This window comes from Enterococcus sp. ZQ21 (assembly GCF_030053755.1).
GTDB classification, from domain to species: Bacteria; Bacillota; Bacilli; order Lactobacillales; family Enterococcaceae; genus Enterococcus_B; species Enterococcus_B lactis.
In genome coordinates, this window is the sequence record NZ_CP125658.1 from 1,837,672 (window position 1) to 2,042,500 (window position 204,829).

Consider the following 204,829-nt stretch of genomic DNA (forward strand, 5'->3'; position numbering starts at 1 on the left):
AAAAAGCAGCTTATTATCGCGATCAGATCAATAAACTTCAAAAAATGAAAGAACGTCAGCTCACTGAAGAGGAAACACCTGTGATTACCGAAAAAGATATGGAAAAAATCGTTGAACAACGGACAGGTATTCCAGTGGGTGAATTAAAAGAAAAAGAACAGACACAACTGAAAAACTTAGCAGATGACTTGAAAGCTCATGTCATCGGACAAGATAACGCTGTAGATCGAGTAGCGAAAGCGATTCGCCGAAACCGTGTTGGATTAAACAAACAGAATCGTCCAATCGGCTCCTTCTTATTTGTTGGTCCAACTGGTGTAGGTAAAACAGAGCTTGCGAAACAACTTGCCTACGAACTATTCGGTTCACAAGATTCAATGATTCGTTTCGATATGTCTGAATATATGGAAAAACATAGTGTCTCTAAATTGATTGGTTCTCCTCCAGGTTATGTCGGATACGAAGAAGCTGGTCAATTAACAGAAAAAGTACGGAGAAATCCTTACAGTCTTGTCTTGTTAGATGAAGTAGAAAAAGCTCATCCAGATGTTTTGCATATGTTCTTGCAAATCTTAGATGATGGTCGATTGACAGATGCACAAGGAAGAACGGTCAGCTTTAAAGATACGATCATCATTATGACAAGTAATGCCGGAACTGGTAAAGTAGAAGCAAACGTTGGTTTTGGTGCGGCACGCGAAGGTGTTACTCGTTCTGTATTGAACCAATTAAACAACTACTTTACACCAGAATTTCTGAACCGTTTTGACGGGATCATCGAATTCAGTGCATTATCAAAAGAAAACTTGATGACAATCGTCACACTAATGCTAGACGATGTCAACCAAATGCTGGCAGCACAGCAACTTCACATCGAAGTTCCTACGAATGTCAAAGAAAAATTAGTTGACTTAGGCTATGATCCATCTATGGGTGCTCGTCCTCTTCGACGCACGATCCAAGAACAAATCGAAGATGGTATCGCTGAATTTTATCTTGATCACCCTTCTATCCATGAGTTGAAAGCAAAACTGGATAAAGATGGAAAAATCATCGTTACTTCTAAACCAGAACGTTTGGCAAAAGAATCAGCCGAAGAAACGGCTGAATAAATCCAGTTTTATAGCGTGAGACGGTATTTCTTTGAGAAATGCCGTCTCATTCTTTTTTCAGAAAAGTCAAAATACTGTTCATTTTATAAAAAAGAAATTATAATAAGAGAAACAAGCAATTAAAAATACATAAAAGAGGTGAGCGCCATGAAATTGGTAAATGTAACAAACAGCCATTCCCGTCTTGTATTAAACCAGCTTGAAAACACTGATGCCCATCTAGTCAAGGTCTACACAGCCGGAAATACCACTATTGTCTACACTGAAGCCCCTGAACATAATGAAATTCTGCTGATCAATGACAAACGTAAAATCCAGCCGAAAGAAATCGAAGATGCTAAAAATTATTTCTTAGATAAAATCAAAGACGCCGTTTACCACGAGGATGAAATCAAAGTAATCGAATTGGCAGGCCTTGTTGAGATCTCGATTCCAAAACATGAATTAGGCGCTACATTAGCCGTGTAAACAAATTTTGAACATAATAATTAAAGAGCGTGGGACAAAAGTAAAGAACACTTTTGTCTCACGCTCTAAACACGTATAAACGGCGGAAGCAGAAGCAACTCCTTCGGAAATAAGCTGAAATTCACGAAAATTGCTTTTCAAATTTTTGTGAATTTCAGCTTATTTCCGAAGGAGTTAAACGCTTCTGTCCCAGCCTCTTTTTCTTTCTAGCTTTTTGATTTTTCTCTTTTCTTTTGTACTTTTCTCTTTTCATTTTCAGTTCTACGCGTGTCTTTATTTTTAACTTTTTCCTCTTTATGGATGATTGATCGTACTTTTTGTGCAATCTGCTCGTTTTTGTCCCAGTCTTTTACATCTAATAATTGACATAATTGTAACATCTCTTCTTTTTTCTGTTTTTTTCTTTCACGTCTTTGCCATTCTGTTTCCATGTGTCACACTCTCCTTTCTTTAATCATATGTACGCAAAATAATTTTTATATTTTTTTGATTAGACATTTCTATGATTTTAAATAGTAAAAAGAGCCGTCACGGCTCTAAACAAAATATGAGAAGCTGTTTTTGTTTGGCTATTCTTATTACTTGATGCAGGGCAGCTTGTCAAGACTTCTTTACATCAAACTTTTTAATTTTACATTAGGATATTTATCCGCAAACCAGCGTTCTGCAAATTGGTTCTCGAATAAGAACAATGGTTGGTCGAAACGGTCACGAGCCAAGATATTGCGGCTTGAACTCATCTTCTCATCCAAATCTTCTGGATCGATCCAGCGAGCGATTTTGTGTCCCATTGGAGACATGATTACTTCGGCGTTATACTCATTTAACATACGATATTGGAATACTTCGAATTGTAGCTGACCAACAGCTCCAATGATATATTCTTCCGTTAGATATGTTTTATAAAGCTGAATCGCTCCTTCTTGAACTAATTGATAGATTCCTTTGTGGAAGGATTTTTGCTTCATGACATTTTTTGCAGTCACTTTCATAAATAGCTCTGGAGTAAATGAAGGGAGTTCTTCATAAGCAACTTTTAGTTTTCCTTCGAACAATGTATCCCCAATCTGATAATTACCTGTATCATATACACCGATGATATCGCCTGCTACTGCTTTTTCGACGTTTTCTCTCGAATCTGCCATAAATTGTGTGACATTGCTTAATTTCAGTTTTTTATTTGTACGTTCCAAACAGACATCCATTCCTCGTTCGAATGTTCCAGAACAGATTCGGACAAAAGCGATTCGGTCACGATGGGCTGGATTCATATTTGCTTGGATCTTGAATACGAAACCTGAAAATTCTTCCTCATAAGGACTTACCATCTGATCATCTTGTGTTTTGTGTCCATAAGGAGCTGGTGCCAATTCAACGAAAGTCTCTAAAAAAGTCTGTACACCGAAGTTAGTCAATGCAGAACCAAAAAATACTGGTGTCTGATCGCCACGAGCAATTTTTTCTTGATTAAATGCATCTCCAGCCTCTTTGATTAGTTCTACTTCTTCTAAGACTTGTTCATATAAGGAATTTTCAGTTAGAGGATGATTTTCGGGAAGCAGTCCATCTTCATCCAATTCTACTAATCGTTCATCCTGATAATTTTCCGGACGATAAAACTCTACACGATTATGGTAGATATCATAAAGACCTTCTAGCCCTTTACCCATACCGATTGGCCAATTCATCGGATAAGATTCGATATCTAATAGCTCTTCTAATTCTTCTAACAATTCCAATGGTTCACGACCATCACGATCTAGTTTGTTGATAAAAGTAAATATCGGGATGCCACGTTTTTTTACAACTTGGAATAATTTCTTTGTCTGTGCTTCGATCCCTTTTGCACTATCGATTACCATAACCGCACTATCCACGGCCATCAAAGTACGATAAGTATCTTCAGAAAAATCTTCATGTCCTGGTGTATCCAAGATATTTACTCGTTTCCCTTGATAATCAAACTGCATAACAGAACTAGTAACAGAAATCCCACGTTGTTTCTCGATTTCCATCCAGTCTGATTTGGCAAAATTACCTGTTTTTTTGCCTTTTACGGTCCCGGCTTGACGGATAGCCCCACCAAACAATAGTAATTGTTCTGTAATCGTTGTTTTCCCAGCATCCGGATGGGAAATGATCGCAAAAGTTCTGCGATTGTCCACTTGTTGCTTTAATTCTGGATTATTCATAACCTAACTCCATTTCTTCCATTCAATTATTTATATTTTCTCTAGGCACAGATTGTCCGATCTCTTAAAGAAAGACAATTTCATATAGGGCTGTGACAAAAGCCGTGTAGCAGTCTCTTTTTCCGAGTAAACGGCGTTCTAGAGACAGCCTATCAGCAATAAGCCCACCCAAGCCAAAAACACGAGAAGCTGTTTTTGCTTGGCTGCTCTTATTACTTAATGCAGGATAGCTTTTTCACAACCTTTGTCAACTACTACAACTGAATCAGTATAGCATGGATTCAGCGAATGAAAAAGCCACCAAACCATAAGAGTCAAATATTTTTTTGTCAGCTGACTAAAAGAAAAGACGTGTTGCTTGTTTATTCAAGCAACACGTCTTTCATAACCAAGTTTCCAATTATCTTCTTGGCTCGTCATCTTCGAATTCTTTTCTGAAGTATCTTCGTTCTTCTTCAGGTTCCGCTTCTGTTTCTTCCGGATCATGAAAAATGACACGGATTTTAAGGATTCGAGAACCTTCCATTTCTTCAGAAACCAGCGTAATATTATCGACATCAAACGATAACTTTTCGCCTTCATCCGGAATCATGCCTAATGCTGTAATCAAATAACCAGCCATCGTATCTACATCACTCATATGCAGATCGCTGTCAAAAGCTTCATTGAACTCATCAATCAGCATACGTCCTTGGATGATATATTCGTGTTCATCGATTTTTTCATAAAGATTCTCAACTTCATCTGATTCATCATCGATTTCTCCGACGATTTCTTCTAAAAGGTCTTCTAGTGTTGCTAACCCAACGACGCCGCCATATTCATCTAATAAAATAGCCATCTGATTCTGCGTCTTTTTCATTTCATATAACAGATCATCAATAAAGACCGTTTCAGGAACGAATAAAGGCTCCTGCATGATTTTCTTGATATCTAAATTATCAAAGCCGAATTTATGGGCAGCTTTTAGTAAATTCTTTGTATGAAGGATTCCGACTACTTTATCTTTGTCTTCGTTATAAACAGGGATTCTTGAATAGTTTTCGGATAAAACTTTATTCACATTTTCTTCCACAGTGTCGTTGATATCAATCATAAATGCATCCGTTCGTGGGACCATGACTTCTCGGGCAACTTTCGTATCAAGAGAAAAAACCCCTTGGAGCATTTCTAATTCTTCATTATTCAATACGCCTTCGTTTTCAAGCATATAACGCATTTCATCTCTGGTCATTTTTGAATCTTCATCATCAAAAGTCATCGGCGTGATACGCGCCAATAAACTTGTGGAAGCAGAAAGCAGCCAGACGAAGGGCTTAGCTACTACACCAATCAAGCGTATCAGCCCTGAAGTGAACTTTGCGACTTCTTCTGATTTATTTAAAGCAATACGTTTAGGGTACAATTCTCCAAAAACAATCGATACATAGGTCAAAATAGCCAGCACAATGATATTTGCAATATTTTTTGCCGCTGTGCCGCCACCTAATACCGGAGCTAACCGTTCCGATAAAGTATTAGCTAGTGAAGCACCAGACAAAATGTTGACCAAAGTGATTCCTACTTGGATTGTCGATAGGAAATTATTTGGATTCTGCAATATTTTTAAAAGCTTTTGAGATTTCACATCTCCTTCATCAGCTTTTTGCTCGATTCGATTCTTATTGATCGAAACAACAGCAATTTCGGAAGCTGCTAAAAAAGCATTGATCAATGTCAAAACGATCAATAATAAAATCTGCGCTAACAGCGACTGACTCTCAGGGTCAGCATTCATAATCGCATTCTCTCCTTATAAAATTAATTTTTAGTTTACGATAGAAAAAAACGTGGCACTATAGCCACGTTAAAATGGTATCACAAAGCAATTTTCTTTGCAATAAAAACAAGTGTACTAAAACTACCTACGAGGTCGTAGCAATTTTCTTCTTGTTTTCATTTTGCTTGTCTTCTTTGACGATTTTGATTATATAGGAAATGATCGTCTTGCAGATTGCGTAAAAAGGAACACCTAAGAAGATACCAAGCAATCCGGCAATATTTCCAGCTACTAGAAGAACGATAATGATCGTTAATGGATGGATTTTCAGTGATTTCCCAATTACATTAGGATAAATGATATTCCCATCCAACTGTTGGACGATTAGCACAACCACACAACAAAGTAATGCTTTTACCGGATCATTGAAGACTGTTACTAGAAATGCAGGTGCTAGTCCTAGATAAGGTCCTAAATATGGGATTAGGTTTGTCAATCCCGCAATGACCCCAAATAAGAAAGCATAATCCACACCAATTACCATATATCCTAAAAATGTGAAGGTACCAACGAATAAACATTCGATTGCTTGTCCGCTAATGTAATTAGCCAATGTTTTATTCAGTTGCCCCAATAACTCCACAATTTGGTTTCTTCTTTTTTCTGGGAAAAACTGTTGGATGTTTGGCACTAGTTTTTCTCCGTCTTTCAACATATAGAACAAGATGAATGGTGCTGTAATGATTACTACGGTTGCCGAAGCGATCGTTCCAACGATCGAACCTAAACTATTGGATACTCCACTAAGGAATTGCTGAATGATTGTCCCGTAAGAAATGTCTAATTGCTCAAAATATTTATTAATATCTACTTCCTTGAACAAAGGCAATTCGGCTACCTCTTTCAACCAGCTTTCTACCTGTTTGATGAAATCAGGCATATTAGATGCCAATGAGGAAATTTGCTGTACTAGACTTGGGATGACACTAAGTAAAATCCAAATAATTGCTGCAACTAAAAGGAGCAGCACAATTGCGACAGCCCATATTCTTTTGATTTTTGCTTTCATCAACAGCTTGACAATAGGATTCAATAAATAGTAAAGAAAGCCTGCAATCAGTACAGGTGCAAATAACGTGGAAAAAAATGTCCCGATCGGTTCGAAAATAAAGTTTATTTCTGATGAAATCATGATCAATGCAGCTATGATTAATAATTCAAGCGACCAAAACATTAGTTTAGACTGTCTAAGTTTTTCAAACAATAGATTTCCTCCTTTCTTTCTTACTAGTATATATTATATTCGTTAAAAATTCTTTTATTCTTTTTTTATTTTTGAAAACTTGCCATACTTTTTATTTGTTTTATTTTCCAGTATACTATACGAAAGGAAGGTGGCTAGACCATGAAAGTTGTACAAACAAAAGATACAATGAGCAATATTTACTTAGATGCTGTACGGATCAGGCATCAAGTTTTTGTAGTCGAACAGGGTGTGCCTTTGTCTCGAGAAATAGACAAAGATGAAGCCCATTGTATCCACTTCGTCCTGTACTCAGATAAAAAAGAACCGCAAGGAACTGTACGTCTTTTGCCTTTAGAAAACGGAAAAATGAAATTACAGCGGATGGCGATTCTTTCTGAATACAGACACCAAGGGTTAGGAAAAATACTGATTGAAGAAGCAGAAAACTTTGCTAAGAATCAAGGCTATAATACGATTTTATTAGGGGCACAGTCCACAGCTGAAACTTTTTACGAAAAACTAGGATATACAGCTTACGGCGATCCTTTTGAAGATGCTGGCATGCCTCATATTTATATGAAAAAGACTTTATAAAAATTTATTTCGAAAAAAGCAAAAAACAGCAAGCTTTTGAGAAAAATCTCTCACTGGCTTACTGTTCTTTTTTGTGTTTACTTACGCGACAATTGCTTGTAACGGTTATACCAAATATCAATATAGCCTTCCGAGAACGGGCCATCTCCATTATTGATCCAGTCAACCAGAATCTTCACATTTTCTTTTAGGATGAAGTCAATATCGTTAGGATAATTCATCATTTTGCTGTGCATCTCATATTCATCGACATCCAATAGTCGTTTCTCGCCGTCAGGAAATACCTTGATATCCAAGTCATAGTCGATATATTTCAAGGCCTCATCGTCCAGCAAAAAAGGTGAAGCTAGATTACAATAATAGGAAACCCCCTTTTCTCTGATCATTGCTATTACATTGAACCAGTATTTTTTATGAAAATAAACAATCGCTGGTTCGCGCGTTACCCATCGGCGTCCATCAGATTCAGTGACTAATGTGTGATCATTCACGCCGATCATAGAGTGTTCGCTTGTTTTTAATACCATGGTATCTCGCCACGTTCGATGCAATTTGCCGTCGTGCTTGTAACTTTGGATCGTCACAAACTCTCCTTCTTTTGGAACTCCCATAGCAACCCTTCCTTAAGCAGCATTTTGTGCTTTGTGTTTGGGTGTTCATTACACCGACATCATAATTATTATATCAATAAAAATGAGCTTTGCCTAGAAAGGATTCCTTTTGTTTCGATTTTTCTCTAACTGATCTACCAGTTTCATTTGGACCTTAGGAAAAACGACCGAATCAAATGCATCAGGCTTCAACCACTTCGAAGTTTTGTTCTCGGTAAATTCTTGTTCTGCTCCCTCGGTTGCCCGTCCGTAAAAAAGGAGAACATGCCATTTCAGATGACTAAAAATATGAGTAACTTCTCCTAAATGTCGTGTCTGCCAAACAAAGAGTTCCTGCTTTTCAAATGGGAGATTTTGCTCTTCTTCTGCTACTAGGTCATCAAACAGATCGATTTCTGGCTTTGTTTCCCATTCTTTTTTCAATCGCTCATACTCCTCTTGTGTCACTTCCATCATTGGAAATGTCCACATATTCGCCAGCAATTTTTGGCTATCTCTTTCTTCAAAATAATACGCTCCAGAATGATTTTGAAGAGCCGCACTGATATAATAAACGTCTTTTGGCTTTGCTTTTTTTGTTTTTACAGGAAAACTCGTTTGGATTCCTCGTTTGTTAGCTAAACAAAAGGCTTGGATCGGACAAGTCTCACACTTTGGAGAAGTTGGTGTACAGATAGCTGAACCTAGATCCATCATTGCTTGGTTGAATTCGCCTGGATGCTTTTCATCAATGATTTTCCGCATCGCTTCATCAAAGATTTTCCTGCTAGAAGCTTTTGCGATGTCTGCTTCAATGCAAAACAATCTGCTGACTACTCGCATCACGTTGCCGTCAACTGCGGGTTCTGGAAGTCCAAATGCGATACTTGCAATCGCTCCTGTCGTATAGGGGCCTATTCCTTTCAATGAGCTGATTTCTTCAGGCGTTTGCGGCATTTTTCCGTCAAATTCAGACATGATCTGTTTAGCAGCAGCTTGGATGTTTCGGGCTCTTGAGTAATAACCAAGGCCCTCCCATGCTTTTAAAAGCTTTTCTTCTGGAGCATTTGCTAACTCTTCAATTGTAGGAAACCATTCCATGAAACGATAAAAATAATCGATCACTGTGTCTACTCTGGTTTGCTGAAGCATGATCTCAGAGATCCAGATACGATAAGGATCACGATTATAGCGCCAAGGCAGGTTTCTTTTTTCTTGTTCATACCATTGAATGAACTGATCTTGAAATTCTTTTGTTTCTTTATCTGTCCATTTTTCCCATTCTTTATTCACTTTCCTCTTCCTTTTCCGTAATGAATCGCTGGATCATATCCAAATCAAATCCTTTTTGATATAAGCTTTGCTTTACTTTTAGATTTCTTTTTTTAGGTTCAAATCTTAAATTTCTTCGCCATAGTTTATCTCCTTGTTTGACTAAATAATCATATTCTATTTCTTGATCTGCTTCTTGCGGAAGATCAGCCATCGCTTGTTGGATCACTTCTTGAGAAAAGCCTTTCGTCATCAATGTTTGTTGGATTTTTCTCAATAATTCTTTTTGGCTTTTTCCGTGATTTTTTCCAAACGCTTTTTCGGCTGTCTGATGTGCATTTTGAACTTGGTCTTCAAATGTATATTGGCTGAGCGCTTGTTCAATGATTTCAGGTTTCAAACCTTTTTGCTGCATCTGCTGCGCTAATTTCTTTGGTCCTTTGTCACTTAAGCGTATATTCGTGCGCACATAACTTTCCCCATAGACCAAATCATCGACAAGGTCCAATTCTTTTAAGCGGGCTACGATTTTATTTCGATCTTCTTGAAGGATTTCCTTTTCTTTTAAGTATGTTCGGATTTCTTTTTCCGATCGCAACTGATAACTTAAGTAATTCATTGCTAGGTGAAAACCGAAATCAGCTCCGCTACTCTTCTTGATCTCTTGGATAGTTTCTTCGTCTAATTCCCGTCCTTTTAATAATCGATAGCGTACTAATACATCTTCAGATACTTGTAAAGCTTCTCCTTCAGATAAATCTACGCGATAGAAAGGGCCTTTGCCTTTACTGATTCTCGTAACGGTTAACATAAACATCCTCCTCGAACATATATTCTCTATCATACCACAGAAAATCCCCGTAATCAGGTATTATATGTTAGAATAAACCACAGAAAAAAGAAAAAAGGGAGATACTTATGGCAGAAACAATTGTCAAAACTGGACAAACGGTTCCTTTGAAAATCAAGCGTTTAGGCATAAATGGTGAAGGAATCGGTTATTTCAAACGGTTGATCATATTTGTTCCATATGCACTACCAAAAGAAGAAGTACTAGTGAAAATCACGAAAGCAACCCCTCGCTATGCAGAAGGAGAATTAATAAAAGTCAAAAAAACAAGCAAAGATCGCGTAGTGGCACCATGTCCTGTTTACTATGAATGCGGTGGCTGTCAATTACAACACTTAGCTTATCAAGCCCAATTGGATTTTAAAAAGGATCTGCTTTTGCAAGCATTGGAAAAATTCAAACCAGCAGGCTTTCGATCTTATCAACTTTTGCCGACGATCGGGATGGATGAGCCTTGGCATTATAGAAACAAAGCACAATTTCAGTTACGAAAAAATAAGCAGACTCAAAAAATTGAAGCTGGTTTATACGAAGCAAACTCTCATCAGTTAGTCCCTATAACAGACTGCTTGGTTCAAGAACCTCGAACACAAAAAGTAATGAATACTGTTGTTCAACTATTGAATAAATTTGATGCACCCATCTATGATGAACGGACAAACAGTGGAATCTTCCGCACAATCATGGTTAGAATCGGTGTCAAAACTGGGGAGTTACAAGTTGTTTTTATTACTCGCAGTAAAAAATTCCCGCAAAAAAACGCAATGATCCGTGAGATCAATGAACGACTGCCCGCAGTTGTTTCAATCATGCAAAATGTCCAGGCACAAAAAACGTCTCTCGTGATGGGGGATGAAACGATCCACTTATGGGGAAAAGAAGCCATTGAAGAACAAATCAATGAAGTGACTTTCGATCTTTCTCCTCGTGCCTTCTTTCAACTCAATCCTCAGCAGACCGAATTGCTTTATGGCGAAGGAATTAAAGCATTAGATGTCCAGCCTAATGAAACGATCGTGGATGCTTATTGCGGAGTTGGGACGATCGGCTTAAGTGTAGCAAAACAAGCCAAAGAAGTACGGGGAATGGATACCGTTCCTCAAGCAATCGCTGATGCAAAAAAAAATGCGGAAAGATTAGGATATCACAACACTCGATATGAAGTCGGGACAGCAGAGCAAGTTCTGCCTAAATGGTTGAATGAAGGTTTTCAGCCTGATGGTATCATCGTAGATCCACCACGTACGGGTTTGGATAACGCATTGATCCAATCATTATTGAAATACCCTCCAAAAAAACTTGTTTATATTTCCTGTAATGTTTCTACACTTGCCAGAGATCTGGTTGATTTAAGTAAAAAGTTCAAGATTGAATATTTACAGTCTGTCGACATGTTTCCTCAGACTGCACGTTGTGAAGTTGTCGTGAAGATGACGAGACTCGCTGACTAAATGAAAGAGGTTGTGAAAAAGTCTGCCCTGTATCAAGTAATAAGAACAGCCAAACAAAAATAGCTCTTCATGTTTTATGAATACTGTACTTGTGACCGAAGAGTTAACAGGAGGACACTATTTATTTAAAAAAAGGGTTGTGACATAGTTTTTGTCACAGCCCTTTTTGATTATTATTGGATATTCACGTCTATCACTTGATAAAATGCATTTGTCGTATCGCTGATATTCCATACTGCTAAAATCACATTATATCCTTTTCGATCCTGCGGAAGTGTGATCGTTTGGTTGACTGTTTTTGGTGGAACAGTTGCTTTGTCGTCTATTTTTGTGATCAATTCAAAATCACTAAATTTCAAAGGTTGATTAGGATTCCAAGTTGGTTTGGTAATGTAGTAATCCCAAGTACTTGTCCGATGTTGTGCTGTTAAATTCCAAGTAATATTTAATGTTCCTGGATTAACCATGTTTTTATGCCATCTGTTAGATGTCTGTTCATCTAAAGGCTCAAAGCCGCTGACTCCTGCACTAGCAATTTTTCCATCAATGAATGTATTTTTGGTAGCTTCGATACTTTGCGGTTCCCATTGTGCTCTTCCGACATTTTGATTTAAGTTTCCTGCTGCTGATGTTCCTAGGTATGCACGGCTTCCTGGAGAAGTAATATAACCATGCGCAAAACCTGGAATGCTAAAACCGAACAACCCTAAACTAACTAACCCAATAAACAATAACGTACTAATCTTTTTCATGTAGAAACCTCCTTCATTTGATAACCACATTGTAAACGCTTTATTGCATTAACACAAACATTATGATTTTATAATTTTATGTTGAAGTAAAAAAGGTGAAAAAAGTAAGATGCAGATTATAACAGAAGTAGACGAGAAAAGTACAAATAGAAAACATGAGAATCAAATCATATGATCTTTTTCAAAAACATCATTCATATAAACAAATGTTCAACTTTTTAATAACAACAATTATCAATTTTTTTCTTACTTCACAAACTAAATACAGGTCTTGCTGTGAGCCTTCATGGTAAACTACTATTATAGAAAGGAGTTAGTAAAATGAAGATGATAAAAGATATTCGTTTTTGGGTTTGTGTTATAGGAATTGTCATATTAGGCTTTTTATCAGGGTTGCTTAGCGGAAATCCCGGAGAATATTACTATTCTTTGCAACTTCCACCATTTGCACCACCTAGCTGGATATTTGGGCCGATGTGGACCTTACTGTATATATTGATGGGTATTTCTCTTTATTTGTTACTTAATCACAACAACAAAAAACAGCGAAACAATCTTGTCGGTCTTTTTGTGATTCAGTTCATTTTTAATTTTATATGGTCTGCTCTATTTTTTAATTTAAGAAATATTTTCATTGCAGCAATCGATATTACACTTTTAGTTATTTTCTTGTCAGTGCTTATGTATCAGTTGTGGCTGCATCATCGCCTGGCAATGTGGCTCATGATTCCTTATTATTTATGGGTACTATTCGCAACTCTATTGAATTATTCAATTTATTTTTTAAACTAAGCGCTAAAAAGAGACGTCCTGTAATTTAACACATAGAAAAAGTGCCACCTAAGTTAGATTTTTTGTCTAATTTAGGTGGCACTCTTTATTAACCAAACTATTTTTTTCTAGTACCCACTTGTTGTTCCATACTCATTATTCTGGTCATAACCATAACCATTTTGTTCCTGTCCAGCGTAAGGATCATAACTTTGAGTATCTTGACTTGGTGTATAGTACTGACTTGTATCTTCTGTTTGCTGATAATAGGTATTCGGATCTTGGTACTGATCATATGTGTTTTCTGAATAGGAAGAATAATCGGTGTACCCTTCACTATTCGATCCATCACCGTTTGTCGAATCGCCATCTTCCGAATCATCAAAGAACATCATTGAAGCATTCTCATTTTTCAAATTAGGTAATGTATCGCTTGTTTTTATATTTAATTGTTTCTTCAGTTCATTTTGGATCGAAAGAAGATCATTTTTTCCTAAAATTTGATAGTAGATATCATTGATCATTTGTCCTTCGCCTTGCAACTGGTCTTGTTTGATTGTTTCAAACGCCGGGGTGTAGTTCGTCGCTACATCAAGCATGTCATCCCAATCTAAGTCCGTCGTCACATTGTTCTCAACTGCTTTTAAAATTTTTCTATAATTGCTTACGCCATCTAAACTTAAAACTTTATTGACGATTTTCGTCACTACTTCCCGCTGACGACGTTGTCGACCGATATCGCCTTCTGGATCTTCGTGTCGCATTCGAGAATAGGCTAAACCTTTTTCTCCATTCAATGTTTGTTCACCTACTGGTACATGGACACCATCCAAAGTAAAGTCAATTTTATTATTCACTTTGATGCCACCGACCGCATTGATCAAATCTTCCATGCCATCCAAATTGATCGTTACATAATGATCAATAGGAATATCGAGCAGTTGCTCAATTGAATCCATGGCCATTTCGACACCACCAAATGCATAGGCATGATTTAATTTATCTACCGTTCCATAACCTACGATATTCGTATAAATATCTCGGTCCAAACTGATGATCGTTGATTTTTTTTGTTTCGGATTAACTGTTACTACCATCATCGTATCAGAACGTCCTTGTTCCGTTCTTCCTAATCCACCGGTATCTAAACCTAATAGCAAAACCGAAAAAGGTTCTTTGTCATCAATGCTTACTCTCTCAGAACGTTTGGAGGATATTCGATTAGAGTTTTTAGAAATTTTGTTTACTGTTTGGCTCGCTTCTCCCATAAATCTGATTCCGTATGCTGATAATCCGGCAATCAGCAAAACGAATACCCCTAACAAGGTTAATAGAACTTTTTGCCATCGCTTCATAATACACCTCTGTTTCACATTTTCTAAAATATTGTCTCATATAACTGTTCAATCAGCAAATTCACTTTTTAATCATAAGAAAACTTTAAAAAACATTTTTGTGTAACGATTATTATTTTTTAAAATTTCTCAAAATTCTTAACTATCATACCATACCGTGAAAAAGATCGAAAGACCGAATACACGCAGTTCGCAATCGTTTTATCTTTTTTTATGTATTTTTTCCAGAAAAAGCGAACAACAAGGTATTTTCCAAATAATCGTGCAGTAAAATGATCGCACATACCTTTCTCATCTTTTTAACAGTCTTTGCCTACCGTTCAGATTATCATTCGATTTCACGAAAATTTCTTCCTATGACTGTTCCTTTTGTTAAACCCATCTTCTATTCGTTTTATTTCCAGCTCACTGCATGGCTATTAAAATGACTCGAACTAGTGATTGCATTACCATCATCTTTTAATGGATAGATATGCTCCTCTTCAAAGTAAAACGATTTTCTTTTAAAGTAATAGAATTGACATGAGAATGAGTATGTATACTAGTGGTTTCACAAATGGTCTTTTATTCAACATCCAAAAAACTGAAATTTCTTTAAAATCCATTACTAACGAAGAAAATGTTCCTTGCTTGATAATTAGTTAGGACATGTCAAGTGAACAAATGCATTTACTTAGCCAAAAAATCTAAAAACTTCATAAATAGACAAAAAGACACGACTCTCTAAGAAGTCGTGTCTTTATTCAACAAATTATTATAATTTAGTCACTTCAGCAGCTTGAGGTCCGCGTGCACCTTCAACAATCGTGAATTCTACTTCTTGACCTTCTTCTAGGCTCTTGAAGCCGTCTCCTTGAATTGCTGAGAAATGAACAAATACGTCATCTCCGCCGTCTACTGTAATAAACCCAAATCCTTTTTCATTGTTGAACCATTTAACCGTTCCGTGTTCCATAAATGTATAGCCTCCAAAAAAGTTCTTGCAAGTAACCTTGCAAGAACATTATACCCAATTTAGAAAACGCTAGCAAGCTTTCGCTCTTTTATTTTCCAAATTATTTTTAAGACTGATATGACGGAGGAAATGGTTATTTTGCTGCTTCGAAACGTTTGTTTACTTCATCCCAATTAATAACATTCCAGAATGCTGCAATATAATCTGGTCGGACATTTTTATATTTCAAATAATAAGCATGTTCCCAAACGTCCAAACCTAGAATTGGTGTCTTTCCTTCCATCAATGGAGAATCTTGATTTGCAGTAGAGGTAATAGCTAATTTTCCATTTTCCATTACAAGCCAAGCCCATCCAGAACCAAATCGTCCAACGGCTGCTTTTTTGAATTCTTCTTTAAAAGAAGAAAAATCACCAAAAGCTTCATTAATCGCTTCTTTTATTTCTCCTGTAGGTTCGCCACCAGCATTTGGTGCCATGATTTCCCAGAAAAATGAATGGTTAGCATGTCCGCCACCATTGTTACGTACAGCTGTCTTGATATCTGTTGGAATAGCGTCCATATCAGATAATAATTCTTCTATTGTTTTTTCGCCTAATTCTGGGTATTTCTCAATTGCTGCATTTAAATTCGTCACATAAGTATTGTGATGCTTATCATGATGCAGATGCATCGTTTCTTCGTCAATATAAGGTTCCAATGCGTCATATGCATAAGGTAGATCTGGTAATGTGTAAGTCATAAAAAAATTCCTCCTCAATGTTTTCTTAATAATGTCTACATTACAAAGAGTAACAAAGAGAAGGAAATTCTTCAATTGTTATGCCTAGTCGTCTTTTTCACTTTGACCTACTTCTTCTTCAAAAACCTCAGTTTCTTTAAAAATAAACAACTTGCTGAAAATATAGTTCGCTAGGATAACAATAATTTGAGTGATGATTTTCGCCACATACTCATTGCTGTTCATAACATTGATCAACAATACCATTGCCCCCATGTCCAATCCGTAAGAAAGGATACGGTAGAAGAAGAACTTACCGCATTCAATAAGTGCATGTGTAAAATTCGGTGATTTTGAATGGAATACCCAAAGTTTGTTCGTTACAAAAGCAAACAATACAGAACAAAACCACGAAATAGAATTGGATAAGGCCATACTTAAATCAAAATATTGGCGTGCGAGAGCAAAACTAACAAAATTTACAATCGTAGCCAAACCACCAAAAAAGAGATAGACTAGTATCTCCCAATATCCTTTTGCTTCTAAATATCCTTTTAACTGTCGATACTGCTTCATGAGCCAACCTACCTTATTAAAAATTCTTATTTATCATACTCTATATTTCAATAACTTTCATCTTTATTTAAAAAAATTAATTTTTTTTGATCCTTTGCCTTTGTCTCTGCTTGGATCGTCACATGTGTAATACCATATTTTAATTTTAATAAAGAAATTATACGAGGATATATCTTTTCAATCTCGCTTAGTAGCTGATCTTCAAAATCAATATGTCCGTCGAAAATAATTATCTTTTCGCTATACTGCCAAATATGGACATGATGAACATCCTTTACCCCATCGATTGCTTCAATTTCTTGTTCCATTTTTTCATAGTCGATAGCAGGTGCACTTTGTATCAAAATAGCGGCAGCTTTTTTGATCACCATTATCGCTTCTATCAATATATATATCGAAATGATCAGTGTAATAACTGGATCGATCCAGTAGATATCGAAAAAACGGATCAAAATTGCTCCGATAATCACACTTACCGAAGACAGTGTATCACTTAACAAATGCAAATAACTAGATTTTATATTCAAACTTTCATCTGCTTCTTGTCGTAATAATAATACTGAGAACAAATTCGCGAGCAATCCAATAACTGCTACTGTTAGCATCAAATGACTATTTATCTTTTCTGGTGAAGTGAACCGCTTGAATGCTTCAACGGTTAAAAACAAGGATAATATGATCAATATGAATGAGTTGATGAAAGCACTCAATATTTCTAAACGCTGGTAGCCATACGTACGTTTTTTATTTGCTTCTTTTCGGGCCATTTTTTGTGCCCCGTAAGAAAAAATAATTGCCAGTGTATCACTAAGGTTATGGAAAGCATCTGAAACAAGAGACAAACTCCCTGACATAATCCCTCCAATAAATTCTGATAAAGTGATCACCGCATTCAAAACCACTACTCCAAATAGTTTTTTTGATGATCTCTGTGGCTGTGTAGGCACTATTCCTTCCTCCATTTTATTTATATTGGATAGTCTTTAGACAAGAATAACATTTTTTTGATATTTCACCAATCATTCAGCTGTTTCCCTAAAGCACTTGTATTTCACTTGATACTTCGCTAGAATTGCAAGTGATGACACTACTAGATGAGGAGTACTTATGACAACAAAACAATTAATTATCAGTTCCTTTATACGATTCAAAGACCTAAAGGAGGCGAGAAATGTCCCATTTTGGAAAGCCATTGTCTATCTTTTAGTTTTGAGTATAATTATGGCTTTGCCAATCTCTTTTCAAGTTTTTCAAGTCTTAAACAACATTCAATTGGATGGGCAAAAGATTGCTACTCGCATTCCTGATTTTACAATCCAAAACGGGCAGCTTCAAACCGAAGAAAAAGAAGGATTCATTTACCAAACAAACTCCATTATCTTCACATTTGATCCAGAGGGAAAACGAACAGAACAGGACATCTCTACTGATTTGATGGGGAATTTTGTTAGTGTCGGGATGTTAAAAGACAAACTTATCATTGCTCTTCCCAATACAGGCACTACCTCTGCTTTATTGAATAATAATCAGTTAGAACTTCCCTACACCAATGAATCTTTAAAAAATTTAACAGGTAAGCAGCTTCGATCCTTCTTAAGTGAAGCATCTATACCGATTTGGGTAAAAGCCCTGACCTTTCTATTTTCGATTTATCCTAGTTTCTTGAATCTGCTGATCACTTTACTATTTGCCAATGTCGCTGCTTTTCTCTATGCACGCTTTCGACTAACAAAAGCTACTTTCCTTGATTGCTTGAAGACATTGATTTATTCAATCTCGTTACCGACTATCATTGCAACACTCTTGATGATCTTTCTCCCTTCTTTTGACACTAGTGCATTTATTGCTTTTGCAGGTATCTTTATTTTTGCTCAAGCTGTCAAAGGATGGTCAAAAATATCGATCAGTTAGAAATACAGACAACTTATTATTTCAACTTCAATAAACTCTTTTAGAGGTTGTGGCAGAAGCTACTTCTGGAACACCGTTTATTCGGAAAAAGAGTTGTGACACATCTTTTGTCACAACTCTTTTTTATTTATACAATATTAATTTCTAAAAAAGCATGGCACTTCAAAGTTCTTCTTATATGCGCTACACTTAAAGTAAAGAAAGGCGGGTAATTAACTATGTCAGAAAGAATCATTTACGCAGATCGTCCATTTCGTGACGAATTTATCGAAGAAATCCATACTATAGCGCCTGGTTATGTCTTCAAGACAGAATTACAACCAGAAGATCTACCAAATGTAGAAATCAGTTTGGGTTGGAACTCAAACTATCAAGAAAAACTATTAGCCTCTTCTAACTTGAAATGGGTACAGTCTATCTCAGCGGGAGTTGATCAACTCCCCCTTGAAGCATTTTCAAAAAAACATATCTTACTTTCAAATGGAAGTGGTATCCACAGTGAATCGATCACCGAGCACGTATTAGGAATCATTCTAGGTTATTCTCGCGGTCTTTTCCAAGCACAAAGGGCACAGAGTGAAATGAAATGGTTAGGTTCCTCAATCCGTTACCAACCTATCCAAGGGAAAAAAATATTAATCATTGGAACTGGCCATATTGGAAAAATGATTGCAAAGAAAGTCAAAGCATTGGATATGATTTGCTATGGAATCAATACATCCGGTCATCCAGCAGAAGGAATGGAAAAAACTTTTTCTTTAAAGCAACTTCAGGAAGTTCTTCCTGAAGTAGATTTCGTCGTCAATATCTTACCTCTAACGGAGGAAACAACTGGACTCTTTGATCAACACATATTTGAACACTTTGATTCAAAAGCTGTATTTATCAATGTCGGTCGTGGCGCTTCTGTTAAAACGCAAGATTTGATACAAGCATTAAACAAGCAGCAACTTTCCTTTGCGGCATTAGACGTTTTTGAGGAGGAGCCTCTCCCACAAGATCACCCGCTTTGGAAAATGGACAATGTACTGATCACGTCCCATATTGCAGGTTTGACACCTGATTTTCAAAAGAAATTAATGTCTATTTTTTTAACTAATCTAAAAAGCTACCTTGCTACTCATAACCTTCAAACCAATCAAGTCAAATTGTTTGCAGGATATTGATAGCTGAATCAGCCTACTTTAAACAAGAGGGTGTGACAAGTTGTCACACCCTCTTGCTTCTATTGTTTTTTAAAGTGATAGGTTGGTTCTTCTAATTTTGGATCATAATCTACAAGTAAATCATATCCTTTAAAAAACCATTCATCTGCATCCTCAATAAAAAACAGTGTCCCATCTATTTCCACTTTCTTGACAGAATGTTCAGGCTGTTCCACTGACATCCCAATCGAAAAACCATCATGAACTTCTGTTTTGCCGTAGACTTTTCCAAAAAAACGTATTCCGTAAGTTTCTGGCAGATCGATTTCTGATTCAAACCATTTTTGTGCTTTTGGTGTTACTGTTAATTCCATCCTAACAACCTGCTTTCTATTGATTCATCTTATCGTCTAAAATATCCACATCGCCTGTCTCACCAATCACTAGTAGATTATCGTTTTCACGAACGTATTCATCTGCTGCAGGTGAAGCGATCACCGTTTGATCTACTCTGCGAATTGCAACTACTGTTAGGTCAAAACGTTGTCTGAAATTTAATTCAGATAATGTTTTATTGAAAAATTTAGGATTGGATACTCGGATTTCTGCTAAAGAATATTTATCTGACAACTCTAGGTAATCTAAAATATTCTTTGACACTAAATTATGCGCAATCCGTATTCCCATGTCTCGTTCAGGATGGACGACGCGATCAGCTCCGATCTTTTCAAGTACTCTGGCATGATACTCATTTTGGGCTTTTGCTAAAATATTTGGTACGCCCATTTCCTTTACCATCAGAGTAACTAAGATACTGGCTTGAATATCTTCTCCAATAGCGACAATTACATGATCGAAATTTCTTATGCCTAATGATCGAAGTGTCATTTCATCCTGTGCATTTGCCACAACAGCATGAGTGGCTATATTCATATATTCATTGACCCGATCTTCATTACTATCAATAGCCAGTACTTCTTGACCAGCTTCGATCAGTGTTCGGCAGATACTTCCGCCAAATCGTCCAAGACCTACAATTGCAAAATTTTGTTTCACCGTTTTCCTCCTTTAGTATCTTCTTTTCTCAGTATAACAAAGCCTTTACAAAAACAAAAGCAAGCATCATTATTGTAAAAAAGCCAAGAAAAATAATAGTTATTTTCTCAGCTTTTGATTATCCTCTTTATCATCGTTTTTATTTCACCAAACCATGTTTGAATGCATAGATAGCGGCTTGTGTACGGTCTTCCACTTCTAGCTTAGCCAATATATTGGAAACATGTGTTTTTACTGTTTTCAGTGTAATAAACAATTCGTCCGCTATTTCCTGATTACTTTTTCCTTCAGAAATCAGCATTAAAATTTCATTTTCCCGATTCGTTAGTTCTTCATGTAATACAGGCTCATTTCGCCGACTCATTTTTTCCATCATTTTTGTTGTCACTTCTGGTTCTAATACTCGCTCGCCACGTTGCGTTGCCCTTATAGCATCAGCAATTTCATGTGCGGTAGAGGTCTTCAACAAATACCCTGCTGCACCTGCTTCAATGGCAGGATAAACTTTTTCGTCATCAATAAAACTGGTTACGATAATGATTTTAGCTTCTGGCCAATCTTTTAAGATTGCTTTTGTTGATTCGATACCATCCATTTCTTCCATGACTAAGTCCATTAAAATGACGTCCGGTCGAAGTGTCATCGCCTTCTCATAGCCTTGTCGTCCATTTTCAGCTTCTCCAATTACTTCAATGTCTTCTTGAATAGATAAATAAGAAGAGACGCCTAAGCGCACCATTTCATGGTCATCTACTAATAAAACTTTTATCATCCTTATCTATGCCTCCTTCATCAAAGGGACCTTGATTTCTACACTTGTACCTTGCCCTTTAAAACTAATGATTTTTACTGTTCCACCAATACCAACTACTCGTTCTTTGATATTGTTCAATCCATAACTTCCCGTTTTCGTTTCATTCATATTAAACCCTGTTCCGTCGTCAATAATACGTAACAAAAGATTATTGTCTATTTTGTGCAAATATACCTCTAATTCATTGGCTTTGGCATGTCTTAATGTATTTGATAACAATTCTTGAACGATTCGGAACAAGTGATCCTCAATGGAACTAGATAGTTTTACATCTTCTACATCCCATTTCAGCGAAATCTGGATTTTATTTTGCAATTCCTTCAATAACTGCTCGATACCTTGCTTTAAACTTTTCTCTTCTAAATTGACTGGACGTAGATGAAGAAGCAGCGCACGCATCTCAGACTGGGAAGCGTTGATGATCTCTGCTACCATTTTCAACTGCTTGCGGAACATTTCTGGTGTCTCGCTTTTTTCTGCTTGCTCCCTCAATGCCGACATCATCATCATTGCTGCAAACAATTGTTGCGAAACTGAATCATGCAGCTCACGGGCTAATCGATGTCTTTCTAATTCTAAAATTTCTTCTTTGGTTTGTCCATCTACATATTGGGGACGGCTCGTTACAATTTGTAATTCACTAGATACTTCAATCATTTTTTCTTTTATCTTAGTGATTTCCTTATCAATATCTTTGATGTATAAATCGTCCGATGCACTTGGGATCGGAAGAAGCAACAATTTGGATTCATAATTGCCAGAAGAAAGTGCACGCAGCTTTTCTTCGATTTTCCCGTATTTTGTCTTTTGAATAAGTGATAATAATAGAAAGACAATTAATCCTACACCTAAGGAAATGGCTAACAAATGGAAGATAAGCGGAACATATAATAAACGTGCACGCAGTAATTCTCCCCACCAATGACTTTGATTGCTGGCATAAAAATAAGTGAAAAGTGAAAATAGAATAATAAGGAAAACCGCAATCCCCGAATAAACAGCTAGCATCGCTCTGGATATTTTTCCCATCATATTCGTATCACCTCGACATCTCCAATCAAGGTATTAGTAATAATCTTCAATCTACGAGGGTTTTCATCATAATCACTGCTGTAGATTTTGATTTGTTCATTTTTCAAAGAAAATTGCTCTTCTTCAAACAAGACATTTCCTACTAATGTCGCATGCTCTAATCGGATGGCTACGCCCAAAGGTACTAAGATCCGTGTTCTGCCTATCCCTTTTCTTACAATCACAATATTATCATCTTTTGGCAAAAGCGTATTGCCCAAATCTATGATAGTATCACCAGAAATGACGGCGATGTTGATATCGTCCCATTCATAGACGTCGTTTCCAATACGTTGGTTACCGAATAATTGCTGTCTTTTCCGCTCATTATTATGTGTTTTTAATTGCTCTGTTTGGATCATCATGATCTGTTTCTTTCGCCAAAAAGCATTTTTGGTTAAATCTATCCCTGAAATCTCTACACCTTTCAGACCAATAAATAAAACGGCAAATACAGCCATCATCCATAAAGCAGGACTGTTGACTAAGCTAAAAAAAATGACCAAACTTCCTAATATCAATTGAAAATTTTGAAATTTAGTACGAGGATGTTTGCGCATAGCTAGATATATATTGAAAATACCGAATATCACTAAAAGCAAAAGTCCAGTATTGTTTACGATTTGCCAAACAGCAAATAACAGCAGTAGTGCTTCAACTACCACAAAAAAACGCCAAGAACTATTCATCGCTCTTTCTCCCTCCTGACACATTCTCATTTCATCATACCTATTTTTTTAACTGTTGGCTATAGGACTTTAGATGTAAGATCGTTTGTTGAAATCTAAAATACACAAAGAGAAAAAGATCTAGAGTGTATCATCAGTAAGATGAACTCTCTAGATCTTTCAGTCAGACTACGCTTGTTCTACTTTGACGATTTTAACTAACATATCGCCACCTGGAGTAACAATAGTTACTTCATCATTTTTACGTTTGCCAATCAATGCTTGCGCAATAGGAGAATCATTGGAAATTTTGCCAGAAAACGGATCTGCTTCAGCGCTTCCGACAATCGTGTACTCTTCTTCTTCTCCATCTGGTAGTTCGATGAATGTAACTGTTTTACCAATTGATACCTCATCTGCATCTACACCGTCGTTATCGATGATTTGAGCAAAACGAATCATATTTTCAATTGTTGTGATTCTTCCTTCAACAAATGCTTGTTCATCTTTCGCTGATTCATATTCAGAGTTTTCGGAAAGATCTCCGAAACCGCGGGCAATTTTGATTCGTTCAATGATTTCCCCGCGTTTGACTGTTTTTAGTTCTTCTAATTCTTTTTCTAATTTTTCTTTACCTTCTAGAGTCATTGGATAAACTTTCTCTACCATGTGTAACGTCTCCTTTTTTCGATAAAATACCGCAAAAGGTAATCTTTTGAGGAATATAGTCCAAAAAAGATTACCACGCTTTTCTTCAAATGTAAATGTTTTTCTAAAAATGATCAATGTCTAGAGCCTGTTTTTCTAAGAATTATTTACATATTTTTCCACTAATTCCATATGTTCTTCATAAGTTTTAGCGAAATAAACATTTCCAGTGCTCGTATCTGCTACGAAATAATAATAGTCATTTTCTGCTGGTTCTAATACTGCCTTGATTGCCTCTTCGCTTGGATTGTCAAAAGGTCCAGGTCCATAGCCGGTATTGGTATACAAATTATATGGTGAATCTACAGCTGTATCTTCATACGTCACTAATTCTTTGTGTTCACCTAATGCGTATAAAACAGAGATATCTGACTGAAGTGGCATATTTGCTTTGATTCGGTTAAAGAAGACTTGTGCAATGTTTTTACGATCATTTTCTTTTACGCCTTCTTTTTCAACTAGAGAAGCTAGAGTTAAAACTTCTTGTACAGTCAAATTTTTCTGCTTGATAGCTGAATAATAGTTTTGCATGACCGTATTCGTCTTGTTCACCATTTCAATCACTAGATCCTTAAGCGAAGTACTCGTGTAATAATCATATGTGGCTGGGAATAAGTAACCTTCCAAACGGTATTTTGTGTTCTCAGCTTTAGATGCACTTTCCAACAGTTCTGGGAATTTTTGGTGCAACTCGTTAAAGAAAGTCTCATCATTCACTAAATCTAAAAATTCTTTCTTGTCTTTACCAGTTACCTTCGCTACCCGTTCAGCAATCTGATCGATATCGTACCCTTCTGGAATGGCAATTTTCCCATCTGCAACTTTTGTTGGCTCAGAAGTACCGCCTTCTTGCAACTGTTTGCCAATCTCGTCAAGAGTCATATTAGGCGCTAACTGATAATAGCCAGCTTGAAAGCCAGTTAAATTTTTAAATTTTGTATAATAATTGAAAACAATCCCGCTTTTAATAATATTGTCCTTCTCCAAAATCTCACCAATCTGCTTGTTAGAAGAGCCACTCGGGATCTCGACTTGGACTAATTGGTCATCTGATTTATCTAAAGGCTTCAACCCGCTATCTACATAACGATACACGGTAAATCCAAGAAATCCGCCAATAATCAATAATGTAAGAGCAATCACTAAAATGATCTTCCTCACAATCTTATCTTCTTTTTTACGCAGATTTCTCCGCTTGTCGATTATATCTGCTGTAGCTGCCTTACTGGCTTCTTTTTTATCTTTACTTGGGTGTTGTTTGTTTCCTGACAAAACAACTCCTCCTTACTATCAAGTTCGTAACTTTATTCATTATACATGATATTTGAATTGGCGTGAATGATTTTATTTAAATATTCTATCAAAAATGTAAGTAGTAAATCCATTACTATAAGATTAAAATAAATGTTATCAAGATACAAGCTATTTTAGCTTTATTCTTTCTGTAAAAAAGAAAGGAGACTAAATAAACTATTATGAAAAAAGGAAAACATGCTAAAAAAAGAAAATATTCATTTTTAATGATCGTTGTCGTGTTGTTTAGCCTTAGTGCGTTCTCTACAGGAACTATTCTTGGATGGCAATTTTACAATAATGAACACTCTCAGATAGTTGCCCATGCTCAATCAGCTCAAAAAAAGTTGATACTGACTACCAATGAACAACAGCTCGTTGAAAAAATCGATCAACTATTAAGAAAAAATGATTATATTGGCTCAATTTACGTAAAGAAAAATAATCGCATCATCATGGAAAAAGGCTATGGCTATGCGAATAAACTCACGCAACAACCAAATGATCCTTCTCTTTATTATCAGATTGGTTCGGTTCAAAAAGCATTGACTACTCTTTTGATTTTAAAACAAGTCGAGCGTGGGCACCTTTCTTTAGATACTAAGCTGGCTCAATTCTATCCACAAATTGCTGGCAGCCAGCAAATTACTATCCGTGACTTGCTGTATATGCGCTCAGGCTTGCACCGAACTGCTTCTCCAACCATACCGATGACTGATGAAGAAGTCGTTCAATTTGCGATTCAGCACTTAAAATTTACAGATTATCAGACCTCTCATTATGATTCATTGAACTTTACCATATTGACTGGAATTTTGATCAAATTAACAAATCAACCGTATGAAAAATTATTGACCGATGATATCATCGAACCTTTAGGATTACAGCATACAAAATTTTATGACCAAGTCAAAAATTCATCCAATCATGCACTATCCTATCAAATGTCTAAAGAGGATGATTACTTTAAACCACTGACAGAATCTGAAACAGAGATCCATAACGAATTAGGGACTGGTAATATCAGTATGTCCGTCTATGATTTAAATACGCTGTTTACACAAGTTTTATCTGGAAAACTAGTTTCCAAAGACTTACTCTTCTCATTATGGCGTGAAAATGCGAATGGACATCCATATAGTGGTGGGGTATATAGCGGAGATAATTATATCCTGTCGCAAGGAAATATCGACTCTTTTGATACATCTGCTATATTTAGCAAAGATTCACAGGATGCTATCATCATGGAAAGCAATATAAAAGCTGACAAAACTATCAAACTGCCTACTGCTGATCTAAGAAACCAAATCTATGACCTGATGGAAGGAACTACTAAGTTGGCAAATAGCTGATATGATGAAAAGATAGCAAATACTACTTCTTTGAATAGCATTTGCTTAAAAAAAGTACTCGACTAAACGTAGGAAAGAGTGTGGGACAAATCTAAAAATCAATTTTTGCTACAGACTTTAATTCCAAATAAACAGAACAGAAAGAGGTGTTCTTCTTTCTGTTCTGTCCAAATTATTCTAAGATTTCTCTTTACCAACATTATTTGACAAAGGGCCTATTAAATCTAAAATAGTATCTTTAGATTGCTAAAATATGTGCTAGCAAATCATTCATGGCTTGTTCTTATTTTTAATTTTATGCAATAAAAAAGAAGAACAATTAGCGTGATTATAGAAATAAATAATGAGATTTTAGAAAAAAATGTGTATGAATACCTGATTGTTACTTTATTTATTCCACTTTCACTTTTTACTGTAACAAAAGGACCTCCTTGTTTTAGTACTGTAGCATTTTTTGAATTAACAGTAACCGTTAATCCTTTATACCGGAATACAGGTAAAACTATTGTTTTGCCTTTTGAAGATTTAAACGTAAATGTAATTTCATCTTTATTTGGAGAAAAGCTACTATAAATAACTTGACCATCTTCTGTAACTTGATGGTTTTTCAAAAGCAATTGATCTTTTTTATAGCCTATAGGTACATAATCAAAATTCTCAAATTCTTCAAGTTTATTTTCCATTTGTTCATTAGAATAAGTTCCTTGAAAATTCATTTCTTTCACCATGTTAACTACTGATGAATAATTTAAAATTGAAATAGCTAATATTAATAATAGTATAAAATTTCTTCTCCTTGTATAAGAAAATTTTTCCAACTGTGGAGAAATAAATAGAGATACTGAAAAAGATATGAACAATGTTGAAAATATCATAAAACGCCAAGGAGCTTGAATAATATTTAAAGGAGTATTTTGTAAGGCAAACCATGGAAATATTTTTGTACAAAGTAGAATAGATATTATACCCATTATATAAGTGATTTTAGATAAGATTCCTAATTTTTTAAAGTTAAATGTTAGTATAATTAAACAAATAAGCAAAGTTAAGCCAATACCAAATGATAGTAATTCTGAATCTATACTTCCAATCAAAAACTCTTTACCCAGATAAATTGCTCTTTTTTGTAATATATCCACATAAGGTCTATTCAGATCTTGATACAATGTCTGCTCAATCATAGGACCTATAAACGCTAGTGAAAGAAGTAAAGTAACTATAGCAGCTTTTATTAATTTAATAATTAAGAAGATTTCTATTTTCTTTTTCCGATAAAATTGAATAATTAAAGCAATTATAATCATTACCATAGTCATAGCTACAGAAAGAACATGAGTGTAAATTAATAAAGTCATGCTAATCGCCAACATAACCCAAGATTCTTTTTTTGAGTCGTAAAGCTTTATAAACCCGAGTAAAATAAGAGGAAGTATTGACATTGCGAGTAATTCCCCCATTGCCCCTCGAAGAAATATTTCTACACTCCTAAAAGAAGATGTTGTATATATAATAGCGAAAAAGGAGCTAGTAACATGTTTTTTGGTAATTTCATACATTACATAATGACATATAAATAGAGTAATGAGCGTAACAATATAAAGAAAAAGGTTATAGCCTATTGCTAAATTAGTAAACTTGATCAATAAAAATAAAGGATATAGAGTTAACCATGGGTAAAAATTATTTACTTGCATGCCATATGATCTAAACGTTTCAAAATTAATAGGGGAGCTAAAAATAGATTCTAAACTTAACGCACGATTAATGTGAAATGCCGTATCATAAAAGCCAAATATTTCCATGTTTTTAAATGCTGGAAATAAATATAATAAACTAACAAATGCATAAACTATAAATATTTTTACAGAAAAAATTTTTTTCAAATTCATATACCACCTCATGTTTTTTTATATTACATATAGTATCATTTATTTTTTTAAAACACTAGATTAGTCACTATATAAAATGTGATTAATTTTATTATTAATAAAATATTTTTTATATTACAAAAGTAGTGTTTCAAAGTTAGTAGAGAAAATGTAGTTATATATTTAAATTTTTACCAGAAAGAAATGAACACCTTCAATTATCTAAATCTCGAAAATGGTTAGATGTAATCATCAGGAAAAACAATCTTAAACGAATTACTATTCATGGTCTTAGACACACACATGCTAGCTTGCTTTTAGCAAGCTAGTGCAAATATTAAAGATGTGCAAGAGCGTTTAGGCCACTCTTCTATTCAAATCATTATGGATCTATATATTCATATTACAGACAAAAGAAAAGAAGAAACCGTAGCGCAATTCGCAAAATATAGGCTCTATAATTTATGGGACTGATGAATCAAAATTGATTCTTCAGTCCCATTGTTATTTTAGGTATATGATTCGTACATTGAAAGAGTTGAAAAACTATCTTCCGAAGCCGTCAAAAAGGACCCTGCCAAAAGTATTGATGGTGGATGAATTTCGTTCGCACGCTTCAATTGTGGATAAAATGAGCTTTATTTGTGCGGATGGCGAGACTGGAAAACTCATTGATATTTTGCCTACACGAAAATTGTCTCGATTAACACACTATTTTAGTCGCTGTGCAAATCCTGAAGCGGTGGAATATTTAGTGACAGATATGAACGCCGCCTACTTCCAACTGACAAAACGTGTCTTACCAAATGCGAAAGTCGTCATTGATTGTTTTCATATCATCAAACATTTGAATCAGGCGTTCAATGATTTTCGTGTACAAGAAATGAAAAGATTACACCAGTTAGGGCAACGACGGGAAGCCGAGAAAGTGAAAAAGAACTGGCGCTTTCTTCTAAAAAACCGTCAAAAAATCAATCACTATGATTACAAAACATGGCGCAGTTTTCGTGCACCTAAATACCCGCTACTCACTGAAGCAATGATGATTGATCGATTGCTGGCATTTTCAACGCCTTTAAAGGACGCCTATACTTTTTTCCATGAGCTGACCGAAGCCTTTAGAGACAAGGAATCAGACTTATTTTTTACCTTATTAAAAAATCTTCCTGAAACACTTGATGCACAACTTCGCACGAAACTTCAAAACCTTTTAACGTATGAAGAAGGTATTTACAATGCTATGATTTACCCGTATTCTAATGGCAAAATAGAGGCCAAGATTCCCCATATCAAGACACTGAAACGATTATCTTATGGATTTAAATCATTTGAGAACATGAAAATCAGGATTTTTTTGATCAATCAATTGATTCAAGTGAAATAACAAAAAAATCTGAGACAGAAGGTCAGTCCTTCTATCCCAGATTTGATTTTACAAAACTCATCAGTCCTTATTGACAAAGAGCCTGAATTTACCCTCTAATCTTATCTTAGTATGTTTTAATTGATTTCAGTTTTCAAATAATTAGTCATTCCACTTAAAATACCATATTTCGGTTGATAGCCAATTGACTGGATCTTAGTAATATCTGCTAGAGAGTCATGGATATCACCCGAACGCTCTTCTTTGTATTCAAGTGTCAATTCTACACCGAGAATTTCATTGATTGCATGAATCAATTCCAAAAGTGTGGTTGCTTTACCCGTTCCAACATTGAATTGTTTCCCCAGTGCAGCTTCCTCATTCGCAACTAAAAGTAATGCTTGGATTACATCATCTATATAAACAAAGTCTCTAGACTGGCTTCCATCACCAAATAATGTAAATGAAGTTGCTTCTCCTACGATTTGTTTCTTATAGCGATCTACGAGAATAGAAATCACACCACTGTATGGAGAATTCGGATTTTGATTTGGACCATAGACATTGAAAAAACGAACTGCGCTACCGGGTACATCATATAAATGACAATAATCTAGCACATATTGTTCTGCAGCGAATTTATCAACCGCATAAGGCGTCAATGGGCGAATCACGGACTCTTCTTTTTTTGGTAAAGTCGGTTCATCCCCATAAACAGCCGCTGAAGAACTAAACACGATCCGTTTTAAATCAGGTTGATACTTGCGGATCAATTCTAAAATCATTAATACACTTTCAAAATTCACACGATGTGTTTCTACTGGTCGGGCAACTGAATCTGCCACACTAGCAACTGCTGCTAAATGAAAGATATAATCAAATTTATTAGCTTTCATGATCTCTTCCATCAAGGATTTCTCAGCGACATCTCCCTCAATAAAAGTGATATTTTTCGTCATATCAAGATTTTCTACTTTTCCCATTGATAAGTCATCGACGACGATTACCACATGTTCTTCTCCTAAATGATTGGCTAAGGTAGAACCAATGAAGCCAGCCCCACCGGTGATAAGATAACAGCTCATCCTTTTACCTCCGATATAAATAATTATAGATATCTTGAAGCTCCGAAGAATCTTCTAAAAATTTAGGAAACAAAAATTCTAACCATTTAAAATCTTCTTCACTATCAATATCTAAAATTAGATAATCTCTCATTTTTATTATCCCACATTGCCCATCAAAAATATAATTACTTTTTTTTAGAAATTCAGGTTTAAAAGAATACATTGAGGCATTCATTTCAAAAACTTCAGGTGTCTGTTGCCTAGATGTGTATCTTGATTTATTAACTATAGTAACTTCATTTTCAATTCTTTTTACCATATTAAAATAGGGATTACGTCTTGCAGAAACAACTGAAAAGTAGACGTCTTTATCTAAATTTTTTAGATGTTCATCTATTAATTCTTCAAGATTAGAAACTTCACGTAAAGGTGAAGTCAAATCTAAATCTATAATTAAATCAAATATATTATCTTCTCTTTCTAGTTGTAAGAATGAATCACGTATCACTTCAATTTTCCCTACAGTATCTGTAGCTAATTCAGGTTTACGTTCTACAATTTTCACAGACGGATTTAACTTAGTCGTCAATTCTACTAACTCATTACTGTCCGTATTCAAACAAGTCGTGCAATTATGTTCAGGATGTTTTTGTTGATAGATATCTATCATTGCTAAAGCGAAATGGACTAGGGGCTTTCCTGCCAAATATTTCAAATTTTTATTTTTAAACCCCTTAGACCCAGCTCTACCACAAATAGTAAATAAAATTTCCATTTATTTCTCCTCAGCTATTTTCAATACTTCGTTTGCATGATATAAATCATTCCAGTTTTCTTTGCCTGTTACTACGTTTTCAAAGAAATATTTCAACTCCTTCTCATACATATCATTAGCAGATTCAGGCATTTCTTTAACAATGTTTTCTTCAAAACTTATTTTATTATTTAATAAGTCAACATTGATACATTCATCTAAAGTAAACAATTGAAATTTTCTTGTAGGAACTCTTCCAAAATAATCTAAATGAATTTCTATAATTTTATCATCGTATCTCAATATATATGTTGCTAAATCATTACTGTTAATTTCAAGATTCGAATATTTACCAAACTGTTTTTTTACTGATTTAGGGAAACCAAATAGGTTTATAATATAATCCAATTCATGTATACAGTCTAATTCTACTCCTCCCCCCATAGATTTAAAGGCAGAATAATTATTTCTATAATCAGTACCTTTTCTCCAATCAGGAAGATAAGTAGAACAAATAGCTCTTACAGAATATACTTTTTTACTTTGAATACTATTACGAACAACTTCCATGATATTTTTATACCTCAGTGGAGCAGCAACATAAATATTTTTGTAATCATAATTATATTGAGTAAGATCAATACTCTCAGAAAAAGCAGGTTTTTCTAAAAATATGTAATCAACTTTTTCAACAATTACATTTAGTGTTTCCAGATGCTTAAAAGTCGGATTTGTAATAAAAGCTATATCATAATGTGTATCCAAATCGTCTCTATTTTGAATATACGTTATTTCTTCAAACTCTTTTTTTCCACTGCTACTATAAGCTGTTATATCAAAATTAATAGAATTCTTTTTTCCATAGCTTATTAGATTTTTTAGATGTCTCTTTCCAATTGACCCTAACCCAAAAAAAATTACTTTCATCATTAATTTACCTCAATGTCGTTAATTAAGTTAATAATATACTTATCTTTTTCAAAAGTATATTGGGGTTCCATTTTCTTTTCCAAAAGCGTGAAAAATTCTTTAATCTCCTCTAAATATGCATCTTCAATAATAGTATGTGAATAATTATTATCATGCATAACCTCATCGTACAATTGAATATCTGTCATACTAGAAGTTTCTTCATTCCATGAAAATAGAGAATCCGGGTTACCTTCCCATTCTATTAAAATCTTTTCACCAATTATAGTTAAATTTCTTTTAGCTACTCTTGAAACAACATCTACACTTAAAGTTCCAACTATACCAGTTTCATGCTCAATAATAAGAGTGAAACTGTCCGAATAATCAATATCAAGATTGGATAATTTCTGGGTCATTACAGTAAACGATTTAACTTTCCCAAATGTATCTATAATCCAAGGTAATTCAATAGCGAATATTTCTCTACACCCATTAGTTTTTTTGTTTGAAACAAAAAAATTGCGATAATCTTCCCAAGGATGCCAGTCGGGTAAATACTGTCCTACATGGTATTGATAAGAAATTTTTTTATTATGCGTCACTTTAGACTTAATGTATTGAATTTCTTTTCTCTTCAAAAATGTAGAAGATAGATAAAGTAATCTATCTTTCTTTTTAGCTACTTCGATTATTTCATCATAATATTCATTTAATAAATTGATTTCCGTAAAGATATTACAATCTAAATTTAAAGCCTCTTTTATAATAAATTCATGGGTTATAGGGGATGTACAAACAAAAACTGAATTTATTTCAAACAAATTTTTTGCCTCTGTTAGACTATTATAAGTTGGTATTCCAAATTCCTTTTCAACTTCCTTTCGTCTCGCCTCATTAGTATCAACACCACATAGTAAAATATCATTAAAGTGTTCTTGAATGAGTCTAAGTCTTCTTTTCCCCATGGAACCTAAACCAATAATTCCTATGTTCATAAAATATCACACCTACTTGAATATTTTTTTAAACTCATCAATAACAAATTCTTGTTCACTATCTGTCATATTACTTCCAGAAGGTAAGCATAAGCCGCTATTAAATAACTTTTCTGACACACTAAGATTATTATCATGGTAATACATTTTTACCCCTTGAAATACTGGTTGCAAATGTAGTGGTTTCCACAAAGCTCTTGTTTCAATGTTTTTTTCATTTAGTTTATTTATTACGTTAACTACTTGATCAATAGAATTATAATCATTGATCGTTAAAGTAGACAACCAACGATTTGGCACCATGCCATCCACTTCTGGCATCATTTCAATTCTATCAATTCCAGAAAAAGCTTCCTTATATCGATTGAAAATTTCTCTTCGTTTAGCTACTCTATCATTCAATACTTCCATTTGTCCACGTCCGATACCGGCAGAAATATTGCTTAGACGGTAATTATAACCTATTTCGCTATGTTGATAATACGGTGCTTGATCTCTTGCTTGTGTTGCTAAAAATCTTGAATGCTCAACATATTTTTTATCACTAGACACTAGAGCTCCTCCACCTGAGGTTGTGATGATCTTATTACCGTTAAATGAATAGATCCCAATTGTCCCAAATAAGCCTGACGAAATTCCCTTATAAGTAGAACCTAACGATTCCGCTGCATCTTCTATCACTGGAACATTAAATTGGTTTGCAATAGCTAAAATTCGTTCATAATCAGCCATTTGACCATATAAATTCACTACGATGATTGCCTTAGGTAATTGGTTGTTTCTTTCAGCTTCTTCTAATGCGCTCTCTAGTGCAACAGGGCTCATATTCCATGTATTAGGTTCTGAGTCAATGAACACTGGTACAGCCCCTTGATATAAAATAGGATTTACTGTAGCTATAAAAGTAAATGAAGGAGCAAAGACAATATCGTTTTTTCCAACATTAAGCAGTCTTAAGGCAAGATGTATGGCAGCTGTACCTGAACTTAACGCAGAAGCTCCGCCCTTAGAACCAGTATATTTTGTAATACTTTCTTCAAATTTATCCACATTTTCACCTAATGGCGCTATCCAATTATCTTTAAAAGCCTTAGCAACATATTTTTCTTCTGTTCCTCCCATATGAGGACTTGATAATAAAATTCTAGAATTCAAAATTAATTCCTTCTTTCTTAATTTTAGCTGGATTGCCATAAGCTAAGGAATGTGAGGGAATATCCTTAACAATAGTGCTCCCTGCGCCTATCATACACCAAGATCCAATTTTCTTCATCTGGATACATTGAGAACCAATTCCTATTTGAGTTCCTACACCTACATGTACTCCACCCGCTAAGCATACACCTGGAGATAAATGAACATAGTTATTAATTCTACAATCATGCTCAACAATGCTACCTGTGTTTATTATAGCATGCTCTCCAATTACAGCATCTGGGTTAATTACAGCATTCGCAAAAATAACAGTTCCATAACCAATTGAAATTTCTTTTGCCACTATAGCACTTGGATGAACAGCTATTCCATATTGCTCACTTGGCATATTCAATTTTTTTATAATCTTTTTTCTTACTACACAGTCACCAATAGCTACAATAAATTTATAGATTTTTTTTTTGCTATCCGCCCAGCTATTCAATTCGTTTATTTTCCCAAGATATTTCAGATCTTGCATTTTATTTTGCTTATCATCAAAAAATCCATATATTAACTTATTTTCTAATCTTAAGGTTTCAATAATGACTTTTGCGTGTCCGCCAGCCCCAATAATAATGTATGGATCACTAGTATATTTTAATAAGCTATTTGTTTTTGAATCCACTTAATATCTTCCCCATCATTCAATATTTGATTCAATGTTTTTGTTATTCTTCTAGAACTGTTGCCGTCACCGTAGATGTTCTTAACATTTTTCAAGCTTTTTATAAACTGAGGATCTTGTATTTTATTCAAAGCAGTTTCAATTTCATTTTCATTTAGATTTGCATTTATAATATTTTTAGATTGTTCTCGTCCATTTTGTCTGGTTCCTAAATTTATTACTGGTATTTTGAATGATGCAGCTTCAATTATCCCAGAAGAAGAATTTCCGATCATAAATTTGCACTCTTTTAATATAGTCAGGTATTCCTCCGGCTCTAAATTCGTAATATAAATAATATCCGTTTTTAAATATTTCTGGTACATTTTTCTGATAATTTCGCTACCAGCATCACTATTAGGTAAAATGCAAATAATTGGTTGAGATTGTTGTTCCATTGAATTGATCAAAGCTAAAATTTGTTTTTCTATATTTTCTAGTTCGGTTACAACTGGATGAAATACTTGCAAAACGTATTTTTTCTTTTCAAATTTTAGATGATATTTTTCTTTTATATCTCTAAAACTAGGTAATCTATTATTTAAAATAGTATCTATTCTAGGAGCTCCGACGGGAAAAACTCTCCAAGAATCTTCCCCCATTTTTATTAAACGCTCTTTGCTTTTTTCCGTAGCAGCAAAATGAACAGATGCTATTTTCGTTATGGCATGTCTTATTGATTCATCTACAGTACCAGACACTTCGCCTCCGTGAATATGTGCTGTTTTGATTCCAAGATACAAACAAGCTATCGCAGCTGCCAACATTTCTCCTCTATCCCCTAGTAATAATACAAAATCAGGGCTAGTTTGTTCAAATATATTTGTGAAACCATTTATCTCTAATGCCACAGACCGAGCCATGTTTCCCTTATTGTTCTCTAAAAACAAACTTTGAACTTCTCCACTAATTCTAAATCCGTCAGCTAAGATCAATTCTTTAGTAAATCCATATTTATGGGATAAATGCATTCCAGAAACAACAAATGATACATCCCAATTATCTTGTAGTAAATTCTCAGCAACAGGTTTATATATTCCATAATCAGCTCGTGTTCCACTTACTATAAGTATTTTTTTCATTCAACATCTTCCTCAAGCAGAACACTATCTGCACTTATTGGTCTTTTAACTTTTTTGCCAATATATTGATATAAAAACTTAGGAGCTATTCCATTTCCAGGACGTTTTATTGTAAGAGATTTCTCTGTAAGAATATCTCCCACATTTAAATTCTCAGTGACCACTAGGCTTTTTCTTGATACTTCTTTTGTACTAAGTTCAGAAGGCATTGCTCGCTTAACACCATCACCTAAAAATATTTCAGTGTTTCTAATATGCTTTACAAAATCTGCAAATTCCTGAGGATCTAAAGAAGCTTTATGATCTGGACCAGGTAGTTCCTTATCCAAGGTAAAATGTTTCTCAATTACCTTAGCACCCATCGCAACAGCACAAATACCAACATCATATCCCAATGAATGATCGGAGTACCCAACGGGTATCCCGAACATTTCTTTTAATGTGTTAATCGCCAATAAATTAATATCTTCAGAACTAGCCGGATAATTTGAAGTACAATGTAAAATAGTAACTGGACTATCTATGAAACAATCTACAGCCTCACTGACCTCATGAATATCAGCCATACCTGTAGATAATAAAACTGGCAACCCATACATATCTATTTTTCTAAGAAAAGGTAAATTTGTTAAATCTCCTGAGCCAATTTTAAATCCTTGTACACCAATTTGTTTTAGAAAGTCTGCACTTTCTTCATCAAAAGGAGTAGACAAAAAATCAATTTTATTTTGTATACAATAATCTTTTATTCTAATAAAATCAGATTGAGATAATTCTAATTTTTTTAGCATTTCAAATTGAGAACTGTCCTCTTTAAGATTATCCTTCTGATATTTTGCCATTGGAGCCTTTTTGGAAACTAGCTTATTCGTTTTAAATGTTTGAAATTTAACCGCGTTAGCTCCACATTCTTTAGCTTTATCAATACTTTCTAAAGCTAAATCTAGACTTCCATTATGGTTTACACCAATTTCTGCAATTACATATACTTCTGATTTCATCATAAAACTCCTTACCAAGTCACGACATTATTCTCTTTTGCGATTCTAATAAATTCCTGTCCACTCATTAATTCTGTTGCATCTGAAGAGTATGCAGTGATTTTAATTTTTTCATAATCTTTGTACAGTTCGTCAGTAGCATGATAGTGTGGTGGAATGATATACATTTTATCATTTTCATATGAGCGTTCAATTTCGTCTGTAGTCATTAGCTCTTCATATAATTTTTCTCCTGGCCTGATACCTACAACTTTTATTTCACCTCTATATTTTTCATCATGTGTATCATTATATATTTTTATTAATGATTGAGCTAAAGTTAAAATATTGATTGCCGGCATTTTTAAGACATATGTTTCTCCAAATTTTGAATTCATAGCAGCAGACAGAACTAATCTTGCAGCATCCGGTATTGACATCATAAATCGTGTCATATCAACATCTGTCAAAGTAATATCTTTATTGTTTTTTATTTGTTTACTAAAAAGAGGAATAACAGATCCACTTGACCCCATGACATTTCCAAACCTTACACAAGAAAATATTGTTTCTGTTTTTCCTTTATACTGATTGGCAGCTATTATTAATTTTTCACTCAATAACTTTGTCGCACCCATGGTGTTAGTAGGACTCACTACTTTATCTGTACTGATACCTACAAAATGTTTTACATTATTTTTGATCGCTGCATCTATTACATTTTGAGTTCCCATCACATTTGTTTTTACAGCTTCCATAGGATTATATTCACTTGCTGGAACGTGTTTCATTGCGGCAGCATGAAAAATAATATCCACATCACGACATGCATAATCAATCCTTTGAGAGTCTCTGATATCACCAATTAAAAATCTCAAATTAGTGTGATTTGAGAGCTCTTGTTGCATATAAAATTGTTTTTCTTCACCTCTACTATAAATTCTGATAGCTTTTGGTTCATATTTTAAAAGCTGACGAACAATTTCACTTCCAATGGAACCAGTTCCGCCAGTTACTAATATTGTTTTTCCTTTAAACACTTATATCTCCTCCTATGAATTATAGTCATCTATAATTCGATTCTTAATCTTTAAAAAATATATAACTAAACTAATTATCAATAATGATGTCAAAACGTAACGAATCAACATTTGATTGATTAAAATATGAAGTATCAAAGAAAAAATTGATACAAAAATTATTATGATACATATTTTTTTTGTGTCAAATAATTGTTTATTCGTAATTTTTTTAGCGATATTATAATGAAAAATAAAAAGTAAAAAATACGTAAATACGGTTGTGTATCCAGCAGCAATTATTCCTAACCTAGGTATGAAAATCATGTTTAATAGTATATTAACTATAGCACTTGCTACTGTACCAATCGCAATAAACGATGTTTTTTTCTCATAAAATTCAGCATTAACTGGTAAACTATATAAAAACTGAAAGAAATAGCCTAAGGTTATCGGAACCACTAAAGATAACCCAGAATAATAGTCTTTCGGAGCCATAAATTTTGCTAAATCAATCGAAACTACCATTACAATCATCGTAATCAAAGTAAAGACTACTAAATAATAGTTACTAACTTTCTTCACTTTTTTTTCATTATTTTTACTCATCTCACCATAGAACCATGGAACCCAGGCGTTATTAGTAGACATCCATATTACGCTTAGAATAATACCTATGTTACTAATGTAGGAATATATTCCACCCGCAGCAGGACCTAAATAAGAATTAATCATAATTCTATCGAATTGTGCTAAAACTATATTTGCTAAGGAATGTGGGATTAGCGGCAAAGAGATTTTTAAAGCGTATCTCCACTGTTTTTTATCAAAAAAATGAGCACCCTTTATCATTATTCTTAAATAAATTACTAAACCTATCAACACAAATGACAGTGTTCCGCCGACTACTCTGCCAACATATTTATCATCAAAATATAATGTCTGCATCAAAGCTACAGAGATTGCAATATTCAAAAAAGTAGATATAAAAGATAAAATCAAATATTTAAAATGGTTAAAGTTAATCGTAAAATAAGACTGGATATAACTAATTACAAAACTAGCAAAACTTTGTAATAACATCAAATTAAATACAAGTTGGTTCATATCAAAAAAAGCATTTGAAAACAAAAAATATATGTTCCCTATTAATAAGAACACAATTAACGAAAGTGTAGCTAGAGAAAGTACCGATGACATAAATTCATTTATGTCATCTTTATAGTCAAAACTTGCATTATTAATTGCCGAATTTAGGCTTAGCCCAACAAGAATCGAAAAAATTGATACAAATGAAGTGAAATTATTAATCAAACCATATTCTGCTTGAGTAGTAATATTTACAAAAATAGGAATAGTTATGAATGAAATTCCCTTAATAAAAAAATTCCCTATAGTATACCAGAAACTGGACTTAACTAATTTTGACTTGGAAAGTGTGTTAAATAATCCCATACTCTACCAACTTTCTTAATTCTGCCCAGTTTTCTGGGAGTAAAATTTTTTCTTCTGATAGACGGTTATATTGTTCACAGAAAAGAACAATATTTGTCAATGTTTCTTTTTTATCTTCAGATAATGCTGTATATTCATTTAAAATTAATTTAGCCAACATAATAGAGTTGATCGTCTTTTCAAACATCATAGATGGTGAAAAAGAAATTGTAGATATAGGACTAATCAAAAGTGTTGAAGAGAAGTCATTTTCAAGTAGCAAGACTTCAAACGGTAAACTGGAATTCAATATGTTTTTTTCACCATAACGATTTGTCCTTGCTCTAGGATGAAGCTTAATTAAAGTTTCTTTTTTTCCAGAAAATATACTATTTACTTTAGCGAAAATATCTGTTTCATCTATGCCATAACCATCAGATAATAAAGGTTGATCAAAAAAGATACATTTATCTCCGACAAAAACTTCTTCTATCCCAAAGATTGATTGTATGTTTTTCATCAATTTACTGTTTTCATCTATTTTGGGAATTTTTTTTATATTTTTTACATCATAAAGTAACAATTCCGGACAATAGACAAAATAATCGTCAATTTTTTTTTTGAAGATGCTATTTTTATTTAATATTTTAAAAACTCTTTGAACGTTTTTACTTGTTGAAAATATACTCTTCTTCAAATAAGTACCCAAACCATCTTCTATATAATTTAGTTTTACATCTGGATTTTTTTTGTAAACATTGGAGAAAAGTATTTTTGTGAAATAATTTTCCCCCTGTATAAAAATTTCATCATAAACGGATAAATCATCCGAGAAAAATTGATTATGGTTAGTTAACAAGTTAATTTTACGTTTAAAGGAAGAACCGATTTTCCGGTGATTCACAAAAACAACATCATTAAATAGCCCTAATTCTTTTATACGCTCACTATATCTTCTAGCGTTTTCAAATTCAGAATAAATAAATAAATCTCCTTTTGATTCTCGGTAAAAATTTTGATAAACATTTAATATATTAATCAAATGTAAAGGAGTCCAAGCAATGAAAGCTGTCTTCATATTAATTCTCCTTTTTTAAATACAAGTAAGAAATGCTTCCCAAATAATACCAGAAAACAATTGAAATGACATCGCGCTTATTGAAAAGTACATGAGCCTCCACCATTTCATCTATAAAAATAGATAGTATAAAAATTAAAACAATACCAAGAAACGCATAATTCACTTTACTTCTAAAAAATGTTTTGAGTAAACTAAAGATATTTAACACATAGAAAGCATAGATACATATAAAAGCAATTATACCACTTGATACAAGTACTTGAAGAAATCCATTATGCATGTTTCCATGTGCTCTTTTTAGTTCATTCACATCTGTAGTATCAAGATCTACTTTTTTCAAAAATTTTGCATCGCTATTCCCATAGAAATCGGTCTCTCCATAACCAAATAACAAAGTTGGTCTTATAACTTTAAGCGCAGCTTTCCAAATCGTAAAACGACCAGCTGAAATTTCGGAGTTATCACTAGAATGCTGTAATATTACTTCTTTTTCTGGAAGTGGAGTTTTATCTGATTCATTTGACTCTATAACTTCTACTTTTCTATCAATCGATACAGGAATTGTTGCTAAAAAATCCTTAGCATAATTAGTACCAAAAGAAAAATATACCAATAGAACTAATAATATGCTTACCATCCATTTGATTTTTACAGGTAGTACTTCTCTAATGCTCTTTCTAAATTTTGAATTGGCAAACAACAAAAGAAATAATACTAAAAAAGAACAAATTACTACCTGGGCACCTCTAGACGAAGAAAGTGTAATATAAAATATTTGTACGATAAAATTCATCATATAAAAAACACGAATCGTTTTTGTTATTTTTGAAATTAATACACTAATTAAACTTAAAATAATAGAAGTATATCCAAACATAGCTCCAACATTTGGACTTGTATAGACACCAAATAACCGATGTTCAATAAAACCTTGTCTTGCAAGTAATCCTGGCGTTCCTGTTGGGACATGATAAGAAATCAAAAAAATAAATTGATAGATAGATATTAGCGCAGCTAAAAAAATTATGATAATGAAAACATTATTAAAATACACCATTTTTTTCTTTTTTTCCTCTTCACTTTGTGAAAAGTCTGCAGGAAAAATTACTATCAAAGTAATCAGCAAATATCCAAAATTATAAATAGATGGAATTAAAAAATTTTCTCTGTTAATGATTATAGTTAAGATAAAACTAATCATTGCTCCAATCAGTAGCCAAGAAAAACGCATTTTAAAAAAATTTTTCTTTATAAAAACCTCATACAAAACTATAATTCCACCCCAAGCAAAAGCTATTTTCATCGGGATATTAGTTACATTAAAAGTACTAGGCATAAAATAAAGCAGACAAATGATTAAATTTATTACTCGAAACGCATCTCGACTTAATAAACTCTTCTCTAAAACAGGTACTATTCTATTCATCTATATTTCCAACTTTCAAAATTTCTTTATCAATTCTATTTAATAGTTTATCAGAGTAATCCGATTTAACTTTTCTTACAAATAATTTTTCACTTTCTTTTATTTGATCTATATCCCTTTCATCAAACCATTTGTTCATGGAAGGATCAATAATATGAATATTTGCTAATTTCGAAGTTTGTAAAGTAGTTTCTTCAATATTTTTCAATTCAAGTGGTAAATCTGGTCCTCCAATAACATTTTTATTTTTGAACGAGGAATTAAAAAAAAGTGTATGAAAAAATTTTTCATCTGGGGCAAACATACCTATTTTAAAATTCAGGTAGTCTTGTTGATTTTGTTCATACATTTGTATTAATTCTGTTAGGCATTCTTTCGACAAAGCCCACCATTGAGAACCATGATACAAATCAAATTTATGGTGTCTAATTTTTGGGGGAAGTTTAATCATCCTCAGACAACGATTAATTATAGCTCTAAAAATTTTAAATGCAGTTGTGTTATTCCTATTAATTCTAGGATAATCATGTTTTTGATATACATCTATATGTTTATAATAAAATTCTTTATGTTTAATTTGATCTAGATCTATTCCACGAATAAATTCCACTGAACTATTCTTTTTAAAATAATTATAAATATACTCATTATCTTTGATTGGATAATCAGCACCAGATAATAATACATATTTTAAATATTTCTCATTTTGTAATGCTCTCTTTACTAAATTGATTTCTGCTTGTACAATGGAAAAACCACCCCAATAAATTTTAACACGGTTTTTATTACATAAAAATTCAACATTATCATATGATTTAAATGCTTCAATAAATGGTTCTATATCAGTTTTTTTATCTATATGAATAATAAAAACTGCATTTTCGTTCAATCGATTGACCAATCTCTTTAAGTTGCCAATATCATTGTATGCCAATATCAAATAACATATTTTCAAAAATAATCACTCCTAAAATATCTTGAACATTTTTAATGATCTCTACTATATATACTCTCCATTTGTTCAGTAGTGTACGAAACATCATAACTCTTTAGTTCTTGTGTTATTTTATTAGCATACGGCTCTTTTATTACTTTTTTTGCCCATTCTTGTGGTGTTTCATCTAATGATACAAAATCCACATTATTTGTTAACTTTGTATCTTTGGAAATAGTATCTGCTAAGACTAATTTTAATTTTGCTGCTTGTGCTTCTAATCCAACCATTGGCAGACCTTCATAAAGAGAAGGCATTACAAAAACATCCATCACAGATAATAACTCGGGAATATCGTTTCTTTCTCCTAAAAATTTTACTCTTTTCTCTATATCCAATTCTACTGCTTTGGCTTTCAGTTTATTTCTAAGTGACCCTTCACCTACTAAAATCAAGTAAGAATCAGAATTCATTTTTAGTATTTCTAAAAAAATCTCTAACAAATAAGATTGATTTTTTTGTTTCTCTAATCGTCCAATGTTTCCCACAACAAAAGTACTCATTGAGATATCCAATTCTTTTCTCTTATTAACCTTAGCTTCTGAATTTTTACTATAAAGCTCTAAATCAATACCATTATGAACTATCTCAAAGGGATGGTTTTGAAACAGACTTTCACCAGCTTCTTGACTAACGGCAAGGTAGTCTGTTGCATTTTGTAACAACAATTTGGTTAAAAATTTACGCAATACATTCATTACAATATTTTGAGATTTTCCATCTTCAGTTGCATGGCTATGAGCAATTCTCTGTCTGATTCCATTCTTTTTGGCTAACCATAAATTAATTCCCCCGCCAAAATAAACCTGATTGTGAACTATAGAAAAAGATTCTTTTTTTAGTAACTTATTCACTTCTATTAAATATTTAAAAATATTTTTCTTAGGATTAGGTACAACAAAAATACGGCCTCCTAATCTTTCAATCTCTGAATGATAGTCTTGAACATCTGCATAATCTTCATAAATCAAAAAATCAAATTGATAGTTTGTACGATCAATTTTACGATATAAATTCATCATGAAAGACTCTGCTCCACCTAAACCCATTCGTCCCTGAAAGTGCAAAATTCTTTTCATTATATTTTCCTCCATTAACTAATATACTCGCTTCAAAGCAGCCATTAACCCTGGCATTTTCACTTCAACGAAGCTTCCAACTTTTACAGCAGATAAAAATAGTGGAGCTGGCATATTGTAAAGCAACTTTGTTATTTTTTTTGCTGAAGAATCCGTCTTAGCAATTTGCTTGGCTTCTCGGATCACTGGATCACTCAATATCTGCTTTGCTTCGTCTTTCTTCTCTTTTGAAGTTCTTGCAGAGGTACTATAAATAGAAAAAATAACTGAAGTTGTCCCTTTTAAAAGAAGCGCCGCCATACCGTCTTTATTAATATCGTCTGTTACAGTATTTGCTAATGAATAGAATTCTTTAAATGTTTCGAACTTGTTAGGTCGGTATTGATTAGTGATCCCCTTCCCACCTTCAAATTCATAAATATATTCTACTTTTGGGTTCATGATCACTTGATGACAGTATTCATAATAATGTAAGTTAAATATTCGATCCTCACAACTATTATAAGTTTTAAATAGAATTTGGTTATTTTTCAGAATATCGCTACGATAGCATTTGTTCCATACAACATACATCAACTGTTCATTCATTAACTGATACATGTCTTTTATAAACTCTTCGTGAGTTAGATAGTGACATTCTGTAACTAAGTTTTCTTTTTCGGAAACGATTCTTCCCTCGTCCATTGTACGAAAAACAAACGAACTAACAACAAGATCCGCTTTTGGACTCTTTTCTAGCAAATGATCATAATCTGACAAGATCGTTTTTACTGGCGTGTCATCTGCATCGAAGAATAAGAGATATTCTCCTTTTGACTGTCTTATTCCTTCGTTTCTTGCTAATCCGGGCCCTTGATTGGTCGTAGTAATCAATTCAAAACGTTCATCATTTTCAATCAGTTCTTGAATGATTTCCTGTGTTTGATCTGTTGATCCATCATTTACTAAAACGACTTCGTACTCTTCATAATCCAATTCTTTTAGAATATCAATCGTTCGACCAATAGTTGCTTCTGCATTGTATACTGGTACGATTATGCTGAATTTCGGATTGTTCATTTTTACGCCTCCCAACTAGCGAAAGATTTTTTCATTCGGAAAAGCAATTTCTGCCAATGAGATCACATTTTCGTCTTCTTCAAGTCCTTGAGAGGACATTTTATCAAATAGGATCTTGATGGTTTGCAGCAAGATCTTTAAATCAAGCATCAATGAATATTTTTTGATATAAAGTAAATCAAAACGTAATTTACTGTTGTAATCAGAGACATATTTTCCATAGACTTGTGCATACCCAGTGATACCAGCACGAACATTATGCCGTAAGTAGTAATAAGGGTTTTCTGCATTGAACTGATCGACGAAGAAAGGACGTTCAGGACGTGGTCCTACGATCGACATATCGCCTTTCAGCACATTGAAGATTTGTGGTAATTCATCAAAGCGGACAGCTCGAATAAATTTACCTACAGGCGTTACTCGTGCATCATTGCTCTTAGCTAAAACTGGTCCAGATTTTGCTTCGGCTGTGGCGGTCATCGAGCGGAATTTATAGATTGAAAATTCCTTTTGATTTTTTGTGATCCGCACTTGTTTATAGATGATTGGTCCCGGTGATGTCACTTTGACTAAAATTGCTGTGAATAACATAAATGGTGAAGCAATAACTAATAAAACAAGTGAAACGATGATATCAAACAAACGTTTGAATAGTTCATATTCAGGTTGGATTCTAAATCCAGATGCTTCAATAATACTTTCATCTTCGAAATTCATAATATTTGGATTGATCAATGTCAAGTTTTCAAATGTTGTATTCAAAAACAATTTTTTTTCATTTTTAGTAACTAATTGATAGATTTTGATTTTTTCAGTTTCTTCGATATGAGAAGCAAGATAGACAATATCGATGTCTTTAATCATATTTTTGATGTTTGCATAATAGTTATCAAGAATGACTGCTTCGACTTTATGTTTGTTGTTTTTCTTTGAACCAAAATTTTGGATTGCTGGTGCGACATCCTTTTCTAACCCAATAATGACGACCTTTTTATCTCGACTTACGCGTAAATAAAGTTTATATACGAGAATACGATAGATACTTAAGAAAAGCGTACCGAGAACAAATGAAAGTAAGATAACAAGACGTGGAAAAGCAAACCAGCGGCCCGCAAAAGTCACTACCATGATCCCTAGTGTCATCAATACCTGACCGATGACTGTGACAAACACGATGTCACTGATCATTCGATTATAAAAAACATATGCACCCAACAAAATGTTCAACGCAATAAAAATCACTGAAATAATAATTGCTGAGTGTTGGAAAGTTTCTAAATTTCGTAATGGGATCTCTCCACGAAACTTCAGTAAGAAACTACTATATATTGCTGCATTGTATACAATAACATCCATTAATATAATGAATATCCGTCGTGCAGCACTCCATTCTCCATTTTTATTCATATATACACTCCTAATCACAAAATAATACCTCTATTATCTTACCATAGTCACCTTTAAAAACCTAGTTTATAAGCAAATTGTAATGGAATTTAAAAATGTCTAATAAAAAGCTTTATACACCTCTAATCAAGACAAGGACTCTAAATTACAAATCTCCAGATGAATCGATTTTCACTAATGTTGGTAAATTAAAGAAGTCGAAGTATTTGCTGCTTTTTTTATCCACTCATAAAGTGAACCTTTATATTTTTCAGAGAATCCATCTTCCCAAAGCGCTGTCTAGTCCATAAGAATACCTGTATTACGTGAAGAATCGAAAAAATTGAAATAGATTTTTAATGACATTATGCTTATAGAAGAAAGTGAGGTAATATCTTATGAATAAACAAGAGTTGCATGATTTTATTGGTTTTCGACAACCAAATATATGTCAAATTGTCGCATATAAGGATGGGGTAGAAGTTTATACAGATGAATGGAATGGTTATAAAAAAGACGATACTTGTCATATCATGTCAGCAACGAAAAGTATTGTATCTTTGCTGATTGGCATTGCTTTAGAGCAAGGATTAATCAAAAGTATCGATGATAAAGTATTAGATTATTTTCCAGAGTATAAAGTGAAACGCGGGGAGAAAACTATTTACGCTATTACAATCAAGCACTTGCTAACAATGAAAGCACCCTACAAATGTAAAGGCGATCCATGGACAAAAGTCTGTTCAAGTGAAGATTGGACAAAGACATCACTAGATTTATTGGGAGGAAGAAAAGGTATAACCGGCGAATTCAACTATCAAACTGTCTGTTTACACATATTAACTGGCTTGTTGTATCAGACAAGTAAGCTAACAACTGTTGATTTTGCCAATAAGTATCTATTTGATCCTATAGGGATACCAAACCATGTCAATTATTATGCTGAAACAGCTGAAGAACATAAGCAGTTTACAATGGATAAGTCTCCTAAAACCAATGTCTGGTTTTGTGATCCACTAAATATCGGGACGGCAGGATATGGTTTGTGTTTATCGGCAAGTGATCTGGCAAAAATTGGTGTATTATGCCTAAATAAAGGGATGTATAAAGGAAAACAAATCGTACCACCCATGTGGATAAACGAGATGTTCAAACCTAGAACCAGTGCTTTAGAAGACTTACAAAATATGAGATATGGCTATTTATGGTGGGTATTAGATTCTGAGAACGAAATATATTCAGCAATTGGTAATAGTGGAAATGTTCTTTATATTGACGCTAAGAACAATCTGGTTATCTCCATCACTTCTTATTTTAAACCCATGATAATTGATAGAGTGGCTTTTGTAGAGGAATACCTTAAACCATTTATTTTAAAATAGCCTATATTAAAATAAAATATCGATTCTTTGACAGCTAGGGTTCGTGAAACTTTGGCTATGATTTTGTATCTATTGGCGCTCTGAGCATGAATAAGAGCGTGGGACAAAAGTAAGAAACACTTTTGTCTCATTCTTTAAAAACGAATAAACGGTGGGAGCAGAAGCAACTTCTTCTTAAATAAGCCGAAATTCACAAAAATTTGAAAAAGCAATTTTCGTGAATTTCTTCTTATTTCTCGGAGTTAAACACTTCTGTCCCAACCTCGACTTATTTTTTTGAGTCGGCACCTTCTGCCTTTTTTTGACAAAAAACTATAAAAAGCCGTTATGTGCGAGCGAATCACAACATAACAGCTTTTTATTATAGTTTAATCTGGTCTCAACGAAAAGTCGCCGATTCCTTCTTTTGTTAAATTATCATTGTAAAATGGATCATGCGCAATATATGCTGGCCATTTATCTTGCATTTTTTTGATTTCACCAGCAAAACGTCTTTGTTTTTCTGGAGTATCTTCATAACCTCTTGATTTAGATTCGAAATGGTACAATTCTGCTTGATGTGCATAGACATTGTAACGACCCAGTTCATAAACTTTCAAGCACAAGTCAACATCGTTGAATGCTACTTCTAATGTTTCATCAAACCCGTTAACAGCATTGAAGTCAGCTGCCTTGACCATCATACAAGCTGCAGTGACTGCTAAGTAATTGACGTCAATGACCAATCGGCCGAAATAACCACAATGTGTTCGATCATAGTTATTCAATGCATGCCCTGCAACACCACCGATTCCTAATAATACTCCTGCATGCTGCGTTGTATCATCTGGATAAAACAGTTTTGCTCCTACACAGCCGATTCGATCAAACTGTGCATAAGAAACCATCACCGTCATCCAATCTGGCTCAATCACTTCTGTATCGTTATTCAAGAATAAAAAGTATTTGCCGTTTGCTTTTTCTGCTGCTAAATTGTTAATTCGAGAATAATTGAATGGAATGTCAATCAATTCTACGATAAAGCGGTCTTTCAGCTGATGCTTGTATTCTGCAAATAATTCTTGCATTTTTGGATCTGTACTTCCGTTATCCGCAATAATGATTTCATAATTTGAATAAGACGTTTTTTCGATGATCGAATCCACACAAGTTTTTAGATCTTCATAGCCATTCTTCGTTGGAATGATCACACTGACCAAATCCTCTTGCAAGACGTCATAAGCAATCTCATAAAATCCAGAAATTCTGCCAGGACGTACGCTTCCTTTGATGTTTCTTCTAGACAGGGCATCTGTCAATGCTTTCACTCCGGAATCATAGATATAACTTTTGGCTTCGCCATTACTTGCAGTTGATCCTGGGATCGTCCGCCAATGATACAAGACTCGGTCAATGTGGTAAATATGATCTGCAGGGATTTGTTCTGTCACACGAAGGACCAAATCATAATCTTGAGAACCTTCATAGCCTTTACGGAAACCGCCAAGTTCTTTAACAATGCTTGTTCGATATACGCCTAAGTGAGAGATATAATTATTTCCCATCAATGTATCAGGCGACCAGTCTGCTTTGAAATGCGGATCAAAGCGATTGCCATCTGCATCGATTTTATCTTCGTCACTGTAGATCACATCCAGTTCTGGATGTACGTTTAGCACTTTTGCCACTTCATATAATGCAAATGGCGGTAATTCATCATCATTATCTAAGAGTGCTATAAATTCTCCTTCTGCTATTTCCAATGCAGAATTAGTTGCCAGACTGATGTGTCCATTTTCTTTTCGGAAAACGACTTTGATTCTATCATCTTTTGCTTGATAGGATTCCAGACACTTTCGGATAGCTGGATCAGTAGAAGCATCATCACTGATACATAGTTCCCAATGATCATACGTTTGATCCAGTACCGAATCAATGCATTTTTCGAGCCATTTGATTTCAACGTTATAGACAGGCATAAGTATGGAAATCAATGGACGGTACGCAAATCCTTGTGCTTCTTTCCTTTGCTCTTTCAAATCTGGTTTCTCATGACGACTGATCCACTCTGCATAGTCGATCGATCCTGGCTTCAATTCCAATTTGACCCGACGGATCGCTTTTTTTACGCCATGAGTCCTTGCATAATTTATCCCTTTTTTCAGTAATCTTTTTTTTCTTTCCCATGAAGATTCAATGCCGTCATCATAAGGGTATTTACCGTTTAATTTCACAGCTATGCCATTTTGATGTCTCGCTGTTTGGAAGTCTAAGATGGCTTTTCCTCTCATTTTCCCTGATAAACGTACCTTAAAACCGCTTTGGGTCTTAACATCAAGATTATATAAATGATTGATATCCAATCTTACGACATGTGTTGCTTCAGCAATCACATTTTCTTTTTCTACCTTTATCGTAGGGATTTCTTTGGTCACTTCATCAATTGCCCAGCCCACAATAAGCAAATCGCCAGTGGCCCGTTCACGAGTGATTTGATCGATAAATACGGCAATTTCTTTTTTTTGCACGATTCGTTTACTCCTTATCTTTATAAGTTAATCATTATTTACATTTCAATGATCCATGATTGGCCATTTTGAGCTACTGCTTCCACTAAGAATGAACGTTCTTGCTCGCAAAGGATTCGTAACTCAAATCCCGCTTCTGTTCCTTTTGCGAGCTGTTCTGCTTGATTGACTTCTTCTCGTGAAACAGGAATTGCTTCGAAAAATGGCGATTGGTCAGCTGATAACTTATAGGACAAGGGCTGGCGATCCGAATTAGCGATTCCCCATCCGATGATTTTTAATATTTTTGTTTCTGCATCCCAGATTTTCTCGTCAATACATATAGAAAGTTCTTTTTCTTGGATTTTTTTCGAAGTTTCTTTCTTACGTCGTCCTAGTCTATGTTTTATTGTCCATTCATCACTTTCCAACAATGTGCAATAGCGATTTGTGGTTGTTTTTAACGTATGGTCTAGTCTTGTATTTTCCTCAAGAAGATGATGATTTTCTCTTTCTAATTCGTCATTTTTCTCAGAAAGCTGCTTTGTGACTTCAGCCATGGGACGAATCGTTTCCAACAATTCTTTCATTGTTGGTGTCAATTCCCCGATAAAGCGATAGTGACAATGGATAGTCACTTCTTTCCCAGAAATATCCGTTAGAACGAACTCTGGTAATTCTTTCCCATCAAACAAATAACAATCATTTACTGTTTTGACTACAGCATTCGAATCGATAAATGTTAGTTTTTCTCCGGCAGCTTCTGCGCTGAATTCGATAAAGCTAGGTTGTTGCGCGAAGCGAAACACCATTCTTTCTGTTGTTTCTGATACGGGGAAACTTAGTGTCTCATTTTCCCCTGTGAAATTATTGAATGGTATTTGTTGGATTGTTTCATCTTGTTTCGTTTGCTGGGTTACTTCTAACACTTTTACATAATTAGAATTTTGTGGCTCTGCAATGGAACTTTGTGCTACTGGATGTTTCATCAATGAGAAAAAGTATTGGTAGACTTCACCAAATGGTCGCATTTTGAAATCATAGCGTACAGCTTCCGGCAATTCTTCATAAGTTGATTTTAATTCTGTATCACCTACAGCTAAGTACAAATAATCTTCAATATTAATGAATAATCCCGCTTTTTCAAAAACTTTTTGGAAGCCATCATGAGTATAAAAAGAATTATGGGTTTCATCTAGGAGACCATAAGAAGCCCACGGCAACTGGTTATTGAACAAATCGATCATGACAGAATTATGCGCCAAGTTAGGGAATGTAATCAGGATCTCTCCTTCTTCATTCAAAAATTCTCTGACTTTCTTCAATGTTTTTCCAGGATCTACCAAATGTTCTAAAACATCCGCAAACAAGACGTAATCAAATGTCTGTCCAGCATAATAGTTTGCCCACTCAAAACTTTCGATATCACCATAAAATCCATCTTGAGCAAATTCGCTGACAAAATCGAACAATTCCTTATCTAACTCAACAATGCTCACTTCACATTGTTTTGCTCCGATTAAATGTTTCGTTAATCGGCCGTTTCCGGGACCAAACTCTAAAACTTTACTTCCTGGTTTGATCTGTGCGGCAATTTTTCCCACACTGCTTTGTTCATCTAGGTCCATTTCAAAATCATATTTCATTGCTATGAGTCCCTTCTTCCCATTTATGGTCTAAGACCACGATGCCTTCTCCGATATAAGAACCGCTGACAAACAAGTTCATGTACTTTGTCTTATATACCAAAGGAACCGTTGCATTTTCTTCAAAGACCGCAACGTCAAAATAATATTCACCAGCTAACAAACCTAACTTTTCATACTCCAGATAAAAGATATTCTCTCCTTTTTTCCAAGGAATCTTGATACCATCTAGTAGAGTATTAAGTCCGCATACATAAAAATTGTCGACTGTTCGTAGCGCAATTCCTAAAACCGGATTTTTGATTGTATCATCTTTTACTTCATAAGTTACTTTAACGTATAGTTTTTCTCCTTGTTCCAGCATATCCACCGGATTTTTGTCTTTATCCAACAATTCCGCTTTCGTCACGTCGACGATATCTGGAGCGGCGAACCGTTCTACTTGGTTTTTATTCCGATCCACTGTTTTAACTGATTTTTTCTTTAAAAAGTTTTCATAATTCGTCGTTACTTCCATCGTATCGCCATATTCGACGACTTCTCCGTTTTTCAACCAATAGGAACGATCACAAAAACGACGAATCGAACTGATATCATGAGAAACGAATAAAATCGTCTTTCCCGAGTTCTTGATTTCTGTAAATTTTTCCATACATTTTAGTTGAAATTCAAGATCGCCTACTGCCAATGCTTCATCCACAATCAAAATATCGGGATTCACATTGATTGCTACAGCAAAAGCTAGACGAACGAACATCCCGCTTGAATAAGTTTTTACAGGTTGATAAATATGGTCTCCGATGTCAGCAAATTCAATGATATCATCGACCATTTCATCGACTTCTTCTCTTGAAAAGCCTAGTACCATTCCATTTAAATAGATATTTTCATAGCCAGAATACTCAGGATTGAATCCTGAACCTAGTTCTAGCAAAGCAGAGATTTTCCCTTCGATTTCCATCGTACCGGATGTTGGTGTCAGTACCCCTGTAATGATTTTCAACATCGTAGATTTTCCGGATCCGTTTTCTCCAACGAAACCGATCATCTCACCTTTTTTTATTTCTACATTCACGTTTTTCAACGCATAAAACACATCATGATAGGATTTCTTAAAAGGATTAAGAGCTTCACGAAATCGATCCGACGGTTTTGCGTACATATTATAAGATTTTGTGATATCTTTTAGTCTAATTGCATATTCTGTCATAGCTATTCTCCTTACAGCACATCTGAAAAATGTGGTTTCAATCTACGGAACACTGCAGAGCCGATTACGAACATTACTAACGTGAACACCCAGAAATACAAAGTATATGTTCCATGCTCCCAGAACCAAGCTTCACTTAAAAACGACTCACGATAGCCTTGAACAACATAGTACAGCGGATTTAATTTCAATATGCTTACAAGACCTGAGTCAAACTGGTTCGGGCTCCATAATATCGGCAATGTCCACATAATCAACTGCAGGACGATCGTAATCAATTGCATGATGTCTGGTAAAAATGGTTGGATGGATGCTGTCAGCCAAGTCAATCCTGTCAAGAAAGCACACATGCAAAATAGATAGTAAATCAGCTGTAAAGACATGGCTGAAGGATATATACCATTTATAAGCGCAACAGCTATGCCAATCAGAATGAAGAATAAATGGGTGTACAGATTAGATAGGATTTTCGTCGTGGGCAAGATACGAATATTGAATACGACTTTCTTTACTAAATAAGTATATTCCCGAAAAACAACCGTAGTTGATGCAAAGGCATCAGAGAAGAAGAACCAAGGAATCATCCCTGTAACTAAATATACGATAAATGGGTATTTTGCATCGATCATTTGTGCTTTCAATCCAACGCCAAATACCAGCCAATAAATCAATACAGTAAATAATGGATTGATAAACGCCCATAAGATTCCTAAAAACGATCCTGCATATCTTGATTTGAAGTCATTGATCGAAAACTGTAGCAGTAATTTTCTGTTCTGATAAATGTCCTTCATAAATAAATACAAATCTTTAAACATTTGTGTTCCTCCAAGCGATTTCAGTGAATTACAGTCAAGTGCCATTTTACCATATTTTTGGTACCGAGCTGCGTTCTTATTTATTTCTTAATTTTCTATGATACAAGATTTTCTCTAACGTTTCTATTTTACAGAAGATGCTAGACAATTGCAATAAACCAAAAAAGGCTGCGACGGTTGTCACAGCCTCTCTCGTATTTTGCGCCTATCAATGATAGCGTTGGATCCTGGAAGAATGAGCGCTATCTGGTTGTTCCTCATAACTTGGATCTCCAGCATTCATGTCGTCATATGGCTCTTCTATGTCATAGTATTCTTCCATAACTTTCGTTTCGTCATAGCGATGAACGGCCATAGCCAACAGGATATAAATAATCGGAACCCACGGGTATGAAGTCAATGTATCCTCCATAAATGACTGCATCATCACCGCAAAAAAGGCCCAGATAAAAGTCATCTGCCCGTTGGATAAATCTGCTTTCAACGTTAAGCGACCAATAAAAAGGATAAGCAGCAAAGCAGCAATTCCAAACCCTATTAACCCATAGATATTCAAAATAGAATTATAACTATTGTGGTTTCCTAAAAATTGGTTTCCTCGTTGGAAGATGAATGTTTTCATCCCAAGTAAAACTTGCTCAGATTTTTCTCCTAGCGTCTGATAGAATTTATGCCAAATATCTTCTCGACCGGTAAACAAATTGACTTTTTCGGAAACAGCGGCTAGATAAGAAATCGGTAAAGCTAAAAGAATCGTAGCCGTATAGGCAATAAACGGCGCACGAATGACACGCATCAATGATTTAGGGAAAAGATCCAATATCGCAAAAACAATCAATGCAACTAATGCGCCTCTTGATTGACAGACCCAAATGCCTAAAAAGGCTGCAACGACTGCTATCGCACCGATGATACGAACATACCACCGTTCAAAAGAACTGGCAAATCCGCTGATCAATAAAGCAAGAGTCATCAAAGAACTTCCGATTGTATTCGTATTGATCCAAATATCAGAAAGCGAATTGCCTGGAGTCCAGATGCTTTGTCCTTCTGGTACTTGGATCTCTGTAAATACACGATATAATGTGATTCCGAGGAAGACCGTAAAGACAAGCAGATAAATACCGCGATCCCATTTTGTCCACTCAATCCATTTAATTACTAAACAAAATAAAATAATCAAAGGAAACAGTAAATCTCCAAATAAAGACTCATTTCTTAATTCCCGAAAGTAAGAAAAGAAAATGAAAAGTGCAAGCGCAACACCTAGATAAAGAAAATCGACGCCTTTTGCTTTATAAACATTTAAAATGAGCAAAATAGCCACACTAAAAGTGATAAGTAGCGAACTGTTGTTATATATAAACAAAGTGGTTGGGAAGCTTAATCCTGCTGTCCAAACAGAAAAGACCAGCGTCAGCAACAAAAGCAAGAAACCAGCACTCATTTTGTTGACAAATTTTTGTACGATTGCTTGAATTATCTCCACTCTCCTTTCTAATAATACTTCAGGGTTATTCTCAGCTAGCCCATTACTGTAAGACTAGCTGATTTTCCTGAGTTTGTGTTTGTGGTACATCTGGATAATCCGGATATTCTACTTTAAAAATCATATAACCGTCTTTGTCCGGTCCATATAGTTGTGTGAATTGAGCTTCATATAACTGATTGTAATCAGTTAACGGTCGCTTACTGATTACATAGTTGATCCCTAATTTTTCTGCGTCTTCAAAATTCAACGTGACCGAGAACATATCTGGACGATCTAAAATGAACTTTGTATCTTCCTTAGCGATAAAAGCTCTTGTGTGAGCATACCGATTATAATACTTCTCATGTTCTTCTTTTGGATCGATTTTCTTCCATGCAGCCATATCTGGATAAAAGCGGACTGTATTGAAAGATTTCACACCCAAAGTTGGGGTGAAATTATACAGTTCATCTTCAGTCAACCAGACTTTGCCAGGATCTTGTTGATCGATTTTTCGGATTTCTTTTGCCAGTGTTTTTTCAAAAATCGCTCCAGTACCTTCTACGACTGGATTGACAAAGAAACCAGATGCGATGATCACGGCGGTAAAAGCAAGATAAAACGAGCGTCTCCAGCCAAATAATGCAAAAGCTAGAATCACTGTTCCCAACACAGCAACTGCGATGGTTTCGAAATCTGAAAAATAATTATCCATCTTCGAATGAGTAATTGCATAGAAATAAGACCATGCGTTTACTGCCAGTAAAATGAATTTATACCAAATAGGAATAACATCTTCTCTCCAAATATAAGCGATGAACCAAATTGATAATAGGCAAGCCGCAAAACTAAAAGTAAGGATGGCTCTTAAAGGAGGAACATAAGACAGCAGAGTAATTTCTGCTAGCCATTTTGGCAATCCAACGGTAATCCAAAAGATAGAAAACAGACAAAAAATCATCAAAATACGTCCCAATAACTTTTGTTCACTATCTTTTTTGCCAAATAACACAAATGGACTGGCTAGGAATACAGTCGGAAAGAAGTGATAGAACAAAGCCACTTCAGAGTTATTCGAATAGTTGATGTCTTCAAAAGGGATTTTCCAGTTTGTCAGGAAAGAAAAAAATTCGCCAATCGTCCACTTTCCACCGGTGCTGACTCGTTTTCCTGGATATAAGGTATCCAAAGAAGCTAACAATGCGTCTTTTGACGTCAACCAGAAATGAACCATGACTCCGCCAATAAATAAAACTGCCCCTCCAATCAACACTACATCCAACAGATCCCAAGAAATTTTCTTGCTGTAGTAAATAAGCAGGCCAACAAAATAAAAAATCAGCAAGTACGCTAGCATCACTTGATGGGCTGGGTAAATCACTAAAATAAACCCAATACCGAAAATAACTACCAAAAGCATCATCAACGTTCGTAGCCATTTTTTATCATGATTGTAGAAATAATGATAAAAAGCAGTCATCAATCCCAAAGTAAAGAAAATCAAATCGCCCACATGCTGCATGAACCACCACTGGACTGCGGGAGAAAATGTCAGCGCAAATGCACCGATCAGCGATAGAGCTTTTTTTCTCTTCGTTAATATCATCAGTACTTCGAATCCAAGCAAGACCATGACGACTAATTTCATCGCCCAATAAAAGGAAAGGCCTCGATCTCTTCCGAGGAAAAAGAATCCCCAGTTGAATGGTTTTCCGATAACCGTAATATCCTTTACAGGAGAATTATACGCAATGATCATGTTTTGTCCGTTCAGTGAATAATCTTCGTTCACCAACGGAAAGTCCTCTTCAGCTTGTGAGAGGTAAAAAGGTGTCTGCACCAGCCATTCATCTGACCGTACTTCCCGATTCTGTCCAAAAATCACATCAGTTTTTTTCCCATCGTCTCTTTGCGACACATATTTATCCCAAACACCAAGTGAACTTCCGTTTAAATTAAAAGTAACAATGACCACGATGACTAAAACGCCAATAAGGTATCGGAGTTTTAGAAACAGGTCAAGCACCAAATTCGAATCTGCCTGATTCGCTTTTGGTTTTTCTTTTCGTCGTGCACTTCTTGTTTGTTTTTCCATATCATGCTCCAAATTCTATTTGATAAAAAGGAAATTACTTATTCATTTTTTTGGCAGCTTCCAGCATTTGCGCAAGTGCTTCTTGCCAAGTTGGTATGACAAATCCTAACGCTTCTGTCTTTTTCAGGCTCATGACTGAATACTGCGGACGCGTTGCTTTTTGTGGAAATTCTTCCGATGTAACAGGCGCTACTTCCACATCTGTATCTTTCAATATTTCTTTGGCAAATTCATACCAAGAACAGCTATTTTCGTTCGACAAATGATAAATACCGAATGGTGCTTTTTCTTCGATGACATATACCATAAATTCTGCCAAAGTACGTGTCCAAGTTGGCCGCCCGAACTGGTCATTTACTACAGTCAGTTTGTCGCGGGTTTCCGCTAGGCGTTGCATCGTGAAGACGAAATTGTGTCCATAAATCCCGAAAACCCAAGAAGTTCGTATGATATAATAGTCTTCTAAAATCTCTTCTACTGCTTTTTCACCTAATAATTTCGTACGACCATATTCATTTAGTGGATTCGTTTGGTCATCTACTTCGTACTCTACATTTTTGTTTTTTCCATCGAAGACATAGTCTGTACTGATATAGACGAATTGAGCATTCACAGCTTTTGCTGCAAGTGCTACATTTCTTGTGCCATCGACATTGATTTTCTCATCTAATTCTTTTGCTTCATCTTCTGCTTTATCTACTGCTGTGTAAGCTGCGCAATGGAAAATAACATCCGGTTTTAATTCTGTAATATAAGCCATTGTTTTCTCGGCATCTGTGATATCCAAGTCTTTTGCATCTGTTGAAACATATGGCAGATTTTTTTCATCTAATAAATGACGCAATTCTGTACCTAATTGTCCATTTCCTCCAGTTAATAAAAACATATGGTTATCCGCTCCTTGATTTTTATTTTAAAAAAGAGACAGGCGAGCGCCTGCCTCACATGTGTTTTTCCATTAATACAGTGAAATTTCCTCTGTATTATTGTCCATTTTTGGCATATGCTGCTTCAACGGCCTCTTTTTCTTTTTTCCACCAGTCTTCATGTTCTTCGTACCATTTGATCGTGTCAGCCAACCCATCACGGAAGTTCGTAAACTCAGGCTGCCAACCTAGCTCTTCTCGCAATTTTGTCGAATCGATTGCATAACGCAAATCGTGCCCTGCACGGTCGTTTACATGGTCGTATGCGTCTTTTGGTTGACCCATCATTTCTAAGATCAATTCCATCACGGTCTTATTATCTTCTTCGCCGTCCGCACCGATCAGATAGGTTTCGCCAATTCTGCCTTTTGTCAAGATCAACCACACTGCTGAAGAATGATCATTTGTATGGATCCAGTCACGAACATTTTTCCCTTCACCGTATAGTTTTGGACGAATACCGCTTAAAATGTTCGTTACTTGGCGAGGTATAAATTTTTCAATATGCTGGTAAGGACCATAGTTGTTTGAACAATTTGAAATAGTTGCACGTAAGCCAAAAGAACGTACCCACGCTTTTACTAACAGATCTGAACCAGCTTTTGTAGAAGAATATGGGCTTGAAGGATTATATGGTGTTTCGGCAGTGAATTTTTCTCCTTCGCCTTCTCCATGTCCCGGTAGGTCTTCACGTAATGGAAGATCTCCGTAAACCTCGTCAGTAGATACGTGATGGTAGCGTACATCATACTTGCGGCAAGCTTCTAAAAGTGTATACGTACCAATGATATTCGTTTGTACAAATGGGAAAGGATCTTTTAATGAATTATCGTTATGGGATTCTGCCGCGTAATGAACAACTGCATCCGCTTCTTTTACTAGACGGTCCACTAATTCTGCATCTGCAACATCTCCTACGACTAATTCTACGCGATCGCTAGGAAGTCCAGCCAAGTTCTCTTTGTTTCCTGCATAAGTCAGTTTATCCAAAACAGTGACATGCACTTCTGGATGATTGTTTACCACGTAATGAACGAAATTAGAGCCGATGAATCCGGCACCTCCGGTAACAATGATGTTTTTCATAAGAAAATTTCTCCTTAATTCTTAGATTTCTCCGTAAACAAATGGATTTTCTGCTTCAAATTCTTTTAATGTCGGATGACGGTGATCTTTTTCCGACATAATCGCTCTTGATGGATCAATTGGCCAATCAATCGCTAAATCTGGATCATCAAATGCGATGCCTCCATCTGCTTCTGCATTATAGTAATTATCACACTTGTAAAGGAAGTTCACGTTTGGTGTCAAAGTAACGAATCCATGTGCATATCCTTTAGGTACAAGCAACTGACGATGATTATGTTCAGATAAGATAAATCCGTCCCATTGACCATAAGTCGGGCTGCCTTTGCGGATGTCCACTACTACGTCTAAAACTGCTCCAGTAACCACACGAATCAATTTTGTCTGTGCAGCTTCTCCTTTTTGGAAATGGAGCCCCCGAAGAACACCAGCTTCAGCAGATAACGAATGATTGTCTTGAACAAAGTCATAATCTAATCCATGTTCTGCAAATTTTGCTTTTGAATAGCTTTCTGTAAAAAAACCGCGATGGTCGCCAAAGACATCCATTTCCACGATTTTTACATCTGTTAATTTTGTATCTGTTACTTTCATCTGTAGGAACTCCTTATTCAGCGGCCAAATTCAATAAATATTGACCGTATTGATTTTTTTTCAAAGGCTGTGCAAGGGCTAGCAGTTGTTCTTTATCAATGTAGCCCATACGGTAAGCAATTTCTTCCAAACAAGCCACTTTTAAATTCTGACGTTTTTCAATCGTTTCGATAAAGGTAGATGCTTCAAGCAATGATTCATGTGTTCCTGTATCAAGCCAAGCAAATCCGCGTCCCATAAGTTCTACAGATAATTTTCCTTTATCCAAATATGCTTTATTGACATCTGTGATTTCTAATTCTCCACGTTCTGACGGTTTGATTCCTTTAGCAATAGAAATCACCTCATTGTCATAAAAATAAAGGCCAGTTACTGCGTAATTTGATTTTGGCTGAGCAGGCTTTTCTGCAATCGACAAAGCTTGCATATTCTCATCAAATTCTACTACACCAAAGCGTTCTGGATCATTGACATGATAGCCAAATACTGTCGCGCCTGCATCTTTTGAAGCTGCTCGTTGCAACATTTTAGACAGACCGCCACCGTAGTAAATATTGTCTCCTAATACCAAGCAGACACTATCATCTCCAATAAATTCTTCTCCAATGATAAATGCTTGTGCCAATCCATCTGGACTTTCTTGTACTGCATATTCGATCTGCAGTCCTAAATCATTTCCGTTTCCAAACAATTCCTTGAAACGTGGTGTATCTTGTGGCGTTGAAATAATCAGAATTTCTTTGATTCCCGCCAACATCAGAGTAGACATTGGATAATAAATCATTGGTTTGTCATAAATCGGCATCAATTGTTTCGATGTTGCCTTTGTTAAAGGGTACAGACGTGTTCCGCTGCCCCCAGCAAGAATGATTCCCTTCATGGATATATGCTCTCCTTTTTGATTTCAAATTTCACTTTGCTATTATCTCATCAATCGTTATATTTGTCATGGAAATATTAAGGATTTAAACATCTTTTATCAACGTTTAAACCATTTTCGTTTGATCAACGCCGTAATCAGATGAACACGCCAGGAAATTTTTTGGCGTAATTTAGAATGCGTTTCAATCTCACTCGCATTTAAATCATGTCTTCGATACAGTGTCAAAGGTTCTCTCAGAAACCCAGTCTTCCTTCCTCCCAACAAACCGATCCACATGTCATGCATAGGCACTTCTGAGGGAATCGGCAAAATATCGGATTTCAACGAAGAGCGAAAAGCCATACCTGCACCAATATAATGACTTCGTATCACATTATTGACCCATCCTTCTTTGGAATTTCGGAATGAAAAATAGGAAGCATGGATCTCTTGCAGCTTACTGTTCACAATGATCAAATCTGAAACGACTACTAACTGATCCGGATGCTGTTCAAAATAGTCAGTGATTTTTTTCACTTTTGTCTCTAACCAAACATCATCTTGATCTGCCAAAAAGATTAGCTCTCCTTTTGTCTGCTGGATCGCATAGCCAAAATTAGCGATCAACCCTTGACGAGGTCCTGAAAAAAGCTTTATCCGTCTATCTTTTTCTGCGTATTCAGTCAATATATCCCATGTATCATCTACTGACCCATCATCAGAAATAATCACTTCATCTTCTGCTGAAAGCTGAGATAAAATACTATCCAACTGCTCTCTTAAATATCTGCCCCCATTAAAGGTAGCTATACAAACCGAACGCACGAATTCACACCTTCCAATTCTTAACATATGAGCGCAAAGTCATCCGCCAGATATGCCGGTTTTTGACGGTCAAAAACTGTTTAACTGTTCTTAACAATAATTGTTGTCGGTGACTGGATAAATGTCTTTGATCATATTCATGATAAAATCGATTTTCTGCTTGTAAAATAGAACGGTATCTATTGCTTGTAACTTTTTCATAGTCTAATACCGAAAGATCATGTTCCAGTCGTACTGGTAATATCTCCACCATTTTTTCCAACTGATTCACTTTCCAAAACAGCCAATGGTCCAAAAAATCTAAAGAAAAAGCAGGATTAAACCCGCCAATCTTTTTTAGAAATTTGACAGACCATGCCACACCTGAATTGATTGCCATGATTCTTTCAGCTGTCGTACCGTCTACTTCTACTGCTTGTGCTGTACGATTGATATAATGATTTGAATAGACGGGAGAAACTTGCCGTCCCCCAGAAAAAATCATCGGAACTGCAGCAACACATTCATCTGTAAAAGCTACCTTACGCAAGATTTCAAAATAGTCGTCGACTAGCCTCGTATCCTGATCCAATGTAACGATACAACGTGTTCTTTCATTTGCTTGAGACAACGCATAATTATAAGCCGCCGCTAATCCAGGGTTTTGCGGATCATGATAGTAAATGGTGTTTTCTTTTTCAAACAGCTCATTTTGCTGTCTTTGAGGACTATTATCGTAAATAACAAGCTGAATATGCTTTTCGCTAAGTGCTTTGCTTAATGGTTCATAAGTTGGAGATTGGCTGAATAGTTGCTGATATAGCACGACTACTACTACTATTTCTGGTTTCATCAGAAAAAACGCCACCCCCACTTATTGAAAAATTTCATCATAGAAGTCAAAAACACACGAAAAAGTTTTGCATTTCGATGTGCACCCTTTCCATAAAAATGGACGACTGCATAAAAGGGTGTGTACAATAATTTGTAACCTGCTTTTTCAAAACTCAAGCACAAGTCATTATCTTCAAAGTACATGAAGAAACGCTCATCAAATCCCCTTATCTCTTTAAATTTATCAATATCAGCTACCATAAAACTGCCCGAGATCATTCGCACATAACTATCAACATCAGTGGGCAAGCCACGGCATTCAAAGACAGCTAGCCGTTTATCAAACCTTTTTTTGACCCATTTGAAAGGCACAAAGCGCAAAACATAATCAAAAACAGCCAGCCGCTCACGAATGAGGTGCTGAGTGGTCCCATCTTCATTAAGAATCTTAGGTGCTAACATCGCGCATTCGGGATGTTCTTTCAGTAACAACACCAATGCTGTAACTGTTTCTTCATCCACTAAAATATCTGGATTACAAATAATGCCATAGTGGCAATCGCTCTTCAGCAGATTGTGATTATGTCCATAACCGAATCCGGAATTTTCATCATGAAAATAGATTTCGATATACGGATATGTCACATATTCTTTTAGTCTGCTTTTATATTCCGGAAGGGAGTTGTTGTCAAAAATCCGAATTTTTATCGCTGTTTCATCTTTTACAGTGGAAATAAAATTATCTAGTGTCCGAAAAATCTTATCACTGTTCGCCGTTACAATACTAATAAGAATTGGCTGGTTTAATTTGTTATTCATCTATATGACGGTTCCATTTCTTCAAATATTTCTGTTTTACTTGCGTACGATACTCTTTATTCCCTAAAAATCGCAATGTTTTTAAAATAAACTGATGTTTCTCGTTAATCAGACCAATCAATTCAAATAATAAAATTGCAGCAAATAGCATAGCAATAATCAATACAATCGTTCCGATTCTTCCAGTATAATTCATGACCATAGCTGTGAAAGAAAACATCAAAGCCATCGCATAAATCGTCAGGACGGCACCTTTATGAGTAAATCCTAAACTGATTAGTCGGTGATGAAGATGTTTTTTATCTGCTGTAGAAAAAGAAACACGGTTTGCTTTTCTTCTAATGATAGCAAAAAACGTATCTGTTACCGGAACGCCCATGACGATCAGTAGAGAAATTGACGAAACAAAAGTTACGTTCTTCAGCCCTTGTAGTGAAAGGACGGCCATCATGAACCCTAAGAATAACGCTCCTGTATCGCCTAAATAAATCTTTGCCGGATAAAAATTGTACGGGAAAAATCCGATAATACTTGCTACAAGACAGAAAATAACGACCGGGATGTACACTGTGGAAGCATGAAGGAAAAAATACCCAATGATGCCTATCGTGATTAAACCAATCAATGAAATCCCTGCCGCTAACCCGTCTAAACCGTCAATCAGATTGACTGCGTTCGTGATACCGAAGATCCAAAAAATCGTTACAGGGAAACTAAGCCATCCTAATTGAACATAGCCAATAAAAGGAAGCGTAAAGGAATCAATACGTATATCTGCTACAAAATAAATAATAAGAGAGGCAAGCAAGATCCCTACACTCTTTTGTTTAGGCGTCAACTCAAATTTATCATCGAGTACTCCTGTGACGATGATCACCAAAGAAGCGAGCAAGATCGGCACAATATACGATTGTGGAATGATTTTACGGAATAAGAATAAAGTCGATATAACAAATGAAATAAAAATGGGCAGTCCGCCTGCGGAAGGCATTGGAACTTTGTTTATCCTTCTTTCATTTGGTTTGTCGACCATACCCGTTTGTACTGAAATGATTTTAAATACAGGTGTTAATATCAGTGATAATAAAATTGTCAGAAAAAATCTTATAACCATACTAAAAGAAACAAGCATATGGGCACCTACTTTAATTAAGAGTCATAATTATTATAAATTACTGATATAAATTTACAATAAGAACTCTTGTTTCTACTTTTTTTTATGAGAAAATTTAGCTTTCAATTTATTGAACCATTTTCGGCTTGGATCTCGACGTTTTTTGATTTGATGTCCCGTCACGTATTCTTGAACAACTGCATTAATGATTCCGCCCAAAATGATGATCGTAGCAGCAAAATTAAGCCAAAGCATGAGGACAATAAAACTTCCTATGATCTGATAACCGCTGATCCTCGTTGCAAAATATCTGGCATAGATACTAAACACTTGTGATAACAGCATCCAGCCGACGGTAGCGAAGATCGTACCTGGAATAATCGTCTTCAACTTCAACTGAGCATTAGGGACAATTAAATAAATCAAGAACATGATGACAAATAAAGCCACCAATGTGATTGGCCATTTCAAGGTTTGGAACTGATCAATAAAGTTCACAGGTATTTGTACAATCGGTTGGATAGCATCTAAAATCAGCTGTCCTAAACCAAGAACGATAGTTACTCCACTAATGGCAATCATGAACAAGACGATTACGATCAGCGAGAAGAAGCGAACGATCAAAAAATTTTTTCTATTTTCTACGCCATACGCTTTATTCATCGCAATTTGTAAAGCGTTAATACTTTGACTGGCAGACCACAAGGCCGCTAAAGCAGAAACGGATAGCAAACCGCCTGAACTTTGTGTCAAAAGGTCCTTGATTGCAGGACCAATAAACTGGTAAACGGTCTCAGGAATCACTTCTCGTAAATAGGTCAGCACAGTCTCTTGATCGATATGGAGAAACGGCAAAATATTACCAAAAGCAATAATCAATGGAAATAAAGACAAGAGTAAATAATAAGCAACGACAACCGAGGTCGTACTCATTTCTGAATCAGTGATGCGCTTTTGAGTCGTCTCAATAAAGCGCATCAGATTTTCATTTTGTTTTATTTTGTTCCAAACTTTCATGTACCTCTCCCGTACCTATTAATTGGCTGAATCAATAGGTACCTTCTTCTCCTTGTGATGTCAAGATTCTAGGGCCATCTTTAGTAATAGCCAATGTATGTTCATATTGGCAAGATAGTCCGCCGTCTCTTGTATAAGCAGTCCAACCATTAGGATCCATTTTCATTTTCCAAGTTCCGGTATTGACCATAGGCTCGATCGTGATGACCATACCTTCTTTCAATCGCAAACCTTTTCCAGCTTCTCCGTAATGAGGAACGGCTGGTTCTTCATGGATCGTCGGACCAACGCCATGACCAATAAAATCACGGACGATCGCTAGATTTTCACCTTCTACATATGTCTGGATAGCATGACCGATGTCGCCGATCCGATTTCCTACTTGTGCTTGCTCAATACCGATGTACAATGCTTTCTTCGTTACTTCCATCAATCGGTCGATCTCAGGTGTAGATTCTCCTACTACATAAGCCCAACAAGAATCGGAAATGCCGCCTTTCAAATCGATACACATGTCGACTTTTACCAAATCGCCGCTTTTCAAAGGTTTTTTACGAGGAAATCCATGACAAATTTCATCATTGATACTGATACAAGTCGCATATTCATACCCTTCGAAGCCAATTTGCGCAGCGATTCCTCCATGACTCTCGATATAGTTTCTGACAAATACCTCAATATCCCAACTTGTTATGCCTGGTTTGATAAAATCACGCAGATTTTTATGTACATCTGCCAATAAAGCGCCAGATTCTGCCATCATTTCAATTTCACGTGCTGATTTTAAAGTAATCATATTTTCGTCTCCTTTTTACAAATCTCTCTCATTTTAACATAGCGGCATACATTTAGCCAAATGACATTTCCCATGTGTCTCTAGGTTTTATTTTCTTTTCAACGATGTTTTGGTATAATTCATAATTGTTAAATAATTTTAAACAAGGAGGCACATCATGGCTTTAGCAAAAATCGTATATGCTAGCATGACAGGAAATACTGAAGAAATCGCCGATATTGTTGCAGAAGCATTTGAAAATATGGATATCGAAGTCGAAATCAACGAATGTACCCAAGTAGATGCAGATGAATTCGAGGAGGCAGATATTTGCGTCGTAGCTACTTATACATACGATGATGGCGATCTTCCTGATGAGATTGTAGATTTTTATGAAGACTTGCAAGAGTTGGATCTATCAGGGAAAATCTACGGCGTCTGCGGATCTGGAGATACTTTTTACGATGAATTCTGTAAATCAGTGGATGACTTCGATGCTGCTTTTGGAAAAACAGGCGCATCAAAAGGCGCAGAAAATGTAAAAGTAGACTTAAATGCTGAGGAAGAAGATATCGAAAATCTAGAAGCTTTCGCTAAAGAATTAGTCGCAAAACTTTAATATGCTTGAGATATAAAAGAGCCGTCCAGATTGAATCAATCTAGACGGCTCTTTTATTGTATTCATGGAAGAGTTCTTCGGGAGTTAAAAATGTATACGCTGTAAGAAAAACGAAATTTTCCTTATGTTGACACATCTCTTGTTATCTACTGATTGGCGAAACTCTTGAGTATATTCAATCGATTTCGATTGGTTCTTTGAGATTCAAGATTGCATCAATGCTGTCTTGGATCATTTTTTCAATCTGCTCATCAGTTGGATGGATAATGCTTGAAGACATCAAAGCTGCAATCCCGGTAGCTATGATCCATGTACCGTTATGCAAGGATTCGATCTGTTCTTCTGAAAGATCCGCGTAGGCTGGGTCCCGTTTCACTGTATTCACAAAGTAAGTATAAGAGAAATTTTGCATCTCTTTTCCTCCACCATATTCTTCTAAGTACAGTGAACGATACAACTTCTTCTCTCTTCTTGCAAAATGGATATAATTAAAAGCAAGATCGATAATCGTATTCCCTGTATGCTCAACTGGAAACACTTCGTATTGCAAATAATCATAGATTTGCTCAAAAAGTGCTTGTCTCAAGTCATCCATATTTTTGAACTCAAGATAGATCGGCTGCGTGGAACAATTCATTTTGTTCGCAATGTTTCTCGCAGTAAATCGTGTAAATCCCTCGGTGGCAGCTACTTCATAAGCAGCTGCCAAAATCTGTTCTTTAGTAATCGTCTTTTTTCTTGCCATATTTTTTTAATCTCCTCAATTTTTTTATAACGCTTCCACCATTGATTAATTTCATTGTAACATGTTTTTTTTGATATGCAAAATTAGTTTTCGATTTTCTTCACAAGCTAAAATAGCAAGTCGTGTCATAGAACGTGAAACGCAACCAGAAAAAAATAACCTCCTTTTTTTATTTAAAGCTACATTGTTTGAATCATGATTAAATGGTATCATGCTAATAGTTACCAGAAAAAATGGTGAGGAGGAATTTTTATTATGTTATCGAATTTTAATGAACTTCTAAAAAAATATGCACGCTTAATTGCAGAAACTGGCGTGGCCACAGAAAAAGGTCACACAGTCGTTTTACAGATCAGTGTAGACCAAGCACCCCTTGCTCGCTTGATCACACAAGAAGCTTACAAATTAGGAGCTGCTGAAGTCATCGTTCAGTGGACAGATGATCAGATTCAAAGAGAATTTCTTTTACATGCAGCAACAGATCGTATTGAGGATGTACCACAATCTAAAATCGTTCAAGCGGATGAATGGCTTGAAAAAGGAGCAAGCAGGATTAGTGTCGTTTCTGCCGATCCTGATGCGTTTGCCGGTGTAGACAGCCACCGAGTAGCAACTTATCAAGCAGCTGCCGGTAAAGCACTAATGAATTTGCGCAAGGCAACTCAGGCAAATAAAGTCAGTTGGACTGTTGTAGCTGCTGCTGGTAAACAATGGGCAGCAAAAGTTTTTCCAGATCTGCCAGAAGAAGAACAAGTTGATGCATTATGGGATCAAATTTTTAAAACAACTCGTGTCTACGAAGAAGACCCTGTTTTAGCATGGAAAAAACACGATGAGAAATTAGCAAAAAAAGCAGAAGAATTGAATCAAGAACAATTTTCTGCCCTGCACTACACTGCTCCTGGTACGGATATCATCATTGGATTGCCTAAAAACCATCTTTGGGAAGGTGCTGGAAGCTACAATGCTCGAGGGGAAAAATTCATGGCAAATATGCCAACAGAAGAAGTGTTCACCGCTCCTGACAGTCATCGTGTAGATGGGTATATTTCAAGTACAAAACCACTGAGTTATGCTGGTACGATCATCTCTGGTATGAAATTTACTTTCAAAGATGGAAAAGTAGTTGACTTTTCTGCCGAACAAGGCGAAGATGTCTTAGAAAAATTGCTTGATACCGATGAAGGTGCGCGTCGTCTAGGAGAAGTGGCACTTGTTCCTGACCCTTCACCTATTTCTCAATCTGGTATCATTTTCTTCAATACACTATTTGATGAAAACGCATCGAACCATTTAGCCTTAGGATCTGCTTATGCCTTCAGTGTGAAAGGCGGTACAGAAATGTCCGATGAAGAATTAGCAGAAGCTGGTTTGAATAGAAGTCAAACCCACGTAGATTTCATGGTAGGATCTGACAAGATGGATATCGATGGTATCCGCGAAGACGGTTCTACAGTACCGATTTTCCGTAATGGAGATTGGGCTTGAGCAAAATCTTGTTAGCACAAATAAAATAACGAAAAATATATAAAAAAGAGAGTGGGACAATAGTCAGAAAAAAATCTGATTATTGCCCCACTCTCTAGATATAAGTCAAAAAGATTGAACGTATTAGTGTACTTCCATTTTTCTCTTTTAAACTTCTCCTTCAACTTGTACAATGAATCTTTGCTCCCAATTCCAATCAAATGCAGTAGACCTCAACGCCCGATCAGTATGACCTCCTCTGGTCCAACTCATATAGTTCCCGTTTGACATATTTTCTATAAAAAATATATTTCCCAACGAATTCTGTCCGGCTGAATATAACTTCCACAGAGTCCCTACCCTCTCTTTGTTACCCGAGAAGTCCAAAAAGCTTCCTCCACTATCCCAAATATATTGCGGTGTAAAATTCATACTTCCCGGAATCTGCTCCCGGATATAATAACCACCGGCATTTGCATTGTACTCCATTACCCAACGTTGGGTTGAGTCAGATTGATTATAATTTTCCATTGAAATTTCAAAATATAGAATAGGATTATGAGGTATGCGTGACACAGTAAGCGTTGTATCACTAGCAGCTCGAAGCGAAACAACTTTATTATTATATTCACTGGCATCCACCGTCCCAGTCCCTAAAAAACCACTACATAAAGATGTCAAGACGATTGTACTAAGTATCAATTTTGCTTTTTTCATTTTCTACTTCCTCCTTTTTTATCAAAGATTGAGAAACCCTTTAATTTCTCTTTTAAATGTTTTTTATATTTTTTATTAAGTGCTAAATAAGAAGATTCTTTATGTACTTATTCAAACTAACTAGGTATTTCAAATCGAACAAAAAACTTCTGACTTTCCAATTATTCTAGCTGTGAAGTGCTGTTTGTATCAACTATACTTAGTACTAATCCCACTTTCGAGATTCTCTATGTAGTGCGCCTGTACATTATGTGCCCAGATTAGCATAAAAAGTTAAACATACTTATGCCCACTAGAAAGGCTCTAGCTCCATAGCATTGGAAAAGCTACACACCTACCAGTAAAACCACTTTGTTCTATTACCCTTGCATCTGCGAAAGCCCTAAGTAAAACAATCAATGTAGCGCTAAGAATCCATTTTTTTAATTTTTCTCCTTCTTTCATTTTTATTTTTATTTTTTGCTTTCCGTTTTAATGAAAATGTTTTTTTATCACCTTCCTTCAACAACAATTATACCCTTATATCAATAAAAAATGAAGTTTTTTTAATTATAAAACATTTAATTTTTGTTGTTTTAAAATAAAAAAACCTGTACCACAAAGGATACAGGGGTTATTTATACGTTCCTGACTGGAATCGAACCAGCGACCTATCGCTTAGGAGGCGATTGCTCTATCCTACTGAGCTACAGGAACAATTTCAATAAATCAATTGTAGCTTGTTTGTTTTTTACTTGCAAGCTTATCTGCTAAAAAAATCAGCTTGTAGGTTAGGCAAAACGTTTCCACTAGCTCTTAACAGATGATAAACTAGGAGTAGAATGAAATAATACAGGGAGGTTCTTTCCAATGAATGATAAGCCAAAAGAAAAAGTATATGCCGAACGCTTAGATTCATCTAAAAAAAATCGGGAAAAGATCACGAAAGAAGCAATCCAAGACCACAAAAAAGAAAACCCTAAAACAAAAGAAAACAAAAAATTCAAATTTACGAAAAAAGAGGATTTACTTTAATATTTTCCTTCAAATGTCAAACGAAAAATAAACGGGTGGTGACAAAAATATTGTCATCCCCCGTTTTTTATCAAAAATAGTCATTAAGGATTGGCTGTTGCTGTGGCAAGATCGAACTTAACATTTCTTCATATTCTTTTGCCACCTGTATCCTCTCTTGGAATACCAGCTCTTCAACTTTACGATATCCTAATAATAGCTGTGTGATATGTTGGATACTTCCGCGAACGATCGGTAACGCCGTTTGTTCTACTTTTGAGAGATGGTTTTTTCCATTTTTAATCGTTACTTCCACGATTCCTTCATTCCATTTTGCATACTGATCTTCTTCTATCTGAAGAGCAAAGGCAGCTTGTTTCTTTCTAAATGGATATTTTTCCAAAAACAAAGAAATATCCACGATCCTCGCCATCATATAAGGTGTGATCGTTACAGAAGCAAATGGATTTGCTAATAGATAATTTTGATCATTGCCACCGTAGCCACATGAATATTCAAATGTTTCAAAAGCACCGTTATGGGAACTTACAAAGCGGACAAGGCTGCAAAAGGCATCGTGATTCAAAAATCCCCATTCCACAATAATAAAGGAAGACGCTGCAAGCTGGTAAACGACATAGCCCATTGCTTCCCCAGTATCATCAAAATACAAAGCAAACTGGTAATTACCTTTTTGCTTGAATTTATACGTATACCACCAGTCTTCGCGCTTCAGACCAGCTCGTTGATTTTCAGGCATCTGTTCATAAATTCGTTTGATAGCAGCTTTTGCATCTTCGAAATTCATACGCTTCATCTTGCCAGATTTCTTTTTGGTAAAAGGCACGTCACGACTGTTTAGTTGATAACTGATTTTATCAAACGATTGTTCATAGCCATAGCGCCGATAGAAGGGATAGGAGAAGGGCGCCAGATAAGATAAGCTTACTTTACGATAACGGCAATCTTCAAGAATCTTTTCCATGATCTGATTGATTCCGCCTTGTCCCCTTGCTTCAGGATAAGAAGCAACATAGCCAATACCGGCCATTAAATACTCTTGTCCGTAAAAATTCACTGGGAAAGGAGTCGCCATGACTTGACTTGTTAGCCGATCCTCCTCATCAAAAAAACCGTAATTCCAGGAATTCTCCGCAAGTGTACGAAAACGTTCTCTCCTTTCAGGTGTATCTGCCCCATTAAATGCATATGTGGCTAAAGCAAACATTTCCTCAATCGAAGATCCCCCTAGCTCTCTTACTTGTTTTGTCATTTTGCTGCCCCTTCCTACAAAAAAGCTAGTGAGGAATCTCAGGAAAGACTTTGCTTCCTCTGAAAAATCTCTTCTAGCTTACTTCATTTTTCAATAACTAAATAGTACCATTTTTTCAATGGTTTAATACGTTGCTTCGATCATCTCTAGCATTTTTTTGAAACGTCTCCGCTTAAAGTACATCAAGATCGTTCCTAAAAGCATATCATTCAACTTTTGAAGCATGCCGTAAGACTCCATTTTTTCTGTGTAATGAATCTCACAGGTCGAATCGTCTACTGGTTTGATTTGATAATGAACAACGAATTCATTCTTCGTTGTCGATGTACGAAACTTATAAGACTGGTTTTCAATGACTTCTTCGATTTTTATACGAGCCCGGTTATTTTGCGAGAATTGTTTGACGTACTCCAAATTTTTCAGCTGTTTTCTGGTCACTGATTTGCCGGTCGCTTTACGTACATCGAAAAGAACAGAATCCATAACTTTATCGTAAAAAAACGACGCTGGAATATTTAATTTTTTTGTGATTTCCATTAGTTATTTTTCTCCTTTGCTTCTTCTCTTTTTTTCCCCTTCATGAAGAAGTAGATTCCTAATCCTGTTAGGAAAAGACCCGTGACCATACTATACAAATCATACCTTTGCGAATGTGGATTCAAACTATACAACACGATCAAAGAACCAATACTACATAAAAATAAACCGTTTTTTATCATATCAACCATCCTATCTTTTTGAACCATTTTCTTAAACAGCTGTTGACTGAAAATAAAGGACTGTTCCCCAAGGCTGTGCTTTGATTAGTTCCTTTGCTTTTTTAGCCGCAGCTTCCGGATCTTCTGCACTTGTCTCAAAGAACATTTTGATTCCTTGTTTTTCTTTAAACGTAAATGTCATTCCTTCTTCATTGTATCCTTCTAACAATTCTTTGATTGCATCTTGTTGCATTGCACTGGCAATTGAAATCATTTTTCAGCTCCTCCTCGAAAATTCATTATGAGGAACGGAACTTAAAGCGTCCCGCTCCTCAGATTCATCTTATTGTTGTTCGCCTGCGGCAGGGTCCATTTTGTTTGCAGAAATGACAAACGGTGCCCAAATCAAGAAAGTCACGACCATACATACCAATGTTACGATTGGTGCTCGCCAATCCGCTCCTGTTGCTAAGAATGACAATAAGAACGGCGGTACTACCCATGTAACTTGTTGCGATACTGGTGCTACAAGTCCAAAGTAAGTTGCTAACCAACCGATAGCTGTCGCAACTACTGGAGCAATCAAGAATGGGATGAACATGATGGCATTCAATACGATCGGCAGACCAAACATCACTGGCTCGTTGATATTGAAAATACCGGGTCCAATGGATAATTTAGCTACTGTTAAATAATCCGCTCGTTTAGAGAAAATCAAGATAGCTATCAGTAAGACGATCGTTCCACCTGATCCGCCAAACCATGCAAAAGCATCGAACGATCCACGGACCCACATATAAGCTTTTCCATCTTCGATTGCATCTAACACGGCTGGTGTACCAGTTTTTCCGTTATAACCTTTTTGGAAAATATCAATATTGATTAGTTGTGCTTGTCCCCAGATTCCCTCTAGCACTGGTGCCAATACATTTGGTCCATGAATACCAAAGAACCAGAATACTTGAACAAACACTGTGACGATCAATACTGCTCCCAACCCTTGAGATAATCCTAGGAATGGTTCTGCAATATATTTTTGCACCAAATCAATGATTAGTTGCCCATCAGCTACACGACCTACGATATAATTGATAATAGCAATGACATATAAAGCGATCGTAGCTGGTAAAATGGCTGCAAATGCTTTAGATACTGCTGGTGGTACTGAATCAGGCATTTTGATCGTAATGTTAGCAAGCATCAATTTACAAAAAATAATGACTGAAATTGCTCCCATGATCATAACTGTAAAATAAGCGTTTCCATTCAAATGATCTAGTTTTAGCCAACCCCATAATCCAACTGACAGTGTACCATCTGCAATCGTTGCACCAATCTCAGAACTATTGATTGCATCTGCGACATTTGAAGGGACATTCACATCTAATGCTGCTGATAATGCTGGACCAAAGGAAATACCTTGAATCAAGGTAGCTAGACCAACGATTCCCCCAGCTAGATCATTTACTCCATAAGCTCGGGCAAGATTATCCCCCCAAGAAAAGGCAAAGATCAATCCGGCGATTGCTAGTGTACCGTTCCAGACAAAACCATTGATTCCGATGATGACATTCAATACGGCAAAGATTCCTTTGTCTGCTGCTAAACTGTCAGCGTAGGTACTGTTAAACTGTTGCGGTAAATCTCGAATAATTGCATTGATCATTACAGCGACTGATCCCGCCATTGTTGCGGGCAGTGTGCCGATAAAAGCATCACGCAAAGCAACTAAATGTTTTTGCGCTCCGATTTTTGCGGCAACTGGCAGGATGTATTTCTCCATCCAACTTGTTAGTCCGTTCATTTTTTACTTCCTCCTATAAGTTTTTTATATAAAGAGAGTTCTCTTTATAACAAAATAAAAAATCCGTTCAAAAATTTTTCTTCTTCCGTTCAAAAAAGAAGTTGTATTTATTCGCTGTATACGCGACGATAAAGTTCGATGATTTCTTTTGCTAAATCAGTAAACGCAATAGACGTCATTAAATGATCTTGACTATGAACAGTCAATAACGTCACTTGCATATGATTTCCTTGTGCTTCTTGTGTCAACATATCTGTTTGTGCATGATGTGCTTGTATAAGTGATTCTTCTGCATCAGCGATTTTTCTATCCGCTAACTCGAAATCACCGATTTTAGCAGCCGCAATCGCTTCCATTGCGTCGCTCTTTGCATTACCGCCAAACATGATTAGTCCCATGATGGCTTCTAGATTTTGCTGATCTTCCACGTTGTTATCCCCCAACTACATACTTGATTTATTTCATTAGATTTTCTGCCTGTGCAAGTACTTTTTCTCCATTCATCATGCCATAGTCTTGCATATTGATAACATCTAACGGAATACCTTTAGGCGCAAGTTTTTGTTCGAATTGAGCTTTCATGAAACGTACTTGAGGACCTAATAATAAAACATCGACATTCTTAGATTCTAAATTATTATCTGCATCTGAGGCAGAGACAGCAAAAATATCGGCTTCCATTCCTTTTTCTTCTGCTGCTTTTTGCATTTTTGTGACCAATAAACTCGTACTCATCCCTGCTGAACAAACTAACATAATTGTTTTTTTTGCCATTTTTAACACTCCTTTTATTTTTTTTACACTTTTATATAATGCAAGAAGCATGCCAAGAAAAAAAGAGCTAAAATAGCGTTTTCATGCTTTTTAGCTCTTTTATATAGTGCGCACACTGATATTCAGTGTGTAAACAGTATGATTAGTGTGTTTATTTTTTTATTTTGTTTTCAAGAAACATTTGTGTAAGAAACGCGATATCATCTTCTGAAATTTTTACCTGATATTTTCGTTCCAGTGCCATCAAATTTGCTCGAACGATATCCATTTCCAAACGGTAAATTTTTGAGAAAATAGATAGTTTCTCAAATTGCCGATGCGATTCTTTTTTGATCAATCCGTCTAGCATGAAGGCTAAATGGATGACAATTCCAGTATCTACTCCTGGTTCTACGATAATCGACAAATCTGTCTGGATCTGCTGAACTGTTTTTTGCAATGAGCGGATCAATTCATCAATAGAAAAGACATCACTTAATGATCCTGAAAGCGAATCAACAATTTTAGCTGTTGGGACCTCATCATCAGCTATACGCTTCAAAACATTCAATTTTTCATCATCAAAAACGTCATAGGCAGAAAAAAATGGGATATTTTGATAATCAACGTCAACCGTTCCTGCAATTGCTTTGATTTCATATTCTTCCAATAAGGCATCAATGTGTTTTTTGAATGATTCGCGTTCTAAAAACTGCATCTGGATCAGTTCTACTTTGTTTTGATTAATCACCGGCATAATCCGTTGATACAATTTGGCAGCTACTCCCTCACCAGTAAAACATGTCACGATGACGGCTTTTTTACGCTGTAAAGTTTCAGCTTTTTCCGCTTTGAACTGATCACGTACGATTGATTCAAAGGAGAGCTGAATATTTTGATAAATGTCTTCTAAGCTTCTTCCAACACTTGCCATCCGTATCGCTTCTATCACAATCATCGTACTTGTCATTGTGATTGCTTTCGTCCGAATGCCAGTCTCTTCATAAATCAAATCACTGAAGGTGTTTAATGATCCCATATCTGTTAACAAAAGCAGTCCATTCGTCAAATGCCCCTGATAATTTTTGACATATTGTAGTACCTCTTCATACATTGTTTGAACTTCCATAACCAATGGCATATTAAAAGCTTTTCCTACTTTTGTTCCTAATAGTTCTTGCGCCATCTCCAACATACTTGAAGCGGTCTGTCTGCCGTGCATCAGTACGAGAACATCTACTTTGTTTTCTTTAACAGGCTCACTTTCTCCTAAGTTGATAGAAAGAAACATACTGATAAAGCCAATTTCATCAAAAGGAATCTCGACTTGTTCTTCTTCTTCAATGATTGTCGAAAGATCGATTGCTACCTGGAATTCCTTCTTAAAATTTTTTCGTACGTTATTCAAATCTGGATGGACAATCATATGTCCTTCTCTCACACGATCCAATGTACTTTGCAAATGCAAAGCAAAAGCAAAACGAGCTTTTTCATTATAAATACGGTCTAACCGTTTTTCAGCTACATCATACAATTGATTGGTTAGCCGCCAGATCTCATCTGGTAAAAGATCTTTTGGGATTGAACTTTTAGTCAATTCTTTGACATATGTCTGAAAATAAGCATCCACATCTTTTGAAATGAGCGTCTCCAAATCGATGTTCTCCACACCGGTTTCAGAAAGAGAAGTAACTTTTTCCTCAATATCGTTGTAGACTTGCATGTTTCTTTCTGGATCTTGTGACCAGACGACATCAGCAAATCCTGGTTCAAATGTCAAATACTGGCTCTTACTGTCCATGAATCGGTCGAGGCGTTCTGGTATTTCTTTGATTTTCAGTAGTCCTTTTTGTACTTGAAGGGAAAGTTCTTCTTTTCGAATGATCAGTTTTTTCTCATGATGCGTTCGGTAATGTAAAAAAGATTTTGCACAGACTAATTTCAAGTCTCGTTTCACTTGACCGATATTCCCTTCCGCATCATAAAGCATAAAGGCAAGAATCGCTTCTTTTTCGATATCGATACGTTGATTTAAACGGTTCGCTTCTTGTTTGATGAAAAGAGAGATGATCTCATAACGCTCATCCAGTGAACGCGAAGCAAGGTTTGGCAAGGTGATAGCCATAGGGATCCGTCGGTTGAAGGTAGTCAAGAAGCTTTCTGAAGATTCAGTCGTTGCCCCAATAATCTGAACTGATGCTTCATGTACTTGTGCACTTTCTCCAAGTGGACGATAGATACCTTTATCGATGAAAGTAAACAGCATTTCCTGTCCTTCCGGTGGTAAACGGTGGATCTCATCTAAAAACAATATACCGCCGTCTGCTTTGGCGATTAGACCAGGACTATCTTGCGCTGCTCCTGTGTAAGCCCCTTTTTTGATCCCAAAGATGTGTCCAAAGAGCAGTTGGGGATTTTGAGCATAATCCGCACAATTGAAAGAAACAAATGGCGCATCGGCTGAAAGCATTTCAGATTCGATTGCAAAATGATACATACATTCCGCAAACATTGACTTCCCTGTACCAGTTTCTCCAAAAATAATGGTATGTAGCCCCCGCGGCGGATAAAGAATCGCTGCTTTTGCCTGCTGTATACTGACTTTTAAAGAATCATTTTCTCCAACGAGCGTTTCAAAAGTCACTTGCGTAGAAGAGTCGACATGTACTTCATCAGATTTTGATTTTTCCGTTGGCAAGGAGTAAACGACTGGTCGGCCAGCGGTTTTTACAATATGATGAGCCTTATACAGTTCGCTTAAATATCGGCTTGCATTGCTTCGATCAATATTCAAGCGCTCAGCTACATCACTTGCTGTCAATCCTTGTTGGTTTTCTGTCAATAGATGCAAAATCTCTTCTTGACGTTCTTTCACATAATCCCTCCTCTGGCAACCAATTTTGTTCCCGTTTTCATAATCATAGCATAAAAAGGCGCTTATTTGCGCCTTGCTCCTTTATTTCTCTCTTTTTTTGATTTATTTTTAACTTTTTTTCTTGATTTGTTTTTGTTATGCTCTGGATTTTGTTCTTTCCCAGGAAAAGATTTCTTATACTTGTTATTCGCTGCGGTAGCTACATCTTCTTTGATTGGTTGATCCGTTTGTAACTTTCCTCCGTGCAGAAAAATCTCTTCAAGTGTTATGTTTGTCGGACGTAAAAGTCGTTTCAAATCTCTTAAATTGTTATCTTGTACGAGTGTGATCACTGTTCCTTCATTGCCCATTCGTCCAGTTCTTCCAGAACGATGCAAGTAAGCTTCTTCACTTAACGGCACTTCTGCATTCACGACATAAGGAAGTCCTGTAATATCTAAACCTCTAGCCGCCACATCTGTGGTCAAAAGTGCGCTGATCTTTTTCTTTTTGAATTGTTCCAACGCCGCTTTTCGGAGCAGCTTGTTTTGATCAGAGGCCAGGCTTCCTACAGGTACCCCTCTATACAGCAATTTTTCTTCCATCACACCTAATTCAGTCAGTTGATTAAAGAAAATCAGACCTTGAAAATCTTCTATGTGAGTGAGACGTCTTAGATATTCATCTTTCTTTCGTATTGGCACTCGTAAAAAGTAATGTCTCAAGCCTTTTCGAGAATCATCTTCTGCTGTCACGTCGATCGTCTCAAACGTTTTCCCAGTGATTTTTTCAATGCTTTCAAGGGAACGATCTGCTGTTGCTGAAAAAAAGGCTAGCTGATATTCTGTCGGAGCTTGATGAAGAATCTGATCAATGATTTGGCTGTTCCCCGCATCAAATAGCTGGTCTGCTTCATCAAATACCATTGTTTTCACTTGATGTGCTTTTATTTTTTTAGCTTTCATCAATTCCAATATTCTTCCTGGTGTACCAATCAAGATTTCTGGTTTTTTCTTCAAACCTTCAATTTGTCGTTTAACGTTTGCTCCGCCCACCAAAGATTGGACTTTCAATTCTTTGTCTTTTCCCCATTCACGTGCAACATCTGCTACTTGAATAGCTAGTTCTTGAGAAGATGCAAAGATAACCAACGCACTTGCTTCACCTGGTTCCACGTTTAGTAGTAACGGCCAAAGATAAGCCAGTGTTTTACCTGAACCTGTTGGAGAGATGGCTACTATGCTTTGTTTATTGCTTAATGGCTGAAAAACTGCCTGTTGAATAAGAGAAGGTGTAATAAATCCTTTATTCTCATAATTTTTCTGCCAATTTTCGGGAAATACTTGTACAAATTCGTTCATTAAAAATCTTCCTCATTATCTGCATCGAATTTGATGCCACCATTTTTTCTTAAATCATAAATCACTTGGTTCACATTTCTAGCCAGCTCGATCCACTCTTCATACAATAATCCCCAAGCTGCATCTTTCGGATGAGTTATGACATTGGCAAAATCCTCTGCTTCATCTGCCATTGGATTTTCTGCAGCTGTTACTGCTAAGTCAATGATTTCTTCGTGTACCCGATCATGAAACTCTGCTTGTTCGATTGCATTGACGCCATTCATCACTAGCGTTCCTGAGTCAAAATAGATCTCTGATGGCAGATAAGAATCACCGATTTTACCTGGTTGGATCGATACATCGAAAGTATCATAACGCAAGATTCCCCATCCAAGACCATCCACACCAGTAGAAATCTTTCTTGGGAAATAATGGACTTCTTTTGGCATTCCAAACCAAGCGACAGTTGCATACACAAGGTAAACACCTAAATCCATCAATGCACCACCTGAGAAATGAGTCGAGAAGATATTTGGTTCTTCTCCATCTAATACTTGGTCATAACGCGAAGAATATTTCATATAGCTGAAATTTGCACCGATTATCTCGTCTTTTAATGGTAAGTAATCGGCAATCTTTTTAAAACCTGATTCATGGATATTTCTTGCTGCTTCAAAAAAATACACATTGTGTTCATTTGCCAAATGGATGATTTCATCCATTTCTTTTGGCGTCGAAAAAGCTGGCTTTTCCACTATCACATTTTTACCTGCCAAAATTGCTTGCTTAGTCTGACTAAAATGAAGACTATTTGGAGAAGCTATATAAACAGTGTCCATATGAGCAATATTGAAAAAAGTCTTCAAATCTGTTGCAAATTCGATATCCCCTTCATAATGAGAACCAAATTCCTGTGCTTTTTCCAAATGTCTAGAATATACCGCTGTCAATTCATATTTTTTTGTGCTCAAAGCTGCTTGGACAAATTGATGAGTGATCCAATTTGTTCCAATAATACCTAAGTTGATCATTTTTTTACCTTCTTTCTATTGTATAGGATCTTCAAACGGGATAGCTACATCAAACGGGATAGCCTGCTTGACACTTACCTCATCTGCCGTTACTTGACAATTATAGGCGAGGATTTGAACACCACTTTGCTGCGCATGTCGAACCATATCAGCTAGTGCTGGTTGCATTTCTTCATGGATCGTTGCGAAATGAAGATGTTCGAATTGAGCAATAAACAAGACATAAGCAGCATAACCATCTTGTGCGGCATACGCTAATTCTCCAACATGTTTCAATCCTCTGAGGGTAGGCGCATCAGGAAAAGCACCAATTGCTTTATTTTCAAGCGTCATACCTTTGACTTCAACAAATGCTTTTTGTCCGGCCGCCGTCTCCAAATAAATATCAAATTTGGAGTGAAGATAAGTTACTTCACGCTTGTATGTTGTAAATGGACCAATTAATCCTGGTAAAAGGATCGTACCGTCTAAAATACCGTCAGTTGCCAACTGATTAGGCAATTGACTATCGATATTGAACCAATCACCCTTCTTTTTTACAGCAATCAGATCATAGTCGGTTTTCCGTTTAGGTCCAGGAGCAAATACAATAGCCACTTCAGCGCCTGGTATCAGGACCTCTTTTCCCCTACCTGTATTTTTGACATGCGCGATAATTATTTCTCCGTCTTTTTTCATACAATGTGCAATAAACCGATTCGGACGGTCAATAAAAAAAGCTGTTTCAACTTGCTGATACTTCAAATTCTGTCACCTGTCTTCCTACTATGTATCCTATCATAATTTGTGGAAAAACAGTAAAAAAACCAGTCGAAAGTCTTAGAGAAATTTTAGTTTTTATTCGGTACAATGAAATAAAGAAGGAAGAATGTTTCTATACGATGATTTTCTCATAAAGGAGTGATTTGGTGATAAAAAAAATGATCTATTTTCTTGGTTCACTCGTTGCCGTTCTCTCAAGTTGGATTTACTTGAAGAAGAAAAAACAAGCGGAAAAATCTGAAAGACTCTCGAGGTATCAAGGTACATGGTTCTTCAGTGATAGCCAGCAAAAACAACAATTACAGATTACATCTGATTACACGTTTTTGATCAACGGTCAGTCACTTGGCACATCTGTAGTAGAAATAGATGAACAGCGTTTAGTCGTACGTGATCAATATGGTTTTTATCTTATCTTTTCTTATCCCGAACAAACTCTTTATGATGAATCTGCAGATGTCTCGTATAAGCTGACATCTGAAAAATAGACACCTCCCAATATATATCTATTTAAACGAAAGTATGAGTCTTCTTTCTCATCTTTCGTTTTTTGTTGTAAAAACGTCCAAAAATCCTTTGTTTTTTATTTAGAAAAATAGTCAATTAACGTTTTTTTTGTTACACTTACTAATGATGGTTTTTACCATGAAAGGATGATCGAATATGACACCAAATCGAGAAGATTATTTGAAAATCATTTTAGAACTAGGCGGAGATACAACGAAAGTCAACAATAAACAAATCGTATCTAGCCTGGATGTCTCGGCTGCATCTGTCAGTGAAATGATTTCTAAACTTGTGAAAGAAGAGCTTGTAGAACATTCCCCTTATCAAGGTGTACAATTGACTGCAAGCGGGCTGCAAAAAGCTAGCAGTTTAATTCGCAAACATCGTTTATGGGAAGTTTTTTTAGTTGAACATTTAGACTATAGCTGGAATGAAGTCCACGATGATGCTGAAGTATTGGAACATGTGACTTCGGAACATCTTGCAGATCATTTAGAAAACTATTTGAATCATCCTGAACATTGTCCTCATGGAGGATCGATTCCTAAAAAAGAGGAAGTCGTCCATGAAGAACGCCGGCAAACACTAGAATCTTATCCTGTCGGTACAAAAGTGCGTATCGCACGAGTGCTTGATGAAAAAGAATTGTTGGATTACTTAGTCACAATTGACCTGAATATCAACGAAGAGTATGAGATCGTTGATATCGCAGCTTATGAAGGACCAATCACTATCCAAAATGATAGAAAGAAAATACCCGTCAGCTTCAAGGCGGCCAGCACGATTTTTGTCGATAAAATATAAAGGAGTGTATCTACATGTCTAATGAAAAAAATGTATTGTTTACGATATTCGGCGGCACAGGTGACCTAGCCCAACGTAAATTGTACCCGTCTTTGTTCCGCCTGTACAGAAAAGGAAATTTAGGCGAGCATTTTGCCGTGATCGGGACCGCTCGCCGTCCTTGGAGCGATGAACACTACCGTGAAGTTGTCAAAGAAACGATCCGTGCATTGAATCCTTCTGATGAAGAAGCAACTACTTTTGCTAGTCATTTTTACTACCAATCCCATGATGTAAATGATTCAACACATTATCAAACATTAAAAGAATTGTCTGACCGATTAGATGGACACTATCAGTTAAACGGCAATCGCGTCTATTATTTGGCCATGGCACCTCAATTTTTCGGAACGATCGTTTCTCATTTAAAATCACAAAACATTATGACAAAAAATGGCTTCAATCGTTTGATTATAGAAAAACCGTTTGGATCGGATTACCAATCTGCTTTCGAATTGAATCAGCAAATCAGAGAAGTATTCCCTGAACAAGATATTTTCAGGATCGATCATTATTTAGGGAAAGAAATGATCCAAAACATCTCAGCTATCCGTTTTGCCAATAATATTTTTGAGGCTCAATGGAATAATCGTTACATCGATAATATCCAAATCACTTTTGGTGAAAACCTTGGTGTAGAAGATCGCGGGGGCTACTACGATCATAGTGGCGCACTGAAAGATATGGTGCAAAATCATATTTTGCAAGTTGTAGCATTACTTGCAATGGAACCACCAGTAGCATTTTCCGAAAAAGAAATCCGTACAGAAAAGATCAAAGCATTGAAAGCAATCCGCATCTACAACGAAGAAGAAGTGTTAGAAAACTTCGTTCGTGGACAATATGCTCAAGGTGAATTAGATGGCGTACAATTCAAAGGTTATCGAGAAGAAGACAAAGTGGATGCTCAATCAGAGACCGAAACCTTCGTCGCAGGAAAATTCACTATCGACAACTTCCGTTGGTCTGGTGTTCCCTTCTATGTGCGTACAGGAAAACGTTTGACTGAAAAAGGTACTCGGATCAATATCGTGTTCAAACAGGTTCCTGTTAATGTATTCAAAACATCTGTCGATGAACCATGTGACGATACGACACTCCCACCGAATGTTCTAACGATCTATATCCAGCCAACTGAAGGATTTTCTTTATCCCTGAATGGAAAAGAAGTAGGTCAAGGGTTTGAAACGGAACCAATCAAATTAGAATTTCGAAATAGTGCAGAAATGGTTGAAAATAGCCCAGAAGCTTACGAAAAATTACTGCTAGATGCGTTGAATGGTGATGGAACGAATTTCTCTCATTGGGAAGAAGTCGCTCAATCTTGGCATATCGTGGATGTCATTCGCAAAGCTTGGGACCAAACACAACCGGACTTTCCAAACTACAAGGCCGGATCAATGGGGCCTAAAGCAGCTTTCGAATTACTTGAAAAAGACGGATTCGAATGGATCTGGCAACCAGATAACTGGTATCGCGAACGTGGAAAATTAATCGATTGATAACAAAAGGGGTTGTGACAAAAAACATGTCACAACCCCTTTTCCATTTTACTTTTCTTCGAATCCTTCAGCTACAGCTTCAGGATAGAATGCTTCAACGATTTTTGCACAACGACTGCATAGATGAGGAAGTTTTTCATCTACTCCTACATCTTTACGAACTTGACGACAGCGATCGCACGTTTCTCCGTCTGCTTTTTCCACTGTAATAGCAACATCATCAAATACCACAGCATTATCTGGCACTTGTACATCTGCTTCCATTACTTCAAAGTAGTCTGGGGAAACGATCAGCAATTGTGCAATATCTGCATCCAAAGCTTTTAACATTTCACGAACTTGTTGTTTTGGATAAACAGTTAGTTTTGCTTCCAATGATTTACCAATCAATTTGCTATTTCTTGCTTCTTCCAATGCTTTTAAGACCTTGTCACGGAAATCCATGAAAGCAGCCCAAGTGTCCATCAATTCCTCTTGGTTCGCAAACTCTTCATAGCCAGGAAATTCGCTTAACTGAACGTATGCTTCTTCTTCTTTCAGGAATGACCAGATTTCTTCCGCCGTATGTGGAATGATAGGCGTCAATAGTTTCGTCAAAGCTACAGCTGTTTGATAGAAAACAGTTTGCATGCAACGACGTTGATAATCATCTTCTGCTTCGATATAAACCACATCTTTAGCAAAATCCAGGTAGAAGGACGATAGATCAACAGTCAAGAAGTTCATAACTGTACGATAAATATGCATGAAATTATATTTGTCATATCCTTCTTCTCTGATTTCTTTGATTACTTGGTTCAATCGTACGGTCATGTATTTGTCTACAGAGCGTAAATCATTGTACGAAACAGTATCTTTTTTAGGATCGAAATCTTCTGTATTCGCTAATAAGAAACGCATCGTATTTCTGATCTTACGATATACCTCTGCCACTTGACTTAAGATATCCATCGATACACGAACATCTGCTTCATAATCGACACTAGATACCCACAAGCGAAGGATATCTGCACCAAATTGTTTGATCACTTTTTCTGGTGCAATGATATTTCCTAAAGATTTACTCATCTTACGGCCTTCGCCATCTAAAGCAAATCCTTGAGAAATAACTGATTTATATGGTGCTACGCCATTGATAGCCACACTTGTCGTGATACTTGAGTTGAACCAGCCACGATATTGGTCTGATCCTTCTAAGTACATATCTGCTGGGAATGATAATTCTGGTCGTTGACGTAAAACAGCTTCATGAGAAGAACCAGAATCAAACCAGACATCCATGATATCTTTTTCTTTTGTAAATTCGCCATTAGGAGAACCTGGGTGAGTAAATCCTTCAGGAAGAAGTTCTTTTGCTTCTTTTTCAAACCAGATGATTGATCCATGTTCAGCGAATAATTTTGCTACATGTTCGATTGTTTCTGGCGTGATGATTGCTTCACCATTTTCAGCATAGAAAATCGGAAGCGGCACTCCCCATGCACGTTGACGAGAAATGACCCAGTCGCCGCGATCACGGATCATATTATATAAACGTGTTTTTCCCCATGGAATAACCCAATCTACTTTTTCTACTTCATCCAAAATATTCTGACGGAATTTATCGATAGATGCAAACCATTGTGGAGTTGCACGATAAATCACAGGTTTTTTCGTCCGCCAATCATGAGGATAACTATGGGTAAAGAAATCTAGTTTCAGCAAAGCTCCTTTTTCCTTTAATAAATCAGTAATCATAGGATTTGCTTTATCATAAAAGATTCCTTCAAATCCAGGAGCTTCTTCTGTAAACAACCCTTTTGAGTCTACAGGTGACACTACAGATAGTTTATATTTGCTACCGGCGATATAGTCATCTTCCCCGTGTCCTGGAGCAGTATGGACTAATCCAGTACCAGCGTCTAAAGTAACATGGTCACCTAAAATTACGAGCGATTCACGGTCATAGAATGGATGACTTGCAGTCATATATTCCATTTCTTGTCCAGCAAATTCTTTTAGAACCGTTACATTTTCCCAACCGATTTCTGTTTGAACTGTTTCTAGCAAATCTTTTGCTACAACAAACTTACGGCCATCAGCTTCGACCAGTACATACGTAAATTTGGGATTTACAGCAATACCTTGGTTTGCTGGCAATGTCCATGGTGTTGTCGTCCAAATGACGAAAGCTGTATCTTCATCAAGGATGCCTTTGCCGTCTTTGACATTGAAAGCTACAAAAATAGATGGAGATTTTACATCTTTATATTCAATTTCAGCTTCCGCTAAAGAAGACTCACTTGACGGAGACCAGTAAATGGGTTTCAATCCTTTGTAAATATAGCCTTTTTCAGCCATTTTACCAAATACGCGTACTTGTGCAGCTTCATACGAAGGGTCTAATGTGACATAGGGATGTTCCCAATCTCCTGCAACCCCTAGGCGTTTGAAATCTTCTCGTTGCTTATCTACTTGGGAAAGTGCATATTCACGACATTTTTCCAAATATTCTGCCATGGACATTTCTTTACGTTTCACGCCTTTATTAGCCAACACTTGTTCGATTGGCAATCCATGTGTATCCCATCCTGGAACATATGGTGCGCGGTAGCCAGACATTGATTTTGAACGAATGATAATGTCTTTACTGATTTTATTCAATGAGTGCCCTAAATGGATATTTCCATTGGCATAAGGAGGTCCATCATGAAGAACAAAGCTAGGTTTTCCTTCGTTCAATTCTTGTCTTTTTTGGTAGATTTGATTTTCTTCCCATTCTTTTTGCCATTCGCCTTCTCGGTTTGGCAAATTACCACGCATAGGGAATTTTGTTTTTCCTAATTGCAAGGTTTCTTTCATTTTCATTCAACCATTCACTCCTTCGTTTATTTTCCGGACACAAAAAGGCATGTTCAGCCGCAAGGGACGAACATGCCGTGGTACCACCCAAATTTAGTTGCATCTATCTAATGCAAACTCTCTGTGACCAATAACGAGGTCAGCCGCTGCTTCTTACTCTAGTTTCAGAAAAGCAGTCTCAAGTAGAGGATCTTTCACGATGCAGTGTCTTACCGATCTTCCACTCTCATCGGCTCGCTTTAAGAATAACAAAGTGCTTTTCTGTTCTACTCGTTTTCATGTTCACCAGGTACGATTGAGATATCGATAGCCTGTGTATCAAATGCCGTCATAGGTGCTTCTATGACTCCTGTGTCTGAGTTTACATCAGTATCATTTTCGTTGTCAAGCTGTTTTGCTAAAACTTCTTTGATCACTTCATGGCTGTCAGTCACATAGCTAGAGAATGGTTGTAAAATTTCGTCCCATTCTGGACTTTTCACTTGTTCCAATTGAGATTCAAGCATCAAGCTGATACGTTGATGGAATACTCGTGTCTTTTTCTTAAGATCTTCTGTTTCTGTCGCAAGCTGTCTTGCTTTTTCTGTTGCATCTGTCAAGATTTTTCTTGCTTTTTCTTCTGCATCAGTTGTTAATTGGTGTGCACGTTTTTCAGCATTCGCAACTAACTCATCTGCTTTGTTTTGTGCAGAAGTAACGATCACTTCAGATTCTTTACTTGCACTTGTTTTTACTTTATCCGCTGTGTCTTGAGCTACGATGATCGATTGGTTCAATGCATCTTTCAATTCATTGAAATACTCAAGTTTTTCTTCTGAATGTTTGACTGCTTTTTCTAATTCACGATTTCTTTGAGTCAATTCTTCATAGTCACGAACAACTAAATCTAAGAAATCATCTACTTCGTCTTGATTATATCCCCGCATTTTTGTTGGGAATGTCTTATTTTGGATATCTAATGGAGTTAAAGCCATGAGTAAACCACCTTTTTATTTTATTTACGTAATACACCGAACAACACCCTGTACTTTTCTTTTTTCGTCTTCCCCTCAAGTTCTTGGATCTGGACTCTGCCGTAACCCCTGACTGAAATAATATCTAATAGTTCAAGTACAAAATCAGGTCTTGTATTTTCTGTCCAATTCACTTTTACTTTACCAGCTTCGATCAGCTGCTTGGACCGCTGTCTGGAAATATTATAAATCTCAGAGATCACACTGTCCAGTCGCATAGAACTAACAGTCCCTCTTTCTTGTGTCCAGCTGTCTTTCGGCAAAATCATTTCTGTGTATTTGATTGGTTCCAAGCGTACAGCAACTTTTCCAATCTTTGTTACTTGTGCAGCAACAAAATGATCCACCTCATTTGCAATAAATACTTGCCAGCGATCGCCATCTGAGATGATATCGCCAAAGTAAGAGCGTTTGATACCTGTTCCCACTAAAGTCCCAAGGATTTTCCCATGACTTAGACTGGCAAATTTGCTAGGATAATGGATTTCATACAATGCTGTTTCAAAATCTTCCTCTACAGGTTCGTAATAATCGGGGAAAATCAAACATCTTTTTCTTTCTGCCTGTTCATATCCACCATAAAACATGAAACGCAAATCACTGCTTTGACGAATCAGTGTTTCTAAAATATAGGATTGTCTGGGGTCAAGAAATTCAGTCAGATATGGCGCATATTGTCCTTGAACTTGTTCAATCCAATCACCTACTGAGTCGATAAATGCACGTTCATCTGCCCGAAAGTGCTGGTATACATTTGCATCCAAAATTTTCCCCTCCTATCTATTCTGAGAATAAAGATTTTATTGCTTGAATCAATAAACTAAATGGATAGTTATCCATATAACGATCTGTGCTAATCCTTGTACGGCTAAGTTCAAGATTAGAATGGCCCCTAAAATCGTGAAATCCAAAGGACCGATCCTTAAAGGCAGACGATCGAATAAACTGATATACGGTTCACAGATCTTAGCTAAAAACCGTCCTAATCCTGATTGATAACCGCCTGGAAACCAAGAGAGCAAAGCATATACCATCAAGATAATGCTATAGAAATAGGCTGCCCGTTGAATTAAATGAAGTAATAGCGCAATAATATAAATCGTAGTTCCTCCTCTTACAGATCAAACAAATTCGCATCTGCAAAAGATTGAGCGGTTGAACTGTCAATCTCCATCCCTGTCGGTGTACAAAGAAAAATCTCATCTCCAACGCGTTTGATATCTCCATCTAATGCATAAACTGTTCCTGTTAGAAAATCAACAATTCTTCTCGCTTGCTTTTCTTCCACTAAATGAAAATTCACTAAGGTTGCTTCTCCAGCGATGATTCTTTTAGCAATCGCCATCGCTTCAGAATAAGCTCTTGGTTCCATCACAGTGATTTTTCCCGCAAGATTTGCTTTAGGTTGTGTAGACGTTCTTGAAGCTGTTCTTTCTTTCGCTACAGTTTTTGTAGGTGATTGATGTAGTTCAATTACTTTTTTCTTTTCAGCCGGCTGAATACTTTCATGCGTTACAGGACGTGAAGTCGCCGTTTTTTGTTTCTCATGAGTATTCGCAGCAGATACAGAATGAGTTGGTTGATTCTGTGTTATATTTTTTTTAGTTGGCTGTACAGCCTTTTTTGTTGTTTCAGGATAATCTTGGTATTCGTACTCTTCCTCATCAGCTAATCCGAAAAAATTAGCAATTGCTCCTCTGTTTAAAAGCGGCATTTTTGTTCCTCCTTTATTCGTCTTTGAATAGCGCTGTTCCTACACGGATAAATGTTGCACCTTCTTCAATCGCAATTTGAAAATCCTGACTCATCCCCATGCTTAATTCATTACATGGTGCATGGGCATAACCTTTTGCTTGAACAAGATCACGCAATTCTTTCAGCGTACCAAACACTTTATGGATTTGCTCATCAGAAGCTTCTTTAGGCGCCATAGTCATTAAACCAACAACCTTGATTTTTGTGCAGGCAGCTAAAGATTCCACAAACGGTAAAAGCTCATCTGGTGAAATTCCATGTTTTGATTCCTCACCAGAAACATTTACTTCAATAAAACAGGATAATTCTTTTTCTAACCGCTTCTGGATTTCTTCTGCTAATCTTAAACTGTCCAACGCATGAAAGTAATCAATTTCATTTACAATCAATTTTACCTTTCTGCGCTGTAAATTACCAATTAAATGCCACTTTATTTCGGGAAAATCAAATAAATCTTGTTTCTTTTGTAATAGTTTATCTACTCGGTTTTCTGCACAATTCATAACGCCAGCTCTGCCCAATTCTTCAGCTTGAGCTGATTCAACAGATTTTGTTACAGCTACTAATGTAACTTCTTTCGGATCACGATGAACAAGAGCACACGAATCCTGAATTTCTTGCTTGATTTTCTGCAAGTTGTCAGCAATCATGTGCTCTTCCTCTCCTTTATTTTTTACGACGGAAAAACGGTGGCGTATTTAATTCATCATCGCCATGAGATTTTGTTTCTTCGCGGTTGAATGTATCAAATTCTTTTTTTTCGATATTGTCAAAATTGGAATCATCAACTCTAGGACGAACATTTTGTTCACGTCTGATATCCCAATCGCCAAAACTGTTTTCTTCTTCTGCAGAAGTTGGTTTAGCTTGATCCATATCTAATACAGTCTTTTGAGCAGGTGATTGCATTTGTGCTTGTCTAGCTGGACGGCTAGACTTGCGCTCCTTTTTTGATTCATCGATACCTGTTGCGATGACCGTCACGCGGATTTCATCGCCCATTTCTTCATTGATAGATGTACCTAGAATAATATTTACATCGCCAGTTGCTGCATTTGCTACGATATCTGAAGCATCTTGTGCTTCAAACAATGTCATATCCAAACCGCCTGTGATGTTAAGAAGTACTTGTTCCGCTCCATCAATAGATGTTTCAAGCAATGGAGAGGAGATTGCTTTTTTCGTTGCTTCTACTACGCGATCTTCTCCACTAGCTACACCGATTCCCATCAATGCTGTACCTTGGTTTTCCATCACTGTTTTCACGTCAGCAAAGTCAAGGTTAACGTAACCTGGTGCCGTAATCAAGTCAGAGATACCTTGTACACCTTGACGTAAAACGTTATCTGCTTCACGGAAAGCTTCAAGCATTGGTGTCTTTTTATCTACAACTTCTAGTAAACGGTTATTTGAGATAATCAATAATGTATCGACATTTTCTTTCAAACGAGCGATACCTTCTGCAGCAAAACGGCCACGTTTAGGTCCTTCAAAAGTGAACGGACGTGTAACGACACCAACGGTCAATGCGCCCAGTTCTCTAGCGATCCCTGCAACGATTGGCGCAGCACCTGTACCAGTTCCTCCACCCATTCCTGCAGTGATGAAAATCATATCTGCACCGTCTAAAGCTTCTCGTAAGGATTGTTCACTTTCTTCTGCCGCTTTTTGTCCAACTTCTGGTTGAGAACCAGCCCCTAAACCACGAGTATATTTTGGTCCTAATTGGATAACTGTTTCAGCTTTTGAATTTTTTAATGCTTGCACGTCTGTGTTGGCCGTAATGAATTCAACACCTTTGACGTTTTCTTCAATCATTCGGTTCACAGCATTTCCACCGCCACCGCCGACTCCGATGACTTTGATTACTGCGCCGTCATTGATATTATTATCAATTGAGAATTCCATATCTTATTCCTCCCAGGATGAATTAATCAAAAATATTTGTAAAGAAACCCTTGATTTTATTTTTTACATTTTCTCCGGATTCTTTTGGTTCCGGCTCATCGTAGACTGTTTCTTCAGGTGCTTCATAGCTTTCATATGTGTTTCTTGTTTCTTGTTCAACTACCATTTGACGAGCTGCTGAGGTCTCACCTGTAACAGCAATTTTTGCCAATTGATACACTTCGCTCAAGTTTGCTGAATAATCAACGATACTTATTACATTTGTAAATACCGGGTTTCTCAGTCCCATGTGATTTGGAACATACAGTTTCACATTTACGCCGAAGATTTCTTGCGCCAAGTCCACAACACCTGGAAGACTAGCAGCTCCGCCTGTCAATACGACGCCACCTGGCAACTCTAATGCTTCGATTTGGTCCAATGCATCTTTTGCTTTGTTGAAAATCTGTTCCATACGAGCTGAAATAATTTCTGACAAATAGCGTTCATCGACTTTCACTGGTTCTGACTGGCCAATTACATCTACTGGAAACTCTTCATCTGGTGATGTCCGTTCTGGATATGCATCCCCGTAATTTATTTTCAACGCTTCTGCATTGTTAAAAGACGTATTTAATACAATAGAGATATCTTTAGTGACAAATTCGCCACCTTCTTGGTCGAGACTGGTAAACTTCAATTGCTTATCATGCATAACAGCTGTTGTCGTTTGGCCACCACCCATATCAATAACGATCGTACCAAAATCTTTTTCTCCGTCAGAAAGAATTGATTCTGTCAGCGCTAAAGGAGTAATCACCATTTCATTGACGATTAATCCGGCATTTTCCACGCATTTACGTATGTTATGGATGATCGTTTTTGGTCCGGTAAACAACAGACCGTACATTTCTAATCTTACGCCGATCATTCCACGAGGGTCTTTGATTCCCTCGAATCCATCGACAGTAAAATCTTGTGGCAAAATTGACACGATTTGACGTTCAGGAGGTATTGAACGAACAAGGGCAGCAGAAGCCACATTTCTGACATCTTCATCGGTGATTTCCTTTGAATCTCCGTTAACTGCAATCATTCCCTGGCAATTTTCTACTTCAAGCATGTTTGCTGGCAAACCGACACTTACGCCTTTGATCTGGATACCTGCTTTTTCTTCTGCTTGTCGTACTGCTCGTTGTATCGCTTGGACCGTTTTATCGATATCAACGATAATGCCTCGGTTAATCCCTTCTGATTTTGCGTTTCCTACTCCAATAATATTCATTTGGCTGTCGATATATTCAGCCACGACAACTTTAACAGATGTCGTTCCAATATCAAGGCCTACATACATTCCTGTTTTTGCCATGAATGGGATTCCCTCCTACTTACTATTCCATATACAAGCGAACAACTAGCGTCCGTTTTAAAATATACTTATTAATAGATATATTCACTGCTTTCAATTCTACCATAAATTACTGGTTTTTAGAAAGTACATTCTTACTTTTTAAAGTTGTTTTATCAATTTTCATTTAAACTTGACGGAGTTGTACTTGGATTGTCTTCTATTTGACTTGTTTCACTTGAATTATTTGAATCAGATGAGCCGTTTATATCAGACGATTCAGGTGTATCTGCTGCTTGCATTTCTGCCTCTTCACTTGACCCATTTGTTTGATCCGCGTTTTCTTCACTTCCAGTTGTTTCTTCCGTTTGGTCCGATTCTGCCGTTTCTTGAGTACTGCTGTAAGGATATGAGTAGATGCCAACTTCCATGTCGATCACACCTTTTTCATCCATGTCTTTGGCTACTTGCGAATAATATTTCATTTGGTTCGCAAGATTATTGATATTTACAATGACTTGATTGCCATCATTCATGTTCAATTGGATCAGGTTTTTATTACTTGCTCTTGGTGTATACTTGATTTCAGAGATTGCTTTTTGCAATTCTGATGATAACTGATTGTATTGCTTTGTTAATTCTTTGATTTTTGCTGAATCTTTGAACTCTTCTAAGATAGGGAGATTTTTTGTAGGATTTGCTACTTTTTCATCTAATACTGTTCCATTTTCAATTACTGGATAGTATTGATTATCTTTTGCAATCAAAGCGATTTCTTTGTATTCTGTCACATCCAAATCGAACTCATTTATCCCTTTGAAGTGTATAGCTGCTTTTTCGATTCTCGGCTGTGCTTTTTTTAGCCGTTCGATATAAGTGGATCGATCGAAATACTGCCCCCAGACATTTTCTCCCAATGACAATTTGGTATCAGAGATGATTTCCTGACTGTTGACTACCTTATTACCTGACACTGCAACTGCTTGTAGCTTGCTATAAGGAGAAACATAATAGATCAAAAAAATCAGCGGTATGCCCAATACAGTAATAATCAATGCTAACCGACGAAACAGTACTTTATGCCTTTGACTTTTTAAATTAGGGAGACGATTCAAAAAAGAACCGTTATACGGGCCACCGTTTTTCTTTTGCTTGATCTCTTCAAAAAATTCGATTTTTTTCTCGGACTGGCTTTCTGACTGGCTTGTTTCTTGCTGTTCCTCTTGAACCGTTTTTTCTTCTTCAGAATCTGAAAGGGGTGTGTCTAATGGTGTGTCTTCTTTTTTTGGCTCTTGGTTTTTCATCCCTTGTTCTGCCAGATATTTTCGGTTAGCCTTTTGCCAAGGAGTCAAATTGTTTTCATCAGAAGACGGATGAGACAATTTTTTAGGTTCTTTTTTCTTACTCACTAAGACCACCGCCTTTATTTTTTGATTATTTGATTCACTACGTCATAAAGACGTTTTGAAGCATCAGGGATGCCTTGTTCTTTAGAAGCTCGGCACATTTGCTTTTGCAATTCTTCATCATCCATGATTTCGTTAATTGTCTGACTTAGTGATTCACCCGTTAGCTCATTATCCGCAATCATTTTTGCTGCTCCTGCATGAACAAGACTCATTGCATTTTTAGTCTGATGATCATTCGTAACATATGGACTGGGAACCAACACTGCCGGAAGCCCCAAAGCTGTAAATTCTGCGATCGAAGTTGCACCAGCACGTCCCACTAGCAGATTGCTCGAAGCCATGACTTCTGCCATGTTTTTGATGTAAGGCTGGACACTAATATTTTGTATTTCAGGATTTATTTTATTTAGGATTTCTTCATAATATCTTTCTCCTGAAGCATACAAGACTTGATAAGAGGAAGGAATATATTCACTTAAAAAAACCGATACCGCTTGATTGATTTTAAGTGCTCCTTGACTGCCGCCAAAAATCAAGACTGTTTTCTTTTCTGGATCCAACCCAAATGTTTTCAAAATATCTGATTTTTTAGTATCTGCTACTTCTTGTGCTCGAGGATTACCTACAAGGACTGATTTGTTTTCAGGAAAAAAAGGAGCCGCATCTTTGAATGAAAGAGCGATCCGATCCACATATCGGCTTAAAAATTTATTGGTAACACCTGGTACACTGTTTTGTTCATGGATAATAGTTGGAATTCCCATTTTTGATGCAGCATACACTACTGCTCCGGATACATATCCTCCAGTACCGATAACGATATCTGGTTGAAAATCACTGAGGATTTTTTTTGCTTGACGGATACTCTTAAGAAACAATCGGATTGTCTTGATATTATGCATGGAAATTTTTCGTTTAAAGCCTTGAATCTCCAAAGTATGGAAAGGCATTCCTGTATCAGGGACAATTTTATTTTCCAGACCACGTTTTGCTCCCACATACATGAATTCAGCATTCGGTTCTTGAGTCTTCACATAATTGACAAAGGCAAGAGCCGGATAAATATGTCCTCCCGTTCCTCCGCCTGTAACCAAAATTTTCATTTTTTATCGCTCGCTTCTACTTTTTCTATTTTAATTGATTCACAACTTCCATAAATCGGTTTCCTCTAGTTTCAAAATTAGGGTATTGATCCCAGCTGGCATTCGCTGGTGATAATAAAATCACATCACCATCTGTACTGTTTTCTAATGCTAAAGGAACTGCTTGTTCTACAGAATCGGCTGTTACTATCGTTTCGATGCCTGCTTTTTTTCCAGCATCGATCAATTTTTCTTTTGTTTGACCAAATACGATCATTGCTTTGATACCTTTTAGTGAAGGAACCAATTCATCAAATGTATTTCCTCTATCTAATCCGCCTGCCAATAACACGACCTTAGCCGTTTCAAATCCGCTTAGAGCCATTTTAGTCGCTAAAATATTGGTTGCTTTTGAATCATTATAAAATTTTCTGCCTTGGATTTCTCCTACATATTGCGTACGATGCGGCACGCCATGGAATAAATGCAACGTTTGTCGTATAGCTTCATTTGATATACCATACAATTTTGCTACAGTAATAGCAGCTAACGCATTTTCTACATTATGCGTACCTGGTACGCCAAGTTCAGAGATTTCCATTATTTTTTCTTTTTTATAATAAATTGCGTGATCGTCAGCATACACACCATCTTCCAACACTTCTTTTGTCGAAAAAGGCAGGACGCGTGCTTTTGTTCTTTGCGCTAATTCTTGTAGTTCTGACTGATTCCAGTTAAGAACCAGATAATCTTCAGCTGTCATATTTTTTTGAAGGTTCCATTTAGCTTTGACGTATTCTTTTCTTGTCCCATGATAATCAATATGTGCTTCATAAATATTGGTGATCACCGCTATATGAGGATGGAAATCTGTGATTCCCATGAGTTGAAAACTAGATAACTCCATCACGATTTTATCTTCTGGTTTCGCTTCTTCCGCGACACCACTTGCTGGATACCCAATATTTCCTGCTAGACGTGCAACTCCTTTGTCTACGCCTGCATTCAGTAGTAGTCCAGTCATCGTTGTTGTCGTGGTTTTTCCATTCGTTCCTGTAATCCCAATAATTGGGCATTCCGCTACTTCGTAAGCTAGCTCCACTTCCGTAATTACCGGAATACCCATTTCTTGGGCTTTTGCTACTAAAGGATGGCTGTAGGGAATCCCAGGATTTTTGACCATCAACGAAAATTCTTCATCTAGTAATTCGATTGGATGACTGCCTGTTATTACTTTTATCCCTAAAGAAAGCAATTCTTGTGCTTCCGGATTTTCATCAAAAGGTTTTCCGTCATTAACGGTGACAAGTGCGCCCAATTCATGTAATAATTTGGCCGCACTTACTCCGCTTTTTGCGAGTCCTAAGACAAGCACTTTTTTATTTTCATATGTTGATATTTTTTTCATTTCCTGTCATCTCCTACCAAACGATCCATAATGTGATCAATGAAGTCACAATGCTGATCAACCAAAAAACTGTATCAATCTTCCACTCCGACCATCCGCACATTTCAAAATGATGGTGGATTGGAGACATTTTAAAAATTCGTTTTCCCGTAAGTTTAAAGGATGTAACTTGAAGCATCACACTTGCAGTTTCCATAACATAAATCAAGCCAATCAAAAGCAATGTCCACTCTTGGTTCAGCATCATAGAAATAGCCGCTAAAAGTCCGCCCAAAGCTAATGAACCAACATCTCCCATAAAAATCTTGGCAGGTTTCCGGTTATAGACGAAGAATCCAAGTAAACCACCTAAGACACTGAGACAAATGATTAATACATCATACTGATGCTGATGCCAAGCAATCAGACCGTAAGCTGCAAAAGAGATGCTGCCTAAGCCAGCAACTAATCCATCGATACCATCCGTCAGATTGACCGCATTTGAAAATCCAACAAGCCAGAAGATAGCGAAAACCCCATAAATGATTCCTAAAGGCAGATCCAGCCCAAAGAAATTCAATACACCTGGATAGCCTTCAGAACGGTAAACAAGATAAAAGATGATTCCCCCTAGAACCTGTCCAATCAGTTTCTGTTTCGAGTTCAGCCCCATGTTTCTTTTCTTGAAGATCTTTATAAAATCATCAAGAAAACCAATTACTCCATATAATGCTAATACAAAAAGCAAGATGAAAAGAGTAGGAGTCAGCTGTTTTTGCCAAGCTCCAACCCAAATCCCTGTCAAAATAGAGCCGATCAGAAACACTAAGCCGCCCATTGTAGGAGTTCCGGCTTTGATATTGTGCCACTTTGGTCCCTCCTCGCGAATCGCCTGACCTTGCTTTTTCATTTGAAAGTAACCAATAAATAGCGGCATTGCGGCAATCGTCATTGCACAACTGCTGACAATGGGAATCAATGCTTGTGTCCATTCCATGCTCTTTTCTCTCCTATTTCTCTTCTTATTCTTCTAAAGTAAAATTAAGTTTTTCTTTTGTGATTTTTTCATATGGAGCAAGTTCTTGTTTGACACAATAACCATCCCCATCAAAACTAACTTCGATACCAAGGATTTTCCCTAGCTTCATGATATCTGCTTTTGACCATCCAGTTACATCAGGCATCAGCTTGTCGCCGCCAGTATATAGAATCAGTTTTTCTCCAGAGATCAACTGATCACCGTTGGCAGTAGATTGTTTGTGTACTTTTTTCCCGTTACCGATAACGACAGGTTGCAGTCCGCTTTTTTGAGCATCCGCTGCTGCAACATCTGCTTCTAGATTACGATAATCGGCTACGGATACTTTTTCTGTTTTGGTTTCTGTATCCGTATCTTCTTCAGTTTCTTTAAAATCCATTGCCCGTTTCATCAATGGATTTGCGATTTTAGCCAAAGCCATTCGATCATATGTCTTAGGGTGTTTCATTGTTAGATACAAGACATAGTCTGGATCTTCAGAAGGAACCATCTCCACAATCGAATACAGGTAGGCTGTATCTCCTGTTTGGTATCCCCCTGTATCAGAAGCGATTTGGGCTGTTCCGGTTTTTGCCGATACATTGTATCCAGGTACACTATATACGCCATAAGCACTACCGTAGTTTTCGCTTTCGACAACATCTCTCATATATTCACGGACTTTTTCTGTTGTTTCTTTTGAAAAAGGTTGTCCTAGAACTTCTGTTTGAGTTGTTCGCTCTTCTCCAGTTTGAGGATCCACTACTTTGCTGATATATCGAGGTTGAATCATTGTACCGTTATTCGCAATAGAAGTGAAAGCTTTCATCATTTGGAAATTCGTCACACCTACCGCTTGTCCATAAGCACTCATTGCTCGGTCGACAATATTTGATGTAGGCAAAGCACCATTTACTTCGTCATCTAATCCAGAATGGGTACTTTGTCCAAATCCTAGTTTTTGTAAATAATTGTACCATCGTCCGCCTAATCGCTGTTCCAGTATGACCATCCCGACGTTACTTGACCATGAAAGAGCTTGACGCATGGTCAGCACACCTTTTTCACCAAAGTCATGGTCATTGATCGTCGCATCTTCTACTTGGATTTTTCCAGATTGGAAGGTTTCATTCTCGTTGAATTCTCCTTCTTCGATAGCGGCTGCAGTAGTGAAAACCTTCATGGTTGATCCTGGCTCATAACTATCTTGTACCAAGAAATTACGCCAGATAGCATCTTCTCCAGTCAAACCTTCCATTGTTTCGGGATTGAAAGTAGGACGCTGCCCCATCGCCAAAATCTCTCCAGTTTTTGCTTTCATCAAGACTGCTGTCAATTCTTCCGGTTGATATTCTTCATTTACTTGATCCATCAGTGTTTCCAAATAACTTTGTAGTCTACTGTCCAAAGTCGTGTAGATATCTTGTCCATCAACAGCTTTTTCTTCTTCTGCTACTGTACCTGGCAGAGGAGTTTGAAAATTATCTTTTTGATAAATAATCTTACCATCTTTACCGCTCAAAATATCATTGTAAGCAGACTCCAAACCTAGTTTACCAACTAAGCCATTCTCATCTTTGTCTGGAACTGCATATCCGATAAAATGAGAAGAAAAGACGCCATTTGGATACATCCGAGCCTGATGGTCGACAAAGTAAAGACCAGCGACACCTTCTTTTTTCATATCTGCTTCGATGTTTTGCTTGGTTTCTTGGGAGATATTTTTCCCATAGCTACCAAATTCAACTTGATACAGCTCTTTTTTTGCGCCGTCTTCTAAAATATTCAGTGCATCTTTTTTGTCTATAGAAAGATTCTTATGCAGGATTTCTGCTATTTTATCAAAATTCTTTTCTTCGACATACAGCTTTTTATCCCCAGAAGTATATGTTTTTGAGAGTATCGCTTTAATTGAATAAGAGGAGGCATCTTCTGCGAGCGCCACACCGTTACGATCATAAATCGTTCCTCTTTTTGCTTTTACTACTTCACTTCCTTGGTACAACTGTTTTGTTTTTTCAGCTAATGAGGTACCAGCAACATGACCTCCAATAACGATATACGAGAAACGGACGGCAAATAAAAAGAACAATCCAATACTCGTAGCAAATAAAATGATACCTACTTTTTTGCGATTGTTCATCGGATTTAGATTTTTCTTTTCCATAAACCGCCGAATTTTATTTTTAAGACTCATTTACTTCACTTTCCTTAAATTGTCGTCATTAATAGACAATCCTTTTTCTTCTGCGATTTGTTTAATCCGTTCAGTACGAGAAAGTTCATTTTTTTCTTGTTCTAAACTCGTTTTTTCTTGCTTTTTATCCTTGATTTCTGTTTGTATTGATGTGATTTCTTTTTCAGCTCCGCTGATATTTGTACGCAACATGACTGTTAAAACACACAAAGCAACAATAGCAATCGCCACGCTTGCCACAGCAATTTTTTCCAAAGCAGAAATCTGCTTCAATCGTTTTGCTGGTGATTGTGGAAGAATGATTTCTTGATTCGAAGAAGAATCTGGCATTTGTTGTTCTGGCTGATCCACCAATTCAGGTAAATCATATTCGTACTCTTGCATTTTCTTTAATTCTGCCATCATTCTACTCCTCTTTCATTCTTATTTTTTCTGCAATACGTAACTTTGCACTGCGTGATCGATTGTTTTCTGCTAACTCTTCCTCTGAAGGAAGGATTGGTTTACGAGTAATGACTTTCAGTTCCGGTTGAAATTCGTCAGGTATGACAGGAAGTCCCGGTGGTAAATCTTGAACCGTACTATATTCTTTAAACATACTTTTGACAATTCTGTCTTCTAATGAGTGGAATGTGATCACACTGATTCTTCCATTGACTTTCAATAACCGGATTGCCTGTTCTAAAGAGGCCTCTTCGGCACCAAGTTCGTCATTTACTGCAATCCGCACAGCTTGAAAAATTCTTTTTGCAGGATGCCCGCCTTTTCTTCTTGCGGGAGCTGGGATGACTTGTTTAATGATTTCGACAAGCTCACCAGTTGTTTGGATTGGTTTTGTTTTTCGTACTCGTTCGATTTCACGAGCAATTTGTTTGGAAAATTTCTCCTCGCCATAGCGGAAGAAAATCTTTACTAATTCATGGTAGGAATATTCATTAATTACGTGATAAGCGGTTAAAGGAGCTGACTGATCCATACGCATATCCAAGGGTGCATCTTGATGATAACTAAATCCACGTTCTGCTTCATCTAGTTGAGGAGAGGAAACCCCTAAGTCATACAAAATACCATCTACCTTATCTACATACTCACTCAAGCGTTCTTCTAATTCTCTGAAATTCGCTTTGATAAATGTGACCATCCCTTGTTCGACATAAGAAGCTAAACGCAGCTTGGCGTGATCGATTGCTTTTTGATCTTGGTCAAACGCATACAGGTGCCCTTTAGAACTTAGTTGGCTCAATAAATATTCACTATGTCCGGCACCGCCGAGTGTACAGTCTACATAAACGCCATCCGGTTTGATGTTCAATCCATCTACCGTTTCTTTCAACATGACTGTATAGTGTTGAAATGTTTCAGTCATTAGTCAGCCTCTTCCTATTCTTATAGTCCGAAATCAATCATATTTTCAGCAATTTCGTCAAAATTCTCTTCTGCTTCTGCAGAAAAATCTTCCCATCGTGTCTCATCCCAAATTTCAATTCGGTTAGATACGCCGATGATTACGCACCCTTTTGTCAAAGCTGCATAATTTCTTAACGTGCTTGGTATATTGATCCGTCCTTGTTTATCAAGTTCGCATTCAGTGGCAGCCGAATAGAAGAATCGCACAAATGTACGTGCGTCTTTTTTAGCCAACGGCATTTCGTTCAGCTTAGCTTCCAGATTTTCCCATTCGCTCATCGGATAGCCGAAAAGACAACCATCCAATCCGCGTGTCAGAACAAACTTTTCGCCAAGTTCTTCACGAAGTTTTGAGGGAACGATTAAACGTCCTTTTGCATCAATATTATGTTGGAATTCACCCATCAACATTGAAAGCCCCCCATTCCTCCACTAACTAAAATTAGTCTACCACAATCCCCCACTTTCTACCACCTTTTCTAGGAAATCCGGGAACAACTTTTTTTATTCATAAACATTTTTTTAAGAATCAAGCTGCAAAAAGCCTTTTAAAAGACTTTTTACAGCTTTTCTGCTTTTTTCATAGGTAAGAAAGTATATTCACAATGATCAAGACCGCGTACAAGACGATCGTCAGCAGAAATACCAAACGCCAAGTCATCTTGAAATAACGCGGATAAATGATTTCTTCATAATAATATGCTTGAAAAACAGCAATACAGATGCCCATTAGTAAAACAGAAATAAAGAAAAACGGCAGGATAGAAATTGTCGCTGTGTTTCTAGACAACGCATGCATACCGCCCCACAAAAAAGGAATCGCCAAATCAGGGGCTTTTATTTTAAAACGACGATTTAACGAAAATAATTTTACAAGAAATTGGCAACCAAACAAAACGATTACCGGGTAAATATACCAAAACAAGATAAGTGGTGTGAATGTGCCCATGAACGTAAACTCCTTTTTTATCGTTGCTTCAAGTATACTGTATATACTTTACACAACTGTTTCATTTTATTTAAATTTATGCAGTTATATTCTATATCTTACAAACACATTCCATGTATTCCAATCCCCTATCCGTTATAATAAAAGAAACAGGCAACAGGAGGAAAATCATGATCAAATATTTTACATTAGATAATGAGAAACTGCGTAATACCGGAAAGGAAACTGACCAAACGATCTGGTATTGTGTAGAACGTCCCAATCAAGAAGAGATTCATCAGCTGACACATCAATTTGAAATTCCGTCAGATTACATCACTTCCATATTGGACGATGCAGAAAATTCCCGTACAGAAGAATTCAATCAATCAAAGTTGACAAAACCAGCGTTATTATTGTTACAATATCCGTTTGCTAAAACAAGTCCTAGCGGTTATTTTCAAGTGGATACATACCCGCTCTCTATCATTTTGACGCCCAAAAAGAAGCTTATCACAATTACGAATCATGAACCACTATTTTTAAAGAAAGTCTTTAGTCAAACCTTTCCAAAAAGCGATGTTTCACCCAATCTCAATATCTTCTTTCAATTCATCTGGCAGGTTACACTGTCTTATAACAGTTATTTAGCTACGCTTCAATCTCAATGCGATACTTTGGAAGCCAAACTTCAAGTATCAACTGAAAACAAACAACTTTATCAAATCATGGATATCCAAAAAAGCCTTGTTTATTTCAGAGAAGCGACTTCTGCTAATTTAGATGCATTGAAAGAATTAGCGCAAAATAAACTTTTCCAAGAAAATCATGCGTTGAAAAACCATCTGCGTGATGTATTGGTAGAAACAGAGCAAGCAATGACTACTTCTCGCATTCAATTAAAACTAGTAGAACAAATGAATCAGACTTTTTCAGCAATTGTATCGAATAATTTGAATAATATTATGAAAATTTTAACTTCTTTAACGATTATATTAACTATACCAACAATCATCGGAAGTATCTATGGGATGAACATCAAGCTACCCATTGCTGAAAGAGATGATGCGTTTATCTGGCTAGTCCTATTAACATTATTTATTTGTATCGTAACTACCTATTATTTAAAAAAAGGGAAGTTTTTATAAAAAAGACCTCTTGTAGAAAAGACAAAAAGATTGTACACTTGGATTAACTAATTAATTACGAGGTTGAAAACAATGCGTGAAAAAAAACAAACAAGTACTTTTGCTAAAGTAACAAAATTTGTCATTTGGACGATGCTGATTTTAACGATTGGGTCTGTTGTATTGACTGCTGTCATGAGTGTCATGTAAAAAATAAAATATAGCTATCAGCTGCTAAAAAGGACCTGAACCACTACGAGGTGGATCAGGTCCTTCTTGCGAGTTGCAATAGTTCTTTTGCATGTTCGAGTGTCAGTTTTGTAATCTCACTTCCAGCTAGCATGCGTGCAATTTCTTCTTCTCTTTCTTTTGTTTTCAATTCTGAAACAGAAGTTTGCGTACGACCATCAATCACTGCTTTCACGATATAATATTGATAGTCGGCGACTGCGGCGACTTGCGGTAGATGAGTGATGCACAAAACTTGAGAGTATTTCGATATTTGAGAAATTTTATCCGCGATGGCTTGTGCAACTCTTCCACTTACACCTGTATCCACTTCATCAAAGATAATACTTGTCACACCTTGCTCAGAAGAAAAAATCGTTTTCAAAGCCAGTAACATCCGAGATAATTCGCCACCAGAAGCGACTTTCACTAAAGGCTTCAGCGGCTCTCCTGGATTGGTCGTAATGTAGAATTCGATTTGGTCAAACCCATCATGATTCAATTGTCTGTTTTCTTCTTTTAAGAAACGTACTTCAAACTCAGTGTTTTCCATATACAGACTTTTTAATTCATGCAGAATGGATTTTTCCAATTCTTTTGCGATTTTTTTACGCGCTTCATGAAGATCTGCGGCTTGTTGCTGAAGTAGAAGCTCTTTTTGCTCTAGTTCCTCTTTCATTTTGTCCAATTGACCTTCTGAAAAATCAGAAGAAGCTAGCTCTTCGGTGATTTCGTCATAGTAAGCCAATATCGACTCAATGGATTCGCCATATTTGCGTTTCAACTGTCGGATTAATTCTAGACGTTGAGTCACTTCTTCTAAACGGTTCTCATCTAACTCCAACAAATCGATTTGACGACTCATGTCTCCGATTGCATCTTGTAACAAATAGTAAGCACTTTGGATATTTTCATAAATTGCTTCATACTCCATATCTAGATGTGCGATCCCTTGCAATTCTGCAACGGCCAAGCCAACGCCATCTACACTGTTTTGTTCATTATTCGTCAGTGCTCCGTAGCCTGCAGCTAATCCATCAGCAATTTTTTGATAATTGCTAAGTTTTTCTCTTTCTTCTTTTAATTTCTCTTCTTCTCCGACTTGCAAATCAGCAACAGCTATTTCTTCTTGCTGGAAATGGAGCATATCTATTCTCTGAACATAGGATTTTTCATTTTGCTGCACTTTTCGTACCCTTTTTTCCAGCTCACGATAAGAGGTATATTCTTGCTGATAACTCTTTTTCTTCTGTTGGAAAGCTGCATCTCCAAAACGATCCAATAAAGCAAGATGTGATTCAGGCTGGAGCAGTTCCTGATGTTCGTTTTGCCCTTGGATATCCACTAAATAACTGCCGATTTTCCTTAGATTAGCTAGCGTGATGATGTGACCATTCACTCGGCAAACATTTTTTCCAGTCAACGACATATCTCGTCGAACGATCAGATTGTCTTCATCCGTTTCGATACCTAATTCAACCATCAATTCAGAGAATCCTTCTTGTTTCGGAAGTTCAAACAATCCTTCAAGAATGCATTTTTCTGCGCCTTGACGTATATAATCGCTTGAACCTCTTCCTCCTGCTAACAAACCTAAAGCATCGATAATGATGGATTTACCCGCACCAGTCTCTCCGGTCAGCGCGGTCATTCCTTCGTGAAAAGAAAGCCGCAATTCCGGAATAATCGCAAAGTTAGTAATACTGATTTCTTGTAGCATCACATTCGCTCCTCAACTTAAAGGTAATGCAGGAAGTCTTTCTTTAGTAAAACTGCCTGGTCTTCAGTTCGTGTAATCATCAAAACATTATCGTCATCATTGATAATCGAAAATAATTCTTTCTTGTAGCGCTTATCGATCAAATTCGCTGCTGCCGAAGCATTCCCCGGCAAAGTTTTCAAAGTAACAAATTTTTCCATTTGGTCAACTGCTACGAAAGCGTCTTTTAACAGTTTTTCCAATTTAGTATTTACATCTTCATTTGTTTCAGCTGGTATACTATAACGGTAGCCGCCATCTGAGGCCGGTACCTTAATCAGTTTTAGTTCCTTTATATCTCTGGAAATCGTAGCTTGAGTAACAGATATTCCTTTGCTTTTCAGGATTTCAACAAATTCTTCCTGCTTTCGGATATCTTGCTCACTCAACAATCGAGTAATCAAACGATGCCGATCTTTTTTTCTCATTACGTCTTCGCTCCTTAGCTTATTCTTCTTAACCAATGATAGCTTATTTCCTTGGTATAATAAAGAAGAATCCGCATACTTCTCACTTGATTTTCACAGTTACAATTTATTTATGGTCAAACTGTTCGTGTGCGTTTGAAACCACTTCTGCCATATTAATAGCTGGATTGATCGTGCCGCTTTCAGGTACCTTCCTCAAGTGAGCCAAGAACTCGATATTTCCTTCTCCCCCCGTGATTGGAGAATAACTTACTTCCAGCACATCATATCCACCTTGTGCCGCAAATGACAAAATGTCTTCTAAAATTTTTTGATGGGTCTGTGCGTCACGAACAATTCCGTTTTTCCCTACAGCTTCTCTGCCTGCTTCGAATTGGGGTTTGATTAAGGCAATCACTTCTCCCTCTTCTTTTAAAATAGCATGTAATGGAGGCAGCATCAGTTTTAGTGAAATAAAAGAAACATCGATGACAGCAACTTCTGGAATCCCTAAGGTAAAGTCTTCGGGTTTTGCATAACGAAAATTCACTCTTTCCATTACGACGACTCTAGGATCTTGTCTGATTTTCCAAGCTAGCTGATTGTAACCGACATCTAAAGCATAGCTCATTTTAGCGCCATTTTGCAAAGCTGCATCAGTAAATCCGCCAGTGGAAGCACCGATATCTAACAATGTTTTTCCTTCAACAGATAGATCAAATGCTTTGAGCGCTTTTTCTAATTTTAATCCACCCCGAGAAACATAAGGAAGTTTTTTACCTTTGACTCTTAATTCACTACTTACTGGAATTTTTTCTCCCGGTTTATCAAACCGCTCGTTTTTTTCGTTGTAAATCAAACCAGCCATAACTGAACGTTTGGCTTGTTCTCTTGTTTCAAATAATCCTTGTTTGACCGCTAATACATCTACGCGTTCTTTTTCCATTCTTTCCCTCATTTCTCCACATCAAATTGCTTGATCAGCTGGCGCATCAGCCTGCCATCAAAAGAAAAAACGTCCTCTTCTAATTTGTCTATGATCTTATTAGCGGATAACAACTCAATCTCCAACGCCTCATGTGTCTTTTCTAGTCCTAATAAACGCGGGTAAGTGTTTTTTTCCATACGTTCATCTTTGCCAGCTGTTTTCCCTAACGTTTTCGTTGTACCAATCACATCAAGTAGATCATCTCTTATCTGGAAAGCCAAACCTAAATGTTCGGCTAATCGTTGAAGTAGCAATAAGATTTCTTCAGGTTGCTTCGCTAATATACCTCCAGCTAGCAAGGCATAACGAATCAAACGTCCTGTCTTTCTTTCATGAATAAATGCTAATTCCTCTAATGAAAGCTTTTTTGATTCTCCTTCGATATCTGCAGCTTGTCCAGCCACCATACCTTGTGCCCCCGCACAAACAGCTAATTGCTGAAGCAACAGAAGCTTAGGAGAATGACCCAAGTGTGCCATACTGATCAGCTGGAATGCGCCTGTCAGTAAACCATCTCCAGCCAATATAGCTAACGCTTCGCCGAATACTTTGTGATTGGTAGGTTTTCCCCTTCGAAGATCATCATTGTCCATCGCAGGCAAATCATCGTGGATCAAGGAATACGTATGCACCATTTCTAAAGCAGCTGCTACTTGATAGACGGGAACATCGATAGGCTCATCAAAGGAAGCAACGGCCGCTAAAAGTAATAAGGGACGGATTCTTTTTCCACCTGCTTTCACTGAATAAGTCATCGCATCACAGAGCGCTCTATCCGTCGTATGTTCATCTAAAAAAGACAAGATTTCTTTTTCTACAGCAGGTAGATGAATAGCTGAAAAGTCAGTTAATCTCATCTCAGCTTTCCTCGTTTCCGTCAAAATCAACTTCTTCATTTGATTCTGTCATCATTTTCGTCAAAGTTTCTTCTGCTTTAGCTAAGGTATCTTGGCAATGTTTGCTTAATTCCATTCCTCGTTTAAACGAATCTAGAGCTGATTCTAATGGAACGTCTCCTTGTTCTAGCTGCATGACGATTTTTTCTAATTCTTGCAGTGACTCTTCAAAAGTTGGATTTTCCATATTCTTATTCTCCTTTATCTATCTCTTGTACTTGTCCTTTAACGATTCCATCTTGATAATGGATTGTCAGCAAATCCCCTTGATGAATCTCGGAGACACTTTTTACTACTTGATCATTTAACGTCGTATAGCTGTAGCCTCTTCCCATGATTTTCAATGGACTCAACAAATCAAGAGATTGAACAGCTTGAGCAAAACGCTGCTGCTGTTGTTTCATATATTGTTGGATTTTCTCTTCTAAACGTTTTTCTAGATAAGCAGTTTCTTGGCGGGCTGCTTTGACTCGATAAAGCGGAGCCACTTGTTCCAATTGGTGGCTTAACGCGATCGTTTGCTTTTCTTTTGCATGATAAATCTGCTGTGTAGCTTGATATAATCGCTGTTTCAATTGATCTAATTTGATGGTCTGACCTTCATACAATCTTTCAGGCTGCCGAAAGACATAGGAACGTCGAGCACGCTCGAACCGTTCTTGTTTGCGCTGGATCTGGCGTACAAACGCCTGCTGCAATCTAGCTTGCCGTTCTTGAATGCGCATCAACTCTTCTGACAAAACAGGAACAGCTAATTCTGCAGCTGCTGTTGGAGTAGCAGCCCGAACATCTGCTACTAAATCAGCGATCGTGGTATCTGTTTCATGTCCCACAGATGAGATCACCGGCGTATTGGCTTGATAAATCGCTCGGGCAACCCGTTCTTCATTAAACGGCCACAAATCCTCAATCGATCCGCCCCCACGACCAATGATCATTGTATCAAAATCGCCCATCTCTTCTACTCGTCGGATATTTTTGACAACATTGTCCGCTGCTTGATTCCCTTGTACAACGGTTGGGAACAAAACCAATTGGACAATTGGATACCTTCTTTTCACCGTCGTGATGATATCGCGTATAACCGCTCCGCTTGGACTGGTAAGAATCGCGATTCGCTTTGGGAAACGCGGCAACATTTTTTTAGGACCTTGAAAAAGGCCTTCCTTCATCAGCTTTTCTTTTCGTTCTTCCAATTCTTGATATAAAGCACCTATTCCATCAGGCTCCATGTGCTCTACATAGATTTGATACGAACCTCCCGCTTCATAGAGTGAAATACGCCCAACAACAAGGACTTTCATTCCTTCTTTTGGATGGAATCGTAATTTTTGGAATGCACCTTTGAACATAATAGCAGATATTTTTGCATGATCATCTTTTAAGCTGAAATATTGATGGGCATTGGCGCGTAAACGGAAATTCGATATTTCACCGGTTAAATATACCCGTTCTAAATAAGGATCGGCATCAAATTTACGTTTCAAATACCTCGTTAATGTAGTGACAGTTAAATATTCTTGTGCCATTTATTCACCTGCTCCAAAAGCTTCGGCAGATTTTACGGTTTGATACATCAGCATTGTGATAGTCATTGGCCCTACACCCTTTGGCACAGGAGTGATCCAGCCTGCAATAGGCTCCACTTCATCAAATTTCACATCACCGATCAGCTTACCGTTAGCATCACGGTTCATCCCTACATCGATCACTACAGCACCTGGTTTTACGAATTCTTTTGTGACAAAATGTCCACGTCCTATTGCTACGACTAAGATATCTGCTTCTTGTGCCAGTTCAGCCAGATTTTCGGTTTTAGAATGAGCAACAGTAACAGTTGCATCTGCCATCAAGAGCAGCTGAGCCATCGGTTTGCCGACGATATTGCTTCGTCCGATAACTACTGCTCGTTTACCCGCCGGATCGATAGAATAAGCTTCAAACATTTTCATGATGCCGTATGGCGTACAAGGAATCTTGTCCGGTTTACCCGCAAGGAGTCTGCCTAAATTCATTGGATGAAAACCGTCTACGTCTTTTTCAGGACGGATAGCTAACAGGATCTTTTCTTCATCTATATGCTTTGGCAATGGTAATTGGACCAATATACCATGAAATCTAGGATCTTGATTGTATTTTTCGATTTCTGCAAGTAGTTCGTTTTCAGAAATCGTCTCAGGATAACGCTCTACTGATGAATGGATTCCGATTTCTTTTGCTACGCGTTCTTTATTTCTTACATAGATTTGACTGGCTGGATTTTCCCCTACCAATAAAACAACTAATCCGGGATGGATACCATTATCTTTCAATTTTTGGATTTTTTCAGCAATGTCTGCCTGCATTTTTTCAGCTAATTCTTTTCCGTTAATCAATTCTGCCATCTAACCACTCCCAGATATTTTTTGTGTTTTCATTCTACCATAGAATTTTCCCGATTTATAACAGGTTTATGATGATTCACAGAAAAAAGCTAGGACTTACGCCCCAGCTTCTAATTCTTTTAATACATTGGATAAAACACCGTTGACGAATTTACGCGAACGGTCATCACTAAATGTTTTTGCCAACTCAATTGCTTCATTTAAAGCAACAGCCGCTGGTACATCTGTCACATAAGTCATTTCAAAAATCGCGATACGCAAGATCACCAAATCCATTTTTGAGATCCGATTGATATGCCAATTGTTTTTCAAATGTTTTTCGATCACTTTATCCAATTCATCTTTTTTTGCACAGACACCGCCAACTAGCGTATCAAGATAAACAGGAACAAACTCTGATTCATCTTCATTGATCATGTCGCGGTGGTCTAATTCGATTGCGTTGAAAATCGCATCTTCTTTTGTTAGGTCTGCATTGAAGTCTAACGGAAATAAAGCCTGCAATGCCATCTCCCGAATCTCGTGTCTTGATAATTCTTTATTCATTCTCTTCCTCTTCGTCTTCAAAAAGTTCTTCGATTGTTGGTTGTTCTAATTTTTCAGGAACAACAGCTACTACATGGATATTGACTTCAGCTAGATCGATATCTGTCATGAAAAGGACTTGCTGGCTAACCCGTTCTTGCATTTCCATTGCAACTTTAGGAACTGAAACACCATATTCCAGGTAGCAGTAAAGATCTACTTTCAAGCCATCTTCCTCATTTGCCAAGTAAACACCTTTTCCGTGAGCTGCTCGTCCTAATAATTCAGTGACATTGCTGGCAAAAGTTCCGCGCATTCCGTATACGCCTTCTACTTTAGAAGCAGCAATCCCGATGATTACTTCGATGACTTCAGGAGCAATCACAATCTCTCCCAAATCTTGGTTTGCGTTTAAAATCAAATTTTTTTCATCTGCCATTTATTTATTCCTCCCTTTGCCTAAGCACGAGATACATCCGAATTCTCTATGATGCGGCTATAATGATCATTTGGTAAAAAAACTGCCGCCGATCAGCTGCAAATTGCTATGAATTGGAGAAAATATCCAACTTTATTATCTCTTACAGCTTAAAAGTTCTTCTATAGTGTATCATTAAATCAAGCGATTTTCTATAACAAAGTCTGTGAACACTGATTTTTACGCTTACTTCTTTTATGGACGAGACTATAAGATGATCAATTCTTTTGGTGAACGAGTCAATACACGATTGCCATCTTCTGTGATCAGCAAATCGTCCTCAATACGTACCCCACCGATTCCTGGTAAGTAGATCCCTGGCTCGTCAGTAATTACATTTCCTGGTACAAATTGTTTTTCCGCACGAGAAGAAACATTCGGTCCTTCGTGGATCTCCAGACCGATCCCATGTCCTGTAGAATGTCCAAATGCTTCACCGTAACCATGTTTTGAAATATAATCTCTAGCAACTGCGTCTAATTGTACACCAGTCATTCCTGGTTTCGCAGCATCAATAACCGCTAATTGCGCATCTAGAACTACTTGATATATTTCTTTTAATTTTTCTCCAGGATCACCAATAGCGAATGTACGTGTCATATCAGAAACATATCCTTCGTAATAGCAGCCAAAATCCAACGTGATCAAGTCACCTTGTTCGATGAGTTTCTTGCTTGCTACACCATGCGGCATAGCCGAACGCAATCCGCTAGCAACGATCGTATCAAAAGAAACACCTGAAGCGCCAAGAGAACGCATATAAAAGTCTAGTTGATTTGCGACTTCAATCTCAGTCATGCCCGGTTGGATCATTTTCAGGATGTGATCATAAGCCATATCCGCAATATTACATGCTTTTTCGATAATGGCGATTTCTTCTTCATCTTTCACTTCTCTAAGTTCTTCAATCATCTGTGAAACAGGTACTAATTCCGCATCGATGATTTCTTCTAAAACCGAATATTCTAAAAATGAGACTGTTGTTTCCTCAAAAGCTAATGAGTGCAGTTCTTCTTTGCGTACTAAGTTTGCTACCTCATCAAAAATAGGTCCGACATTTTTAATAATTTCAAATCCTTGAGCCTGCGCTGCCGCCTGCTCGGTATAACGAAAATCAGTAATAAAAAATGCATTTTCCAAAGTAATAACAGCTAATCCTGTCGTACCTGTAAAGTTCGTTAAGTAACGAAGATTGTACGGACTGGTAACCAAAAATGAATCCAAATTTTCTTCTTGCATTTTTTTGCGCAATTTTTCTACACGTAGCATCATAATGAAACTCCCTCTTTCTTTGCACGCTTTTTTCTATTATAGCAAACTTTTCTTCGTACACGACAGTTAAATAAAAATTTCCGGAAAACTTCTTTTTCTTTTAAAGAAAGAAAGCCAAAAAGGAGTCACAGTCTCGCTGCAACTCCTTTTAGTTTACTATTTTGTAAAAAACTTATGACCGTTTTCCAAAGAAAAACGAGACAACTGCTACCAAAATCACTGCACCTAAAATAGATGGAATAAGTGCCATACCTGCAGCTTTTGGTCCCCATTCGCCGAAAATCGCTTGTCCAATACTTGAACCAACTAATCCAGCAATGATATTCGTGATACAGCCCATCGAATTTCCTTTGCTGGTGATTGCACCTGCAATCGCTCCGATCACAGCTCCAACAATCAATGTCCATAACCAACTCATAATATAACCTCCTTCTTTGCTAATCAATTTTAGCATAAGGGATTTAAAGGGGACAAATAATTGGTTTGGTCAACTTTTATTTTTTACTTGGGTTTGAAAATCCCTTTGATCCCTCGTTTGATAACATCGACTAAGCTTAATGATTTAACCATATGACTAGGTTCTACATATTCACGTATCGCTTTTAACACCATTTTGGGCTTTTTAGAAGAAAAAGAATAAGTCCCATTTCTTTTTGTTTGGATAGCAAAACGAGGAATCCATTTTCCTTTGAACATAACGGAAGCAATCACATAGTCGACTTCTTCCCATGGAATCTGAACAAATTTTCGGGCATCTCTTTCATTGTAAAATTCAAAACCTTTATCGCCAATCATGATTTTTCCATACTCAGCAATTCCCAGATAGGAAGTAGCATTAATCGTTAAATCGACTTTCGTATTGATTGATTGTACCATTTATTCTACTCCATTCTTTAAATTAACTAGTGAATCAATTATAGATGTTTTTACCTATTTAAGCAAAGAATCTTCTAATGTACTGATAAAAAAACTGTGCCAATAGGAATTGGCACAGTTTTCCAAAGTAACCGTTTTTTCAGAAACAAGTAGTTTCAACCATTACTTAACTTACATATATTTTCAAGATTACATTAACCCAATCAAGTGGAAGACAATACCAACCACAAATAATCCAAGGATAATGACAATAGGTGATACTTTTTTCTTAAGTAACCACATACAGAATAATGTTAAACATAGAGCAGCTAGACCAGGAATCAAACTATTCAAGTTATCTTGTAAAGTAGTTACTTTTTCAGATGACAGTGACAAACCAGCAGCTTGTTGTTCCAATGCAGTTTTAATTCCTTCTGCACCAGAAGGCAAGTTATTCCAGTCGATATAGGCACCTTTATCAAGTTTGACTGTTGAAACAACAGGAGTAAAGTTAATTGATACCCAGCGATTAACTAGCGATCCAAGAATAAACATCCCTAGAATCGAAGCACCTTTTGTGATATCTTGCAATAATCCACCAGATAAATCTTCTGTAATTTTAGAACCAGCTTTATAACCAAATTCTTGTGTATACCACATAAATGCCATACGGATGATGTTCCAACCTAGGAAGTAAATGATAGGTCCTAAGATGTTCCCGCTCATCGCTAGAGAAGCAGCCAACGCTCCAAGGATAGGTTTTACTGTAAACCAGAATACTGGGTCACCGATACCAGCTAAAGGCCCCATCATACCAACCTTAACCCCTTGAATTGTTACGTCATCAACAGGTGCACCATTTGCCCGTTCTTCTTCAAGTGCTAGAGTAACCCCAATAATTGGAGATGCTACATATGGATGTGTATTGAAGAACTCTAAGTGACGTTCCAATGCAGCCGCACGATCTTCTTTTGTTTTATATAATTTTTTAATTGCTGGAATCATAGAGAATGCCCAGCCACCATTTTGCATACGTTCGTAGTTCCAAGATCCTTGAAGGAAAGTCGAACGCCACCAAACAGAAACACGATCTTTTTTAGATAATTGAATTCTTTCTTCTGCCATTTTCGTGTACGCCTCCCTTAATAGTTATCGATTATATCGCCCAGTGGGTCACCAGTATTTGAGCTTCCACCATTATTACCAGAACCGCCACCTTGTTTAGAAAGTGCCAAGTAGATAAGAGCTAAAGCTACACCGATTGCCCCTAGTCCGATAAGTGTAATTTCGGAAACAGTTGCTAAAACAAAACCAATTGCAAAGAATGGCCATACTTCTTTAGTTGCCATCATGTTAATAACCATTGCATAACCTACAGCAACAACCATACCTCCACCAATAGCAAGACCGTCTGTTAACCAGACTGGCATAGATTCTAGCAAGCCTTTCACTGGACCTTCGCCGATAGCTAAGATCAATCCAGCAGGAATAGCAATACGAATACCTTGCATGCAGATAGCAATAATGTGCCATAATTCAACTTTTCTAAAGTTACCTTCTTTTGCAGCAGCATCCATTAAATGAACGAATGCAGTTGCGATTGTACGGCAGATGATTGTTAATAATAAACCAGCAACAGCAAGAGGTACAGCAATAGCGATAGCTGAAGAAACCCCAGCTCTTCCTTGTCCACCTAATACTAAAATAATTGCAGATGCAACAGATGCTAAAGCAGCATCAGGAGCCACAGCAGCGCCGATGTTTGCCCAACCAAGAGCGATCATTTGTAATGTACCACCTAAGATAAGACAAGGGATTAGGTTCCCAGTAACTAAGCCAATTAACGTACATGCGATTACTGGTTGATGGAAATGAAATTCATCAAGAATTCCTTCCATACCAGCTAAAAATGCAACGATAATGACTAATATCACTTGAATAAAGTTTAATTCCATGATGTTAATCCTCCATTTTTTCTGATAGTTTTACTATGCGTGTTTGTTTAATTCATCTTGTGCTTTCTTCAAAATTTCATCCATGTTTCCTTTTGAATCATTTGGTACTTTACGTACATCGAAATTGATTCCAGCTTCTTTTAATTTATTGAAAGTATCAATATCAGCTTGGCTAAACGCCAACACTTTATTTGGTTGTACTTTACCAGGTGAGTGTGCCATTGATCCGACATTCACTGTCTCCAACGGTACGCCGCCTTCAACTGCTCTTAAAACATCTTGAGGATTTTCGAATAACAGTAACGCGCGTTGTCCGCCAAAATGTTGATCATCTTTCGCAAGTTCGATCATTTTTTCAACTGGAACAACATGTGCTTTTACACCTGGAGGAGCAGCTTGTTGGATCAATTTCTTACGAAGATCGTCTTTTGCTACCGCATCAGAAACAACGATAATGCGTGTTGGATTCGTTGCTTTTGTCCACGCTGTTGCTACTTGTCCATGAAGCAGACGTGAATCGATACGGGCTAAAACATAACTGAATTTACCAGGAGCTCCTGCAGCTGACGTTTGTTGTACTGCTGCTTTCGGTGCTTCTGCCGGTTCTAATTCTTCCGGTTTTACTTTTACACCGTCTTTTGCTGTTTCAATGATATGTGCTGCAATTTCATGAGCAGATTCCATTGAAAAGCGTGATGCGTAGGCTTCAATCAACATTGGTAAATTCAAACCGCTTACGATTGCCCATTTATCTTTGTGCTCTTCGAATAATGTGTTTGATTGATTGAACGGTGTTCCGCCCCATAAATCAACTAAGAATAACACTTCGTCTTGATTATCAAAAGAAGCAACCGCTTCTTCCAATTTGGCTCTCAAGTCATCTGGACCTTCACTTGGTTTCAAAATCACGGCTTTGACGTTTTCTTGTTCGCCAAAGATCATTGAACCGGATTGTAAGATTCCTTCAGCAAATTGTCCATGACTTGCTAGGATAATCCCTACCATATTTATACCTCCTATTTACTTTTGTTGTAACAAATTCAAAAATATTAATAATTGCTAACCATTACAACAGAATTATTTGACCTTTTCCAACAACCATTTTTGTTACACCTTTTTGATTTTCGCTAGTAGTTCCATCAAAAGGATTTTCCTGTCAGCAGGTACTTTTCGAATCTCTAACTCCACTTCTTGACTGTTCAAGTAACGAAAGGAATCAATATCTTGTTGATTTACTGAAACAAAATTGGTAATCATTGATTTGCCTTCAGTAAAACTCATACCGCCGATATTCAACGACTTCAACTGTACACCGCAGCGGACAACCGCTTCAACATCTTGGGGATTGGTGAATAAAAGCATCACTTTTGCTCGTGATAATAGTCCACTATGATAGATTTGAATCATTTTCTGCACGGTTATTACATTTGCTGTGATTCCCGGCGGTGCAGCTTCTTTTAATAGAAACTTTCTCAATTTATCTTGAGCAACTACATCGCTAATCACAATGATACGTTCAACACCTGTTTGCTTCGACCAAACTGTTGCGACTTGCCCGTGGATTAAACGATCATCTATACGTGCCAATCGAATATCCATCTGCAAAACTCCTTCTTCCTCACTACTTCACAGAAACCCCTATCATTTCTGTGTGAACAACCACCTCCTAGCACACACTACTATAAGCAAAAAGCGTGCCAACTTTTTTGTGATACACTAATTGAATTTAAAGGATTCTTAACCAATACACAAAAACGATACACTATGAAAGTGTATCGTTTTTGTGTATTTAAGGCATAGTGTATTCTTTTTTATCTAGCTGATTATGCACTAGACGTAGCAGATAATACATTTCTTCTATTGGCACTTTTACTTTTATCTTATCTTCTAGCAGGACAACCGAGGCTGTTAATTGATTATAAAGAGGATCACTCATTGTATTCGTCAATTCGTTTTCTTCCACCGTCAACGTTTCATTTCGAATAATCCGTTCGATCATTCCTGCTGTGTGTATCACTAAGTTGATCTTAAAACCATATTCTTCATTGCCAATTCCCATCGTCTGAGAGACTTGTGTAGAAAATTGCCACATTGGATCGATTAGTTTACTACCATTGATAAAGATGAAGTTCTCAGAGATAAACTCAACACATGTTTTTTTAGCTGTCTCTTCATCTAGCGAGACGAATTCAGTTTCTTCCATTTCTGATTCCATAAGCAACTGATCCAAAATGACTTCGATATTTTGATCAATGAAGCGCTCTAAAGGAATAAATGGTGCTTGGATATTCAAATCAGTAATTCCAGTAGTTGCTATGATCTGATATTCTTTTTGGATAACCGGCAATTCTTCTTTCACTTCCACAATCGACAAAGCTAGAACTTCTAATTCTGTTTCTTGACGCTTGTTTACCGCTCGTTCGATCAATTCTTTGATTCTTTGCGCTGTACCTTCGCCAGATGCACAAATGGCCAAAACAGCTTTTTTCTTATGGATAGGTTTTGTTTCCTGGACAGGTTCTACAGAAGATATTTCTGCGTAACCTCGAAAATTCTTCAATGATTCATGCAACATATCTAAATCTGTCCCTAATACAGAGACCTTTCGCACAGTTTCCAAAACTAGAGAAGTTGTTACCATGTCAACGGTACGTACAGGTATCCCGGTGTCTCGCTGAATTTGCGAATTAAATGAGGCGAGGGACCCCATATCCACTAATAGTATGACCCCGCTTCCTTCATCTACTTCTTGTACATTGCGTTCAATTCGGTCTAAAGCTGTTTTCGGATCCATATCCAACGGCATGTCTACTGCTCGTACATTCTCTGCATCTAACAACTGTTGGACAACCTGAACCATACTGCTTGCTGTACTGTTTCCGTGAGCCGCAACGACTACACCGATTCTGCCGCTTGCTTGGTTCGCCCGTAACGAGACGAGTAGAACAGTCAAGTAGTAGTCTTCACTTTCTGGAATATCCACTTGAAAATACGTTTCTATATAACTACGCACTTCTTTCGCAACAGCATATTCATCTGGAAAATCAAATGCCATCTCACGGATATTATCATTCGTATGCCGTTCTTCTCCTAAATTGATCTTTTTCAAAAACGAACTGATATGCAAGCTCATAGCATAAATAAAGTTTTGCTGAAAGTCATATGGTAAAGATCTTTTGACCATTACATAAATCTGATTGGTCACTTCTATGATTTTTGGATCTACAAATTCTGCTAATTTGCTATCTGCATTAAAAGAAAACCCATGGTCTTTATAAAAAGACTTCAGATGGATGTTGATATCTGTAGAAATAAAGTGATTGATTGCTTCTTGGTCCAACCCATCCGACTTCAGCAAAGCTGCTTTATCTCCGATGATATCATATAGATTATAAGGTAATTCATAGGAGTCTGATTGGATTTTCATGATCGTATCGTTTGGTGCTACAGTTATCTTTGGCTCCAATATTTTAGAAAGCTCTGCCATTGCACTGCGGTTGCTTGCTAATTGAATCAATCCGCTACGAATTCCTTCTGTCAAATCATCAATCGTAATCGATATTTCGGGAGATTGCATATGATTTAGAAATCCTCGTGCGCATACTAACTGGATATTCGACTTCAATTGACCTATATTCCCATAAGTCACACTGCCAATCAGTGCTTTTGCTACATCTTCTGTCAAAGAGATCTTTCGTTGCGTGCGGTTCGCTTCGTGGGCAATCATGATTTTTACTAAATCGACTTTCTCATTTGCAGGACGTTTTTCAAAAGCCGGAAGTTTGATATTAATTGGGATACGCCGAACAAAAGTTTCCAATAGCGAAGAGCCTGGATCTTCTGTGGTCGCACCTACGATTCGTACATTTGCTTCATGAGATTTCGTTGTTTCTCCAAGACGACTGTAAGTCCCGTGATCCATAAAGTAAAAGATCATTTCTTGACCTTCTGGAGGCAATCGGTGAATTTCATCCAGAAATAGCATACCACCATCCGCTTGATCGATAATTCCCATTTTTTCTTCATCTGCACCTGTAAAGGCTCCTTTTGCATACCCAAATAAATGGCTCATCAAAAGCTCAGGGTTATTCGCGTAATCAGCACAATTGAAAACAATCAGTTCCGTTTCCTCATCTATTACATGATGTGCTTTGGCAAAATGATACATCGCGTGCGCAAAATAAGTCTTTCCTGATCCGGTAGGTCCTGTAATCAAGCAATTTAATCCTCTTGGCGGATACAAGATCGCAGCTTTTGCCTGTTCCACTGAGTTTTTCATGCTACCATTAGCTCCAATGATTTTTGCAAAGATATCCTTAGTATCTATCTGGAGCATATTTTTTTCTTCAGAGACCGGCGTTTCTTTGTAACTGACCACATGTTTTGCAGCTGGCTTTACGTGCGTAGCGAGTGTTTGATATATGTAACGTACTGGTCGTCCATCTGTCTTTATCAATTTTCCTTCGCGCACTAGCTGATTCAGATCCTTACTGCTATTCGTTCGTTGGATTCCTAACACTTCAGCAATTTCTTGTGTCGTTACTCCTTGGTCATATTCTGCCTTTGTTAAATGAGCGGTTTTTTCTTTGACATACATATAAATTCGGTCCATGCGTTTTGCCAATGGTATCGCTCCTTTTCTATAGACTGTTGTTCTTAGGCTTCAAAACATAATACTATGTATTTATTTCCGTTTCGTCAACTATTTACCTGATTTTGTTTCGTTGACAACAAGCGAAGGGACAAGCGTAATGAAGATAAAAGAACACAAAATATCAATTCCATTTTTATATTGGAAACAAGAAAAAGAACACTATTTATCCTACAATGATGCTGCTGATAGCAAACAATATCGCTTTCATTAATAAAAACAATCGTTATCAAAACATTCTGATTACAAGATGGCAAAAAAATCTTAAGCGTAAAAAGACATGGTAACCTTCGCATCCTTCATGACAACTTTTATTTTTATAAACAAAGAAGAGGCTGTGACAAAAGTCTTGTCACAACCTCTTTAATCGCAAGATTCAATTAAGCTTCTTGAGCTACTGGATAAACAGACACTTGTTTTTTGTTACGGCCTTTACGTTCGAAACGTACTACGCCATCAACTTTTGCAAATAAAGTGTCGTCTCCACCGATACCCACGTTTACACCTGGATAGATTTTTGTACCGCGTTGACGGTAAAGAATTGATCCACCTGTAACTGTTTGTCCATCAGCGCGTTTAGCACCTAGACGTTTTGATTCTGAGTCACGGCCGTTAGATGTAGAACCGCCACCTTTTTTGTGGGCAAATAATTGTAGATTCATAGATAACAACATGGTCTGCACCTCCTATTTATCATTGATTGTTTTAATTTGGATATATTCTGAGTTTTCAGCTTCTATTGATTGTAAACCTAATAAAAGATTTTCTAATAGAATCTCAGCAATATTGTTTTGTTCTTGTGTCATTCCTGAAGTGACTTCGGTATAAAGATAACCGCCTTCTTCTTCATTCATTTCAACAATCGGTTCAAAACCGGCTAATGAGGCAATCCCGTTGACAGTGCTGATCGCTAACGCAGAAACACCTGCACAAACGATATCACTTCCATAAGGACCAGCATCAGCATGCCCGGTCAAAGTGAATGAAACGATCTGACCTGCGTCATTTCGCTTAAATGTTCCTTTGATCATATATAGGCCTTCTTTCTCAAACGCTGATTAAGCGTTGATCGCGTCGATAACCACTTTTGTATATGGTTGACGATGACCTTGTTTGCGGTGTGAATGTTTTTTAGGTTTGTATTTGAAAGTAACGACTTTCTTTTGTTTGCCGTGTTTTTCAACAGTACCTTCAACAGTTGCACCTGCAACAGTTGGAGCGCCTACTTTTGTAGATTCGCCACCTACTAAGATAACTTCGTCAAAAACAACTTTTTCTCCTGCTTCAACGTCAAGTTTTTCAACATAGATTGCTTGTCCAACTTCAACTTTTACTTGTTTACCACCAGTTTTAATAATTGCGTACATGCTATAAAGCACCTCCTTCTGATATACTTAGACTCGCCATCCGAAGTGACAGCATCTGCTGTGCTTATTACTTGTTCTGAGCGGTTGTAGCTGTGGAGTCCACAATTACAACAGTACTAGCTTACCAGAACAGCCGCTGTTCGTCAACTAAATTTAAAGTCAAAAAATGAAATAAAGATTTAAACAATCGTTCTCCTGCTTTTCTTTCCTCTTCGTTTCTGCCAAATAAAATAGTCGCATTGCGTTTCTTTTCTTCTTATAATAAAAGAAAAAGGAGGAGCACAAATGGAATACCCAACAGAATTGATACAAGAGGCTTCTTTAAGGATGAACGACCGTCCTGTAGAAGGGTTTGTCGCTGGGCAAGGACCTCTTCATCCTAAATTAATGCTTGTAGGAGAAGCCCCAGGGAAAACAGAGATTGATACACACATCCCTTTTAGCGGACAAGCTGGAAAAGAATTGATGCAGGCACTTTCTTCCACTGGTTTAACACGAGAAGATGTCTATATCACCAGTGCTGTACGGAGTCGCCCGTATCGCGTGACTCATTGGATCAATAAACGGACACAACAGACAGAAACTGTTTATCCAAATCGTACACCTACGCGATCCGAAGTATTTGCACACGCACCGATACTGGATTACGAACTGATGGAAATCCAGCCAAAATTAATTGCGACACTTGGAAATATTGGCCTGCAACGATTACTTGGTAAAGAATATACTGTTACCAAAAACCATGGTCAACTCTATACAGGTCCCGTCTTACAGCTAACAAAACAAAAAGATGCCTACGAATGGTCAGAAAAAAACTATCGTATCCTTCCACTTTTTCATCCAGCAGCTATTTTTTATAATCGTTCCCTTGTACCTGTTATCCATCAAGATTGGCAAGTACTAGCTTCACTTTTACAACAAGATTAAAAAGAACAGACAAGACGGTGAAATTGTTAGTTTACAGTCTTGTCTATTCTTTTTCATTGTTTTAATGGCTCATTGCAGTATATTTCGCATGCAATGCTGTCAACGCATGAGCAACTGTTTGATGTTGATGTGTGGATGTATATTCCCATAAGTGAGAAAGTTGTTTTTCTACTTCCGGCTGCAAGGAAGTATAGATAATCGTTTGTCCTCTCTGTTCTGCTTTTTCTTGAAATTCATCAAAAACTGCGCGTGCCGTCAAATCAATACTTGGTACGCCACGCATGGAGAAGATGACACCGTCGTGATGGTTTAGTTCTTCCAATTTATTTTTTAGTTTCTCTGAAGACATGAAAAACAGCGGACCGCTGATGTACACTACTGTCCAATTATTCAGCTTTTCCGTTTCTGGCAGCCCCATTCTTTGCCAATCGATTGTTTCTAATGAAATCGTGATAGCCGCACTTTTTACAACAAAAAATACACAACCGCCGATAATCCCAATTACAATAGCAATACTTAAATCAAAGATGACTGTACAAATCATTGTAAGAACAAACAATAGAATAGCTGACCAATATTTATGAACAAATAGCTCCTTAATCGTTCTCCATTCATTCATACGCCAAGCCGTCACGATCAAAACACCTGCAAGTGCCGGCATCGGAATCTGTGACATCACTGGCGCAAAAACAAGCATGGAAAGCAACAAGACAACTGCATGGATCATGCCAGCTAATCTGGTTTGTGCGCCAGATTTGATGGCCACACTTGTACGAGCAATGGCTGCAGTAGCAGGAATCCCGCCAAAAAAAGGAAGCAATAGATTTCCCACCCCTTGTGCCACTAATTCTTGGTTACTGTCTAATGATTTATTCGCCATTCGACCAGCAGAAGCACCACATAATAAGCTCTCAATCATCCCTAACAGAGCAATGCTAATGGCCGGAACGGCTACTTGTTGCAAGGCAGAAAAGCTAAAATCTCCCAAGCCCAAGCGATTACTGCTGATCAGTGTTTGTGGGATGTTACCAACAGTGGCTACTGGTAAATGACACAGTAGCGTAACTACTGTTGCTAAAATGATGGCCAACAGCGAACTAGGCATTCGTTTCGCCCATTTTTTCGGATAGATGAACATCCCTAAAATGACTAGGCCTCCCATAATCAAAGATGCTATGTTTATTGGAAAACCTAGTGTTTGATAACTACTTAGCTTTTCAATAACATTTGTACCTTCCGAATGAACACCAAACAAATTATCGATCTGACCTAATGCAATAATAATAGCAATACCTGAAGTAAATCCTGTGATTACTGGTGCTGGGATAAAAGAAGTTAGTGTTCCTAATCGGAAAAGTCCTGCTGCAAGTAAAAATAGACCTGCCAAAAAAGTAGCAAGCAACACACCTTGCATTCCCTTTGTTGCCGCAATGGACATTAGAATAGCTGCCATTGCGCCTGTCGGACCTGATATTTGATAAAAACCGCCTGATAAACCGCCAATAACGAGACCGGCAATGATAGCCGTAATCAAACCTGCGGACGCATCGGCTCCGCTTGATACCCCAAAAGCCAAGGCTAAAGGCAATGCTACAGCAGCTACTGTGATTCCAGCCAAAAGATCTTTCTGAAATCTTGAAAGATCATAACCTAAAAATTCTTTTTTTAGTGATAAAACATAATTTTTGAACACCTATCTAACTCCTTTTCATGAAATTTTCTAAAATACCATTCATTAGAATAGCATATTTCATGAGAAAAAGTAATATTTTTCACAAAGTTTCCTGTCCAATAGATCCTTGTTTTTCCACATTTAGAAGAAAATAGAAAGCAAGGCCAACAGAGCTAACCCACCTTGTTTTAGTAAAATCCAGCGATCGCTAGTCAGACTTCCATACAATGCAACAATAAAAATTGATAGCAACAGCATACTTGTAATTTCTTTAGGTGCGGAAGAAAGGTAAGCTCCGTAAAGTAGTCCAACCCCTAATAGTCCATTGTATACTCCTTGATTCTTAAATAATGTTTGAACAGATTTTCTGCTTAATTCTTCTTTATTCATTTTAAAAACTCTGCTTGTCGTATCGGAATCAGTTCTTACTGTTTCGATGTACATGATATAAAAAAATTCGATGGCCACTAGAGTGACTAAAATTTTTGATAATATTGACATATTTGCTTCCTCTTTCTGATGGATTTTATTTTTACTTCCTATAATTGTACTAGATAAAGATGTTTTTTTCATTTTATTTGCCTTTGAAAACAAACAATATTGGCACAAAAAACAAAGAAAAACCGTTAGAAACCTCAGTTTCTAACGGTTTTTTAGCGTCACAGGAGGGATTCGAACCCCCGACCGTCCGCTTAGAAGGCGGATGCTCTATCCAGCTGAGCTACTATGACAGGAATCAGCGGAACATCAATAATTATAGATAATTATATTGCTTCTGTCAATACGAAATAGTTATTTAATTAGCAAATAGCCAATTATTTTAATTCAACTACCAAATCAATCCTTTGAAAAGAAACATTCGCTTCCATCTATTCTAAGGTTATCAGTCGAAAACAGGAGTTGCATTGTCTTCATGCTTACTCCTGTTTATTTCAATCTATTCACTATTTCCTTCAGTTGTTTTACAAATACAGTCTCTTTCACATCAAATTTAGATGGATTCTTTGATATAATCAATCACTTACTGATTGTCATAATCATGTATCACCAATCGATTTCTTCTGCTTCTTTTGTCATTAAGATTACACCATCGCCTAATGGTAAGATGGTCGATGTCAAATCAGGATGGTTCATCACGACACGAAGGAATTCATTTAATTTACGATGGATAGCTCGTTTGCCACGAGGAATCTCTTCATCAGGGAGCAAGATCGTCCCTCCTTGGAAAATATCATCTACCATCAAAACGCCACCTTTTCGTAACAAACGCAAACATTCAGGTAAAAATTCAATATATTTTGATTTTGCACTATCCATAAAAATAAAGTCATATGGACCAGACAATTCAGGCAAAATATCTGCGGCTTGCCCTTCAAGCAAGGTTACTTTATCTGTCAATCCTAGACGTTCATAGTTTTTTTTCGCTTTCTCGATCATGACATCGAAACGATCAATGGTCGTAACATGAGCATTTTCTCCGATTGTTGTCGCCATGACACTTGATGAAAAACCGATAGCTGCACCGATCTCTAAGATTCGTTCAGGCTGAATCTGTCCAAGTAAAAATTTCAAAAATACAACTGTTTCGTGGGGAATAACCGGTACTTCTGCTACATGAGCTTCTTCTTCCAATTTGCCTAGCTCACCCGGTAATTTTTTTTGCTGGGTGCGCATAAAGTCCAATAGTTCTTCTTTGACTACAGGACGATGCATCATTTCATTGCGCATACTACTCCTCCTCTTTACACATTATACGAACAACTAGCTAAATCTACAAGCTGTATGAGTATTTTCCGTATCACTCGTTCAGAAGAGTAATGGTATCTCTTGAATATATTTGTCTTTTTCAACATTCTCACAAAAATTTCTGTGTTCGTCTCCGCTTCTTCTTCAACTCTACAAAAGTATTCCAAGCTGTGATTCCTGTTAAGCAAAAAGCAATCGTAAAGAATAACCCCTGGATCCATGCAAATGCTGTTTTGGAAAGGACCAGGCCAATATATGGAATCTGGAAGATTGGACTACCGATAATATTTCTCTTTTTTACTACTCCAGGCTCGATATAAGTCCGTGTGTCAGCTTTTGTATAAAAGTCGTTGTAGTTGTTTTCAATGGCTATTACGCGACGTGTCGAGATTTTTTTACCTGAATTTTCATAATATGTAATAATATCTCCGACTAAAATCTCATCTGTATTTTTTGGTCGTACATATATCAGATTTCCTTGTGCATAATATGGGTTCATTTCTCTATCCTCAATAATATAAGGAGTCAATCCAAAAATTCGGGGAACCAAGACGACGAGAAGAATAAGTATTAAAAATATAATCAGCGTTACAGAACTAACAAAAGTTATTTCTTTGTAATCAGGCATCGTTTTCAACTCCTTTCTTTCTTCAATCCTTCTTAATCATATAATAACGATAAATTTTTTTCAAATTATAACTGTAAAAACACATTTTTATGACAACGACGTTTTTTGATTCTATTTCCTCATCTTTATCTCATTTTTCATTATAAATAATTGACGTTAGTAAAAAAAACGTTTACCCTAAAATTACAAGTTTTAGAAAGGAATACCTTTAGGCTTTTTTTAATAACATATATAATAAAAAAGAATCTTTCTATATGCGCATAAAATGGAGCATAATAATTATATTATCAGTGTTATTTTTAGCAGGGATTGCTTATTTCTTCTATTTTATCTTCTCTCCTGCTAATAGTAATCAAATGAAAGAAATAAAAGATTCATGGGTTTTCTATTCAAAAGATGATCCTGATTTTAAGTTTGACAGCAAGTACACTCGTACGATTCCTACCGTAGACAAAGATGAAACATTTATTATGGAAACGACACTTGAGAAACCGTTGAACGAAGCAAATTTACTAATCAAAGGAAATCATCAATGGATTACTGTGTATCTAAACGGAAACATTTTATACCAACGGGAAGATTACGACGCAGAAAGCAACCCTGGATTATCACTGGCTGTGATAGATTTACCATCAGATTACATCGGAAAAAAATTGATGATCTCTGTCTCATCTCCTTATCAAAACTACGCTGGGTTGCCACCGAAAGTCTATATAGGTACAACTGGTCCGTTAATCGGTTTTATCTATTCTCAATCAGTACCGCAAGTATTAACGATGATCATTGCAGTTTTCATTGCTATTGGGACGTTTATCTATACCATCTACTTGATGTACAAACAAAAACGGCTTGAATACTCGCTGATTATCTTAAGCTGCTTTGCTTTGGCATTAGGATTTGAAGCTGTTTCAGAAGATATTTTAAGTGGCATCCTTTTTGAACCATTCGTTCACTCTTTTTTATCTCATTTATTTATTATCCTAACCTCGGCTTTCATTATCTGCTATTATTGGAGCCGGATGATTTATTATAAAAAATGGTATGGGATTTTTTGTATAATCCAGCTTTCGATCTTTTCTGGTGTTCTGCTTTATGCAGCTTTTACTTCTGCAGAACTTCCTGAATTGATGCCAATTGCTAATATAGCTAGTGTTATCAGTACTCTAGTCACTTCGCTTACCTGCATTGGTGAAGCATATAAAAACAATCGTTTTTATGTAGTTTGTACACCTTGGATCGTCTTGGTTGCCATTATCCACTGCTTGATTTATATCCAAACAGCACTAGGTATTTATCAAACGACGATCAATTGGTCTACGATTTTATTCATTATTATTTTGATTGTTATTATCAGTTACAATCTGATTGACCACATTCTGAACACAGATAAAGACCGAAGACAAGTAGATTTCTTAAAAATCAAAAACGATTTGCTGGAACAGCATTATGAGCAACTTCGACAGCATATCCAAGAAGTAAATACGCTTCGTTTAGAATTTGTTCAGGAAATGGAAAATCTGCAAGACTTAATGCATACGGATCAAGTAAAAGCAAAAAAATATGTGGAAACAATCTTGGAAGAAGCAAAAAATTTTGAAATGCTGTGTTCTTTTTGCAATCATCAGATGACAAATCTGATTTTCGCGCGCTATCAACAGTTAGCTGCTAAACGGAATATCCAGATCACCTTCCAAGCAGAACTTCCTGAGGATCTTCCTATCAAAGATGATGATCTAGCCCAGCTTTTGATTCATGCCCTAGAGCATTCCTTTAGAGAAACTCATGCCATCGAAAATCCGCTGTATCGAAAAATTCATTTGTCGATACACGAACAAGAGGATCATTTCATCATTTGTTGCGAACATAGTGCACATTATGATACGAATATATTCAGTCGAGGTATCACAGAAGAATTAGATGATCAGGAACGCTTTGATTTGATGATGATGAAAGATGTGGCAGATCGTTACACTGGAACACTAACGCAGGAAAAAGATACATTGATTGATCGAATCACTGTTCAGCTTTCCCGAAATTACTCGAATTCTATATAAAAAAGCAGTGGGATCCAATACATAAGGATTCCGCTGCTTTTTGTTTTTAATAAAGTAAGGTAAGCAATTCTTCTGATTCTATCGCACCAAAATATTTTTTCACATCAATTTGGTCAACTATTTTTGATAGAGATTCTTTATCATATTTCTGTCCCACCAATTTTTTTTCGACATCAAAGATATCTCCTAGTCCGAAGAAATCACCAAAGATTTTTGCTTCTTTAATCATTCCTTCTGATACATTCAAGTGGACTTCGATCGAACCGATAGAGAAACGTTTTTGACGAGAGAAATTGAAATCTGGGGACTTTCCGTAATTCCAATCCCAATTTCGGTAATATTCTTCAGAGATTCGATTGATTTTTTTCCAATCTTCGTCGGTCAATTCGTACGTTTTTACTTCCTCTACTGATTCTACACCAAAAATTTTCAACAAGATTTCTTGACGAAATTCTTCCGTTGTCATTTTTTGTTTTTCTTCGGGAAGAAACGGTTTGATATTCGTCACACGAGAACGGATCGATTTGATTCCTTTTGATTCGATTTTGTCTTTTTTTACTTTTAATGCATTGACTACTTCATTGATATCAGAGTCGAACATGATCGTTCCATGAGCAAACATTCGGCCATTGGTAGCATACATCGCATTACCGGAAAATTTCATACCATCAATGACTAAATCATTTCGGCCTTTCAACTCAGCCCCGGCAACACCCAATTCATGAAGTGCTTGGATGATTGGTTGTGTTACTTTCGCAAAATCACGGAAGGAATCACCATCATCAGGCATAATAAAACTAAAGTTCAAATTCCCAAAATCATGGTAGACAGCTCCGCCTCCGCTTAGACGGCGGACCACATGAATACCATGTTCTTCCACATAATCTCGATTGATTTCTTCAATCGTGTTCTGATTCCTACCGATGATGATTGAAGGTTCATTGATATAAAAGAGCAAAATGGGTTCATCTAATGGCATTTCTTGCAACAAGTATTGTTCAATTGCTAAATTGATTCTTGGGTCGTGGTTTTCATTTGGTACAAAAATCATGTTCTTCCTCCTAAATGTCAAACACTTTGTCAACTGCAGCAAGTTCTACATCTATCCCTTTACCTGCTGCTTTTTGCGCTTCATTTTTCAATTGTTCTAAGTCGCCAAACTGAGGTAGATGGGTAAGTACAAGTTTCTTTACGTTAGCTGATTTCGCCAGTTCTCCAGCTTCTTTTGAAGTGAAATGTGCATGATGATGTTCATTTCCTTCAAATAGATAGGTATCTGCTAGAAACAAATCAGCCTCTTTCGCAAAATCAGCGAAACTTTCCAAATAACCTGAATCTCCTGTAAATACGAATACTTTCCCCGTTGCTTCTTCTACGATTCGCATGGCGTAACATACTACTGGATGGATTGTTTCCATAAAAGTAATCAGAAAAGGACCAATTTTTAATTCTTCGGCTTCAAAATAAGGATGTCCTTTTGAGACATTCGCCATCGTCAATTCTTCAAAGTGGACAGAATCTTTTGTGTGCCCGTAAATTGAAAGCAATGTCTCCGGATCTCTCTTGGGATGAAGTTGCCAGTAATACTGTAATACACCAAGGTCAGCAATATGATCATGATGATAATGGCTAAGGATCACAGCATCCAAATCAAGTGGATCAAGATGTTCTTGTAATTTGATCAGCGTAGCACTACCTGCATCAATCAACAAGTTGAAACCGTCAGATTGAAGTAAATAACCTGTTGTCCCTTGATTATTATAAGGATACGCCCCTAAGCAGCCTAAAACAGTTAATTTCATCATACATTCCCCCTCAAAGATTTATCCTACCACAAAAGTTATTTTTCTAATGAATGAACTGCTTACAGATTAAGCAAAATAGGCTTCTGGACCACCTTTTTCAATCCGTGCTTGTTCATAAAATTCTGCAACTGATACATTCACATAAACGATGACCCACAAAAGACCGATGAATAAAGCGATTGCCCCTAACAAATACCAGCCGATAAAAGATAGTTGCAACAAAATATACGTACCGATTCTATCTTTCAATAAGAACCAGCCATATTTTAAGCATTGTACGACCGACAAATCAGGATAGTCGAACTTCGTCCATGCAGCAAATTGGAACAATCCGCCAACGATGCTCATGATAAGTGCTGAAACAAAAATCATCCCTACCATTGATAAAACAAAGCTGATATCAAGAAAATCTCCTGGCATGACATCCGTAGGTACCGTACTTGAATTGAAAAGCAACTGCGTATAAGCACTCACTCCGCTGATTAAAAACATGGGCAGAAAGATCAAACTATTGAGCAACCAGTTGATGATTGAATTAATCAAATTGATGACAAGTATCGAACCAAAATATTTTTTTTGGAAAACTGAAAATAGAAGATTGCTTTTTGGTCTGCCACCTCGTACAACTACTAACGCAATATAAAACAATGCATAGTTGAATGCGAATAAAAGCAAATTATTGACTAGAAAACTCAATAGGTTTTGCTGCATGCTTTCTTCCGTAAAAGGACTGAAACCGTCAAAAAAATTCTGTATGACGCTTGTGAACAATATGGATAAGAAAACAAGCCAAGCATTGATTCCCCATTGATTCTCTAAAGAAGCTCGCGCTTTTTTTCGATATTCAGAAATAGGCATTTTATTATTCATTATTCATAACTCCGGATTTGTTCAACTGTTTCACTATCAAGCCGTTTCACTAACTCAGTAACTAGCTTCACTGTATTCAAATAATCATCTTCATGGATCACTGATGTGTGGGAATGCAAATAACGAACAGGAACAGTAATGGCTACAGAAGGAACACCGTCTCTTGTCAAATGCATTTGTCCTGCATCCGTTCCACCGCCAGAGATCACTGTATATTGGAATGGGATAGCCATTTCCTCTGCTACATCGATAACGAAATTCAATAATTTTTTGTGCGGAATCATCGATGCATCAAAAATCAAAATCTGTGGACCTTTTCCTAAAATCGAATCTGCTTCTTTTGGTGTCATTCCTGGAGTATCACCTGCTGTACCAGTATCTAAAGCAAAAGCAATATCCGGATTTACAAGGTGCGTGCTTGTTCGAGCGCCTCGCAAGCCCACTTCTTCTTGCACATCGCTTCCTGCAAATAAAACATTTGGATGTGCTTCTTTAGATAGATTCTCCAATACTCGCAAAGAAACAGCTGTCCCTATCCGATTATCCCATGCTTTTGCCAGTAAATATTTACTGCCATTCATTCGTTTGTATTCAATATATGGGGTGACCATATCTCCCGGACGTATGCCCCACTCTTTGGCTTCTTCTTGGTTTGATGCGCCGATATCAATAAACATATCTTTGATTTCATATGGTTTATTTCGTACCTGAGGTGTTAAAACATGCGGTGGTTTTGAACCAATTACCCCGTGAATGATTTTTCCTTCTCGTGTTTTGATTTCCACTTGTTGAGCAAGCATCACTTGTCCCCACCAGCCTCCAAGTGTTTGGAACTCCAAGAAGCCTTTTTCGGTTATTTTTGTTACCATAAAACCAACTTCGTCCATATGACCAGAAATAAAGACTTTTGGTCCTCCGCCAGCGCCATGCTTAGCAATCACACTGCCTAATCCGTCATAAAAAATATCATCAGCGAATGGTTTAGCATATTCTCTGAATACTTCTCTTACCTCTTCTTCATTCCCAGGTACTCCTTTTGCAGAAGTCAAATCAATTAGTAGCTGTTCTTCTTTTGTATCCAAATGTTTTCCCCCATTTCTATATTCATATTGTGATTATACCATTGCTTTTGTTTTTTGTTCAGGCAAACTTGGTATTTTTACTGTTTATTTCAGAATATTCTAAAATAAATAAAACAGGCAGATATCCTCCACCTGTTTTATTTATTTTAATCGTAGTTTATCTGGTACTTGCTGTTGCCAAGCTTTGCTGAAAAAAGCATCATCGAGATGGTACCTACTAGGAAGCTGGTTTTCTTCTAAAAACGGTCTAATCTGTTGATCTGCGGCCAGCCAGCCTTTCCACCCTAAATGGATCGTATCTTCCATAAAATAATTGGTACCAGCTTGATTGACAAAATCAGCTATTCGATTGAATCCTTGGCTATTTAATTGAAATTTGATTTTTTTGGCAAATCCTTGTAGCATTTCTTGAGATAGTCCGGTATAATCGCTCCATTTCTCGTTGACCGGTGGAATGATAAACAACACTTCATTATGGTTTTTTGCTAATTGATCCAAGATTAGCTGAAAATCAGAAAATTCTGGTGAAAAACGATAATCCCAATTTTTTTGTGACTGTTTGAGTTCTGGCTCGTGGGATCGGATACGATGTGTATAAAAATCGTTTTTCAAACCAAATGGATTATTTGTCGTTTCTTGTTTTCCAATCTCATCTGCCAAAATGGATAATTCTGTTTCTTGATAGTGGTCTGGTAATTGTTTTGATTCATGATCGATTTTTTGCTGACGATCTTTCAAACCGATATCACTGAATATCTCATCCTCACGCTTCAACATGTTCCATTGGCTGTGCAACTGATCCAAAGAATCAGGTAAAGGTAACTTTCCTTCTTTAATCGTTTGTAGAATTCCTGTCAGCGTATCGTTCTCTTTTACTTTTGAAAAAGTTAATAGTCTTCTAGCTAAATAGCGATCAGCTGATGTAACTTTTTTCAATGAGAACAACCAATCATAGGTCTGAAGTTCAGAATAGTAAGTGTTGAAATAATCTGTTTTTACACCATCTTTTACAAACCATTGAGGCGAGATGATAAACACCACTTTTTTGTTTTTCAAATCATCCCCTGCAGATCGCATCATCATATATTGACTTAATGATTGTGTTCCCGGCGCTCCTAGCAAGAAAGGACGATAACCTCTATCATATTTTTCAGCCAAAACAGACGGATGAAATGGACTGATCCTGCTTAATTCACTCGACCCAAAAAAGGGGATATATTGTTTTTCAGACAAAGCTTTGTTTTTTATTGCATCGCCCTTTAGTACATTTGCTGACATAGATGAAGACGCTCGCTTGATTACTTCCGGGTTATCAATATTTACTCGATAGGAAGAAGTGAAGAATAGGGCAAGCAGACCAAAAGCGAGAACAACAGGTCCAAAAATAGCAAAGAGTTTCTTTTTCATACTCAACCCTTCAATGCAGTTGCTTGTTGAATGATTTTATTCGGTGTGCGCCAATCCTCCCGCTCGAATTCAGAGACTGGGACTTGGATATCCAACTCTCCGTCTAGCTCGACTAATAATTGCACAGATGCTAAAGAATCAAGCAAACCTTCATCAAATAGATCAATATCACGATTTTTTCTTACTTCATCTGTTCCTGTTATTTCTTCTAAGATTGATAAAATTTGTTCTTCCATTTTCCTTTTCTCCTTTGTTATATAAATTAATATGTCACTATTCGTTAGCTAAAAAAAAGTTTATCTAAAAATCCTGAAAAAATCAGGAAGCTGAAACATACCGCTTGAAATGTCAAAAATACGGCTACGCCATGCGTAAATTTGTTAGAAGGCAACTGATCTTTATGCTTCTTCTTAAATCGGATCCATGCATCTGTCAGACAGATCAGACAAGCATGATACAGACCGTATACGATGTAGTACCACGTCAATCCATGCCAGACACCCATTAGAAGAAACAAAGCGAAATACCCGATATTTGACATCACGATCTTGCTTTTAAAGATTTTTTTCTTCATCATGAAGAACATCAACCGCATATACACGTAATCGCGGAACCAAAAAGACAAGGTCATATGCCATCGATTCCAGAATTCTTTGATATTCCATGATAAAAATGGTTTATTGAAATTGATTGGCGTCTGATACCCCATCATGTAGCTTGTACCGACTGCGAACAAACTGTAACCTGCAAAATCAAAAAATAAATACATGCTATACACGTACATGTAACCCACTAACGCCCATGAAATCCCACCATGCTGTAATGCGATGCGCCCTACTGCAGGGAGCAGTACTTGACCAAAATAATAACCGATAATGAACTTATATAAAAAACCGACAAAAATATTTTGGACGCCTTTTCCCAAGAGATCAACATATTTATCACGAACAGGTGGATGGAGCTGATCCTTTTCAAATCTCCTATAACGATCGATGGGTCCAGAAGATATTGTCGGGAAAAACAGCAGAAACTGGATATAACGAAATGGATTATATACTTTGATCATGCCATCTCTTATTTCCATGATCATTTGCACAGACTTAAAGGTTAAATAAGAGATTCCTAAAAAACCAAGTAGCGATGCTTTTCCATGTTCAAAAAAAGGAGTCACTTTCGTTAAAAACAGTGGAATTATTGCTAAAATAACGGCGGCGTAAAACCATCCTGTTTGATTTTTCCTTTGCCGGTGAACAAAATAGCCCCATACAAGGATTGTCTGCCAAAAAACATACCCAATCAGCGCCGCTCCCTGTTCCCAATAAGTACCTCCAAAGCTGACAAATAAAAAGAAAAGTGTCACCACTGATTGATAAATTGGTAATCTTTTTTTCCATATCAGTAAAGATAGAACGATTGGTATAAGCGCAATGGCTAAAAGAAAAAAATAAAACGGCTCTGCGTAAGGGATCATATGAGGAAACATCATTCAGGATTCACCTCAGCTGTTAATTTTTTTCGATCAATTTTTCCATTTACTGTCTGAGGCAGCAAATCGACATAATGGAACTTCTGAGGAATCATATACTCCATCACAACTTGCAGTAATTGTTCTTTGATCGATTTGGTCAGTTGAAAATCCGGTTGTTTCGTTGTGTTTTCTAATACGATGAAAGCAACAAGCTGCTGCACTTTTGTTCCTTGATATTTTGGTACGACAACGGCTTGTTTGATCCGGGAGTCTTGCAACAGATAATGTTCGATATCCCCTAACTCGATCCGGTAACCATGTAATTTGACTTGCTGATCCATACGGCCTTCATAAAATAAAAGCCCGTCTTCATCCAACCTTCCTGCATCCCCTGTATGGTAACTTGCTAAGTCATTTTGACAAAAGAACGCAGCTGCTGTTTTTTCTGGATTGTTCAGGTAACCTTTTGATACGCTTGGCCCTGCAATAATGATCTCACCTGTTTCTCCTTTTGGAACAAGTTTGTCTTCTTGGACAATAGAAACTTTGGTGTCTTTTTTTACATAGCCGATCGGTAGTCGGTCATATTTATCTAGTACGTGCTGATTAATCTGGATACTTGAAATAGCCACAGTTGCTTCTGTTGGGCCGTAAGTATTATATATCCGTGCATTTGGGAATCGATCAAGTAGTGTTTCTGCAGTTTTTTTTGTCAATTCTTCTCCGCAAAATAAAAACATGTCCAATTCTGGTACATTTTCTCCATTGAAGGTAGGCTCCATCAAGCAAATATCCATAAAAGATGGAGTAGAAACCCAAATATTCAACTTCAAGTTAGGCAATGTCGCGAATAATTGACGAAAATCTTGAATAACTGCTTTATTTAACGGCTTCAGCATTCCACCAGAAACTAATGCAGGATAAATAGAAAATACCGATAAATCAAAAGAAAATGGCGCTTGGGCTAAGAAATGCATACCAGGCTTGATCCCAAAGTCTTCCATCGTCCATTGAACAAAGCTGACTAGATTATCATGACTGATTTGTACGCCTTTTGGTTCTCCAGTAGTACCAGAAGTAAAAATAATATAAAAATTTTCTGTACCTTTTACGCTGTTTCTGGGATAAAATTCTACTGGTATCTTCTCGATTTCTTGAAATTCTTCTTTTGTTACGACAGGAACAGAAGGAATGTCTTCTATCCAATTCCCAATACTGATGACCATAGATGGTTTAGCCACCCGAAAGATCGACAGGATACGTTCTTTGGGTGTGTGTTCTTCAATTGGCAAATAGGCATGACCAGATTTGACAATTCCTAGAAATGCGACAATCATCTCAAATTCTAAATTACCAAAAACGACGATTGGTCCATCCCCTTCTACCTTTTCTTCTAAATAATAAGCAAGTGCGTCTGATGCTTGTTTCAATTCTCCAAAAGTATGCATCTCATCCGCCTGATAAGCAATTCGATCAGGTTCGCTTATTCCCCAATCATCGACTGCTTCAATAATCGTTTTGATTTCCATACTCTTCCTCCTAAAATTCGTTATAGATAAATGTTCCTCCTTGAATATTTTTATAGTGATACAGGTAGATCAGGAACAGCAGTACCGCACTATAAAAAATTGTTCGAATGATGAATTTTCCCCAATAATTCAATTTTGGATTAGACCACCATTTGTTCATTGGATTCCCTCCTCATATAACCTCACACAAAGTGTAACGAATTTTGACAAAAAGAAACATGTGTCTAGCTTACAGAAACCGTTTTTTTACTAACAGTTTTGTCACATAGCTTTTATAAAAATAGCACATCAAAACACTGCTTTTTTCTTTATAATTTCTAGTAATTTTAAAAAATATAAAAAATAAAGAGGTTGTGACAAAAAGCGTGTCACAACCTCTTCTTCCAAATAAACGGTGTGTAAAAGCTTGCATCTGCGGTAATAAGTCCAGCTAAATCAAAAACATGGGAAACTATTTTTGCTTGGCTGTTTCTTATTACTTGATGCAGGACAGCTTTTTCACAATCTCTTCTTTAAACGGTGTTTAAAATTTAGTACTTTTTATTATCTTGTCTTATTCCGCCTGTCATTCCTCGATAATCCGACAATATAACTGACTCGTAATGACATAAAGCAAAAGATAGATAAGGATCAATAAGCCACTGACAAGATAAGCCAACCAATAATCGGCAGTTTTGATATACTGAGTGAAAACATTGATTGCAAATACTGCATGAGTGATTCCTAATATCATGGGTGGAAAAAAGGTAAGTGCGTTTTGCTCGAAAATCATCCTTCTAATTCTTCTTTGTGGTATCCCCAGTTTAGTCAATAGGTGATAATTTTCTTTTTCTTCCTCTGCTTCTGCTAATTGTCGAACGGTCAGAATACTGCCAGTAGCAATAATGACGATCATTCCGACAAACAGTGTGACAAAAATATTGATACCAATCCGCCGGTTGACTGCACGCAATTTTGAATAGCTGGAGGAGAAGTTCAACCGAGAACCTTCTTGACTAAATTGCGCTTCCTTCATTTTGTCATCTGGCAGTTTCTTTGTACTAATTTCTCCTTGCAGACGCCCATTTACGATATCATAAGAATAATAAATAGCATTGAGCCACTTTATCGACATTTCACTGCTCAGTCGTTCATCTATCTTTTCATTATTCTCACCTGACACATCCACATTGACTACTTGATAATCTACACCTTTTGCTTTTTCAAAAACGTTATCATCCACGACTAGTACAGGACTTAGATATACCATCGTTTCGTCACCTAATACACTTGGAAGCATTTGTTGAATCTTCAACTCTTGATTATCTGGCAATCCAATACTAGAACCATATAATGAAATATTCCGGAAAAGAGTTTGCATTTGATCAAGCAAAACAGTATAGTTAGGAGATTTCAAAGAAACGTTTGGCAAATCCGGATTAACTTTTCTGAAGGCTTGATATTCTGTTTCTGTGATCAGATTAGCAGTTTGAAACATAGGTTCTTCGAGATCTGGTCTGTAGATACTACCTATGACTTTATAATGCAAGGTGATTTTTTTAGTTATCTTCTGTCCTTCCTCTGCCAGAATAGGCTTGATTTTTTTTTCTGTCTCGACATCAAACTGATAGTCCATCGGGGAGGATACTTTCTCCTGATACGATAAAATAGTAGAAATACTAGCCGTACCGCCAATCGTCATTAAAGAAATTCCAAGAATGACTGTAATTAGAGAATTCGTCCGCCAGCTTTTGAGCAGGTGCACTTGTGTATTACCTATTATTAAAAAATTGATCCCATAGTAATAGAGCTTCCATTTACTCAATATGATCAAAAAGAGTCGAAATGTATAGCAGAAAAACAAATAAGTACCAATCACACAAATGAAAAAGATCAGAAAAGGCAAAAAGAGAATGAATGTCTCAAGGTAATGATGACTGATCATCCATGAAGTGATTTCTCTAAAATGACTAGCCCCAAAATATCCGCTCGTTAAAAGCAATAACCCAATGACAGCGAGTAATCGATGCCTTGTTCTGAAACGCATCGTTGAACTATCTGCTTGTTCTTTTTCTCCAAAACTTCGAATCATCGGGTAGCGCCAGATTTTCCATATCGAATACACAGATACTGCTAAAAGGATGATGAAAAAAGCAAATAAAGTATCTGCGACTGATGGAATGGAGATAAAAAACGGACTATTAAGATCCATATCCATCATTCGAACCAAAATCATGGAAAAGAGTTTGGAGAAAATAATGCCGAGCAATATCCCAAAAATACAGGCAAATAACCCAATTATCATGATTTCCAATACATATATACCTGAAATTTGTAGTTTGTTCATACCAAAAAGTTGATAGATACCTATTTCTTTTTGTCTTCTATTCAAAAAAAATCGGTTGGCACTGAATACGAAAAAAAGTAAAACGACAGTAATGATCAGTCCGCCAAAACTCAATCCGCCATCTATCGAAGTATCTGGACTTGCTCTTCTAACTAAAGATTGATCATAGGTCATTGCGCTGAAAGAATAATAAATCATCACGGATAAAGTCAAACTGAAAAAATAAACAAGATACCCTCGGGACTGCCGAAAAAAGCTTTTGACGGCTAATTTATACAGCATTCATTTTTCCTCCTCCACCAATCGTCGCCTGCATGTCGATTACTTTTTCAAAGAATTCTCTTCTTGTCCCTCTTCTCACAACTTCTGAAAAAATCACGCCGTCTTTGATAAATAAAATTCTGTCACAGTAGCTCGCTGTATATGGGTCATGGGTGACTAACAAGATTGTCGCTTTTTCTTTTTGATTCATAGTCTGTAAATAATTCAACAATTCTGTGGCCGACTTCGAATCTAGAGATCCAGTTGGTTCATCTGCAAAGATTACTTGTGGCTGAACAACAAGGGCTCTAGCGGCTGCAATTCGTTGTCGCTGACCGACAGAAAGCTCATCTGGATATCGTTTTAGCAGTTCTTCTATATTCAACAATTGAGCTACGTGTCTTACTCTCTTTTCCATCTCTTCCTTAGTCATCCGTTCAACTGCTAGGGGCAATAGGATATTGTCTTTTGCATTTAAAGTATCGATCAAATTGAATTCTTGAAAAATGAATCCTAGTTTTTTTCGGCGAAAGTCACTGAGCTCACTATTTTTCATTTTTGTGATTTCTTTTCCTTGGATCAAGACACTACCCATCGTAGGCAAATTGATCGTGGATAAAATATTCATCAACGTCGTCTTGCCTGCACCGCTTGGACCCATGATCCCAACAAATTCGCCTTCTTCTACTGTGAATGAGATATTATCTAAAGCTTTGACGGGAGAAAGTTTGCTACCGTAGCTTTTACTGAGATGTTTCACTTCGATCATCTTTTCCAATTCTTCTTCTCCTCTTTCATTTCTGTTTATTTGCATAGTAGCATATCTACGAACAATTTGCTCTTATGTTTTTGTCACTTTTTCTTAGCCCAAATAAAAAAATTTTATTCAATTATTTTATTCAGCTAAATTAAATATGCAAAAAATAAATCCATCAACTACAAGTTTTCACTTTTTTTCACAATAAAATATACACTACATATAGTATAGAAATCCAATTATACAGCGGATTGAATACTATATATAGCCGATAATTAGTTGCTCCTTCCTAAATTTTGTTTTATGATAGACAAGAACAATTTAGCAGGAGTTGAAGATAATGAAAGTAAATTATGAAGAGAAAACAGTCGTTACTCAGCAACCAGAGGCACACCAGATGAAAGTTATCAAACGAGATGGCCGCCATGTTGATTTCGATGAACAAAAGATCAACGAAGCACTAATCAAAGCTGAAAAGAAAATTCACGGCTCATTATCCCCACTTACTTACGAAAAAATCCAAATGATTGCAGACTTGGTTGTCCAAGAAATCAAAAGCCGGTTTGCTGAAAATGTCAAGATCTATGAGATTCAAAACATCGTGGAACATATCTTATTAGAAAAAAACGAATATGAATTAGCAGAAGAGTATATCAATTACCGTACAAAACGGGATTTTGCTCGCAGTAAAGCGACAGATATCAACTTTTCGATTGAAAAACTAATCAACAAAGACCAGACTGTCGTGAATGAAAATGCAAATAAAGACAGTAATGTTTTCAATACACAGCGTGATCTAACAGCCGGCATCGTCGGAAAATCGATCGGACTGAAAATGTTGCCGCCACATATAGCAAATGCCCATCAAAAAGGTGATATCCATTACCATGATTTGGATTATCATCCTTACACACCGATGACAAATTGCTGCTTGATTGATTTCAAAGGTATGCTGAACAACGGTTTCAAAATTGGAAATGCGGAAGTGGAATCACCTAAATCTATCCAAACAGCGACAGCACAAATCTCACAGATCATTGCTAATGTTGCGTCAAGTCAATATGGTGGCTGTTCTGCCGACCGAACAGATGAATTGCTGGCTCCTTTTGCAGAATTGAACTATAAAAAACATCTAAAAGACGCGGAAGAATGGATCGATTCGCCAGAACGCCAAAAAGAATATGCAAAAGCAAAAACCAAAAAAGATATCTTCGATGCTATGCAAAGTTTGGAATATGAAATCAATACCTTATTTACTTCAAATGGGCAAACCCCTTTCACTTCATTAGGGTTTGGTTTGGGGGAAAATTGGTTTGAAAGAGAAATCCAAAAAGCGATTTTACAGATCCGAATCAATGGATTAGGGAGTGAAAAGCGAACAGCTATCTTCCCTAAACTGATCTTCACTTTAAAAAAAGGTGTAAACTTAAACCCTGAAGATCCTAATTACGACATCAAACAACTAGCATTGGAATGTGCAACGAAACGAATGTATCCTGATATTCTGAATTACGACAAAATCGTCGAATTAACTGGAAGTTTCAAAGTACCTATGGGCTGTCGTTCATTCTTGCAAGGATGGAAAGACGAAAATGGTCAAGAAGTAAATGTCGGACGAATGAATTTAGGTGTGGTTACATTGAATTTACCAAGAATCGCGATCGAATCAAAAGGAGATCAGAACAAATTCTGGCAGCTATTGTCTGACCGTTTAGAAATCATGAAAGATGCGCTTCTCTATCGTGTAGAACGTTGTAAAGAAGCCATTCCAGCAAATGCGCCAATCTTATACATGTATGGTGCTTTCGGAAAACGTCTTTCACGTACCGATTCTGTCAATGAATTATTCAAAAACCGCCGAGCTACTGTATCATTAGGCTACATTGGATTATATGAAGTTGCTTCAGCTTTCTTCGGTGGCGAATGGGAAACAAACCCAGAGGCAAAAGCTTTCACACTTGACATCGTCAAAGAATTAAAAGCCAATGCGGATGCATGGGGTGATGAATACGGTTATCATTTCAGCGTCTATTCAACACCAAGTGAAAGTCTGACTGATCGTTTCTGTCGTTTAGATACAGAAAAATTTGGTATCATCGAAAATATCACAGATAAAGAATATTATACAAACAGTTTCCACTATGATGTACGTAAAAACCCAACGCCATTTGAAAAATTGGAATTTGAGAAGGATTATCCAAAATATTGTTCAGGTGGATTCATCCACTACTGTGAATACCCTATGCTCCAACAAAACCCGAAAGCCTTAGAAGCTGTATGGGATTTTGCATATGATAAAATCGGGTATCTTGGTACGAATACGCCAATTGACCATTGCTATCAATGTGGTTTTGAAGGTGATTTCAAACCAACAGAACGAGGCTTCGAATGTCCAGAATGTGGAAATCATGACCCAAAAACATGTGATGTAGTCAAACGTACTTGTGGTTATTTAGGAAATCCACAAGCTCGTCCGATGGTACATGGACGCCACAAAGAAATTTCCTCACGTGTGAAACACATGAAATGAGGTTGTGAAAAAGCTGTCCTGCATCAAGTAATAAGAACAGCTAAACAAAAATAGCTCCTCATATTTTTCGTTTAGTTGGGCTTATTACCGCAGATGCAAGCTTTTGAACACCGTTTATTCAGAATAAGAGGCAGTGACAAATCTTTTTTCACCACTCTCTTTCGATGCTTTGTACCTTTGAACGCTCTCTATCAAAATAAGAACAAGCTTTTTTTGAACAATGGATTTAGGTCGGTTTGTTCTTATTTATGTGGTCGAGTAGATTTTATCTTCAATAGCTATATCTTTGAACCTTAAATGAAAGAAGTTTTTTTATGAGAAATCCAAAACCAAAAGAATGGTTAGCAAAAGACTACAGTCAAAACTATATTGCTGACTACAAACCGTTTAATTTTGTCGATGGTGAAGGTGTCCGTAACAGTCTTTACGTTAGTGGCTGCTTATTCGCCTGCGAAGGTTGCTTCAACAAAGCGGCGCAAAATTTTCGATATGGCAAACCATTCACACCTGAATTAGAAGAACAAATCATCGCTGACTTGCGCAACGATTACGTACAAGGACTGACTTTATTGGGCGGCGAGCCTTTTTTGAATACAGATGTTTGTTTGCAAGTCGTACGACGTATCCGAAAAGAGTTCGGTACGACAAAAGATATCTGGTCATGGACAGGCTATACCTTTGATGAATTGTTACAAGATTCAGAAGATAAATTAGAACTCCTTTCGCAAATCGATATCCTTGTTGACGGACGCTTTGAATTGAGCAAACGTGACCTAAAACTACAATTTCGCGGAAGCAGCAACCAGCGAATCATTGATGTCCAAAAATCTTTAGAATCCAACCAAGTTATGATTTGGGAAAAATGTACGGATGCAACAGAAACCTATGAACAAATCAAAAAACAAGACTTGATATAAAAACAGCTTTGAGAGAGAAAACGGATTTCCATTTTCAACTCTCAAAGCTGTTTTTATATTTCTTGATTTCCCCATAACGGAAGGACGATATTTTCATAGGTCATCGGGTCAAGATTCGTCAAGGTGATTCCTAACAATCGGATCCCTTTTTCTACTCCCAAGATTTCCTCCCATATAAGACTTGCTTGATAAAAGAGCGCTTCTTTTTTATAGATGTATTCTGGCAATGTCACTCTTTTGGTCACAGTAGAATAATCCGTGTACCTGACCTTCAAAACCACTGTTTTCCCATGTTTTTGGACTCTTCTCAGTGCTTCTTCTACTTTTTCAGCTAGTTGGCGCAACTGAGCCAGCACGGCTTCCTCCGTTTGCAATGGCTGTCCATACGTATGCTCTTTTCCCACAGATTTTCGCTCTCTTGTAACATTTACTGGAGAATCATGGATTCCTCTCACTTTACGATAAAGAGAATAGCCCATTTTTCCAAAATTTCGAATCAACATCATTTCTGTGCATTCATATAGGTCTTTTCCTGTATAAATCCCTAACTCATGCATTCTAGGTACAGTTTTCTTTCCTACTCCATGAAATTTTTCAATTGGCAAAGCTTTTAAAAATGGCACAGCATCTTGAGGTGCAACTACTGTGATCCCTCTAGGTTTTTGATAGTCTGATGCTAATTTGGCCAAAAACTTATTGTAACTTACTCCCGCAGAACATGTTAGCTGGACTCTTTCCCAAATATCTGCCTGGATCATTCGGGCGATTTTGATGGCTGACTTGCAATTGATTTTATTTTCGGTCACATCAAGATACGCTTCATCGATACTAACTGGTTCCACAATGTCTGTATAATGATAGAATACTTCCCGTACTTGTTTGGAAATCTCGCTGTATTTATGATGGTCGCCAGGCTTAAAGATGGCTTGCGGGCAAAGTTCATACGCTTTTTGTGCACTCATTGCTGAATGAATTCCGAATTTTCTTGCTTCATAATTTGCCGTAGTCACTACTCCACGCCCACCAGTGTCACTGGGATGTCTAGCAATTACTAATGGGTGCCCACGAAACTCAGGATGATCTCGTTCTTCAACAGAAGCGAAAAAAGCATCCATATCGATATGAATGATTTTTCTTGATGTATCATTATGTAAAGGAAATTGCAGCTCCATCATCCTCACCTCTTAGCCATTATACAGGAACGTTCGTTCGCGTTCAAGAGGTTTGAGAAGTTAGTAGCTGTTTTCCACATTGCCGCTTCATTGTATACTACTTATACTATTTCAGTCTAATTCGTGATATTGACGGTAAACTTCTTGTTTTTTCAGTCCATTTTTAAGCGCTACTGCTTTGATAGCAGCATTTGGCTTTTCGCCTGATGCAATCTTTGCTTCTACTTGTTCTTTTAAGGATCCCTGCTCTTCATCCACTTCTGTCCCTGTCGTTTCAAACAAATTTCCTTCTACAAGCAGACAACATTCCCCCTTTACTGGATGTTCTTCGATATATGCAAGTAGTTCTTCTGTACTTCCTCTAAGGTATTCTTCATGGATCTTTGTCAATTCTCGACACAAAACGACTTGGCGATTACCAAAAATGTCTAAGAAATTCGTCAACGTAGCTGTGATCCGATAAGGTGACTCATAGAAAATCAGCGTAGCTGTTTGTTCTTTTAGCTTTTCCAATGTTTCTTTCTGTTCTTTTTTCTTGCGTGGAAGGAAGCCATAAAATAAAAATGGTTGAGGCACTAGCCCTGAAGCAATCAAAGCCGTCATCCCAGCTGTAGGTCCTGGGATAGAGATCACAGAAATCCCTTCTTTTATGCAGGCTAAAACTAGCTCATGTCCAGGATCGCTGATGGAAGGCATTCCTGCGTCACTGACTTGAGCAATCGTTTTTCCTTCTTTTAACAAAGCAATCAATTGAGGGACACGTTCTTTATAATTATGTTCATGTAAACTTTTTTGGGGCGTAGGAATCTCGAAGTGATTCAATAATTTTTGTGTATTACGCGTATCTTCGCTTGCGATAAGGTCTGCTTCTTGTAGCATACGAACACTTCTGTAGCTCATATCTTCTAGATTTCCGATTGGCGTCGGTACAAGATATAAATTCCCGTATACTGGATTTCCTTTGAAACTTTTTTGATTATACATCTGTCACAATCTCCTTAATAAAAAAACTGGAGCAGTCTTTCTCCGCTCCAGTCTCCTCTTGTTATTGATCATCGACCGCTTTCGCGATAGATCACTTCTAGACAAAACGCACAAGGCTCGTCATTGTCCCGTCTTGATCCATATAAATCGTAGCAGACATGGAAGCCTTCTTCATAAATTTTTTCAAGATTCATACGAGACTTGGAAAGTTCTTGCTTCACATTTTCAGCTGGAGCTTGTGCAACTTGGTTCAATTCCCGAAGATGTTCTCGCAAACGTTGATTTTCCATCTCCAAAGTCGTATTTTTTTCTACGATTTCATGCAAAGCATGCTTCATTTCAACAAGTTCTGTTAATGTATTTCTCAACTCTGATTCTAACTGATTCAATCCGTCGTATAATGATCTCTTATCCATTTATCTCACCTACTTGGATAAATTCTTTCAATTCATCCCATTCATATTCGACAGGATTTTCCCGTCCAGTCAGCCGAATACTAACGATACGGCTAAGCAGATTCAACCCTACGACTTTCCCTTTACCATCAGGTGTAACAATTACTTTTCCAAAGTCAGGGAGTTCTTTTTTTGCTGTCTCGTATTCTTCGCTCTCATATTGTAGACAGCACATCAAGCGTCCGCATAAACCGGAAATTTTTGTTGGGTTCAAAGATAAGCTTTGATCTTTTGCCATTTTGATCGATACGGGCACGAAATCGCCTAAAAAAGAAGAACAGCATAATGGACGCCCACATGGACCAATTCCGCCTATTATCTTCGCTTCATCGCGTACACCAATTTGTCGAAGCTCAATACGAGTACGAAATACAGCGGCTAGATCCTTTACCAATTCTCTAAAGTCGATTCGCCCGTCCGCCGTAAAAGAAAAAATCAGTTTGTTTCGATCAAATGTATATTCAGCTTTGATTATTTTCATTTCCAGCTCACGCAACTGCACTTTTTCTTTTGCGATTTGCAATGCATCACGCGCATCTTCTTTATTTTTTTTGTCTTTTTCTAGTTCAGCTTTTGATGCTTTATGCAAGATTGGACGAATAGCTTCAGGAAGGTCATTGGGATCAATCTCTTTTTTAGGAAGGACAACAGTAGCAATATGTAAGGATTGCTGAGATTCGACTAATACCTTGTCATTATAAATATATTCAGAGTCTCCTGGTGTAAAATAATAGATATGACCTGCATCTCTATATCGGACACCTACTACTTCTACCATTTCCATCCTCCTCGATTCTCGTCCTCTGCGGCAAGCTAAAAAATCGTCTGCAAAACGAACTGTTCCGCAACAGCTTGAAAACCGACATTGCTACGTAGTTTCTGCTCTGCGATCAATATTCGTTCAATTATCTGGTTTATCTGTTTCACTTTGCCATATTCGCCTTTCGCTACTGCTTGACGCTGTGCTTCCTGATAATAAAACATCAGGACAGATAATCCTGTAAACTGCTGTGTTTTTTCTTTAAATGATTTCACTAATTTTTTTTGGACATAGATAAAGGCTTGAGTGTCTTGCTTTTGCAAGTAAACGAACCATTGATAAATCAAGTCCTTAGCATCATTAAACCATTCATCTTGAGAGATTTCAACTGCTTTTCCTAAACTGTTTGTTAAGAAAGCCAAAAGTTTTGATTTTTCTAATGGAATCTGCTCTTCTTGCAATCGATGGATCAATGCTTCTTTTGAAAGTTCTTGAAAATGCAGCACTTGACAACGGGATTGAATAGTAGGGAGAATCCTTCCTACTGCATCTGTCTCTAATACCGCTAAAAAATCTCCCGGTGGTTCTTCCAAAAATTTCAACAGACTGTTTGCCGCACTGCTATTCATTTTTTCAGCTTCTTTAATCAAAAAAACCTTTTTTCTTGATTCATATCCGCTGCGACTGAATTCCGTCTGCAAACGTCTGATCTGGTCAACTTTGATTGTTTGTCCGTCCGGTTCGATAACCAGAACATCTGGATGTTCTTTCTTTTCGATCCGCTGACAATTGTTGCATTTTCCGCAAGGCTGATTGTCTTCCATTTGGGTACAGAACAGGTGCTGTGCGAGCCACACACCTACTTCATGTTTTCCTGTTCCTTTTTCTCCTTCAAAAAGATAAGCATGAGCGAGACGCCCATGCTCAAAACTCCGTTGAAGCTGCTGATACACGATCGGTTGCATTTGAGCCAAGTTTATTTCTTGATTCATAGCTCAGCTCCTCCTAAAATTGATGGAATCCTTCAACAGGTAAGACGAAGACTGTTGCACCGCCTACTTCTACTTCTACTGGATAAGGGACGCCCCCATCCATCGAGATATCCAATGTAACAGGTGTAGATACAAATTGTTTTCTTGATTCACACGTTTTTTTGATGATTTCCAATGCTTCTTCTACTCGATCATCTTCAATACCCACGATAAACGTGCTGTTTCCAGCCTTAAGGAAGCCGCCTGTCGATGATAATTTTGTGGCACGGATATTTGCATCAATCAATTCATTTGATAAACGGTTGCTGTCTTTGTCTTGGATAATCGCTAAAATAATTTTCATAAACGTTCACCTTCCTAGTTTTCAAAAAATTGCGGATATTGTTCAATAATTGTATGATAACTTGTTTGCAGCACTTCTTCAAAGCTTTTTCTTGCATCAACTTTGTGGATTCTTTCCGGATTCTCTTCTGCCAGCTTTAAGTAAGCATGTCGTACACGCTGGTGGAATTCCAAACCTTCCGAATCTAAACGGTCGATTTGGTTTTGTCTGTTTTTCTTGATTCTTCTTAATCCGGTGTCTGAATCTACGTCAAGATAAAGGGTAAAATCTGGCGTAGTACCTTCTGTAGCAAACTCATTCAACCGAGCAATCTCGGTAACGCCGATGCGTCGGCCTGCACCTTGATAAGCAAGAGAACTGTCGACAAATCTGTCGCATAAAACGATTTTCCCTTTTGCCAGAGCAGGCAAGACCTTTTCGACTAGATGCTGTCTTCTTGCCGCCGCATAAAGTAGTGCTTCCGTGCGTTCATCCATCCGATCATTTTTTGGATCCAGGATCACCGCTCGAATCTCTTCAGCAATCGGGATGCCTCCCGGTTCTCTTGTTTGAATGATTTCTGTTTTTGCTACTTCTTTCAAAAGAGGGAAAAGTTCATTCAAGATGCTGGTTTTTCCTGCACCATCAGGCCCCTCGATTGTAATAAATAGTCCGTTCACATTGTTGCCCCCATCTCTTATGCTGCTTCTATATTGTATCTGAAAAAACATTTAATTAGAAATTTATAACTCGCGTCTTCCTTCGACAGCTTTCAATAACGTGACTTCATCTGCGTACTCGATATCAGAGCCTACAGACAACCCATGTGCTAAACGTGTTACTTTGATACCGGCTGGTTTAATTAGACGTGAGAGATACATTGCTGTTGCTTCTCCTTCTGTTGTCGCATTTGTTGCGATGATCACTTCTTTTACATCTGCATCATGCAGCCGCTGCAGCAGCGAAGAAATATTGATATCTTCTGGACCTGTCCCTTCCATCGGTGATAACACACCATGGAGTACATGATAAAGTCCGTGATATTCTCGCATTTTTTCCATCGCCATTACATCTTTCGGCTCTTCGACCACTAGGATAATGCTGCGATCACGTGAAGGGTTTCTACATATTTCGCAAGGATCTTCTTCTGTGATATTTCCGCAGATACTGCAAAAGTGTAAATCTCGTTTTACACTTAACAAAGATTTAGCAAATTCATTCACTACTTCATCTTTCATATCGATTGTATAAAACGCGAGTCTTGTCGCTGTTTTCTGACCGATTCCTGGAAGTTTCATATAGCTGTCGATCAGTTTCGCAATTGGTTCTGGATATTGCATATTCATTACTCCTTCAGTTTAAAACTAAAATCCTGGTAAACCTTTTGCGTATTTCCCTAATTTTTTCTCAGTTTCCACATCAATTTGTGCGATTGCGTCATTGACTGCCATTACGACAAGATCTTGAAGCATCTCAATATCATCAGGATCAACGACTTCTTCATTGATTTGGATATCCTTCATACGGCGATCACCTGTAAATACGGCTTTGACCAATTCATTAGTGGCTTTACCTGTAAATTCTGTTTTATTTAGCAGCTCTTGTGCTTCCGCCATTTCTTTTTGCATTTTTTGTACTTGTTTCATCATGCCTTGCATATTGCCCATTCCACGCATCATAATTATCTACTCCTTTTTTCTTAATCATCTACTACTGTAACAGCCTCGGAACCAAAAAATTCCTCTGCTTTTACTACAAGTGTTTCTTCTGGTACTTCCTGTTCTTGAGGGAGTAATTCGATTTCTCCTTCTGACTCTTCAGAAGCAAAAGAATTTTCTGCTCCCTCTTCTTGTGCTTGCGTCAAATAATTTTTTCGAAGTTCCGGCCAACTTTCTCTTGTGATATAAACCGGATCAGGCGCATAGTCTTTGATCATTCGGCTTAAATTATTGTGTACCGAAAGCTGCAGTTCTTCGTCGTTTGCTGCTCTTTGACAAACAATCTCATAATCAAATGCAATCACTAATCCTGTAGGGCCAGCTGCAACTGGTTCACTTGCTTTAAGCATTGCCCGCTGAGTGACAGAGAGGCTCATCAGCAAATCTTCCCATACTTCTTTTACTTGGTTCAGATGCTGTCTTGTCGCTTCCCGCAGAACTTTATATACCCGTTCCGTCGGTACCCGATACGTACTTGTTTGTTTTTTGTGATTCGTCTGCTGTACTGGCTGTACTTTTGTATTCACAGTTCCTGTGTTACTGCGAAGTTCTTTGATTTCGTTTCTCAGTTCCTTGATCTCTTGTTGCAGCTGTTTTACTATCTGATCATCTGCTAATGCCATTTTTGCTGAAGGAACAGAAGCAGAGGGTAGCTGTGCGAGTTTGACTGTAGCGACTTCCAAATAAATAGCGGCACTATTAGTAAATCGGATTTCATTTTGTGTATCGCTCAAAATCTTTATCATTGAAAATAGCTGATCCGCTGAAACAGTTTGTGCCAATTCCGTAAATGTACTTCTGATCGTACTTGATTGTTCTTCAACTAGATTGGGCGCTTGCTGATACATCAGCAGATCACGGCAGTATTGTAACATATCCTCTAGAAAGCGACGTGATTCTTTGCCGGCTGCGAGAATTTGATTCAACGCTTCCAATGCTTCTGGTACTTCTTTTTTCACGCAAGCACTCAAGTAGCTGTCCATCATTTCGTCTGTCAAGCTGCCTGTTACTTGCATGGCATCATCTAAAGTAATCGTTCCTTCACTAAATGAGATTGCCTGATCAAGAATACTCAATGCATCCCGCATCCCGCCTTCTGCGGAACGGGCAATCACATTCAATGCAGCTGGTTCATAGTTGATAGTCGATTCTTTTAAGATAAATTCAAGATGTTCGACAATATCTGCCGTATTGATCCGTTTAAAATCAAATCGTTGGGTTCGTGAAATGATCGTAGCTGGTATTTTGTGAGGTTCGGTCGTTGCTAAGATGAATATGACACTTTCTTTTGGCTCTTCCAATGTTTTCAACAAGGCATTGAAAGCTCCTGTTGAAAGCATATGTACCTCATCAATAATGTACACTTTGTACGCTGCCTTTGTAGGCGCATAGTTTGCCCGATCACGGATAAATCGGATTTCTTCGACTCCGTTATTGCTGGCAGCATCGATTTCGATCACATCTTCTTGCGTACCAGCAGTGATTGATCGACACATTTCGCATTCGTTGCATGGTTCACCGTCTTTACTGTTCGGACAGTTGATTGCTTTTGCGAAAATCTTTGCTGCACTTGTCTTTCCGGTTCCTCTGGGTCCTGTAAACAAATAGGCATGTGAGGTCTTGTGGGAAACAATAGCATTTTTTAGTGTCTGTGTCACAGCTTTTTGTCCAACGATGTCTTCGAAACGCTGCGAACGCCAGACTCGATAAAGTGCTTGATATGCCATAAGGATCCCCCTTTTTTAAAAAATTCACTATCTCTTATTATACGTGATATTGGGTAAAAAAACTACTATCCTTCTCGGCTTTTTCAGGTATTTAATCAATACGCAAGTTTCCATTTCAATTCCGTCTCTAGTCCGAGAAGTTTCACTTCTTCCTATGGTATAATAAATAAACAATAATTGTTTGGCATTAGCTGAATCAGAGGAGGAATTTTTTATGGGTCTTATCAAAGCAGCAACAAGTATGGTCGGCGGCGGTCTGGCAGATCAATGGCTAGAAGTCATCGAACCAGACAATATGAGTGATACAACGGTTATGACGAAAGGTGTCAAAGTTCGTAAAGATGACAAACGTGGCTCCAATCGTAAAGGAACAGAAGATGTTTTGACAGACGGAACAGTCGTCCATGTCTATCCAAACATGATGATGCTTTTGGTCGATGGTGGAAAAATCATCGATTATACCGCTGAGGAAGGTTATTACACCATTAAAAATGACGCAGCTCCTTCCATGTTCAACGGAACACTGAAAGAAGCAATTGCTGAAACATTTGACCGATTTAAATTTGGTGGCGTTACACCGCAGAAACAACAAGTTTTTTATATCAATCTCCAAGAAATAAAGGGAATCAAATTCGGTACGAGTGCGCCATTGAACTACTTTGATAATTTCTATAACGCAGAATTATTCTTACGGGCACATGGCACTTATTCTATTCATGTCGTTGACCCGATTTTATTTTATACAAACGCAATTCCTAAAAACAAAACACAAGTAGAAATCAATGATATCAATGAGCAATACTTAGCTGAATTCCTAACAGCATTGCAATCAGCAATCAATCAGATGTCTGCGGATGGACAACGGATTTCTTATGTCCCATCTAAGAGTTTGGAGTTAAGCAAATACATGGATACTGCATTGGATGATTCTTGGCGCGAGTTGCGAGGGATGGAGATCGTCTCTGTCGCTGTGGCCAGCATTTCTTACACAGATGATTCTGTGAAACTAATCAATATGCGTAACGAAGGGGCGATGCTAGGTGATCCTAGCGTACGTGAAGGATACGTGCAAGGTTCCATTGCCCGTGGAATGGAAGCAGCTGGAAAAAATGAAGCAGGAGCAATGACTGGCTTTATGGGCGTAGGGATGGGAATGAATGCAAATGGCTCTTACCTTTCCCAAGCGGCTCAAAACAACCAAGAACAAATCAAGCAACAAGCTGAAAAACAAAATCAACAAGCCGCACAAGGGAATGTAGATACTTGGACGTGTCCAGTCTGTGGGACAGAAAATTCCGGAAAATTCTGTTCCAACTGTGGCGCTGCCAAACCAGTAGAAAACGCTCAGCCTAAGCTACAGATGCGTTGCAGCGAATGCAACGAGATTGTGGATCTTTCCAACGGCATCCCTAAATTCTGTCCAAACTGCGGCAAACCGTTTAAAGGAATCCCCGTTGATTAATTTATTGAGAAAGGTGTGCAGCTGATGGATGTTCTTACACATAAATGTCCTAATTGCGGCGGTCCGTTGACTTTTGATCCTAAAGACCAAAAATTTCATTGCGAATACTGCCTGAATATTTATACCGAAGAAGAAGTCAGCCAATATGAGCAGAAGCAAAAAGAAGCGCGTATGGCTGGCGAAGAGAGCAAAGAAGAACCTTCGTCTACAGAAGATTTTACTTTTACAGCCCAAGAACAGCTTACCAACATGAGTGAAGCCGAGCGCAAAGCGTTTGACGAGGCAGGCGGTTTTTCAGATACAGCGGACGAAGCTGCAGGTAATACTGTATCGATGGATCTTTTCCTTTGTCCCAACTGTGGTGCAGAGATTGTGACCGATGCGACCACTGCTGCGACTTATTGTTACTACTGCCATAATCCCGTTGTACTATCGGGACGTTTAAGCGGAGAATTCTTGCCAAATAAAGTACTTCCTTTTGCTGTCGAGAAAGAAGAAGCAATCAATAGATTTCTCGCTTGGACCAAGAAAAAATGGTTTGTTCCAAAAGCTTTTTTCAATAAGGATCAAATCGATAAGTTGACGGGTGTATATTTCCCTTATTGGGCTACAGATGCTGAAGTAGATGGCACAATGCAGGCAAACGGCACCGTTATCCGCATTTGGCGAATAGGTGACATCGAATACACAGAAACGAAGCAATTTGCTGTTTCAAGAGCAGGCAAGCTCTCTTTTAAAGAACTAGTAAAAAATGCCTTATCAAAAAATACGCAACAAAAGATGGTCGAAGGCGTGCAACCTTTCCCGTTAGATAAAGCAATTGATTTTAAAAGCCAGTATTTAGCCGGGTTCCAAGCAGAAAAAAGAGATATCGAATACGAGGCAATCAAATCGCAAATTCAGTCTGAATTAAAAGACTATTCAGAGAAGCTGTTAAAAGATACTGCCAATGGGTATACAACATTGACAGGTGTCCGAACCTCTGCTTCAATCACAAATGAAGTAAATAATTACGTATTGTTGCCGGTATGGCTCGTTACTTATCGAAGCAATGACTCAAGTAAAAAAGTCTACTATTATGCAATGAATGGACAAACAGGAAAAGTCAGCGGTGTCCTGCCGATTAGCCAGAAAAAATTAGGACTGACTGCTCTTGGGATTTTCGCTGGACTAGCGATCCTCTTTCTGATCGGAGGTTACTTGATATGATGAAAAAATTCTTTTTGTTCTTTCTTTTGCTAGTAAGTGTTAGTTGGCCGGTGGCTACTCATGCGGATACAGCAACGGTAAATGACGAGGCTGGGTTGTTCACTACAGATCAAATCCACTCTTTGGAACAACAGGCAGAAAAACTGAATGAAAAAATCAAGGGACGTGTCTTAATCGTCACAACTACTTCTAATTCAGAAGAACCAAGAGACTTTGCCGATAATTACTTAAGAAAGGCAGTCGGAAATGATCAAAATGGCTCAGTTTTGCTATTGGATATGGGGCAGCGTGAAATCTACATTTCGACTTCTGGTAATATGATCGATTATTTGACTGACAGTAGAATCGATTCGATCTTAGATGATGTTTATGATCAGATGACGAATGCTGCCTACTACGATGCTGCAAAAGCGTACTTGTCTAAATCAGCCACATATGTGGAAGACGGAGTTCCAGGAGGTCATTATCGTGTAGATGAAGAAACTGGCAAAATCACACGCTATAAAGTTTTGACGACAGTGGAAATCATCATTGCTGTTGTTTTAGCTCTTATCCTTAGTCTTGTCTTTTATTTTGTGACTGTTTCGCGTTATCAATTGAAATCAGGCATCTACAAATATCCGTTCCGAGAAAAATCCAGTATCAAATTAACTGAAAAAACCGATCGTCTGACAAATTCTTTTGTCACGACAAGAAGAATCCCCAAAAGCCCACCTCCTGGAAGCGGCGGTGGCGGAAGTACTACCCACTCTAGCGGTGGCGGGACTTTTGGCGGTGGCGGAAGAAGTTTCTAAAAATAGCTAAATGAAAGTTCGCAAAAACATACTAAGATTAGAGGGGAACATCATTGACGAATGATGTTCTCCTCTATTTTCTATTTTTAGATTATAGTGAAGAATGAAAGAAAGTTCGAACAAAGCCTTGAGGACTACGAGTCCCTATCAAAAACCGAACTTCTTTACTGTCATTTTAGAATCAGGTTTACGTATGTTGGGGCCATGAGCCCGTGTATAGGAAATTGGAATCGAAATGAAGCAGTAAAGTTCTTTCAAAACTTAAAAAGGAGGAAAACAAATGCCTTACATTCTTGCATTAGATGTTTCAATGGGACACAGCTACAGTGTCCTATACAAAGACGACACCTGCTTATTTGAAGACGAGATCGAACACACTCAAAGAGGATTTCATGCATTACTCGAAGAGATCCAGCACTTGCCTGAACGTCCATTGATTGTTTTTGAAGCAACGGGGATTTATTCCAGACCAGTCGAAAAGTTCTTTCAAGATCATCACTTTTCTTACTGTTTGTTAAACCCGTTAGAAGCGAAAAAACAGATGGAAGAAAACACCTTACGCAGTTGGAAAACAGATAAATCGGATGCCCATCGGCTCGCACAGACTCATCTTAAAAATCAACGTCAGCCAAAAGAAGTACAAAGCAATTTTTACTTAGAGATGCGCGATTTAGCCCGTTTTTATCAAGAAATTGAGAAGAAAATCACTCGTCTGCGCATGGATTTACACAACTGCCTTCAGTTGACTTTTCCAGAGCTTGAACAGTTCTTTTCAAACAGGATGACCCCTTACGCATTGACATTGATCCGTCTTTTTCCCCATCCAGATTTTGTATTGGCATCTACTCGGACAAAAATAAAAAATAAACTGATCAACGAAACACGGAAAAAAATCTCCGCGAATCGTGCCGAGCAAAAGGCAGATCAAATCATCCACTATGCACAGTGTGCCTATCCAGCTGTTGAAAAAGACAGTATTCACTGTCAAAAAACGATCTATTACGCCGAACTTCTCCAAGATTTACTCGAACAAAAAAAAGCACTGGCAACACAAATGATCAAAAAAGCCGAAGCCTCTCCTTGCTTTTTGTTGTACCAAACGTTCCCTGGGATTGGCGCACTCACAGCCGCTTTATTGCTCGGTGAATTAGGAGATATCACACGATTTAAAACCCATAAACAATTGAATGCCTTTGTCGGAATCGACATCCGACGGTATCATTCAGGTAAGTATACTGGCCAAGACCGCATCAATAAGCGTGGTAATCCCAAAGCACGGAAAATTATTTTCTTCACCATTCGAAATATGATTCGCCAGCAACGCGCAGCTCCTAATCATATTGTCGATTATTACTACAAATTAAAAAAGCAACCTATCCCTAAGAAAGATAAGGTTGCCACAGTTGCTTGTATGAACAAGCTTCTGAAATGTATGCACGCTATGGTTAGGGCACATACAGAGTACGACTATGCGTACGCGGTCTCAGTGGACCATTAACTAAACCACTTACAGTATACCACTTCTTTGCCCAGATCGAAAATTTTTTACGAACGGGGCTTTATTTAGTGTGCCTTGATTTTGTCGCTTTCGTTTACGAGCTATTTTTCTTGCACCTTTTACTTGACTAATCGTAGGAAAGAGGCTGTGACAAAAATCGTGTCACAGCCCTTTTGTTGCGAATAAACGGTGCTCAAAAGCTTACATCTGCGGTAATAAGTCCAGCCAAGTTAAAAACATTAGGAGCTGTTTTTACTTGGCTGTTCTTATTACTTGATGCAGAACAGCTTTTTTACAACCTCTTGGTAAACGGTGTTCAATCAGCTGACCCTCGGTATTAGCTCAAAACGCTGATTTCACAACCTCTTATTCACGGTGTTCCAGAAGTAGCTTCTTCGAAAATAAGCCGAAATTTGTCAAAAAATTTGAGTAACAATTTTCGGAAATTCCTTCTTATTTATTGAAGCTGCCCACTTCTGTCACAACCTCTTTGTTCATCAAAAGATAATATTGTCTTCTAACAAGTCCATATTCAAAATAACGATATGATGATCTTTCACTGTGATAATACCATCTTTTTTCAACTGCTTTAAAATTCTGTTCACACTGCTAGCAGTTGAAATACCACAAAATTTGGCGATTTCTTCATTTGTGATCGAAAAATCGATCAGCATCCCCTCTTCTGTTCGCACACCGAATAAATCATATAATTCGTAAAGTTGCGTACAAACAGCTCCCAGTTTTCCATTTAACAGCATTTGTTGCATTTTTTTCATCGAATAAAGCAAGCGATAGCGGTAATACTCTTTTACATAGTGTTGTAGCTTTGGATCTTGGTTGATATTTTGCCAAAATCTCACACGATTGATTCGATAAAACTCTGCATATTCTGATTCAACTCGAATATTATACGGCGAATCGATGAATTGTGAATATTCGTCTTTTAAAAGAGAGACGATTTCAAGATCTTTGATATAGCGAAGGTTAAATTCTCTCCCATCATTTGAAATAACACTTGCTTTTACCGTTCCCTCTTTCAAGATATACGTATGGGAATCTTCCATCCCTTCGAATGTCAAATATTTATGATATCCTTTGCGTATAATCGGAAAATCATTTTTATCCAAATATTCCTTTAAGACTCTACTATCCAATGATGCTCCCCCATCCAAACTTTCATCTAAAAAGATCATACAGTACTTTAAAACTTTTTAAAGTCCAAAGGTATTTTACTAATGATATTAACATTTGTTAAGTACCTTTTTCCATCACTTATGCGATTTTTTTCCTTTTTTTTATTCGTTATACTGCAGAAGTAAAATTTTTTAAGAATAGAGGGAAAAAACATGAATTATTGGATGAACACAATCATTAATCGATTAGAAACAGCATATCAAACAAGATTTGACATGAAAGCTTCTTTAGTCTTTTTAAATGATGCGTATCAAAACTCGATCGAATTGATCAAAGCAGTGGATGAGAATCCAACAAACGAATGCGAAGAATTTTTAAACCTGTTTATGTCTACACGGGATTTATTTATTCGCCAACTTGTTGATCGCTATCCATCCAATTATCACGATGTAGAAGTTCAAATACAAAAATTAAAAGCATATTCAGCTTAAGGGGAATGTATAACATACATGGAAAAGAAATTATTTAATAAATATTTTATCGGAATCACATTGATCAATTTTATTGTCTACCTGATTTATTATCTGTTGATGGTCATCATGGCAGTCATTGCGCAAGACACATTACACGCCAGCTTGAGCCAAGCAGGTTTTGCTTCTGGAATATATATCATCGGAACATTGCTGGCACGCTTATTCATGGGGAAACAGTTAGAACTATTTGGTCGGAAGTTTACCTTAAGAGGCGGCGCGATTTTCTATCTTCTGACAACATTAGCTTATCTTTATACACCAACTATCGGGGCATTGTATTTAGTTCGATTCTTGAATGGATTTGGTTACGGTACAGTTTCTACAGCTACAAATGCTATTGTTACTGCATATATCCCTGCATCTAAAAAAGGGGAAGGCATCAATTATTACGGATTAAGTACTAGTTTAGCTGCCGCTGTTGGACCATTTTTAGGAATGATTTTGCTGAATATGACTGACTTTCGTTTCATTATTTGGTTTTCAATTGTACTGGTCTTCTTTGTTACAATTGCCTGCCTTGTCTTTCCTGTAAAAAATATTCCATTATCTGAAGAACAAAAAACATCTCTTCGTTCATGGAATATCAATAGTTTTATTGAAAAGAAAGCACTTTTCATTACAGGAATCGCCTTTTTGATGGGTCTTTCTTATTCAAGTGTTTTATCATTTTTATCTTCTTATACAAAAGTAATCCACTTAGTTGCTGCTGGGTCATTTTTCTTCGTCGTATATGCTTTGGTCATCACATTTACACGTCCATTGACTGGAAGGATTTTCGATGTCAAAGGAGAACAATACGTGATGTATCCTAGCTATTTATTCTTAACAGCAGGATTATTTTTACTGAGTGTAACGACGAATAGTGTGACATTGCTTATTTCTGGAGCATTAGTCGGTTTAGGTTATGGTACGTTCATGTCAAATGGACAAGCTGTCTGTTTGAAGATCGTAAAAGAACACCGCATCAGTATTGCTTTGTCTACCTACTTTATTGGTTTAGACCTAGGCTTAGGCGTTGGTCCTTATTTGATGGGGATGCTAAAATCTCTTACTTCATTTAGAGGATTGTATGTGATTGCCGGAGTCATTCCATTGGTATGTACAGCACTCTATCTTGTTAATGGCCGAAAACATAGTCATGAAGCAGAGGGTGAATTGATTGAATCATTGAAAAATGAAATTTGATCTTGATGAATAGATAAAAAAACCGTTCAGATCTGAAAATGATCTGAGCGGTTTTTTGAGTAAAAATAGTTTATGATTATTCTTAATTAAACATCTATTTATTTTTAAAGCTTTCATTTATCGATAAGAATAGTTTAACTGTTGATTTATTCCATTTTCCGTTCATCTGGTACGATTCCTTGACTTAGCAACCACTTGTGGAAGAACCATTCTGCCACACCAATCAATAGAGCAGGAATCAAGACTTTCATCCAAATATCGACTGTATCATTCATAAAGTATAGATAGAGCCACAAGATAACTGCAGCTGAACCAGCATCTGCGATCGTTGCTGCGATGTTTCCTACTTTACGTAAGATCAACAGATCCCCTAGCACATAGATCATCACTACGATAATTACCCCAACAATCGTTGAATCCATAAAGCTAACACCGTATAAACCGGTCAGCACGACCCAAAGAATTGCCCAGATCATGATTGCCTTCACTACCAACGCCTTCACATGTTTCATTTTCTGCACTCCTTTCTTCTGGATAAAAAAGTAAGGTTATCTAACAAGATAACCTTTTCGTTATTATACCATCGGCTAAGAGAAGCGAGCAAAGATAAGGTCCTATCTAAGAAAATGAAAAAATGGGAAAACACCTTAGAATATTCACGCAATAATTCATCCATACAGACATTCGATATGGTGTTCCTTTACTTTCTCATACTGTTCTTTTGCCAGTTCGTTACTTGTCACCAGATAATCGATTTCATGAAAAGCAATGGCTTGATGCATGAATTTATGTGCGATTTTTTGCTGTGTAACTAAAACGGCAAGCCGGTCTGCTTGTTTTCTATTTTTAGGTAAATGGTTTTTTACTTCGAAATAACCCCTCTTCATTTTGTTAATATAAGGTGTTTTTATCACTTGTCTTATAGCAAACTCTTAAATTTGCTCTCATTTATAATTATTCTAATTTCTTTACTTTTTTATTAACTCTATTCCCATCGCATTTGAAGTCGTTCCAGAATCTAGCTTACTGCGTATAACGAATATACGCTCATCATCTCTCTTATCCAATGTGTAGGCCCATTGATTATCTTCACAATATATCGTCAACCCATCATTTACTTTTATGCCTGTGAAAGCACCATTAAACTGGTGTTTATCATACGAAATGTCTATTGAATGTTTATCAATGTTGATTGTCCACATTGATTCATCTCCCGTATATACCCATTCTCCACAAAAAAAAGTTAGCTGCTCCCATTCTTCCTTTGATAATTCTAGTTCTTTTTTCTTCGGTTGACTAGCGGGAGAAGAACAAGCCGTACATAATAATATTGTTACTAGAATAAGAGAAGAAATTTTTTTATACTTCACTCCTAACACCCCTAATGCTATTTATAGATAATGCCAAGAAAATAATCCTGAATCTTGTTTGAATACCACCCCATGAGTACTAATCAAATGACTGGAAGGGTCCAGTAGATCATATCCATAGCTTGAATTACTCCATGGATTCCATACGGAAATCGTTTTATAAAAATCAAAGTTAGCGTACCCTCTAACAACAAACGCATGCCTATCCTTCCCTCTAGTTTGTTTTAGCGCAGATACCCAATATGGCCGATTCGCATTAATTTCAAGCATCGTTCCTTCTGCTGTAGCTGTCCCCCATCTATTTGAAATACTATGAAATCCATAAGAATTAGCGTAGCTAATACATTGGATATTTGAGGCAGATTCATCTGCTAAATTGGATGAACTTGGATACAAAGTTGTCATCATCTGTCGTGCAGTAGGAAAACTTTTCCTAGTTTGATAACGGATAATAGCTGTAGTAGCGTATGCTGCACACCATGAAGTTTTCCCTTGATTTTCAAGAAAATCCAAGTTTAGATACTTTTGTCCATATGCTTTGGATAACCTATCAATAGTTTGACTATCCGTAGATAAGCTAAAAATAAATTTGTTCTCGCACTCATTTGTCAATGTACGAAAATTGAAATTACTTAATTTTAATTCGCTAGGACTGACAAAGTATCCATAGGCAAACGAAACCGCTAACAAAAGCACTTGCTTAGAATAATTCTCTAAGTAACGTAAATCCACCATTTTAATTATTTTCCCTAATTTTTTCCAAGATCAACTCAATATCTTTTCTTAATTGTGCTATTTGTCGTCGCGTATCATCATTATTTTTTTGAAGTATTTTCAGAGCGTAAAGACAAAATACTAAAAATAAGCCTAGAAGTATCATGCTATATATAGGGATAAACAACTATGCATCCTCCTCAAAAATAGTTTTATTATTTTCTAAAAATTCAGAAATAGCTTTTTCAGTGTAAACACCATCTAATCTATCAACTAAAACACCTTTAGAAATCATTAATAATGAGGGTACTACAGTTAAATCAAGCTTTTTAGCTACTTCCTCTAAGCTCTTTTCATCTTCGTTTCGAGCTATATCAGTTCTATAGTAGCTGGCTTTTACTCCTACACTTTTTAATATGTTTCGAAGGGTAGGTTCAATTTCTTGGCATTGAATGCAAGTCGGTCTACCTACATATAATCAGAAAGTATCAGAACCTTCAAGCTTTGATTTTAACACTTCTGTCTTTATCTCAGGTAGAATATTATTCATACCAAATCTGCCCGTTTGAAAAAAAATCAACGAGAATGCTACTACAAAGAGACATAGAAACGATATAATTATTCTGCTAGTTTTAATCGACTTTTTCACATCTCATCAATCCAATCAAAGTTTAAAACAAGCCACTACAGAACTCATCGTCCCAGTGCCTAAAGCTACGAAACCTCCAATACAAGCAGCACAAATAACTGGTATAGCTGGGCACGAACCAACACAAGCTCCTGCAATGATAGTCGCAACGTATTTACTAATACCAAGAACAACAACAATACAAGCAATTTTAGCAGCAACACCTCTACTCTGAGGTAACAAAGCTCCTTGTTTTTGTACATTTTGCATGTCCTTCTTAATTTGCTCGTTAGATAAAAACTCTTCATTAAGTAAATCAGATTTCATCAATTTACCGTTTACATAAGATTCAATTTGAATTTTATTGTTCAACCCTCGACTAATAATAGTTTCTTGATATCTTTCATTTTCTCCATTCTGACTATAAGTAACCGTCAAATTACTAAATAAATTATAGTCATCGCCTACTATGGGCACTGTGATCGTATAAAAATCCTTTGAATTTTCTGTAACTTGTAGAACTTTTGCGTTTGTTAAATCCAATGAGCTTTTTGGTACATGAATAATCATATTTCTATTGCGTAATTCATTTGAAATCTTGACTTCATATCATTAGTTACTATTGTACTTACTAACTTTGTAGTTTCCGTAATATCAAACAACTTCGTGAATATATCTAATTTTTCATCCGTAAAATCTGAAATCATTTTTTCATTTGTTGTCTTAGAATTAACTACTTTGCTTGCAGAAACATTTAGAACTGGGATAAATAATCGATCGACAATCTATCCACCACCCAAATAACAACCTATCCCCGATTTTCAATATTAAATACACACCTCCCGTGTTTTTATTTTATCTACTATGTTATTATGATTAAAAATACGTATTATTTTCATTTTGTGATTAATTTGCGCATAACAATTATAAAAGAACGGAGCGGTGATATGGATAGTGGGGAATTGCTTAAGAAATTGCGTGTAGAAAGAGGTATCTCTCAAAAAAAATTAGCTCACAATATAACAACAAGAAATACATTATCTAGATATGAAACTGAAAAAAATAGCATACCTTTTGTTATTTTATTGGAATTTCTTGATAAATTGAATATAACCATGGATGAATTTGTCTTATATCTAGAATTTGATAGCATACGAAAGAAAAATAAAAAGATAAAAGATTTTATTAAAGCTACTAGAGAGAATAGAGGATCACGGAAGTATACTTTAGAAATCATTCGAAAAAAAGCAAATACTACACGAGACATTGTTGATATTCGCAACTATTTAGTCATAAAAACTTTTGATTGGTATACTCTGCCCATAGAAAAACGTAAGCTGAATAAAAATGATAAAGAACACTTGGATCACTTTGCCAATTATTTAGAAAAAGTAAATGAGTGGGGAAGATTTGAAATGATCAGTTTTAGCTCATTACTATTTCTTTTTGATACAAACTATATTTCCCAAAGGCTTACAGAAATCGAACGCAAAATTGAAAAATACAACGATTTTGAAATATTTCATCCGATATTATCCAGTCTTTATAATAATGCTTTTCTTTTAATGTTAGAACGCAAAAATATTCACTTTTCTAAACAATACTTACAAAAATTTGAAGCTACTCATCATAGATTATTGTTTGCAAAAGATACTCAGATATCCATTCAATTTTATAAGGCATTAATCTGTCATATAGAAGGAGATAGCATCAAAGGACGAAAACGAATAATGAAAATTTTACAAGGACTAGAATTATTAGAGATGGATAGTTTAATCAATGAATTTAAATTTGATTTAATAAAATTCGAAAAAATTTACTGTATCCCACCCATTTTTGAGTAACGATATCCATCTATTCATTATGGTCAAAAACGAAAAAAACAGACTATCCCTATCGGATAGTCTGCTAAACGTTGAGTTATCAGCGTTTTTATTATTCCGCAGCGTTTGCGTCTTTGAGACCGTATTTTTTGTTGAAACGGTCCACACGTCCGTCTGCTTGTGTGAATTTTTGACGTCCAGTGTAGAATGGATGTGAGTCAGAAGTTACTTCGACACGGATGACTGGGTATGTATTACCGTCTTCCCATTCAACTGTTTCTTGTGAAGTTTTTGTTGAACCTGACAAGAATTTGAAACCAGTTGTTGAATCCATGAATACTACTGGGTGGTAATCTGGATGGATGTTTTCTTTCATGATTTTTTCGCTCCTTTGCCCTGCTCCATTTGCTGAACCAGAGTTGATTTGTCGATTTACAACATTAACATCTTAACATGTTTCAGTCAAGGTTGCAATTATCTTTTCAGATTTCTGGTCGGATTTTTTTTACCAAAGGAGACATCTTGAAATTCTTTGAAAAATTGCTGATTGTTTTTTGTTTTACGCAAAAAGCGGATCAGTTGTTCCGTATATTCTAATGAATCTCCAGTCATATTTTTTCGAAGTTTCCAAATTTCTTCTAGTTCTTCACTTGGCATCAATAATTCTTCTTTTCGGGTACCTGATTTTTTGATATCGATGGCTGGGAAGATCCGACGTTCGGATAACTCGCGTGAAAGTTGTAATTCTAGATTTCCAGTTCCTTTGAATTCTTCATAGATCACGTCATCCATGCGGCTTCCTGTATCGACTAAAGCGGTCGCTAAAATCGTCAAACTGCCACCTTCTTCGATGTTTCTTGCCGCCCCGAAAAATTTCTTAGGTTTATACAATGCGGCTGGGTCAATCCCGCCACTCAATGTACGTCCGCTTGGTGGAACGACTAAGTTATAGGCCCGAGCAAGTCTAGTAATACTATCCATCAAGATAACGACATCTCGTTTATCTTCGACTAAACGCATTGCACGTTCCAATACTAATTCAGAAACTCGAGTATGGTTTTGCGGCTGCAGATCAAATGTAGAAGATACCACGTCGCCTTTCACGCTTCGTTCTAAATCCGTTACTTCTTCCGGACGTTCATCAATCAGCAGAACGATCAATTCTACTTCCGGATAGTTTTCGGTGATACCATTTGCGATTTCTTTTAATACAGAAGTTTTCCCTGCTTTTGGTGGTGCGACGATCAATCCACGCTGACCAAAACCGATTGGAGAGAAGATATCGATCATTCGGGTAGATAGTCTTTGCGGTGTTGTTTCCAGTTGAAGCTGTCTTTGCGGATAAAGAGGTGTTAAGGCTGGAAAATGCGGACGTTCTTTTGCTTCTTCCGGATCTTTTCCATTAACGCTTTCCACGTGCATCAAACCATAATAACGTTCCGATTCTTTAGGCGGACGGGCTTTTCCTGCCACTTTGTCCCCATTTCTCAAACTGAATCGTCTGATTTGTGAGGCAGAAATATAGATATCTTCTGCACTTGGTCCATAATTGATTGGCCGTAAAAAACCGTAACCATCTTGACCAACGATATCTAATATCCCTTCCATATAATAAAATCCTTGTTTCTCAGCTTGTGCACGAATCACAGCTAGAGATAATTCCTTTTTGTTCATCTTACTGTAATAAGGAATTTTAAATTCTTTGGCATAACTATAAACTTCTTTTAACGTTTTGTTCTCTAGTTCTGCCATTGTCAAATAATCGCTCATTCAGCTCCCACTTCCTCTATCATTTCGATTGATGCCCCTAAGGCTGTTAGTTTCTCGATAATATGATCATAACCGCGTAAGATATAATCTACGTTATAAATCGTCGTTGTTCCTTCTGCTAATAGTCCGGCAATCACTAAACAAGCACCTGCCCGAAGATCGGAAGCCACGACTTCTGTTCCGTGAAGTTTATTTGGACCATTCACGATGATCATATTTCCTTCCACGGTAATATCAGCGCCCATTCGAGCTAATTCAGGCACGTGATTCACCCGTTTCGCATAGATCGTATCGATGATTTCTGAAGTGCCTGCGGTCATCAATAGCAACGCAGTGAGTGGTTGCTGCAGATCTGTGGCAAATCCTGGATAAGGATAGGTCATGATATTTGCGGCTTTTAATTCTTTTGAGGGGTAAACTTCGATTTCATCTTCGCTGATTTTCATATGGACGCCAATTTCCTGCAATTTTGCTATAAAACTTTCCAAATGTTCAAAAATCACATTTTTCACTTTGATACCTTTTCCTGCTGCAGCTGCTAATGCCAGATAGGTTCCTGCTTCGATACGGTCAGGAATCATGAAATGACGACAGCCATGTAATGCTTCGACTCCTTCGATACGGATCACATCTGTACCCGCTCCTCGAACTTTTGCCCCCATATTATTCAGTAAAGTTGCCACATCGATGATTTCCGGTTCTCGTGCAGCGTTTTCAATTACTGTCTGTCCCTTTGCTTTTACAGCAGCTAACATCACATTGATTGTAGCTCCGACTGAAACCACGTCCATAAAAATCCGATTGCCATGCAACCCTTCATTTTCTGTCCGTAAATACATGGCACCATGTTCATTTGTCACTTCAGCACCTAGAGCTTCAAATCCTTTGACGTGTAGATCAATCGGTCTAGGACCTAAATAACAGCCTCCTGGCAGGCCTACCACCGCTTCCCCAAATTTACCAAGCAGTGTTCCCATAAAATAATAAGACGCACGCAAACTATTGATTTTTCCGTGCGGCATCGGAACCGATACGATTTCTCGAGGGTCAATTTCTAGTATGTTGTTGGAAAAATGGACCGTTGCGCCCATAATCTCTAAAATTTCAATTAATGAATGAACATCTTGTATGTCCGGCACACCTTCCAAGATCACTGGGGAATCAGCTAAGATTGCAGCTGGAATCAATGCGACTGCACTATTTTTTGCACCGCTGATCGTTACTTCGCCAGCTAAAGGTCGGTTTCCTTTGATTACGATTTTTTTCATCTGTTTCCACCTTGTTTATTAATCTTTTTTCATGGATATGCTTGTATTTTATCATAGATAAAAAAAAGAAACGAGCATGGTCTGCCGTTTTAAGTAAAAAAGAATGGAGAACGACTTCAAAAGTCGTTCTCCATTCCTATACATCGTATCTGTTATGTGGATGCTTACGCTTTGTTAGCTGAACCAAACCAGTCGATATGAGCTTTCGCATCTTCAACGATTGCTGCTTTACCTGGAGCTAATAATTTACGAGGGTCGAATCCTTTACCTTCTTTATCTTTACCAGCTTCGATATATTTACGAGTAGCTGCAGCAAATGATAATTGGAATTCAGTGTTAACATTTACTTTTGAGATACCCATTGAGATAGCTTTTTCGATTTGATCTTGAGGAATACCTGATCCGCCATGTAATACTAAAGGCATGTCTGGACCTACAGCATCAGCAATTGCTTGTAAGTGGTCAAATGCTAATCCTTTCCAGTTTTCTGGATATTGACCGTGGATGTTACCGATACCGCAAGCTAAGTAGTCGATACCTGTAGCAACCATTTGTTTGCATTCTTCGATGTCAGCTAATTCACCGTTACCGATGATTCCGTCTTCTTCTCCGCCGATTGAACCAACTTCACATTCAACTGAGATACCTTTTGCGTGTGCTTTTTCAACAACGTCTTTAGCTAATTTCAAGTTTTCTTCGAATGGTAGATGTGAACCATCGAACATTACTGAAGTGTAGCCTAGTTCGATACATTCCAAAGCAGCTTCATAGTCACCATGGTCTAAGTGGATAGCAACTGGAACAGTGATGTTCATTGCTTCAACTAAATCAGTGATCAAATCTTTACAGATTTTGTAACCACCCATGTATTTAGCTGCACCCATTGATGTTTGGATAAGTACTGGTGCTTGTTTTGCTTCAGCCGCTTCAAGAATTGCTTGAGTCCATTCCAAGTTGTTTGTGTTGAACCCGCCGACAGCGTAACCGCCTTTACGAGCAGCTTTTAAAAATTCAGCTCCTGATACTACTGGCATAATAAAATTCCTCCTAAGTTTTGTAAAACTAAATTTGTTAAGACAATTCTTAACCAACGACCCTATTTTACCAAACATTTCGGTAGTTTTCTACTAAAATCAATGAAAATGAAAATTTTCAAGAAGTTTTTTGCAAAAAATAAAATGCTTAATCGCTCTTTACTCAAAAAAAGTCTTTTACTTCCTATCTTTTTTCCTATAAATAATAACAAATCAGAAAAAGAGAAAAGTAACAAGAAAATTGCTTATCCCCTTCTCTTGCTACTTTTCTCTTTCTATCAAGCTAAAAAATTATTTTGTTTCATGATCTGCTAATGATGCTCCGACAAATGCTTTGATTAATTTTTGCGGACGATTTGGACGAGAAATCAATTCTGGGTGGAATTGGCATCCCACAAAGAATTTCTTCTCTGGCAGTTCTACGATTTCTACTAAACGGTTGTCTGGTGAGACACCTGAAAAGACTAGTCCTTGTTCTTCAAACATTTGACGATATTTGTTGTTGAACTCATAGCGGTGACGGTGACGTTCTTGCACAACATCAGCTCCATCATATGCTTCAGCCGTCTTCGTTCCTTTTTTGATTTTACATGGGTATAATCCAAGGCGTAAAGTTCCACCCAAATTCTCGATGTTTTCCTGATCAGCCATTAAATCAATAATGTTGTTTGCTGTATCTGGATTCGTTTCAGCTGATGCCGCATCTTCCAACCCAACGACGTTACGTGCAAATTCGACACAAGCCATCTGCATACCAAGACAAATCCCTAAAAATGGAACGTCATTTTCGCGAGCATAACGAATTGCTTCGATTTTCCCTTCTACTCCGCGATCGCCGAAACCGCCAGGAACTAAGATTCCATCTGCATCTTTCAAACGTTCTTCTACATTTTCTCTCGTTAATTCTTGTGCTTTGATCCAATCGATCTCGATATCTGAATTATAGGCGAATCCAGAATGTTTCAATGCTTCAACTACTGAGATATATGCATCTGGTAACTCGACGTATTTACCGACAAGTGCGATCCGTACTTTTTTCTTCAAGTTCAAGACACGTTCTTCTAATTCTTTCCATTCTGTCATGTCTGCTTCTGGTGTATCTAATTTCAAATGGTCGCAAACGATTTGATCCATTCCTTGTGCTTGTAAAACTAACGGGATGGAGTAAAGTGTATCTACATCTGGCGACTCGATGACTGCTTCTGGCTCGACATCACAAAATTGTGCCAATTTGTTTTTCACGCTTTGAGAAACAGGTTGCTCTGTACGTACCACCAAAATATTCGGTTGGATACCTAAACCGCGTAGCTCTTTTACACTGTGCTGCGTTGGTTTAGTTTTCATTTCTCCAGCAGCTTTCAAGTAAGGGATCAATGTTGTATGGATATACATAACATTATCTGTACCGACATCTGCCTTCATTTGACGAAGTGCTTCAAGGAATGGCAAAGATTCTATATCCCCTACTGTTCCTCCTACTTCTGTAATGATCACATCTGAATCAGTCATTTTAGCTGCTCGCATGATTTTTTCTTTGATCTCATTTGTAATATGAGGAATAACTTGAACTGTTGCTCCCAAGTATTCGCCCTTACGTTCTTTACGCAAAACTTCAGAATAGATTTTTCCTGTCGTCACGTTGGAGTATTTGTTCAAATTGATGTCAATAAAACGTTCGTAGTGGCCCAGATCCAAATCTGTTTCAGCACCATCATCTGTTACGAATACTTCTCCGTGCTGATATGGGCTCATCGTCCCTGGATCCACATTGATGTATGGATCAAATTTTTGGATAGTTACTTTTAAGCCGCGGTTTTTCAATAAGCGTCCTAAAGAAGCTGCAACAATCCCTTTTCCGATTGATGAAACGACACCGCCGGTCACAAAAATATATTTTGTCATAAGTTCAAAAACTCCTTTTTAATTTATGTGCAGGAAAAGTCTCAGAAAATAAACAAAGCTCCCTATTCTTCAATAAGAATAGGGAGCCGAAATTTCTGTAAACTTCTGACCCTTTAAAAGGGTGCCCAAGGTGTATAATACAAGCTGACTGAGGGAAAGTCAAGTACTCAAATGAAGGCTATCCGCTTACAATTTTTCTTTTTCGATATCCTTTGAGAAATTATTTCTTAAGTCCTTTATGAGTGCAAAAAAATTTAACCCACATAATAGGCTTTAGATAAACATAGCTAACGTTAAACTTAAGCAAATCAGGAAATCTTTACTGAAAAATTTTAAGTGAAACAATAGATAAAAAATAAGGAGGTGCGACAAACGTCGTGCCCCCTTTATTTCTAAATAAACGGTGTTCAAAAGCCAGTTTCTCGGTATTAAGCCAAATTTATGCAAAAATTTGAGGAACCATTTTCACAAAATTTTTCTTAATACTCGAAACTAAACGTCTTTTTCACAACCTCTTGATAAACGGTGTTCAATCAGCTGACCCTCGGTATTAGCTCAAAAAACGGCAAAATATGAGGAACTATTTTGCCGTTTGTTTCTCTAATACTCAGGTCAAACCGCTGATTTCACAACCTCTAATTCACGGCATTCCTCTTTTAATAAAGTTCTAGATATTGTTCTCTTTCCCACTCGGAAACAGTTTGTCTGAATGCCGCCCATTCGAGACGTTTTGCTTCAACAAAATTTGAGAAGATATGTTGTCCTAATGCATCAATCATTACATTATCCTTACGTAATTCCTTGATAGCATTATGGATAGTTGAAGGTAAGTCTTGGATATGTGCAGCTTCTCTTTCTTCCTCATCCATGACATAAATGTTACGGTCAACAGCGGCTGGCGGTGTGATCTGATTACGGATACCGTCTAGTCCTGCTTGCAATAATACTGCCATTGCCAAGTATGGGTTTGCAGATGGATCAACTGAACGCAATTCCAGACGTGTGGACAAACCGCGAGATTCTGGTACACGTACTAATGGCGAACGATTACGACCGCTCCATGCGACATAAACAGGCGCTTCATAACCTGGAACGAGACGTTTATAAGAATTGACTGTTGGATTGCAAACGGCTGTATAGGCACGAGCATGTTTCAGCAAACCGCCTAAGAAATGATACGCTGTTTCACTTAGTTCCAATTCACCGTCTTTATCATAGAAGACATTTCCTTCATCATTGAATAAAGACATATTGCAATGCATACCAGAACCATTGATTCCAAATAACGGTTTCGGCATGAAAGTTGCGTGAAGTCCGTGCTTGCGTGCAATCGTTTTGACAACGAGCTTGAAGGTTTGGATATTATCACAAGCATCTACTACATCCGCATATTTAAAGTCAATTTCATGCTGTCCTGGCGCTACTTCATGATGTGAAGCTTCTACTTCAAAGCCTAAGCTTTCTAATTCCAACACGATGTCACGGCGGCAATTTTCACCTAAATCTGTTGGTGCAAAATCAAAATAACCACCTTTATCATTCAAGGTCGTTGTGATCCCACCGTCTTCGTCTAATTTAAATAAGAAAAATTCTGGTTCAGGTCCTAAATTGAAAGAGGTAAAACCAAGGTCGCGCATGTCTTTCAATGCTCGTTTCAAATTCCCACGAGGATCACCGGCAAATGGTGTCCCATCTGGATTATAGATATCACAAATTAAACGAGCAACTTTTCCATGAGCACTTTCCCATGGGAAGATCATCCAAGTGGAGAGATCTGGATACAAATACATATCGCTTTCTTCAATTCGAACAAATCCTTCAATCGAAGAACCGTCAAACATCATTTTGTTTTCTAACACTTTGTCGATCTGGCTCACTGGAACTTCTACATTTTTAATCGTACCTAAGATGTCTGTGAACATCAATCGTAAAAATCGTACATTTTCTTCCTCAATGATTCGTTTGATCTCTTCACCTGTTATCTGTTTCTTTACCATGGTATCCCTCTTCCTTTTTTAATTTATTCAGTCAAAGAATTGTCTTTGCAATCCTTGCGACTGATAATGACCTGTTTTGCTTAACCCACCTTGCGCCAAAATCTCATCACGAAAAATTTGTCGAACGTCATGATCTGTCAACGGCTTCTTGCTTTTTGCTTCTTGTTTTTTCGCCTGTGCCATTTCGTATACACGTTTGATCCCAGCCATGTTTAACCCGTCTGAAAGATAATCTTTGATCTCAAGCAGCATATCGATATCATTCAACGAATACATGCGGCGATTTCCTTCACTTCGTTCCGGATGAACTAAATCTTGTTCTTCATAGTAGCGAATTTGCCGAGCAGATAAATCAGTCAGCTTCATAACTGTACCAATTGGAAATACGGACATAGATCGGCGCAATTCCTTTTCTCCCATCAGACGTCCCCTTTCGTTTTATAAGTTGGCTAAAGTGTACCAATTAAAAAAAATATTGTCAACTGCATATGTTAGGTTTTCTAACATAAGACCTCTATTTTTTTATAAAATAACAAAAAACATGAACGCAAAAAAAGGTATCTAGTTGATTTTCGTACCAGATACCTTTTACTTTTATTGTACTATGCTATTCTTTCTCAGTGATTTTTATTGTAAAAAAACAAAATTTTATTTGCTTTTTCTCAACCATTTTGAATCATTTTTTGCAAAGCCTCTCACTTCATACTCGTTTGATTCTTCCATGTAGGCTTCGTCCAAAACCATCGTTTGTCTTCTCAACTCACTTAATTTCTGTCCTTCATTGCTTGGCACAGACAGTGTATAAGGTGTCATCAGTTCCATCAGTTGACGCTTGATTGCTTCGATCAATGCCGTCTTCCCTTCTTTCGTTTGAGCAGAAATCAAGACATTAGGGAATAATGTGGGCGTAAACATCGCTGGATCAATCTGGTCTGCCTTATTGTAAACAGTCAGTATCGGCATTTCTTTCATATTCAATTCATCCATCAATTTTAGTACAGTCTGCTCCTGTAAAATGCGATCTGGAGAACTGGCATCGACTACATGCAACAAAAGATCCATATTCTGACTTTCTTCTAGCGTAGAATGGAAAGCATCGATCAGTTGCGTAGGCAGATCTTGGATGAACCCGACGGTATCTGTTACTGTAATCTCAAATCCTTCAGCAAAACGCCATCTTTTAGTCAATGGATCTAACGTTGCAAACAACTGATCTTTTGAATAAGTATCCGCTTGTGTCAATAAATTCAAGATGGTTGATTTTCCAGCATTCGTGTAGCCTATAAGACCAATCTGAAAAATCTCACTGTTTTTTCTTTTTTGACGATTGCGCTCTCGATGGGCTTCTACTTCTTTCAATTCTTTCTTAACAGCAAAAATTTTATTCCGTATATGTCGGCGGTCTGTTTCTAACTTTGTTTCACCTGGTCCTCTTGTTCCAATCCCACCACCAAGACGAGACAATGTTTTCCCTTGCCCCACTAAACGAGGCAGAAGATATTCTAACTGAGCAAGTTCAACTTGCAGCTTTCCTTCTTTCGAACGAGCACGCATCGCAAAAATATCTAGGATCAGCTGTACTCGATCAATCACCGGAAGGCCAACAGCATCCGTAATCAGTTGACTCTGTCTCGGAGTCAGTTCATGATTAAAGATGATCAAATCTGCTTCATGCGCATCTGCTTGTTGAACTAATTCTTGTAATTTCCCTTTCCCGATAATCGTTTGCCGATCTACTTGTGGTCTCTTCTGTGTAATTGTGAATACGACTTCTCCTGATGCGGTGTTCGTCAGCTGAACTAGCTCTTCCATTGACTCTGAAAAGTAACGCTGGTTTGCTTCGGTTTCTACCCCTACGATGATTACTTTTTCTTCCATTTTATTCCGCCTCCAGCCATTTTTTGATTGTTTGCTCAATCTGACTTTTTTGATTTGGCTCACTTATAAGATCAAACCACTGTGCATCCAAACGGTTCCGAAACCACGTTAACTGACGTTTCGCGTATCTTCTCGAATGTAATTTGACTTGTTCTGTTGCTTCTTCCAATGTTTCTTTCCCTTCAAAATAAGGAAAAAATTCTTTATATCCAATCCCTTGACTGGCTTGGACTTCTCCAAGCTCATATACCTTACGTGCTTCTGCTACCAAGCCTTCTGCTAGCATCAAATCGACTCTATGATTGATTCGATCATACAGGACATCACGCTTCGTATCTAACCCAATCATGAGGTAATCATATAAACGCTTTGGCTCTTCTTTAGGTGCCGTGATACTATGCCCTGTCGTCTCCAAAACTTCCAGAGCTCTTATCACTTTGCGCTGATTGTTCCAGTGGATTTTCTCAGCAGCTGCCGGGTCTTTTTCTTTCAACTGATTCCATAACGCTTTGGAACCAATTGTCTCGGCTAACGTTTCATACTTTTTTCTAATCTCAGGATTCGCTTCTTCTGTCGCCCCTAACTGGTAATCGTATAGAAGAGATTGGATATACAGACCCGTGCCACCAGCTATGATAGGTAGATGCTCTCGGTTCGCAATCTCAGTAATCAATTGTCGACCTGAACGCTGAAAATCAGCGGCTGAGTAATGTTGAGTAGGTTCGATCACATCAATCAAATGATGCGGAACATCATTCATCTCTTCTTCTTTGATTTTTGCTGTACCGATATCCAGATTTTTATAGATTTGCAATGAATCACCGCTGATGATCTCTCCTCTAAATAGTTGTGCGAGTTCCACACTTAGCGCTGTTTTACCGACTGCTGTCGGACCGACGATCACTAATACTTTTTCCATATTTTACCTACTTTTCGTTGATTGTTTCCACCGAAGAGCTTTCTCCGGAAAATCAGTTATTATTCCATCTATTTTGAGTTCTTGACATTTGGCCATTTCTTCTTCATCATTGATCGTCCATGCACGAATTGCTTTTGGAAAATCAGCTGCCTGGACAGGATGTTCGAACAACCAAGTATTTTTTGGATGTACTCCTTCTATATAAGGGGTTTCTGCTGCTAGTTGGATCTTTTTATCAGAAGTACTCATCAATAAGTCCAGCTGTATCTCTGGTTCCAATAACGCGATTTTTTCCAAAGAAGCCAAATGAAAGCTGCAATATGCATGTTGAAAAGGCCAATCTCTGCTTTTTAATGTTTCGGCTAATTTTTCTTCGATACCGGGATATTCATACTGATCAGTTTTAATTTCAATCATTAGCATCCCTCGGTAATTTTTTTGGAGAAGCAGTCCTAAAACTTCTTTCAATTCAGGGACTTTAGCTGCTGGAAATTCTTTGCTGAATTTGCCTCCTGCATTCAATTTTTTGAGTTCTTCCAATGTTTTTTCTCGAATCAGCCCTTTACCGTTAGTCGTCCGATCCACTTCTTCATCATGCATAACGATCAAATAACCATCTTTGCTTAGATGAACATCTAGTTCGATACCATCTGCACCCACTCGTACAGCTTCTGCAAATGCAGGAAGCGTATTTTCTGGGTGGGTACCGCTGCTTCCGCGATGAGCATAGATTTGTAACATCTTTCTTCACTCCGTTCAATTCTATTGTATCATTAAGAAAAAAAGAAAGCATTGCCACGCTCTCATGTGCAACGGCAATACTTCAAAATATCAGCTCCAAACATCATCTTTCGAGAAGAAACCAATCGGCTGGCGCGTCATAGTCTTCAACTGTGCTTTTTTTTCATTGATCATTTCAGTCAAACTATCCGTAAAATTCTCTAAAATCACGCGTCCACCTTTATAAGCATATCCACCAATCTTCATTGTTTCATCTGGAGATAAAATCACTTTTCGATGGGAGATGTTCTTAAACAGCTCGTCTAAAATATAATTTGGCAGATAAAAACTATTCTGCGCTGAAAATGATTGGAGATATGCAAAATCGTCAATCGTGATATAACAATCATCGAATGCATCAAAGCTGACATATTCTTCCATCAGCGTCGTCCGTTTTTGCAAGATCTCGTTGATCTTTTTATTTAATTGGTTCAGCGTCTCGATTTCTTTGACTTTCAATTCCAATTCACGTCTACGCTGTTCTTTATTTTCCAAGTGACGCATTTGCAGTATCATGCCGATATAGACAACTACAGCACCCGTCAACACGCCGATAAGACCGGTAATACCAACTATCAATCTGTTGTTCCTCCTTGTTTTGCTTCTCTGCTTATCATACCATAAAGCAGGTTTATGCGACTAATTTGCCTAAGTTTTTTATTTGACCTTTTTTGACCAAAAATGTATACTACTTTTTAGGTATTAGAAACTAAATTATGGTACACTATTTCTAAACGAAACCAAGGAGGAACTCTATTATGAATTTAATTCCTACAGTCATTGAACAATCATCACGAGGCGAAAGAGCTTATGATATCTACTCACGTTTATTGAAAGACCGTATCATCATGTTAAGCGGCCAAGTAACTGATGATCTTGCTAATTCGATCATCGCCCAATTGCTTTTCTTAGATGCTCAAGATTCTGAAAAAGATATCTATCTTTATATCAATTCTCCTGGTGGTTCAGTTACAGCAGGTATGGCTATCTACGACACAATGAACTTTGTCAAAGCTGATGTCCAAACAATCGTTATGGGTATGGCTGCTTCAATGGGAAGCTTCTTGCTGACAGCTGGTACAAAAGGGAAACGATTTGCTTTACCAAATGCTGAGATTATGATCCATCAACCTCTTGGCGGCGCTCAAGGTCAAGCAACCGAAATCGAAATTGCGGCACGTCATATTTTACAAACACGCGAACGCTTAAACAAAATTTTAGCTGAACGCACTGGCCAACCGCTTGAAGTGATTGAAAAAGATACAGACCGTGACAACTATATGACAGCTGAACAAGCAAAAGCATATGGATTGATTGATGAAGTCATGGAAAACAGTTCTTCATTAAATTAATCTGTTTCAAAGGAAGCTTTTTAAGCTCTCTTATCTAAACCAAAAAAAGGATGGCCAGCTCAAACTGACCATCCTTTTTTTATTTTTATGGATGCTACTGCCTATCTTTGCTCCTTGAATTTTCCTTGCGCATGCATCCGACCTATTTCGACATAATGCTGGATGTTTTCTTTGTTTTTTTGGATTTCTTCTTTTGTTAAAGGTCGGATCACTTTAGCTGGGCGACCAAACGCCAAGACATTAGGAGGAATAACTTTTCCTTCTGTTACTAATGATCCAGCACCAATCAAACTATTCTCACCAATAACCGCATGATTCAATATCGTGGTTCCCATCCCGATCAGCGCCCCTTTTTCGATTGTACAGCCATGTAGCATGCACTGATGTCCTACCGTCACATTCTCCGCAATATCCACAGGTGCATCATGATCGACATGGACGATTGTACCATCTTGGATATTCGTTCTTTGTCCTACTTTTATCCAATTACTGTCCCCGCGTAAAACTGCTTGATACCAGATCGTCACATCTTCTGACAATGTCACGTCACCAATCACTGTAGCATTTGATGCTATAAACCGTTCCATCTCTATTTTCTCCTTTCGTTTTTTGTAGAAACTAATCCTATTGAATAAATGTATCATAGCATATATTTATTTTATAAGAAAAAAACAGGTAAAACCTGCTCAGTCCAGATGCCTATTTGCGCTATCTGGTAAACTGACGTTTTACCTGTTTATTGTACCTCTATATTTTCTTCTATTACTTTCTTCAAAACTAATTCGTACACTTCGATTTGTGCTGCCAAACGTTCGATTTGAAACTCATTTTCAAAAAAATCAGCTGAATCAAGTGGTTTTGTCTGACAGACGTGCGTTAAACGATCAATTTCTCTTTTGGCTTCAGTGATTTTTTCATTTAAAAACTGTTCCATCTCCGTGCCCTCACTTTTTTTGATAACCTTACTTTACCATTATCAAGAAAGGAGAACAAAAAATAAGTTTCAAACTGTTTTATCCTTCTATGATTTATCCTGCTTCCTCAGCAAATTGGCTGTTATACAGTTTTTCATAAAATCCGCCTTGTGCCAATAAACTCTCATGTGTTCCTTTTTCAATGATCTGACCTTGATCCATCACTAGAATCAGATCTGCATCGCGTATCGTCGATAAACGGTGAGCAATGACAAAACTTGTCCGCCCCTCCATCACGCGATCCATCGCTTTTTGAATCAACGCTTCTAAACGAGTGTCTACTGAACTTGTCGCTTCATCCAAAATCAAAATTTTAGGATCTGAAACCACTGCTCGGGCAATCGTCAGTAACTGTTTTTGTCCTAAAGACACATTGTCTCCCTCAGCATTTATGGGCATCTCATATCCATCTGGCATTGTCCGGATAAAATGGTCTACGTTTGCTGTTTTTGCAGCATCTACTACTTCATAATCTGTCGCATCAAGCTTTCCGAAACGGATATTATCGGCAATCGTTCCTTGATAGAGCCATGCATCTTGTAAGACCATACCAAATAGCGAACGGACGTCACTGCGGCTCATTGATTTGGTATCAATCCCGTCGATCCTGATAGCTCCTTTGTCTACGTCGTAAAAACGCATCAATAGATTGATCAAGGTCGTCTTGCCGGCACCGGTCGGACCGACGACAGCCACGGTTTGACCTGCTTTCACTTCAAAGTTCAAATCTTGAATCAATGGTTTCTTCGGATCATACGCAAAATCGACATGATCGAATGTCACATCTCCTAAAATCGTTTCTGGCAGTGAAACATCTACTTTGTTTTCTTTTTCTTCTGGCTCATCTAAAATCTCGAATACACGTTTTGTTGCCGCTGATGCACTTTGCAAAACAGAAGACAATTGGGTCACGTTCCCCATCGGCTGGCTGATTTGCCAAATATATTGGATGAATGCCTGAAGTTGACCAACAACGATCGCCCCAGTAATAACATAGAAACTTCCTAGAACAGCCATACCAATATAAGTAGCATAGGCAGTTAGTTGAACTAATGGCATCATCAACCCAGAAATGAACGCTGCGCGGAACCCAAAGTATTTCAAGCTGTGATTTACTTTTTTGAATCCTTCCAATGTTTCTTTTTCGCGTCCGTATACTTTCAATACACTGAAACCTGTCATATTTTCTTGAACGTAGCCGTTTAGCTCACCAAGCGAATTCTGCATGCTTTGAAAATATTTCTGCGAAGCATTGATTACTCGTTTGGAGATCCAGATCGATGTTGGAATCATGATCATAGAGATCAGCGCCATCATCGGCTGGATATAAAACATCATTGCTGCAGCCAACGTAATTCCCAATATCGCATTTACGATTCCAATAAAAGCTTGTTGTAAAGCACCGCTGACTGCATCTACATCATTCGTCACACGAGACAAAATATTTCCTTGTTGGTTTTTATCGAAATAAGAAACCGGAAGGCGATTGATTTTTTCTTCTATGTCTCTTCGCAAATCATGCATGGCACTTTGAACGACATTTGTCATCAAAACCCCAGAAAGCAATTGCGAAATACAATACCCTATTCCGACCACTGTGATCCAAATAAGACATTTGAATATATAAGAAAAATTGATTGATTCGCCATTGGCAATATTACGACTGATTTCTGTAGTAGGAAGTCCTGTAACATATGGCAAAGCCACGTTGAAAGCCACTGTCAGAACTGTAAATAGGATCACTAGAAGAAATGTCCCACGATACGGTCTGATATATCGAGCTAAACGTTTTAAGGAAGAAAAGGTTTTTTTCATGCTAGTTCCTCCTTTGATAATTGAGAAGCGGCAATATCATAATAAATCGGGCATTTTTCCAACAACTCCCGATGTGTCCCCATACCGACGACTTCTCCTTCATTTAATACGATGATCTTATCTGCATGCATGATCGTTCCCACACGTTGTGCTACGATCAACACAGTAGACTCTGTTGTTTCTTTTTTCAGACGAGCACGTAACTTCGCATCCGTTTGATAATCTAATGCAGAAAAGCTGTCATCAAAAATATAGATTTCCGGACGGCGTATGATGGCTCTGGCTATTGCCAATCGTTGTTTTTGTCCACCTGAAAAATTGGAACCACCTTCTGATAAATGTTCGTCAAATCCATCTGGTTTTCGAGAAATGAATTCTGAAGCTTGAGCAATCTCAGCTGCACGTTCCATTTCTTCTTGTGTGGCATCTTCTTTCCCGTATCGCAAATTATCGGCAATCGTTCCAGTAAATAGCAGCGCTTTTTGCGGAATAAACCCAATCTTATCTCGCAACTTGCTTAACCGATAATCTCTCACGTCTACTCCATCGACCAAGATCTTTCCTTCACTCACATCATAAAAGCGAGGAATCAATTGAATCAACGTAGATTTTCCGCTACCGGTACTTCCAATAAAAGCAACGGTTTCTCCTGGAGAGGCTGTAAAACTGACATTTCGAATCACTGGCTCTTGCGAATGGCCTGGATAAGCAAATGTTACATTTTGAAATTCGATATACCCTTTAGTCTTCGTATCCGATATACCATTTGGATCTTCTACAATCGAAGGTTTGGCATCTAGTGCCTCTTGGATACGTCCAGCTGAAACGGCTGCTCTTGGATACATCATGAACACACTGGCAAATAACATGAATGAGAATAAGGCATGGAATATATACTCGATAAATGCAATCAAATCTCCTACCCGAAGTTCGCCAGCATCGATTTGCACTGCCCCGCTCCAAATGATCAATACCATCACGATATTAAATAAGAAATAAAAACCTGGTTGTGCAACAGCCATCAAACGGAACAAGCTTTTCGAACTAGCAGCATAATTCTCGTTGACTACAGCAAAGCGTTTTTCTTCAAACTTTTCATTGACGAATGCACGAATCACACGCAATCCTGAAAGGTTTTCCCGCAAGATACTATTGATTTTATCTAAGTTTTTTTGTTGTTTTTTAGATAACGGCTCAGACACCTTAGCAATCGCTACGACCGCCAATAATAGCAAAGGCAATGCGCCTACTACATACAAGCTGAGTGTCACACTTGTACGCATGACCATGTACAAACTGACAACGAACATCATCGGCGCCATGAAACCGATACGCAAAATATTTTGCAGGAACAACATGATCTGATAAGCATCATTTGTTGTACGAGTAATCAAGGAAGATACGCCTAAATTTTCGTACTCCTGATGCGAATAGCTTTGGATCTTTTCGAACAAATCATCTCGAATATCTGCTACGATATTGGTCGTGATCCTCGAACCAAAATAACCTAACAAGATATTCAAAATAATACCGATTACGGTAATAACGATCATAAATATTCCTTGCTGTTTCACATAATCAAAATCATCATTGCGGATTCCTACATCAATCATACGTGCTAAAATCGTAGGAAGTCCTAATTCAATCAAAATAAAACCGAATACGCATATGAAATTGAAAAACAAGAATTTCTTATAACGCATGGTATAATGCCACATTAGTTTCACTTTCTCATCTCCTTTTAATCTTTTGTTACATTTTCATTACTAAAAATGATAGCACAACGAACCTATTAATAGAACACTTCTCTCATAAAAAAGTCATTATAATTATAGTAAAATGATAAACGTTGATTTTTTCTTTCAATCTAGTTGATTTCTATACTTATTTGCTGTTTTATGCTAGAATAACAATTAATTGTTGTATATTTTTTATACAGAAGGTACGGTTGAAAAAATATCCGAACAGATGAGCAAAAACGAGGCTTGTCTCTTTGACTCGAATCCAGTATTCTAGTCAAAGCATATGAAAAACTAGGTGGCTTGTCCCCTCGTTTTGTGTTGTCTAAAAAAATCAACTAGCTAAATCACTGCTTTACGCAGATAAAGGAGACAAAACAATGATCTATAAAGTTTATTATCAAGAAACAAAAGTACGTAACCCTAAACGGGAAGAAACAAAATCTCTTTACATTGAGGCAAAAAGCGATGTAGACGCTCGCCAACGTGTGGAAGAAAATACCCCATACAATATTGAATTCGTTCAACTTCTAGAAGGAAGTCATCTAGAATACGAAAAAGAAAATGCTGATTTCTCATTAGTGGAGTTTTAATATGAAACTTTCCATCAAAAATAATGAGACAGGCGTCTTTGCTATTGGTGGATTAGGTGAAATCGGGAAAAATACGTATGGGGTACAATTCCAAGATGAAATCATTTTGATTGATGCCGGGATCAAGTTCCCGGAAGACGATCTACTTGGAATTGACTATGTCATTCCCGACTACAGCTACATCATACAAAACTTGCACAAAGTAAAAGCCCTAGTGATTACTCACGGGCACGAAGACCACATCGGCGGAATACCCTACTTGCTAAAACAAGCAAATATTCCTATCTATGCTGGTCCTCTCGCATTAGCGTTAATCACGAACAAATTAGATGAGCATGGCTTGCTTCGAGAGGCAGAGCTTCATGAAATCAATGAAGATACGATCATTCGTTTTAGAAAAACTTCTGTCAGCTTTTTCAGAACAACTCATAGTATCCCAGACGCATTAGGAATCGTGGTGAAAACACCTTCTGGTAATATCGTAGCGACTGGAGACTTCAAGTTTGATTTCACTCCCGTTGGCGAACCAGCAAACTTGCATAAAATGGCTCGTATCGGGGAAGAAGGTGTCTTGTGCCTTTTATCTGATAGTACAAATGCTGAGATTCCAACATTTACTAAATCAGAAAAAACGATTGGTCATTCTATCTTGAAGATCTTTTCAAAAATCGAAGGTCGTATTATTTTTGCCAGCTTTGCTTCTAATATCTTCCGTTTGCAGCAAGCAGCAGATGCCGCTGTGGCGACTGGTCGTAAAATCGCTGTTTTCGGACGTAGCATGGAAAATGCCATTGTCAATGGCCAACGTTTAGGATATATCAAAGTTCCAGACGGCACATTTGTAGATGCACATGAAATCAATCGCTTGCCTGCTAACGAAACGATGATCCTATGTACAGGTTCTCAAGGGGAAGCGATGGCCGCTTTGAGCCGTATTGCAAATGGTACCCACCGTCAAATCCAAATCCAGCCAGACGATACAGTGATCTTTTCAAGTTCACCTATCCCTGGTAATACGACAAGTGTCAATCATTTGATCAACTTGCTGTCTGAAGCTGGCGCAGAAGTAATCCATGGAAAAATCAATAACATCCATACTTCTGGTCACGGTGGACAAGAAGAACAAAAATTGATGCTTCGCTTGATGAAACCAAAATATTTTATCCCTGTCCATGGGGAATTCCGCATGCTGAAAGTCCATGCTTCTCTAGCACAAGATGTAGGTGTTCCTGCAGAAAACTGCTTCATCATGGAAAATGGCGATGTTTTAGCGTTAACTAGCGATTCTGCACGTCCTGCTGGGCATTTTGTGGCTGGGGATGTGTATATCGATGGTAGCGGAATCGGTGATATCGGTAATGTCGTTTTACGTGACCGTCACTTGCTTTCAGAAGAAGGTCTTGTATTAGCTGTTGCAACAGTAGATATCAAGAAAAAAGAAATCTTAGCTGGTCCAGATATTCTCTCTCGTGGATTTGTTTACATGCGAGAATCAGGAGAAATGATCAATGAAGCTCAGCGAATCTTATTCCATGCTTTAAGAGAATGTTTAAATGGACCTGACTGTTCAGAATATAAATTGAAAGAAGCGATGACTGGCGCGCTTCAGCCATTCTTATTCGAACGTACAGAAAGGCATCCAATGATTTTACCGATGGTCATGACACCAGATGAAGAATAAGTAAGAGGTTGTGAAATTAGTGCTCTGATCTGAGTATAAGAGAAACCAAACGGAAAACAGGACAAGTTGTTTTTATTTGGCTGTTCTTATTGCTTGATACAGGGCAGCTTTTTCACAACCTCTTAAAATTTATTTACTTTTTCATACAAAAATACCTGCCACAAGAGAAATTTCCTCTTGTGGCAGGTATTTTTGTTACTCGCTTTGTTCTCTCGTAAAAATTGATGCCTACCATCAATTTAATTTACAGATAAAATTAAGCTTTTACAACGTTTGCAGCTTGTGGGCCACGGTCTGATTCTTCAACGTCGAAAGTCACTGCTTGACCTTCTTCTAATGTTTTGAATCCGTCACCTTGGATAGCAGAGAAGTGAACGAATACGTCGCTTCCATCTTCACGTGAGATAAATCCAAATCCTTTTTCAGCGTTGAACCATTTTACTGTTCCGTTTTCCATAATAATATCCTCCTCGTGCCAAAAGCACTTATTTAAATTGTAACATTGCTCGTGTACGATAGAGGTGCAACAGATGTTTCAACTTCTATTCCCAAACAAAATTACAATATAATTGTACACTTGCTTCATTTTTTTTGCAAGAAAGCAACTTACTTCTCTTCCATTAATCCTTCTTCTCTCAAACTAAAATATCGTTTACGTCCGATGATCAAATGATCCAGTACAGTGATACCCATCATTTCTCCACACTTTTGTATCCTTTTAGTAAAATTCATATCCTGTTGTGATGGAATAACATTACCAGACGGATGATTATGTGCTAAAACGATTCTTGCCGCGCAATAACGTACAGCATAATGAAATATTTCTCTAGGATGAGCGACTGACTGATTCAGCGAACCGATGAACACTGTCTTTTTTAAGATCACTTGATTCTTCGTGTCCAAATAAATACAAATCAAATGTTCCTGTTTGTAATCTTTCATTTCCAGAATCAATTGTTGTGCCAGTTCATGGCTAGTACGAATGGCCGGAGCTGCTCTTTCTTGGTCCGTCTGAATGCGGCGGCCTAACTCGATCAAGGCTTTGATTTCGATTGCTTTCACACGTCCTATCCCTCGAATCTCTTCTAACTCATGCAAAGTCGCCTGTCGTAAAGAAGCCAATCCACCAAACGTTTTTAACAGATTGCCAGCAATCGACATCACACTATGAGGGTGTTGACCAGTACGCAGTAAAATGGCTAAAAGCTCCTGATCCGATAAAGCTTCAGCTCCATAAATTTCCATACGTTCTCTTGGTAAAGAGCTAGTTGGTACTTCTTTCATCAATCGTTTTTCCAAAAAAACATCTCCTTTCTATCTTTTCTAAAATAAGATACGAAAAGAGATGGATTTTTATTTTATCAATGCAGGGATTTCATGCAAAGAAGAAACGACCCCAGCCGTTTTTTTGATCAATTCTTGGGAAGGCGGAAGCAAATCTGGCACCATGACTACAGGGATCTCAGCCGCAGAAGCTGCTAAAATACCATTTTGTGAATCTTCTAAAATCAATGTTTCTTTCTTAGCTGTACCTAATTTATGATTGGCTAATAAAAAAATTTCCGGATCTGGTTTTGCTCGTTGGACATTCTCTGCGGAAATAATCGTCTCAAATCGTTCAAACAGATTGTTCTTCTTCAATAAAAGTTCAATGACAGCTCGTTGGTTACTGGAAGCGACAACTTTGGGAATCTGTTGTTCTTCTAAAAAAGAGAGGAGTTCCAACACCCCTGGCTTCATTTGTACAGCTCCTTGTGAAAAGCGCTCAAGCGTTTCCTGGTATGAATCATCTATAAATCTTTGTACGCTTGTTTTGCCGAATTCCGCAAAAATCATATGATAATTCGCCCACACTTCTTCATCGGAAACACCTAAGAATTTTAAATACAGGTCTTTATCATATGGAAAACCCATCCTATCTGCTACTACTTGTGAAGCCTCGTAATATACTAACTCTGTGTCAAACAATAAACCATCCATATCAAAAATCACTGCATTATACTTCATGGTCTCCTCCTAATTGTATTAATAAATGACGAACTTCTGAAATGAAATAAAGCGAACCGGTCACAACTAATACATCTTCATTTGTCATCTTTTCCAATATATCTGCTAATCCGAATTGCCACAATGAAACAATTGATACTCTTTCACTTGCTAAATCTGATACTTCACTTAATTCAATGGCTTTTGGATGTTCAAAGGTCGTCAAATAAATATGGACATTTGGTACTTGCTGCAATCGTTCTAGCATTTCTCTAACATTTTTAGTCCGTAAGGCGGAAAACAAAATGTTGATTTGATATCCTTTGAATTCTTTTTTCAAATTCTCAACAAGCCGGTTCATTGCATGCGTATTATGGGCACCATCTAAAACAACTAATGGCTCGTTACTCATACGCTCCATTCTTCCTGGCCATCGAGATTTCTTCAACCCCTTCAAAACATCTTTTTCTCGGAAAGGCAGCTTTTCCAATTGACAGTAAACAAAATACAATTCGATGGCTACTCCTGCATTTTCAGCTTGATGTTGCCCTAAAAGCGGCGTGGTTAGTTGAGGGATTTTCCCTGCTTCATTAAAGAATTCAAATACTTCTCCCCAAGTCTCATCAGGATGCAGATAGTTTATTTTATAATTTTCCCCGTATACATAAAGCATCGCATTTTTTTCTTTAGCTGTTTGTTTGATGACATTAAAAGCTTCTGGGCCGATGTTTCCTGTGACAACTGGAACGCCTTGTTTGATGATTCCTGCTTTTTGCGCAGCGATTTCTCCAATCGTCTCTCCAAGTATCTCGGTATGATCAAGCCCAATCGTTGTTATTCCAGTTAGCATCGGTACAGCTACATTGGTAGAATCCAATAAGCCACCTAAGCCCACTTCAATAATCGCTACGTCTACTTTCTTCATCAAAAAATAATCAAATGCCATTGCTGTTAATGTCTCAAATTCAGTGATACCAGCTACTGCTTCAAATTGATCAAGTTGTTTGATCAGCGGCTGATATTTTTTTACAAGCTGGATCAAGTCATTGTCTGGGATACTTTTGCCATTGATTGCAATCCGTTCATTGAACGTTTCGATATAAGGTGAAGTAAACGTTCCAACTATCAGACCAGCTTCTTCTAATAGGCTTCTCAAATAGGCTACAGTAGACCCTTTTCCGTTTGTTCCAGCGATATGGATCGTTTTTACTTTCCTCTCCGGATGACCTACCACTTCTAATAAAGCTTCGACTCGGTCAAGACCAGGACGTGAACCAAATGGTAATCGACTATGGATCCATTCTATTGCTTCTTCAATCGTCATCAACAATTCCCCCATTTCTCTTTTATTATAACAAATAGAAGACATAAGAAAAATAAAAGGACGATAGAGAAAAAAATCTGCTCCGGATACATGATAAATCGCTCTTTTTTCTAAGTAATCAGAGTAGACTAAAAAAGAGGATGCGACAATAATTATGTCACATCCCCTTATTCGGAATAAGTGGTATTCCCCGCTTTTATTGAATAGTACGCAAACTTTCGATTCGTTCTTTGACAGCCGTTTGCTTCTCTAAATAATCTTTTTCTTTTGCACGTTCTGCCTCTACTACTTCTTCCGGCGCATTAGAAACAAACCGTTCATTAGAAAGTTTTCCTTGGACACGTTTCACTTCGCTTGTCCATTTTTCCAGTTCTTTTTCTAATCGTTTGATTTCCTCTTCGATATTGATTAATCCTGCTAACGGCAAGAAGATTTCTGCACCTGTCAGAACAGCTGACATCGCTAGATCTGGTGCAGTGATCTCACTTGATATCGTCAACTCTTCTGGGTTGCAGAAGCGTTCGATGTAGCTTGTATTTTCAACTAAAAATTGATCGATTTTAGCATCGTTTGTTTTGATTAATAGCGTAATTGGTTTAGACAATGGTGTATTCACTTCTGAACGAATATTTCGAACGGCTCGAATCAATTCCTTCAATACTTCCATTCCTTTAGAAGCAGTTTCATCGTCAAACTCTGGACGTACCACAGGATATTCTGCTACTACTAGAGAATTTCCTTGATGAGGAATATGTTCCCATATTTCTTCTGTGACGAATGGCATGATTGGATGCAACAAACGCAAAATCTGATCCAAGGTATGGACTAGGATACTACGTGTTGTTTGTTTTGAAACAGCATCATCTCCATAAAGTACTTCTTTGCTCATTTCGATATACCAGTCACAAAAATCATCCCAGATAAAGTTATACAGTTGTCTACCGGCTTCACCAAATTCAAAACGATCAAATAATTCAGTTACACGTGCGACTGTTTCGTTCAAACGTGTAAGAATCCAACGGTCAGCCACTGATTTTTCTCCAGATAAATCGATCTCTTCTACGGTCATACCTTCGATATTCATGATAACGAAACGTGAAGCATTCCAGATTTTATTGATAAAGTTCCATGAAGCATCCATTTTTTCATAGCTGAAGCGAACATCTTGTCCTGGTGCAGAACCATTCGATAAGAACCAACGAAGAGCATCTGCTCCATACTTTTCGATTACTTCCATCGGATCGATCCCATTACCTAATGATTTACTCATCTTCCGCCCTTGTTCGTCACGAATCAATCCATGGATCAAGACATTCTCAAATGGTCGTTCGCCAGTAAATTCCAAACTTTGGAAGATCATTCGGCTTACCCAGAAGAAAATGATGTCATAACCAGTTACTAAGGTGCTAGTAGGGAAGTACCGCTTATAATCTTCGCTTTCCGTGTCTGGCCAGCCCATCGTTGAAAAAGGCCACAATGCTGAACTAAACCAAGTGTCTAAAACATCCGGATCTTGGACCCAGTTTTCACTATCAGCTGGTGCTTCCATTCCTACATACATTTCGCCTGTTTCTTTGTGATACCATGCAGGGATTTGATGTCCCCACCATAATTGTCGTGAAATTACCCAGTCATGGACATTTTCCATCCAACGTAAAAATGTTTGATTGAATCTTGGAGGGAAGAATTCCACTGCTTGATCTGTTTCTTGGTTATCAATGGCTTTTTTTGCTAACGGCGCCATTTTTACAAACCATTGAGTAGACAATCGAGGTTCGACAACGACACCTGTCCGCTCGGAATGTCCCACACTATGGACCATCGTATCGATTTTGATCAATCGGCCGATTTCTTTTAGATCTTGCACGATTGCTTTACGAGCAGCAAAACGATCCATTCCAGCATATTTTCCTGCTAGTTCATTCATCGTGCCATCATCATCCATCACATTCACTCGTGGGAGATCATGACGATTACCTACCTCAAAGTCGTTTGGATCATGTGCTGGAGTGATTTTTACTACACCTGTCCCAAACTCCATATCTACATATTCATCTGCAATGATTGGGATTTCTTTATTGACTAAAGGTAGAATCACTTTTTTGCCGATCAGCGCTTGATAACGCTCGTCTTCTGGGTGAACAGCAATCGCCGTATCTCCCAACATCGTTTCTGGCCGGGTCGTCGCAATTTCTACTACGCCTGATCCATCTGCCAGTTCATAGCTCATATGGTAAAAGGCGCCTTCAATGTCTTTATGAATAACTTCGATATCAGATAGAGCTGTTCGTGCTTGAGGGTCCCAATTGATGATGTATTCACCGCGATAGATCAACCCTTTTTCATATAAGGTAACAAAAACTTTACGTACTGCTTCAGATAATCCGTCATCTAATGTAAAACGTTCTCTGCTGTAATCTAAAGATAATCCCATTTTAGCCCACTGTTCACGGATATGACTTGCATACTCTTCTTTCCATTCCCACACTTGATCGATGAACTTTTCACGACCTAGATCATAGCGAGAAATTCCTTGCTCTCTAAGCTTTGCTTCTACCTTTGCTTGTGTCGCGATTCCTGCATGGTCCATACCAGGCAACCATAAAGTATCATATCCTTGCATTCTCTTTTGACGAATCAGCATATCTTGCAAGGTCGTATCCCAAGCATGCCCTAAATGAAGTTTTCCGGTAACATTTGGGGGTGGGATCACGATTGAATAAGGTTTTGCTTTTTTATCTCCGCTCGGTTTAAACAAATCTTGTTCTAACCAATGCTGATAACGTCCAGCTTCAACTTCTTGCGGGTTATATTTTGTTGATAGGTTATTTTCTTCCGTCATGCTGTTTTCCTCCTTTAAACTAAAAAACGTCCTAAAATACTTTCGTATTTTAGGACGTATGATTTACGCGGTACCACCTAAATTGCAATAATCAATCATTATTGCCTCTCCAGTGAGTTAACGATCACGACTCGTCTATCTCTACTCCATTCAAGACAGAAACTCCCAAGCTACCTTCACTGGTTGTCATTGAGAACCTTTCAGCAGATAGTTCTCTCTCTAAGAATGAATGTGCCAGTTACTCCTCTTGTTCAGCGTTATGCTTCATTCTACAATGGTTTTTTTTTTTAGTCAACAAGTGGTCGTGAAAAAACCACTTCATTTAGTATTAAAAAATTTTTGAAAGAATTACAATGGATCCTCGCAAGATCAATAAGCCTACTCAAATTTTCCTAAGAAAAAACTTCTGAGTAATTCTCATCAAAGTAAATAAGCGTCTGTAACTCGGTTGTCAAATCAATGTATTGAACATTGACATAAGTTGGGACAGTTACTCGGTCAGGTACAAAGTTAAGGATAGCGGTTACATTTCCTTTGACAATTTCATCAATAGCAGATTGTGAATATTTACTTGGTACCGTAGAGATTGCTACTGTCACATTTTTTGCTTTGGCTATCTCCGCGAAACGATCAATCGGATAGATCATCTCTCCATCAATGACTCGATTGATCAGTGCTGGATCATTATCAAAGACGCACACGATATTTAGATTTTCATTTCTTCTAAAATTGTTGTGTTTCAATGCTTTGCCAAGATTTCCGTATCCAACTAATGCGATTCGTTTTTCTTCTTTAGTATTAAGGATATTATTGAATACATCGATAAGGAAAGGGACATCATAGCCATATCCGCTTCTGCCTAGCTCGCCTAATTGCGAGAAGTCTCTGCGGATCGTTGCAGAAGGAATTTGGGTGATTTCGCTGAACTCATTTGATTTGATTCTACTTATGCCTGAGTCATCTAGCATCTTTAAATAGCGTAAATATAAAGGTAACCTTTTCGCAGTTGCTTTTGGCAGTGTATCTGTTTTTTCTCGCATAACGACGCTCCTTGTTAATAATTTCACATATTTAGTGTAACATGTTTCTAACCCGGGAGCAAGGTTACAGGTAGGAAGGAAAAGGGTGTGAGACAAATAAAACGACCCAAAAATTAACTATTTGGGTCGCTATTTCATGGAAAATTCTCTTTTTTATCATTTATCAGCTAATCTTCGACATTAGTTCAAAAACGGTAAAATATATGGAGCTATTTTTCCGTTTTGTTTCTCTAATACTCAGGTAAAAACACTGATTTCACAACCTACAGCAATTCTGAAAATTCTTCAGTTTTTTCATTAGAAGATTCTGCTTGTATCTCTTCCATCTTCAAGCCAGCTAGTGCTCGTTGGATCATTTCATCTATTGCTAAACGCTCTTCATATTGATGGACCTTTTCCAGTTGAGGGCGTGTTTTTGGCTGTGGAGGAGCAAAAATCGTACAGCAGTCTTCAAAAGGCTGGATAGAAAGATTAAATGTATCGATCTGTTCTGCTACTTCAATGATTTCAAGTTTATCCATTGTCGCTACAGGCCGAATGATTGGCGTATTCGTTACTTCATTGATAGCCACCATACTTTGCAAGGTTTGTGAAGCCACTTGACCTAATGATTCGCCATTCAAAATAACTAGACCATGACGAATACGGCGAATTTCATCGGTCAACCGCAACATCATTCGACGAGTGATCGTCATCCAATATCCTTGTGGCACTGATTTTTTGATTTCTTCTTGAATCTCGGTAAATGGCACTTCAATAAAATGGATTGTTCCTACATAAGGTGCTAGTTTCGCTGTTAAGTCTTTTGCTTTTTGCAGTGCTTGTTCACTTGTATACGGCGGACTAGCAAAATGAACAGCTTCGATTTCCACTCCCCGCTTCATTGCAAAATATCCTGCAACAGGAGAATCAATCCCGCCAGAAAGCATGAGCATTCCTTTTCCGCTTGTTCCTACAGGCAACCCGCCAGCTCCTTTGATCGTTTCATACGACAGATAAGCGCCGTCACGACGAATCTCTACACGTAATGGAATATCGGGCTGACGCATTTGAACTTGGATATGAGGGAAAATATCAAAAACAGCATTGCCTAATGTTTGATTCAATTCATTACTTGTCAATTCAAATTGGTGATCGCTTCTTTTAGCGATAATTTTAAATGTTTCTTTCCCTGTATAAATTTCTTTCATGATGTCTTGAACAGCTTGTTTCAAAACTTCGACATCTTTTTCTACCCGAATACTCGGAGAAAAATTTTGGATCCCAAATATTTTTGCTAGTTTTGGAATAACTAGCTGACTGTCTGCACCATTCAACAAAAGATGCATCCGGTCGCGATCAGCATGGATTTTGATTTCTGGAAATTCTTTCAAAGCTTGTCTGACATTTTGTGCTAGTTGCATGATAAAGCTTTTTCGATTCTTTCCTTTTGTCGAAAGCTCTCCATAACGGACCATAATTTCACTGTATTTCACAAGAACACTCCTCTTTTAATTGATTGCAGAAAATTTCTTATAAAGCTGCTTGAAAATAATCATAAATTGCTCCACTTCTGCTAATGAATTATTTTCATCTAGGCTGATTCGAATAGCAGATGTAGCCAAATCATTTGGTACATGCATCGCATGCAATGTACTGCTTGCCATATGTTTACGTGAGGAGCAGGCACTAGTAGTAGAAACAAATATTTGTTTTTCCTCTAATGCATGGACGAGAACTTCACCACGAATTCCTTTTAGAGCAAAACATAAAATATGCGGCGCATAGTCGGTTCCTTCTGAAAAGATCGTCACTTTATCATACGACTTCAGCGCATGGATCAAAGCTTCTTTTAAGCGTTGTGTCTGCTCAGGTTTTTGTTCCTTTATCTCTAATGATAAACGTAAAGCTTTAGCCATAGCCACAATACCTGGAACATTTTCTGTCCCACTTCGCTGATTTCTTTCCTGTCCTCCACCTGTCAGTAATGGTGCTAAACGACGACCCTTTTTCCAATAAATGAAACCAGTTCCCCGTGGGCCATGGAATTTATGGGCTGAAAATGTTGCAAAATCCACTCTCCCTGTCAACCATTGCGAGAATGGTACTTTTCCGATTGCCTGAACAGCATCTACATGGAAATGAATTTTAGGGAAATCATCCAAAAGATCACTGATTTCTTGGATGGGCTGAATCGATCCTACTTCATTATTCACAGCCATAACAGAGACCAAAACTGTCTCTTTTCTTATTAATTTTTTCAATTCGTCAACACGTACAAAACCGCGTTTATCTACTGGGGCGATACTTACTTCGATTCCTAATTCTTTTAATTGTTCGGCCGTCTCACTGACTGCCGGATGTTCGATTCCTGAAATGATCATATGATTCCCATACTCTCTTTTTTCAATCATCGTTCCTTTTAATACCCAATTATCTCCTTCTGTTCCTCCTGAAGTAAAAAAGATTTCTTCTGGTTCTGCATGGATCAAATCAGCGATCTGCTTTCTTGCTTGCTGCAACAACCGATTAGCTTGATTGCCCAAATCATGAAGACTTGATGGATTCCCAATAATCCGCTGACTGGTTTTTACGTATGCATCTAAGCTTTGCGGAAAGATTGGGGTCGTTGCACTGTTATCAAAATATATCATAAGAAACCCCTCTTTTTTGAAATTCTTTTCTATTATAACGGTTGTCCAAGGTGCTTTCAAGAGCAGGTGGAATTTTCACTTGTTTCGTCCTTCGGATAGACATAAAAAAAGACAAGAACAAGACGGATGGTTGTCTTGTTCTTGCATGATTGCTGCTTTTTTGCTTTATACTAAGTCTGGATGATTAAAATAAAAATCTTCGATACGTTTGAAAGCACCTGGTTCTACTCGCTCTAATGCTGTACCAATTTCGTCTAATGCTTCTTGATAATGATATTCTTTATTGAATAAATAGTAACTTTTATCAATTGCTTCTCGCACTTCTTCGTGTGTATGACGATAACGGTTTGCATATTGGAGCATTTGCTCCGTTAGTGCTGCTGCATCTACTAGATCATGTGTCTTCTTATCTAATAATTCTAGATCTTCTTCGCATAGAGCAACTAAACGATTGACTTCCTCCATGTTTACTCGAATTTTATTCAAGACAACACTTAGTTCTTCAATACGATCAGTAGCAACAAAAAAGAATTCTAGGTAATCATTCGGCAAGCCAGGCAAACGTTGTTTCTCTACAAAACGTTTCAAGCTACGCAATTTAAATTCGAATGTATCGATCTTTTCTTGCGCTTCTTTTTCGCCTTTTCTCAATTCATGTAATGAGTCGTCGATCTCTACTTGTTGCGTTTCGATATCTTCTAAGACCTTGAAGACTGTTTTATAGAACGTAAGCACTTCTGAATAAGGGATTTCGTGTTGGCGAATCTGTGGAATCATCTGTTCATTTTGACGTTCCATTTCTTCCACTTCAGTTTGGAAACCTCGTACACGACCAATTTCATTGTGATTCAATGTATAGCTTTGAGCGGTGTGATCCAACTCAATCAATAATTGACGGTTATTCTTCGTTGTATGTTTGATATACTCTGCAATCGTTGATTGGTTAGTTTTTACATATCTCTGAGCTTCCATTTCCCGTTCTAAGATGTCATATAGCGAATCAATCAAATCAGCTGTTTCTCGGTTTTCGAATTCGACCGTTTCAACTTCTGTTTTTTCAAGATTGGCTAATGAATTTTCAATTCTTCGACTTACTTTTGCGATATCTTCAGCAAGATCTTCTTCAGGGAATACATATTGTTCTTCCATTAATTTCTCATAAGTATCACTAATTTCTTCAAGTTGTTCAGGGAAAGTCGTATGGAGATCTTCATACAGTGGTGGTATTTTTTTCATCAGAGCTTCCACTTCATACGTATGTTTTTCTGCTTTATCTAAAACCTCGCGGGCCTCTACAGGATCGCCGGAAGTATTTAAAGTCACGAATTGCGTAAATTCTTTTTCGATCATCTTGATCTGTTTTTGCAATTCAAAAAGAGCTGGTCCATATTCATGCTCGTCTTCTCTGACTTTTTCTTTCAGTTCTTCATAGACATCAAGCGCCTGCTGGACAGCTAATGAGTTGCGTTCTTCTGTTTCTCGCAATTCCTTCAGACCTTCACGGATTTCCGTTACTTGTTTCTCCATTTGGTCCATTGTTGCTTCTGCTTCAACAACTGCTTTTTTTCCTTTTAAGAACCGAAAACTTTCATTGAGGTTTTCCACTTCAAAAATTTGACTTTCTAATTCAGCGAATGAGGAAGTAGATATGTCATTCCACTTTTGACTCCATTCACGAAAGGTATTTTGGCTTTGCCCAACCAGATGCATTTTTTTAACATCATCGACTTCTTCAATCACTGGCAAGTCAAATAATTCTTCCTTGCGTTTTTCTAAGGCATCCAATCGATCTTGGTTTTTTTTCTTCATCAAGTAACTAACCAAAAAGACGACAATGGCGACTATAATGATTGCAATGACGATTCCGATGATAACATTATTTCCCATTTATGGTTCCTCCGTTTTCAGTATGCATCTTTTTATGCAACAGATGGCGTTCTGCTTAGCATAAATCCAAATAATACGTCTCTCGTGCAAAAGACATCTATTCTAGATTATAGCATACTATTTTCATGCATTCACTAACTTAAACGAAAATCTTTTGTTTTTCCATCGTATAAATATAACAAAAATAGTGAAGTACTGATCACTCTCTTTCGTTTGTGCGTGCACTCCTATCAGCAGAGCTTTTCCCAGCAAGAGCTTCTTGAATCTGTCGTTGGATTTCTGCCGCGATTTTAGGCTCTGGCGCGTACTCCATCTGCCAGTTCTCAGGTTTCAATACTTTATTTGTTACAGGATCATAATGAGGTTTTCCATCTGGAAACAATTTTCCCATATTTGCCTGATGCACGATATCAAATATTCGATCAGGCGCTATTCCCAATAATGAAAAAGAACCATAAGTAAAGTAAAGGATATCTGTCAGTGCATCTACTTGTTCAATCAGTGGGTCACTTCCCCACTCTGTTTTATCAAGTATTTTTTCTTCTGCTTTATCTAATGCTTCGTGTAGCAGAGTAACAGCTTCATGTAGTTGTTCTTTACTTGGTGAGGTAGCTGCAACAAATTCAACAAGTTCTTCTATTTTGAATGCAGCACGTGTATGAGCCTCCATCGCATTAAAAGCTGTGGGGATTTCTGGTCTTCTTGGATCAAAAATTTTGTGAAATGCTTCTACTTTTTGAAAAGGTGTCTCTGATTCCATACTAATGTTTTCCTTCTTTCATTGACTAATAAATCAGACCAAAGTGTTTCAGTCCTTCGTATATGCCATCTTCTTCATTTGATTGGGTCACAAAATCTGCGGCATGTTTTACTTCGTTCTGAGCATTTCCCATGGCCACTCCAATTCCTACACCTTTCAGCATCTCGATATCATTGTAATGGTCGCCGAATGCCATGATTTCTTCCATCTCAATTCCGACAGCATTTGCGAAAGCTTGGATGCCTAGCAATTTTGAACCACCTTTTGGGATAATATCTACAGTATACGTATTTGAACGTTGGAAGGTACACTCAGGAAATAGATGTTCTAACTTTTTCTGTTCTGACTCCGGACTAAGCAGTATACATTGGTAAATTGGTTCTTTTAATATCTCTAATGTTTCATAACGGTCCTTTTGCCGGTGAGGGCTAAAAAGCTGGAGGATTTTTTTCATCAGACGTACCGGGAATTTACGCGGTAAAAAGCTGACTAGCCGCTTGATAAAAATCGATTGTCCTAATAGCATCGTCGTTGATCCATCTAGCCGATTTCTCGCACCAAAAACGATTTGTCGATGGTTCTCATCTGCAAATTCAACAATATGTTCCAATACTTTTTGTTCAAAAGGGTGGTCGATAATCGTTCGATCTGCAGTAAAAACCAGTTGGCCATTATACACGACATACATATCTAATTCCAATTCATCAATGATTTCTTTGATCTTTATTGGGCTGCGACCCGTTGCTACACCGCATAAAATGCCGTTTTTCCGAGCATAATTAATTGCTTGTTTTGTTGATTCCAATGCTTTTGAACGATTGGTGACCAATGTTCCGTCAATATCAAAAAAAATAGCTTTGATCATAGACTTCGCCCCTTTCATGAATAAAATAAGCCCTTAAAACAGATCCATTTGAGTTGGATTAAGTCCATCCGGCTTGATATTTAATATTTTTTGCAGTGCTAATGCATTTTCAGCCGCATCCCCACCAGAATTGTTATTAAAAATCACACCTATCTCTTTTGTCTTAGAATCAACTGCTTTGACTTCACGTGCTAGTTCTTGCAGTTCTTTTTCTGAATAACGATACAATGTTCTTTTTTTGCGCCAATCTTTATCATTTGCTTGCCATCCCTGAGCATTCCTACCATGGAATCGAAAGAGAGCAAAGTTCGGATTGGTTACAAATGGATCAAAAGGGATCGTTGTATTCAGCAGCTGCGGCTCATCGATGATGGCTAAAGAAAAAGCGGCTCGAGACATAAAGTTTCTCGTACGTTCAAGAAATTCATCGCTGTACCAAGAATAATCCCGCAATTCTACGGCAACAGGATAACTCTCAAACCACTTTCTAAGTTTGCGCAAGTATTGGACATTTTCTTTTGTACATTTGAATGAAGAGGGGAATTGAATTAAAAAGCAAAAAAGCTTTCCAGCTTCTACCATTGGCGACATGACATCTAAAAAATGCGTAATCATCTCTTCTTCGGTCTGATAATAAGGCTTCCAATCTCCTTGACCGCTGATCCCTTGATAGACTTTGACTACAAAGCGAAAAGATTCAGGTACTTCGTTTATCCAATTCTCAACAGAGGACTTTCGAGGAATCCCATAATAAGCAGTATCTAATTCCACTAAGGGTAGAAATCCGGCATATTCATACAGAGTGTTATTCTTTTTGCCAGTTAATTTGTCATGTTCTTTAAACGATGTTAATCCGATTCTGATCATTTTCGACCACCTTCGTAATTGTTTTCCCTTGACTGCTTTTTTGTAAAAGAAACTCAACCAAATACTCCGTGCATTAAGAGGTCAAGGTCGAGTCTTCTTCGTTTAAGTAAGGGCAGCTTTTTTATAATAAGTCTGGCTATTGTTATTCTTCACTGATAGCAAAACTCTTTTATATAGTATACAATAAGATTTAACGGCTATGCAAAATTATTCGTAAGGAAGTCTGTAAAATGAAAAAAATACTTGTACTGCACACCGGCGGAACGATCGCCATGAAAGAAAACATGCTCACTGGCGGTGTTAGTCCTGATGTGGCAAACCCGTTATTAGATGCAGAAATCACGATACCTGAGCATGTGGAACTCTTAGTTGAAGATATCTTCAATCTTCCCTCACCACACATCATGCCTTCTCACATGTTGGTATTAAAAGAACGTATCTTGTCCGCTTATGAATCAGGTATATTCGGAGTGGTGATTACACATGGTACGGATACATTAGAAGAAACTGCCTTTTTTCTTGATACAACGATTGGTGACAAATTACCAATTGTTTTGACTGGGGCAATGCGTTCAAGTAACGAACTTGGAAGTGACGGTCTCTATAATTTTGAAAGTGCTATTCGCGTCGCAAGCTGTGAAGAAGCGGTAGATAAGGGTGTATTAGTTGTCATGAACGATGAGATCCATTCTGCACGCTACGTGACAAAGACCCACACCACAAATGTTGCTACTTTCCGAACGCCTACATTGGGACCAATCGGTTTAGTAACTAAGAATCGAATCTTATTCTTACAAGAACTTTTAGAAACAAAGCGGCTGGATATTTCCGCTGTAAATGGGACTATCCCAATTGTTAAAGCATATGCTGGGATGCAAGGAGACTTATTGGAAGCAATCGCCCATACGAAAGTAGACGGTCTAGTCATTGAAGCTTTAGGTGCCGGAAATCTCCCTCCTCAAGCCCTAGCAGCTTTAGAAAAGCTCCTTGTCCAAAAAATCCCTGTAGTACTTGTTTCTCGTTGTTTCAATGGAATCGCAGAGCCTGTTTATGATTATGAAGGCGGAGGAAAAGAACTAGAAGAAATGGGGATTATTTTCTGCAACAGTATCAATAGTCAAAAAGCACGTTTAAAACTATTGATTGCCGTAAACTATGGTTTGACGGGTGAAGAATTGATTTCGTTTATCCAAAACTAAACATCAATATCTGATAGCTAAACTTAAAAAGAGAGGCTGTGACAAAAGTAGCTTCTTCGAAAACTAAGCCGAAATTTTACAAAAATTTTGAGAAACAATTTTCGTAAACTTCTTCTTATTTCTTGAAGCTGACCATTTCTGTCACAACCTCTTTTTTATTTATTTTTCCATAGAATATTGGCTTCACAATACAGCTGTTCTTGCATTCGGATTTCATGTTTTGATTTGACACCATTTTCAATTGGAACTTGTTCAAAATGGCTTTCGATCTCATTCCCGTACTCTACTTCTTTATCAAATCGAATAATTACTTTTTCTGGAACATGCGTAGTCAAAAAGTCATATCCCAATACATCAATGATCCAATTAAAATACATCGCATTATTAACATGCTGATTACTATCGATATCATAAAAACGAACACGATATGGCAGCATGAAGCCCGAATCAATCTTTTCAATTTTTTCCTGACGCTTGATTTTCTTGATTTTCTCACTCTCAAAAGGAGCAATGATCTCTTCATTAACACTACTCATTTTTCGATTCACAAAATCCATCAATACAAAAACAGATTCTATTTTGACTAATTCTTCCCTATCTTCATCATGGATCCAGAAGTTCCGATAACAGAAAAACTTATTGTACTCCATGGCTTGAGTCGTTACTGAAATTACTTCACCGACTCTAGGTAAACGTTTAATCTCCATAGAATAATTCGTGATGACCCAAGTCAGTCCAAAGCTATTGACGAATTCACTGCCTCTTCCCAACTGGTCGCTTTGATCTTCAGATGTTTTGATAACTACTCCTAACATCGAAGGAAATGTCATCGTTTGATTGATGTCACACTCGTAATATGAAACTTCATGCTTTTTGGTATATTTCTTTGCCAAAAACACGCCCTCCTCTTAAAAACTTTCTAGTAATTGATCTACTTGGGAACCGTAACTTTCTCCAAACATATTCAAATGTGCCAAAAGATAATATAACTGGTAAATCGGCAGTCGATCTTCCCATCCCTCTTCTAATGGAAATATAGTTTGATAGGCATCTAAAAATTCCGGTCGGAAACCGCCGAATAATTGACTCATTGCGATATCTTGTTCCCGATTCCCATAAGAAACAGCCGGATCGACAAAAATTGGTTGTCCTTGCTGGTCAAAGAACACATTACCACTCCACAGGTCTCCGTGCAAGAGGCGTGGAGTGATCTTTTTGGGTTCAACCGATCTCAATACTCGTTCTTTAAATCGCAGATACTTTTCTTGCCGCTGTACATTCCAACGATTCGTTTCTTCTGCTAAAGAAATCTGGGCTTCAAGCCGATTTTTAAAGAAAAAAATCCACCAATCTTCTTCAAAAGAATTTTTCTGAATAAGTGTACCTAGATAGTTATCTTTTCGAAAACCAAATTGCGGCGCTGTTTGCTGATGGAGATTAGCTAAAGCTGCAGCAAGATCTCGTTGATCTCCTTTTCCCGGCTCGATCCATTCCATTAACAAATAAGCGCCTTCACTTGTTTCACCCAGCATGTACGTATCTGGTACACGTACGAATGCAGCTAGCTCTTTTAACCCGTCTACTTCTGCTTCAAAAAAACCTTTTTTTACATTCGGATGGATTTTCAAAAAATAAGCACGCTGCTCTGTTTTTATACGATAAGTTTGATTCACATCGCCGCCAACAACTGGAATCACTTTCCCATTTAGTTTCAGATCAGATAAAACAGTTTGGATATCCATGACTTTCCCCCCTACTCCCAATTTTATTCTATTTTGTCATCATACTTGTTTCATGATAAAAGGATTATTTCCAATCCTCATCCCTTTATTTAGAATTATAGCACAGAGACCATAAAAAGCAGGAGATGGACTTTATAGATAAAAAAGAGCTGACTTAAGCCAGCTCTTTTTTATCTATAATGCATACTCTTTATTGAACTATTTACCTATGCTAAAGCACCCATTGGATCCCATGGAGCTAGCACAATTGGTTCTTCATTGAACGCATTTAGTTGCTCTTTCGTCAACAAATCTTTTCTGACAACGATTTGGTACGTATATTCGTCCATCCAGGCATCACTCATAACGAAGAAACCGTTCTTTCCAACTTTTTCGCCCCAGCTGTTTTCGACTTTCCATTTTGTTGATTGTCCGTCCACTAAATCAACGCCAGTCAATACCATCGCATGGGTCATCAAACTTTCACCAAAATCCAAACGTTCAGCTTTAGTCATTGTGAAATCCGTATCGAATAGATCATCCATCGAATAAGCATCTAAGGCCATGATGCCACTGGTTCTAGTAGAAGATTGTCCTACATCACAACCAAACCATACAGATTCTCCTTGTTCAAGCTGAGCAATCGCTAATTTTTTGAAAGTTTCCATATCAACATTCAGGTATTTAACTTCTTTCCCGCCAACGACATTCCCTAGCATCTCTACTGTATAAGAACGATTGAATGGTTTGTCTTTTGTTGGTGCATTGATCACACTAACATAATCATCTAATTTTACACCGATGTATTTATCATAAAAAATTTGTGGTGTCAGTCCTCGGTCAAGATGATAGTTCTGTTCTTCATCGCGGTACTCAAAATCGAATTCTTTTGGAGGTGTTCCTAATGAGATGGCTAAGAAGTTATAAATACTTTCTAGCATTTCTTCTTTTTTTTCTTCAATAGCGTCTAATGTTTCTCCTTGAGCAACCATTTCGCGTAACACAACTGCATCTTTACGCAGTAGTTTGTTCAAGTAGTTATTCAAATCTCGAGAATTTGAACTATTCGCACTTTCCGGCATTACCGATTTGGGCACAACACCGTATTTTTGGAATAATGAAACGATCATATCCCATTGACCGCCATCTTGTTGAGGAGTAGTTAGCAAGAAAGCCACTTTTCGGCTATCAATAGTCTCTTTTCCAGTTGCAATGATGTTTTCATAGAAGTAATTTGCCTTTTCATATTTATCCCAGAAAAAAGTATAATTTTGTGATAATTCAAACTCTTTTAAATGGAATTGATTCAGCATTTTGTGACGGAACGTATTCAATGCAGCAAACATCCAGCAACGGCCCGATTGCATCTGATTAGCCACTTTTCCTGTAGCCAGATCAATAGAAAATACTGGTGTATTCGCCACATGTGCTGAAATATTTTCAGCAGAAGCAGTAATCCCGTTCTTCACGACAGCCCGCTGCAATGCCTGCTGTTTGTTATTTGCTTGAAACTGTTTGTCAAATTTTGTTGTCATATCCGGTGTAATAGCTTTCATCCAATCATCCTTCCAAATCCAAGTTACACTTCGTATTTTACTCTTAAGAATTTAGAAATACAATCTCTTCTATGATGAAATTTTCATTTGAATGAGAATATACTTACAACTTCATGAAGAAAAATATCATATGGTATACAATAATTTTCAGATAAAAAGGAATATTTCTATGAGATAACGAAAATGGCCTGTATAATAAAGAAGAGTCCTAGAAGAACATCATACAATAAGATAGCTTTCAAAATACTCATTGAAAGAAGGAACTACTATAACATAAGAAAGGAGAATGAATAAAATGAAAAACCTGATTGCTGGCGGCTTTTTGTTTGTGGGTGGTGGCATACTTATGAATACAGAAAACTTTGGGAATACCATCCCTTTTCTTGGTGCAGCTTGTGCTTTGATTGGTGTAGGAATGCTGATTTATTTCGTATTTAGCGATGATGGGAAGTATGGTTGATTATGAGTAGCCAACTCTACTCTCTCGTAAAGATTACAACATACGTGACAAAAACAGAAAGCTTGATTCATCATAATAATAAAAGAAAAAGAAACCCAAGTGATTGGATTTCTTTTTCTTTGCATAAGCTTTATTTACTCCGGCAGTAGGACTCGAACCTACGACATCATGATTAACAGTCATGCGCTACTACCAACTGAGCTATGCCGGAATCAAGTACATGAATATAATATCAATTTCTTTCAAATAACGCAATACTTTTTTTGAATTTTTTTACTATATTCTAGAAGAAACCGTTAGCATTTTTTGTTATTTTTACTTTTTTCTAAGAATTGTTTCATTAGTACAAAAACACATTTTTTTGATAAAAAACATATTGACAAATACATTAATATTCGTTATCCTATTATTTGTATTAATGATAATGCCGCTTTAGCTCAGCTGGTAGAGCGCTTCCATGGTAAGGAAGAGGTCGCCGGTTCAAGCCCGGCAAGTGGCTTCCTTAAACAGTGCAACATGTTGGTTTAACAATGTGTCTGCGCTGTTTTTTATTTTATGCCACGAAAATCCCACAAAACTGTTTTTATTTTAAACAAAAAAAGAATTTTTCAGTTCGTATGCGAATAAAAAAATTCATCCAATCGATTGCTCGACTCTTATTGTCGCGTAATGTTTAACGGCTCTGCAACATCTTCTTGAGAAACCCCTCTCTTTTTTCTATGAATATTTTAATTTCACTGCTAATTCCATAATCATCACCTCTTGTTTAGTTTACAACTAGTTGACCATTAGAAACCGCCCGTTTATTATTATGGGTTAAAGTTCTAGAAATAATATTCCCTCTAGATACTGAAACACGTAAATTCGAGGTAGATATAATATGCTGTCTGCCATTTACACGAACGTCATAGGAAACGGGTCAATTTCCATTAGAAGCTTTAGAGAAACGATAAGTTCTAGCACCAACTCTACACAGACGCTCAATTTCTTCAACTATTAAATGTATTTCCTCTCCTCCTCATTAATATAGGTCAGCTCCTTCATGTCCATACTATCTGGTAATACGAGCTCAAGTACAGTTGAGCTTATTTTTTCCTGAGCTTTTACTTCTTCTTTGGATCCAATTCCTCCTAAATATTTTTGTTAATAAAAGTCATGTACTCCCAAAATCAACTGCTAGTTACCTTAACGAAGCCAATGATTTACATTGATGTAACCTGGTGAGTTCTTATCAAGAAAGGAAGGTTCTGAGATAATTACATTAGTAACAATATAAATTTTTTATAGGAGGGATCATAATGATTAAAAAATTAGTTCTATGTACAATTGTATTGGGAAGTTTTGGGTTAAGTATCACGGCAAATGCGACCAACGAATATGGTGGTACTGATCAAGCAACTCTGAGATTGATCGAAAAAGCTGAAATATTAAATGAAGATATCTTGATGGTTGGCAATGATGAAGTGTCATTA

Annotated in this window: 199 protein-coding genes, 4 tRNA genes, 2 pseudogenes and 2 other annotated features (2 of these 207 running past the window's edge); of the genes and pseudogenes, 37 read left to right on the top strand and 168 right to left on the bottom strand. The window is 37.3% G+C overall.

Features of this window, described 5'->3' with window-relative positions; genetic code table 11:
* Together QK255_RS08910 and QK255_RS08915 are read left to right on the top strand one after the other, a co-directional pair.
* On the top strand, window positions 1-1,112 hold the end of the coding sequence (locus QK255_RS08910) for an ATP-dependent Clp protease ATP-binding subunit (protein ID WP_002287598.1). It extends 1,123 nt beyond the left edge of the window; the window shows 1,112 of its 2,235 coding nt (coding positions 1,124-2,235); its start codon lies beyond the left edge, outside the window; the stop codon is at window positions 1,110-1,112.
* 147 nt (window positions 1,113-1,259) lie between these two features.
* Entirely contained in the window at window positions 1,260-1,580 is a 321-nt protein-coding gene (locus QK255_RS08915; RefSeq protein ID WP_002290825.1) for a DUF1827 family protein, read from the top strand.
* A gap of 206 nt (window positions 1,581-1,786) precedes the next feature.
* On the opposite strand, the gene QK255_RS08920 is transcribed toward QK255_RS08915, so the two are convergent.
* From QK255_RS08920 to QK255_RS08935, 4 genes are all read right to left on the bottom strand, one after another.
* Complete coding sequence (locus QK255_RS08920) at window positions 1,787-2,011, bottom strand: hypothetical protein (RefSeq protein WP_002290824.1); 225 nt, start codon at window positions 2,009-2,011, stop codon at window positions 1,787-1,789.
* Between the two features lie 180 nt (window positions 2,012-2,191).
* Entirely contained in the window at window positions 2,192-3,772 is a 1,581-nt protein-coding gene (locus QK255_RS08925) for a peptide chain release factor 3 (RefSeq protein WP_002290823.1), read from the bottom strand.
* Window positions 3,773-4,172: 400 nt separating this feature from the next.
* Complete coding sequence (locus QK255_RS08930; RefSeq protein WP_002290822.1) at window positions 4,173-5,549, bottom strand: hemolysin family protein; 1,377 nt, start codon at window positions 5,547-5,549, stop codon at window positions 4,173-4,175.
* A gap of 127 nt (window positions 5,550-5,676) precedes the next feature.
* Window positions 5,677-6,795 (bottom strand): AI-2E family transporter, encoded by a 1,119-nt coding sequence (locus QK255_RS08935; protein WP_002290821.1) that lies wholly within the window; start codon window positions 6,793-6,795, stop codon window positions 5,677-5,679.
* 141 nt (window positions 6,796-6,936) lie between these two features.
* On the opposite strand from QK255_RS08935, the gene QK255_RS08940 reads away from it, so the two are divergent.
* A complete protein-coding gene (locus QK255_RS08940) occupies window positions 6,937-7,371 on the top strand; it encodes a GNAT family N-acetyltransferase (RefSeq protein ID WP_002290819.1) in 435 nt (144 codons plus the stop codon).
* 77 nt (window positions 7,372-7,448) lie between these two features.
* On the opposite strand, the gene ntdP is transcribed toward QK255_RS08940, so the two are convergent.
* The 3 genes from ntdP to recX all read right to left on the bottom strand — a co-directional run bounded on the left by ntdP (window position 7,449) and on the right by recX (window position 10,044).
* Complete coding sequence (gene ntdP, locus QK255_RS08945; RefSeq protein ID WP_002290817.1) at window positions 7,449-7,982, bottom strand: nucleoside tri-diphosphate phosphatase; 534 nt, start codon at window positions 7,980-7,982, stop codon at window positions 7,449-7,451.
* Between the two features lie 93 nt (window positions 7,983-8,075).
* Window positions 8,076-9,254 (bottom strand): A/G-specific adenine glycosylase, encoded by a 1,179-nt coding sequence (gene mutY, locus QK255_RS08950; RefSeq protein WP_002290815.1) that lies wholly within the window; start codon window positions 9,252-9,254, stop codon window positions 8,076-8,078.
* Window positions 9,247-10,044, bottom strand: coding sequence for a recombination regulator RecX (recX, locus tag QK255_RS08955; protein WP_002318634.1), 798 nt, complete (start codon window positions 10,042-10,044; stop codon window positions 9,247-9,249). Before recX ends, mutY begins: the two co-directional genes overlap by 8 nt.
* Window positions 10,045-10,151: 107 nt before the next feature.
* On the opposite strand from recX, the gene rlmD reads away from it, so the two are divergent.
* The gene (gene rlmD / locus QK255_RS08960) at window positions 10,152-11,534 is read left to right on the top strand and encodes a 23S rRNA (uracil(1939)-C(5))-methyltransferase RlmD (protein WP_002290813.1); all 1,383 of its coding nucleotides are present in this window, start codon (window positions 10,152-10,154) and stop codon (window positions 11,532-11,534) included.
* A gap of 173 nt (window positions 11,535-11,707) precedes the next feature.
* On the opposite strand, the gene QK255_RS08965 is transcribed toward rlmD, so the two are convergent.
* Window positions 11,708-12,286 (bottom strand): lytic polysaccharide monooxygenase auxiliary activity family 9 protein, encoded by a 579-nt coding sequence (locus QK255_RS08965; protein ID WP_002292856.1) that lies wholly within the window; start codon window positions 12,284-12,286, stop codon window positions 11,708-11,710.
* 321 nt (window positions 12,287-12,607) lie between these two features.
* On the opposite strand from QK255_RS08965, the gene QK255_RS08970 reads away from it, so the two are divergent.
* A complete protein-coding gene (locus QK255_RS08970; RefSeq protein ID WP_002292857.1) occupies window positions 12,608-13,078 on the top strand; it encodes a TspO/MBR family protein in 471 nt (156 codons plus the stop codon).
* 107 nt (window positions 13,079-13,185) lie between these two features.
* Here QK255_RS08970 and QK255_RS08975 read toward each other — a convergent pair whose 3' ends face one another.
* The 5 genes from QK255_RS08975 to QK255_RS08995 all read right to left on the bottom strand — a co-directional run bounded on the left by QK255_RS08975 (window position 13,186) and on the right by QK255_RS08995 (window position 17,626).
* Window positions 13,186-14,412, bottom strand: a complete 1,227-nt coding sequence (locus QK255_RS08975; RefSeq protein ID WP_002295400.1) for an LCP family glycopolymer transferase — start codon at window positions 14,410-14,412, stop codon at window positions 13,186-13,188.
* Between the two features lie 754 nt (window positions 14,413-15,166).
* Window positions 15,167-15,367: a cold-shock protein gene (locus tag QK255_RS08980; protein WP_002292860.1), complete on the bottom strand. Its 201-nt coding sequence runs from the start codon at window positions 15,365-15,367 to the stop codon at window positions 15,167-15,169.
* A gap of 133 nt (window positions 15,368-15,500) precedes the next feature.
* Window positions 15,501-16,109, bottom strand: a complete 609-nt coding sequence (locus QK255_RS08985) for a superoxide dismutase (protein WP_002292861.1) — start codon at window positions 16,107-16,109, stop codon at window positions 15,501-15,503.
* 84 nt (window positions 16,110-16,193) lie between these two features.
* Window positions 16,194-16,664 (bottom strand): GtrA family protein, encoded by a 471-nt coding sequence (locus QK255_RS08990; RefSeq protein ID WP_002292862.1) that lies wholly within the window; start codon window positions 16,662-16,664, stop codon window positions 16,194-16,196.
* A 47-nt stretch (window positions 16,665-16,711) separates the two neighbouring features.
* Window positions 16,712-17,626 (bottom strand): cation diffusion facilitator family transporter, encoded by a 915-nt coding sequence (locus tag QK255_RS08995; RefSeq protein ID WP_002317368.1) that lies wholly within the window; start codon window positions 17,624-17,626, stop codon window positions 16,712-16,714.
* Between the two features lie 145 nt (window positions 17,627-17,771).
* Here QK255_RS08995 and QK255_RS09000 point away from each other — a divergent pair, with 145 nt between their 5' ends.
* Together QK255_RS09000 and QK255_RS09005 are read left to right on the top strand one after the other, a co-directional pair.
* Window positions 17,772-18,575: a DUF1189 domain-containing protein gene (locus QK255_RS09000; RefSeq protein WP_002292866.1), complete on the top strand. Its 804-nt coding sequence runs from the start codon at window positions 17,772-17,774 to the stop codon at window positions 18,573-18,575.
* Between the two features lie 218 nt (window positions 18,576-18,793).
* Complete coding sequence (locus QK255_RS09005; RefSeq protein ID WP_283341530.1) at window positions 18,794-19,741, top strand: phosphoglycerate dehydrogenase; 948 nt, start codon at window positions 18,794-18,796, stop codon at window positions 19,739-19,741.
* A gap of 59 nt (window positions 19,742-19,800) precedes the next feature.
* Here QK255_RS09005 and QK255_RS09010 read toward each other — a convergent pair whose 3' ends face one another.
* From QK255_RS09010 to mltG, 7 genes are all read right to left on the bottom strand, one after another.
* Complete coding sequence (locus QK255_RS09010) at window positions 19,801-20,094, bottom strand: HesB/YadR/YfhF family protein (RefSeq protein ID WP_283341531.1); 294 nt, start codon at window positions 20,092-20,094, stop codon at window positions 19,801-19,803.
* 16 nt (window positions 20,095-20,110) lie between these two features.
* Complete coding sequence (locus QK255_RS09015; protein WP_002292869.1) at window positions 20,111-20,776, bottom strand: potassium channel family protein; 666 nt, start codon at window positions 20,774-20,776, stop codon at window positions 20,111-20,113.
* Window positions 20,777-20,915: 139 nt separating this feature from the next.
* Window positions 20,916-21,548: a response regulator transcription factor gene (locus tag QK255_RS09020; RefSeq protein ID WP_002289153.1), complete on the bottom strand. Its 633-nt coding sequence runs from the start codon at window positions 21,546-21,548 to the stop codon at window positions 20,916-20,918.
* Between the two features lie 6 nt (window positions 21,549-21,554).
* Window positions 21,555-22,622: a two-component system sensor histidine kinase LiaS gene (liaS, locus tag QK255_RS09025; RefSeq protein ID WP_002342241.1), complete on the bottom strand. Its 1,068-nt coding sequence runs from the start codon at window positions 22,620-22,622 to the stop codon at window positions 21,555-21,557.
* Window positions 22,619-23,350: a cell wall-active antibiotics response protein LiaF gene (liaF, locus tag QK255_RS09030; RefSeq protein ID WP_002292871.1), complete on the bottom strand. Its 732-nt coding sequence runs from the start codon at window positions 23,348-23,350 to the stop codon at window positions 22,619-22,621. The genes liaS and liaF overlap by 4 nt, the downstream gene beginning before the upstream one ends.
* A 168-nt stretch (window positions 23,351-23,518) precedes the next feature.
* Window positions 23,519-23,998 carry a transcription elongation factor GreA gene (gene greA, locus QK255_RS09035; RefSeq protein WP_002292872.1) on the bottom strand — a complete coding sequence of 160 codons (480 nt, stop codon included), beginning with the start codon at window positions 23,996-23,998 and terminating at the stop codon, window positions 23,519-23,521.
* 135 nt (window positions 23,999-24,133) lie between these two features.
* The gene (gene mltG / locus QK255_RS09040) at window positions 24,134-25,309 is read right to left on the bottom strand and encodes an endolytic transglycosylase MltG (protein WP_002289159.1); all 1,176 of its coding nucleotides are present in this window, start codon (window positions 25,307-25,309) and stop codon (window positions 24,134-24,136) included.
* 203 nt (window positions 25,310-25,512) lie between these two features.
* Between mltG and QK255_RS09045 the strand changes: the two genes are divergently transcribed.
* Window positions 25,513-26,682, top strand: a complete 1,170-nt coding sequence (locus QK255_RS09045; RefSeq protein ID WP_002289161.1) for a serine hydrolase domain-containing protein — start codon at window positions 25,513-25,515, stop codon at window positions 26,680-26,682.
* A 266-nt stretch (window positions 26,683-26,948) separates the two neighbouring features.
* Here QK255_RS09045 and QK255_RS09050 read toward each other — a convergent pair whose 3' ends face one another.
* Window positions 26,949-28,583, bottom strand: a complete 1,635-nt coding sequence (locus tag QK255_RS09050) for a 6-pyruvoyl-tetrahydropterin synthase-related protein (RefSeq protein WP_002349576.1) — start codon at window positions 28,581-28,583, stop codon at window positions 26,949-26,951.
* Between the two features lie 484 nt (window positions 28,584-29,067).
* Between QK255_RS09050 and QK255_RS09055 the strand changes: the two are divergent.
* Window positions 29,068-29,934: pseudogene (locus QK255_RS09055) on the top strand (ISL3 family transposase); the annotation flags it as partial.
* A 116-nt stretch (window positions 29,935-30,050) separates the two neighbouring features.
* Here QK255_RS09055 and QK255_RS09060 read toward each other — a convergent pair.
* Genes QK255_RS09060 through QK255_RS09135 form a run of 16 tightly spaced genes read right to left on the bottom strand, consistent with a single transcriptional unit; the run spans window position 30,051 to window position 47,063 of the window.
* Window positions 30,051-30,998, bottom strand: coding sequence for an NAD-dependent epimerase/dehydratase family protein (locus QK255_RS09060; RefSeq protein WP_002289372.1), 948 nt, complete (start codon window positions 30,996-30,998; stop codon window positions 30,051-30,053).
* 4 nt (window positions 30,999-31,002) lie between these two features.
* The gene (locus QK255_RS09065) at window positions 31,003-31,755 is read right to left on the bottom strand and encodes an acylneuraminate cytidylyltransferase family protein (RefSeq protein WP_002289370.1); all 753 of its coding nucleotides are present in this window, start codon (window positions 31,753-31,755) and stop codon (window positions 31,003-31,005) included.
* Window positions 31,756-32,664 carry a dehydrogenase gene (locus QK255_RS09070; RefSeq protein ID WP_002289368.1) on the bottom strand — a complete coding sequence of 303 codons (909 nt, stop codon included), beginning with the start codon at window positions 32,662-32,664 and terminating at the stop codon, window positions 31,756-31,758.
* Complete coding sequence (locus tag QK255_RS09075; protein WP_002289366.1) at window positions 32,664-33,641, bottom strand: Gfo/Idh/MocA family protein; 978 nt, start codon at window positions 33,639-33,641, stop codon at window positions 32,664-32,666. The genes QK255_RS09070 and QK255_RS09075 overlap by 1 nt, the downstream gene beginning before the upstream one ends.
* A gap of 12 nt (window positions 33,642-33,653) precedes the next feature.
* Window positions 33,654-34,835: a DegT/DnrJ/EryC1/StrS family aminotransferase gene (locus QK255_RS09080; RefSeq protein WP_002289364.1), complete on the bottom strand. Its 1,182-nt coding sequence runs from the start codon at window positions 34,833-34,835 to the stop codon at window positions 33,654-33,656.
* The gene (locus QK255_RS09085) at window positions 34,786-35,463 is read right to left on the bottom strand and encodes an acetyltransferase (RefSeq protein ID WP_002289363.1); all 678 of its coding nucleotides are present in this window, start codon (window positions 35,461-35,463) and stop codon (window positions 34,786-34,788) included. The genes QK255_RS09080 and QK255_RS09085 overlap by 50 nt, the downstream gene beginning before the upstream one ends.
* On the bottom strand, window positions 35,436-36,584 hold the full coding sequence (gene neuC / locus QK255_RS09090; protein ID WP_002289362.1) for a UDP-N-acetylglucosamine 2-epimerase: 1,149 nt from the start codon (window positions 36,582-36,584) through the stop codon (window positions 35,436-35,438). Before neuC ends, QK255_RS09085 begins: the two co-directional genes overlap by 28 nt.
* Window positions 36,581-37,585 carry an N-acetylneuraminate synthase gene (neuB, locus tag QK255_RS09095; protein WP_002292874.1) on the bottom strand — a complete coding sequence of 335 codons (1,005 nt, stop codon included), beginning with the start codon at window positions 37,583-37,585 and terminating at the stop codon, window positions 36,581-36,583. The genes neuC and neuB overlap by 4 nt, the downstream gene beginning before the upstream one ends.
* An 11-nt stretch (window positions 37,586-37,596) precedes the next feature.
* A complete protein-coding gene (locus tag QK255_RS09100) occupies window positions 37,597-38,604 on the bottom strand; it encodes a UDP-N-acetylglucosamine 4,6-dehydratase family protein (protein ID WP_002289359.1) in 1,008 nt (335 codons plus the stop codon).
* A gap of 12 nt (window positions 38,605-38,616) precedes the next feature.
* Window positions 38,617-40,038 (bottom strand): oligosaccharide flippase family protein, encoded by a 1,422-nt coding sequence (locus QK255_RS09105; RefSeq protein WP_002292875.1) that lies wholly within the window; start codon window positions 40,036-40,038, stop codon window positions 38,617-38,619.
* The gene (locus QK255_RS09110; RefSeq protein ID WP_002292876.1) at window positions 40,025-41,095 is read right to left on the bottom strand and encodes a polysialyltransferase family glycosyltransferase; all 1,071 of its coding nucleotides are present in this window, start codon (window positions 41,093-41,095) and stop codon (window positions 40,025-40,027) included. Before QK255_RS09110 ends, QK255_RS09105 begins: the two co-directional genes overlap by 14 nt.
* A 1-nt stretch (window position 41,096) precedes the next feature.
* A complete protein-coding gene (locus QK255_RS09115; RefSeq protein WP_002292877.1) occupies window positions 41,097-42,524 on the bottom strand; it encodes an O-antigen ligase family protein in 1,428 nt (475 codons plus the stop codon).
* Window positions 42,517-43,479 (bottom strand): beta-1,6-N-acetylglucosaminyltransferase, encoded by a 963-nt coding sequence (locus tag QK255_RS09120; RefSeq protein ID WP_002289068.1) that lies wholly within the window; start codon window positions 43,477-43,479, stop codon window positions 42,517-42,519. The genes QK255_RS09115 and QK255_RS09120 overlap by 8 nt, the downstream gene beginning before the upstream one ends.
* A gap of 32 nt (window positions 43,480-43,511) precedes the next feature.
* A complete protein-coding gene (locus QK255_RS09125) occupies window positions 43,512-44,597 on the bottom strand; it encodes a glycosyltransferase family 1 protein (RefSeq protein ID WP_002289069.1) in 1,086 nt (361 codons plus the stop codon).
* 18 nt (window positions 44,598-44,615) lie between these two features.
* The gene (locus QK255_RS09130) at window positions 44,616-45,656 is read right to left on the bottom strand and encodes a glycosyltransferase family 2 protein (RefSeq protein ID WP_002289071.1); all 1,041 of its coding nucleotides are present in this window, start codon (window positions 45,654-45,656) and stop codon (window positions 44,616-44,618) included.
* Window positions 45,657-45,671: 15 nt separating this feature from the next.
* Window positions 45,672-47,063: a sugar transferase gene (locus QK255_RS09135; RefSeq protein ID WP_002289073.1), complete on the bottom strand. Its 1,392-nt coding sequence runs from the start codon at window positions 47,061-47,063 to the stop codon at window positions 45,672-45,674.
* A 377-nt stretch (window positions 47,064-47,440) separates the two neighbouring features.
* Here QK255_RS09135 and QK255_RS09140 point away from each other — a divergent pair, with 377 nt between their 5' ends.
* On the top strand, window positions 47,441-48,424 hold the full coding sequence (locus QK255_RS09140; RefSeq protein ID WP_002289074.1) for a serine hydrolase domain-containing protein: 984 nt from the start codon (window positions 47,441-47,443) through the stop codon (window positions 48,422-48,424).
* A 368-nt stretch (window positions 48,425-48,792) separates the two neighbouring features.
* On the opposite strand, the gene QK255_RS09145 is transcribed toward QK255_RS09140, so the two are convergent.
* The 16 genes from QK255_RS09145 to map all read right to left on the bottom strand — a co-directional run bounded on the left by QK255_RS09145 (window position 48,793) and on the right by map (window position 67,002).
* The gene (locus QK255_RS09145) at window positions 48,793-50,931 is read right to left on the bottom strand and encodes a glycosyltransferase family 2 protein (protein ID WP_002289076.1); all 2,139 of its coding nucleotides are present in this window, start codon (window positions 50,929-50,931) and stop codon (window positions 48,793-48,795) included.
* A gap of 38 nt (window positions 50,932-50,969) precedes the next feature.
* A complete protein-coding gene (locus tag QK255_RS09150; RefSeq protein WP_002289078.1) occupies window positions 50,970-52,556 on the bottom strand; it encodes a class I SAM-dependent methyltransferase in 1,587 nt (528 codons plus the stop codon).
* Window positions 52,546-53,766, bottom strand: coding sequence for an ABC transporter ATP-binding protein (locus QK255_RS09155; RefSeq protein WP_002289079.1), 1,221 nt, complete (start codon window positions 53,764-53,766; stop codon window positions 52,546-52,548). Before QK255_RS09155 ends, QK255_RS09150 begins: the two co-directional genes overlap by 11 nt.
* A gap of 11 nt (window positions 53,767-53,777) precedes the next feature.
* Window positions 53,778-54,584, bottom strand: a complete 807-nt coding sequence (locus QK255_RS09160) for an ABC transporter permease (protein ID WP_002289081.1) — start codon at window positions 54,582-54,584, stop codon at window positions 53,778-53,780.
* A 208-nt stretch (window positions 54,585-54,792) separates the two neighbouring features.
* Window positions 54,793-56,073, bottom strand: coding sequence for an EpaQ family protein (locus tag QK255_RS09165; RefSeq protein WP_002292878.1), 1,281 nt, complete (start codon window positions 56,071-56,073; stop codon window positions 54,793-54,795).
* Window positions 56,074-56,116: 43 nt separating this feature from the next.
* Entirely contained in the window at window positions 56,117-58,150 is a 2,034-nt protein-coding gene (locus QK255_RS09170; protein WP_002320026.1) for a DUF7657 domain-containing protein, read from the bottom strand.
* Between the two features lie 34 nt (window positions 58,151-58,184).
* Complete coding sequence (gene rfbD / locus QK255_RS09175; RefSeq protein WP_002314207.1) at window positions 58,185-59,036, bottom strand: dTDP-4-dehydrorhamnose reductase; 852 nt, start codon at window positions 59,034-59,036, stop codon at window positions 58,185-58,187.
* A 97-nt stretch (window positions 59,037-59,133) separates the two neighbouring features.
* The gene (gene rfbB / locus QK255_RS09180) at window positions 59,134-60,162 is read right to left on the bottom strand and encodes a dTDP-glucose 4,6-dehydratase (RefSeq protein ID WP_002292882.1); all 1,029 of its coding nucleotides are present in this window, start codon (window positions 60,160-60,162) and stop codon (window positions 59,134-59,136) included.
* Window positions 60,163-60,183: 21 nt separating this feature from the next.
* A complete protein-coding gene (rfbC, locus tag QK255_RS09185; RefSeq protein WP_002292883.1) occupies window positions 60,184-60,756 on the bottom strand; it encodes a dTDP-4-dehydrorhamnose 3,5-epimerase in 573 nt (190 codons plus the stop codon).
* Between the two features lie 13 nt (window positions 60,757-60,769).
* The gene (rfbA, locus tag QK255_RS09190) at window positions 60,770-61,636 is read right to left on the bottom strand and encodes a glucose-1-phosphate thymidylyltransferase RfbA (protein WP_283341532.1); all 867 of its coding nucleotides are present in this window, start codon (window positions 61,634-61,636) and stop codon (window positions 60,770-60,772) included.
* Between the two features lie 99 nt (window positions 61,637-61,735).
* Window positions 61,736-62,443 (bottom strand): glycosyltransferase family 2 protein, encoded by a 708-nt coding sequence (locus QK255_RS09195; protein WP_002292885.1) that lies wholly within the window; start codon window positions 62,441-62,443, stop codon window positions 61,736-61,738.
* Between the two features lie 4 nt (window positions 62,444-62,447).
* Window positions 62,448-63,275 carry a glycosyltransferase gene (locus tag QK255_RS09200; protein WP_002292886.1) on the bottom strand — a complete coding sequence of 276 codons (828 nt, stop codon included), beginning with the start codon at window positions 63,273-63,275 and terminating at the stop codon, window positions 62,448-62,450.
* A complete protein-coding gene (locus QK255_RS09205) occupies window positions 63,275-64,075 on the bottom strand; it encodes a glycosyltransferase (protein ID WP_002292887.1) in 801 nt (266 codons plus the stop codon). The genes QK255_RS09200 and QK255_RS09205 overlap by 1 nt, the downstream gene beginning before the upstream one ends.
* On the bottom strand, window positions 64,068-65,207 hold the full coding sequence (locus QK255_RS09210) for an MraY family glycosyltransferase (RefSeq protein WP_002292888.1): 1,140 nt from the start codon (window positions 65,205-65,207) through the stop codon (window positions 64,068-64,070). The genes QK255_RS09205 and QK255_RS09210 overlap by 8 nt, the downstream gene beginning before the upstream one ends.
* Window positions 65,208-65,282: 75 nt before the next feature.
* Window positions 65,283-66,206 (bottom strand): YihY/virulence factor BrkB family protein, encoded by a 924-nt coding sequence (locus tag QK255_RS09215; RefSeq protein WP_002292890.1) that lies wholly within the window; start codon window positions 66,204-66,206, stop codon window positions 65,283-65,285.
* 31 nt (window positions 66,207-66,237) lie between these two features.
* On the bottom strand, window positions 66,238-67,002 hold the full coding sequence (map, locus tag QK255_RS09220; protein WP_002292891.1) for a type I methionyl aminopeptidase: 765 nt from the start codon (window positions 67,000-67,002) through the stop codon (window positions 66,238-66,240).
* A gap of 157 nt (window positions 67,003-67,159) precedes the next feature.
* On the opposite strand from map, the gene QK255_RS09225 reads away from it, so the two are divergent.
* Window positions 67,160-67,600: a flavodoxin gene (locus QK255_RS09225; protein ID WP_002292892.1), complete on the top strand. Its 441-nt coding sequence runs from the start codon at window positions 67,160-67,162 to the stop codon at window positions 67,598-67,600.
* A 175-nt stretch (window positions 67,601-67,775) separates the two neighbouring features.
* On the opposite strand, the gene QK255_RS09230 is transcribed toward QK255_RS09225, so the two are convergent.
* Window positions 67,776-68,345, bottom strand: coding sequence for a TetR/AcrR family transcriptional regulator (locus QK255_RS09230; protein WP_002292894.1), 570 nt, complete (start codon window positions 68,343-68,345; stop codon window positions 67,776-67,778).
* Window positions 68,346-68,600: 255 nt separating this feature from the next.
* Here QK255_RS09230 and QK255_RS09235 point away from each other — a divergent pair, with 255 nt between their 5' ends.
* Window positions 68,601-69,833: an aminopeptidase gene (locus QK255_RS09235; RefSeq protein WP_002292896.1), complete on the top strand. Its 1,233-nt coding sequence runs from the start codon at window positions 68,601-68,603 to the stop codon at window positions 69,831-69,833.
* Window positions 69,834-69,980: 147 nt separating this feature from the next.
* Here QK255_RS09235 and QK255_RS09240 read toward each other — a convergent pair whose 3' ends face one another.
* Together QK255_RS09240 and QK255_RS09245 are read right to left on the bottom strand one after the other, a co-directional pair.
* On the bottom strand, window positions 69,981-70,529 hold the full coding sequence (locus tag QK255_RS09240; RefSeq protein WP_002292897.1) for a hypothetical protein: 549 nt from the start codon (window positions 70,527-70,529) through the stop codon (window positions 69,981-69,983).
* 622 nt (window positions 70,530-71,151) lie between these two features.
* Window positions 71,152-71,225 (bottom strand) — tRNA-Arg (locus QK255_RS09245).
* Between the two features lie 153 nt (window positions 71,226-71,378).
* Between QK255_RS09245 and QK255_RS09250 the strand changes: the two genes are divergently transcribed.
* Entirely contained in the window at window positions 71,379-71,543 is a 165-nt protein-coding gene (locus tag QK255_RS09250; RefSeq protein WP_002286676.1) for a hypothetical protein, read from the top strand.
* Window positions 71,544-71,613: 70 nt separating this feature from the next.
* Here QK255_RS09250 and QK255_RS09255 read toward each other — a convergent pair whose 3' ends face one another.
* From QK255_RS09255 to sfsA, 11 genes are all read right to left on the bottom strand, one after another.
* A complete protein-coding gene (locus QK255_RS09255) occupies window positions 71,614-72,795 on the bottom strand; it encodes a GNAT family N-acetyltransferase (RefSeq protein WP_002292899.1) in 1,182 nt (393 codons plus the stop codon).
* A 123-nt stretch (window positions 72,796-72,918) separates the two neighbouring features.
* A complete protein-coding gene (locus QK255_RS09260; RefSeq protein WP_002292900.1) occupies window positions 72,919-73,332 on the bottom strand; it encodes a DUF3284 domain-containing protein in 414 nt (137 codons plus the stop codon).
* Complete coding sequence (locus QK255_RS09265) at window positions 73,332-73,514, bottom strand: DUF3188 domain-containing protein (RefSeq protein WP_002286596.1); 183 nt, start codon at window positions 73,512-73,514, stop codon at window positions 73,332-73,334. The genes QK255_RS09260 and QK255_RS09265 overlap by 1 nt, the downstream gene beginning before the upstream one ends.
* A 31-nt stretch (window positions 73,515-73,545) precedes the next feature.
* The gene (locus QK255_RS09270; RefSeq protein WP_002292901.1) at window positions 73,546-73,767 is read right to left on the bottom strand and encodes a hypothetical protein; all 222 of its coding nucleotides are present in this window, start codon (window positions 73,765-73,767) and stop codon (window positions 73,546-73,548) included.
* A 69-nt stretch (window positions 73,768-73,836) separates the two neighbouring features.
* Entirely contained in the window at window positions 73,837-75,297 is a 1,461-nt protein-coding gene (locus tag QK255_RS09275; RefSeq protein WP_283341533.1) for a PTS sugar transporter subunit IIC, read from the bottom strand.
* A gap of 107 nt (window positions 75,298-75,404) precedes the next feature.
* Complete coding sequence (locus QK255_RS09280; RefSeq protein WP_002286604.1) at window positions 75,405-75,725, bottom strand: PTS lactose/cellobiose transporter subunit IIA; 321 nt, start codon at window positions 75,723-75,725, stop codon at window positions 75,405-75,407.
* 28 nt (window positions 75,726-75,753) lie between these two features.
* Window positions 75,754-76,071 carry a PTS sugar transporter subunit IIB gene (locus tag QK255_RS09285; protein WP_002286606.1) on the bottom strand — a complete coding sequence of 106 codons (318 nt, stop codon included), beginning with the start codon at window positions 76,069-76,071 and terminating at the stop codon, window positions 75,754-75,756.
* A gap of 151 nt (window positions 76,072-76,222) precedes the next feature.
* A complete protein-coding gene (locus QK255_RS09290; RefSeq protein WP_002291837.1) occupies window positions 76,223-78,925 on the bottom strand; it encodes a sigma-54-dependent transcriptional regulator in 2,703 nt (900 codons plus the stop codon).
* A 62-nt stretch (window positions 78,926-78,987) separates the two neighbouring features.
* Window positions 78,988-80,265, bottom strand: coding sequence for a DEAD/DEAH box helicase (locus tag QK255_RS09295; protein ID WP_002291838.1), 1,278 nt, complete (start codon window positions 80,263-80,265; stop codon window positions 78,988-78,990).
* Window positions 80,265-81,278, bottom strand: a complete 1,014-nt coding sequence (locus tag QK255_RS09300) for a Gfo/Idh/MocA family protein (RefSeq protein ID WP_002291839.1) — start codon at window positions 81,276-81,278, stop codon at window positions 80,265-80,267. The genes QK255_RS09295 and QK255_RS09300 overlap by 1 nt, the downstream gene beginning before the upstream one ends.
* 15 nt (window positions 81,279-81,293) lie before the next feature.
* Window positions 81,294-82,022 (bottom strand): DNA/RNA nuclease SfsA, encoded by a 729-nt coding sequence (gene sfsA / locus QK255_RS09305; RefSeq protein ID WP_002291840.1) that lies wholly within the window; start codon window positions 82,020-82,022, stop codon window positions 81,294-81,296.
* Between the two features lie 164 nt (window positions 82,023-82,186).
* Here sfsA and QK255_RS09310 point away from each other — a divergent pair, with 164 nt between their 5' ends.
* The 3 genes from QK255_RS09310 to zwf all read left to right on the top strand — a co-directional run bounded on the left by QK255_RS09310 (window position 82,187) and on the right by zwf (window position 84,892).
* Window positions 82,187-82,528 carry a DUF4828 domain-containing protein gene (locus QK255_RS09310; protein ID WP_002291841.1) on the top strand — a complete coding sequence of 114 codons (342 nt, stop codon included), beginning with the start codon at window positions 82,187-82,189 and terminating at the stop codon, window positions 82,526-82,528.
* A gap of 175 nt (window positions 82,529-82,703) precedes the next feature.
* Window positions 82,704-83,351, top strand: a complete 648-nt coding sequence (gene efaR, locus QK255_RS09315) for a transcriptional regulator EfaR (RefSeq protein ID WP_002286616.1) — start codon at window positions 82,704-82,706, stop codon at window positions 83,349-83,351.
* Window positions 83,352-83,365: 14 nt separating this feature from the next.
* Window positions 83,366-84,892, top strand: coding sequence for a glucose-6-phosphate dehydrogenase (gene zwf / locus QK255_RS09320; RefSeq protein ID WP_002291842.1), 1,527 nt, complete (start codon window positions 83,366-83,368; stop codon window positions 84,890-84,892).
* A gap of 48 nt (window positions 84,893-84,940) precedes the next feature.
* Here zwf and ileS read toward each other — a convergent pair whose 3' ends face one another.
* The 17 genes from ileS to QK255_RS09405 form a co-directional block, all read right to left on the bottom strand.
* Window positions 84,941-87,739 (bottom strand): isoleucine--tRNA ligase, encoded by a 2,799-nt coding sequence (ileS, locus tag QK255_RS09325; protein ID WP_002291844.1) that lies wholly within the window; start codon window positions 87,737-87,739, stop codon window positions 84,941-84,943.
* Window positions 87,740-87,999: 260 nt separating this feature from the next.
* Window positions 88,000-88,707 (bottom strand): DivIVA domain-containing protein, encoded by a 708-nt coding sequence (locus QK255_RS09330; RefSeq protein WP_002291846.1) that lies wholly within the window; start codon window positions 88,705-88,707, stop codon window positions 88,000-88,002.
* 20 nt (window positions 88,708-88,727) lie between these two features.
* Window positions 88,728-89,510, bottom strand: a complete 783-nt coding sequence (locus QK255_RS09335; RefSeq protein ID WP_002291847.1) for a YlmH family RNA-binding protein — start codon at window positions 89,508-89,510, stop codon at window positions 88,728-88,730.
* 48 nt (window positions 89,511-89,558) lie between these two features.
* Window positions 89,559-89,840 (bottom strand): YggT family protein, encoded by a 282-nt coding sequence (locus QK255_RS09340; protein ID WP_502687097.1) that lies wholly within the window; start codon window positions 89,838-89,840, stop codon window positions 89,559-89,561.
* A 20-nt stretch (window positions 89,841-89,860) separates the two neighbouring features.
* Window positions 89,861-90,460: a cell division protein SepF gene (locus QK255_RS09345; RefSeq protein ID WP_002291852.1), complete on the bottom strand. Its 600-nt coding sequence runs from the start codon at window positions 90,458-90,460 to the stop codon at window positions 89,861-89,863.
* 13 nt (window positions 90,461-90,473) lie between these two features.
* Entirely contained in the window at window positions 90,474-91,151 is a 678-nt protein-coding gene (locus QK255_RS09350) for a YggS family pyridoxal phosphate-dependent enzyme (RefSeq protein WP_002291853.1), read from the bottom strand.
* 16 nt (window positions 91,152-91,167) lie between these two features.
* On the bottom strand, window positions 91,168-92,409 hold the full coding sequence (ftsZ, locus tag QK255_RS09355; RefSeq protein ID WP_002291854.1) for a cell division protein FtsZ: 1,242 nt from the start codon (window positions 92,407-92,409) through the stop codon (window positions 91,168-91,170).
* Between the two features lie 22 nt (window positions 92,410-92,431).
* Window positions 92,432-93,757, bottom strand: coding sequence for a cell division protein FtsA (gene ftsA, locus QK255_RS09360; protein ID WP_283341534.1), 1,326 nt, complete (start codon window positions 93,755-93,757; stop codon window positions 92,432-92,434).
* A 155-nt stretch (window positions 93,758-93,912) separates the two neighbouring features.
* Window positions 93,913-95,145, bottom strand: coding sequence for a cell division protein FtsQ/DivIB (locus QK255_RS09365; RefSeq protein ID WP_283341535.1), 1,233 nt, complete (start codon window positions 95,143-95,145; stop codon window positions 93,913-93,915).
* A 14-nt stretch (window positions 95,146-95,159) separates the two neighbouring features.
* Window positions 95,160-96,248: an undecaprenyldiphospho-muramoylpentapeptide beta-N-acetylglucosaminyltransferase gene (gene murG / locus QK255_RS09370; protein ID WP_002291857.1), complete on the bottom strand. Its 1,089-nt coding sequence runs from the start codon at window positions 96,246-96,248 to the stop codon at window positions 95,160-95,162.
* A gap of 25 nt (window positions 96,249-96,273) precedes the next feature.
* A complete protein-coding gene (gene murD / locus QK255_RS09375) occupies window positions 96,274-97,635 on the bottom strand; it encodes a UDP-N-acetylmuramoyl-L-alanine--D-glutamate ligase (protein ID WP_002291860.1) in 1,362 nt (453 codons plus the stop codon).
* Window positions 97,636-97,648: 13 nt separating this feature from the next.
* The gene (gene mraY / locus QK255_RS09380) at window positions 97,649-98,611 is read right to left on the bottom strand and encodes a phospho-N-acetylmuramoyl-pentapeptide-transferase (protein WP_002291862.1); all 963 of its coding nucleotides are present in this window, start codon (window positions 98,609-98,611) and stop codon (window positions 97,649-97,651) included.
* A 25-nt stretch (window positions 98,612-98,636) separates the two neighbouring features.
* On the bottom strand, window positions 98,637-100,829 hold the full coding sequence (locus tag QK255_RS09385; RefSeq protein ID WP_002291864.1) for a penicillin-binding transpeptidase domain-containing protein: 2,193 nt from the start codon (window positions 100,827-100,829) through the stop codon (window positions 98,637-98,639).
* The gene (ftsL, locus tag QK255_RS09390) at window positions 100,830-101,231 is read right to left on the bottom strand and encodes a cell division protein FtsL (RefSeq protein WP_002291866.1); all 402 of its coding nucleotides are present in this window, start codon (window positions 101,229-101,231) and stop codon (window positions 100,830-100,832) included. It abuts the gene before it with no gap.
* 4 nt (window positions 101,232-101,235) lie between these two features.
* Window positions 101,236-102,195, bottom strand: a complete 960-nt coding sequence (gene rsmH / locus QK255_RS09395; protein WP_002291868.1) for a 16S rRNA (cytosine(1402)-N(4))-methyltransferase RsmH — start codon at window positions 102,193-102,195, stop codon at window positions 101,236-101,238.
* Between the two features lie 20 nt (window positions 102,196-102,215).
* The gene (gene mraZ, locus QK255_RS09400) at window positions 102,216-102,647 is read right to left on the bottom strand and encodes a division/cell wall cluster transcriptional repressor MraZ (protein ID WP_002291870.1); all 432 of its coding nucleotides are present in this window, start codon (window positions 102,645-102,647) and stop codon (window positions 102,216-102,218) included.
* 169 nt (window positions 102,648-102,816) lie between these two features.
* Window positions 102,817-103,185 carry a DUF3397 domain-containing protein gene (locus QK255_RS09405; RefSeq protein WP_002291871.1) on the bottom strand — a complete coding sequence of 123 codons (369 nt, stop codon included), beginning with the start codon at window positions 103,183-103,185 and terminating at the stop codon, window positions 102,817-102,819.
* A gap of 170 nt (window positions 103,186-103,355) precedes the next feature.
* Between QK255_RS09405 and QK255_RS09410 the strand changes: the two genes are divergently transcribed.
* Together QK255_RS09410 and QK255_RS09415 are read left to right on the top strand one after the other, a co-directional pair.
* The gene (locus tag QK255_RS09410; RefSeq protein ID WP_002291874.1) at window positions 103,356-104,312 is read left to right on the top strand and encodes a magnesium transporter CorA family protein; all 957 of its coding nucleotides are present in this window, start codon (window positions 103,356-103,358) and stop codon (window positions 104,310-104,312) included.
* A 72-nt stretch (window positions 104,313-104,384) separates the two neighbouring features.
* Window positions 104,385-104,501, top strand: coding sequence for a DUF4044 domain-containing protein (locus QK255_RS09415; protein WP_002291876.1), 117 nt, complete (start codon window positions 104,385-104,387; stop codon window positions 104,499-104,501).
* 55 nt (window positions 104,502-104,556) lie between these two features.
* Here QK255_RS09415 and recN read toward each other — a convergent pair whose 3' ends face one another.
* The 20 genes from recN to rplU form a co-directional block, all read right to left on the bottom strand.
* The gene (gene recN / locus QK255_RS09420; RefSeq protein WP_002291877.1) at window positions 104,557-106,239 is read right to left on the bottom strand and encodes a DNA repair protein RecN; all 1,683 of its coding nucleotides are present in this window, start codon (window positions 106,237-106,239) and stop codon (window positions 104,557-104,559) included.
* 17 nt (window positions 106,240-106,256) lie between these two features.
* Complete coding sequence (locus tag QK255_RS09425; RefSeq protein WP_002291879.1) at window positions 106,257-106,706, bottom strand: arginine repressor; 450 nt, start codon at window positions 106,704-106,706, stop codon at window positions 106,257-106,259.
* A gap of 106 nt (window positions 106,707-106,812) precedes the next feature.
* Window positions 106,813-107,631, bottom strand: coding sequence for a TlyA family RNA methyltransferase (locus tag QK255_RS09430; protein WP_002291881.1), 819 nt, complete (start codon window positions 107,629-107,631; stop codon window positions 106,813-106,815).
* Window positions 107,632-107,639: 8 nt separating this feature from the next.
* Window positions 107,640-108,530, bottom strand: coding sequence for a polyprenyl synthetase family protein (locus QK255_RS09435; protein WP_002291883.1), 891 nt, complete (start codon window positions 108,528-108,530; stop codon window positions 107,640-107,642).
* A gap of 1 nt (window position 108,531) precedes the next feature.
* On the bottom strand, window positions 108,532-108,756 hold the full coding sequence (locus tag QK255_RS09440) for an exodeoxyribonuclease VII small subunit (protein ID WP_002286657.1): 225 nt from the start codon (window positions 108,754-108,756) through the stop codon (window positions 108,532-108,534).
* 4 nt (window positions 108,757-108,760) lie between these two features.
* Complete coding sequence (xseA, locus tag QK255_RS09445) at window positions 108,761-110,098, bottom strand: exodeoxyribonuclease VII large subunit (protein WP_002291885.1); 1,338 nt, start codon at window positions 110,096-110,098, stop codon at window positions 108,761-108,763.
* Window positions 110,099-110,953, bottom strand: coding sequence for a bifunctional methylenetetrahydrofolate dehydrogenase/methenyltetrahydrofolate cyclohydrolase (locus tag QK255_RS09450; RefSeq protein ID WP_002291887.1), 855 nt, complete (start codon window positions 110,951-110,953; stop codon window positions 110,099-110,101).
* A gap of 96 nt (window positions 110,954-111,049) precedes the next feature.
* On the bottom strand, window positions 111,050-111,499 hold the full coding sequence (nusB, locus tag QK255_RS09455; RefSeq protein WP_002286662.1) for a transcription antitermination factor NusB: 450 nt from the start codon (window positions 111,497-111,499) through the stop codon (window positions 111,050-111,052).
* The gene (locus tag QK255_RS09460) at window positions 111,492-111,917 is read right to left on the bottom strand and encodes an Asp23/Gls24 family envelope stress response protein (RefSeq protein ID WP_002291889.1); all 426 of its coding nucleotides are present in this window, start codon (window positions 111,915-111,917) and stop codon (window positions 111,492-111,494) included. Before QK255_RS09460 ends, nusB begins: the two co-directional genes overlap by 8 nt.
* A 246-nt stretch (window positions 111,918-112,163) precedes the next feature.
* A complete protein-coding gene (locus QK255_RS09465) occupies window positions 112,164-113,228 on the bottom strand; it encodes a M24 family metallopeptidase (protein ID WP_002291890.1) in 1,065 nt (354 codons plus the stop codon).
* A gap of 172 nt (window positions 113,229-113,400) precedes the next feature.
* Entirely contained in the window at window positions 113,401-113,646 is a 246-nt protein-coding gene (locus QK255_RS09470; protein ID WP_002291892.1) for a GlsB/YeaQ/YmgE family stress response membrane protein, read from the bottom strand.
* 83 nt (window positions 113,647-113,729) lie between these two features.
* A complete protein-coding gene (locus QK255_RS09475) occupies window positions 113,730-114,104 on the bottom strand; it encodes a DUF956 family protein (RefSeq protein ID WP_002291894.1) in 375 nt (124 codons plus the stop codon).
* Window positions 114,105-114,293: 189 nt separating this feature from the next.
* Window positions 114,294-115,208 (bottom strand): PTS system mannose/fructose/sorbose family transporter subunit IID, encoded by a 915-nt coding sequence (locus QK255_RS09480; protein WP_002291896.1) that lies wholly within the window; start codon window positions 115,206-115,208, stop codon window positions 114,294-114,296.
* 17 nt (window positions 115,209-115,225) lie between these two features.
* Window positions 115,226-116,038 carry a PTS mannose/fructose/sorbose transporter subunit IIC gene (locus tag QK255_RS09485; protein WP_002291898.1) on the bottom strand — a complete coding sequence of 271 codons (813 nt, stop codon included), beginning with the start codon at window positions 116,036-116,038 and terminating at the stop codon, window positions 115,226-115,228.
* Window positions 116,039-116,071: 33 nt separating this feature from the next.
* A complete protein-coding gene (locus tag QK255_RS09490; RefSeq protein WP_002291900.1) occupies window positions 116,072-117,043 on the bottom strand; it encodes a mannose/fructose/sorbose PTS transporter subunit IIA in 972 nt (323 codons plus the stop codon).
* Window positions 117,044-117,145: 102 nt separating this feature from the next.
* Window positions 117,146-117,637, bottom strand: coding sequence for a mannose/fructose/sorbose PTS transporter subunit IIB (locus QK255_RS09495; protein WP_002289455.1), 492 nt, complete (start codon window positions 117,635-117,637; stop codon window positions 117,146-117,148).
* A 190-nt stretch (window positions 117,638-117,827) separates the two neighbouring features.
* Window positions 117,828-120,662, bottom strand: coding sequence for a sigma-54-dependent transcriptional regulator (locus tag QK255_RS09500; RefSeq protein WP_502855923.1), 2,835 nt, complete (start codon window positions 120,660-120,662; stop codon window positions 117,828-117,830).
* Between the two features lie 407 nt (window positions 120,663-121,069).
* Window positions 121,070-121,363 (bottom strand): 50S ribosomal protein L27, encoded by a 294-nt coding sequence (gene rpmA / locus QK255_RS09505; RefSeq protein WP_002289452.1) that lies wholly within the window; start codon window positions 121,361-121,363, stop codon window positions 121,070-121,072.
* A gap of 12 nt (window positions 121,364-121,375) precedes the next feature.
* On the bottom strand, window positions 121,376-121,720 hold the full coding sequence (locus QK255_RS09510; RefSeq protein ID WP_002289451.1) for a ribosomal-processing cysteine protease Prp: 345 nt from the start codon (window positions 121,718-121,720) through the stop codon (window positions 121,376-121,378).
* Window positions 121,721-121,747: 27 nt separating this feature from the next.
* Entirely contained in the window at window positions 121,748-122,056 is a 309-nt protein-coding gene (gene rplU, locus QK255_RS09515) for a 50S ribosomal protein L21 (RefSeq protein ID WP_002289450.1), read from the bottom strand.
* Window positions 122,057-122,075: 19 nt separating this feature from the next.
* Window positions 122,076-122,152: a sequence feature (ribosomal protein L21 leader region), on the bottom strand.
* Between the two features lie 189 nt (window positions 122,153-122,341).
* On the opposite strand from rplU, the gene QK255_RS09520 reads away from it, so the two are divergent.
* Complete coding sequence (locus QK255_RS09520) at window positions 122,342-122,983, top strand: uracil-DNA glycosylase (RefSeq protein ID WP_002292370.1); 642 nt, start codon at window positions 122,342-122,344, stop codon at window positions 122,981-122,983.
* Window positions 122,984-123,044: 61 nt separating this feature from the next.
* Here QK255_RS09520 and QK255_RS09525 read toward each other — a convergent pair whose 3' ends face one another.
* The 5 genes from QK255_RS09525 to QK255_RS09545 form a co-directional block, all read right to left on the bottom strand.
* Entirely contained in the window at window positions 123,045-124,676 is a 1,632-nt protein-coding gene (locus QK255_RS09525; protein WP_002292367.1) for a SulP family inorganic anion transporter, read from the bottom strand.
* Between the two features lie 120 nt (window positions 124,677-124,796).
* Window positions 124,797-125,156, bottom strand: coding sequence for a DUF1304 domain-containing protein (locus tag QK255_RS09530; RefSeq protein ID WP_002329013.1), 360 nt, complete (start codon window positions 125,154-125,156; stop codon window positions 124,797-124,799).
* Between the two features lie 156 nt (window positions 125,157-125,312).
* Window positions 125,313-125,386: transfer RNA gene (locus QK255_RS09535), tRNA-Arg, on the bottom strand.
* 313 nt (window positions 125,387-125,699) lie between these two features.
* Entirely contained in the window at window positions 125,700-126,383 is a 684-nt protein-coding gene (locus QK255_RS09540) for an O-methyltransferase (protein WP_002292364.1), read from the bottom strand.
* A 127-nt stretch (window positions 126,384-126,510) separates the two neighbouring features.
* Window positions 126,511-127,029 carry a signal peptidase I gene (locus QK255_RS09545; RefSeq protein ID WP_283341536.1) on the bottom strand — a complete coding sequence of 173 codons (519 nt, stop codon included), beginning with the start codon at window positions 127,027-127,029 and terminating at the stop codon, window positions 126,511-126,513.
* A 254-nt stretch (window positions 127,030-127,283) separates the two neighbouring features.
* Between QK255_RS09545 and QK255_RS09550 the strand changes: the two genes are divergently transcribed.
* Window positions 127,284-129,083 carry an ATP-binding protein gene (locus tag QK255_RS09550; protein WP_161389144.1) on the top strand — a complete coding sequence of 600 codons (1,800 nt, stop codon included), beginning with the start codon at window positions 127,284-127,286 and terminating at the stop codon, window positions 129,081-129,083.
* Window positions 129,084-129,129: 46 nt separating this feature from the next.
* On the opposite strand, the gene lplA is transcribed toward QK255_RS09550, so the two are convergent.
* The 11 genes from lplA to QK255_RS09605 all read right to left on the bottom strand — a co-directional run bounded on the left by lplA (window position 129,130) and on the right by QK255_RS09605 (window position 140,609).
* A complete protein-coding gene (gene lplA / locus QK255_RS09555) occupies window positions 129,130-130,134 on the bottom strand; it encodes a lipoate--protein ligase (protein ID WP_002292361.1) in 1,005 nt (334 codons plus the stop codon).
* Between the two features lie 10 nt (window positions 130,135-130,144).
* Window positions 130,145-130,885, bottom strand: coding sequence for an MBL fold metallo-hydrolase (locus QK255_RS09560; protein ID WP_016853388.1), 741 nt, complete (start codon window positions 130,883-130,885; stop codon window positions 130,145-130,147).
* Window positions 130,886-130,954: 69 nt separating this feature from the next.
* Window positions 130,955-131,758 carry a DUF975 family protein gene (locus tag QK255_RS09565; protein ID WP_002292359.1) on the bottom strand — a complete coding sequence of 268 codons (804 nt, stop codon included), beginning with the start codon at window positions 131,756-131,758 and terminating at the stop codon, window positions 130,955-130,957.
* Window positions 131,758-132,840, bottom strand: coding sequence for a M42 family metallopeptidase (locus tag QK255_RS09570; protein WP_002292358.1), 1,083 nt, complete (start codon window positions 132,838-132,840; stop codon window positions 131,758-131,760). The genes QK255_RS09565 and QK255_RS09570 overlap by 1 nt, the downstream gene beginning before the upstream one ends.
* 141 nt (window positions 132,841-132,981) lie before the next feature.
* Entirely contained in the window at window positions 132,982-134,247 is a 1,266-nt protein-coding gene (gene dltD, locus QK255_RS09575) for a D-alanyl-lipoteichoic acid biosynthesis protein DltD (RefSeq protein ID WP_002292357.1), read from the bottom strand.
* Between the two features lie 2 nt (window positions 134,248-134,249).
* Window positions 134,250-134,483, bottom strand: coding sequence for a D-alanine--poly(phosphoribitol) ligase subunit DltC (gene dltC, locus QK255_RS09580; RefSeq protein ID WP_002292356.1), 234 nt, complete (start codon window positions 134,481-134,483; stop codon window positions 134,250-134,252).
* Between the two features lie 44 nt (window positions 134,484-134,527).
* On the bottom strand, window positions 134,528-135,733 hold the full coding sequence (dltB, locus tag QK255_RS09585) for a D-alanyl-lipoteichoic acid biosynthesis protein DltB (protein WP_002329012.1): 1,206 nt from the start codon (window positions 135,731-135,733) through the stop codon (window positions 134,528-134,530).
* The gene (gene dltA / locus QK255_RS09590) at window positions 135,730-137,244 is read right to left on the bottom strand and encodes a D-alanine--poly(phosphoribitol) ligase subunit DltA (protein ID WP_002292354.1); all 1,515 of its coding nucleotides are present in this window, start codon (window positions 137,242-137,244) and stop codon (window positions 135,730-135,732) included. Before dltA ends, dltB begins: the two co-directional genes overlap by 4 nt.
* Before the next feature lie 10 nt (window positions 137,245-137,254).
* On the bottom strand, window positions 137,255-137,404 hold the full coding sequence (locus tag QK255_RS09595; RefSeq protein WP_002292353.1) for a teichoic acid D-Ala incorporation-associated protein DltX: 150 nt from the start codon (window positions 137,402-137,404) through the stop codon (window positions 137,255-137,257).
* 405 nt (window positions 137,405-137,809) lie between these two features.
* Window positions 137,810-139,852, bottom strand: coding sequence for an ABC transporter permease (locus QK255_RS09600; protein ID WP_002292351.1), 2,043 nt, complete (start codon window positions 139,850-139,852; stop codon window positions 137,810-137,812).
* Window positions 139,842-140,609, bottom strand: a complete 768-nt coding sequence (locus QK255_RS09605; protein ID WP_002310242.1) for an ABC transporter ATP-binding protein — start codon at window positions 140,607-140,609, stop codon at window positions 139,842-139,844. The genes QK255_RS09600 and QK255_RS09605 overlap by 11 nt, the downstream gene beginning before the upstream one ends.
* A gap of 319 nt (window positions 140,610-140,928) precedes the next feature.
* On the opposite strand from QK255_RS09605, the gene nrdD reads away from it, so the two are divergent.
* Both nrdD and nrdG read left to right on the top strand, forming a co-directional pair.
* Entirely contained in the window at window positions 140,929-143,118 is a 2,190-nt protein-coding gene (nrdD, locus tag QK255_RS09610) for an anaerobic ribonucleoside-triphosphate reductase (protein WP_002292349.1), read from the top strand.
* A 314-nt stretch (window positions 143,119-143,432) separates the two neighbouring features.
* The gene (nrdG, locus tag QK255_RS09615; protein WP_002292348.1) at window positions 143,433-144,035 is read left to right on the top strand and encodes an anaerobic ribonucleoside-triphosphate reductase activating protein; all 603 of its coding nucleotides are present in this window, start codon (window positions 143,433-143,435) and stop codon (window positions 144,033-144,035) included.
* Window positions 144,036-144,088: 53 nt separating this feature from the next.
* On the opposite strand, the gene dinB is transcribed toward nrdG, so the two are convergent.
* The 10 genes from dinB to dnaX form a co-directional block, all read right to left on the bottom strand.
* Window positions 144,089-145,210 carry a DNA polymerase IV gene (gene dinB / locus QK255_RS09620; RefSeq protein ID WP_002310241.1) on the bottom strand — a complete coding sequence of 374 codons (1,122 nt, stop codon included), beginning with the start codon at window positions 145,208-145,210 and terminating at the stop codon, window positions 144,089-144,091.
* Window positions 145,211-145,318: 108 nt separating this feature from the next.
* A complete protein-coding gene (gene rsmI / locus QK255_RS09625) occupies window positions 145,319-146,191 on the bottom strand; it encodes a 16S rRNA (cytidine(1402)-2'-O)-methyltransferase (RefSeq protein WP_002292345.1) in 873 nt (290 codons plus the stop codon).
* Between the two features lie 68 nt (window positions 146,192-146,259).
* Window positions 146,260-146,607, bottom strand: coding sequence for a DNA replication initiation control protein YabA (locus tag QK255_RS09630; RefSeq protein ID WP_002288076.1), 348 nt, complete (start codon window positions 146,605-146,607; stop codon window positions 146,260-146,262).
* The gene (locus QK255_RS09635) at window positions 146,600-147,424 is read right to left on the bottom strand and encodes a PSP1 domain-containing protein (protein ID WP_283341537.1); all 825 of its coding nucleotides are present in this window, start codon (window positions 147,422-147,424) and stop codon (window positions 146,600-146,602) included. The genes QK255_RS09630 and QK255_RS09635 overlap by 8 nt, the downstream gene beginning before the upstream one ends.
* 35 nt (window positions 147,425-147,459) lie before the next feature.
* Window positions 147,460-148,398, bottom strand: a complete 939-nt coding sequence (holB, locus tag QK255_RS09640; protein WP_002292342.1) for a DNA polymerase III subunit delta' — start codon at window positions 148,396-148,398, stop codon at window positions 147,460-147,462.
* A gap of 13 nt (window positions 148,399-148,411) precedes the next feature.
* On the bottom strand, window positions 148,412-148,741 hold the full coding sequence (darA, locus tag QK255_RS09645; protein WP_002292340.1) for a cyclic di-AMP receptor DarA: 330 nt from the start codon (window positions 148,739-148,741) through the stop codon (window positions 148,412-148,414).
* A 14-nt stretch (window positions 148,742-148,755) separates the two neighbouring features.
* Entirely contained in the window at window positions 148,756-149,400 is a 645-nt protein-coding gene (gene tmk, locus QK255_RS09650; RefSeq protein WP_002292339.1) for a dTMP kinase, read from the bottom strand.
* A 63-nt stretch (window positions 149,401-149,463) separates the two neighbouring features.
* Window positions 149,464-150,060 carry a recombination mediator RecR gene (recR, locus tag QK255_RS09655; RefSeq protein ID WP_002292338.1) on the bottom strand — a complete coding sequence of 199 codons (597 nt, stop codon included), beginning with the start codon at window positions 150,058-150,060 and terminating at the stop codon, window positions 149,464-149,466.
* Between the two features lie 24 nt (window positions 150,061-150,084).
* On the bottom strand, window positions 150,085-150,399 hold the full coding sequence (locus tag QK255_RS09660; protein WP_002292337.1) for a YbaB/EbfC family nucleoid-associated protein: 315 nt from the start codon (window positions 150,397-150,399) through the stop codon (window positions 150,085-150,087).
* 20 nt (window positions 150,400-150,419) lie between these two features.
* Entirely contained in the window at window positions 150,420-152,165 is a 1,746-nt protein-coding gene (dnaX, locus tag QK255_RS09665) for a DNA polymerase III subunit gamma/tau (protein ID WP_002292336.1), read from the bottom strand.
* A gap of 214 nt (window positions 152,166-152,379) precedes the next feature.
* Between dnaX and QK255_RS09670 the strand changes: the two genes are divergently transcribed.
* From QK255_RS09670 to QK255_RS09685, 4 genes are all read left to right on the top strand, one after another.
* The gene (locus QK255_RS09670; protein ID WP_002292335.1) at window positions 152,380-153,627 is read left to right on the top strand and encodes an SPFH domain-containing protein; all 1,248 of its coding nucleotides are present in this window, start codon (window positions 152,380-152,382) and stop codon (window positions 153,625-153,627) included.
* A 24-nt stretch (window positions 153,628-153,651) separates the two neighbouring features.
* Window positions 153,652-154,836: a TFIIB-type zinc ribbon-containing protein gene (locus QK255_RS09675; protein ID WP_002292334.1), complete on the top strand. Its 1,185-nt coding sequence runs from the start codon at window positions 153,652-153,654 to the stop codon at window positions 154,834-154,836.
* The gene (locus QK255_RS09680) at window positions 154,833-155,630 is read left to right on the top strand and encodes a TPM domain-containing protein (protein WP_002292333.1); all 798 of its coding nucleotides are present in this window, start codon (window positions 154,833-154,835) and stop codon (window positions 155,628-155,630) included. Before QK255_RS09675 ends, QK255_RS09680 begins: the two co-directional genes overlap by 4 nt.
* Before the next feature lie 280 nt (window positions 155,631-155,910).
* The gene (locus QK255_RS09685) at window positions 155,911-157,128 is read left to right on the top strand and encodes an IS110 family RNA-guided transposase (protein ID WP_283341538.1); all 1,218 of its coding nucleotides are present in this window, start codon (window positions 155,911-155,913) and stop codon (window positions 157,126-157,128) included.
* Between the two features lie 497 nt (window positions 157,129-157,625).
* Here the strand turns inward: QK255_RS09685 and QK255_RS09690 are convergent, their stop codons facing one another.
* A complete protein-coding gene (locus tag QK255_RS09690) occupies window positions 157,626-158,282 on the bottom strand; it encodes a Crp/Fnr family transcriptional regulator (protein ID WP_002289231.1) in 657 nt (218 codons plus the stop codon).
* Between the two features lie 192 nt (window positions 158,283-158,474).
* Here QK255_RS09690 and QK255_RS09695 point away from each other — a divergent pair, with 192 nt between their 5' ends.
* Both QK255_RS09695 and QK255_RS09700 read left to right on the top strand, forming a co-directional pair.
* Entirely contained in the window at window positions 158,475-158,753 is a 279-nt protein-coding gene (locus QK255_RS09695; RefSeq protein WP_002289230.1) for a hypothetical protein, read from the top strand.
* An 18-nt stretch (window positions 158,754-158,771) separates the two neighbouring features.
* The gene (locus tag QK255_RS09700; protein WP_002290321.1) at window positions 158,772-159,980 is read left to right on the top strand and encodes an MFS transporter; all 1,209 of its coding nucleotides are present in this window, start codon (window positions 158,772-158,774) and stop codon (window positions 159,978-159,980) included.
* Between the two features lie 146 nt (window positions 159,981-160,126).
* Here QK255_RS09700 and QK255_RS09705 read toward each other — a convergent pair whose 3' ends face one another.
* The 6 genes and pseudogenes from QK255_RS09705 to QK255_RS09730 form a co-directional block, all read right to left on the bottom strand.
* Window positions 160,127-160,492, bottom strand: a complete 366-nt coding sequence (locus QK255_RS09705) for a DUF2512 family protein (protein WP_002289228.1) — start codon at window positions 160,490-160,492, stop codon at window positions 160,127-160,129.
* Window positions 160,493-160,648: 156 nt separating this feature from the next.
* A pseudogene (locus QK255_RS09710) lies at window positions 160,649-160,822 on the bottom strand (DeoR/GlpR family DNA-binding transcription regulator); the annotation flags it as partial.
* Between the two features lie 126 nt (window positions 160,823-160,948).
* Window positions 160,949-161,350 (bottom strand): hypothetical protein, encoded by a 402-nt coding sequence (locus tag QK255_RS09715; RefSeq protein ID WP_002320697.1) that lies wholly within the window; start codon window positions 161,348-161,350, stop codon window positions 160,949-160,951.
* Between the two features lie 21 nt (window positions 161,351-161,371).
* Window positions 161,372-162,085, bottom strand: a complete 714-nt coding sequence (locus QK255_RS09720; RefSeq protein ID WP_002290326.1) for a C47 family peptidase — start codon at window positions 162,083-162,085, stop codon at window positions 161,372-161,374.
* A 166-nt stretch (window positions 162,086-162,251) separates the two neighbouring features.
* On the bottom strand, window positions 162,252-162,518 hold the full coding sequence (locus QK255_RS09725; protein ID WP_226061375.1) for a thioredoxin family protein: 267 nt from the start codon (window positions 162,516-162,518) through the stop codon (window positions 162,252-162,254).
* A gap of 210 nt (window positions 162,519-162,728) precedes the next feature.
* A complete protein-coding gene (locus tag QK255_RS09730; protein WP_002290327.1) occupies window positions 162,729-163,262 on the bottom strand; it encodes a hypothetical protein in 534 nt (177 codons plus the stop codon).
* A 377-nt stretch (window positions 163,263-163,639) separates the two neighbouring features.
* Between QK255_RS09730 and QK255_RS09735 the strand changes: the two genes are divergently transcribed.
* Window positions 163,640-164,536: a helix-turn-helix domain-containing protein gene (locus tag QK255_RS09735; RefSeq protein ID WP_058139056.1), complete on the top strand. Its 897-nt coding sequence runs from the start codon at window positions 163,640-163,642 to the stop codon at window positions 164,534-164,536.
* 91 nt (window positions 164,537-164,627) lie between these two features.
* Here QK255_RS09735 and QK255_RS09740 read toward each other — a convergent pair whose 3' ends face one another.
* The 4 genes from QK255_RS09740 to QK255_RS09755 all read right to left on the bottom strand — a co-directional run bounded on the left by QK255_RS09740 (window position 164,628) and on the right by QK255_RS09755 (window position 168,587).
* On the bottom strand, window positions 164,628-164,891 hold the full coding sequence (locus QK255_RS09740; RefSeq protein WP_002290330.1) for a type B 50S ribosomal protein L31: 264 nt from the start codon (window positions 164,889-164,891) through the stop codon (window positions 164,628-164,630).
* 98 nt (window positions 164,892-164,989) lie between these two features.
* Window positions 164,990-166,285 carry a transcription termination factor Rho gene (gene rho / locus QK255_RS09745; protein WP_002290332.1) on the bottom strand — a complete coding sequence of 432 codons (1,296 nt, stop codon included), beginning with the start codon at window positions 166,283-166,285 and terminating at the stop codon, window positions 164,990-164,992.
* A complete protein-coding gene (murA, locus tag QK255_RS09750) occupies window positions 166,282-167,553 on the bottom strand; it encodes a UDP-N-acetylglucosamine 1-carboxyvinyltransferase (RefSeq protein WP_002290334.1) in 1,272 nt (423 codons plus the stop codon). The genes rho and murA overlap by 4 nt, the downstream gene beginning before the upstream one ends.
* A gap of 164 nt (window positions 167,554-167,717) precedes the next feature.
* On the bottom strand, window positions 167,718-168,587 hold the full coding sequence (locus QK255_RS09755; protein WP_002290335.1) for a class II fructose-bisphosphate aldolase: 870 nt from the start codon (window positions 168,585-168,587) through the stop codon (window positions 167,718-167,720).
* A gap of 102 nt (window positions 168,588-168,689) precedes the next feature.
* On the opposite strand from QK255_RS09755, the gene QK255_RS13365 reads away from it, so the two are divergent.
* A complete protein-coding gene (locus QK255_RS13365) occupies window positions 168,690-168,902 on the top strand; it encodes a hypothetical protein (RefSeq protein ID WP_002316919.1) in 213 nt (70 codons plus the stop codon).
* On the opposite strand, the gene pyrG is transcribed toward QK255_RS13365, so the two are convergent.
* From pyrG to QK255_RS09790, 7 genes are all read right to left on the bottom strand, one after another.
* Window positions 168,879-170,489, bottom strand: a complete 1,611-nt coding sequence (pyrG, locus tag QK255_RS09760; protein ID WP_002310226.1) for a CTP synthase — start codon at window positions 170,487-170,489, stop codon at window positions 168,879-168,881. The two genes, QK255_RS13365 and pyrG, sit on opposite strands and share 24 nt — an antisense overlap.
* Before the next feature lie 656 nt (window positions 170,490-171,145).
* The gene (gene glnA, locus QK255_RS09765) at window positions 171,146-172,486 is read right to left on the bottom strand and encodes a type I glutamate--ammonia ligase (RefSeq protein WP_002287001.1); all 1,341 of its coding nucleotides are present in this window, start codon (window positions 172,484-172,486) and stop codon (window positions 171,146-171,148) included.
* Between the two features lie 27 nt (window positions 172,487-172,513).
* Window positions 172,514-172,906 carry a MerR family transcriptional regulator gene (locus QK255_RS09770; protein ID WP_002290339.1) on the bottom strand — a complete coding sequence of 131 codons (393 nt, stop codon included), beginning with the start codon at window positions 172,904-172,906 and terminating at the stop codon, window positions 172,514-172,516.
* Between the two features lie 228 nt (window positions 172,907-173,134).
* Window positions 173,135-174,364: a GTPase HflX gene (gene hflX / locus QK255_RS09775; RefSeq protein WP_002290340.1), complete on the bottom strand. Its 1,230-nt coding sequence runs from the start codon at window positions 174,362-174,364 to the stop codon at window positions 173,135-173,137.
* Window position 174,365: 1 nt separating this feature from the next.
* Window positions 174,366-175,283 (bottom strand): tRNA (adenosine(37)-N6)-dimethylallyltransferase MiaA, encoded by a 918-nt coding sequence (miaA, locus tag QK255_RS09780; RefSeq protein ID WP_002290343.1) that lies wholly within the window; start codon window positions 175,281-175,283, stop codon window positions 174,366-174,368.
* 3 nt (window positions 175,284-175,286) lie between these two features.
* The gene (locus tag QK255_RS09785; RefSeq protein WP_002290344.1) at window positions 175,287-176,024 is read right to left on the bottom strand and encodes a glycerophosphodiester phosphodiesterase; all 738 of its coding nucleotides are present in this window, start codon (window positions 176,022-176,024) and stop codon (window positions 175,287-175,289) included.
* A gap of 90 nt (window positions 176,025-176,114) precedes the next feature.
* Complete coding sequence (locus QK255_RS09790; RefSeq protein WP_002289403.1) at window positions 176,115-176,642, bottom strand: CAP domain-containing protein; 528 nt, start codon at window positions 176,640-176,642, stop codon at window positions 176,115-176,117.
* Between the two features lie 179 nt (window positions 176,643-176,821).
* On the opposite strand from QK255_RS09790, the gene clpP reads away from it, so the two are divergent.
* Window positions 176,822-177,415 carry an ATP-dependent Clp endopeptidase proteolytic subunit ClpP gene (gene clpP, locus QK255_RS09795; protein ID WP_002289402.1) on the top strand — a complete coding sequence of 198 codons (594 nt, stop codon included), beginning with the start codon at window positions 176,822-176,824 and terminating at the stop codon, window positions 177,413-177,415.
* A 101-nt stretch (window positions 177,416-177,516) separates the two neighbouring features.
* On the opposite strand, the gene QK255_RS09800 is transcribed toward clpP, so the two are convergent.
* The 4 genes from QK255_RS09800 to efrA all read right to left on the bottom strand — a co-directional run bounded on the left by QK255_RS09800 (window position 177,517) and on the right by efrA (window position 181,931).
* Window positions 177,517-178,002 carry a gamma carbonic anhydrase family protein gene (locus QK255_RS09800; RefSeq protein WP_002310223.1) on the bottom strand — a complete coding sequence of 162 codons (486 nt, stop codon included), beginning with the start codon at window positions 178,000-178,002 and terminating at the stop codon, window positions 177,517-177,519.
* Between the two features lie 149 nt (window positions 178,003-178,151).
* Window positions 178,152-178,349 carry a hypothetical protein gene (locus QK255_RS09805; protein ID WP_002310222.1) on the bottom strand — a complete coding sequence of 66 codons (198 nt, stop codon included), beginning with the start codon at window positions 178,347-178,349 and terminating at the stop codon, window positions 178,152-178,154.
* Between the two features lie 94 nt (window positions 178,350-178,443).
* On the bottom strand, window positions 178,444-180,204 hold the full coding sequence (gene efrB, locus QK255_RS09810; protein ID WP_002310221.1) for a multidrug efflux ABC transporter subunit EfrB: 1,761 nt from the start codon (window positions 180,202-180,204) through the stop codon (window positions 178,444-178,446).
* Window positions 180,201-181,931, bottom strand: coding sequence for a multidrug efflux ABC transporter subunit EfrA (gene efrA / locus QK255_RS09815; RefSeq protein WP_002314241.1), 1,731 nt, complete (start codon window positions 181,929-181,931; stop codon window positions 180,201-180,203). The genes efrB and efrA overlap by 4 nt, the downstream gene beginning before the upstream one ends.
* 392 nt (window positions 181,932-182,323) lie before the next feature.
* Here efrA and QK255_RS09820 point away from each other — a divergent pair, with 392 nt between their 5' ends.
* Window positions 182,324-182,536, top strand: a complete 213-nt coding sequence (locus QK255_RS09820; RefSeq protein ID WP_002287947.1) for a DNA-directed RNA polymerase subunit epsilon — start codon at window positions 182,324-182,326, stop codon at window positions 182,534-182,536.
* 1 nt (window position 182,537) lies between these two features.
* Complete coding sequence (gene rnjA / locus QK255_RS09825; protein ID WP_002310218.1) at window positions 182,538-184,217, top strand: ribonuclease J1; 1,680 nt, start codon at window positions 182,538-182,540, stop codon at window positions 184,215-184,217.
* A gap of 256 nt (window positions 184,218-184,473) precedes the next feature.
* Here the strand turns inward: rnjA and QK255_RS09830 are convergent, their stop codons facing one another.
* The 12 genes from QK255_RS09830 to QK255_RS09885 form a co-directional block, all read right to left on the bottom strand.
* Entirely contained in the window at window positions 184,474-184,674 is a 201-nt protein-coding gene (locus QK255_RS09830; RefSeq protein WP_002294067.1) for a cold-shock protein, read from the bottom strand.
* Window positions 184,675-184,823: 149 nt separating this feature from the next.
* On the bottom strand, window positions 184,824-185,516 hold the full coding sequence (radC, locus tag QK255_RS09835; protein WP_002314243.1) for a RadC family protein: 693 nt from the start codon (window positions 185,514-185,516) through the stop codon (window positions 184,824-184,826).
* Window positions 185,517-185,570: 54 nt separating this feature from the next.
* Window positions 185,571-186,224 carry an HAD family hydrolase gene (locus QK255_RS09840; RefSeq protein ID WP_002342251.1) on the bottom strand — a complete coding sequence of 218 codons (654 nt, stop codon included), beginning with the start codon at window positions 186,222-186,224 and terminating at the stop codon, window positions 185,571-185,573.
* A complete protein-coding gene (locus QK255_RS09845) occupies window positions 186,214-187,527 on the bottom strand; it encodes a bifunctional folylpolyglutamate synthase/dihydrofolate synthase (protein ID WP_002342252.1) in 1,314 nt (437 codons plus the stop codon). Before QK255_RS09845 ends, QK255_RS09840 begins: the two co-directional genes overlap by 11 nt.
* A 196-nt stretch (window positions 187,528-187,723) precedes the next feature.
* A complete protein-coding gene (locus QK255_RS09850) occupies window positions 187,724-190,369 on the bottom strand; it encodes a valine--tRNA ligase (protein WP_002310214.1) in 2,646 nt (881 codons plus the stop codon).
* Window positions 190,370-190,416: 47 nt separating this feature from the next.
* Window positions 190,417-190,633 (bottom strand) — a binding site (T-box leader).
* Window positions 190,634-190,761: 128 nt separating this feature from the next.
* Window positions 190,762-191,409 (bottom strand): redox-sensing transcriptional repressor Rex, encoded by a 648-nt coding sequence (locus tag QK255_RS09855; protein ID WP_283341539.1) that lies wholly within the window; start codon window positions 191,407-191,409, stop codon window positions 190,762-190,764.
* Between the two features lie 263 nt (window positions 191,410-191,672).
* Window positions 191,673-192,884, bottom strand: a complete 1,212-nt coding sequence (thiI, locus tag QK255_RS09860) for a tRNA uracil 4-sulfurtransferase ThiI (RefSeq protein ID WP_002310213.1) — start codon at window positions 192,882-192,884, stop codon at window positions 191,673-191,675.
* Between the two features lie 15 nt (window positions 192,885-192,899).
* Window positions 192,900-194,042 carry a cysteine desulfurase family protein gene (locus tag QK255_RS09865; RefSeq protein WP_002315458.1) on the bottom strand — a complete coding sequence of 381 codons (1,143 nt, stop codon included), beginning with the start codon at window positions 194,040-194,042 and terminating at the stop codon, window positions 192,900-192,902.
* 165 nt (window positions 194,043-194,207) lie between these two features.
* A complete protein-coding gene (locus QK255_RS09870; RefSeq protein WP_002342254.1) occupies window positions 194,208-195,929 on the bottom strand; it encodes a septation ring formation regulator EzrA in 1,722 nt (573 codons plus the stop codon).
* Window positions 195,930-196,128: 199 nt separating this feature from the next.
* Window positions 196,129-196,689, bottom strand: coding sequence for a pyrophosphohydrolase domain-containing protein (locus QK255_RS09875; protein ID WP_002335499.1), 561 nt, complete (start codon window positions 196,687-196,689; stop codon window positions 196,129-196,131).
* Window positions 196,690-196,714: 25 nt separating this feature from the next.
* Window positions 196,715-197,554, bottom strand: a complete 840-nt coding sequence (locus QK255_RS09880) for a Cof-type HAD-IIB family hydrolase (RefSeq protein ID WP_002335498.1) — start codon at window positions 197,552-197,554, stop codon at window positions 196,715-196,717.
* 33 nt (window positions 197,555-197,587) lie between these two features.
* Window positions 197,588-198,421 (bottom strand): DUF72 domain-containing protein, encoded by an 834-nt coding sequence (locus QK255_RS09885; protein WP_002328978.1) that lies wholly within the window; start codon window positions 198,419-198,421, stop codon window positions 197,588-197,590.
* A gap of 230 nt (window positions 198,422-198,651) precedes the next feature.
* Here QK255_RS09885 and QK255_RS09890 point away from each other — a divergent pair, with 230 nt between their 5' ends.
* Window positions 198,652-199,620: an asparaginase gene (locus tag QK255_RS09890; protein WP_002314249.1), complete on the top strand. Its 969-nt coding sequence runs from the start codon at window positions 198,652-198,654 to the stop codon at window positions 199,618-199,620.
* Between the two features lie 155 nt (window positions 199,621-199,775).
* Here QK255_RS09890 and QK255_RS09895 read toward each other — a convergent pair whose 3' ends face one another.
* From QK255_RS09895 to QK255_RS09905, 3 genes are all read right to left on the bottom strand, one after another.
* A complete protein-coding gene (locus tag QK255_RS09895; protein WP_002342255.1) occupies window positions 199,776-200,513 on the bottom strand; it encodes an acyl-ACP thioesterase domain-containing protein in 738 nt (245 codons plus the stop codon).
* Between the two features lie 15 nt (window positions 200,514-200,528).
* A complete protein-coding gene (locus QK255_RS09900) occupies window positions 200,529-201,362 on the bottom strand; it encodes a fructosamine kinase family protein (RefSeq protein ID WP_002315463.1) in 834 nt (277 codons plus the stop codon).
* A 206-nt stretch (window positions 201,363-201,568) separates the two neighbouring features.
* Window positions 201,569-202,897: a C1 family peptidase gene (locus QK255_RS09905; protein WP_002341214.1), complete on the bottom strand. Its 1,329-nt coding sequence runs from the start codon at window positions 202,895-202,897 to the stop codon at window positions 201,569-201,571.
* Window positions 202,898-203,192: 295 nt separating this feature from the next.
* On the opposite strand from QK255_RS09905, the gene QK255_RS09910 reads away from it, so the two are divergent.
* Window positions 203,193-203,357, top strand: a complete 165-nt coding sequence (locus tag QK255_RS09910) for a hypothetical protein (protein ID WP_002335493.1) — start codon at window positions 203,193-203,195, stop codon at window positions 203,355-203,357.
* A 137-nt stretch (window positions 203,358-203,494) separates the two neighbouring features.
* On the opposite strand, the gene QK255_RS09915 is transcribed toward QK255_RS09910, so the two are convergent.
* Window positions 203,495-203,568: transfer RNA gene (locus QK255_RS09915), tRNA-Asn, on the bottom strand.
* 215 nt (window positions 203,569-203,783) lie between these two features.
* Between QK255_RS09915 and QK255_RS09920 the strand changes: the two genes are divergently transcribed.
* Both QK255_RS09920 and QK255_RS09925 read left to right on the top strand, forming a co-directional pair.
* Window positions 203,784-203,856: transfer RNA gene (locus tag QK255_RS09920), tRNA-Thr, on the top strand.
* 799 nt (window positions 203,857-204,655) lie between these two features.
* Window positions 204,656-204,829 carry the 5' portion of a hypothetical protein gene (locus tag QK255_RS09925; protein WP_002342256.1) on the top strand. The gene runs 45 nt beyond the window's last position, so only the first 174 of its 219 coding nucleotides appear in the window; its start codon is at window positions 204,656-204,658; the stop codon falls past the right edge of the window.

Bases quoted from the DNA above. Each gene is read 5' to 3' on its own strand.
- QK255_RS09820 (WP_002287947.1), top strand. From the start codon at position 182,324: ATGATCTATAAAGTTTATTATCAAGAAACAAAAGTACGTAACCCTAAA.
- QK255_RS09875 (WP_002335499.1), bottom strand. From the start codon at position 196,689: ATGGAATCAGAGACACCTTTTCAAAAAGTAGAAGCATTTCACAAAATT.
- QK255_RS09785 (WP_002290344.1), bottom strand. From the start codon at position 176,024: ATGTTACAAATCTATGCTCATCGCGGAAGCAGCGGTACCCACCCAGAA.
- QK255_RS09170 (WP_002320026.1), bottom strand. From the start codon at position 58,150: ATGGAAAAACAAACAAGAAGTGCACGACGAAAAGAAAAACCAAAAGCG.
- QK255_RS09485 (WP_002291898.1), bottom strand. From the start codon at position 116,038: ATGGAATTAAACTTTATTCAAGTGATATTAGTCATTATCGTTGCATTT.
- hflX (WP_002290340.1), bottom strand. From the start codon at position 174,364: ATGGAAGAAAAAGTAATCATCGTAGGGGTAGAAACCGAAGCAAACCAG.
- rho (WP_002290332.1), bottom strand. From the start codon at position 166,285: ATGAGCGATTATTTGACAATGGCAGAACTAGAGAACAAAACGTTAAAA.
- rfbC (WP_002292883.1), bottom strand. From the start codon at position 60,756: ATGAAAGTAACAGATACAAAATTAACAGATGTAAAAATCGTGGAAATG.
- dnaX (WP_002292336.1), bottom strand. From the start codon at position 152,165: ATGGCATATCAAGCACTTTATCGAGTCTGGCGTTCGCAGCGTTTCGAA.
- QK255_RS09115 (WP_002292877.1), bottom strand. From the start codon at position 42,524: ATGAATAGAATAGTACCTGTTTTAGAGAAGAGTTTATTAAGTCGAGAT.
- QK255_RS09210 (WP_002292888.1), bottom strand. From the start codon at position 65,207: ATGCTTGTTTCTTTTAGTATGGTTATAAGATTTTTTCTGACAATTTTA.
- QK255_RS09880 (WP_002335498.1), bottom strand. From the start codon at position 197,554: ATGATCAAAGCTATTTTTTTTGATATTGACGGAACATTGGTCACCAAT.
- QK255_RS09080 (WP_002289364.1), bottom strand. From the start codon at position 34,835: ATGGCAATCCAGCTAAAATTAAGAAAGAAGGAATTAATTTTGAATTCT.
- QK255_RS09060 (WP_002289372.1), bottom strand. From the start codon at position 30,998: ATGAGCTGTTATCTTATCACCGGTGGGGCTGGCTTCATTGGTTCTACC.
- efaR (WP_002286616.1), top strand. From the start codon at position 82,704: ATGACACCAAATCGAGAAGATTATTTGAAAATCATTTTAGAACTAGGC.
- QK255_RS09910 (WP_002335493.1), top strand. From the start codon at position 203,193: ATGAAAAACCTGATTGCTGGCGGCTTTTTGTTTGTGGGTGGTGGCATA.
- ntdP (WP_002290817.1), bottom strand. From the start codon at position 7,982: ATGGGAGTTCCAAAAGAAGGAGAGTTTGTGACGATCCAAAGTTACAAG.
- QK255_RS09800 (WP_002310223.1), bottom strand. From the start codon at position 178,002: ATGGAACGGTTTATAGCATCAAATGCTACAGTGATTGGTGACGTGACA.
- clpP (WP_002289402.1), top strand. From the start codon at position 176,822: ATGAATTTAATTCCTACAGTCATTGAACAATCATCACGAGGCGAAAGA.
- QK255_RS09830 (WP_002294067.1), bottom strand. From the start codon at position 184,674: ATGGAAAACGGAACAGTAAAATGGTTCAACGCTGAAAAAGGATTTGGA.
- QK255_RS09005 (WP_283341530.1), top strand. From the start codon at position 18,794: ATGTCAGAAAGAATCATTTACGCAGATCGTCCATTTCGTGACGAATTT.
- QK255_RS09530 (WP_002329013.1), bottom strand. From the start codon at position 125,156: ATGTCAATATTATCAAAAATTTTAGTCACTCTAGTGGCCATCGAATTT.
- QK255_RS09855 (WP_283341539.1), bottom strand. From the start codon at position 191,409: ATGCGAGAAAAAACAGATACACTGCCAAAAGCAACTGCGAAAAGGTTA.
- QK255_RS09630 (WP_002288076.1), bottom strand. From the start codon at position 146,607: ATGGATAAGAGATCATTATACGACGGATTGAATCAGTTAGAATCAGAG.
- QK255_RS09125 (WP_002289069.1), bottom strand. From the start codon at position 44,597: ATGAAAAGAATTTTGCACTTTCAGGGACGAATGGGTTTAGGTGGAGCA.
- mraZ (WP_002291870.1), bottom strand. From the start codon at position 102,647: ATGTTGATGGGTGAATTCCAACATAATATTGATGCAAAAGGACGTTTA.
- QK255_RS08920 (WP_002290824.1), bottom strand. From the start codon at position 2,011: ATGGAAACAGAATGGCAAAGACGTGAAAGAAAAAAACAGAAAAAAGAA.
- QK255_RS09695 (WP_002289230.1), top strand. From the start codon at position 158,475: ATGAATTATTGGATGAACACAATCATTAATCGATTAGAAACAGCATAT.
- liaS (WP_002342241.1), bottom strand. From the start codon at position 22,622: ATGATGGGAAAAATATCCAGAGCGATGCTAGCTGTTTATTCGGGGATT.
- QK255_RS09230 (WP_002292894.1), bottom strand. From the start codon at position 68,345: ATGGCAAGAAAAAAGACGATTACTAAAGAACAGATTTTGGCAGCTGCT.
- QK255_RS09510 (WP_002289451.1), bottom strand. From the start codon at position 121,720: ATGATCAAAGGAACATTTAAGCGAAATGACGCAGGTCAGATCGTTTCA.
- QK255_RS09265 (WP_002286596.1), bottom strand. From the start codon at position 73,514: ATGATAAAAAACGGTTTATTTTTATGTAGTATTGGTTCTTTGATCGTG.
- QK255_RS08965 (WP_002292856.1), bottom strand. From the start codon at position 12,286: ATGAAAAAGATTAGTACGTTATTGTTTATTGGGTTAGTTAGTTTAGGG.
- QK255_RS09405 (WP_002291871.1), bottom strand. From the start codon at position 103,185: ATGGGCACATTCACACCACTTATCTTGTTTTGGTATATTTACCCGGTA.
- ileS (WP_002291844.1), bottom strand. From the start codon at position 87,739: ATGAAAATGAAAGAAACCTTGCAATTAGGAAAAACAAAATTCCCTATG.
- rsmI (WP_002292345.1), bottom strand. From the start codon at position 146,191: ATGTATAATCAAAAAAGTTTCAAAGGAAATCCAGTATACGGGAATTTA.
- QK255_RS09295 (WP_002291838.1), bottom strand. From the start codon at position 80,265: ATGAACGAATTTGTACAAGTATTTCCCGAAAATTGGCAGAAAAATTAT.
- rfbD (WP_002314207.1), bottom strand. From the start codon at position 59,036: ATGTTTTTATTAACTGGAGGAAATGGACAATTAGGTACAGAATTGCGT.
- QK255_RS09460 (WP_002291889.1), bottom strand. From the start codon at position 111,917: ATGGCAGATGAAAAAAATTTGATTTTAAACGCAAACCAAGATTTGGGA.
- recX (WP_002318634.1), bottom strand. From the start codon at position 10,044: ATGTTAACCGTTACGAGAATCAGTAAAGGCAAAGGCCCTTTCTATCGC.
- QK255_RS08985 (WP_002292861.1), bottom strand. From the start codon at position 16,109: ATGACTTACACATTACCAGATCTACCTTATGCATATGACGCATTGGAA.
- QK255_RS09675 (WP_002292334.1), top strand. From the start codon at position 153,652: ATGGATGTTCTTACACATAAATGTCCTAATTGCGGCGGTCCGTTGACT.
- QK255_RS09520 (WP_002292370.1), top strand. From the start codon at position 122,342: ATGGAATACCCAACAGAATTGATACAAGAGGCTTCTTTAAGGATGAAC.
- miaA (WP_002290343.1), bottom strand. From the start codon at position 175,283: ATGGAAAAAGTATTAGTGATCGTCGGTCCGACAGCAGTCGGTAAAACA.
- nrdD (WP_002292349.1), top strand. From the start codon at position 140,929: ATGAAAGTAAATTATGAAGAGAAAACAGTCGTTACTCAGCAACCAGAG.
- QK255_RS09250 (WP_002286676.1), top strand. From the start codon at position 71,379: ATGAATGATAAGCCAAAAGAAAAAGTATATGCCGAACGCTTAGATTCA.
- rpmA (WP_002289452.1), bottom strand. From the start codon at position 121,363: ATGTTGTTATCTATGAATCTACAATTATTTGCCCACAAAAAAGGTGGC.
- QK255_RS08990 (WP_002292862.1), bottom strand. From the start codon at position 16,664: ATGAAGCAGTATCGACAGTTAAAAGGATATTTAGAAGCAAAAGGATAT.
- QK255_RS09215 (WP_002292890.1), bottom strand. From the start codon at position 66,206: ATGAAAGTTTGGAACAAAATAAAACAAAATGAAAATCTGATGCGCTTT.
- QK255_RS09480 (WP_002291896.1), bottom strand. From the start codon at position 115,208: ATGGCAGAAGAAAGAATTCAATTATCTAAAAAAGATCGTGTTTCTGTT.
- QK255_RS08970 (WP_002292857.1), top strand. From the start codon at position 12,608: ATGAAGATGATAAAAGATATTCGTTTTTGGGTTTGTGTTATAGGAATT.
- QK255_RS09465 (WP_002291890.1), bottom strand. From the start codon at position 113,228: ATGATGCTACGTGTAGAAAAATTGCGCAAAAAAATGCAAGAAGAAAAT.
- QK255_RS09870 (WP_002342254.1), bottom strand. From the start codon at position 195,929: ATGGGAAATAATGTTATCATCGGAATCGTCATTGCAATCATTATAGTC.
- QK255_RS09435 (WP_002291883.1), bottom strand. From the start codon at position 108,530: ATGAGATTAACTGACTTTTCAGCTATTCATCTACCTGCTGTAGAAAAA.
- QK255_RS08930 (WP_002290822.1), bottom strand. From the start codon at position 5,549: ATGAATGCTGACCCTGAGAGTCAGTCGCTGTTAGCGCAGATTTTATTA.
- QK255_RS08940 (WP_002290819.1), top strand. From the start codon at position 6,937: ATGAAAGTTGTACAAACAAAAGATACAATGAGCAATATTTACTTAGAT.
- QK255_RS09805 (WP_002310222.1), bottom strand. From the start codon at position 178,349: ATGGAACAGTTTTTAAATGAAAAAATCACTGAAGCCAAAAGAGAAATT.
- QK255_RS08995 (WP_002317368.1), bottom strand. From the start codon at position 17,626: ATGGAGGAAGGAATAGTGCCTACACAGCCACAGAGATCATCAAAAAAA.
- QK255_RS09130 (WP_002289071.1), bottom strand. From the start codon at position 45,656: ATGAACAATCCGAAATTCAGCATAATCGTACCAGTATACAATGCAGAA.
- QK255_RS09565 (WP_002292359.1), bottom strand. From the start codon at position 131,758: ATGAATAATAAAATGCCTATTTCTGAATATCGAAAAAAAGCGCGAGCT.
- QK255_RS09205 (WP_002292887.1), bottom strand. From the start codon at position 64,075: ATGAATAACAAATTAAACCAGCCAATTCTTATTAGTATTGTAACGGCG.
- rlmD (WP_002290813.1), top strand. From the start codon at position 10,152: ATGGCAGAAACAATTGTCAAAACTGGACAAACGGTTCCTTTGAAAATC.
- recN (WP_002291877.1), bottom strand. From the start codon at position 106,239: ATGCTACAAGAAATCAGTATTACTAACTTTGCGATTATTCCGGAATTG.
- QK255_RS09270 (WP_002292901.1), bottom strand. From the start codon at position 73,767: ATGATTTCAATTGCCAGTGCAATGCAACAAGATGCAATCAAAGAATTG.
- QK255_RS09010 (WP_283341531.1), bottom strand. From the start codon at position 20,094: ATGGAATTAACAGTAACACCAAAAGCACAAAAATGGTTTGAATCAGAA.
- QK255_RS09670 (WP_002292335.1), top strand. From the start codon at position 152,380: ATGGGTCTTATCAAAGCAGCAACAAGTATGGTCGGCGGCGGTCTGGCA.
- QK255_RS09495 (WP_002289455.1), bottom strand. From the start codon at position 117,637: ATGGATATTCGATTGGCACGTATAGATGATCGTTTAATCCACGGGCAA.
- ftsZ (WP_002291854.1), bottom strand. From the start codon at position 92,409: ATGGAATTCTCAATTGATAATAATATCAATGACGGCGCAGTAATCAAA.
- QK255_RS13365 (WP_002316919.1), top strand. From the start codon at position 168,690: ATGAAAATGAAAATTTTCAAGAAGTTTTTTGCAAAAAATAAAATGCTT.
- QK255_RS08915 (WP_002290825.1), top strand. From the start codon at position 1,260: ATGAAATTGGTAAATGTAACAAACAGCCATTCCCGTCTTGTATTAAAC.
- QK255_RS09440 (WP_002286657.1), bottom strand. From the start codon at position 108,756: ATGGAAAATCCAACTTTTGAAGAGTCACTGCAAGAATTAGAAAAAATC.
- ftsL (WP_002291866.1), bottom strand. From the start codon at position 101,231: ATGGCAGAATTAAAGAAAATGCAAGAGTACGAATATGATTTACCTGAA.
- QK255_RS09065 (WP_002289370.1), bottom strand. From the start codon at position 31,755: ATGGAAATTTTATTTACTATTTGTGGTAGAGCTGGGTCTAAGGGGTTT.
- QK255_RS09150 (WP_002289078.1), bottom strand. From the start codon at position 52,556: ATGAAATATGATTTTGAAATGGACCTAGATGAACAAAGCAGTGTGGGA.
- QK255_RS09200 (WP_002292886.1), bottom strand. From the start codon at position 63,275: ATGAAACCAGAAATAGTAGTAGTAGTCGTGCTATATCAGCAACTATTC.
- QK255_RS09700 (WP_002290321.1), top strand. From the start codon at position 158,772: ATGGAAAAGAAATTATTTAATAAATATTTTATCGGAATCACATTGATC.
- QK255_RS09540 (WP_002292364.1), bottom strand. From the start codon at position 126,383: ATGCGCAATGAAATGATGCATCGTCCTGTAGTCAAAGAAGAACTATTG.
- murD (WP_002291860.1), bottom strand. From the start codon at position 97,635: ATGAAAAAAATATCAACATATGAAAATAAAAAAGTGCTTGTCTTAGGA.
- QK255_RS09735 (WP_058139056.1), top strand. From the start codon at position 163,640: ATGGATAGTGGGGAATTGCTTAAGAAATTGCGTGTAGAAAGAGGTATC.
- QK255_RS09840 (WP_002342251.1), bottom strand. From the start codon at position 186,224: ATGAAGTATAATGCAGTGATTTTTGATATGGATGGTTTATTGTTTGAC.
- QK255_RS09225 (WP_002292892.1), top strand. From the start codon at position 67,160: ATGGCTTTAGCAAAAATCGTATATGCTAGCATGACAGGAAATACTGAA.
- QK255_RS09345 (WP_002291852.1), bottom strand. From the start codon at position 90,460: ATGCCGCTTTTAAACAGAGGAGCAATTGCTAATTTTTTCGGATTAGCT.
- QK255_RS09135 (WP_002289073.1), bottom strand. From the start codon at position 47,063: ATGAATAAAAATGGAGAATGGAGTGCTGCACGACGGATATTCATTATA.
- QK255_RS09740 (WP_002290330.1), bottom strand. From the start codon at position 164,891: ATGAAAGAAAACATCCATCCAGATTACCACCCAGTAGTATTCATGGAT.
- QK255_RS09720 (WP_002290326.1), bottom strand. From the start codon at position 162,085: ATGGTGGATTTACGTTACTTAGAGAATTATTCTAAGCAAGTGCTTTTG.
- xseA (WP_002291885.1), bottom strand. From the start codon at position 110,098: ATGGCACAAGAATATTTAACTGTCACTACATTAACGAGGTATTTGAAA.
- dltD (WP_002292357.1), bottom strand. From the start codon at position 134,247: ATGAAAAAGAAACTCTTTGCTATTTTTGGACCTGTTGTTCTCGCTTTT.
- QK255_RS09490 (WP_002291900.1), bottom strand. From the start codon at position 117,043: ATGGTAGGGATTATCCTAGCAAGTCATGGACAATTTGCTGAAGGAATC.
- darA (WP_002292340.1), bottom strand. From the start codon at position 148,741: ATGAAAATTATTTTAGCGATTATCCAAGACAAAGACAGCAACCGTTTA.
- QK255_RS09475 (WP_002291894.1), bottom strand. From the start codon at position 114,104: ATGGTACAATCAATCAATACGAAAGTCGATTTAACGATTAATGCTACT.
- QK255_RS08975 (WP_002295400.1), bottom strand. From the start codon at position 14,412: ATGAAGCGATGGCAAAAAGTTCTATTAACCTTGTTAGGGGTATTCGTT.
- rfbB (WP_002292882.1), bottom strand. From the start codon at position 60,162: ATGAAAAACATCATTGTTACCGGAGGTGCCGGATTCATCGGCTCTAAT.
- dltB (WP_002329012.1), bottom strand. From the start codon at position 135,733: ATGATGTTTCCTCATATGATCCCTTACGCAGAGCCGTTTTATTTTTTT.
- efrB (WP_002310221.1), bottom strand. From the start codon at position 180,204: ATGAAAAAAACCTTTTCTTCCTTAAAACGTTTAGCTCGATATATCAGA.
- QK255_RS09260 (WP_002292900.1), bottom strand. From the start codon at position 73,332: ATGGAAATCACAAAAAAATTAAATATTCCAGCGTCGTTTTTTTACGAT.
- QK255_RS09235 (WP_002292896.1), top strand. From the start codon at position 68,601: ATGTTATCGAATTTTAATGAACTTCTAAAAAAATATGCACGCTTAATT.
- ftsA (WP_283341534.1), bottom strand. From the start codon at position 93,757: ATGGCAAAAACAGGAATGTATGTAGGCCTTGATATTGGAACGACATCT.
- QK255_RS09470 (WP_002291892.1), bottom strand. From the start codon at position 113,646: ATGAGTTGGTTATGGACATTGATTGTTGGAGCTGTGATCGGAGCGATT.
- QK255_RS09070 (WP_002289368.1), bottom strand. From the start codon at position 32,664: ATGATGAAAGTAATTTTTTTTGGGTTAGGGTCAATTGGAAAGAGACAT.
- map (WP_002292891.1), bottom strand. From the start codon at position 67,002: ATGATTACTTTAAAATCAGCACGTGAAATTGAAATGATGGCAGAATCT.
- QK255_RS09600 (WP_002292351.1), bottom strand. From the start codon at position 139,852: ATGCTGTATAAATTAGCCGTCAAAAGCTTTTTTCGGCAGTCCCGAGGG.
- QK255_RS09545 (WP_283341536.1), bottom strand. From the start codon at position 127,029: ATGCCTGATTACAAAGAAATAACTTTTGTTAGTTCTGTAACGCTGATT.
- QK255_RS09635 (WP_283341537.1), bottom strand. From the start codon at position 147,424: ATGGTAGAAGTAGTAGGTGTCCGATATAGAGATGCAGGTCATATCTAT.
- rplU (WP_002289450.1), bottom strand. From the start codon at position 122,056: ATGTACGCAATTATTAAAACTGGTGGTAAACAAGTAAAAGTTGAAGTT.
- QK255_RS09000 (WP_002292866.1), top strand. From the start codon at position 17,772: ATGACAACAAAACAATTAATTATCAGTTCCTTTATACGATTCAAAGAC.
- QK255_RS09425 (WP_002291879.1), bottom strand. From the start codon at position 106,706: ATGAGAAAAAAAGATCGGCATCGTTTGATTACTCGATTGTTGAGTGAG.
- QK255_RS09770 (WP_002290339.1), bottom strand. From the start codon at position 172,906: ATGGGAGAAAAGGAATTGCGCCGATCTATGTCCGTATTTCCAATTGGT.
- QK255_RS08925 (WP_002290823.1), bottom strand. From the start codon at position 3,772: ATGAATAATCCAGAATTAAAGCAACAAGTGGACAATCGCAGAACTTTT.
- holB (WP_002292342.1), bottom strand. From the start codon at position 148,398: ATGAATCAAGAAATAAACTTGGCTCAAATGCAACCGATCGTGTATCAG.
- dltA (WP_002292354.1), bottom strand. From the start codon at position 137,244: ATGGAAATCAAAACGATTATTGAAGCAGTCGATGATTGGGGAATAAGC.
- murA (WP_002290334.1), bottom strand. From the start codon at position 167,553: ATGAAAAAAATCGTAATCAAAGGAAACCGACCTTTAGCTGGCGAAGTA.
- QK255_RS09240 (WP_002292897.1), bottom strand. From the start codon at position 70,529: ATGAAAAAAGCAAAATTGATACTTAGTACAATCGTCTTGACATCTTTA.
- glnA (WP_002287001.1), bottom strand. From the start codon at position 172,486: ATGGTAAAGAAACAGATAACAGGTGAAGAGATCAAACGAATCATTGAG.
- QK255_RS09155 (WP_002289079.1), bottom strand. From the start codon at position 53,766: ATGACAGAATATGCAATTAGACTAAAAGATATCACAAAATCTTATAAT.
- lplA (WP_002292361.1), bottom strand. From the start codon at position 130,134: ATGATTTTTGTACCAAATGAAAACCACGACCCAAGAATCAATTTAGCA.
- QK255_RS09275 (WP_283341533.1), bottom strand. From the start codon at position 75,297: ATGAACGGACTAACAAGTTGGATGGAGAAATACATCCTGCCAGTTGCC.
- QK255_RS09160 (WP_002289081.1), bottom strand. From the start codon at position 54,584: ATGTTTAAAGATTTGTATTTATTTATGAAGGACATTTATCAGAACAGA.
- pyrG (WP_002310226.1), bottom strand. From the start codon at position 170,489: ATGACAAAATATATTTTTGTGACCGGCGGTGTCGTTTCATCAATCGGA.
- QK255_RS09705 (WP_002289228.1), bottom strand. From the start codon at position 160,492: ATGAAACATGTGAAGGCGTTGGTAGTGAAGGCAATCATGATCTGGGCA.
- QK255_RS09560 (WP_016853388.1), bottom strand. From the start codon at position 130,885: ATGAAATTAACTGTTTTAGGCTGCTTAGGGGCGTATCCTTATAATAAT.
- murG (WP_002291857.1), bottom strand. From the start codon at position 96,248: ATGAAAATTTTGGTTACAGGCGGAGGAACGGGAGGACATATTTATCCG.
- QK255_RS09415 (WP_002291876.1), top strand. From the start codon at position 104,385: ATGCGTGAAAAAAAACAAACAAGTACTTTTGCTAAAGTAACAAAATTT.
- zwf (WP_002291842.1), top strand. From the start codon at position 83,366: ATGTCTAATGAAAAAAATGTATTGTTTACGATATTCGGCGGCACAGGT.
- QK255_RS09450 (WP_002291887.1), bottom strand. From the start codon at position 110,953: ATGGCAGAATTGATTAACGGAAAAGAATTAGCTGAAAAAATGCAGGCA.
- dltC (WP_002292356.1), bottom strand. From the start codon at position 134,483: ATGGAAGAACAAATTTTATCAATCTTAGAAGAAATAACAGGAACAGAT.
- QK255_RS09900 (WP_002315463.1), bottom strand. From the start codon at position 201,362: ATGGATATCCAAACTGTTTTATCTGATCTGAAACTAAATGGGAAAGTG.
- QK255_RS09350 (WP_002291853.1), bottom strand. From the start codon at position 91,151: ATGATTGCTGACAACTTGCAGAAAATCAAGCAAGAAATTCAGGATTCG.
- QK255_RS09410 (WP_002291874.1), top strand. From the start codon at position 103,356: ATGATCAAATATTTTACATTAGATAATGAGAAACTGCGTAATACCGGA.
- QK255_RS09020 (WP_002289153.1), bottom strand. From the start codon at position 21,548: ATGATAAAAGTTTTATTAGTAGATGACCATGAAATGGTGCGCTTAGGC.
- QK255_RS09755 (WP_002290335.1), bottom strand. From the start codon at position 168,587: ATGCCAGTAGTATCAGGAGCTGAATTTTTAAAAGCTGCTCGTAAAGGC.
- neuB (WP_002292874.1), bottom strand. From the start codon at position 37,585: ATGAAATCAGAAGTATATGTAATTGCAGAAATTGGTGTAAACCATAAT.
- QK255_RS09050 (WP_002349576.1), bottom strand. From the start codon at position 28,583: ATGAGGTGGTATATGAATTTGAAAAAAATTTTTTCTGTAAAAATATTT.
- QK255_RS09595 (WP_002292353.1), bottom strand. From the start codon at position 137,404: ATGAACAAATGGTGGTCTAATCCAAAATTGAATTATTGGGGAAAATTC.
- nusB (WP_002286662.1), bottom strand. From the start codon at position 111,499: ATGAATAAAGAATTATCAAGACACGAGATTCGGGAGATGGCATTGCAG.
- QK255_RS09105 (WP_002292875.1), bottom strand. From the start codon at position 40,038: ATGGGATTATTTAACACACTTTCCAAGTCAAAATTAGTTAAGTCCAGT.
- QK255_RS09300 (WP_002291839.1), bottom strand. From the start codon at position 81,278: ATGATCAACTTAGGTATTATTGGAACAAATTGGATCACTCATCAATTT.
- QK255_RS09850 (WP_002310214.1), bottom strand. From the start codon at position 190,369: ATGACGGAAGAAAATAACCTATCAACAAAATATAACCCGCAAGAAGTT.
- QK255_RS09905 (WP_002341214.1), bottom strand. From the start codon at position 202,897: ATGAAAGCTATTACACCGGATATGACAACAAAATTTGACAAACAGTTT.
- QK255_RS09045 (WP_002289161.1), top strand. From the start codon at position 25,513: ATGAAAAAAGGAAAACATGCTAAAAAAAGAAAATATTCATTTTTAATG.
- liaF (WP_002292871.1), bottom strand. From the start codon at position 23,350: ATGAATAGTTCTTGGCGTTTTTTTGTGGTAGTTGAAGCACTACTGCTG.
- QK255_RS09075 (WP_002289366.1), bottom strand. From the start codon at position 33,641: ATGAACATAGGAATTATTGGTTTAGGTTCCATGGGGAAAAGAAGACTT.
- QK255_RS09110 (WP_002292876.1), bottom strand. From the start codon at position 41,095: ATGAAGACAGCTTTCATTGCTTGGACTCCTTTACATTTGATTAATATA.
- QK255_RS09730 (WP_002290327.1), bottom strand. From the start codon at position 163,262: ATGATTATTCATGTACCAAAAAGCTCATTGGATTTAACAAACGCAAAA.
- QK255_RS09865 (WP_002315458.1), bottom strand. From the start codon at position 194,042: ATGATATATTTTGATAACAGTGCAACGACCCCAATCTTTCCGCAAAGC.
- QK255_RS09890 (WP_002314249.1), top strand. From the start codon at position 198,652: ATGAAAAAAATACTTGTACTGCACACCGGCGGAACGATCGCCATGAAA.
- rsmH (WP_002291868.1), bottom strand. From the start codon at position 102,195: ATGACTGAAACATTTCAACACTATACAGTCATGTTGAAAGAAACGGTA.
- QK255_RS09385 (WP_002291864.1), bottom strand. From the start codon at position 100,829: ATGAGTCTTAAAAATAAAATTCGGCGGTTTATGGAAAAGAAAAATCTA.
- dinB (WP_002310241.1), bottom strand. From the start codon at position 145,210: ATGATGGAGCTGCAATTTCCTTTACATAATGATACATCAAGAAAAATC.
- QK255_RS09550 (WP_161389144.1), top strand. From the start codon at position 127,284: ATGCGCATAAAATGGAGCATAATAATTATATTATCAGTGTTATTTTTA.
- rnjA (WP_002310218.1), top strand. From the start codon at position 182,538: ATGAAACTTTCCATCAAAAATAATGAGACAGGCGTCTTTGCTATTGGT.
- QK255_RS09430 (WP_002291881.1), bottom strand. From the start codon at position 107,631: ATGGAAAAAGAACGCGTAGATGTATTAGCGGTCAAACAAGGATTATTT.
- recR (WP_002292338.1), bottom strand. From the start codon at position 150,060: ATGCAATATCCAGAACCAATTGCGAAACTGATCGACAGCTATATGAAA.
- QK255_RS09685 (WP_283341538.1), top strand. From the start codon at position 155,911: ATGCCTTACATTCTTGCATTAGATGTTTCAATGGGACACAGCTACAGT.
- QK255_RS09680 (WP_002292333.1), top strand. From the start codon at position 154,833: ATGATGAAAAAATTCTTTTTGTTCTTTCTTTTGCTAGTAAGTGTTAGT.
- neuC (WP_002289362.1), bottom strand. From the start codon at position 36,584: ATGAAAAAAATACTTATAGTAAGTGGAACACGAGCTGATTATGGAATA.
- greA (WP_002292872.1), bottom strand. From the start codon at position 23,998: ATGGTAGAGAAAGTTTATCCAATGACTCTAGAAGGTAAAGAAAAATTA.
- QK255_RS09845 (WP_002342252.1), bottom strand. From the start codon at position 187,527: ATGACGATTGAAGAAGCAATAGAATGGATCCATAGTCGATTACCATTT.
- QK255_RS08980 (WP_002292860.1), bottom strand. From the start codon at position 15,367: ATGGAACACGGAACGGTTAAATGGTTCAACAATGAAAAAGGATTTGGG.
- QK255_RS09885 (WP_002328978.1), bottom strand. From the start codon at position 198,421: ATGATCAGAATCGGATTAACATCGTTTAAAGAACATGACAAATTAACT.
- QK255_RS09285 (WP_002286606.1), bottom strand. From the start codon at position 76,071: ATGGCAAAAAAAACAATTATGTTAGTTTGTTCAGCAGGGATGAGTACG.
- QK255_RS09660 (WP_002292337.1), bottom strand. From the start codon at position 150,399: ATGATGCGTGGAATGGGCAATATGCAAGGCATGATGAAACAAGTACAA.
- nrdG (WP_002292348.1), top strand. From the start codon at position 143,433: ATGAGAAATCCAAAACCAAAAGAATGGTTAGCAAAAGACTACAGTCAA.
- QK255_RS09140 (WP_002289074.1), top strand. From the start codon at position 47,441: ATGAATAAACAAGAGTTGCATGATTTTATTGGTTTTCGACAACCAAAT.
- mraY (WP_002291862.1), bottom strand. From the start codon at position 98,611: ATGGAATGGACACAAGCATTGATTCCCATTGTCAGCAGTTGTGCAATG.
- QK255_RS09255 (WP_002292899.1), bottom strand. From the start codon at position 72,795: ATGACAAAACAAGTAAGAGAGCTAGGGGGATCTTCGATTGAGGAAATG.
- rfbA (WP_283341532.1), bottom strand. From the start codon at position 61,636: ATGAAGGGAATCATTCTTGCTGGGGGCAGCGGAACACGTCTGTACCCT.
- QK255_RS09330 (WP_002291846.1), bottom strand. From the start codon at position 88,707: ATGGCTTTAACTCCATTAGATATCCAAAATAAGACATTCCCAACAAAA.